204 protein-coding genes, 7 tRNA genes, 1 pseudogene and 1 riboswitch (2 of these 213 only partly in view) are annotated in these 225,975 nt (G+C 73.1%); of the genes and pseudogenes, 52 read left to right on the forward strand and 160 right to left on the reverse strand.

Going from position 1 to position 225,975, the window contains the following annotated elements:
- Positions 1–1,117, reverse strand: partial view of an SCO1417 family PLP biosynthesis transcription factor gene (locus CP969_RS08050; protein WP_016827151.1) — the 5' portion only. The gene continues 383 nt to the left of window position 1, outside the view; the window shows 1,117 of its 1,500 coding nt (coding positions 1–1,117); it begins with the start codon at positions 1,115–1,117; its stop codon lies beyond the left edge, outside the window.
- A 100-nt stretch (positions 1,118–1,217) separates the two neighbouring features.
- Here CP969_RS08050 and yczE point away from each other — a divergent pair, with 100 nt between their 5' ends.
- The 4 genes from yczE (at position 1,218) to CP969_RS08070 (ending at position 4,697) form a co-directional block, all read left to right on the forward strand.
- The gene (yczE, locus tag CP969_RS08055) at positions 1,218–1,883 is read left to right on the forward strand and encodes a membrane protein YczE (protein ID WP_016827150.1); all 666 of its coding nucleotides are present in this window, start codon (positions 1,218–1,220) and stop codon (positions 1,881–1,883) included.
- Positions 1,880–2,647 (forward strand): glycerophosphodiester phosphodiesterase family protein, encoded by a 768-nt coding sequence (locus tag CP969_RS08060; protein WP_004990806.1) that lies wholly within the window; start codon positions 1,880–1,882, stop codon positions 2,645–2,647. The genes yczE and CP969_RS08060 overlap by 4 nt, the downstream gene beginning before the upstream one ends.
- 50 nt (positions 2,648–2,697) lie before the next feature.
- Positions 2,698–4,044 (forward strand): MFS transporter, encoded by a 1,347-nt coding sequence (locus CP969_RS08065; RefSeq protein WP_004990804.1) that lies wholly within the window; start codon positions 2,698–2,700, stop codon positions 4,042–4,044.
- A 278-nt stretch (positions 4,045–4,322) separates the two neighbouring features.
- Entirely contained in the window at positions 4,323–4,697 is a 375-nt protein-coding gene (locus tag CP969_RS08070) for an RNA polymerase-binding protein RbpA (RefSeq protein ID WP_003977404.1), read from the forward strand.
- Between the two features lie 129 nt (positions 4,698–4,826).
- Here CP969_RS08070 and fxsA read toward each other — a convergent pair whose 3' ends face one another.
- The 4 genes from fxsA to CP969_RS08090 form a co-directional block, all read right to left on the reverse strand.
- The gene (gene fxsA / locus CP969_RS08075; protein WP_004990802.1) at positions 4,827–5,411 is read right to left on the reverse strand and encodes an FxsA family membrane protein; all 585 of its coding nucleotides are present in this window, start codon (positions 5,409–5,411) and stop codon (positions 4,827–4,829) included.
- A 46-nt stretch (positions 5,412–5,457) separates the two neighbouring features.
- Positions 5,458–6,327 (reverse strand): polyprenol monophosphomannose synthase, encoded by an 870-nt coding sequence (locus CP969_RS08080; RefSeq protein ID WP_016827149.1) that lies wholly within the window; start codon positions 6,325–6,327, stop codon positions 5,458–5,460.
- A gap of 556 nt (positions 6,328–6,883) precedes the next feature.
- On the reverse strand, positions 6,884–8,488 hold the full coding sequence (locus CP969_RS08085; RefSeq protein WP_016827148.1) for an amidohydrolase: 1,605 nt from the start codon (positions 8,486–8,488) through the stop codon (positions 6,884–6,886).
- A gap of 108 nt (positions 8,489–8,596) precedes the next feature.
- Positions 8,597–9,037 (reverse strand): Lrp/AsnC family transcriptional regulator, encoded by a 441-nt coding sequence (locus CP969_RS08090; protein WP_016827147.1) that lies wholly within the window; start codon positions 9,035–9,037, stop codon positions 8,597–8,599.
- 270 nt (positions 9,038–9,307) lie between these two features.
- On the opposite strand from CP969_RS08090, the gene CP969_RS08095 reads away from it, so the two are divergent.
- A complete protein-coding gene (locus CP969_RS08095; RefSeq protein ID WP_004990791.1) occupies positions 9,308–9,742 on the forward strand; it encodes a hypothetical protein in 435 nt (144 codons plus the stop codon).
- 399 nt (positions 9,743–10,141) lie between these two features.
- On the opposite strand, the gene CP969_RS08105 is transcribed toward CP969_RS08095, so the two are convergent.
- The 4 genes from CP969_RS08105 to CP969_RS08120 all read right to left on the reverse strand — a co-directional run bounded on the left by CP969_RS08105 (position 10,142) and on the right by CP969_RS08120 (position 13,982).
- A complete protein-coding gene (locus CP969_RS08105; RefSeq protein ID WP_016827146.1) occupies positions 10,142–11,314 on the reverse strand; it encodes an acyl-CoA dehydrogenase family protein in 1,173 nt (390 codons plus the stop codon).
- A gap of 280 nt (positions 11,315–11,594) precedes the next feature.
- Positions 11,595–12,251: a TetR/AcrR family transcriptional regulator gene (locus CP969_RS08110; RefSeq protein WP_026085337.1), complete on the reverse strand. Its 657-nt coding sequence runs from the start codon at positions 12,249–12,251 to the stop codon at positions 11,595–11,597.
- 87 nt (positions 12,252–12,338) lie between these two features.
- Complete coding sequence (locus tag CP969_RS08115) at positions 12,339–12,479, reverse strand: SCO1431 family membrane protein (protein ID WP_016827144.1); 141 nt, start codon at positions 12,477–12,479, stop codon at positions 12,339–12,341.
- Positions 12,480–12,620: 141 nt separating this feature from the next.
- Positions 12,621–13,982: a peptidase C39 family protein gene (locus CP969_RS08120; protein WP_016827143.1), complete on the reverse strand. Its 1,362-nt coding sequence runs from the start codon at positions 13,980–13,982 to the stop codon at positions 12,621–12,623.
- Between the two features lie 360 nt (positions 13,983–14,342).
- Between CP969_RS08120 and CP969_RS08125 the strand changes: the two genes are divergently transcribed.
- Positions 14,343–14,852: a nucleoside/nucleotide kinase family protein gene (locus CP969_RS08125; protein ID WP_016827141.1), complete on the forward strand. Its 510-nt coding sequence runs from the start codon at positions 14,343–14,345 to the stop codon at positions 14,850–14,852.
- Positions 14,853–15,277: 425 nt separating this feature from the next.
- Complete coding sequence (locus CP969_RS08130) at positions 15,278–17,140, forward strand: AAA family ATPase (protein ID WP_026085336.1); 1,863 nt, start codon at positions 15,278–15,280, stop codon at positions 17,138–17,140.
- A 37-nt stretch (positions 17,141–17,177) separates the two neighbouring features.
- Here CP969_RS08130 and CP969_RS08135 read toward each other — a convergent pair whose 3' ends face one another.
- From CP969_RS08135 to CP969_RS08175, 9 genes are all read right to left on the reverse strand, one after another.
- Entirely contained in the window at positions 17,178–18,308 is a 1,131-nt protein-coding gene (locus CP969_RS08135) for a hemolysin family protein (RefSeq protein WP_016827137.1), read from the reverse strand.
- Positions 18,305–19,636 (reverse strand): hemolysin family protein, encoded by a 1,332-nt coding sequence (locus CP969_RS08140; RefSeq protein ID WP_016827135.1) that lies wholly within the window; start codon positions 19,634–19,636, stop codon positions 18,305–18,307. The genes CP969_RS08135 and CP969_RS08140 overlap by 4 nt, the downstream gene beginning before the upstream one ends.
- A gap of 248 nt (positions 19,637–19,884) precedes the next feature.
- A complete protein-coding gene (locus tag CP969_RS08145; RefSeq protein ID WP_004990767.1) occupies positions 19,885–20,355 on the reverse strand; it encodes a PH domain-containing protein in 471 nt (156 codons plus the stop codon).
- 21 nt (positions 20,356–20,376) lie between these two features.
- Positions 20,377–21,240: an ATP phosphoribosyltransferase gene (gene hisG, locus CP969_RS08150; protein WP_004990765.1), complete on the reverse strand. Its 864-nt coding sequence runs from the start codon at positions 21,238–21,240 to the stop codon at positions 20,377–20,379.
- A 47-nt stretch (positions 21,241–21,287) separates the two neighbouring features.
- Positions 21,288–21,560 carry a phosphoribosyl-ATP diphosphatase gene (locus CP969_RS08155; RefSeq protein WP_004990764.1) on the reverse strand — a complete coding sequence of 91 codons (273 nt, stop codon included), beginning with the start codon at positions 21,558–21,560 and terminating at the stop codon, positions 21,288–21,290.
- A 34-nt stretch (positions 21,561–21,594) separates the two neighbouring features.
- Positions 21,595–22,080: a 6,7-dimethyl-8-ribityllumazine synthase gene (gene ribH / locus CP969_RS08160; RefSeq protein WP_004990761.1), complete on the reverse strand. Its 486-nt coding sequence runs from the start codon at positions 22,078–22,080 to the stop codon at positions 21,595–21,597.
- Positions 22,081–22,099: 19 nt separating this feature from the next.
- Entirely contained in the window at positions 22,100–23,536 is a 1,437-nt protein-coding gene (locus tag CP969_RS08165) for a bifunctional 3,4-dihydroxy-2-butanone-4-phosphate synthase/GTP cyclohydrolase II (RefSeq protein WP_016827133.1), read from the reverse strand.
- Positions 23,533–24,174, reverse strand: a complete 642-nt coding sequence (locus CP969_RS08170; RefSeq protein WP_004990757.1) for a nicotinamide mononucleotide transporter family protein — start codon at positions 24,172–24,174, stop codon at positions 23,533–23,535. Before CP969_RS08170 ends, CP969_RS08165 begins: the two co-directional genes overlap by 4 nt.
- Complete coding sequence (locus tag CP969_RS08175; protein ID WP_004990755.1) at positions 24,171–24,785, reverse strand: riboflavin synthase; 615 nt, start codon at positions 24,783–24,785, stop codon at positions 24,171–24,173. The genes CP969_RS08170 and CP969_RS08175 overlap by 4 nt, the downstream gene beginning before the upstream one ends.
- A gap of 141 nt (positions 24,786–24,926) precedes the next feature.
- A riboswitch (FMN riboswitch) is annotated at positions 24,927–25,057 on the reverse strand.
- 576 nt (positions 25,058–25,633) lie between these two features.
- Between CP969_RS08175 and CP969_RS08180 the strand changes: the two genes are divergently transcribed.
- Positions 25,634–26,389, forward strand: coding sequence for an SDR family oxidoreductase (locus tag CP969_RS08180; RefSeq protein ID WP_016827132.1), 756 nt, complete (start codon positions 25,634–25,636; stop codon positions 26,387–26,389).
- Between the two features lie 118 nt (positions 26,390–26,507).
- On the opposite strand, the gene CP969_RS08185 is transcribed toward CP969_RS08180, so the two are convergent.
- Positions 26,508–27,719 (reverse strand): ROK family transcriptional regulator, encoded by a 1,212-nt coding sequence (locus tag CP969_RS08185; RefSeq protein WP_004990747.1) that lies wholly within the window; start codon positions 27,717–27,719, stop codon positions 26,508–26,510.
- Between the two features lie 143 nt (positions 27,720–27,862).
- Here CP969_RS08185 and CP969_RS08190 point away from each other — a divergent pair, with 143 nt between their 5' ends.
- A complete protein-coding gene (locus CP969_RS08190) occupies positions 27,863–29,068 on the forward strand; it encodes an MFS transporter (protein WP_026085334.1) in 1,206 nt (401 codons plus the stop codon).
- Here CP969_RS08190 and CP969_RS08195 read toward each other — a convergent pair.
- Positions 29,028–29,486 carry an acyl-CoA thioesterase gene (locus CP969_RS08195; RefSeq protein ID WP_004990736.1) on the reverse strand — a complete coding sequence of 153 codons (459 nt, stop codon included), beginning with the start codon at positions 29,484–29,486 and terminating at the stop codon, positions 29,028–29,030. The genes CP969_RS08190 and CP969_RS08195 overlap by 41 nt on opposite strands.
- A 176-nt stretch (positions 29,487–29,662) precedes the next feature.
- Between CP969_RS08195 and CP969_RS08200 the strand changes: the two genes are divergently transcribed.
- Entirely contained in the window at positions 29,663–31,081 is a 1,419-nt protein-coding gene (locus CP969_RS08200; protein WP_004990734.1) for a uracil-xanthine permease family protein, read from the forward strand.
- On the opposite strand, the pseudogene CP969_RS08205 reads toward CP969_RS08200, so the two are convergent.
- Positions 31,063–31,614, reverse strand: a pseudogene (locus tag CP969_RS08205) (glycoside hydrolase family 6 protein); the annotation flags it as partial. The gene CP969_RS08200 and the pseudogene CP969_RS08205 sit on opposite strands and share 19 nt — an antisense overlap.
- Before the next feature lie 174 nt (positions 31,615–31,788).
- On the opposite strand from CP969_RS08205, the gene CP969_RS08210 reads away from it, so the two are divergent.
- A complete protein-coding gene (locus tag CP969_RS08210) occupies positions 31,789–32,475 on the forward strand; it encodes a DUF5995 family protein (protein WP_016827127.1) in 687 nt (228 codons plus the stop codon).
- Positions 32,476–32,482: 7 nt separating this feature from the next.
- Here the strand turns inward: CP969_RS08210 and CP969_RS08215 are convergent, their stop codons facing one another.
- The 12 genes from CP969_RS08215 to rpe all read right to left on the reverse strand — a co-directional run bounded on the left by CP969_RS08215 (position 32,483) and on the right by rpe (position 48,168).
- Positions 32,483–34,195: a flavin monoamine oxidase family protein gene (locus CP969_RS08215; RefSeq protein ID WP_004990727.1), complete on the reverse strand. Its 1,713-nt coding sequence runs from the start codon at positions 34,193–34,195 to the stop codon at positions 32,483–32,485.
- A 40-nt stretch (positions 34,196–34,235) separates the two neighbouring features.
- On the reverse strand, positions 34,236–35,024 hold the full coding sequence (locus tag CP969_RS08220; RefSeq protein WP_004990726.1) for a carbon-nitrogen hydrolase family protein: 789 nt from the start codon (positions 35,022–35,024) through the stop codon (positions 34,236–34,238).
- A gap of 322 nt (positions 35,025–35,346) precedes the next feature.
- Positions 35,347–35,727, reverse strand: a complete 381-nt coding sequence (locus CP969_RS08225; protein ID WP_016827125.1) for a DUF742 domain-containing protein — start codon at positions 35,725–35,727, stop codon at positions 35,347–35,349.
- The gene (locus CP969_RS08230) at positions 35,724–37,715 is read right to left on the reverse strand and encodes a sensor histidine kinase (RefSeq protein WP_016827124.1); all 1,992 of its coding nucleotides are present in this window, start codon (positions 37,713–37,715) and stop codon (positions 35,724–35,726) included. The genes CP969_RS08225 and CP969_RS08230 overlap by 4 nt, the downstream gene beginning before the upstream one ends.
- An 83-nt stretch (positions 37,716–37,798) precedes the next feature.
- Positions 37,799–39,001, reverse strand: coding sequence for an MFS transporter (locus CP969_RS08235; protein ID WP_016827122.1), 1,203 nt, complete (start codon positions 38,999–39,001; stop codon positions 37,799–37,801).
- Positions 39,002–39,166: 165 nt separating this feature from the next.
- Positions 39,167–41,380 carry a bifunctional polysaccharide deacetylase/glycosyltransferase family 2 protein gene (locus CP969_RS08240; RefSeq protein ID WP_223887065.1) on the reverse strand — a complete coding sequence of 738 codons (2,214 nt, stop codon included), beginning with the start codon at positions 41,378–41,380 and terminating at the stop codon, positions 39,167–39,169.
- Complete coding sequence (locus CP969_RS08245) at positions 41,380–42,174, reverse strand: hypothetical protein (protein ID WP_223887180.1); 795 nt, start codon at positions 42,172–42,174, stop codon at positions 41,380–41,382. Before CP969_RS08245 ends, CP969_RS08240 begins: the two co-directional genes overlap by 1 nt.
- A gap of 39 nt (positions 42,175–42,213) precedes the next feature.
- Positions 42,214–42,675 (reverse strand): Lrp/AsnC family transcriptional regulator, encoded by a 462-nt coding sequence (locus CP969_RS08250; RefSeq protein WP_004990717.1) that lies wholly within the window; start codon positions 42,673–42,675, stop codon positions 42,214–42,216.
- A 10-nt stretch (positions 42,676–42,685) separates the two neighbouring features.
- Positions 42,686–44,164, reverse strand: coding sequence for an amino acid permease (locus CP969_RS08255; protein WP_016827118.1), 1,479 nt, complete (start codon positions 44,162–44,164; stop codon positions 42,686–42,688).
- Positions 44,165–44,703: 539 nt separating this feature from the next.
- Positions 44,704–46,146: a GuaB1 family IMP dehydrogenase-related protein gene (locus CP969_RS08260; RefSeq protein ID WP_026085333.1), complete on the reverse strand. Its 1,443-nt coding sequence runs from the start codon at positions 46,144–46,146 to the stop codon at positions 44,704–44,706.
- A gap of 213 nt (positions 46,147–46,359) precedes the next feature.
- Positions 46,360–47,403 carry a sugar-binding transcriptional regulator gene (locus tag CP969_RS08265; RefSeq protein WP_004990711.1) on the reverse strand — a complete coding sequence of 348 codons (1,044 nt, stop codon included), beginning with the start codon at positions 47,401–47,403 and terminating at the stop codon, positions 46,360–46,362.
- Between the two features lie 78 nt (positions 47,404–47,481).
- A complete protein-coding gene (gene rpe, locus CP969_RS08270) occupies positions 47,482–48,168 on the reverse strand; it encodes a ribulose-phosphate 3-epimerase (RefSeq protein ID WP_004990708.1) in 687 nt (228 codons plus the stop codon).
- Positions 48,169–48,302: 134 nt separating this feature from the next.
- On the opposite strand from rpe, the gene CP969_RS08275 reads away from it, so the two are divergent.
- Complete coding sequence (locus CP969_RS08275; protein ID WP_004990704.1) at positions 48,303–50,444, forward strand: MMPL family transporter; 2,142 nt, start codon at positions 48,303–48,305, stop codon at positions 50,442–50,444.
- Here CP969_RS08275 and CP969_RS08280 read toward each other — a convergent pair.
- Positions 50,425–51,843 (reverse strand): RsmB/NOP family class I SAM-dependent RNA methyltransferase, encoded by a 1,419-nt coding sequence (locus CP969_RS08280; RefSeq protein ID WP_016827112.1) that lies wholly within the window; start codon positions 51,841–51,843, stop codon positions 50,425–50,427. The two genes, CP969_RS08275 and CP969_RS08280, sit on opposite strands and share 20 nt — an antisense overlap.
- Positions 51,844–51,918: 75 nt before the next feature.
- Positions 51,919–52,851, reverse strand: a complete 933-nt coding sequence (gene fmt, locus CP969_RS08285; RefSeq protein WP_016827111.1) for a methionyl-tRNA formyltransferase — start codon at positions 52,849–52,851, stop codon at positions 51,919–51,921.
- Positions 52,852–53,156: 305 nt separating this feature from the next.
- Here fmt and CP969_RS08290 point away from each other — a divergent pair, with 305 nt between their 5' ends.
- Positions 53,157–53,705, forward strand: a complete 549-nt coding sequence (locus tag CP969_RS08290) for a hypothetical protein (RefSeq protein WP_004990697.1) — start codon at positions 53,157–53,159, stop codon at positions 53,703–53,705.
- A 113-nt stretch (positions 53,706–53,818) separates the two neighbouring features.
- Here the strand turns inward: CP969_RS08290 and CP969_RS08295 are convergent, their stop codons facing one another.
- The 14 genes from CP969_RS08295 to pyrR all read right to left on the reverse strand — a co-directional run bounded on the left by CP969_RS08295 (position 53,819) and on the right by pyrR (position 70,475).
- Positions 53,819–55,966, reverse strand: a complete 2,148-nt coding sequence (locus CP969_RS08295) for a primosomal protein N' (RefSeq protein ID WP_150474907.1) — start codon at positions 55,964–55,966, stop codon at positions 53,819–53,821.
- Positions 55,967–56,076: 110 nt separating this feature from the next.
- The gene (gene metK, locus CP969_RS08300) at positions 56,077–57,285 is read right to left on the reverse strand and encodes a methionine adenosyltransferase (RefSeq protein WP_004990693.1); all 1,209 of its coding nucleotides are present in this window, start codon (positions 57,283–57,285) and stop codon (positions 56,077–56,079) included.
- A gap of 237 nt (positions 57,286–57,522) precedes the next feature.
- Positions 57,523–58,725, reverse strand: coding sequence for a bifunctional phosphopantothenoylcysteine decarboxylase/phosphopantothenate--cysteine ligase CoaBC (gene coaBC / locus CP969_RS08305; protein WP_016827107.1), 1,203 nt, complete (start codon positions 58,723–58,725; stop codon positions 57,523–57,525).
- A gap of 110 nt (positions 58,726–58,835) precedes the next feature.
- Complete coding sequence (rpoZ, locus tag CP969_RS08310; RefSeq protein ID WP_004933985.1) at positions 58,836–59,108, reverse strand: DNA-directed RNA polymerase subunit omega; 273 nt, start codon at positions 59,106–59,108, stop codon at positions 58,836–58,838.
- Between the two features lie 101 nt (positions 59,109–59,209).
- Positions 59,210–59,803: a guanylate kinase gene (gene gmk, locus CP969_RS08315; protein ID WP_051044441.1), complete on the reverse strand. Its 594-nt coding sequence runs from the start codon at positions 59,801–59,803 to the stop codon at positions 59,210–59,212.
- 60 nt (positions 59,804–59,863) lie between these two features.
- Positions 59,864–60,187, reverse strand: coding sequence for an integration host factor (locus tag CP969_RS08320; RefSeq protein ID WP_003977346.1), 324 nt, complete (start codon positions 60,185–60,187; stop codon positions 59,864–59,866).
- 286 nt (positions 60,188–60,473) lie between these two features.
- Complete coding sequence (gene pyrF / locus CP969_RS08325) at positions 60,474–61,319, reverse strand: orotidine-5'-phosphate decarboxylase (protein WP_004990680.1); 846 nt, start codon at positions 61,317–61,319, stop codon at positions 60,474–60,476.
- Positions 61,316–62,422, reverse strand: coding sequence for a quinone-dependent dihydroorotate dehydrogenase (locus CP969_RS08330; RefSeq protein ID WP_016827102.1), 1,107 nt, complete (start codon positions 62,420–62,422; stop codon positions 61,316–61,318). Before CP969_RS08330 ends, pyrF begins: the two co-directional genes overlap by 4 nt.
- A 52-nt stretch (positions 62,423–62,474) precedes the next feature.
- On the reverse strand, positions 62,475–65,783 hold the full coding sequence (carB, locus tag CP969_RS08335) for a carbamoyl-phosphate synthase large subunit (RefSeq protein ID WP_016827100.1): 3,309 nt from the start codon (positions 65,781–65,783) through the stop codon (positions 62,475–62,477).
- A complete protein-coding gene (carA, locus tag CP969_RS08340; RefSeq protein ID WP_004990672.1) occupies positions 65,776–66,918 on the reverse strand; it encodes a glutamine-hydrolyzing carbamoyl-phosphate synthase small subunit in 1,143 nt (380 codons plus the stop codon). The genes carB and carA overlap by 8 nt, the downstream gene beginning before the upstream one ends.
- The gene (locus CP969_RS08345; RefSeq protein WP_026085332.1) at positions 66,915–67,475 is read right to left on the reverse strand and encodes a PH-like domain-containing protein; all 561 of its coding nucleotides are present in this window, start codon (positions 67,473–67,475) and stop codon (positions 66,915–66,917) included. Before CP969_RS08345 ends, carA begins: the two co-directional genes overlap by 4 nt.
- Positions 67,472–68,758, reverse strand: coding sequence for a dihydroorotase (locus tag CP969_RS08350; protein ID WP_004990668.1), 1,287 nt, complete (start codon positions 68,756–68,758; stop codon positions 67,472–67,474). Before CP969_RS08350 ends, CP969_RS08345 begins: the two co-directional genes overlap by 4 nt.
- A gap of 5 nt (positions 68,759–68,763) precedes the next feature.
- Complete coding sequence (locus CP969_RS08355; protein ID WP_016827096.1) at positions 68,764–69,813, reverse strand: aspartate carbamoyltransferase catalytic subunit; 1,050 nt, start codon at positions 69,811–69,813, stop codon at positions 68,764–68,766.
- A 104-nt stretch (positions 69,814–69,917) separates the two neighbouring features.
- Complete coding sequence (pyrR, locus tag CP969_RS08360) at positions 69,918–70,475, reverse strand: bifunctional pyr operon transcriptional regulator/uracil phosphoribosyltransferase PyrR (protein ID WP_004990663.1); 558 nt, start codon at positions 70,473–70,475, stop codon at positions 69,918–69,920.
- Between the two features lie 264 nt (positions 70,476–70,739).
- On the opposite strand from pyrR, the gene bldD reads away from it, so the two are divergent.
- Entirely contained in the window at positions 70,740–71,243 is a 504-nt protein-coding gene (bldD, locus tag CP969_RS08365; RefSeq protein ID WP_004990661.1) for a transcriptional regulator BldD, read from the forward strand.
- 176 nt (positions 71,244–71,419) lie between these two features.
- On the opposite strand, the gene nusB is transcribed toward bldD, so the two are convergent.
- The 13 genes from nusB to CP969_RS08435 form a co-directional block, all read right to left on the reverse strand.
- Positions 71,420–71,854, reverse strand: a complete 435-nt coding sequence (gene nusB, locus CP969_RS08370) for a transcription antitermination factor NusB (RefSeq protein WP_004990658.1) — start codon at positions 71,852–71,854, stop codon at positions 71,420–71,422.
- Between the two features lie 2 nt (positions 71,855–71,856).
- Complete coding sequence (gene efp, locus CP969_RS08375; protein WP_004990655.1) at positions 71,857–72,423, reverse strand: elongation factor P; 567 nt, start codon at positions 72,421–72,423, stop codon at positions 71,857–71,859.
- Between the two features lie 62 nt (positions 72,424–72,485).
- Positions 72,486–73,592 carry an aminopeptidase P family protein gene (locus tag CP969_RS08380; RefSeq protein ID WP_004990651.1) on the reverse strand — a complete coding sequence of 369 codons (1,107 nt, stop codon included), beginning with the start codon at positions 73,590–73,592 and terminating at the stop codon, positions 72,486–72,488.
- Positions 73,593–73,726: 134 nt separating this feature from the next.
- The gene (locus CP969_RS08385; protein ID WP_026085331.1) at positions 73,727–74,593 is read right to left on the reverse strand and encodes a Pro-rich N-terminal domain-containing protein; all 867 of its coding nucleotides are present in this window, start codon (positions 74,591–74,593) and stop codon (positions 73,727–73,729) included.
- 170 nt (positions 74,594–74,763) lie between these two features.
- Positions 74,764–75,858: a 3-dehydroquinate synthase gene (gene aroB / locus CP969_RS08390; protein ID WP_004990645.1), complete on the reverse strand. Its 1,095-nt coding sequence runs from the start codon at positions 75,856–75,858 to the stop codon at positions 74,764–74,766.
- Positions 75,855–76,370: a shikimate kinase gene (locus CP969_RS08395; RefSeq protein ID WP_026085330.1), complete on the reverse strand. Its 516-nt coding sequence runs from the start codon at positions 76,368–76,370 to the stop codon at positions 75,855–75,857. Before CP969_RS08395 ends, aroB begins: the two co-directional genes overlap by 4 nt.
- On the reverse strand, positions 76,367–77,551 hold the full coding sequence (gene aroC, locus CP969_RS08400) for a chorismate synthase (RefSeq protein ID WP_004990641.1): 1,185 nt from the start codon (positions 77,549–77,551) through the stop codon (positions 76,367–76,369). Before aroC ends, CP969_RS08395 begins: the two co-directional genes overlap by 4 nt.
- Before the next feature lie 228 nt (positions 77,552–77,779).
- Complete coding sequence (locus CP969_RS08405) at positions 77,780–78,619, reverse strand: shikimate dehydrogenase (RefSeq protein ID WP_026085329.1); 840 nt, start codon at positions 78,617–78,619, stop codon at positions 77,780–77,782.
- Positions 78,600–80,336 carry an endolytic transglycosylase MltG gene (gene mltG / locus CP969_RS08410; protein WP_039831288.1) on the reverse strand — a complete coding sequence of 579 codons (1,737 nt, stop codon included), beginning with the start codon at positions 80,334–80,336 and terminating at the stop codon, positions 78,600–78,602. Before mltG ends, CP969_RS08405 begins: the two co-directional genes overlap by 20 nt.
- A gap of 126 nt (positions 80,337–80,462) precedes the next feature.
- Positions 80,463–80,927 carry a Holliday junction resolvase RuvX gene (gene ruvX, locus CP969_RS08420; RefSeq protein ID WP_004990632.1) on the reverse strand — a complete coding sequence of 155 codons (465 nt, stop codon included), beginning with the start codon at positions 80,925–80,927 and terminating at the stop codon, positions 80,463–80,465.
- 11 nt (positions 80,928–80,938) lie between these two features.
- Positions 80,939–83,608, reverse strand: a complete 2,670-nt coding sequence (gene alaS / locus CP969_RS08425) for an alanine--tRNA ligase (RefSeq protein WP_004990630.1) — start codon at positions 83,606–83,608, stop codon at positions 80,939–80,941.
- Positions 83,608–83,991 carry a hypothetical protein gene (locus tag CP969_RS08430; RefSeq protein WP_016827088.1) on the reverse strand — a complete coding sequence of 128 codons (384 nt, stop codon included), beginning with the start codon at positions 83,989–83,991 and terminating at the stop codon, positions 83,608–83,610. Before CP969_RS08430 ends, alaS begins: the two co-directional genes overlap by 1 nt.
- Positions 83,992–83,997: 6 nt before the next feature.
- Positions 83,998–84,450, reverse strand: coding sequence for a DUF948 domain-containing protein (locus CP969_RS08435; RefSeq protein WP_004990626.1), 453 nt, complete (start codon positions 84,448–84,450; stop codon positions 83,998–84,000).
- Between the two features lie 154 nt (positions 84,451–84,604).
- Here CP969_RS08435 and CP969_RS08440 point away from each other — a divergent pair, with 154 nt between their 5' ends.
- The gene (locus CP969_RS08440; protein ID WP_016827086.1) at positions 84,605–86,767 is read left to right on the forward strand and encodes an ATP-binding protein; all 2,163 of its coding nucleotides are present in this window, start codon (positions 84,605–84,607) and stop codon (positions 86,765–86,767) included.
- A 21-nt stretch (positions 86,768–86,788) separates the two neighbouring features.
- Here CP969_RS08440 and rpsD read toward each other — a convergent pair whose 3' ends face one another.
- The 5 genes from rpsD to CP969_RS08465 form a co-directional block, all read right to left on the reverse strand.
- Complete coding sequence (gene rpsD, locus CP969_RS08445; RefSeq protein ID WP_004990603.1) at positions 86,789–87,403, reverse strand: 30S ribosomal protein S4; 615 nt, start codon at positions 87,401–87,403, stop codon at positions 86,789–86,791.
- Between the two features lie 334 nt (positions 87,404–87,737).
- Complete coding sequence (locus CP969_RS08450; RefSeq protein ID WP_004990601.1) at positions 87,738–89,093, reverse strand: replication-associated recombination protein A; 1,356 nt, start codon at positions 89,091–89,093, stop codon at positions 87,738–87,740.
- A 44-nt stretch (positions 89,094–89,137) separates the two neighbouring features.
- Positions 89,138–89,803, reverse strand: a complete 666-nt coding sequence (locus tag CP969_RS08455; RefSeq protein ID WP_016827085.1) for a vitamin K epoxide reductase family protein — start codon at positions 89,801–89,803, stop codon at positions 89,138–89,140.
- Positions 89,804–90,054: 251 nt separating this feature from the next.
- Positions 90,055–91,317 carry a histidine--tRNA ligase gene (hisS, locus tag CP969_RS08460; protein ID WP_016827084.1) on the reverse strand — a complete coding sequence of 421 codons (1,263 nt, stop codon included), beginning with the start codon at positions 91,315–91,317 and terminating at the stop codon, positions 90,055–90,057.
- Positions 91,318–91,328: 11 nt separating this feature from the next.
- Positions 91,329–92,039, reverse strand: coding sequence for an MBL fold metallo-hydrolase (locus CP969_RS08465; protein ID WP_004990597.1), 711 nt, complete (start codon positions 92,037–92,039; stop codon positions 91,329–91,331).
- A 178-nt stretch (positions 92,040–92,217) separates the two neighbouring features.
- Here CP969_RS08465 and CP969_RS08470 point away from each other — a divergent pair, with 178 nt between their 5' ends.
- Both CP969_RS08470 and CP969_RS08475 read left to right on the forward strand, forming a co-directional pair.
- Positions 92,218–93,042, forward strand: coding sequence for a peptidylprolyl isomerase (locus CP969_RS08470; RefSeq protein ID WP_004990596.1), 825 nt, complete (start codon positions 92,218–92,220; stop codon positions 93,040–93,042).
- Positions 93,043–93,177: 135 nt separating this feature from the next.
- Positions 93,178–94,407 (forward strand): DUF349 domain-containing protein, encoded by a 1,230-nt coding sequence (locus CP969_RS08475; RefSeq protein ID WP_016827083.1) that lies wholly within the window; start codon positions 93,178–93,180, stop codon positions 94,405–94,407.
- 70 nt (positions 94,408–94,477) lie between these two features.
- Here CP969_RS08475 and relA read toward each other — a convergent pair whose 3' ends face one another.
- The 15 genes from relA to pgsA form a co-directional block, all read right to left on the reverse strand.
- The gene (gene relA, locus CP969_RS08480; protein WP_016827082.1) at positions 94,478–97,006 is read right to left on the reverse strand and encodes a GTP pyrophosphokinase; all 2,529 of its coding nucleotides are present in this window, start codon (positions 97,004–97,006) and stop codon (positions 94,478–94,480) included.
- 192 nt (positions 97,007–97,198) lie between these two features.
- Positions 97,199–97,738, reverse strand: a complete 540-nt coding sequence (locus CP969_RS08490) for an adenine phosphoribosyltransferase (protein ID WP_016827081.1) — start codon at positions 97,736–97,738, stop codon at positions 97,199–97,201.
- Positions 97,735–98,850 (reverse strand): protein translocase subunit SecF, encoded by a 1,116-nt coding sequence (gene secF, locus CP969_RS08495; RefSeq protein WP_004990592.1) that lies wholly within the window; start codon positions 98,848–98,850, stop codon positions 97,735–97,737. The genes CP969_RS08490 and secF overlap by 4 nt, the downstream gene beginning before the upstream one ends.
- A gap of 1 nt (position 98,851) precedes the next feature.
- Complete coding sequence (gene secD, locus CP969_RS08500) at positions 98,852–100,672, reverse strand: protein translocase subunit SecD (protein ID WP_016827080.1); 1,821 nt, start codon at positions 100,670–100,672, stop codon at positions 98,852–98,854.
- 142 nt (positions 100,673–100,814) lie between these two features.
- The gene (gene yajC / locus CP969_RS08505; RefSeq protein WP_016827079.1) at positions 100,815–101,297 is read right to left on the reverse strand and encodes a preprotein translocase subunit YajC; all 483 of its coding nucleotides are present in this window, start codon (positions 101,295–101,297) and stop codon (positions 100,815–100,817) included.
- A 166-nt stretch (positions 101,298–101,463) separates the two neighbouring features.
- On the reverse strand, positions 101,464–102,534 hold the full coding sequence (ruvB, locus tag CP969_RS08510) for a Holliday junction branch migration DNA helicase RuvB (RefSeq protein WP_004990581.1): 1,071 nt from the start codon (positions 102,532–102,534) through the stop codon (positions 101,464–101,466).
- A 28-nt stretch (positions 102,535–102,562) separates the two neighbouring features.
- Positions 102,563–103,168 carry a Holliday junction branch migration protein RuvA gene (gene ruvA, locus CP969_RS08515; RefSeq protein ID WP_004990579.1) on the reverse strand — a complete coding sequence of 202 codons (606 nt, stop codon included), beginning with the start codon at positions 103,166–103,168 and terminating at the stop codon, positions 102,563–102,565.
- A complete protein-coding gene (gene ruvC, locus CP969_RS08520; protein WP_016827078.1) occupies positions 103,165–103,695 on the reverse strand; it encodes a crossover junction endodeoxyribonuclease RuvC in 531 nt (176 codons plus the stop codon). The genes ruvA and ruvC overlap by 4 nt, the downstream gene beginning before the upstream one ends.
- Before the next feature lie 132 nt (positions 103,696–103,827).
- Positions 103,828–104,580 carry a YebC/PmpR family DNA-binding transcriptional regulator gene (locus CP969_RS08525; RefSeq protein WP_004990576.1) on the reverse strand — a complete coding sequence of 251 codons (753 nt, stop codon included), beginning with the start codon at positions 104,578–104,580 and terminating at the stop codon, positions 103,828–103,830.
- A gap of 70 nt (positions 104,581–104,650) precedes the next feature.
- Entirely contained in the window at positions 104,651–105,238 is a 588-nt protein-coding gene (gene pdxT, locus CP969_RS08530) for a pyridoxal 5'-phosphate synthase glutaminase subunit PdxT (protein WP_016827077.1), read from the reverse strand.
- A gap of 8 nt (positions 105,239–105,246) precedes the next feature.
- Complete coding sequence (gene pdxS, locus CP969_RS08535) at positions 105,247–106,158, reverse strand: pyridoxal 5'-phosphate synthase lyase subunit PdxS (RefSeq protein ID WP_004990574.1); 912 nt, start codon at positions 106,156–106,158, stop codon at positions 105,247–105,249.
- A gap of 134 nt (positions 106,159–106,292) precedes the next feature.
- Positions 106,293–106,835: a LemA family protein gene (locus tag CP969_RS08540; RefSeq protein WP_016827076.1), complete on the reverse strand. Its 543-nt coding sequence runs from the start codon at positions 106,833–106,835 to the stop codon at positions 106,293–106,295.
- Positions 106,836–107,022: 187 nt separating this feature from the next.
- Entirely contained in the window at positions 107,023–108,186 is a 1,164-nt protein-coding gene (locus CP969_RS08545) for a glycosyltransferase family 4 protein (protein WP_016827075.1), read from the reverse strand.
- Complete coding sequence (locus tag CP969_RS08550) at positions 108,183–109,112, reverse strand: phosphatidylinositol mannoside acyltransferase (RefSeq protein ID WP_004990567.1); 930 nt, start codon at positions 109,110–109,112, stop codon at positions 108,183–108,185. The genes CP969_RS08545 and CP969_RS08550 overlap by 4 nt, the downstream gene beginning before the upstream one ends.
- On the reverse strand, positions 109,109–109,837 hold the full coding sequence (gene pgsA, locus CP969_RS08555) for a phosphatidylinositol phosphate synthase (protein ID WP_004990564.1): 729 nt from the start codon (positions 109,835–109,837) through the stop codon (positions 109,109–109,111). The genes CP969_RS08550 and pgsA overlap by 4 nt, the downstream gene beginning before the upstream one ends.
- A 240-nt stretch (positions 109,838–110,077) precedes the next feature.
- Here pgsA and CP969_RS08560 point away from each other — a divergent pair, with 240 nt between their 5' ends.
- Together CP969_RS08560 and CP969_RS08565 are read left to right on the forward strand one after the other, a co-directional pair.
- Positions 110,078–112,276, forward strand: coding sequence for an elongation factor G-like protein EF-G2 (locus tag CP969_RS08560; RefSeq protein ID WP_016827073.1), 2,199 nt, complete (start codon positions 110,078–110,080; stop codon positions 112,274–112,276).
- Positions 112,277–112,505: 229 nt separating this feature from the next.
- Positions 112,506–114,161, forward strand: coding sequence for a hypothetical protein (locus CP969_RS08565; protein ID WP_004990559.1), 1,656 nt, complete (start codon positions 112,506–112,508; stop codon positions 114,159–114,161).
- Positions 114,162–114,193: 32 nt separating this feature from the next.
- Here CP969_RS08565 and CP969_RS08570 read toward each other — a convergent pair whose 3' ends face one another.
- The 4 genes from CP969_RS08570 to CP969_RS08585 form a co-directional block, all read right to left on the reverse strand.
- Positions 114,194–114,739 carry an HIT family protein gene (locus tag CP969_RS08570; protein ID WP_004990557.1) on the reverse strand — a complete coding sequence of 182 codons (546 nt, stop codon included), beginning with the start codon at positions 114,737–114,739 and terminating at the stop codon, positions 114,194–114,196.
- Positions 114,740–114,821: 82 nt separating this feature from the next.
- A complete protein-coding gene (gene thrS / locus CP969_RS08575) occupies positions 114,822–116,798 on the reverse strand; it encodes a threonine--tRNA ligase (protein WP_026085326.1) in 1,977 nt (658 codons plus the stop codon).
- A 93-nt stretch (positions 116,799–116,891) separates the two neighbouring features.
- A complete protein-coding gene (locus tag CP969_RS08580) occupies positions 116,892–118,202 on the reverse strand; it encodes a hypothetical protein (RefSeq protein WP_016827070.1) in 1,311 nt (436 codons plus the stop codon).
- Positions 118,199–118,765 (reverse strand): DUF4365 domain-containing protein, encoded by a 567-nt coding sequence (locus tag CP969_RS08585; protein WP_004990554.1) that lies wholly within the window; start codon positions 118,763–118,765, stop codon positions 118,199–118,201. The genes CP969_RS08580 and CP969_RS08585 overlap by 4 nt, the downstream gene beginning before the upstream one ends.
- Positions 118,766–118,932: 167 nt before the next feature.
- On the opposite strand from CP969_RS08585, the gene CP969_RS08590 reads away from it, so the two are divergent.
- Complete coding sequence (locus tag CP969_RS08590) at positions 118,933–119,658, forward strand: 3'-5' exonuclease (protein ID WP_016827069.1); 726 nt, start codon at positions 118,933–118,935, stop codon at positions 119,656–119,658.
- Between the two features lie 118 nt (positions 119,659–119,776).
- Here CP969_RS08590 and CP969_RS08595 read toward each other — a convergent pair.
- From CP969_RS08595 to CP969_RS08635, 9 genes are all read right to left on the reverse strand, one after another.
- Positions 119,777–119,848: transfer RNA gene (locus CP969_RS08595), tRNA-Val, on the reverse strand.
- A gap of 39 nt (positions 119,849–119,887) precedes the next feature.
- Positions 119,888–120,337 carry an SRPBCC family protein gene (locus tag CP969_RS08600; RefSeq protein WP_004990552.1) on the reverse strand — a complete coding sequence of 150 codons (450 nt, stop codon included), beginning with the start codon at positions 120,335–120,337 and terminating at the stop codon, positions 119,888–119,890.
- Positions 120,338–120,373: 36 nt separating this feature from the next.
- Positions 120,374–123,109 carry an exo-rhamnogalacturonan lyase family protein gene (locus CP969_RS08605; RefSeq protein WP_016827068.1) on the reverse strand — a complete coding sequence of 912 codons (2,736 nt, stop codon included), beginning with the start codon at positions 123,107–123,109 and terminating at the stop codon, positions 120,374–120,376.
- A gap of 100 nt (positions 123,110–123,209) precedes the next feature.
- The gene (locus tag CP969_RS08610; RefSeq protein WP_016827067.1) at positions 123,210–123,788 is read right to left on the reverse strand and encodes a hypothetical protein; all 579 of its coding nucleotides are present in this window, start codon (positions 123,786–123,788) and stop codon (positions 123,210–123,212) included.
- Between the two features lie 12 nt (positions 123,789–123,800).
- The gene (locus tag CP969_RS08615) at positions 123,801–124,733 is read right to left on the reverse strand and encodes a carbohydrate ABC transporter permease (RefSeq protein ID WP_016827066.1); all 933 of its coding nucleotides are present in this window, start codon (positions 124,731–124,733) and stop codon (positions 123,801–123,803) included.
- Complete coding sequence (locus tag CP969_RS08620) at positions 124,730–125,719, reverse strand: carbohydrate ABC transporter permease (protein WP_004990543.1); 990 nt, start codon at positions 125,717–125,719, stop codon at positions 124,730–124,732. Before CP969_RS08620 ends, CP969_RS08615 begins: the two co-directional genes overlap by 4 nt.
- An 11-nt stretch (positions 125,720–125,730) precedes the next feature.
- Positions 125,731–127,032 carry an ABC transporter substrate-binding protein gene (locus CP969_RS08625; protein ID WP_016827065.1) on the reverse strand — a complete coding sequence of 434 codons (1,302 nt, stop codon included), beginning with the start codon at positions 127,030–127,032 and terminating at the stop codon, positions 125,731–125,733.
- A 401-nt stretch (positions 127,033–127,433) separates the two neighbouring features.
- A tRNA-Val gene (locus CP969_RS08630) sits at positions 127,434–127,505 on the reverse strand.
- Positions 127,506–127,583: 78 nt separating this feature from the next.
- Positions 127,584–128,048, reverse strand: coding sequence for a TIGR02611 family protein (locus CP969_RS08635; RefSeq protein WP_026085325.1), 465 nt, complete (start codon positions 128,046–128,048; stop codon positions 127,584–127,586).
- Between the two features lie 191 nt (positions 128,049–128,239).
- Here CP969_RS08635 and CP969_RS08640 point away from each other — a divergent pair, with 191 nt between their 5' ends.
- Positions 128,240–128,653, forward strand: coding sequence for an SsgA family sporulation/cell division regulator (locus CP969_RS08640; protein WP_004002642.1), 414 nt, complete (start codon positions 128,240–128,242; stop codon positions 128,651–128,653).
- A gap of 316 nt (positions 128,654–128,969) precedes the next feature.
- Positions 128,970–129,530 carry a CGNR zinc finger domain-containing protein gene (locus CP969_RS08645; RefSeq protein ID WP_016827063.1) on the forward strand — a complete coding sequence of 187 codons (561 nt, stop codon included), beginning with the start codon at positions 128,970–128,972 and terminating at the stop codon, positions 129,528–129,530.
- A 132-nt stretch (positions 129,531–129,662) separates the two neighbouring features.
- On the opposite strand, the gene CP969_RS33175 is transcribed toward CP969_RS08645, so the two are convergent.
- The gene (locus tag CP969_RS33175) at positions 129,663–129,815 is read right to left on the reverse strand and encodes a hypothetical protein (protein ID WP_167353808.1); all 153 of its coding nucleotides are present in this window, start codon (positions 129,813–129,815) and stop codon (positions 129,663–129,665) included.
- Positions 129,816–129,989: 174 nt separating this feature from the next.
- Positions 129,990–130,430, reverse strand: a complete 441-nt coding sequence (locus CP969_RS08650) for a hypothetical protein (protein ID WP_016827062.1) — start codon at positions 130,428–130,430, stop codon at positions 129,990–129,992.
- A gap of 220 nt (positions 130,431–130,650) precedes the next feature.
- Between CP969_RS08650 and CP969_RS08655 the strand changes: the two genes are divergently transcribed.
- Positions 130,651–131,175: a DsbA family protein gene (locus tag CP969_RS08655; protein ID WP_016827061.1), complete on the forward strand. Its 525-nt coding sequence runs from the start codon at positions 130,651–130,653 to the stop codon at positions 131,173–131,175.
- A 19-nt stretch (positions 131,176–131,194) separates the two neighbouring features.
- On the opposite strand, the gene CP969_RS08660 is transcribed toward CP969_RS08655, so the two are convergent.
- Genes CP969_RS08660 through CP969_RS08670 form a run of 3 tightly spaced genes read right to left on the reverse strand, consistent with a single transcriptional unit; the run spans position 131,195 to position 133,943 of the window.
- Complete coding sequence (locus CP969_RS08660) at positions 131,195–132,019, reverse strand: GNAT family N-acetyltransferase (protein WP_016827060.1); 825 nt, start codon at positions 132,017–132,019, stop codon at positions 131,195–131,197.
- Positions 132,020–132,070: 51 nt separating this feature from the next.
- Positions 132,071–132,892 (reverse strand): aminotransferase class IV, encoded by an 822-nt coding sequence (locus CP969_RS08665; RefSeq protein WP_004990522.1) that lies wholly within the window; start codon positions 132,890–132,892, stop codon positions 132,071–132,073.
- A 13-nt stretch (positions 132,893–132,905) separates the two neighbouring features.
- Positions 132,906–133,943: a chorismate-binding protein gene (locus tag CP969_RS08670; RefSeq protein WP_016827059.1), complete on the reverse strand. Its 1,038-nt coding sequence runs from the start codon at positions 133,941–133,943 to the stop codon at positions 132,906–132,908.
- 177 nt (positions 133,944–134,120) lie between these two features.
- Between CP969_RS08670 and CP969_RS08675 the strand changes: the two genes are divergently transcribed.
- The 5 genes from CP969_RS08675 (at position 134,121) to CP969_RS08695 (ending at position 134,583) form a co-directional block, all read left to right on the forward strand.
- Positions 134,121–134,193, forward strand: a tRNA-Gly gene (locus CP969_RS08675).
- Between the two features lie 37 nt (positions 134,194–134,230).
- Positions 134,231–134,304: transfer RNA gene (locus CP969_RS08680), tRNA-Cys, on the forward strand.
- Position 134,305: 1 nt separating this feature from the next.
- Positions 134,306–134,377: transfer RNA gene (locus tag CP969_RS08685), tRNA-Val, on the forward strand.
- Between the two features lie 19 nt (positions 134,378–134,396).
- Positions 134,397–134,468 (forward strand) — tRNA-Val (locus tag CP969_RS08690).
- Positions 134,469–134,511: 43 nt separating this feature from the next.
- Positions 134,512–134,583, forward strand: a tRNA-Val gene (locus CP969_RS08695).
- Between the two features lie 57 nt (positions 134,584–134,640).
- On the opposite strand, the gene CP969_RS08700 is transcribed toward CP969_RS08695, so the two are convergent.
- The 4 genes from CP969_RS08700 to CP969_RS08715 form a co-directional block, all read right to left on the reverse strand.
- A complete protein-coding gene (locus CP969_RS08700) occupies positions 134,641–134,922 on the reverse strand; it encodes a TFIIB-type zinc ribbon-containing protein (RefSeq protein ID WP_004990517.1) in 282 nt (93 codons plus the stop codon).
- 80 nt (positions 134,923–135,002) lie between these two features.
- Entirely contained in the window at positions 135,003–135,935 is a 933-nt protein-coding gene (locus CP969_RS08705; protein ID WP_016827057.1) for a phosphotransferase, read from the reverse strand.
- Positions 135,936–136,194: 259 nt separating this feature from the next.
- On the reverse strand, positions 136,195–136,404 hold the full coding sequence (locus CP969_RS08710) for a hypothetical protein (protein ID WP_004990513.1): 210 nt from the start codon (positions 136,402–136,404) through the stop codon (positions 136,195–136,197).
- A 221-nt stretch (positions 136,405–136,625) separates the two neighbouring features.
- Entirely contained in the window at positions 136,626–136,901 is a 276-nt protein-coding gene (locus CP969_RS08715; protein WP_016827056.1) for a hypothetical protein, read from the reverse strand.
- Positions 136,902–137,096: 195 nt separating this feature from the next.
- Here CP969_RS08715 and CP969_RS08720 point away from each other — a divergent pair, with 195 nt between their 5' ends.
- Positions 137,097–138,542, forward strand: coding sequence for a serine/threonine protein kinase (locus CP969_RS08720; protein WP_223887066.1), 1,446 nt, complete (start codon positions 137,097–137,099; stop codon positions 138,540–138,542).
- Between the two features lie 34 nt (positions 138,543–138,576).
- Here CP969_RS08720 and CP969_RS08725 read toward each other — a convergent pair whose 3' ends face one another.
- The 9 genes from CP969_RS08725 to CP969_RS08770 all read right to left on the reverse strand — a co-directional run bounded on the left by CP969_RS08725 (position 138,577) and on the right by CP969_RS08770 (position 150,998).
- On the reverse strand, positions 138,577–139,395 hold the full coding sequence (locus tag CP969_RS08725; protein WP_016827055.1) for a TrmH family RNA methyltransferase: 819 nt from the start codon (positions 139,393–139,395) through the stop codon (positions 138,577–138,579).
- 62 nt (positions 139,396–139,457) lie between these two features.
- Positions 139,458–140,690: a uroporphyrinogen-III C-methyltransferase gene (gene cobA, locus CP969_RS08730; RefSeq protein WP_004990508.1), complete on the reverse strand. Its 1,233-nt coding sequence runs from the start codon at positions 140,688–140,690 to the stop codon at positions 139,458–139,460.
- A gap of 161 nt (positions 140,691–140,851) precedes the next feature.
- Positions 140,852–144,733: a nicotinate-nucleotide--dimethylbenzimidazole phosphoribosyltransferase gene (cobT, locus tag CP969_RS08735; protein ID WP_150474909.1), complete on the reverse strand. Its 3,882-nt coding sequence runs from the start codon at positions 144,731–144,733 to the stop codon at positions 140,852–140,854.
- A 367-nt stretch (positions 144,734–145,100) separates the two neighbouring features.
- Positions 145,101–146,312, reverse strand: coding sequence for a precorrin-6y C5,15-methyltransferase (decarboxylating) subunit CbiE (cbiE, locus tag CP969_RS08740; protein ID WP_016827053.1), 1,212 nt, complete (start codon positions 146,310–146,312; stop codon positions 145,101–145,103).
- Positions 146,313–146,449: 137 nt separating this feature from the next.
- Positions 146,450–147,088, reverse strand: a complete 639-nt coding sequence (locus CP969_RS08745; RefSeq protein ID WP_004990498.1) for a GNAT family N-acetyltransferase — start codon at positions 147,086–147,088, stop codon at positions 146,450–146,452.
- 190 nt (positions 147,089–147,278) lie between these two features.
- Positions 147,279–148,106, reverse strand: coding sequence for a MetQ/NlpA family ABC transporter substrate-binding protein (locus CP969_RS08755; protein ID WP_016827052.1), 828 nt, complete (start codon positions 148,104–148,106; stop codon positions 147,279–147,281).
- A 62-nt stretch (positions 148,107–148,168) separates the two neighbouring features.
- A complete protein-coding gene (locus CP969_RS08760) occupies positions 148,169–148,906 on the reverse strand; it encodes a methionine ABC transporter permease (protein WP_004990494.1) in 738 nt (245 codons plus the stop codon).
- Complete coding sequence (locus tag CP969_RS08765; RefSeq protein WP_016827051.1) at positions 148,903–149,940, reverse strand: methionine ABC transporter ATP-binding protein; 1,038 nt, start codon at positions 149,938–149,940, stop codon at positions 148,903–148,905. Before CP969_RS08765 ends, CP969_RS08760 begins: the two co-directional genes overlap by 4 nt.
- A 407-nt stretch (positions 149,941–150,347) precedes the next feature.
- Positions 150,348–150,998 (reverse strand): HAD family hydrolase, encoded by a 651-nt coding sequence (locus tag CP969_RS08770; protein WP_004990486.1) that lies wholly within the window; start codon positions 150,996–150,998, stop codon positions 150,348–150,350.
- Between the two features lie 107 nt (positions 150,999–151,105).
- On the opposite strand from CP969_RS08770, the gene CP969_RS08775 reads away from it, so the two are divergent.
- Together CP969_RS08775 and CP969_RS08780 are read left to right on the forward strand one after the other, a co-directional pair.
- Positions 151,106–151,465 (forward strand): hypothetical protein, encoded by a 360-nt coding sequence (locus CP969_RS08775; protein WP_016827050.1) that lies wholly within the window; start codon positions 151,106–151,108, stop codon positions 151,463–151,465.
- 1 nt (position 151,466) lies between these two features.
- Positions 151,467–151,895: a hypothetical protein gene (locus CP969_RS08780; protein ID WP_004990480.1), complete on the forward strand. Its 429-nt coding sequence runs from the start codon at positions 151,467–151,469 to the stop codon at positions 151,893–151,895.
- A gap of 7 nt (positions 151,896–151,902) precedes the next feature.
- On the opposite strand, the gene CP969_RS08785 is transcribed toward CP969_RS08780, so the two are convergent.
- The 3 genes from CP969_RS08785 to CP969_RS08795 form a co-directional block, all read right to left on the reverse strand.
- On the reverse strand, positions 151,903–152,400 hold the full coding sequence (locus CP969_RS08785) for a GNAT family N-acetyltransferase (RefSeq protein ID WP_004990478.1): 498 nt from the start codon (positions 152,398–152,400) through the stop codon (positions 151,903–151,905).
- Positions 152,401–152,457: 57 nt separating this feature from the next.
- Positions 152,458–152,985: a sigma-70 family RNA polymerase sigma factor gene (locus CP969_RS08790; RefSeq protein WP_016827049.1), complete on the reverse strand. Its 528-nt coding sequence runs from the start codon at positions 152,983–152,985 to the stop codon at positions 152,458–152,460.
- A 74-nt stretch (positions 152,986–153,059) separates the two neighbouring features.
- A complete protein-coding gene (locus tag CP969_RS08795; RefSeq protein ID WP_004990473.1) occupies positions 153,060–154,229 on the reverse strand; it encodes a glycerophosphodiester phosphodiesterase in 1,170 nt (389 codons plus the stop codon).
- A gap of 425 nt (positions 154,230–154,654) precedes the next feature.
- Here CP969_RS08795 and CP969_RS08800 point away from each other — a divergent pair, with 425 nt between their 5' ends.
- A complete protein-coding gene (locus CP969_RS08800; protein ID WP_004990471.1) occupies positions 154,655–155,326 on the forward strand; it encodes a lysophospholipid acyltransferase family protein in 672 nt (223 codons plus the stop codon).
- A gap of 327 nt (positions 155,327–155,653) precedes the next feature.
- Here the strand turns inward: CP969_RS08800 and CP969_RS08805 are convergent, their stop codons facing one another.
- The 5 genes from CP969_RS08805 to CP969_RS08825 all read right to left on the reverse strand — a co-directional run bounded on the left by CP969_RS08805 (position 155,654) and on the right by CP969_RS08825 (position 161,633).
- Positions 155,654–157,186, reverse strand: coding sequence for an MFS transporter (locus CP969_RS08805; RefSeq protein ID WP_016827048.1), 1,533 nt, complete (start codon positions 157,184–157,186; stop codon positions 155,654–155,656).
- A 6-nt stretch (positions 157,187–157,192) separates the two neighbouring features.
- Positions 157,193–157,753, reverse strand: a complete 561-nt coding sequence (locus CP969_RS08810) for a TetR/AcrR family transcriptional regulator (protein ID WP_026085324.1) — start codon at positions 157,751–157,753, stop codon at positions 157,193–157,195.
- A 111-nt stretch (positions 157,754–157,864) separates the two neighbouring features.
- The gene (locus CP969_RS08815) at positions 157,865–158,836 is read right to left on the reverse strand and encodes an aldo/keto reductase (RefSeq protein WP_016827046.1); all 972 of its coding nucleotides are present in this window, start codon (positions 158,834–158,836) and stop codon (positions 157,865–157,867) included.
- A gap of 76 nt (positions 158,837–158,912) precedes the next feature.
- Positions 158,913–160,340 carry an argininosuccinate lyase gene (argH, locus tag CP969_RS08820; protein WP_004990463.1) on the reverse strand — a complete coding sequence of 476 codons (1,428 nt, stop codon included), beginning with the start codon at positions 160,338–160,340 and terminating at the stop codon, positions 158,913–158,915.
- A gap of 99 nt (positions 160,341–160,439) precedes the next feature.
- Entirely contained in the window at positions 160,440–161,633 is a 1,194-nt protein-coding gene (locus CP969_RS08825) for an argininosuccinate synthase (protein WP_016827045.1), read from the reverse strand.
- A 214-nt stretch (positions 161,634–161,847) separates the two neighbouring features.
- Here CP969_RS08825 and CP969_RS08830 point away from each other — a divergent pair, with 214 nt between their 5' ends.
- From CP969_RS08830 to CP969_RS08855, 6 genes are all read left to right on the forward strand, one after another.
- Entirely contained in the window at positions 161,848–162,297 is a 450-nt protein-coding gene (locus CP969_RS08830) for a hypothetical protein (RefSeq protein ID WP_016827044.1), read from the forward strand.
- Between the two features lie 114 nt (positions 162,298–162,411).
- Entirely contained in the window at positions 162,412–162,999 is a 588-nt protein-coding gene (locus CP969_RS08835; RefSeq protein ID WP_026085323.1) for a pyridoxamine 5'-phosphate oxidase family protein, read from the forward strand.
- Positions 163,000–163,002: 3 nt separating this feature from the next.
- Positions 163,003–163,704 carry a L,D-transpeptidase family protein gene (locus CP969_RS08840; RefSeq protein ID WP_016827043.1) on the forward strand — a complete coding sequence of 234 codons (702 nt, stop codon included), beginning with the start codon at positions 163,003–163,005 and terminating at the stop codon, positions 163,702–163,704.
- Between the two features lie 86 nt (positions 163,705–163,790).
- Positions 163,791–165,173 carry a ferredoxin reductase family protein gene (locus CP969_RS08845; protein ID WP_016827042.1) on the forward strand — a complete coding sequence of 461 codons (1,383 nt, stop codon included), beginning with the start codon at positions 163,791–163,793 and terminating at the stop codon, positions 165,171–165,173.
- A 39-nt stretch (positions 165,174–165,212) separates the two neighbouring features.
- Positions 165,213–165,989 (forward strand): FMN-binding protein, encoded by a 777-nt coding sequence (locus CP969_RS08850; protein ID WP_016827041.1) that lies wholly within the window; start codon positions 165,213–165,215, stop codon positions 165,987–165,989.
- 55 nt (positions 165,990–166,044) lie between these two features.
- Positions 166,045–166,782 carry an FAD:protein FMN transferase gene (locus tag CP969_RS08855; protein ID WP_004990446.1) on the forward strand — a complete coding sequence of 246 codons (738 nt, stop codon included), beginning with the start codon at positions 166,045–166,047 and terminating at the stop codon, positions 166,780–166,782.
- A gap of 85 nt (positions 166,783–166,867) precedes the next feature.
- On the opposite strand, the gene CP969_RS08860 is transcribed toward CP969_RS08855, so the two are convergent.
- From CP969_RS08860 to argC, 5 genes are all read right to left on the reverse strand, one after another.
- Positions 166,868–167,407: an arginine repressor gene (locus tag CP969_RS08860; protein WP_004990444.1), complete on the reverse strand. Its 540-nt coding sequence runs from the start codon at positions 167,405–167,407 to the stop codon at positions 166,868–166,870.
- A gap of 7 nt (positions 167,408–167,414) precedes the next feature.
- Entirely contained in the window at positions 167,415–168,620 is a 1,206-nt protein-coding gene (locus tag CP969_RS08865; RefSeq protein WP_004990441.1) for an acetylornithine transaminase, read from the reverse strand.
- Between the two features lie 8 nt (positions 168,621–168,628).
- Positions 168,629–169,531: an acetylglutamate kinase gene (argB, locus tag CP969_RS08870; protein ID WP_004990433.1), complete on the reverse strand. Its 903-nt coding sequence runs from the start codon at positions 169,529–169,531 to the stop codon at positions 168,629–168,631.
- A complete protein-coding gene (argJ, locus tag CP969_RS08875; RefSeq protein ID WP_004990431.1) occupies positions 169,528–170,679 on the reverse strand; it encodes a bifunctional glutamate N-acetyltransferase/amino-acid acetyltransferase ArgJ in 1,152 nt (383 codons plus the stop codon). Before argJ ends, argB begins: the two co-directional genes overlap by 4 nt.
- Before the next feature lie 88 nt (positions 170,680–170,767).
- Positions 170,768–171,796 carry an N-acetyl-gamma-glutamyl-phosphate reductase gene (argC, locus tag CP969_RS08880; protein ID WP_004990429.1) on the reverse strand — a complete coding sequence of 343 codons (1,029 nt, stop codon included), beginning with the start codon at positions 171,794–171,796 and terminating at the stop codon, positions 170,768–170,770.
- 81 nt (positions 171,797–171,877) lie between these two features.
- Here argC and CP969_RS08885 point away from each other — a divergent pair, with 81 nt between their 5' ends.
- On the forward strand, positions 171,878–172,396 hold the full coding sequence (locus CP969_RS08885; protein WP_078495445.1) for a CHAT domain-containing protein: 519 nt from the start codon (positions 171,878–171,880) through the stop codon (positions 172,394–172,396).
- Between the two features lie 69 nt (positions 172,397–172,465).
- Here CP969_RS08885 and CP969_RS08890 read toward each other — a convergent pair whose 3' ends face one another.
- A complete protein-coding gene (locus CP969_RS08890; RefSeq protein ID WP_016827036.1) occupies positions 172,466–174,955 on the reverse strand; it encodes an alpha-L-arabinofuranosidase C-terminal domain-containing protein in 2,490 nt (829 codons plus the stop codon).
- A 145-nt stretch (positions 174,956–175,100) separates the two neighbouring features.
- On the opposite strand from CP969_RS08890, the gene CP969_RS08895 reads away from it, so the two are divergent.
- On the forward strand, positions 175,101–175,541 hold the full coding sequence (locus CP969_RS08895; RefSeq protein ID WP_016827035.1) for a DUF6314 family protein: 441 nt from the start codon (positions 175,101–175,103) through the stop codon (positions 175,539–175,541).
- On the opposite strand, the gene CP969_RS08900 is transcribed toward CP969_RS08895, so the two are convergent.
- Positions 175,523–176,116, reverse strand: coding sequence for a histidine phosphatase family protein (locus CP969_RS08900; protein WP_016827034.1), 594 nt, complete (start codon positions 176,114–176,116; stop codon positions 175,523–175,525). The genes CP969_RS08895 and CP969_RS08900 overlap by 19 nt on opposite strands.
- 339 nt (positions 176,117–176,455) lie before the next feature.
- Positions 176,456–177,892 (reverse strand): aminotransferase-like domain-containing protein, encoded by a 1,437-nt coding sequence (locus tag CP969_RS08905; protein ID WP_004990421.1) that lies wholly within the window; start codon positions 177,890–177,892, stop codon positions 176,456–176,458.
- Here CP969_RS08905 and CP969_RS08910 point away from each other — a divergent pair.
- Positions 177,891–178,862, forward strand: a complete 972-nt coding sequence (locus CP969_RS08910; RefSeq protein WP_016827032.1) for a DMT family transporter — start codon at positions 177,891–177,893, stop codon at positions 178,860–178,862. The genes CP969_RS08905 and CP969_RS08910 overlap by 2 nt on opposite strands.
- Before the next feature lie 89 nt (positions 178,863–178,951).
- Positions 178,952–179,146: a DUF1918 domain-containing protein gene (locus CP969_RS08915; protein ID WP_004990418.1), complete on the forward strand. Its 195-nt coding sequence runs from the start codon at positions 178,952–178,954 to the stop codon at positions 179,144–179,146.
- A 1-nt stretch (position 179,147) separates the two neighbouring features.
- On the opposite strand, the gene CP969_RS08920 is transcribed toward CP969_RS08915, so the two are convergent.
- A complete protein-coding gene (locus CP969_RS08920) occupies positions 179,148–180,410 on the reverse strand; it encodes a glycoside hydrolase family 10-like protein (RefSeq protein WP_171817509.1) in 1,263 nt (420 codons plus the stop codon).
- 170 nt (positions 180,411–180,580) lie between these two features.
- On the opposite strand from CP969_RS08920, the gene CP969_RS08925 reads away from it, so the two are divergent.
- Entirely contained in the window at positions 180,581–181,441 is an 861-nt protein-coding gene (locus tag CP969_RS08925; RefSeq protein ID WP_004990415.1) for a 3-hydroxybutyryl-CoA dehydrogenase, read from the forward strand.
- Positions 181,442–181,488: 47 nt separating this feature from the next.
- Here CP969_RS08925 and CP969_RS08930 read toward each other — a convergent pair whose 3' ends face one another.
- The 10 genes from CP969_RS08930 to infC all read right to left on the reverse strand — a co-directional run bounded on the left by CP969_RS08930 (position 181,489) and on the right by infC (position 192,804).
- Positions 181,489–182,034, reverse strand: coding sequence for an NUDIX hydrolase (locus CP969_RS08930; protein WP_016827030.1), 546 nt, complete (start codon positions 182,032–182,034; stop codon positions 181,489–181,491).
- 153 nt (positions 182,035–182,187) lie between these two features.
- A complete protein-coding gene (locus CP969_RS08935) occupies positions 182,188–183,528 on the reverse strand; it encodes a hypothetical protein (RefSeq protein WP_016827029.1) in 1,341 nt (446 codons plus the stop codon).
- Between the two features lie 266 nt (positions 183,529–183,794).
- Positions 183,795–184,841, reverse strand: coding sequence for a PP2C family protein-serine/threonine phosphatase (locus CP969_RS08940; protein ID WP_016827028.1), 1,047 nt, complete (start codon positions 184,839–184,841; stop codon positions 183,795–183,797).
- Positions 184,842–185,228: 387 nt separating this feature from the next.
- Positions 185,229–187,796 (reverse strand): phenylalanine--tRNA ligase subunit beta, encoded by a 2,568-nt coding sequence (pheT, locus tag CP969_RS08945; RefSeq protein ID WP_016827027.1) that lies wholly within the window; start codon positions 187,794–187,796, stop codon positions 185,229–185,231.
- On the reverse strand, positions 187,796–188,917 hold the full coding sequence (gene pheS / locus CP969_RS08950; protein WP_050793811.1) for a phenylalanine--tRNA ligase subunit alpha: 1,122 nt from the start codon (positions 188,915–188,917) through the stop codon (positions 187,796–187,798). The genes pheT and pheS overlap by 1 nt, the downstream gene beginning before the upstream one ends.
- A 184-nt stretch (positions 188,918–189,101) precedes the next feature.
- Positions 189,102–190,247 carry a sensor histidine kinase gene (locus tag CP969_RS08955; protein ID WP_004990404.1) on the reverse strand — a complete coding sequence of 382 codons (1,146 nt, stop codon included), beginning with the start codon at positions 190,245–190,247 and terminating at the stop codon, positions 189,102–189,104.
- 92 nt (positions 190,248–190,339) lie between these two features.
- A complete protein-coding gene (locus CP969_RS08960; RefSeq protein ID WP_026085321.1) occupies positions 190,340–191,200 on the reverse strand; it encodes a TrmH family RNA methyltransferase in 861 nt (286 codons plus the stop codon).
- A gap of 173 nt (positions 191,201–191,373) precedes the next feature.
- Positions 191,374–191,757, reverse strand: coding sequence for a 50S ribosomal protein L20 (rplT, locus tag CP969_RS08965; RefSeq protein WP_004933571.1), 384 nt, complete (start codon positions 191,755–191,757; stop codon positions 191,374–191,376).
- A 98-nt stretch (positions 191,758–191,855) separates the two neighbouring features.
- Positions 191,856–192,050, reverse strand: coding sequence for a 50S ribosomal protein L35 (gene rpmI, locus CP969_RS08970; RefSeq protein WP_003977225.1), 195 nt, complete (start codon positions 192,048–192,050; stop codon positions 191,856–191,858).
- Between the two features lie 109 nt (positions 192,051–192,159).
- Entirely contained in the window at positions 192,160–192,804 is a 645-nt protein-coding gene (gene infC / locus CP969_RS08975; RefSeq protein WP_078495443.1) for a translation initiation factor IF-3, read from the reverse strand.
- 394 nt (positions 192,805–193,198) lie between these two features.
- Here infC and CP969_RS08980 point away from each other — a divergent pair, with 394 nt between their 5' ends.
- Positions 193,199–193,576: a DUF1844 domain-containing protein gene (locus tag CP969_RS08980; protein ID WP_004990387.1), complete on the forward strand. Its 378-nt coding sequence runs from the start codon at positions 193,199–193,201 to the stop codon at positions 193,574–193,576.
- A 48-nt stretch (positions 193,577–193,624) separates the two neighbouring features.
- Here CP969_RS08980 and CP969_RS08985 read toward each other — a convergent pair whose 3' ends face one another.
- The 3 genes from CP969_RS08985 to CP969_RS08995 form a co-directional block, all read right to left on the reverse strand.
- Complete coding sequence (locus CP969_RS08985) at positions 193,625–194,356, reverse strand: SseB family protein (RefSeq protein ID WP_026085320.1); 732 nt, start codon at positions 194,354–194,356, stop codon at positions 193,625–193,627.
- A 75-nt stretch (positions 194,357–194,431) separates the two neighbouring features.
- A complete protein-coding gene (gene mycP / locus CP969_RS08990) occupies positions 194,432–195,619 on the reverse strand; it encodes a type VII secretion-associated serine protease mycosin (protein WP_016827023.1) in 1,188 nt (395 codons plus the stop codon).
- A complete protein-coding gene (locus CP969_RS08995; RefSeq protein ID WP_016827022.1) occupies positions 195,616–196,428 on the reverse strand; it encodes a hypothetical protein in 813 nt (270 codons plus the stop codon). The genes mycP and CP969_RS08995 overlap by 4 nt, the downstream gene beginning before the upstream one ends.
- A 1,036-nt stretch (positions 196,429–197,464) precedes the next feature.
- On the opposite strand from CP969_RS08995, the gene CP969_RS09000 reads away from it, so the two are divergent.
- Positions 197,465–198,667 carry an amino acid deaminase/aldolase gene (locus tag CP969_RS09000; RefSeq protein ID WP_109539889.1) on the forward strand — a complete coding sequence of 401 codons (1,203 nt, stop codon included), beginning with the start codon at positions 197,465–197,467 and terminating at the stop codon, positions 198,665–198,667.
- A gap of 4 nt (positions 198,668–198,671) precedes the next feature.
- Here the strand turns inward: CP969_RS09000 and CP969_RS09005 are convergent, their stop codons facing one another.
- From CP969_RS09005 to CP969_RS09020, 4 genes are read right to left on the reverse strand one after another with little or no spacing between them, the layout of a single operon-like run.
- Positions 198,672–199,550 carry a DUF2510 domain-containing protein gene (locus CP969_RS09005; protein ID WP_016827019.1) on the reverse strand — a complete coding sequence of 293 codons (879 nt, stop codon included), beginning with the start codon at positions 199,548–199,550 and terminating at the stop codon, positions 198,672–198,674.
- 27 nt (positions 199,551–199,577) lie between these two features.
- On the reverse strand, positions 199,578–200,378 hold the full coding sequence (locus tag CP969_RS09010) for a 3-oxoacyl-ACP reductase (protein WP_016827018.1): 801 nt from the start codon (positions 200,376–200,378) through the stop codon (positions 199,578–199,580).
- On the reverse strand, positions 200,375–201,802 hold the full coding sequence (locus CP969_RS09015; protein ID WP_016827017.1) for an aldehyde dehydrogenase family protein: 1,428 nt from the start codon (positions 201,800–201,802) through the stop codon (positions 200,375–200,377). The genes CP969_RS09010 and CP969_RS09015 overlap by 4 nt, the downstream gene beginning before the upstream one ends.
- An 8-nt stretch (positions 201,803–201,810) precedes the next feature.
- Entirely contained in the window at positions 201,811–203,181 is a 1,371-nt protein-coding gene (locus CP969_RS09020; RefSeq protein ID WP_016827016.1) for a glutamine synthetase family protein, read from the reverse strand.
- Between the two features lie 85 nt (positions 203,182–203,266).
- On the opposite strand from CP969_RS09020, the gene CP969_RS09025 reads away from it, so the two are divergent.
- Both CP969_RS09025 and CP969_RS09030 read left to right on the forward strand, forming a co-directional pair.
- Positions 203,267–204,001, forward strand: a complete 735-nt coding sequence (locus tag CP969_RS09025; protein WP_016827015.1) for a FadR/GntR family transcriptional regulator — start codon at positions 203,267–203,269, stop codon at positions 203,999–204,001.
- A gap of 370 nt (positions 204,002–204,371) precedes the next feature.
- The gene (locus CP969_RS09030; RefSeq protein WP_109541546.1) at positions 204,372–205,082 is read left to right on the forward strand and encodes a gamma-glutamyl-gamma-aminobutyrate hydrolase family protein; all 711 of its coding nucleotides are present in this window, start codon (positions 204,372–204,374) and stop codon (positions 205,080–205,082) included.
- A 70-nt stretch (positions 205,083–205,152) separates the two neighbouring features.
- Here the strand turns inward: CP969_RS09030 and CP969_RS09035 are convergent, their stop codons facing one another.
- Entirely contained in the window at positions 205,153–206,088 is a 936-nt protein-coding gene (locus CP969_RS09035; protein ID WP_016827013.1) for a LysR family transcriptional regulator, read from the reverse strand.
- Positions 206,089–206,158: 70 nt separating this feature from the next.
- On the opposite strand from CP969_RS09035, the gene CP969_RS09040 reads away from it, so the two are divergent.
- The gene (locus tag CP969_RS09040) at positions 206,159–207,325 is read left to right on the forward strand and encodes a TDT family transporter (protein WP_026085319.1); all 1,167 of its coding nucleotides are present in this window, start codon (positions 206,159–206,161) and stop codon (positions 207,323–207,325) included.
- Here CP969_RS09040 and CP969_RS09045 read toward each other — a convergent pair.
- The 4 genes from CP969_RS09045 to CP969_RS09060 all read right to left on the reverse strand — a co-directional run bounded on the left by CP969_RS09045 (position 207,252) and on the right by CP969_RS09060 (position 212,666).
- Positions 207,252–207,980 (reverse strand): helical backbone metal receptor, encoded by a 729-nt coding sequence (locus CP969_RS09045; protein WP_004990354.1) that lies wholly within the window; start codon positions 207,978–207,980, stop codon positions 207,252–207,254. The genes CP969_RS09040 and CP969_RS09045 overlap by 74 nt on opposite strands.
- Complete coding sequence (locus CP969_RS09050) at positions 207,977–208,552, reverse strand: helix-turn-helix domain-containing protein (RefSeq protein WP_026085318.1); 576 nt, start codon at positions 208,550–208,552, stop codon at positions 207,977–207,979. Before CP969_RS09050 ends, CP969_RS09045 begins: the two co-directional genes overlap by 4 nt.
- A gap of 411 nt (positions 208,553–208,963) precedes the next feature.
- Complete coding sequence (locus CP969_RS09055; protein WP_016827010.1) at positions 208,964–211,582, reverse strand: ABC transporter permease/substrate binding protein; 2,619 nt, start codon at positions 211,580–211,582, stop codon at positions 208,964–208,966.
- The gene (locus CP969_RS09060; protein WP_004990348.1) at positions 211,575–212,666 is read right to left on the reverse strand and encodes a quaternary amine ABC transporter ATP-binding protein; all 1,092 of its coding nucleotides are present in this window, start codon (positions 212,664–212,666) and stop codon (positions 211,575–211,577) included. The genes CP969_RS09055 and CP969_RS09060 overlap by 8 nt, the downstream gene beginning before the upstream one ends.
- 261 nt (positions 212,667–212,927) lie before the next feature.
- Between CP969_RS09060 and CP969_RS09065 the strand changes: the two genes are divergently transcribed.
- The 4 genes from CP969_RS09065 (at position 212,928) to CP969_RS09080 (ending at position 216,304) form a co-directional block, all read left to right on the forward strand.
- The gene (locus tag CP969_RS09065; protein WP_223887153.1) at positions 212,928–213,857 is read left to right on the forward strand and encodes a 5'-3' exonuclease; all 930 of its coding nucleotides are present in this window, start codon (positions 212,928–212,930) and stop codon (positions 213,855–213,857) included.
- A gap of 115 nt (positions 213,858–213,972) precedes the next feature.
- On the forward strand, positions 213,973–214,818 hold the full coding sequence (locus CP969_RS09070; protein ID WP_004990345.1) for a siderophore-interacting protein: 846 nt from the start codon (positions 213,973–213,975) through the stop codon (positions 214,816–214,818).
- Positions 214,819–214,944: 126 nt separating this feature from the next.
- Positions 214,945–215,241, forward strand: coding sequence for a hypothetical protein (locus CP969_RS09075; protein WP_004990342.1), 297 nt, complete (start codon positions 214,945–214,947; stop codon positions 215,239–215,241).
- Between the two features lie 112 nt (positions 215,242–215,353).
- Entirely contained in the window at positions 215,354–216,304 is a 951-nt protein-coding gene (locus tag CP969_RS09080) for an RluA family pseudouridine synthase (RefSeq protein WP_026085317.1), read from the forward strand.
- On the opposite strand, the gene CP969_RS09085 is transcribed toward CP969_RS09080, so the two are convergent.
- From CP969_RS09085 to tatC, 8 genes are all read right to left on the reverse strand, one after another.
- Entirely contained in the window at positions 216,298–217,812 is a 1,515-nt protein-coding gene (locus CP969_RS09085) for a cytochrome P450 (protein ID WP_016827007.1), read from the reverse strand. The genes CP969_RS09080 and CP969_RS09085 overlap by 7 nt on opposite strands.
- Positions 217,813–217,865: 53 nt before the next feature.
- Positions 217,866–218,486 carry a GTP-binding protein gene (locus CP969_RS09090; protein WP_004990334.1) on the reverse strand — a complete coding sequence of 207 codons (621 nt, stop codon included), beginning with the start codon at positions 218,484–218,486 and terminating at the stop codon, positions 217,866–217,868.
- Entirely contained in the window at positions 218,467–218,874 is a 408-nt protein-coding gene (locus CP969_RS09095; protein ID WP_004990333.1) for a DUF742 domain-containing protein, read from the reverse strand. Before CP969_RS09095 ends, CP969_RS09090 begins: the two co-directional genes overlap by 20 nt.
- A complete protein-coding gene (locus CP969_RS09100) occupies positions 218,871–219,278 on the reverse strand; it encodes a roadblock/LC7 domain-containing protein (protein ID WP_004990332.1) in 408 nt (135 codons plus the stop codon). Before CP969_RS09100 ends, CP969_RS09095 begins: the two co-directional genes overlap by 4 nt.
- Positions 219,275–220,915, reverse strand: a complete 1,641-nt coding sequence (locus tag CP969_RS09105) for a sensor histidine kinase (RefSeq protein WP_167540241.1) — start codon at positions 220,913–220,915, stop codon at positions 219,275–219,277. Before CP969_RS09105 ends, CP969_RS09100 begins: the two co-directional genes overlap by 4 nt.
- Before the next feature lie 488 nt (positions 220,916–221,403).
- Positions 221,404–224,262, reverse strand: coding sequence for a DEAD/DEAH box helicase (locus CP969_RS09110; RefSeq protein ID WP_016827006.1), 2,859 nt, complete (start codon positions 224,260–224,262; stop codon positions 221,404–221,406).
- A 41-nt stretch (positions 224,263–224,303) separates the two neighbouring features.
- Entirely contained in the window at positions 224,304–225,194 is an 891-nt protein-coding gene (locus CP969_RS09115) for a diacylglycerol kinase (protein WP_016827005.1), read from the reverse strand.
- A 31-nt stretch (positions 225,195–225,225) separates the two neighbouring features.
- Positions 225,226–225,975, reverse strand: partial view of a twin-arginine translocase subunit TatC gene (gene tatC, locus CP969_RS09120; protein WP_016827004.1) — the 3' portion only. The gene runs 120 nt beyond the window's last position; only the last 750 of its 870 coding nucleotides appear in the window; the start codon falls outside the window, past its right edge; its stop codon occupies positions 225,226–225,228.

Genomic DNA, 225,975 nt, shown 5'->3' on the forward strand with positions numbered 1-225,975 from the left:
GCCAGTTCACCGCCAGTTGCTCCAGCACGGGTGTGCCCAGGTCGGCGTACGCGCGCGCGGCGACCAGGCTGCGGATCGCCTCGGGGGACGCGCGCACCCAGCCGATGCGCATCCCGGCCCAGAAGGCCTTGCTCGCCGAGCCGACCGTGACCACCGTGGACCCGGCCGGGTCGAAGGCGCAGACCGGAGGAGGCATCTCCACGTCGGGCTCGAGCCACAGTTCGGTCATCGTCTCGTCCGCGACGAGCACCGTCCCCGCCGAACGCGCCGCGTCCACCAGCCGGCGCCGCTGGTCCTCGTCGGCGAGCGCACCGGTCGGGTTGTGGAAGTCGGCGACCACGTACGCGATCCGGGGCGCCGCCTCCCGCAGCACCTGCCGCCAGCGGTCCAGGTCCCAGCCGGTGAGGCCCTCGGCCATGGCCACGGGGACGAGCCGGGCGCCGGCCTCCCGCATCAGCTGGAGGATGTTGGCGTAGGACGGCGACTCGACGGCGATGCGCTCGCCGCGCCCGCCGAAGAGGTGGCAGATGGCGTCCATGGCGCCCATCGCCCCGGTCGTCACCATGATCTGCTCGGGCATGGTCGGGATGCCCCGCGCGGTGTAGCGGTCGGCGATCATCGCGCGCAGCGCGGGCAGCCCGGCGGGGTAGTCGCCGTGGGTGTGCGCGTACGGCGGCAGCTCCTCCAGGGCGCCCTGCACGGCGCGCGTGAGCCACGGCTCGGGCGCGGGCAGCGCGGCGCAGCCGAGGTCGATCACCGAGCCGAGGGCCTCGGGCGGCAGCGGTTCGAGCCCTCGCGCGGGCAGCGGGTTGCCGGCCGGGACGGCGGTCCAGCTGCCCGCACCGCGCCGTGACTCCAGGAACCCCTCGCTGCGCAGCGCCTCGTAGGCGGCGGCGACGGTGGTGCGGCTGACGGACAGGGCGAGGGCGAGTTCCCGTTCGGCGGGCAGCCTTGCGGCGACCGGTACGCGCCCTTCGAACACCAGCAGCCGGATGCCGTCGGCGAGCGCGCGGTAGGCGGGCGGGCGGCGGGTTCCGGGACCGGCCGGGCGGTCCTGCTGGGAGCTGAGCAGCCGGGCGAGTTGTGCGGCCCCCACCGCCGAGGTCCACTGCGCCATGAGAATCAGTCCACCTTCCCCGGATTGGCCATGGTCGGCCTCTCCTTCCGTGCCACAGGGTGTCACGCACCGGTCCACTTCCACCACAGGGGGGTACGTCTTGTCCAGCCATTCACCCCGGCAGGGGCACCTCGCACGGCGGCTGTTCCAGCTGTACGCCGGACTGGCGCTGTACGGCGCGAGTTCGGCGCTGCTCGTGCGGTCGGGACTCGGCCTCGAACCGTGGAACGTGCTGCACCAGGGCCTGTCCGAGCGGACGGGGCTGTCCATGGGCGTGGTGCTGACCGTCCTGGGCGCGGCGATCCTGCTGCTGTGGATCCCGCTGCGCCAGCGGCCGGGGCTGGGCACGGTCTCCAACGTCCTGGTGATCGGCGCGGCGATGGACGCGACGCTGGCCGTGCTGCCGGACGCGCACGGCCCGGCGGTCCGCGGGACGCTGATGGCGGCGGGCATCGTGCTGAACGGCGCGGCGACCGGGCTGTACATCGCGGCGCGCTTCGGCCCGGGCCCGCGCGACGGGCTCATGACGGGACTGCACCGGCGCACGGGCGTCTCGATCCGCCTGGTCCGCACGGCCCTCGAGATCGGTGTCGTGGTCACGGGCTTCGTCCTCGGCGGCACCGTGGGCGCCGGCACCCTGCTGTACGCGGTGACGATCGGCCCGCTCGCCCAGCTGTTCCTGCGCGTGTTCGCCGTCCCCCCGGCACCCGACGGCGGCACGGTCCTCGCCACGGGTCGACCGCGGCGGGCGATACTGCGTCCGTGACCCCGCGGATACGCCACCCCTACCTCGACCATCCCGGCCCGATCGCCTTCGCCCACCGGGGCGGGGCGGCGGACGGCCTGGAGAACACCGCGCGCCAGTTCCGGCGCGCCGTCGAGGCGGGCTACCGGTACATCGAGACCGACGTCCACGCCACTCGCGACGGCCGGCTCGTCGCCTTCCACGACGCGACCCTGGACCGGGTGACGGACGGCGCGGGCCGGATCGCCGACCTGCCGTGGCGGGAGGTGGCGCACGCGCGCGTGGCGGGCGAGGAACCGGTGCCCCTGTTCGAGGAGCTCCTGGAGACCTTCCCCGAGGTGCGCTGGAACGTCGACGTCAAGGCCGAACCGGCCCTCCTGCCCTTCCTGGAACTGGTCGGGCGCACGGACGCCTGGGACCGGATCTGCCTCGGTTCGTTCTCCGAGGCCCGGGTGGTGCGCGCGCAGCGGCTGGCCGGCCCGCGGCTGGCCACGTCGTACGGGACGCGGGGCGTGCTGAACCTGCGGCTGCGGTCGTGGGGCCTGCCGGTCGCGGTGCGCCGGTCGGCGGTCGCCGCCCAGGTGCCCGAGGCGCAGTCGGGCGTCCGGGTGGTGGACCACCGCTTCGTGCGCGCGGCCCATGCGCGCGGGCTGCAGGTGCACGTGTGGACGGTCAACGAACCCGAGCGGATGAACCGGCTCCTGGACCTGGGAGTGGATGGCATCATGACCGATCACATCGACACACTGCGCGAGGTCATGGAGGACCGCGGCATCTGGGTCTGAGACCCCGTGCCCCGGCGCCTTCGCGCGTTCACGGGGAAGCGAGGGCACGGGTGGGCACCGGCACCGTGCGATCAACGGCGGCGGACGAGACCGCCGACCGGCGGCGCGAGCAGCGCGGCTGGTACTTCTACGACTGGGCGTGCTCCGTGTACTCCACGAGCGTGCTCACCGTGTTCCTCGGCCCCTATCTGACGTCGGTCGCCGAGTCGGCCGCGGACGCCGAGGGGTTCGTCCACCCGCTGGGGATCCCGGTGCGCGCGGGCTCCTTCTTCGCGTACGCGGTGTCCCTGTCGGTGGTCCTGGCCGTGCTGGTGATGCCGCTGGTGGGCGCCGCCGCCGACCGCACCGGCCGCAAGAAGCCCCTCCTCGCGGCCGCCGCCTACACGGGTGCCGCGGCCACGGCGGGCATGTTCTTCCTGGACGGCGAGCGCTATCTGCTCGGCGGGGCGCTGCTGGTCGTGGCGAACGCGGCGCAGTCCGTGGCGATGATGCTCTACAACGCCTACCTGCCGCAGATCGCCCCGCCCGAGGAGCGCGACGCGGTCTCCTCCCGCGGCTGGGCCTTCGGTTACGCGGCCGGGGCCCTGGTCCTCGTCGCGAACCTCGTCCTGTACACCGGCCACGACGCCTTCGGGGTCTCCGAGGGCACGGCGGTCCGCATCTGCCTGGCGTCGGCCGGTCTGTGGTGGGGCGCCTTCGCGCTGATACCGCTGCGCCGGCTGCGCGACCGCCGCGTTCCCGCGCGGGAGGCGGCCCTGCCCGGCTTCCGGCAGCTCGCGGCGACCGTCCGCGACATGCGCCGCCACCCGCTGACGCTCGCCTTCCTGCTGGCCTACCTGGTCTACAACGACGGCATCCAGACGGTGATCTCGCAGGCATCGGTCTACGGCTCGAGGGAGCTGGGGCTCGGGCAGTCGACGCTCATCGTCGCCGTGCTGCTGGTCCAGGTGCTGGCCGTGGCCGGCGCGCTGGCACTGGGCCGGCTGGCCCGGCGGTACGGGGCGAAGCGCACGATCCTCGGCTCGCTGGTCGCCTGGACCCTGACGCTGGCCGCCGGTTACTTCCTGCCGGCGGGGGCCCCGGAGTGGTTCTTCGTCCTGGCCGCGGGGATCGGGCTGGTCCTGGGCGGCAGCCAGGCGCTGTCCCGGTCGCTGTTCTCCCACCTCGTACCGCCCGGCAAGGAGGCCGAGTACTTCTCGGCGTACGAGATGAGCGACCGCGGGATGAGCTGGCTCGGGCCGCTGCTGTTCGGGCTCACCTACCAGCTGACGGGCAGCTACCGGGACGCGATCGTCTCCCTGGTGGGCTTCTTCGTGCTCGGGTTCGTGCTGCTCGCGCGGGTTCCGGTGCGGCGGGCGATCACCGACGCGGGCAATCCGGTCCCCGAAAGGATTTAGCACTGGGCACCAAAGGGCGGTAGTGTACGCGTTTGGCCTGCCAGGCGTACCGTTACTGCGCGTCAAAAATGCCGAAACGCTGGGTCACATCTGCCAGTAGAGGTGACAAACCGGACGTCGGGGGGTACTGCACTGGTTGACAAGGCTGCGGCTACGACGGCGACGCATGACCCGGAACGGGACTCGGGACGGGAATCTTTACCGCCGCCCGGACGTTGACCGGATGACGACGACAGCGACACCTGTCCTGTGGGCGACAAGCCCGGGAGGCACGATTCATGAGTGAGCGAGCTCTTCGCGGCACGCGCCTCGTGGTGACCAGCTACGAGACGGACCGCGGCATCGACCTGGCCCCGCGCCAGGCCGTGGAGTACGCATGCGAGAAGGGGCACCGCTTCGAGATGCCCTTCTCGGTCGAGGCGGAGATCCCGCCGGAGTGGGAGTGCAAGGTCTGCGGTGCCCAGGCACTCCTGGTGGACGGTGACGGCCCCGAGGAGAAGAAGGCCAAGCCCGCGCGTACGCATTGGGACATGCTGATGGAGCGGCGCACCCGAGAGGAGCTCGAAGAGGTCCTCGAGGAGCGTCTCGCCGTCCTGCGTTCCGGTGCGATGAACATCGCGGTTCACCCCCGGGACAGCCGGAAGTCGGCCTGACACCGGCGGAGGCCCCCGCACATCGGAACAGGACCGCGGGCGCCGTACCCATGGGTACGGCGCCCGCGGTCCTGTGTGCGTTCTCCTCCTCGTCCGGGCCCGCCTCCCCGGCCTCCGGCCTCCCCGCCCTCACCGCGTCAGCGGCGGGCGCGGCCCCTGCGGGGTGTCCCCCGAGGTGTGTCCCGGTTCGTCCCGGACGACCTCGCCCTGGACGACCTTGCCGTCGGGCCGGTGGATGCGGGCCTGCCGGAAGGCGTCGCCCAAGGACCCCTGCGCGGCCTCACGCAGCTTGCGCTCGAAGGTGCGCTCGGCGTACCGGCTCACGGCCCTCTGCACCGGCGGCACCAGCAGGACCAGCCCCAGCACGTCCGAGACGAACCCCGGGATGATCAGCAGCAGACCGCCCAGCATCATCAGGCCGTTGCCCTCGCTGTTCGGCCGGGACTCGGGAGCCGTCCCGCCCTGCTGCTGCTGAAGGGTCTCGGTGAGGTTCCGGAAGGCCCGTCGGCCGGCCCGCTTGACGACGACCGAGCCGAGGACCAGACCGGCGACCAGGAGCAGGAGGACGACCAGCCCGTTCGACGCCCCGGCGACCATCGTGAGCAGCCAGATCTCCAGAACGAGCCACGCGGCGGCGCCCAGCGGCAGGAAGGTGCGCAGCCGGGAGCGCCGGGGCCGGGCGGCGGGGTACGGGGTCTGAGCGCCAGTCGTCATACACCCAGTGTGCCCGGGCCCGGCTCAACTCGGGATAAGGGGGTGATCAAGTGCCCTGCGGCTTGGCCTGCTCGGTCTGCTCGATCTGCTCGGCCTGGTTGGCCTGCTTGGCCTGCTTGTCGTCCTTGCCCCCGTCGCGTCCCAGGACCTTGCCGACCCGCTCCCCCACGCCCCACGCCGTGACCCGCCACAGCGCCTCGACGAGGATGTCGCGGTTCATCTTGGAGTCGCCGAGTTCACGCTCGACGAAGGTGATGGGCACCTCCACGACGTGGTAGCCGGCCTTGACCGCGCGGCGGGCGAGGTCGACCTGGAAGCAGTAGCCCTGGGAGGCGACGTCGTCGAGGCCGAGGCCCTCCAGGGTCTCGCGGCGGAAGGCGCGGAACCCGCCGGTGATGTCGCGCAGCGGCAGGTCGAGCGCCATGCGCGAGTAGAGGCTGCCCCCGCGCGAGATGAACTCACGGGACTTCGGCCAGTTCACCACCCGGCCGCCCGGCACCCAGCGCGAACCGAGCACCAGGTCCGCGCCCTTGAGGGCGGTCAGCAGGCGGGGCAGTTCCTCGGGCTGGTGGGAACCGTCGGCGTCCATCTCGACCAGCACGCCGTAGCCGTGCTCCATGCCCCAGCGGAAGCCCGCGAGGTAGGCCGCGCCCAGGCCCTCCTTGCCCTTGCGGTGCAGCACCTGGACCCGGTCGTCCTCGGCGGCCAGGTCGTCGGCCAACTTGCCGGTGCCGTCGGGGCTGTTGTCGTCGGCCACGAGAACGTGTGCCTCGGGGACGGCCTTGCGCACCCGGCCGACGATCGCCTTGATGTTCTCCGCCTCGTTGTAGGTCGGGATGATCACCAGAGCCGTGCCGAGCGGGCCGAAGCGCCTCCCCTGGGCTCCTGCCGCGAGGGTCCCGTCGCCGTCGTTCACTGCTGCCCCTTCATGTCCTGTGCACAGGGTCCCACCATAGTGGTCACCGCCTGCGATGACGTGACAGGACGTTCGTATGGTGGTGTCGTTTGCCGAAGATCGGGTAGGGATGGGCCCTCGGTCTGCGCAAGCGGTGCGCGAGGGGATGGCGTACGGCAACGGATGGGGGCCCGGCGCCCTTCGGGCCGGCCCCGGACCCGCCGGCTGCGGATCGGCCGAGGCCGTTGTCTACTGAGCGCCCGGGCCCCACCCGGGTCCCACCTCCCCGACCGACCGGAACGTCCCCCGACGCGGCGCCGGCGCTGAGCCTGGCTCCCAGGGGCGGTGCCCCGGTGCGGTACACCGTCCCCGACCCAGCGGCGCTGACGCGCGTGGCCGGACGTCCCCCGGTCGGGTGTCCGACGGTGGACCCGGCCGAACCTACCGGTCGTCCGCGGCCGCCTGTCAACCGTCGTTTGACCTGCGTCGTACGGGTCACGTGCCTGGTCAGCGGGGTGGAGACGCAGGTCGCACGGCGGGGGCGCGGTGCGTGCCGGTCACCGCGCCCCCGCGCGGATCACTCGCCCGGCCGTACGAAGACCGTGCGCCCGCCGACCACGGTGCGCAGGCAGACGGGCAGGTCGCGCCCCGGAGTGAGGTCGGGCAGGCCGGGGGTGCCGGAGCGGGGGTCGGTGGACCAGCGCGCCACCCGGTCGTCGGGGGCCTGGACGACGAGCCGGCCGGTGCGCCAGACCGCGTAGTCGGCGGGCGCACCGGGCACCAGGACGCCCGCGTCGTCGCGTCCGACGGCCCGCCAGCCGCCGCGCGTGTGCGCGGTGAACGCGGCCCGCACGGAGACGCGGTGCTCCGGCGTGCGGTGGAAGGCGGCGGCCCGGACCGTGCCCCAGGGGTCGAGGGGCGTGACCGGGCTGTCGGAGCCGAAGGCGAGCGGGACACCGGCGCGCAGCAGCGCGGCGAACGGATTCAGGGAGCGGGCCCGCTCCGGGCCCAGCCGCCGGGCGTACATCCCGTCCTCACCGCCCCACAGGGCGTCGAAGGCGGGTTGGACGGAGGCGGTCAGGCCGAGTTCGGCGAAGGCGGCGACGGTCTCGGGGGTGAGCATCTCGGCGTGCTCGACGCGGTGGCGGGCGGCCCGGACGCGGGCGAGGCCGAGCTTCTCGGCGGCGGAGCGCATCCCCTTGACGACGGTGCTCACCGCGGCGTCGCCGATGGCGTGGAAGCCCGCCTGCAGGCCGGCCTCGGTGCAGTCCACGACATGGGCGGCGACGGCGGCGGCGTCCAGGTGCGCGGTGCCGGTGTGGTCGGCGTCGGCGTACGGCTCGTGCAGGCAGGCGGTGTGCGAGCCGAGGGCGCCGTCGGCGAACAGGTCCCCCGCGGCGCCGACCGCGCCAAGTTCCCGGGCCTTGGCCGTGTCCCGTTCGGCCCAGTAGCCGACGACGCGCGGGCCGGGCTCTTCGGCGGCGAGCCGCAGCAGACCGGTGAAGTCGTCCTCGGAGGAGATCTCCGGGCCGCCGCACTCGTGGACGGTGCCGATGCCGAGCGAGGCGGCGTGGGCGAGGGCGGCGCGCTGGGCCTCGGTGCGCTGGGCCGGGGTGACGGCGGCCAGGGCGGCGGCGCGGACGGCGTGGTGGGCGTCCCCGGTGAGCGGGCGGTCCTCGCGGCCGGCCCCGCCCGGGACGAGGTCGAGCAGCGCGGTGGTGACGACCGCGGAATGGACGTCGATCCGGCTCAGGTAGAGCGGACGGCCGCCGGTGGCCTCGTCGAGTTCGGCGCGGGTCGGGGGCCTGCCGCCGGGCCAGCGGGCGGCGTCCCAGCCGTGGCCGAGCAGCACCCGGTCGTCCGGGCGGGCGGCGGCGAACTCCCGCACGCGGACCAGCGCGGCCTCGAGCGAGGCGGCGGTGGACAGGTCGAGGCCGGTGAGGGCGAGGCCCGTGGCCGTGGTGTGGACATGCGCGTCCGTGAACGCCGGGGTGACCAGTGCCCCGTCGAGGTCGACCACTTCGTCGACCCCGTCCGCGAAGGCGTCGGCGGCGCCCTCGGAGCCGACCCAGGCCACCTGGCCGCGCTCGACGACCATCGCGGTCGCGAAGGGATCGGCGGGGCTGTGGACCTCTCCGCGGCGGAGCAGGACGGTGTGCGGCGGGGCGGTGCGTTCACTCATGTCCCCAGTCTCGCGCGTCGGGCGGGACGGGCCGCACGCAGGTCCGGCTCACCGCGGCCGGGCCGGCACGGGTGTCCGCCGTGCGCCGCCGGCGCCGCCGCGCCCCTCTCAGATGCGCGGCGGCCGGGCTTCGTAGGGCGTGGACAGCACGACCGTCGTCCGGGTCGAGACGCCCGCCAACGTGCGTACGCGCGCGAGGAGTTCCTCCAGTTCGTGCGGTGTGGACACCCGCACCTTGAGGATGTAGTTCTCGTCGCCCGCGACACTGTGGCAGGCCTCGATCTCGGGGACCCCGGCGAGGCGGTCCGCGATGTCGTCGGGGGCGCTGGGGTCGAACGGTTTGACCGAGATGAAGGCGGTCATGGGCAGACCGACGGCCTCCGGGTCGACGACCGCGGCGTAGCCGCGGATGACGCCACGCTGTTCCAGCCGGCGCACCCGCTGGTGCACGGCCGACGTGGACAGGCCCGTGGCCTTGCCCAGGTCTGTGTAGCTCATCCGCCCGTCCTTGACGAGCAGCTGCACGATCTGTCGGTCCAGCTCCTCCATGACGCAAGAACCTACAGGGCCCTTGATCTCCGCGGATACCCGAACAGCCCGGGTCGCACCCGGTTCGTGATGTGCCGGCGGTCCGCCGCGAGCGACCGGAGGGGACAAAACCGCCGCACGGGGCACCTGCGAGCGGCATGTGACGAACGCCACACCCTTCGTCCGGTCTCCGTGATGTTCTCGTGATTACCCCCCGGGGCCAACGGGAAGTGCTTGCTGTGGTCGAGGCCGCAGCGCCTTTCACGGCCCAGCCCGAGGGGGAGAAAACCCATGCAGAGTCTCAAGCGCCTTGGTCGTACACCGTCCAAGCGACAGCAGCCGGTCGTCGAGCTCGCTCCGGAGTGCGTCGAACCCGACGCCTTCGACGACGAGTTCGACGCGTACGACACCTTCGAGATGTACCGGGTCGTGTGCCCGGACTGCGCGCAGCCCATCGCCCTGCTGGCGGACGAGGAGGTCCTGCCGGAGCACGCGCTGTGCGCTTCGCCGTGGAACCCGTTCGGACTCACCGTCTGCGCCGGCACCGGTCGCCGTGCCTCCGAGGCGCGGCCGGCGGACGAGTCCTTCGCGCTCCAGGAGCAGGACACCGCCCTGCTGTTGACGCTGCCTCAGGGGCTCGACTGGCGCACCCAGCCCTTCTCCCACGTCGGCGGCCCGGGCTCGCGTCCGATCAGGGTGCCGTCGATGCGGCGCCACGCCGCCTGAGCGCACGCCGCAGCGGGGGCGGCGCGGCCCCACCGTCCCCGTCCGCCGCCCGGACGTGACGCGCCCGGCGGCGGGACGCACCGAAGGACTTCCGGGTCACGGGCGCCGCCGGTCCGCCGTACGGGGCGGCCGTGCACGCGCGTCCCGTTCCGGCGGTCGGTGACCCGCCCGGCCGCTCCCGCGCCGCCCGGGTGACGACTCCCGCGCACTCGGCGACCGGACGCCGGCGCCGCGTCCTCGTGCCACCGCCCACGGAGGCGGCCGCGCCGGCCCGGGTGCCGGATCCTCCCGTCCACCGCGATCCGGTGCGGGCCCGGGCGGACCGGGGCCGCGCCCCGGCCGGGAGGCACGCCCCGGAGCGGACACGGCTCGCGGCGCCCAGGTGGGGGCCCGGACGGTTCAGCGCGACTCCGGCCCCGCGAGGTGGCGGGCGATGACCATGCGCTGGATCTGGTTCGTCCCCTCGACGATCTGCAGGACCTTGGCCTCGCGCAGGTAGCGCTCGGCCGGGAAGTCCGCGGTGTAGCCGTAGCCGCCGAGGATCTGGACGGCGTCGGTGGTGACCCGCATCGCCGTGTCGGTGCAGTGCAGCTTGGCCATGGCCGCCTGCTTGGCGAACGGCCGTCCCGCGTCGCGCAGCCGGGCCGCCGCGAGGTACAGCGCCCGCCCCGCCTCGATCTGCGTGGCCATGTCGGCGAGCATGAAGCGCAGCCCCTGGAAGTCGGCGATCGGCCTGCCGAACTGCCGCCGCTCGGCCGCGTACCGCAGCGCCTCGTCGAGTGCCGCCTGGGCCAGGCCGACCGCGCAGGCCGCGATGCCGAGCCGGCCGCCGTCCAGCGCCGACAGGGCGATCGCGAAGCCCTGGCCCTCCTCCCCGAGGCGCCGGCTGTCGGGGACCCGCACGCCGTCGAGGTGGACCTGGGCGGTGGGCGAGCCCTTCATGCCCATCTTCTTCTCCGGCGCGGCGGCGCTCAGCCCCTCGGCGTCACCGGGCACCAGGAAGGCGGTGATCCCGCGCGGGCCCTCCTCACCGGTGCGGGCCATGACGGTGTAGAAGTCGGCGATGCCGCCGTGCGTGATCCACGCCTTGGTGCCGGTGATCACCCAGTGGTCGCCGTCGCGCACCGCCCTGGTGCGCAGGGAGGCCGCGTCCGAGCCGGAGGCGGGCTCGGAGAGGCAGTAGGCGCCGAGCAGACCGCCGCCGAGCATCGCCGGCAGGTGCTCGGCCTGCTGCTCCTTGGTTCCGTAGGCGGCGAGCGCGTAGGAGGCCAGGGTGTGCACGCTGACGCCGAGGCCGACCGTCAGACGGGCCGTGGCGAGCTCTTCCAACACCTGGAGGTAGACCTCGTACGGCTGGTCGCCGCCGCCGTACTCGGCGTCGTAGGGCAGGCCGAGCAGGCCGGACTCGGAGAGCAGGGTGAACAGCTCGCGGGGGAAGCGTCCGGCGTCCTCCTCCTCGGCCGCCGCGGGAGCGACCTCGCGCTGCGCGATGTCGCGGACGAGCGAGATCAGGTCCCGGGCCTCGTCCGTGGGCAGTTGTCGGTCCACCGGCTGCGGGGCGCGGTCGGGCATGGCGACGCTCTCCTCCCTGTTCGGGCACATCGGCGGACGTGCGCCTTGGGTGGGGCGGCTCCGCCGGGATATCGGTGCCTGGCCGATGCTCGCATTCCCGGGTCTCGGAAGCTGCTGACCAGCGGCTGTGCGCTGTGAGTATGCCCGATCGGCGCCATCGAGTCACCAGTTAACGACCGCTTACTTCAAGAAACCTCCGCGCCCCTCCGGACCGGTCCGCGCCCCGGCCGCGCAGGCCCGGCTCCCCTGCCGGGGCGGCCGGGCGCGGACGCCGAGGGGCTCAGGTGTCGCGGCGGGCGGGCCGCGGGGCCGGATGGGCGGGGTCCATTTCCTCGATGGCGCGCAGGGCGCCGCCGAGCGTCTTCACCAGCAGTTCGCGCATGGTCTCGCGAGGCAGCTCACCGCGGTTGATCCAGTCCAGCGCGGCGCCCTCCACGCTGCACACCCAGGACAGCAGCCCCATCCGCGCCAGCGGCGCGATGTCGGTGCGGCCGTAGGCGCCCTCCGCGATGGTCGCGACGATCGCCTCGCGCACCTCGTCCCGGATCGCGTGCACCTCGGCGTCGAAACCGACCCCGCCGCTGACGATGGTGCGGTAGGCGGCCTGGTTGTGCTCGGCGTACCGCAGATAGCTGTCGATGGTGCGGTGCACCCGCTCCACGGGCGGCAGCTCGCCCCCGCTCCCCGCGAAGGTGACCAGACCGGCCACCGAGTCCTGGATGATCGCCAGGTAGTAGCCCCGCTTGGAGTGGAAGTAGTAGTAGATCAGTCCCTTGGCGACATGGGCCTGGCGCGCGATGTCATCCATGGAGAGCGCGTCGTAGGACGTGTCGGCGAACAACCTCCGCCCGATGGCGATGAGTTCGGCACGGCGCGCCAGCGAGCGCTCGGTGCCGCGCACTCCGGGGCGCACCGAAGGCTGTCGACTGATATTCAATTTCGACCCTGGTTTCCTGCGGGCGGCGGGACACCCGCAGTATGACAGGCCCGGGTGGACCAGGTCACAGCGGTGCGACGGCGCAGCTCACAGCAGTCCGAGCCGGGTCACGAGCATCGCGACGACCACGACGAGGGTCCATCCCGCGAGGTGCTCGAGGATCTTCGGCCCGTCCTCACGAGGGCCGCCGGTACGGACACGGGTGACGGTGGCGATGTTCGCGGTCATGGCTTCTCGCTGGTCTCGACGGTGCCGCGGGCTCCCCCCGCGACCCTGTCCACCTTGCCACCGGCGGCGGCTTTCGCGGCCGAGACGTTGGTCACACGAGCGGCGGGCCCCGGCCGCGCGGGGCCCGCCGACCGCGCCGGATCAGCGCACTCCCACCGCCGCGAGCGCCTTGCGCTGGCTCGGGGTCGGGCGCGCCGGGAAGTACAGGTAGCAGACTCCGCCGGTGCCGGAGACGACCTTGCCCGAGGCGTTGTACCGCTTGGTCCTGAGCCAGATGTTCTCCCACTCGCGCCGTCGGTAGACGCGCCGCACGGCCTCGTTGCTCGGGGACGCCGGGTCGTTGGCGATCACGTCGCCGTCGGCGGTGAAGCCGATCACGGTCATCAGGTGCCCGGAGGTGCCGTACCCCGCCCCGGTGAGCTCCTCCGCGAGGAAGGACTGGGACGTGATGGCCGGGATGCCGGCCGCGATCAGCGTCTCCAGGTCGGCGAGGGAGCCCAGGCGCGTGACCACGCCCTGCAGGTCCGCGAAGGTGGCCGCGTAGGCGGCGTTGAACGGCCAGTTGCCGCAGCCGGCGTACTGGTGGTCGTAGGTGGACCGGGCCGCGTGGCACACCTGCGGGTCGGTGTACGACGGGTCCACCCAGGCCAGCTGCTCCGCGGTGAGCCGGCCGCCCCAGTACTCGATGATCATCTGCGAGGAGGTCGGGCTGCACCAGGCCTCGCCGCCGTTGTCGTACTCGGGGTACCGGCCCTTGTGGATCTCCTGCGAATAGCGCGGGACGATCAGTTCCCGGGCCAGGCGGGGCCGGGAGGCGGGGACGGTGAACCGGTCGGGGACGTCGGAGCCCATCGCGCCGACCCGCCACACGGTCGGGGTGAGCGCCGTGCCGGGACGGCGGTACAGGGTCAGCCGCAGCCGGTAGGAGGCGATGCGCAGGCCGGAGGCCGGGGCGTCGACGGCGAGGGTGTCGGTCCAGACGCTGCTCCTGCCGTCGCCCTGGTCGTCCACCGAGGTCCGCCGGATGTCCCGGTCACCGGCCGCCCAGCGGCCCATGACGTACCAGGGGGTGTCCGTGCCGTCGGAGTACGTGCCCTTCAGTTCGACCTGGAGCCAGGTGCCGTCGGGGGTGTGCGCGTTCCAGGAGGCGATCGCCTCCGTCGCCGGGACGGCGAGCCGGTGGACGGGCGAGGTCCACGTCGCGTACTCCCAGGCGGCCGTGGTGCCGGTGTGCGGGTCGGTGTAGTGCGTGGTGCCGGCGGGTTTCGCGATCACGAGACCGGGGCGGGCCCCGGCGACGGCGCGGGTCCCGTCGGCGCCGCCCGTGCGCCAGTCGCTGTACGAGGTCCAGGCCCGGTTGTCCACGGGGCGGGCGGCGGCCCGGCCGGCGTCCGCGGTGGCGGTCGCGGTGGCGGCGGACGCCGGGCCCGCGGAGCCGGCGACGGCGGTGACGACCGCGGCGGCCAGGAGGGTTCTGCGGGACGGCAGTTCGGCTCTGCTCATGGGTGGGGTCCCCCAGGTGTCGGAGTCGGGGCAGGTCCAGTGGCACGGCCGGACGGACGGCGTGCGTCCGCCGGATGGAGCGGGTGTGCGCCAACTATGAACACAGCGGAACCGATCCTGCCAGCACCTAGGGCCGCGCCGCGTCGATCGACAGGGGACTCGACCAATGGCGGGACCTGCGGCTCCCCCTTCCGGGCGGCGTCCTAGAGTGCTCCCGTCACCCCTTCCGCCCGACCCCGGGAACCAGTCATCCACGCTCTCGCCTCCCGCATCCGCCGGCTCGCCCCCTCGTGCGGCCCGGTCCGGCTCATCGGCGTCGACGGGCACGCCGGGTCCGGGAAGTCCACGTTCGCCGGACGGTTGGCCCAGGCCCTGGACGGGGCCCCGGTGCTGCACCTCGACGACATCGCGAGCCACGAGGAACTGTTCGGCTGGACCGGACGGCTGCTGAGCCAGGTGATCGAGCCGCTCGGCCGCGGCGAGACCGCGCACTACTGCCCCTACGACTGGCGGGCCCGCCGCTTCGGACCGCCCCGCCCGCTGCCGCCCGCCCCCGTGGTCGTCGTGGAGGGCGTCGGGGCGGGGCGCCGGGACGTGCGCCCGCATCTGGCGCTGCTGCTGTGGATGGACCTGCCCCCGGAGGAGTCGTGGTCCCGGGGGCGGGCGCGGGACGGGGAGGAACAGCGGGAGTTCTGGGACGGATGGGTCGGGGCGGAGCGCGAGCATTTCGCCGGCGACCCCTCGCGGCCCTTCGCCGACCTTCTGGTGCGGCAGGGCGACGAGGGGTACGAGGTGGTTCCCGGGCCTGCCGGGACCGCCGAATCCGGCCCTCCGCTCACACACGGTGACGGACCATCCGCAGTGTGGTGATCCTGTGAAGAGCGGTGTCGGACAAGTTGCCCGAGTGCTCCAACACGGCTTGACCGGGGGGCCGTACAGGACTTACGTTCTCAATGCGCGGCCCTCAGGAGCCGCCCGCAGACGCGAAGCCCCCGGTTGTTCCCCCGTGATCGGGGGCTTCGTTCTGCCCTTTTCGCGTTCCGCGTGCGCCAGCGGCATATGACGATCACCCTCGGTCACGACGCCCGCTCCGCGCTCCCCCTCCCGCCGTGCCCCATGGCGTGCACGGCACCCTACGGAGGTGACGCCGCCGCAGGTACGATGCACCTCGGTGCGACCTACGGACGCTGCTTCGCGCACCTTGCAACTCCGGTCCGCGGCGCAGAGGTTCGACCACAGGGAGCCGACGGACGAGGGCCGGCACACCGACGGGGGCACGGTTCGTGGGGGACGTGATGGACTTCGGCACGCAGGGCCCGCAGCCCCCGGCCGACCTCGCCTGGCTGCGGGGCGTGGACGCCTACACGATGGGCGCCTATCCGCAGGCGGAGGAGGAGTTCCGGGCCGCGGTGCGCATCGACCCGGGCATGGCCGACGGCTGGCTCGGACTGCACGCGCTGCGCGTCGACACGACGACGGCGCTGCTGAGGATGTTCCGGCACCGGGACCGCTTCGGCGAACAGCGCGCCCGGCACCAGCGCGCCCTCAACTCCTGGTACTGGCTGGGCTGGTGGGTGCAGCCGGTGCTGGAGAGCCCCCGCGACCTGCTGCTGGCGCACGCCTCCCACTGGCTGGACGGACGCCACGTCCCCGAGCTGGACCGGGCGCTCGCCGGGCTGCCCCCGGTGGACACCGATGCGCAGGTCCGGTTCCTGCACTCCTGCCGCGCCTATCTGGTCAAGGACTGGGAGCAGCTCGTCCGGCACACCGACCCGCTGCTCGACGACCCGGTGCTCGGCATCGAGGCGGGTCTGTTCGGCGGCATGGCCCGGGTCCGCCTGGAGATGTACGGGCAGGCCGAACCGCTGCTGTCGGCGGCCCTGATGCGGTGCCGCAGCGAACAGCCGCAGCGCAAGGAACTGCGCTACTGGCTGGCGCGCGCCCACGAGGGGACGGGGCGTAGCGCCGCGGCGCTCCCGCTGTACCGGGCCGTGCACCGGGTCGACCCGGCCTTCATGGACACCGCGGCCCGGCTCGCCGCGATCACCGAGGGCGACGGGTACGACGAGTCCGCCGACCTCGCCGCGATCACGCTCACCGGCGCGGGCCAGGACGCGGTGGACGGCCCGGACACGCTCGACCCGCTCTTCGGCACCGAGGGCCGCGACCTCAGGCTCTCCGAGCCCGAGCCGCCGCCCGCCCCCCTCCCGCCGGTCATCGGCCCGGCGGTGCGCGAGAAGGCGGGCGCCTCGGTGTCCTCCCTGCCCACGGGCCCCACCGATCCCGCGTTACTGGAGGAAGCGCTCGCCGAACTGGAGCGCATGGTGGGTCTGGAGCCGGTGAAACGGCAGGTCAAGGCGTTGTCGGCGCAGCTGAACATGGCCCGGCTGCGGGCCGGGCAGGGGCTGCCGGTGCAGCCGCCGAAACGCCACTTCGTCTTCTCCGGACCCTCCGGCACCGGCAAGACCACCGTGGCCCGCATCCTGGGCCGCGTCTTCTACGCCCTCGGCCTGCTCGGCGGCGACCACCTGGTGGAGGCCCAGCGGGCGGACCTGGTCGGCGAGTACCTCGGGCAGACGGCCGTGAAGGCCAATGAACTGATCGACTCCGCGCTCGGTGGCGTGCTGTTCGTCGACGAGGCCTACGCCCTCTCCAACTCCGGTTACGGCAAGGGCGACGCGTACGGCGACGAGGCGCTCCAGGTGCTGCTGAAACGGGCCGAGGACAACCGCGACCACCTGGTGGTGATCCTGGCCGGCTATCCGGAGGGCATGGACCGGTTGCTGGCCGCCAACCCCGGACTGTCCTCGCGCTTCACCACCCGCGTGGACTTCCCCTCCTACCGCCCCGGCGAACTCACCGAGATCGGCAAGGTGCTCGCCGCCGAGAACGGCGACCTGTGGGACGAGGAGGCGCTGGAGGAGCTGCGGTCGGTCGCCGGGCACGTGGTGGACCAGGGGTGGATCGACGAGCTGGGCAACGGGCGGTTCCTGCGGACGCTGTACGAGAAGAGCTGCGCGTACCGGGACCTGCGGCTGTCGGTGTACCCGGGGACCCTGACGCGGGAGGACCTGGCGACGCTGCGGCTGCCGGACCTGATGCAGGCGTACGGAGAGGTGCTGTCGGGCAGGGGGCCGCAGGACCCGTCGTCGGCGTGACGCCGGCGGGTCCCGCGGCCCGTGCCGCGGACCGGGTTCAGCCGGTGAGCGCCTCCTCCTGGGCGCCGCTCCTGGACCCGGTCGGCCCGGCGCCGGCCGTGCCGACCGCGCTGCCGTCCGCCCCGGTCTCCGGCGCCGCCCCGGGCTCCTCCCGGTGCGCGGGGTCGCGTACCTCGCCCACCAGGAGCTCCAGGACGTCCTCCAGGGCGACCAGGCCCAGTACCCTGCCGGACGCGTCGGCCACCTGGGCGAGATGGGTCGCGGCGCGGCGCATCACGGTGAGGGCGTCGTCCAGCGGGAGTTCGGGCCTCAGGGTCGTCATGGGCCGCCAGAGCCGCCGGGGCACGGCCCGCTCGACGTCCTCCAGGTCCAGTACGTCCTTCACGTGCAGATAGCCCAGGAAGGCGCCGTCGGCCGCGGCCACCGGGAAGCGGGAGTATCCCGTGCGGGCGGTGAGCTCCACGATCCGCGCCGGGGTGACCCCGGGGCCGACCGTCACCAGCGACTCGTGCCCCAGCAGCACGTCCGTGACCGGGCGGGAACCCAACTCCAGGGCGTCCTCCAGGCGTTCGGCCTCCTCGGGGTCGAGGAGGCCCGCCTGGCCGGCGTCCTCCACGAGCCGGTTGAGCTGCTCGCTGGTGAAGACGGCCTCGACCTCGTCCTTCGGCTCCACGCGGAAGAGCCGCAGGACGGCCCGGGCGCAGGCGCCGAACGCGAGGGTGACCGGCCCGCACAGGCGGGCGAACCAGACCAGGCCGGGGCTCAGCCACAGCGCGGCCTTCTCGGGGGCCGCCATCGCGAGGTTCTTCGGGACCATCTCGCCGATGACGAGGTGGAAGAAGACCACGACGGCGAGCGCGATGACGTAGCCGAGCGGGTGGATCATGCCGTGCGGCAGGTGGATCCACTCGAAGACCGGCTCCAGCAGGTGGGCGACCGTCGGTTCGGCGACCGCGCCGAGCGTCAGCGAGCAGACGGTGATGCCGAACTGGGCCGCCGCCATCATCTGCGGCAGGTGCTCCAGGCCGTACAGGACCTGGCGGGCGCGGGCGGTGCCGAGCGGTTCGATCTGGCTGCGGCGGACCGACACGAGCGCGAACTCGGCGCCGACGAAGAAGCCGTTGGCGAGCACGAGCAGCGCGGCGAGGAGGAGGGGCAGCACGCTCATCCGGCCGCCTCCACGAGCGGCAGCGGAGCCGTCCTGACCAGGCGGAGCCGCTCCGCGCGGTAGTGGCCGACCCGGCGCACCGACAGCCGCCAGCCGGGCAGTTCCGCGTGGTCGCCGACGGCCGGGATCCGGCCGAGCAGATCGGCGACCAGGCCGGCGACCGTCTCGTACGGGCCCTCGGGCACCTCCAGGCCCATGCGCCGCAGGACGTCGACGCGGACGCCGCCGTCGACGTCCCAGGCGGGGTTGCCGCCCTCCGGCGGGGCGGCGACGAGTTCGGGGACGTCCTGCCCGTCGTGCTCGTCGCGGACCTCGCCGACGATCTCCTCGACGATGTCCTCCAGCGTGACGACGCCGGCGGTGCCGCCGTACTCGTCGACGACGACCGCGATGGGCTGCTCGCTGCGCAGCCGCTTCAGCAGCGGTCGTACGGGCAGGGTCTCGGGGACGAGCAGCGCCGGGCGGGCGATGCGGCCCACGGGGGTGCGCAGCCGGTCGCGCACGGGGACCGCGAGGGCGTCCTTGAGGTGGACCATGCCGACGATCTCGTCGATCCGCTCCCGGTAGACGGGGAAGCGGGACAGACCGGTGGCCCGGGTGAGGTTGACGACGTCCGCGGCGGTCGCCGAGGACTGCAGGGCGCTGACCTTCACGCGCGGGGTCATGACGTGCTGCGCGGTCAGCTCGCCCAGGAACAGGGTGCGCACGAAGAGGTCCGCGGTGTCCTGCTCCAGGGCGCCGGCCCGGGCGGAGTGCCGGGCCAGGGAGACGAGTTCGCCGGGGGTGCGGGCGGAGGCCAGTTCCTCGGCGGGCTCGATCCCCAGGGCGCGCACCAGGCGGTTGGCGACGGCGTTCAGCCCGGCGATGACCGGGCGGAACAGGCGCGCGAAGACGTGCTGCGGGCCGGCCACGAAGCGCGCGACCTGCAGGGGGCGGGAGACCGCCCAGTTCTTGGGGACGAGCTCGCCGATCACCATCTGCACGGCCGAGGCCAGCAGCATGCCGACGACGATCGAGACGCCGGGTACGGCGCCCGCGGGGATGCCGGTCGCCGTGAACGGGCCGCCCAGCAGCCGGGCGAGCGCCGGTTGGGCGAGCATGCCGACGACCAGGGAGGTGAGGGTGATGCCGAGCTGGGTGCCGGAGAGCTGGAAGGACAGCTCCTTGAGGGACTCGACGACACGGCGGGCGCGCCGGTCTCCGCCGGCCGCGGCCCGCTCGGCGTCCGGCCGCTCGACGGTGACCAGGCCGAACTCGGCGGCCACGAAGAATCCGTTGGCGAGGATCAGCAGGAAAGCGGCTGCCAGGAGCAGCAGGGGGGTGGTCATGAGGCCGCCGCCTCCGCATCAGTGCGTCCCGGGTGGAATCGGTCCGCGCTATGTCGGCAGGGGGCGGCGCAGGTACTGCAGGACGATCCGTCCATCGCCGGAGGGAGTCACTCCTCGGGTAGCAGGACCCCCTGGTGCGCCGGGCGGGGCAGCAGGGGCGAAGGCGCGGTCGTCGCGCCTTCGCCCACCAGATTAATCACCGCGGGGGTGGCCACGGCAGGGTGAACGACTCCGCCGTGTCCCGCGCCTCAGTCCCGGGTCGGCTCCGGCCCGGCCGTGGAACGGGCCTCGACGAGCGCCCGCAGGGCCCGGGCGTCGGCGATGGCCCGCTGCCTGGCCATGCCCGGCTGGATGCCGAGCGCGGGCAGGCTGGTGCCGTCGCTGAGGTCGAGGAAGACCCACGGATCACCCGACCGGAGATTCACCTGAAGGATCTCCGGCCATTCCAGGCGGCGTTTGTTCGTGATGTTGACGACGGTGACGCCCGTCTCGTCGGCGACGACCTTCGGCCGCGCCAGCAGGCACAGCACGCCCGCCAGCAGCGCGGCGGTGAACACGAAGCTGATCCGCTCTCCCGCGCCGAGCTGCGGCAGCAGCAGGGCGACCAGGGTAATGACCACGAAGAGCGCGGCGGCGGCCACGAGCAGCACCACTCGGGTGCTGCGCGGCCGGAAGGTGACGGGCAGGGCGGGGAGCCCGCCCTGGCTGGCGTCCGACATGGTGGTGCTCCGGGGGCGCGGTCAGAGGCGGCAGGCGTGGATGGCGGTGGTGAGGATGGCGCGTGCGCCGATGTCGTAGAGGTCGTCCATGATCCGCTGTGCCTCCTTGGACGGGACCATCGCGCGGACGGCGACCCAGCCCTCGTTGTGCAGCGGGGACACGGTCGGGGACTCCAGGCCCGGGGTCAGCGCGACGGCCTTCTCCAACTGCTCGACCCGGCAGTCGTAGTCCATCATCACGTACGTCCGCGCGACCAGGACGCCCTGGAGGCGGCGCAGGAACTGCTGCACCTTGGGCTCGACGGTCCCGTCGGTCTCGTCGGTGCCGCCGGCGCGGCGGACGACGACCGCCTCGGACTTCATGATCGGCTCGCCGAATGCCTCCAGGCCCGCGTTGCGCAGGGAGGTGCCGGTCTCGACGACGTCGGCGATGACCTCGGCGACGCCCAGCTCGATGGCGGTCTCGACGGCGCCGTCGAGGTGGACGACGGAGGCGTCGATGCCCTGGTCGGCCAGGTGCTTCGCGACGATGCCCTCGTAGGAGGTGGCGACCGTCTTGCCGTTCAGGTCGCTCAGGCTGCTCGCCGTGCCGGGCTTGGTGGCGTAGCGGAAGGTGGAGCGGGCGAAGCCCAGCGGGAGGATCTCCTCGGCCCTGGCGCCGGAGTCGACGAGCAGGTCGCGGCCGGTGATGCCGATGTCGAGGCGGCCGGAGGAGACGTAGATCGCGATGTCGCGGGGGCGGAGGTAGAAGAACTCGACCTCGTTCCCCGGGTCGACGATCCGCAGTTCCTTGGACTCGCGGCGCTGCTGGTAGCCGGCCTCATGCAGCATCTCCGCCGCAGGGCCGGACAGTGAACCCTTGTTGGGGACGGCGATGCGCAGCATGAGGTCGGCTTCCTTCGTGTGGCGGGGGTGTCGGCGGGAACGCGCGGTCACAGGTGGGCGTAGACGTCGTCGAGGGAGATGCCGCGGGCGACCATCATCACCTGGACGTGGTACAGCAGCTGCGAGATCTCCTCGGCGGCCGCCTCCTTGCCCTCGTACTCGGCGGCCATCCAGACCTCGGCGGCCTCCTCGACGACCTTCTTCCCGATGGCATGGACGCCCTTGTCCACCAGCTCGGCGGTGCGGGAGGTGGCGGGATCGCCGTGGGCGGCCTTGTGCTGGAGCTCGGTGAAGAGCTCCTCGAACGTCTTCTTGGACATGGTGGTCCTTACCCTACGCGGTGACGGGCGTTCCTCACCGCCAGGGTTCGGATACTGAACGCAGCGTCGCCGCGGTCGCCACCGCCGCGGTGACCGCCTCGTGCCCCTTGTCCTCGCTGGAGCCGGCCAGTCCGGCGCGGTCCAGGGCCTGCTCCTCGGTGTCGCAGGTGAGCACGCCGAAGCCGACGGGCACACCGGTGTCGACCGAGACCTGGGTGAGGCCCTGGGTGACGCCCTGGCACACGTAGTCGAAGTGGGGCGTGCCGCCCCGGATGACGACGCCGAGGGCGACGACCGCGTCGTAGCCCCGGCCGGCCAGGACCTTGGCGACGACCGGGAGCTCCCAGCTGCCGGGGACCCTGAGCAGGGTCGGCTCGTCGATGCCGAGGTCGTGCAGGGCGCGCAGGGCGCCGTCGACCAGTCCGTCCATCACCTTCTCGTGCCACTGCGCCGCGATGACGGCGACCCGCAGGTCCCCCACGTCTCGTACGGACAGTTCCGGTGCACCCTTGCCGCTCACGTGTCTCCTCGGTGTTCTCTTACTGGTTGCCGCAGGCGGGCACGGTCGGCGTGTCCAGCCAGGGCAGGTCGTGGCCCATCCGGTCCCGCTTGGTGCGCAGGTAGCGGAGGTTGTGCTCGCTCGCGGTGACGGGCATCGGCTCGCGGCCGACGACCTCGATGCCGTGCCGGACGAGCGCGTCGGACTTGTCGGGGTTGTTGGTCATCAGGCGGACGCTGCGCACCCCGAGGTCGGCGAGGATCCGCGCGCCGGCGCCGTAGTCGCGGGCGTCGGCGGGCAGGCCGAGCTCGAGGTTGGCGTCGAGGGTGTCCCGGCCGCGTTCCTGGAGCTCGTAGGCGCGCAGCTTGGACATCAGGCCGATGCCGCGCCCCTCGTGTCCGCGCAGGTAGACCACCACGCCCCGGTCCTCCTTCCGGATGCGCTCCAGGGAGGCGTCCAGCTGGGGGCCGCAGTCGCAGCGCCGGGAGCCGAAGACGTCGCCGGTGAGGCACTCGGAGTGGACGCGGACGAGGACGTCCTCGCCGTCGCCGATCTCGCCGTGGACGAGGGCGACGTGCTCGACGCCGTCGAGGGTGGAGCGGTAGCCGTAGGCGGCGAAGGTGCCGTGCGCGGTGGGCAGGTGCACCTCGGCCTCGCGGCGGACGGTGGGCCCGGGCGAGGGCACCCCCTGCTCGAGCGGGGTCTCGCGGGGAGCCTCCGGGGGAGCCGGGGGCTCGGGGGAGCGCCGGTAGGCGATCAGGTCCTCGATGGAGATGATCGTCAGACCGTGCTTGCGGGCGAAGGGGACCAGCTCGGGCAGCCGCAGCATCCGGCCGTCCTCGCCGGCGATCTCGACGATGGCCCCGGCCGGGCGCAGGCCGGCGAGGCGGGCGAGGTCGACGGCGGCCTCGGTGTGGCCGTTGCGCACCAGCACACCGCCCGGGCGGGCGCGCAGCGGGAAGACGTGCCCGGGGCGGACGAAGTCGGCGGGGCCGGCCGTGCCGCCGGCCAGCAGCCGGAGCGTGGTGGCGCGGTCGGCGGCCGAGATGCCGGTGGTCACGCCGTGGGCGGCGGAGGCGTCCACGGAGACGGTGAACGCGGTCTTCATCGACTCGGTGTTGTCGTCCACCATCTGCGGGAGCCGCAGCCGGTCCAGCTCCTCGCCCTCCATGGGGGCGCAGATCAGCCCGCGGCACTCGCTCATCATGAAGGCGACGATCTCGGGGGTGGCCTTCTCGGCGGCGATGACGAGGTCGCCCTCGTTCTCGCGGTCCTCGTCGTCGACGACCACGACCGGGCGGCCGGCCGCGATGTCGGCGACGGCCTGCTCGACCGGGTCGAGGGTGAGGTCCTCGACTCCGTCGGCGCCGTAGAGGACGGGAGGGATCGAAGGGGCGGTGCGGTGGTGGTCCCCCCGGTCCCTCTGCTCCGGGGGAGCTTCGCTCAGGGCGGGGCCGGGGGACGTGAGGACGGTCATGCGGGCGCTCCTTCCAGGGCGGGCCGCGCGGTGCGGGAGCGCAGCCACCAGTCGCGCAGTCCCCACAGGACCAGCGCGCCGTAGATGACGTAGACGAAGCCGGAGAAGGCGAAGCCGTTGGCGAAGTTCAGGGGGACGCCGACGAGGTCGACGAGCAGCCAGGCGATCCAGAACTCGACCATGCCGCGGGCCTGGGCGTACATGGCGACGATCGTGCCGACGAAGATGTAGGCGTCCGGCCAGGGGTCCCAGGACAGGGACGGGTAGAGGGTGAACAGTCCGCCGACGGCGAGGGTGCCGGCGGCCGCGGCGGCGCACAGCGCACCGCGCTCGCGCCAGGTGGCGAAGCGGACCGCGACGGAGCCGTCCTGCGCCTGCCGGCGGCCGCGGTTCCACTGCCAGAAGCCCCAGGCGGCGACGAGCATCACGACGATCTGCTTGCCTGCGCTGCCGGAGAGGTGGGCGGTGGCGAAGGCGGTGAAGAGGATCAGGCCGGAGACGAACTGGGCGGGCCAGGTCCAGATGGAACGCCGCCAGCCGAGGGCCAGGGCGGTCAGACCGATCACGTTGCCGATCATGTCCGACCACTTGATGTGCTGGTCGAAGAGGACGAAGGCCTCGGAGTTGAGCCAGTTCACCGCGCGGCCCCCTCTCCGAGGGCCCGGTCGCCGATCATCCGCTCGACGTACTTGGCGATGACGTCCACCTCGAGGTTGACCGGGTCGCCGGGCTGCTTGAGGCCGAGCGTGGTCAGGGCGAGGGTGGTGGGGATCAGGCTGACCGTGAAGAAGTCGGGGCCGGCGTCGACGACGGTGAGGCTGATGCCGTCGACGGTGATGGAGCCCTTCTCCACCACGTAGCGGGAGAGGTCCGCCGGGAGGGAGACCTTCACGACCTCCCAGTTCTCGGACGGCTTGCGCTCGAGGATCTCGCCGGTGCCGTCGACGTGCCCCTGCACGATGTGGCCGCCGAGGCGGGCGCCCAGGGCCATGGGGCGCTCGAGGTTGACGCGGGAGCCGACGGCGAGGGCGCCGAGGCTGGAGCGGTTCAGGGTCTCGGCCATCACGTCGGCGGTGAACTCGTCGCCCTCGTGCTCGACGACGGTGAGGCAGACGCCGTTGACGGCGATGGAGTCCCCGTGTTTCGCGTCCTCGGTGACCACGGGTCCGCGCAGCCGGAAGCGACAGGCGTCGTCGAGGGTCTCGACGGCGGTGACCTCGCCCAGCTCTTCGACGATTCCGGTGAACACTTCCCGGGTCCTCCTGCCTCTTCGGGCACGGACTCCGGGGCTGTCGATGACGACAGATCGTACGGACGAGGACACCGGGGCGACGCCGGACAGGGCTCGCCCACGGCGAACCGGTACGGCGGCGCGCATGATGCCCGCCCGCCGCGCACTGCCTCCCATCCGGACTTTAACCGTCGGTCCAGGAATTTCACCTGGTCAACCGACCGCTGGAAGCGGCCGGGTCGCGGACTGTAACCGCCGGTTCGGACTTTCACCGACCCCGGAGTGCGCTGCTACTGGTACAGGGTCAGTGTGCCATGCCCGATCGCCGTTCATAGGGGCGGGAGGTGTGGGGTGGCTCACAGCGGGCGGCGCCGGCCCGCCGGGCACGGGGCGGAGGGGCGCCCCCTTCCCGCCCCCGCACCCGGGAGCCGCGAGATTGGTCCATACCTATTGACGGTGTGGTCTAGTCCTTTTAGGGTCTGCGCCAGCACCAGGGAGCCTGCTGACTCTCGCGAGACCGGCCCGGCGGCGGTGACGACGGCCCTTGCCCGCCGCCGGGTCTCACCACGCCACCGTGGTGGGCGCGTGACGCGGGGCCGCTCGCACACGGGCGGCCGGTGCGGCGCCCGGTCCGGGGCGGACCGCCCCTCCCGGCCGAACGGACCCGTCCCCCGGGTGCGGACCGCGGCGGACCCGGACAAGCTGGACCTCGTGCGCCGCCGGACTTCGACGCCGTCGGCCGGCGTCGGCGCGAGGTCCGCGGCCACGGCTCCTCGCGCCGGTGTCACATTCCGCGGCGGCCGCCCGTCCGGTGGGCGAGGGGCGCTCCAGCGGGGAGCGCCCGCTGTCCGAAAGGGCTGAACGACATGACCACGATCCTGGTGACCGGTGGTACCGGAACGCTCGGCCGGCTCGTCACCGAGCGGCTGCGGGCGGACGGGCACGAGGTGCGGGTGCTCAGCCGGAGCTCCCGGCCGTACGCCGTCGACCTGCGCGAGGGCGGGAGCGGGCTGGACGCGGCGGTCCAGGGGGTGGAGACGATCGTGCACTGCGCGTCCTCGCCGCGCGGTGGTGACGAGCGGGCGGCACGGAACCTGATCGCGGCGGCGCGGCGGGCCGGGGTGGGGCACCTGGTGTACATCTCGATCGTCGGCGTCGACCGGGTGCCCTTCGGCTACTACCGGACCAAGCACGCGGTGGAGCGGCTGGTCGAGGAGTCGGGGCTCGGCTGGACGGTGCTGCGCGCCACCCAGTTCCACGATCTGGTGCTCACCCTCCTCCAGGGCCTGTCCAGGTCGCCGGTCGTGCCGCTGCCCGCCCGTGTGAAGGACCAGCCGATCGATGTCGCCGAAGTCGCCGCACGGCTGGTGGAGCTGGCCCAGGGCGGGCCGGCGGGTCGCGTCGAGGACATGGGCGGCCCGGAGGTGCGGACGTTCGACTCGCTGGCCCGCGCGTATCTGAAGGCCACGGGCCGCCGTCGCGCGGTGGTGAAGGTGCCCCTGCGCGGCGCGGCCTACCGCGCCTTCCGCGCCGGCGGCCATCTGGCCCCGCAACGGGCGGTGGGCAAGCGCACGTTCGACGAGTTCCTGACGGAGCGGTTCGGGGGCGCGGGACGCCGGTGAGCGGGCGGGCCTCCGCCGGGCCGGCAGGGGCGTCACCGGTGGGGCCGCAGGGGGCGCCGGGGCTCTCGCCCGGCTCCGCGGCGGGTGCGGACCGGACGGGCCGAAACCGCCGGCGGGATCAGCCGGCGGGGTCGGAGCACCAGGGCACGGGGGAGCCGAAGAGCTCGTCCTGGGCGCGGTCCCGGGCGGTCAGCAGCGCGCCCCGCAGGACCGCGCCGCCGCCCAGGGCACTGGCCCGCACCTCGGTGGGCAGGGGCGAGACGACGGCCAGGCGGTCCCGCACCCGGGAGGCGAGCGCCTCCCCGCCGGCCTGACCGACCTCCCCGCCCAGCACCACGCACCCGGGGTCCAGCAGGGCGACCACCGACGCGACGCCCACCACGATCCGGTCGGCCAGCGCGTCCAGGAAGCGCGCCCCGGCGGACGCCGGTCCGGCCTCCCGGGCGGCCGCCCGTACCGCCTCCGCCGCCGCCGGGTCGGCCGCGGCGGCGGTCACGAGGCCGTGCTCCGCCGCCAGTTCCGCGACCGCCGCCGCCCCGACCAGGGAGTGGAAGCCGCCCGCGCAGTCCGTGGCGGACGGGAGGCCGTCGGTGCCCGGAACCGGGAGGAAGCCGATCTCGCCCGTGCCGCCGGAGGCACCCCGGCGCAGGGCGCCGTCGAGGATCACGGCCGCGCCGGTGCCGTGGCCCAGCCACAGCAGGACGAAGGTGTCCCGGTCGCCGGCCGCCCCGTCGCGCTGCTCGGCCAGTGCGGCGAGGTTGGTCTCGTTCTCCACGCTGACGCGGGCCTCGGGGAGGCGTTCCTGGAGCGCGTCGACCAGGTGGCGGTGCCACTCGGGCAGGCCGGTGGAGTCGCGCAGTGCGCCGCTCGCGGGGTCGATCAGTCCCGGCGCGCCGATCCCGACGGTGTGCAGCCGGTCGGCGCCCGCCTCCTTCACCGTCCGCTCGACCAGCGCCACCGCCCGCTCCACGGCCGGCCCCGTCCCCGCCTCCCCGGTGATGGGCACGGAGGACTCGGCCAGGACCTCGCCGACGAGGTCGGAGACGACCACGGCGACGCCTTCGGTACGCACGTCGAGCGCGGCCAGGTGCGCCCGGCCGGCGACGATGCCGTACAGCTTGGCGTTGGGTCCGCGCCGCTGCTCCCCCGCCTCTCCGACCACCGCGACCAGACCGGCGGCGGTGAGGCGCTCGACGAGGTCGGCGACGGTCGGCCGGGAGAGCCCGGTCAGCTGCTTCAGCCGGCCTGCCGTCAGCGGGCCCTCCCGCTGGAGCAGACGCAGGGCGAGCCGGTCGTTGATGGCTCTGGCGGTGCTCGGGGATGCGGCCATGGCGGGATCCTCCCAGATCGGCGGGGCCGGTCGGGTCCGGGACCGGCGGTGCGGAGTCAGCCGTGAACCACTTATCCATCAGGCAGGTTCCCTGATAGTTTACGGCGGCACGCGCGGGACGGACGGCCGAAGGGGCGGGGCGGATGGGTGCAGAGGTCCATGGGCGGCTCGAGGTGAGACGGGCGCGGTACGCCGTGGCCACCGTGTTCGCCGTGCACGGCGCCGTCACCGGCTCGTTCGCCACCCGCGTCCCGTGGATCCAGGACCACGCCGGGGTCGGCGCGGGGCAGCTCGGGCTGGCGCTCGCCTTCCCCGCGCTCGGCGCGTCCGTCGCGATGCCGCTCGCCGGGAGGATCAGTCACCGCTTCGGCGCCCGCGCCGCCCTGCGCGGACTGATCGCCCTGTGGACGCTCGCGCTCGTCCTCCCCTCGCTCGCCCCGAACATGCTCACGCTCTGCCTGGTCCTGTTCGTCTACGGCGCCACGGCCGGCATGTCCGACGTGGCGATGAACGCGCTGGGCGTGGAGGTGGAGAACCGTCTCGACAAGTTGATCATGTCCGGGCTGCACGGCATGTGGAGCGTCGGCGCCCTGGTCGGCTCGGCGGCCGGCACGCTCGCCGCGCACCTCGGTGCGGACGCCCGGCTGCACCACGTGCTCGCGGCCGCCGTCCTGACGGCGGTGGGCGTCACCGCCTGCGCCTGGGTGCTGGATCTGCAGCCCGCCGAGGACGAGGAGCCGCCGCCGAGGTTCGCGCTGCCGCCGCGCTCCGCGCTGCTGATCGGCGCGATCGGGTTCTGCGCGGTGTTCGCGGAGGGCGCGAGCCTGGACTGGTCGGCGGTCTACCTGCGCGACCGGCTCGACGCCTCGGCCGGTCTCGCCGCCGCCTGCACCACCGGTTTCACCCTGACCATGGCGATCGCCCGGATCGCCGGGGACCGGGTGGTGGACCGCTACGGCGCCGTCCGCACGGTCCGCGCGAGCGGGGCGCTCGCCGTGCTCGGCGGACTGCTGATCGTCCTGGCGCGGCACCCCGCGATGGCGATGGGCGGTTTCGCCCTGATGGGCCTGGGCATCGCGGTGGTCGTGCCGCTGTGCTTCGCCGCCGCCGGGCGCAGCGGCCCCAACCCGAGCCTGGCCATCGCGGGCGTCGCGACCATCACCTACACCTCGGGCCTGATCGCTCCGAGCGCGATCGGGCTGCTGGCCCAGGCGACCAGTCTGATGGTGTCGTTCGTCCTGGTCACGGTGTTGTCGTGCGGCCTGGCCGGCTTCGCGAGGGTCCTGCGCGCCGGGGACCGTACGCCGATCACGCGTCCGGGCGCAGCAGTTCCCGGGCCGCGGCCCTGAACGCCTCGCTCCAGGGCGCCGGGCGCAGCGTCCCGGCGTCCAGCCGCACCAGCACCCGGCTGCCCCGCGCGTACGTCACCGCGCCGTCCGGCGAACAGAAGCGGAAGCCGTAGGTCAGCCCGGTCGTGCCGAGCCGGTCCAGCCAGAGGTGGACGGCGTGGGCGCCGGTCCGGGTCACCGGCGCCTCGTAGCCGATCCGGAACTCCCTGACCGCGTTGCAGGCGTCGCCGGCCGCGGCCCAGTCGCCCTCGAAGCGGATGCCCTTCTCCTGCCACAGCTCGGTCCAGGCCCGCTCGACCAGCAGCGGGTAGCGGGCGTTGTGCAGCAGCCCCAGCGCGTCGAGGTCGTCGAAGTGGACGGTCACGGGGATCAGCCGGCCGTGGGACGGGGCGGGGGCGGTCGGGACGTCGACGGTCACGGGTGGGGCTCCTGGGACGCACGGGATGAATGCCGCATACATCGAACAGCGGCACGCCCTCATCCTAAGCAGTCGCTCAGCCGGGGCGGGCCCACCCGGTCGGGCCGTGCGGAGCACTCCTGTTCACCCCTGACAATGGTCCGGACACGCTGCACGTACGACGAAAGCGACGACCCATGAATCTCGGCGTCCGCTGGACACTGCACGGCGACGGACGCACTCCGGCGCCCGGAGCGGTGGTCCGCCCCGACGAACGGCTCTCCTGGCCCCGCACCGTCGGGCTCGGCGCCCAGCACGTCGTGGCCATGTTCGGGGCGTCCTTCGTCGCCCCGGTCCTCATGGGCCTGGACCCCAACCTCGCGATCATGATGTCGGGTGTCGCGACCATCGTCTTCCTGCTGGCGACCCGGGGGCGGGTGCCCAGCTACCTGGGCTGCTCGCTCTCCTTCGTCGGCGTCGCCGCGGTCATCCGGGCCCAGGGCGGGTCGAGCGCCACCGTGACCGGCGCGGTGTTCGTGGTCGGGGCCGCGCTGTTCCTGGTGGGGCTCGCGGTGCGGCGTTTCGGGGCGCGGATCATCCACGCCACGATGCCGCCGATCGTCACCGGCGCGGTGGTGATGCTGATCGGCTTCAACCTGGCGCCGGTGACCGCCGCCACGTACTGGCCGCAGGACCAGTGGACCGCCCTGTCCGTGATGCTGTTCACCGGCCTGGCGGTGGTGTGCCTGCGGGGCTTCTGGTCCCGTGTCGCGATCTTCCTCGGGCTGGTCTTCGGGTACGCGCTCTCCTGGGTCCTCGACCTGGTCTTCGGCCAGATCCACTCCGCGGACGCGAGCGGAAAGGTCACCGACCACTGGCGCCTGGACCTGTCCGGTGTGGGCCAGGCCGACTGGTTCGGGCTGCCGAACCTGCACGGCCCGTCCTTCGAGTGGTCGGCGATCCTGGTCGCCCTGCCGGTCGTCATCGCGCTGATCGCCGAGAACGCCGGGCACGTCAAGGCCGTCGGCGAGATGACCGGCGACAACCTCGACGACAAGCTGGGCACGGCCATCTCCGCCGACGGCGTCGGCTCCATGCTGTCCACCGCCGTCGGCGGCCCGCCCAACACCACCTACTCCGAGAACATCGGCGTGATGGCGGCGACCCGGGTCTACTCGACCGCCGCGTACTGGGCCGCCGCGTGCTTCGCCCTGCTGTTCGGCCTCTGCCCGAAGTTCGGCGCGGTCGTGGCCGCGATCCCCGGCGGTGTGCTCGGCGGGATCACGGTCATCCTGTACGGCATGATCGGCCTGCTCGGCGCCCAGATCTGGATCAACGCAAAGGTGGACCTGCGCAATCCGCTGAACCTGGTACCGGCCGCCGCGGGCATCATCATCGGCGTCGGCAACGTGACGATGGAGTTCTCCGACACCTTCTCCCTCAGCGGCATCGCGCTGGGCACGCTCGTCGTCATCACCGGCTACCACGCGCTGCGCGCCTTCGCGCCCGCCCACCTCAAGACGCAGGAGCCGCTGCTCGACGAGGGCACCTCCTCCTACGACGACAGCGGCAGGGGCGACCCGGGCGACGAGAGCCCTCAGCGGGCCAACTCGTAGGCGTACGACGGGGTGAAGGCGCCCGGCGCCCCCGTGCAGCCGTCCGACTCCCCCGGCAGCTTCACCCACAGGTGGGCGTCGATCCCCGGCTCGCCGGTACCGAGCGCCGGGGCGCGGCCGAGCCTGCGGCCCGCCCGGTCGCACCACTCGCCGCCGGCCGGGGCGCCGTTGCCGTTGCGGCTGGTGTCGATCACCGCGCCGAGGCCCGGCGGGCCGCCGAGGGCGTCGAGCACGGCCCGGACGTGAGCGACCTCGTCGGCCGTGGCACGGAAGTCGGACACGTTGCTGAAGACGCCGTCGGAGGAGGCGGCCGAGGCGGCTCCGGCCCGGCGCAGCCGACCGGCCTGTTCCGCGGGCGCGTTCCGTCCGGAGTGCCCGGCGTCGAAGTAGACGCGCGCCCCGGGGTCGGCGTCCTTCAGCACCCGTCCGGCGCGGGCCGGCGAGGCGAACCGGTCGGCGCGCTCGCCCGCGGAGAGGCACGCGGACTGGGCGATGGAGTCCGGCTCGAGGACGACGATGAGGCCACCGCGACCACCGTGCCCCGCCGGGCGGCGCGACGGCGCTCGTGCCTCCGTGCGGCCAGGCGCCGGGCACGCGAGCCCGGCACAGTCCTGCTCCCCCTCCCCCACGGCGGCGCGTTCCCCCGATCCGGGGAAGCCTCGGGCCCGCCGCCACGGCCACCACCCCAAAGGTGCGACCCTGCGCTCATGGCGCAGAGCGAACAGGTCCTCACGCCCGTAGACGCGGTCGTCTCCCGTATGCGCGCCCTCGACGCGGCCCTGCCGGACCGGGACGGGCTGGCGGTCTTCAACCGCGTCTACCTCACCGTGACGGAGGCGGTGGACCGGGACGTCGACGCGGGCCGGTTCGCCGACGCGCGGGCGGCGATCACGCTGGACGTGCGGTTCGCGGAGCGCTACCTGCGGGCGGTCGAGGCGCTGCTGGAGGAGCGGCGGCCACCGGCCTGCTGGCGTCCGCTGTTCCAGTTCCGCCGCCATCCCGGGGTGCGCCCGTTGCAGTTCGCGCTGGCGGGCATCAACGCGCACATCGGCCACGATCTCGCGCTCGCCGTCGTGGACGCCTGTCGTGCGCTCGGCTGCGCCCCCGTCGATCTGGAGGACGAGTTCGACCGGGTGGGCGACCTCCTCGTCTCGCTGGAGGAGCGCATCCGCGAGGATCTGATGCCGGGCCCCGACCTGCTCCAGATCGCCGATCCGCTGACCCACCTGCTGGGCGCGTGGAGTCTGGACCGCGCCCGGGACGCCGCCTGGACGGCGGCCCGGGCCCTGTGGGTGCTGCGCCGTCTGCCGGACGTCGCCCAGGAGTTCACCGAGCGCCTGGACACGGCGGTCGGTTTCGCGGGCCGCATGCTGCTCACGCCCCTGCCGGACTGAGGGGGCCTCAGTCCTCGGGCAGTTCCACCGGGGCGATCTCGTCGTAGAGGTCGCCGGGGCCCGGATTGGCCGGGTCGGTCGCGCCGCCGAAGTGGTGCATGACGCCCCAGACCGCGTTCAGCGCGGTCTGGACGGCGCCCTCGGCCCAGCCGGCCGTCCAGGAGATGTCGTCGCCGGCGAGGAAGATGCCCCGCTTGTCCTCGGGCAGCCGGTCCTGCATGAAGTGGGTGAACAGGCGCCGCTGGTAGCGGTAGTGGCCGGGCAGGTTGGCCTTGAACGCGCCCATGAAGTAGGGCTCGTTCTCCCAGGAGACCGTGACCGGGCTGCCGATGATGTGCTTCCTGATGTCGACGCCCGGGTAGATCTCGCCGAGCGACTTCAGCATGACCTCCATCCGCTCGTTCGCGGACAGCGGCAGCCACTTCAGGCTGTCGTCGCACCAGGTGTAGGACAGGCAGATGACGGCGGGCCGGTCCGGGCCGTTGTCGAGCAGGTAGGTGCCGCGGGTCATGCGGTCGGTGAGCGTCATCGACATCACGTCCCGGCCGGTCGGGTTCCCCCTGTCGTCGACGGCCTTGTCCCGCCAGAAGGGACGGTCGACGGGCACGAAGAGCTTGCTGGACTCCATGTAGTGGGTGCGCTCGATCGCCGTCCAGTGGTCGATCGGGAAGAGGGAGTCGTCGCAGGCGACCTTGGAGAGCAGCATCCAGGACTGGGCGGTGAAGATCGCCGCCCGGTACGTGCGGATGTCGCCGTCCGCGTCCGTCACCGTGATGTGGTTGCCCGCGGTGCGGTGCAGCCGGGTCACCGCCGGACGCGGCGCGCCGTCCACGTGCAGGGACTTCAGCGAGGTGCCGTACGGCCAGTGGACGATCTTCTCCGGCTCGCGCTCCCACAGGCGCAGCGGCAGCTGCTGGGAGCCGCCGACGATGCCGCGGTGGTGGTCGTCGGCCTCGGTGTAGACGACCCGGAGGATCTCCAGGATGGAGTTGGGGAAATCGGTGTCCCAGCCGCCGGTGCCGAAGCCGACCTGGCCGAAGATCTCGCGGTGCCGGAAGGACTTGAAGGCCTCGGAGTCGCAGAGGAAGCCGTAGAAGGTCTGGTTGTCGAGCTTCTCGACCAGCCGCGCCCAGATCTCGCGGATGCGCCGGACGTCCCGCTCGCGCATCGCGCGGTTCATGTCGGAGAAGTCGGCGCCCTCCTCGAGGCACGTGGCCCAGGCGTCGGCCACGTCCCGGTACACCTGGGGCAGGTCGTCCAGGGTCTCGGCGTAGTGCGTCTCCCCCTTGAGGTCGACGACGGTCGAAGGGGTCACCTCGGCGAGGGGGTTGGGGAACGGGCGGGTCTCGAGACCCACCAGGTCGATGTAGTGCTGGAGCGCCGTGGAGGACGGCGGGAAGCGCATCGCGCCCATCTCGGCGGTCAGGGAGGGGTCGCAGCCCTCGAAGCCCACGGTCCGCAGCCGGCCGCCGATCCGGTCGGCCTCGTACACGACCGGCTTGAGGCCCATCTTCATCAGCTCGTACGCGGCGACGATGCCGGACAGACCGCCGCCGATGACCGCAACCTCGGTGCCGTGCTCGGTCGCGGGGACCTGGCCGAGGCCCGCCGGGTGGGCGAGGAAGTCGTCGTACGCGTACGGGAAGTCCGGGCCGAACATGGTGATCGGCGGCTGCTGCTCGTCGGCGTGCTCGACGGCGTTGGGCACCGTGGACGTCATGGGGTACGGGCTCCTTGCACGGGGAAGACGGCGTGGGGATTCAGACGAGGGATCCGTGGAGGCCGGGACGGCGGTCCTCCAGGTACGGGTTGTTCTCGCGGGAGGCGGCGAGGAACACGGGATCCGCGTCGGCGAGGACGAGTTCCTCCGCACGGCCCGCCCGGGCGCGGGCGATCCCGTCGGGACCGGCGAGGGTGGACAGGCCCACGAACTCGAACTCGCCCTCCCGGCCGACCCGGTTGACGTACGCGACGTACATCTGGTTCTCGAAGGCCCGCACCGGCACGACCGACTCGGCGACGAACGGGAAGGGGTGCATCAGAGCCGTGGGCACCAGCAGGAGGTCGGTGCCGGCCAGGGCGTGGGCGCGGGCGTTCTCCGGGAACTCCACGTCGTAGCAGATCAGCAGGCCGACGGTGAGGCCGTTCAGCTCGGCCTGGACCACGGGCCGGTCCCCCGGGGTGAAGTGGTCGTGCTCGAAGCGGCCGAAGAGGTGGGTCTTGCGGTAGTTCGCCAGACGGGTGCCGTCCGCGCAGACGAGCTGGACGGAGTTGAAGACCGCGTCGCCGGCGCGTTCCGGGTAGGCGTAGGCGACGGCGAGCCCGTGCCGGGCGGCCGTCTCGGCGACCGCGTCGGCCGCGTCGCCGTCGGCGGGTTCGGCGAGCCGGGCGATGTCGTCGCCGATCGCGTACCCGGTCAGGAACATCTCCGAGGTGACCAGCAGCCCGGCGCCCGCGGCGGCGGCACGGCCGGCGGCCTCGTCGAGGACCTTGAGGTTCTCGACGACGGATCCGGGCCGTCCGGAGCTCTGGAGCAGGGCGGTGCGCATGCGTGTTCCTCACAGGTACGCGGGGGTGCGGGGGTCAGATAGACGGTACGGTCGGCCGGCTCGGCGGAACAAGGAGAAGCCGTTGCGCGCCGGTGAGCGAATCGTTGCGTCCGGGGCGGGGTCGGCGGCGATTCGTTGCACGGCCCCGCTCGGGGCCCGTTTCCGGCCGGGGACGCGCGGGGGCGAGTGCCCGTCCCACCTGCGGAAAGGGCCGCCGTCGACCGCCGTACCGAACGCACGGCCGCCGTCGCGCTCGATGCCCCGTTCACCCCTCACCGCACCGCACCGCGACGCCCGGCACGCGGCCGGCGGGAGGCGGGGGTCACAGCTCCCGGAGCCGTGCCACGATCTCGCGCAGGAGCTCCGGGTCGGCCGCCGCCCCGTCCGTGCGGCGCGGTGCGCCGATCCGCACCAGACCGGCCCCGGCCAGGTCGGCGAGCAGCACGCGGACGACGGTCAGCGGCAGGTCCGCGACCGCGGCGAGCTCGACCACGGGCAGCGGGCCCCGGCGGCGCACCAGGTCGAGCAGGCCGGCGGGGGCGTGGTCGACAGCGGGGCGTGACAGCCCGGACTCCACGGCGCCCACCTGGGACAGCAGGGTGATGGCGGGCCCGCCCGACGGCCGGGTGCGGCCCCGGGTGAGGGCATAGGGGCGCACCATCGGGCCGGTCTCGTCCTCGTACCAGTGGTCGTCGTCGGTCACGGCAAGCACGGCAAGGAGGACACGCCCTCCGTCTCCTCGGGCGCCTCGGGCCCCTCAGGCACCTCGGGATCTTCGGCCTCCAGGTCCGCCAGGACCCCGCCCGGCAGCAGCACGGCGGCCGTCGTCCCGCCGTACGGGGACTCGTGCAGCGTCACCTCGATGGCGTGCCGTGCGGCGAGCCGGCCGACCACGTACAGGCCGAGCCGGTCGTGGCGGGACGGGTCGAAGTCGTCGGGGTGGCCGAGGGTGCGATGGGCCTGGTGGAGCGGTCCGGAGCCGAGACCGGGCCCCCGGTCGTCGATCCGCAGGACGAAGCCACCGCGCTCCCGGCCGGTGCGCAGGGTCACCCGGGTGTGCGGGGGCGAGAACACCGTGGCGTTCTCCAGGAGTTCGGCGACGAGGTGGACGACGTCGGCGACGGCGTCCGCCGCGATGCCGACCCGGTCCATGGGCGGCACCTCCACCCGCGCGTAGTCCTCGATCTCGCTCACGGCGGAGGAGACGACATCGGCGACGGGCACGGGGCGGCGCCATCTGCGGCCCGGGGCCGCGCCGGAGAGGATGATCAGGTTCTCCGCGTGGCGCCGCATCCGGGTGGTGAGGTGGTCGATGCGGAACAGCTGCTCCAGCGCCTCGGGATCGTCCGTGCGCCGTTCCAGGGTGTCGACCAGCTTCAGCTGGCGGTGCACGAGGGTCTGGTTGCGCCGGGCGATGGAGAGCAGCACCGCGAACAGCCCGCGGCGCAGGGTGGCCTGCCGGACGGCGGCCTCGACGGCGGCGAGGCGGGCCGCGTTGAAGGACCGGCCGACCTGGCCGATCTCGTCGGGCTCCGCCTCCGCGTCGGCCAGCGGCGGCGCCTCGGCGGCCGCGTTCACCTCCTCTCCGGCGCTCAACCGGGCCATGACGTCGGGGAGTTGTCGTGTGGTGAGCAGATCGGCGGAATCCCGCAGCAGCTCCAGGCGGCGGGAGATGCGGCGGGCGCCGCGCACCGCCCACCCCAGGGACAGGCCCATGACCGCCAGTCCGAGCCCGCCCACGACGGCCGCCTCGATCAGCTCCTGTCGGGCGAAGGCCCGGCCGCGCTCGGCGGAGTTGAGGGCCGCCCGGGTGCACAGCTCCATGTAGCGCGTGACGGCCCGGTCGGTGGTCGTGCGCCAGGACACGGCCGCGACGGCGGCACCGGCGCGCTCCGGCCCCGCCCGGAGCAGCGCGTCCTCGCTCCGGGTCAACGCGCCGTGCAGTTCGCCGCGTTGGAACTCCTCGAACAAGGCCCGCGAGTCGGACGGAAGGTCGGGCACGTACGTCCGCTCGAAGACGCGGCGGTGCTCGATCGTCGCGGTGAGCGTGTCGTACTGCCGGTCGGTCAGCCGGCCGGCCGCGTGCGCCCCGGCGACGAGGGCGTCCTCACGGGAGACGAACTCCCTCACCCGGACGAGCTCGACGACGACCTGCGCCTCCCGCGCGAGCTGTCCGGCCTGCAGGGCGGTGAGGGCGGACTGGACGCCGAACCCGGGCTCCACCAGCGCACCGTACTCCTCGACGGCCCGGTCCCAGGAGATGGCGCGGGACAGGACCCGCTGGCGCAGCCCCTCCAGTTCGCCGGCGGCGGCGACCACGGCGTCGAGGGCCTGGCGCTGCCGGCCGGTGAGCCGGTCGCGGTCGCCGTCCCGGATCGCGTCGCGCATGGCCTTCACGGCGCGGTCGGTGCGGCGCTGCTGCTCCATGAGGTCCCGGGTCGCGGGCGTACGGTGTTCCACCCCCAAGTACGCGGCCGCCAGCCGCCGTTCGATCTGGATCTGCCCGATCGCCGTGTCGACGGGCGTGCCGAAGTCCTCGTACACGCCCTGCAGCCGGACCAGCGCGCGCAGTTCGCCGGTGACCGACACCATGGTGAAGGTCCACAGCGCCAGCAGGGCGAGCGCCGGAGCGGACACGAGCGCGACGATGCGGGCGCGGACCGTGGTGGGACGGCCGACGAGTCGGCGCATGGCTCTCCCCAGGACGCTCGGGTGACTGGGCGGCGAAGCGGCTGCCGGCCGGTGTTACCGGCCGGTAGCGAGTGGCGCACAACCTACGGGATGCCGCGCCGCGAGCGCAATGGCCCCGTGAGCACCAGGAGCAACGCGGTCACCAGATAGGGCACCGCGAACACCGCGAAGGCGGTGCCGTGCGCGTGCCCCGAGGCGATCGCCGCGTAACCGCCGAAGACCGCGACCGTGGCCAGCTCCGTGCCCAGTCCCGCGACCGAGGTGAGGGTGGCCCGCCCGGTGTCCTCGATGCACCGCTGGAGCCGGGCGTCGGCCAGGACCGTCGCCGCCTGGAAGCCGCCGAAGGCGAGGGCGACGAGGACGAGCCCGGCCGGGGTGCCGGCGGCCGAGCCGGCGGCCAGGGCGAGACCGGCACCGGCGAGCAGGGCCGCGAGCCCGGCCGTGCCGAGGCGCTCGCCCTCCCCGGCGAGCAGGCTGCCGGCGGTGGCACCGGCCCAGATCAGCAGGAGCAGGTGGGGAACCGTCCCGTCGGCGACGCCGGTGTCGCGGACCAGCAGCGGCGTGTACTCGTCGAGGGCGCCCCACACGGCGCCCACGGCCGGGACCAGCAGCAGGGCCCCGCGCACGGAACGGTCGGCGCGCGCCTCGGCGAGTCCGGCGCGCAGGGTCGCCGTCCAGCTTCCGGGTCCGGCCGCCGGGGAGCGGTGCTCGGGGAACCGGGTGGCGGTGACCGCCGCCAGCAGGCACACCAGCACGCTGGCGGCGCCGACGGCGGTGTGCCCGCCCCGGGCGAACACCGGGCCGGCGAGTGCCATGGCCGCCATGACGGCGACCAGTCCGGCCGCGCGGGCCCGGCCCATGACCCGGGCGTAGCGGTCGGCCGCGTCGAGCCGTTCCAGTTCGTCGTAGACCAGCGCCTCCCGCGCACCGGAACCGAGCGCTCCGCCGATGCCCCACAGGACGAAGCCGACCGCGAAGGCGCCGTAGGACGGCAGCAGCACCCACAGGGCGAAGCCGGTGGCGGTGAACAGGGGGCCGAGCCACAGCAGCAGCCGGCGGGAGACGGCGTCGGCCCAGGCACCGGAGGGGACCTCCAGCAGCACTCCGGTGAGGGACCAGAGCGCGAACAGGGAGGAGATCTGCCAGACCGTGAGACCGGTGTCGCTGAACAGCAGCGCGTACACCGGGTAGAGCAGGATGAAGTCTTCGAGGAACGCGTAGCCGTACAGCGTGGTGGTCAGCCGTCGCACGCGGACGTCGGACCCACGCGTGGGCGTGAGAGTCATGGGGCCTTCCCGTTGGGGTGGTTCGGACACCGGACGCGGAGGACGCGCGGTGCCCGAGGCGGCCCTCGGGAGGCACGGCTGGTGGATCAATGTCGCCAGGTCATGGCACCGATACTAGACGGGAGGGACCCGGCCCGTCCCGCGGTTTCCCCGCACGGCCGGTACTCAGGGCTCCCGGGGGGACGGCTGGGGCGGCAGCACCACGTCCCCGCTGCGCTTGAGCCGCTGCCAGGGCAGCCGGTGTCCGTTGACCGCGGTGAGGCACGCCTGGGCGAGCACCAGGTACATCAGCTGCCGGTAGACGACCTGTTGCAGGGGCAGCGCCCACAGCGGCCGGAGGCTCTCACCGTCGAGACGGAACGCGTAGCCGGCGCACACGGCCTGCACCGCCAGCACTCCGGTCCACGCCGCCAGCGTGCCGAGCGGATCGCCGAACACCAGGCCGTAGACGGTCAGGATGTCGATCAGGGGGGCGAGCAGCGGAGTGAGGATCTGGAAGACGACCAGCAGCGGCAGGCCCAGACGGCCGAAGCGGCCCGCGTGGCCGCGCTCGAACACCGCGTGCCGGTGCTTCCACGCGGCCTGCATGGTGCCGTAGCTCCACCGGTAGCGCTGGCGCCACAGTTCCCGCAACGTGGCCGGCGCCTCGGTCCAGGCGAGCGCGTCCTCCACGTAGCCCACCTCCCACCCGGCCCGGTGGAGGGCCATGGTGACATCGGTGTCCTCGGCGAGGGTGTCCCCGCTCATCATCCCGGCGTCCCGCAGGGCGCTGACGCGGAACGCGCCGACGGCACCGGGGACGGTGGGCAGGCAGCGCAGCAGGTCGTACATGCGGCGGTCGAGGTTGAAGCCCATCACGTACTCGATGTGCTGCCAGCGGCCCAGCAGGCTCCGGCGGTTGCCGACCTTGGCGTTCCCGGCGGTGGCGCCGACGGCGGGGTCGGCGAACGGCTGGACGAGGCGGCGGACGGTCGAGGGGGCGAACACCGTGTCGGCGTCCAGCAGCACGACGAGGTCGTGGGAGGCCCGCAGGATGCCGGTGTTGAGGGCGGCGGGCTTGCCGCCGTTCGGCCGGCGGACGACGGTGACCGACTCCAGGGCGAGTGATTCCGCGATCTCGGCGGTGCCGTCGTCGGAGCCGTCGTCCACGACGACGATCTCGACGGGATGGTCGCCGGCGGCCAGGGAGCGGAGCGTCTTGGCGATGCACAGCCTCTCGTTGCAGGCGGGGACCACGACGCTGACGGGCCGGGTGACCGGGCGGCCCGTCCCGGTGCCGGGCCCCGGACGCCGGCGGGCGTGGTGGCGGGCCAGGACGAGCAGCAGCGCACACCGTGCGAGGACGAGCGCCCCGACCACCAGCAGCAGCGTGCCGACGACCGACACCGCCGTCCCCGAGAACGACACCGCCGTCACGAAGAGGCGTCCCTGCCACAGGGCCGCGGTGTCCACGGGGGTGGTGAGGCTGTCGGTGCGCAGGACGTCCGCGAGGGTGGCGAAGCGGTAGCCCTGCGCCTGGAGCCGGGGGATCAGGAGCTCGAGGGCCGCGACGGTCTGCGACCTGTCCCCTCCCGCGTCGTGCAGGAGGACCACCGCGCCCCTGCCCGGCACGTCGGGTACGGCCGCGTCGGCGATCGCCCGGGCGCCCGGCCGCTGCCAGTCCCTGGTGTCCCGGTCGATGAAGGCCAGGACGTACCCCTTGTCGCCCAGGCGCCGGGCCGCGGACCACTCCGGGGCGTCCAGGGCGGAGGGGGTGGCGGAGTAGGGCATCCGCATGAGGGAGCTGTTGATGCCGCCGGCTCCCGCGAGGGCGAGCTGGGTCAGCGCCAGCTCCCGGTCGGTGGCGCCCGCGGACTGGGTGGCCAGGTCCCGGTGGGAGAAGGTGTGCACGCCGATCTCGTGTCCGGCCCGGATCACCCGGCGCAGGGTCTCCGGGTGGCGCGCGACCTGCTGGCCGGTGACGAAGAAGGTGCCGGGGACGCCGTGGTGGTCGAGCACCGCCTGCACGCGGGGGGTCCAGACGGGGTCGGGGCCGTCGTCGAAGGTCAGCACCACCGTCCTGTCCGGTACGCGGAAGGTGCGCGGGGGGTCGTGGGCGGCGTCGACGATCGGGCCGCCGCCGGTGACCTCCCGGGGGACGCCGTCGGCCGAGTGTCCGCCGCGGCGCTCCTGGTCACCGGTGAAGCCCCGGGAGGTGTACCCCGCGACCAGGAGCACCGAGACGACGAAGGCCAGCAGGACGAGAGAGACGAGGGGGGCGAGGGGGACGAGGGGGACGGCGAGGCGGAAGCGGTGCCGGCGCGGCGGGTGCGCCCCGTCGCGCCGCGGGCCGGGGGGTGGCGGCGGGGGGCGGTCCGGCCGTCGGCGGCGCCCCGGCATCAGGGAGCCTCGACCGCCGGCGGGCCGGAGGGCGGGGAGGCGCCGGAGTTCCCGGGCGGCGCGGCGGGGCCGGGCTCCGGAGCGGCGGGGGGCGGGACGGGCTGCGGCGGCGTCCCGGGCGGGGACCCGGGGTCCGGCGGAGGGGCGGGGGGCTCCCCGGCCTCATCGCCGGGTGCGGGCGACGAGGGGGGAGGCGGGGCGGGCGTGCCGCCCGTGCCGGGTGTGGGACCGCCCGTGCCGGGTGTGGGACCGCCCGTGCCGGGTGCGGGGCCGGGAGCGGCGGGGCCATCGGGGTCCGGGGCCGCGGGCCGGTCCGGTGAGGGCGGCTCCTGGGACGGCGGTGCCTCCGGCCCGGCGGGAGCCGGGGGCGTCGGCACGTCGGTGGCCGGCGGGTCCCCGGGAGGCAGGAGGAGGGGCGCTCCGGACGGGCCGAGCAGCGTGAGCCCCGGGACGAGCAGGGCGCCCGGGGCGGCCGCGAGCCGCGGGTCGCCGGTCCCCCGCAGGCCCGGCGCGGACGGGTCGCCGGGTGTCAGGGGGGTCGGCGGGGTCCCGTCCGGTGCGGCGGGCGCCGCGGAGCCGTCCGGGAGGGGCAGCATCGCACCCGGCGCGAACGGCGTCGCGCCCATCAGGCTCATCCCCAGCACCGCCATGTACGCGGCCGCCAGTGCGGCCAGGCCGTATCCGGTGCGCCGCAGGAGGCGCGCCCGCCGACCGGAGGAGTCGACGAACACGGGGGCGCTCGCGTCAGCCGCCGGCCCGATCCGCACATGTCCGGAATTGGCGCGGTGCAGCATGCACTCAGCGTACGCCGCAACCGGACTCATAGAGTCCGGTTACTGGCCCTGGGTGGGCGATCCCGACGAGAAGCGCCGCAGCAGCGGCGACAGCACCAGCACGGACTTGGTCCGCTCGACGAACGGCTCCCCGGCGATGCGCTCCAGGACCCGTTCGAAGTGGCGCATGTCGGAGGCGAAGACCTGGGCGATCGCGTCCGCGTCACCGGTGACGGTGGAGGCGGCCACGACCTCCTGGTAGCGCTCCAGGCCCCGCTGGATGGTCTCCGGGGAGGTGTTGCCGCGGCAGTAGATCTCGACGAACCCCTCGGTCTCCCAGCCGAGGGCGGCCGGGTCCACCCGGACGGTGAAGCCGGTGATGGCCCCGGTGGCGCGCAGCCGGTCCACGCGGCGTTTCACGGCGGGCGCGGACAGGCCGACGAGTTGGCCGATGTCCGCGTAGGAGCGGCGGGCGTCCTCGGCGAGGGCGTGCACGATGCGTTCGTCGAGATCGTTCAGCACTGCGGGTGGTTCACTTCGTTTCTGGTGCGGCCGGTGCGGCGAGCCGGGAGCGGCGGTAGCCGTACAGGAAGTAGAACACGAGGCCGACGGCCATCCAGACGCCGAAGACCACCCAGGTGACGGTGGACAGGCTGCCCATCATCCACACGCAGAAGCCGAAGCCCAGCGCGGGCAGGACCGGCGACAGCGGCACCCGGAAGGTGCGGGGCATCTCGGGTCGGGTCCGGCGCAGCACCACGACGGCCACGTTGACCAGCGCGAAGGCGAACAGGGTGCCGATGCTGGTGGCGTCGGCGAGCTGGCCGAGCGGGATCGCGGCGGCGAGCACGCCGCAGAACAGGGAGACGATCAGGGTGTTGGCGCGGGGGGTGCCGGTCTTCGGGTGGACCCTGGCGAACACCTTGGGCACGAGCCCGTCCCGGGACATGGCGAACAGGATGCGGGTCTGCCCGTAGAGCACGGTCAGCACGACGCTGGCGATGGCGATGACGGCGCAGAACGCGAGCAGGGTGCCCCAGAAGGTCTGGCCGGTGACCTCGCGCATGATCTGGGCGAGCGCGGCCTCGGAGCCGGTGAAGTCCTCCCAGGGCTTGGCGCCGACGGCGACGGCGGCGACGAGGACGTACAGCGCGGTGACGACGACGAGCGACAGCAGGATCGCCCGGGGCAGGTCGCGCTGGGCGTTCTTCGCCTCCTCGCCCGCGGTGGAGGCGGCGTCGAAGCCGATGTAGGAGAAGAACAGGGTGGCCCCGGCGGCACTGACGCCGGCCATGCCGAGCGGCATGAAGTTCTCGTAGTTGCCGGAGCGCAGGCCCTGGACGCCGATGGCGCAGAACAGCACCAGCGCGCCGATCTTCACCATGACCATGATCGTGTTGGCGCGGGCGGACTCGCGGGCGCCGCCCATCAGGAACGCCATGGCGAGCAGGACCACGATCAGCGCGGGCAGGTTGAACACGCCGCCGTCGCCGGGCGGGGCGGACAGCGCGGCCGGGATGGTGACGCCGATGGTGCCGTCGAGCAGTTCGTTGAGGTACTCGCCCCAGCCGACGGCGACGGCGGCGACCGACACGCCGTACTCGAGGACCAGGCACCAGCCGCAGACCCAGGCGATCAGCTCGCCCATCGTTGCGTACGCATACGAGTACGAGGAGCCGGAGACCGGGATGGTGCCCGCCAGCTCCGCGTAGGAGAGGGCCGAGAAGAGGGCGGTCAGACCGGCGATGACGAAGGAGAGGGTGACGGCCGGACCGGCCTTGGGGACGGCTTCGCCGAGGACGACGAAGATGCCGGTGCCGAGGGTGGCACCGATGCTGATCATGGTCAGCTGCCACAGCCCGAGGGAGCGGCGCAGTGATCCTCCCTCGCCCTGCCCACCCTCCGCGACCAGGCGTTCCACGGGCTTGCGGCGCATCAGGCGCGCACCGGCGCCCGGGGCGGACGACGCGGTGGGCCTGTTGTCGTGCGGGGGTGCGCCTTGGTCGAGCACGCGCTGACTCCTTCATCGCTGCCGGTGTTCCGCGGCGGGGACCGGCGGCGCCCCGCGACAGCCGGGACCCGCCGGGCGGTCCCCCGCCGCACCACGTACAGCGCGTAACCCTACGAGGTCGGACGTTGCTGTTGAAATGCAGCAATCTTGCGGACCGCCGCAAGATCGTTGCGTTCTTCGCACCGGAACGGGTGTTCGTTGCGCCGCGGCTTTCGTCCGTTGCGTCCGGCCCGCCGGTCGGCGGGCCGGGCCTCCCCGGTGCCGGACACCTCCCTGACCAGGCAGGTCCGGGGCCGGCGCACCCGTGGCGGATCCCGTCGGCGCCCCGGTGCGTCCGGCGGTCCGGGCGGCCGGGGAGGAGGCGGTGGCCGGGCGGTGCGGGGAGGGCGCCCGTGCGCGGGGTGTCGGAGATCACCCCCCGGGGCCGCGGCCGCACCGGCCGCTGCCCCGCGGCCACGGTCGTCGCGCCCGGACGCACCGCGGCCCCCGCCCTCCCGGCGACGGGATCAGCGGGGGCCGTGCGGCGGAGGCGGTCGCCGTCAGTTCCAGCTGGCGTGCAGCGGCTTGCCCTCGGCGTAGCCGGCGGCGCTCTGGATGCCGACGACGGCCTTCTCGGCGAACTCCTCCAGCGAGCCGGCGCCGGCGTAGGTGCAGGAGGAGCGGACGCCCGCGATGATCGAGTCGATCAGGTCCTCGACGCCCGGCCGGGCCGGGTCGAGGAACATGCGGGAGGTGGAGATGCCCTCCTCGAACAGCGTCTTGCGGGCCCGGTCGTAGGCCGACTCCTCCGAGGTGCGGTTGCGCACGGCGCGCGCGGAGGCCATGCCGAACGACTCCTTGTAGGGGCGGCCGTCCGCGTCGTGCTGGAGGTCGCCCGGGGACTCGTACGTCCCGGCGAACCAGGAGCCGACCATCACGTTGGACGCGCCGGCCGCGAGCGCCATCGCGACGTCGCGCGGGTGGCGGACCCCTCCGTCGGCCCACACGTGCTTGCCGTACTTCCTCGCCTCGGCCGCGCACTCCAGGACGGCGGAGAACTGCGGGCGGCCGACGCCGGTCATCATGCGGGTGGTGCACATGGCGCCGGGGCCGACGCCGACCTTGACGATGTCCGCGCCCGCTTCGATCAGGTCGCGCACGCCCGCGGCGGCGACGACGTTGCCCGCGACGACCGGGACCTGCGGGTCGAGGTCGCGGACCAGCTTCAGCGCGTTGATCATCGACTCCTGGTGGCCGTGCGCCGTGTCGATGACGAGGGTGTCGACGCCCGCCTCCAGCAACTGCCGGGCCTTGCCCGCCACGTCGCCGTTGATGCCGACGGCGGCGGCGATGCGCAGCCGCCCCCGGTCGTCGGTGGCCGGCGTGTACAGGGTGGCGCGCAGGGCGCCCTTGCGGGTGAGGATGCCGGCGAGACGGCCGTCGGAGTCGACGGCCGGGGCGTAGCGCCGGTTGGCCGCGTCGAGGGTGTTGAAGGCCTCGCGCGGGTCCATGTCGGCGTCGATGAGCAGCAGGTCGCGGGACATGACCTCGGTGAGCTGCGTGAAGCGGTCCACGCCGGACAGGTCGGTGTCGGTGACCACGCCGACCGGCTTGTGCCCGTCGTCCACCACGACGCCCGCGTTGTGCGCGCGCTTGGGCAGCAGGGCGAGCGCGTCGGCGACGGTCTGGTGCGGGGCCAGCACGATGGGGGTGTCGAGCACCAGGTGGCGGCTCTTGACCCAGGAGACGACCTCGGTGACGACCTCGATCGGGATGTCCTGCGGGATGACCACGAGACCGCCGCGGCGGGCCACGGTCTCGGCCATGCGGCGCCCGGCGATGGCGGTCATGTTGGCGACGACGAGCGGGATGGTGGTGCCCGTGCCGTCCGGGGAGCTGAGGTCCACGCCCTGACGCGAGCCGACCGCGGACCGGCTCGGCACCATGAAGACGTCGTCGTACGTCAGGTCGTACGCGGGCTGGATGTCGTTGAGGAAACGCACGTGCTGCACATCCCAGTCGATCAGAGGTGGCCCCCGGGCAGGTCAGCCAGGGGGAAGAGCACGTACTTCATTGTCCCATGTCAGCCGGTGCGCGATCCCCGGGCGCATCGTCCAAGCAGGTCGGGAGGGGGTGGGAGGAACCTCCGAAGGCGGTCGGGGGGCGGGGGCGCCGGCCGAGGGGCGCGGCGGCGACCGCCCCCTCCCGGCCGCCGGTCAGTTTCCGTCGGGGTCGGCCCGGTTGAGCGCCGGCTTCGGCGTCGGCCCCGCCGTCATCAGGTAGTCCGCGGCCGAGGTGTCCGTCACCAGACTGGTGACGAGTCCGGAGCGCAGCACCGCGTCGATCGCGGGCCCCTTGCGTTGTCCGCCCGCGATCGCGACGACCTCGGGGACGCGCCGGAGCTGGTCGGTCTTGACCGTGATGCACCGCTCCCCCAGGTCCCGGCCGACCCGGCGCCCCTCGGAGTCGAAGAGGTGCGCGGACATCTCGGCGGCGACGCCGAGGGAGGCGTAGTGCGCCCGCTCCTCGTCGCTGAGCATGTCGTGCACCGTCGAGATGCCCGGCTCCCAGGAGCCGATGGAGACACAGGCGACCGTGACCTTGTCGAAGTACTCGAAGGCCCGCGCGATCCCGGTCTGGTGGCGCAGTGCCGCCGCGGTGGCCGCGTCCGGCAGCAGCATCGGCGCGTAGATGGGGTGGGCGTCGCCGCCCGACACCTGCGCGGCGCGCCGCACCGCCTCCACCGAGCCGCGCTCGGCGGTCCCGGCGTCGTACACCCCCGTCAGCTGCACGACCGTGCAGGGCGGCAGCCGGTCCAGGGCCGCCGCCATGTGGATGGTGGACCGGCCCCAGGCCAGGCCCAGCACATCCCCTTCGTTGACCAGTTCGCCGAGCAGGTCGGCGGCCACCTCTCCCAGGTTCTCGGGGTCGGGTGTCTCCTCGGTCTCGACCGGGGACTCGACCACGACGGCGTGCCTCAGGCCGTAGCGGGCGCGGAGCGCGTCGGAGCGCTCGGCGTCCAGCTCGGCCGGCACGCGGATCTCGATCCGTACGAGATCCCGTTCGAGAGCGGTCTCCAGGACCCGGGCCACCTTGAAGCGACTGACGCCGAACTCCTCGGCGATCTGGATCTTGGACTTGCCCTCGAGGTAGAAGCGGCGGGCCATGGCCGCCGCCTGCACCAGCTCAGCGGGTCCCATCCGCATGGCTGACCGGCCCGCCGACATACCCGACACGGGGCTCTCCTCACTGCCGTTCACACTCTGGATTCGCCGTTCATCCTTGCAGATCCGGCGCGGTTGATCAGCCCTGCTGGGAGCCGTTCACGTTCCTGACGCTCAGTGGTCGCACGCCCACGACGCCCCGGCCGTCGCCGCCTCGGCCTGATGGCGCAGTGCGCGCACCGCCTCGGCCGGGTCCTCGGCCCCGTACACGGCGGAACCCGCGACGAAGACGTCGGCGCCGGCGTCGGCGCACCGCTCGATGGTGGAGGCCGAGACCCCGCCGTCGACCTGGAGCCAGAGCTGCAGGCCGTGCTTGTTGATCAACTCGCGGGTGCGGCGGATCTTCGGAAGCATGATGTCGAGAAAGGCCTGGCCCCCGAAGCCCGGCTCGACCGTCATGATGAGCAGCATGTCGAGTTCGGGGAGCAGGTCCTCGTACGGCTCGACGGGGGTCGCCGGCCTGAGCGCCATGGAGGCACGCGCGCCCTTGGCCCTGATCTCCCGGGCGAGCCGCACCGGCGCGGTGGCCGCCTCGACGTGGAAGGTGACGGAACCGGCCCCCGCCTCCACGTACTGGGGCGCCCACCGGTCGGGAGCCTCGATCATCAGATGGCAGTCCAGCGGGGTGTCCGTCGCACGGGCGAGCGACTCCACGACCGGCACACCGAGCGTGAGGTTCGGGACGAAATGGTTGTCCATGACGTCGACATGGAGCCAGTCGGCTCCCTCGACCGCCTTCGCCTCGTCCGCGAGGCGGGCGAAGTCGGCGGACAGGATGCTGGGGTTGATCTGCACGGCCATGGACCAAGCCTGCCATGCCCGGGTACGGATGGTCCCTCCGGTCCAGACCTGAGTTCGTCGTCGGACGTTCCGGCACCGCCGTCCGCGCCGTGTCGGGCGGCCCGGCGGCCCCGTCCGCGGCTCCGGGGGGCGTCATGACCCGGAGCCGGGGCATCGCGTACCTGGTGTGCGGCCGACGCACCAAGTGGCTGGTGGTGCTGCTGTGGCTGGTGGTCCTGTTCCTGGTGGCGCCCCTCGCCCAGAGGCTCACCGGCGCCCAGGACAACGACGCGGCGTCCTGGCTGCCGGGCTCCGCGGAGTCGACCCGGGTCCTGGAGATCTCCGAGGACTTCCGGCCCGAGCAGATCCCCGCGGTCGTGGTCTACGCCCGGGAGAGCGGTCTGACGGCGGCGGACCGGGAGCGGATCGCCGAGGACGTGACGTGGCTCGAGCGGTTGAGCGACCACGGGGTCCGGGGCGACGAGACGCGCGGACCGGTCTACGACCGCGCGACCGGCCCGCGTGCGGCGCAGGTCTACGTGCCGATCACGATGGACGAGAAGGGCTGGGAGCGGATCGCGTCCGCGGTCGACTCCGTCCGGGACCGCCTCGGCGGGAGCGACGACGGGCTCGCCGTGCACGTCACGGGTCCCGGCGGCACCTCGGCGGACTTCGCCGAGGGCTTCGAGGGCATCGACTCCACGCTGCTGTTCGCCGCGACGGCCGTGGTCGTCGTCATGCTGCTGATCACCTACCGCAGCCCGACCCTGCTGCTGGTCCCGCTGTTCTCGGTGATCGTCGCGCTGTTCACGGCGCAGGCCCTGGTCTACCTGCTGGCCGAGCACGGCGGGCTCACGGTCAACGGCCAGAGCGCCGGCATCCTGCTGGTGCTCGTCTTCGGCGCGGGCACCGACTACGCCCTGCTCCTGGTCGCCCGCTACCGGGAGGAGCTGCGCCGGCACGCGGACCGGCACGAGGCGATGGCGCTGGCACTGCGCCGCGCGGGCCCGGCGGTGCTCGCCTCCGGCGCGACCGTCGTCCTGAGCACGCTGGTGCTGCTGACCGCCGAGATGAACTCCACCAGCGGCCTCGGCCCGGTCGCCGCGATCGGTGTCGCGGTCGCCCTGTCGGCCCTGCTGACGCTCTTCCCGGCGCTGCTGGTCGTCCTCGGACGGTGGATCTTCTGGCCGGTGGTACCGCGCCACGGCGCGCCCGACCCGACCGAGCGGGGCCCGTGGGCCCGCACGGGCCGCCGCATCGCCCGCCGCCCGCGCCTGGTCTGGGGGGTGACGGCCGCGGTGCTGGCGCTCTGCTCGCTGGGCATGGTCCAGTTGCGCGCCGAGGGCATCGGCAACGCGGACGCGTTCATCGGGAAGCCCGACTCGATCGTGGGCCAGGAGGTGTCCGCACGGTACTTCCCGGCGGGCAGCGGTGATCCGCTCGTCGTCGTCGCCGACCGGGAGCAGGCCGAGCGGGTGGGCCGCGCGGTCGCCGCCACGGAGGGCGTCGTCCCGGACTCCCTCGGCCCGCTCCCGGGCGCCGGACCCTCCTTCGGGGACAGGGTGCTGTTCGAGGCGACCATGACCGCCCCGGCGGACAGCGGGGCGGCGAAGGCGACCGTGGAGCGGGTCCGCGACGCCGTGCACGCGGTGCCGGACGCCGACGCGCTGGTGGGCGGCAGTACGGCGGCCCTGGTGGACATGGACAGGGCCACCCTGCGCGACAACGTGCTGATCATCCCGCTGGTGCTGGTGGTCGTCCTGCTGATCCTGTGCGTCCTGCTGCGCTCCCTGGTCGCCCCGCTGCTGCTGATCGGCACGGTGATCCTGTCCTTCACCGCGGCGCTCGGCCTCAGCGCCCTGGCCTTCCGGTACGTCTTCGGCTACGCGGGCGAGGCGACCGAGTTCCCGCTGTTCGTCTTCGTCTTCCTGGTGGCCCTGGGCATCGACTACAACATCTTCCTGACCACCCGCATCCGCGAGGAGGCCGCCCGCCGGGGCACCCGGCCCGGTGTGGTCACCGCGCTCGCCACCACGGGCTCCGTCATCACGTCCGCCGGGCTGGTGCTGGCCGGCACCTTCGCCGCCCTCGGCACGCTCCCCATGGTCGCCTTCGCCGAGATCGGTTTCGCGGTCGCGCTGGGCGTCCTGCTGGACACCTTCGTCGTGCGGTCGGTGCTGGTCACGTCCCTGTTCCTGGACGTGGGCCCGAAGGTGTGGTGGCCGCACCGGTCGGCCCGCGAGGACGGGGGCGGGGTGCGGGAGCCGGAGGCGGGCGTCAGCCGGTCCGGCGGATGAGCGCCAGGTACATCGCGTCGGTGCCGTGCAGATGCGGCCACAGCTGTACGTCGGGCCCCTCGCCCAGATCCGGTACGCCCGGCAGCAGCGGCCGGGCGTCGATCAGCTCCGCGTCCGGGAACTGCCCGAGGAGGTCGGCGACCACGGCCCGGGTCTCCGCGAGGTGGGGCGAGCAGGTGGCGTAGCCGACGACACCGCCGACCCGCACGGACTCCAGGGCAGTGCGCAGCAGCCCGCGCTGGAGCGGGGCGAAGCCGGCCAGGTCCTCCGGGCGGCGCCGCCAGCGTGCCTCGGGGCGGCGGCGCAGGGCGCCGAGGCCGGTGCACGGCACGTCGACCAGCACCCGGTCGAAGCTGCCGGGCCGCCACGCCGGGCGCGTCCCGTCCGCGGCGACGACCTGGTACGGCCCGGGGTTGCCGTGCAGCGCCCTCGCCACCAGTCCGGCGCGGTGCGGCTGCTTCTCGGAGGCGAGCAGCACGGCACCGCGCTCGGCGGCGAGCGCCGCGAGCAGCGCGGCCTTGCCGCCGGGCCCGGCGCACCCGTCCAGCCACATCCGGTCACGGCCCTCGACCGGCGCGGCGGCGAGCGCGAGGGCGACGAGCTGGCTGCCCTCGTCCTGGACGCCGGCCCGGCCCTCGGCGACCGCCTTGACGGCGCCCGGCTCACCGCCCTCGGTCAGCCGCACCGCGTGGGGCGACCAGCGTCCCGGCACGGCGGCCTCCTCGCCGAGCAGTTCGTCGGTGGTGGCCCGCCCCGGCCGGGCGACCAGCGTGACCTCGGGGCGCTCGTTGTCGGCCCGCAGCAGGTCCTCGATGCCGGCCCGCCCGCCGCCGAGCGAGTCCCACAGCGCGGAGACGACCCAGCGGGGGTGCGAGTGCACGACGGCGAGATGGTCCTCGGGGTCCTCCTCGTAGGGCGGTGCGACGCGCTCCAGCCACCCGTCGAGGTCGTCCTGCGCGATCCGGCGCAGCACGGCGTTGACGAACTTGGCCCGCCCGTCGCCCAGCACCACCCGGGCCAGTTCGACGGAGGCGGACACGGCGGCGTGCGTCGGGATCCGCGTCCCGAGCAGTTGGTGCGCGCCCAGGCTCAGCACGTCCAGCACCGGCGGGTCCACCTCGCGCAGCGGCCGGTCGACACAGGCCGCGATGATCGCGTCGTACGTCCCCTGCCGGCGCAGCGTCCCGTACACCAGCTCGGTCGCCAGCGCCGCGTCCCGGGCGTCGAAGTCGCCCTTCTCGCGCGCCGTGCGCAGCAGCGGCGGCAGGACGAGGTTGGCGTACGCGTCCCGCTCGTCCACGGCCCGCAGGGCCTCGAAGGCGAGGACGCGGACGGGGTCCTTCTTGGGCCGGCGGTAGGGCTTGGCGGGCCGGCGGGGCCGACGGGGCTGGTCGCTCACGAAAAAGGTGCTCCGGAAGTGGGGTGGGGTGCGCGCCCCAGCCTACGTCGTCGGGGCGTGCCGCCGCCCGCGGCGTCAGGTGCCGACGCTCTCCCCGGCGGCGATCCGCGCCCCGCGCGCCCAGTCCGCCGCCCGCATCGGCTTCTTGCCCTGGGCCTGCACCCACAGCAGCTCCACGGCGTACGAACCGGTGCCGACGTACACGTTGTTCTTGCCGACGGCCAGCCGGCCGGGCTCGAGATCGGTCCGCCCGGGCACGGGAGCGGCCTGGACGATCTTCAGCCGCTCGCCCCGGAAGGTGGTCCAGGCGCCGGGGGCGGGAGTGCAGCCGCGCACCACCCGGTCGACGCGCAGGGCCGGGGCGGTGAAGTCGACGCGGGCGTCCTCCACGGCGACCTTGGGCGCGAGGCTGACGCCCTCGGCGGGCTGCGGTACGGCCTGCAGCGTGCCGTCCTCGATGCCGTCCATGGTCGCCGCGAGCAGCCCGGCGCCGGCGAAGGCCAGCCGGGTGAGCAGGTCGCCGCTGGTGTCGGTGGGCCGGATCTCCTCGGTGACGGTGCCGTAGACGGGCCCGGAGTCGAGGCCCTCCTCGATGAGGAAGGTGGAGGCGCCGGTGATCTCGTCGCCCGCCATGATGGCGTGCTGCACGGGGGCGGCCCCGCGCCAGGCGGGCAGCAGGGAGAAGTGCAGGTTGACCCAGCCGCGGGCGGGGATGTCCAGGGCCGCCCTGGGCAGCAGGGCGCCGTAGGCGACGACGGGGCAGCAGTCGGGCTCGATCTCCTTCAGGCGCTCCAGGAACTCCGGGTCCCTGGGCCGGACCGGCTTGAGCACCTCGATCCCGGCCTCCTCGGCCCGTTCGGCGACGGGGGAGGCGACCAGCCTGCGTCCCCGCCCGGCCGGCGCGTCGGGCCGCGTGACGACGGCGGCCACCTCGTGCCGCCCGGAGGCGAGGAGGGCGTCCAGTGCGGGAACGGCGACCTCGGGGGTACCGGCGAAGACGAGCTTCATGGGGTGCTTCGGGCCTCTCGGGCGGGGACGGACACGGGCAACGCACCAGTCTATGGGGCGGCGGTGGAAGCGCCCGTGCGGGGAGAGCCGCCGCCGGCGGGCGCCCACGGGGGACGTCCGCAGGGGCCGTCCGCGGGGGCCGTCCCTCTCCCGTCCCGGGAAGCGGGTGGTGCGCGGGGGCGTACGCATATGCCGCCACGCCCCACCCCGTGACCCGCGGGGCGAATCCGCGTTGGTCAAGAAAGAGTTGACCACGGGCCCGGTACGGGCCCTTTCCTTTCAACGCCGGTTCGAGAGGCTTGTTCATGGCCGACCACGCAACCCACGACGCCCAGGCTCGGGCCAGCCTGCACCTGCTGGTGCGGGACATCGAGCGGGTCCGCCGGCAGGTGGACGCACTGCGCACGCTCACCGCCCAACTGGGCAACGTCTACCGCCCGCGCCGCTCCGGCCCCTCCACGGGCTTCGTCGTCTACGGGCGCGCCCCCGCTCCGACGGTCCGTCTCGCCCAGGAACTGCGGGACAGTGTCGAGACCCTGGTCACGGCGGCCGTGGACTTCGACCGTTCACTGGGCTTCTCGTGGGATGCGGTGGGCTCCGCGCTGGGCGTCACCAAGCAGGCGGTGCACCGCCGTTACGGCTCCCGCCGGGCCCCCGCGCAGATGCCGAAGGCCACCGAGGCCGAGCACGCGGCGGATCCGCCGGGCGCCCGCACGGTCAATGTGGGCACCGGCCTCTCCACGGTGCCGACGGTTTCCGAGACCCGCTCCATGCCGACCCAGCCCACCGCGGGCAGCCCGTCGCTGCGCGACGAGCCGCGGCGGACGGCCTTCCCCGGCCCCCGCAACGGCTGAGCCACCCGCTCCCCGCCCCCGCTCCCCCGCCCCGGGGCCCCGCCCTCCCGGACGCACCGCCTCCGGGAGGGCGGGGCCCCGGGGCGGGTCGCACACCGGCCGCGCGGCGCCCCTCACCCGATGTCGGGCGGGTCGATCCGCACCCGCACCGCCTCTCCTGCGCCCCGGGCCGTCCGGGCCGCCTGTGCGGCCTTCAACGCGCCCGCCAGGGCGGCGCCCCTGCCCGGCGGCACCCGGATCAGGCTCCGCTCCCAGTGCTCGCCGGGAGGCGGCCCTCCCGGTCGCCGTTGCTGCCCCGCGGCGGTGACCGGCAGCGGAACCGGGCCCAGCACCTCCGCCTCCCCGGGCAGTTCGACCGCGCGCAGGAACTCGGCCACCGCCCGGCCCGGCCCCGACACCGCCGCCATCCGCGACACCGGCGGGAACCCCAGCTCGGCGCGCTCGGCCAGTTCCCGCACCGCGTGCCCGACCGGGTCCCACCGCACCAGCGCCTGCACGGGCCGCAGCGTCGGCTCGGCGACCACCACCACCGTGCCCCCCGCCGACTGCGGACGGACGAGCGCCGCCGCGCCGATCCAGCGGCGCAGCGCGTCCTCCCCGGCCCGCAGGTCGGGGCGGCCCAGCATGGCCCATCCGTCCAGCAGCAGGGCCGCCGCGTACCCGCCCTCGGCGACCGGTTCGGCGCCGGGTGTGCTCACCACCAGCGCGGGCGCCGCCGGCACCGTGTCCAGCACGTGCTCGCGCCCCGAGGTGCGCACCGCAACGGCCGGGAAGGCGCGGCCCAGTTCCTCGGCGGTCCGCCGCGCCCCCACCACCTGGGCCCGCAGGCGGAACCCGCCGCACTCGGGACAGTGCCAGCCGCTCTCCTCGCGCCCGCACCAGCCGCACCGCAGATCGTCAAAGCCCCGCGCCTCGAGCGGCCCGGCGCAGTGGCGGCACCGCGCCGGTTCCCGGCAGCGGGCGCACGCCATCCGCGGCACGTACCCCCGCCGGGGCACCTGCACGAGCACCGGGCCGTGCCGCAGCCCTTCCCTGACCACCTGCCAGGCGAGCGTCGGCAGCCGTGCCGCGCGGGCGGCCTCGTCGCGCGCGAAGTCCCCGTCCCCCACGGTGCGCACCAGCGGTGCGGCGCCCCGCACCCGTTCCCTGCCGGCGACCAGCGGCCGGGCCCAGCCGGTCTCCACCAGCTGGGCGGCCTCCACGGTGCAGCTCCAGCCGCCCAGGAGGAACCCGCACCTGTCCTGCGCCGCCCTCAGCAGCAGCACCTCGCGGGCGTGCGGCTGCGGGGCGTGCTGTTCGCTGTGGCTGTCGTCGCCGTCGTCCCAGACGGCGACCAGTCCGAGGTCCCGCACCGGCGCGAACATGGCCGCGCGCGTTCCGATGACGGCCCGTACGGACCCCCGCCGCACGGCGAGCCACTGCGCGTACCGCTTCTCCGGCCCGGCGTCGGCGGTGAGCACCGCGTGCCGCCCCCGGCCCAGCAGGGCGGTGAGCGCGGCGTCGATCCGGGCGACGGCCCGTCCGTCCGGCAGGACGACCAGCGCACCGCGTCCGGAGGCCAGCGTCGCCGTGACGGCTCGCGCCAGTTCCTCGCTCCACCCCGGCCCGGGCAGCGCGTTCCACACCGCCCGCGGGGCGCCCCCGCGGGCCAGTGACTCCAGGAACGCGGGCCCCTGCTCGTAACGGCTCCAGGAGCCCGGCTCGGGCGCCGGGGGCGGCGGCAGCGCGGCGGGCGAGGACCGTTGCTCGGCGCGGGCGCTGCGCGGCGGCACGGCGAGCTGGAGCACGTCGGCGAGGCTGCCGGCGTACCGGTCGGCGACCGCCCGGGCCAGTCCCAGCAGCTCCTCGCTCAGTACCGGCTCGGGTGAGACGACCTGGGCCAGCGCCGCCAGGGGGCCGGAGTAGTCGGACTCGGCGAGCCGCTCGACGAGGAACCCGTCGATCAGCCCCCCGCCCTCGCGCCGTCCCTCGCGCACCCGGTGCCGTCCGGCACCGAACCGCACCCGCACCCGCACTCCGGGCTGTGCGTCGGCGTCCAGTTCCTCGGGGACGGCGTAGTCGAAGTAGCGGTCGAGATGGAGCGCGCCCTTGTCGACGAGGACCCGGGCGACGGGCAGTTCCTTGGCGAGCGCGGCCCCCCGCCAGGTACGCGGCTTGGCCCGGGGCACCTCGGCCTTGCGCACGCTCTCCCGGATGAGCGCGAGCTGCTCGGGCGGCGCGCCCTTGGCGCCCCCGGCCGCCTGTCCGTTCTCGCTGCTCACGCCTGCATTCTTACCAAACGCCACCGACAGCGGCCCCGACCCGGGACGCGCCGGGGCCCGGCGTCCCGAAGGACGCCGGGCCCCGCGCACCAGTGGTGCGGCCGTGTGCCCTACAGGCCCGCCGCCGCGCGCAGCGCGTCCACGCGGTCGGTGCGCTCCCAGGTGAAGTCGGGCAGCTCACGGCCGAAGTGGCCGTAGGCGGCGGTCTGGGAGTAGATCGGACGCAGCAGGTCGAGATCGCGGATGATGGCGGCCGGGCGGAGGTCGAAGACCTCGTCGATGGCCTGCTCGATCCGCTCGGTGTCGACCTTGGCGGTGCCGAAGGTCTCGACGAACAGGCCGACCGGCTCGGCCTTGCCGATGGCGTAGGCGACCTGGACCTCGCAGCGGGCGGCCAGGCCGGCCGCGACCACGTTCTTGGCGACCCAGCGCATCGCGTACGCCGCCGAGCGGTCCACCTTGGACGGGTCCTTGCCGGAGAACGCGCCGCCGCCGTGGCGGGCCATGCCGCCGTAGGTGTCGATGATGATCTTGCGGCCGGTCAGGCCGGCGTCGCCCATCGGGCCGCCGATCTCGAAGCGACCGGTGGGGTTGACCAGCAGCCGGTAGTTCTCGGTGTCCAGCTTGATGCCGTCGTCCAGCAGCGCCCTGAGCTCCGGCTCCACGACGAACTCGCGGATGTCGGGGGCGAGCAGCGACTCCAGGTCGATGTCGGAGGCGTGCTGCGAGGAGACCACGACGGTGTCCAGGCGGACCGCCTTGTCGCCGTCGTACTCGATGGTGACCTGGGTCTTGCCGTCCGGGCGCAGGTAGGGGATGGTGCCGTTCTTGCGCACGTCGGACAGGCGCTTGGACAGGCGGTGCGCGAGGAAGATCGGCAGCGGCATCAGCGTCGGCGTCTCGTCCGTCGCGTAGCCGAACATCAGGCCCTGGTCACCGGCGCCCTGCCGGTCCAGTTCGTCGTCGTCGCCCTCCACACGGGCCTCGTAGGCGGCGTCGACGCCCTGCGCGATGTCCGGGGACTGCGCGCCGATCGACACCGACACGCCGCAGGAGGCGCCGTCGAAGCCCTTCTTCGAGGAGTCGTAGCCGATCTCCAGGATCTTGTTGCGGACCAGCGTCGCGATGTCCGCGTACGCCTTGGTCGTGACCTCGCCGGCCACGTGCACCAGACCGGTGGTGATCAGGGTCTCGACGGCGACCCGGGAGGTCGGGTCCTCGCGCAGCAGCGCGTCGAGAATGGTGTCGCTGATCTGGTCAGCGATCTTGTCGGGGTGACCCTCGGTCACGGACTCCGAGGTGAACAGACGACGGGACACAACGCTCCCTGGGGTTGCAGCGGCTGCTGGCTGATCATTGGTGGACGGCGGGGGCTGCACCCGACGCCGTCCGTGGAACAGTTTATCGGTCGCGCTTCGCCGCCGGCCCTCCTGTCTCGACTCTCGGAAACGCTGTGACCTGCGGCACGGGCATTGTGCCCATGCCGGGCGGCGTTGGCCAGAGGCGCCACGCCCCGGGGCGCGAGGTTTCGGTGGACCGAACGGTGAATGAAACCCTCACCCGAGGCGCTCGGCCACCAGGTCCCACACGGTTTCGGCCAGGGCCTCCTTCGGGCCGTGCGCGACGCGGGTCTCGCTGCCGTCGGCGCCCAGCACCACGGCCTCGTTCTCCTCGGAGCCGAACGTCTTGCGCTCCCCCACCTCGTTCACCACCAGCAGATCGCAGCCCTTGCGCTTCAGCTTGGCGCGGCCGTTGGCGAGCACGTCGTCGGTCTCGGCGGCGAAGCCGACGATCACCTGGCCGGGGCGCGCACGGTCGCCCGAGATCTCGGCGAGAACGTCCGGATTCCGCACCAGGGCGATGGGCTCGGGCTCCTGGTCGTCCTTCTTCTTGATCTTGCCGGTCGCGTAGGACGCCGGCCGGAAGTCGGCGACGGCCGCGGCCATGACCACCGCGTCCGCGTCCGCGGCGGCGCCGAGCACGGCCTCGCGCAGTTCCACGGCGGTCCCCACGGGGACGACGTCCACACCGGCCGGGTCGGGCAGCGCGGTGTTGGCCGCGATCAGCGTGACGCGGGCGCCCCGGGCGGCGGCGGTACGGGCGAGGGCGTAGCCCTGCTTGCCGGAGGAGCGGTTGCCGAGGAAGCGGACGGGGTCGAGCGGCTCCCGGGTGCCTCCGGCGCTGATCACGACGTGCCGCCCGGCGAGGTCGGGCGCCGTGGCACCGCGGGCCAGCACCCGGCGGCAGACCTCGAAGATCTCGGCCGGCTCGGGCAGCCGGCCCTTTCCGGTGTCGACGCCGGTGAGGCGGCCGACGGCCGGTTCGACGACGACGGCGCCGCGGCGGCGCAGCGTCGCCACGTTCTCCTGGGTGGCCGGGTGCTCCCACATCTCGGTGTGCATGGCGGGGGCGAAGACCACCGGGCAGCGGGCGGTGAGCAGGGTGTTGGTGAGGAGGTCGTCGGCCAGGCCGTGGGCCGCCTTGGCGAGCACGTCCGCCGTGGCCGGGGCGACGACCACCAGGTCGGCGTGCTGCCCGATGCGGACGTGCGGCACCTCGTGGACGTCGTCCCAGACCTCGGTGGAGACCGGGTTGCCGGAGAGGGCGGACCAGGTGGCGGCACCGACGAAGTGCAGCGCGGAGGCGGTGGGGACGACACGGACGTCGTGCCCCGACTCCGTCAGCCGCCTGAGCAGCTCACAGGCCTTGTACGCGGCGATGCCGCCGCTGACCCCCAGAACGACCTTCGGCTTGTCCACCGTCTCTCCCCGGACCTCGGAAAATGTGCGACCACCCCATGAGACACCACAGGCCCGGCAGATGTACTGCCGGGCCTGTGGAAAAGTCAGCCGCAATCAGCTGGTGCGACTTACTGACCGGGGCCCTCGACGGCCTCGGAGGTCAGCAGTCCCGCGTTGATCTCGCGCAGGGCGATCGAGAGCGGCTTCTCGTGGACGTGGGTGTCGACGAGGGGACCGACGTACTCGAGGAGACCCTCGCCGAGCTGCGAGTAGTACGCGTTGATCTGGCGGGCCCGCTTGGCCGCGTAGATCACGAGACTGTACTTCGAGTCCGTGGCCTCGAGGAGCTCGTCGATCGGCGGGTTGATGATGCCCTCGGGCGCGGAGATGGAAGAGGACACGCTCTACCTTCCGATGGATGGGAAAGATTCAGTCCGGGTGACCGCCGATCGGTCCCGCTGGTCGGTCCTGCTGGACGATCCCACTGGGTGATCGGTGACGGTCAGACGACGTCCATCAAGGCTATCAGCTCGCGGGCCACGTCCTCGACGGAGGTGTTGACCAGGGTCGTGTCGAACTCCGGCTCGGCCGCGAGCTCGGTCTTCGCGGCCCGCAGACGGCGCTCGATCACCTCGGGCGACTCGGTGCCGCGCCCCGTGAGCCTGCGCACGAGCTCCTCCCAGGAGGGAGGAGCCAGGAACACCAGCTGGGCCTCGGCCATGGACTCGCGGACCTGCCGCGCGCCCTGGAGGTCGATCTCCAGCAGCACGGGCACACCCGCCTCCAGGTGCTCCAGCACCGCCGCGCGGGGTGTGCCGTAGCGGTTGCCGGCGAACTCGGCCCACTCCAACAGCTCACCGTTGGCGATCAGCTTGTCCATCTCCTCGTCGGTGACGAAGAAGTAGTGGACCCCGTGCTGCTCTCCCGGCCGGGGCCTCCGCGTCGTCGCCGACACGGAGAGCCAGACCTCGGGATGTGCCTTGCGCATATGGGCGACGACCGTGCTCTTGCCGACCCCGGAGGGGCCGGAGAGCACGGTCAGCCGCGGACGTGCGTCCGGGGGTTCGGGGGTCGTCCCCCGGGGTGTTGCAGCCATGCAGCGATTATTCCAGCAATCCCGGAGTGCCCGGGACGCCGGTCCCGGGCCGCTCGGGGTTCAGGAGCCGGTGCTGCCGAACTCGCGCTCCAGGGAGGCGATCTGGTTGGACCCGAGACCGCGCACGCGGCGGCTCTCGGAGATGCCCAGTCGCTCCATGATCTGCTTGGCGCGGACCTTACCCACGCCCGGCAGGGACTCGAGCAGGGCGGAGACCTTCATCTTGCCGATGACGTCGTTCTCCTGGCCCTGCTTGATGACCTCGTGAAGGGAGGCGCCGGAGTGCTTGAGTCGATTCTTGACCTCGGCCCGCTCCCGGCGAGCCGCGGCGGCCTTTTCGAGCGCGGCTGCGCGCTGTTCAGGGGTAAGGGGCGGAAGAGCCACGCCTACGTCACCTCGGATGTCGAACTGTCGGATACGGACCGGTGAGGAACCTAGTCGCCCCACACCTGGGGAGCCACGAGCAACACACCTGCCCGCTCCCTCCCACTGCCCGGAGGCGTGGGAGGTACTCCACTCGTCGGAGACTAGCGGCCAACTCCGCCTGAGTCAGCGAGAACAGCGGAAAAGTCCTGGTCAGCCTCCGTCAGGCCAGACATTTAAGACATACTGCCTCTGATTTGGGGATGTATCCAGGGTCCGGGAGGCACGGAATCCCCCGTCGGCCGGTTCAGGCCGACGTCACGGCGGTCCGGATCTCCTCCGTGAAACGGTCCGCGGCGTCACGCAGCGCGACGACGTCGGGACCGTGACGCAGCACGCCCCGGCTGACGTTCGGCACCACGTGGCGCACCGCGCGCCCGAAGACCGCCGGGAGATCGGCCGCCGTGGCCCCCTGGGCGCCGATGCCGGGCGCGAGGATCGGGCCGCCCATGTCCAGGTCGTACGAGGACAGGTCGCCGAGCGTCGCCCCGACCACCGCGCCGAAGGACCCCAGGGGCTCCTCCCCCGCGTTCTCCAGGGCCAGGTGCCCGAGCACGGTCGCCCCGACGGTGCGTCCGTCGGGCCGGACCGCGTGCTGCACCTCGCCGCCCTCCGGGTTGGAGGTCAGCGCCAGCACGAACAGCCCCGTGCCGCTCTCCCGGGCCAGCGCGACGGCCGGGCTCAGCGAGCCGTAGCCGAGGTACGGCGAGACGGTGAGCGCGTCGGAGAACAGGGGCGCGTCCTCGTGCAGGAAGGACTCGGCGTAGGCGGCCATGGTGGAGCCGATGTCGCCGCGCTTGGCGTCCATCACGACCAGCGCCCCGGCCGCCCGCGCCTCCCGGACCGTCCGCTCCAGGACGGCGACGCCGCGCGAGCCGAAACGCTCGAAGAAGGCGCTCTGCGGTTTGAGTACGGCGACCCGGCCGGCGACCGCCTCGACGACCGTGCGGCTGAACCGCTCCAGGCCCGTGACGTCGTCGTTCAGGCCCCACTCGGTGAGCAGGGAGGGGTGCGGGTCGATGCCCACGCACAGCGGGCCGCGCTCGTCCATGGCCCGGCGCAGCCGCGCGCCGAAGGGTTCGAGTCCGCTCATGCCGTTGTCCTCGCGTCGGCGCCCACCGCGTCGGCGAGCGTGGCGTACGGGCTGGTGCGCAGGCGCGCGGCGAGCCCCTTGTGGATGCTGCGGGCCCAGAAGGGCCCCTCGTAGACGAAGGCGCTGTAGCCCTGGACCAGCGTGGCGCCGGCCAGGATGCGCTGCCAGGCGTCCTCGGCGTCCTCGACGCCGCCGACGCCGACCAGGGTGATCCGGTCGCCCACGCGCGCGTAGAGGCGGCGGAGGACCTCGAGGGAGCGCGCCTTCAGCGGGGCGCCGGACAGGCCGCCGGCCTCCTGGACCACGGCGGGCGCGGACGTCAGGCCGAGTCCCTCGCGCGCGACGGTGGTGTTGGTGGCGATGATCCCGTCCAGGCCGAGCTCCACGGCCAGGTCGGCGACGGCGTCGACGTCCTCGTCGGCGAGGTCCGGCGCGATCTTCACCAGCAGCGGCACCCGGCGGGCCGGGACGGCCCGGTCGGCGGCCTCGCGGACGGCGGTCAGCAGCGGGCGCAGGTGGCCGACGGCCTGCAGGTCGCGCAGGCCGGGCGTGTTCGGGGAGGAGACGTTGACCACCAGGTAGTCGGCGTACGGCGCCAGCCGCTCGGCCGACTTCACGTAGTCGCCGACGGCTTCGGACTCCGGCACGACCTTGGTCTTGCCGATGTTGACGCCGACGGCCGTCCGGAAGACGGGCGTGCGGGAGGCCAGGCGCGCGGCGACGGCCAGCGAACCGTCGTTGTTGAAGCCCATGCGGTTGATCAGGGCGCGGTCCCCGACCAGCCGGAACAGCCGCTTCCTCGGGTTGCCGGGCTGCGGCTCCCCGGTCACGGTGCCGATCTCGACGTGGTCGAAGCCGAGCATCGCCAGACCGTCGATGCCGACGGCGTTCTTGTCGAAGCCGGCCGCGAGCCCGAAGGGGCTGTGCAGGCGCAGCCCCAGGGCCTCGGTGCGCAGCTCCTCGTGGCGGGGCGCGAGCACGGCGGCGGCGAAGGTGCGCAGCACGGGGATCCGCGCGAGCAGGCGGATCCAGCGGAAGGCCAGGTGGTGGGCCCGCTCCGGGTCCAGCCGGGTGAACACCAGGTGGAAGAAGTACTTGTACATGCCTGTCCTCGTGAAGAGGGGGACACCGTTTCCGGTGTCCCCCTCGGGGCTGCTAGTCGCGGGCCGCGATCAGGCGTTCCGCGTGTTCCTGGAGCGAGCGGACGCCCACGTCCCCCCGGTTGAGGGCGTCGATGCCCTGGACCGCGGCGGCGAGCGCCTGGACCGTCGTCAGGCACGGCACGGACCGCGCCACGGCCGCCGTGCGGATGTCGTAGCCGTCGAGGCGTCCGCCGGTGCCGTACGGGGTGTTGACGATGAGGTCGACCTCGCCGTCGTGGATGAGCTGGACGATGGTCTTCTCGCCGTTCGGGCCGGTGCCCTCGGAGTGCTTGCGCACCACGGTGGCGTTGATGCCGTTGCGCTTGAGGACCTCGGCGGTGCCGGAGGTGGCGAGCAGGTCGAAGCCGTGGGCGACCAGCTCGCGCGCCGGGAGGATCATCAGGCGCTTGTCGCGGTTGGCGACCGAGATGAACGCCCGCCCCTTGGTGGGCAGCGGCCCGTAGGCGGCCGACTGCGACTTGGCGTACGCCGTGCCGAAGACGGAGTCGATCCCCATGACCTCGCCGGTGGAGCGCATCTCCGGGCCGAGGACCGTGTCGACGCCGCGGCCGTGGATGTCGCGGAAGCGGGACCAGGGCAGCACCGCCTCCTTGACGGAGATCGGCGCGTCCAGCGGCATCTCGCCGCCGTCGCCGTGCGCCGGGAGCAGGCCCTCGGCGCGCAGCTCGGCGATGGTGGCGCCCAGCGAGATGCGGGCGGCGGCCTTGGCCAGCGGCACCGCGGTCGCCTTGGAGGTGAAGGGGACGGTGCGCGAGGCGCGCGGGTTGGCCTCCAGGACGTAGAGGATGTCCCCGGACAGCGCGAACTGGATGTTGATCAGGCCGCGCACCCCGACACCGCGCGCGATGGCCTCCGTGGAGGTGCGCAGCCGCTTGATGTCGAAGCCGCCGAGCGTGATCGGGGGCAGGGAGCACGCCGAGTCGCCGGAGTGGATGCCGGCCTCCTCGATGTGCTCCATGACACCGCCGAGGTACAGCTCCTCGCCGTCGTACAGCGCGTCGACGTCGATCTCTATGGCGTCGTCGAGGAAGCGGTCCACCAGCACCGGCCGGGAGGGGCTGATCTCGGTCGACTCGGCGATGTACGACTCCAGCCGGGCCTCGTCGTAGACGATCTCCATGCCGCGTCCGCCGAGCACGTAGGACGGCCGCACGAGGACCGGGTAGCCGATCTCGTCGGCGATGGCCTTGGCCTCGGCGAAGGTGGTGGCGGTGCCGTGCTTGGGCGCCGGCAGGCCGGCCTCCTTGAGGACCCGGCCGAAGGCGCCGCGGTCCTCGGCCGCGTGGATGGCCTCCGGAGGGGTGCCGACGATCGGCACGCCGTTGTCCTTCAGCGCCTGCGCCAGGCCGAGCGGGGTCTGCCCACCGAGCTGGACGACGACGCCCGCGACCGGTCCGGCCTGCTGCTCGGCGTGGACGATCTCCATCACGTCCTCCAGGGTGAGCGGCTCGAAGTACAGCCGGTCGGAGGTGTCGTAGTCGGTGGAGACGGTCTCCGGGTTGCAGTTGACCATCACGGTCTCGTACCCGGCGTCGTGCAGCGCGAAGGAGGCGTGGACGCAGGAGTAGTCGAACTCGATGCCCTGGCCGATGCGGTTCGGGCCGGAGCCCAGGATGATGACGGCCGGCTTCTCGCGCGGGGCGACCTCGGTCTCCTCGTCGTAGGAGGAGTAGAAGTACGGGGTCTTCGCGGCGAACTCGGCGGCGCAGGTGTCGACCGTCTTGTAGACCGGGCGGACGCCGAGGGCGTGCCGGACCTCGCGGACGACCTCCTCGCGCAGACCGCGGATCTCGCCGATCTGCTGGTCGGAGAAGCCGTGCCGCTTGGCCTCGGCGAGCAGGTCGGCGGTCAGCTCGGGCGTCTCGGCCAGCTCGTCGGCGATCTCCTTGATGAGGAAGAGCTGGTCGACGAACCAGGGGTCGATCTTCGTGGCCTCGAAGACCTCCTCGGGGGTGGCGCCCGCGCGGATGGCCTGCATGACGGCGTTGATCCGGCCGTCGGTCGGGCGGACGGCCTCGCGCAGCAGCTCGGCCTTGTCGCCGGGCTCGCCGACGAACGTGAACCGGCTGCCCTTCTTCTCCAGCGAGCGCAGCGCCTTCTGGAGGGCCTCGGTGAAGTTGCGGCCGATCGCCATGGCCTCGCCGACCGACTTCATGGTGGTGGTGAGGGTGGAGTCGGCGCTCGGGAACTTCTCGAAGGCGAACCGGGGTGCCTTGACGACCACGTAGTCCAGGGTCGGCTCGAAGGACGCCGGGGTCTCCTGCGTGATGTCGTTCGGGATCTCGTCGAGGGTGTAGCCGACGGCGAGCTTGGCGGCGATCTTGGCGATCGGGAAACCGGTCGCCTTGGAGGCCAGCGCCGAGGAGCGCGACACCCGCGGGTTCATCTCGATGACGATGACGCGGCCGTCGACGGGGTTCACCGCGAACTGGATGTTGCAGCCGCCGGTGTCCACGCCGACCTCGCGGATGACCGCGATGCCGATGTCCCGCAGGGTCTGGTACTCGCGGTCGGTGAGCGTCATCGCCGGGGCGACGGTGATGGAGTCGCCGGTGTGCACGCCCATGGGGTCGAAGTTCTCGATGGAGCAGACCACCACGACGTTGTCGTGCTTGTCGCGCATCAGCTCCAGCTCGTACTCCTTCCAGCCGAGGATGGACTCCTCCAGGAGCACCTCGGTGGTCGGCGAGAGGGCCAGGCCCTGGCCGGCGATGCGGCGCAGTTCGTCCTCGTCGTGGGCGAAGCCGGAGCCGGCGCCGCCCATGGTGAAGGACGGGCGGACGACGACCGGGTAGCCCCCGAGCTCGTCGACGCCGGCGAGCACCTCGTCCATGGAGTGGCAGATCACCGAGCGGGCGGACTCGCCCTGCCCGATCTTCTTGCGGACCTCCTCCACGACCTCCTTGAACCGGTCGCGGTCCTCGCCCTTGTGGATGGCCTCGACGTTGGCGCCGATCAGCTCGACGCCGTACTTGTCGAGGACACCGCTCTCGTGCAGGGCGATCGCGGCGTTGAGGGCCGTCTGGCCGCCCAGGGTGGGCAGCAGGGCGTCCGGCCGCTCCTTGGCGATGATCTTCTCGACGAACTCGGGGGTGATCGGCTCGACGTAGGTGGCGTCGGCGATCTCCGGGTCGGTCATGATCGTCGCCGGGTTGGAGTTCACCAGGACGACGCGCAGGCCCTCGGCCTTGAGCACGCGGCACGCCTGGGTGCCGGAGTAGTCGAACTCGGCGGCCTGGCCGATGACGATCGGGCCGGAGCCGATGACCAGGACGGACTGGATATCGGTGCGCTTAGGCACGCTGGCCCTCCATCAGGGAGACGAAGCGGTCGAACAGGTAGGCGGCGTCGTGCGGGCCCGCCGCCGCTTCCGGGTGGTACTGGACGCTGAAGGCCGGCTTGTCGAGCAGCCGGAGCCCCTCCACCACGTTGTCGTTCAGGCAGACGTGGGACACCTCGGCGCGGCCGAACGGGGTGTCGGAGACCTGGTCGATCGGGGCGTCGACGGCGAAGCCGTGGTTGTGCGAGGTGACCTCGACCTTGCCGGTCGCGCGGTCCTGCACCGGCTGGTTGATGCCGCGGTGGCCGTACTTCAGCTTGTAGGTGCCGAAGCCGAGGGCGCGGCCGAGGATCTGGTTGCCGAAGCAGATGCCGAACAGCGGGGTGCCGCGCTCCAGGACGCCCCGCATCACGGCGACGGCGTGGTCGGCGGTGGCGGGGTCGCCGGGGCCGTTGGAGAAGAACACGCCGTCGGGGGCGACGGCGTAGACGTCGTCGACGGTGGCGGTCGGGGGCAGGATGTGCACCTCGATGCCGCGCTGGGTCATGCGCTGCGCGGTCATGCCCTTGATGCCGAGGTCGATCGCGGCGACGGTGAACTTCTTCTCACCGATCGCGGGGACGACGTACGGCTCGGTGGTGGCGACCTCGGAGGCGAGGTCGGCGCCCTCCATCGGGGGCACGTCCTGGACGCTCGCCAGCAGCGCGGCGTCGTCCCGTACGGCGTCGCCGCTGAAGATGCCGACGCGCATGGCGCCCCGCTCGCGCAGGTGCCGGGTGAGCGCGCGGGTGTCGATGCCGCTGATGCCGACGACGCCCTGCGCGGCGAGTTCCTCGTCCAGGGGGCGGCGGGAGCGCCAGTTGGAGGGGACCCGCGCGGGGTCGCGCACGACGTAGCCGGCGACCCAGATCCGCCGGGACTCGGGGTCGTCGTCGTTGACGCCGGTGTTGCCGACGTGCGGGGCGGTCATCACCACGACCTGGCGGTGGTACGACGGGTCGGTGAGGGTCTCCTGGTATCCGGTCATGCCGGTGGAGAACACCGCTTCGCCGAAGGTCTCCCCCACCGCCCCGTAGGCACGGCCGCGGAAGATCCGGCCGTCCTCCAGGACGAGTACGGCGGGAACCTCGGCGGTTCCCCTGGTGGAGGTTGTCATCGTGCGCCTTCCGTCTCGGAGATCATGTGGTTGAGGGTGTCGACCCACTCGTTGTGCTCGGCCGCGTGGTCGGAGCGGAAGCCGGAGTCGATCAGCCGGTCGCCGTGCGCCCAGGTGACGACCAGCAGGCCGCCCTCGGTGAGGACCTTGCCGGCGATGCCCTTGTCCAGCCGGGCAGCGCGCAGCGCCTCGGCCGGGACGAAGAAGTCGTCCGCTGCGGGCCGGACCACGTCCAGCCCCGCGTCGGTGAGGGTCAGCTCGACCCGGCTGCGGGTGCCCAGGCCGTGCGCCACGATGCGGTCGAGCCACTGGCCGGCGGTGGTGGAGCCGTGGTAGCGGCCGCTCATGCTCAGTTTCACCGGGCCGGGGTCCGCCGGCGCGCTGTGCAGCTCCGGGAGGTCGCCCTGGAGCGTGCCGCGCCATTTCCAGCCCTCGCGCATCAGCCAGTAGACGAGCGCGACGAAGAGGGCGAGTCCGACGACCCAGCCGATCCGGGCGGCCCAGTCGGTCACTTCCGCCGATTCCCTCTCGGCGGCCAGCAGGATTACAGGTGTCACGTGAGCTTCCCGTCGACGAGTGTGGCCTTGCCCCGGAGCCAGGTGTGCGTCACACGGCCCGGCAGCTCACGGCCCTCGTACGGGGTGTTGCGGCTGCGCGAGGCGAAGCCCGCGGGGTCCACAGGACCACGGTATGCCGTGTCGACGAGGGTGAGGTTGGCGGGCTCGCCTGCCGAGACGGGACGGCCGTGGCCCTCGGCGCGTCCGATGCGCGCGGGGGCGAAGGACATCCGGTCGGCGACGCCGGCCCAGTCCAGCAGCCCCGTGTCGACCATGGTCTCCTGGACCACCGACAGCGCGGTCTCCAGGCCGACCATGCCCATGGCGGCGGCGGCCCACTCGCAGTCCTTGTCCTCGTGCGGGTGCGGGGCGTGGTCGGTGGCGACGATGTCGATCGTGCCGTCGGCGAGCGCCTCGCGCAGCGCCCTCACGTCCCGCTCGGTGCGCAGCGGCGGGTTGACCTTGTAGACCGGGTCGTAGGTGCGCACCGACTCGTCGGTGAGGAGCAGGTGGTGCGGGGTGACCTCGGCGGTGACCCGGATGCCGCGGGACTTGGCCCAGCGGACGATCTCGACGCTGCCCGCCGTGGAGAGGTGGCAGATGTGGACGCGGGAGCCGACGTGGTCGGCGAGCAGCACGTCCCGGGCGATGACCGACTCCTCGGCGACGGCCGGCCAGCCCCCGAGCCCCAGCTCGGCGGAGACGACGCCCTCGTTCATCTGGGCGCCCTCGGTCAGCCGCGGCTCCTGCGCGTGCTGGGCGACGACCCCGTCGAAGGCCTTCACGTACTCCAGGGCGCGGCGCATGATCACGGCGTCGTGGACGCACTTGCCGTCGTCGGAGAAGACGGTGACGCCGGCGGCCGACTCGTGCATGGCGCCCAGCTCGGCGAGCTTGCGCCCCTCCAGGCCGACGGTGACGGCGCCCACGGGCCGCACGTCGCAGTAGCCGTGCTCCCTGCCGAGCCGCCAGACCTGCTCGACCACGCCGGCGGTGTCCGCGACCGGGAAGGTGTTGGCCATGGCGAACACGGCCGTGTAGCCGCCGCTCGCCGCCGCGCGGGTGCCGGTCAGCACGGTCTCGGAGTCCTCGCGGCCGGGCTCGCGCAGATGGGTGTGCAGGTCGACCAGGCCCGGCAGCAGCACCTTGCCACCGGCCTCGACGACCTCGGCGCCCTCGGCGCTCAGCCCGGCGCCCACCTCGGCGATGGTCCCGCCGTCGATCAGGACGTCCTGCGGGTCGCCGCCGAGCACCTTCGCACCGCGGATCAGGATCTTGCTCATCTGTCTTACTTCTCCTCGGCAGCGGAAGGGGTGGGCGCGGGGCGCTCGTCGGAAGGGTGGTGGGGGGCGGGCGGGCGGGGGTGGGTGACGGCGGGCACGTTCCTGGAGCCGACCACGGCGCCGCCCAGGAGCAGGTAGAGGACGGCCATCCGGATGGAGACCCCGTTGGTGACCTGCTCGACGACGGTGCAGCGGTCGGAGTCGGCGACCTCGGCGGTGATCTCCATGCCGCGGACCATCGGGCCGGGGTGCATCACGAGGGCGTGCTCGGGCATCCGCGCCATGCGGTCGCCGTCGAGGCCGTAACGCCGTGAGTACTCGCGCTCGGTGGGGAAGAACGCGGCGTTCATCCGCTCGCGCTGGACCCGCAGCATCATCACGGCGTCGGACTTGGGCAGGGTGCTGTCGAGGTCGTAGGAGACCTCGCAGGGCCAGGTCTCCACGCCGACCGGCAGCAGGGTCGGCGGGGCGACGAGGGTGACCTCGGCACCGAGGGTGTGCAGCAGGTCGACGTTGGAGCGGGCGACCCGGCTGTGCAGGACGTCGCCGACGAGCGTGACGCGCCGGCCGGAGAGGTCCTGGCCGAGCCCGGCGTCCCGGCCGACGAGCCGGCGCCGCATGGTGAAGGCGTCGAGCAGGGCCTGGGTGGGGTGCTGGTGGGTGCCGTCGCCGGCGTTGATGACGGCGGCGTCGATCCAGCCCGAGGTGGCCAGGCGGTAGGGGGCTCCGGAGGCGCCGTGCCGGATGACCACGGCGTCGACCCCCATGGCCTCCAGGGTCTGGGCGGTGTCCTTCAGGGACTCGCCCTTGGAGACGCTGGAGCCCTTGGCGGTGAAGTTGATGACGTCCGCGGACAGCCGCTTCTCGGCGGCCTCGAAGGAGATCCGGGTCCTCGTCGAGTCCTCGAAGAAGAGGTTGACCACGGTCCGGCCGCGCAGGGTCGGCAGTTTCTTGATCGGCCGGTCGGCGACCCGGGCCATCTCCTCGGCGGTGTCGAGGATCAGGACGGCGTCGTCGCGGGTGAGGTCGGCGGCCGAGATGAGATGGCGCTGCATCTGTCAGGCTCCGTAAGGCAGTTCAATGAGGCGAAATCGGGCGTCCGGGCCCGCGCGAGGGCGTGCCGGGCCGGCGCACGGGGGGTCGGCGCGCGCCCGATGTGCTACTGAGCGGTCTGCTTCGCACCGAGCAGGACGGTGTCGCGACCGTCCTCCTCGGCGAGCAGGACCTTGACCGTCTCCCGCAGCGACGTGGGGAGGTTCTTGCCGACGTAGTCGGCACGGATGGGCAGTTCGCGGTGGCCGCGGTCGACGAGGACGGCGAGCTGCACCGCGCGGGGGCGCCCGATGTCGTTCAGCGCGTCGAGGGCGGCGCGGATGGTGCGGCCGGAGAAGAGGACGTCGTCGACGAGGACGACCAGGCGGCCGTCGATGCCGTCACCGGGGATCTCGGTGCGGGCCAGCGCACGCGGCGGGTGCATGCGCAGGTCGTCGCGGTACATGGTGATGTCGAGCGAGCCGACCGGAACCTTGCGCTCGGTGATCTGCTCGAGCTTGGCGGCGAGCCGCTGGGCGAGGAAGACGCCCCGGGTGGGGATGCCGAGGAGCACCACGTCGTCGGCGCCCTTGGCGCGTTCGACGATCTCGTGGGCGATGCGGGTCAGCACCCGCGCGATGTCGGGGCCCTCGAGAACGGGCCGCGCATCGGACTGCGTGTCCATGAGAAACGGACCTCCTTCTCCGCCTCACGGGACGGACCTTAAAGGACGTCGGAATTGCGGTGCCTACGGTATCAGGTCGCAGCGACACGTCTGATCGCCCCTGAATCACTCCCCTGGCGTAACCGATCTTCGATACCACGGAAGAGTCGGTGTGGACCATTCGGCTTGACGCACGAGAGTAACGCTGCGTAACCTCACAGTGAGTTACCAGCCGCGCGGCCCGGAAACCCAACCAGCCGCGTCGACACAGTGCCGGGGAGCCATATGTCCAGCGAATACGCCAAACAGCTCGGGGCCAAGCTCCGGGCGATCCGCACCCAGCAGGGCCTTTCCCTCCACGGTGTCGAGGAGAAGTCCCAGGGACGCTGGAAGGCCGTCGTGGTCGGTTCGTACGAGCGCGGGGACCGCGCCGTGACCGTGCAGCGCCTCGCGGAGCTGGCGGACTTCTACGGCGTTCCGGTGCAGGAGCTGCTGCCGGGCACCACTCCTGGGGGCGCCGCCGAGCCGCCGCCGAAGCTGGTCCTGGACCTGGAGCGGCTGGCCACGGTGCCGGCCGAGAAGGCGGGACCGCTGCAGCGCTACGCGGCCACGATCCAGTCCCAGCGCGGGGACTACAACGGCAAGGTGCTCTCGATCCGCCAGGACGACCTGCGCACCCTCGCCGTCATCTACGACCAGTCGCCCTCGGTCCTCACCGAGCAGCTGATCAGCTGGGGCGTCCTGGACGCGGACGCGCGGCGCGCGGTGGCCTCCCACGAGGAGAGCTGAGCGCACGGCCTTCTGCGGGTCGAGCAGAAACGTACCGCCGGGGTGGCCGGGACCTGCACGGTCCCGGCCACCCCGGCGGTGTTTCGCACGTGCCCCGGTCCACCGGGCGCGCGACATGCCGGAGGGCCCGCGGCGTGAGTCGCCGCGGGCCCTCCGGCATGTCTGTGCCGAGCCTCTCAGACCTCGTCGCGGCGCAGCGACGGCTTGAGCTCCTTGAGCCGGCCGAGCAGGCCGTTGATGAACGAGGGCGATTCGTCCGTGGAGAACTCCTTGGCCAGCTGCACCATCTCGTCGAGGACGACGGCGTCCGGGGTCTCGTCGACCCAGAGCAGCTCGTAGGCGCCGAGACGCAGGATGCTGCGGTCGACCACCGGCATCCGGTCGAGCGTCCAGCCGACCGAGTACTGGGCGATCAGCCCGTCGATGCGCTGCGCGTGCTCGGCGTAGCCCTCGACCAGCTGCATCGTGTACTCGCTCACCGGCGGCTGCCGGGTGTCGGTCCGGGAGTGCCGGATCCAGTCCGCGAGGACCGTCAGGACGTCGGCGCCGCGCTGGTCGCCCTCGAAGAGGATCTGGAAGGCGCGCTTGCGGGCCGTGTTGCGGGCAGCCACGGTTAGCTGTTCACCCGGCCGAGGTAGTCGCTGGTGCGGGTGTCCACCTTGATCTTCTCACCGGTGGTGATGAAGAGCGGGACCTGGATCTGGTGGCCGGTCTCCAGCGTGGCGGGCTTGGTGCCGCCGGTGGAGCGGTCGCCCTGGACGCCCGGCTCGGTCTCCTGGACGGTCAGCTCGACGGCGGCGGGCAGCTCGACGAAGAGCACCTCGCCCTCGTGGGTGGCGACGGTGGCCTCGAAGCCCTCGACCAGGAAGTGGGCGGCGTCGCCGACCACCTTGCGGTCGATGTGCAGCTGGTCGTAGGTCTCCATGTCCATGAAGACGAAGTAATCGCCGTCCATGTAGGAGAACTGCATGTCGCGCTTGTCGACGGTGGCCGTATCGACCTTGACGCCGGCGTTGAAGGTCTTGTCGACGGTCTTGCCGGAGAGCACGTTCTTGAGCTTGGTGCGCACGAAGGCCGGGCCCTTGCCGGGCTTGACGTGCTGGAACTCGACGACGGACCAGAGCTGGCCGCCTTCGAGCTTGAGCACCATGCCGTTCTTGAGGTCGTTCGTGGAAGCCACGGTTGAGGAATCTCCTGGACTGAACTGACGTGGACGACCCCGGGGCGGCGCACAGCGCGAGGCTAGAGCGCGAGCAGCTCCTTGGTCGTGATGGTGAGTAGCTCGGGTCCGCCGTCCGCCTCGGGGCGCACGACGAGCGTGTCATCGATCCGGACACCACCCCGGCCCGGGAGGTGGACTCCCGGTTCGACGGTGACCGGCACGCAAGCGTCCAGTTTACCCATGGCCGCAGGGCTCAACCGAGGGTCCTCGTCGATTTCGAGCCCGACTCCGTGCCCCGTGAGGGCGGGGAGGGCGTCGGCGTACCCGGCGGAATCCAGCACGTGGCGTGCCGCGCGGTCCACGTCGCGGCAGGCGGCGCCCGGGACGAGGGACTCCCGTCCGGCACGCTGGGCGGAGAAGACGAGGTCGTACAGTTCGATCTGCCAGTCCGCGGGGGCCGTGCCGATGACGAAGGTGCGGCCGATCTCGCAGCGGTAGCCCCGGTAGGTGGCACCGAGGCAGACGGAGAGGAAGTCGCCCTCCTCGACACGGCGGTCGGTGGGCCGGTGGCCGGGCCGTCCGGCGTTCGGGCCGGTGGCGACGGAGGTGGGGAAGGCGGGGCCGTCGGCGCCGTGGTCGACGAGGCGGCGCTCCAGCTCCAGGGCGAGATGGCGTTCGGTGCGGCCGACCAGGATGGACTCCAGCAGCTCGCCGAGGGCCTGGTCGGCGATCTCCGCGCCGATGCGCAGGCAGGAGATCTCCTCCTCGTCCTTGACCACCCGGAGCTGCTCGACCGCACGGCCCGTGTCGCTCAGGCGCAGCCCGGGAGCCGCCGAGCGGATGGCGCGGTGCCGGGTCACGGTGAGGTGGTGCTCCTCGACGGCGAGGGAGTCGGCGCCCTGGTCGGCGGCGAGACCGGCCGCCGCGACGGCGGCGTCACCGCCGGTCGCGGGCCCGACGTGCACGCGCAGCGCCTCGTCGGGCCGGGCCTGCGGCGACCGGTCGTCGGGTGGGCCGGCGCACACCAGCAGGTCCTCGGTCCTGCCCAGCAGCAGCACGGCGCCCTCGGGGGCGGTACCCGCGAGGTAGCGCACATTGGCGGGCCGTGACACCAGCGCCGCCGCGCTGCCGCCCGCGTTGCAGCATTCCCGTACCCGGGTGCGGCGGACCGTGTACACCTCTGACATGACCCGAGCCTATGAGCGGTGGCCGGATACCGCCGGTCGAGAGGTCCGAGTGGGCGGCGCCGCCCGCGCCGCGACCACGGCCCCGGCCCGGCGCAGCAGGCGGTCGGGCGGGGGTCCGGGGCGGGGCGGCGGCCTCACCAGGCCGGCGGGCTCGCGATCGACCTGGCCAGGACGTCGTCCAGGATCCTCGCCGTCTCGGGTATGCCGAGCTGGGAGTTGTCGATGATCGGGAGCCCCGAGCCGTACCAGCCGGCCATGCGGCCGTGGATCCGGGCGACCTCCTCGTCGCTGAGGCGGCGGTTGCCGGAGCGTTCCGCGTTGCGTTCCAGGACGACGTCCAGGCCCGGCAGGAGGACGACCGGCAGCAGGCCGGGACCCACGTGCCGTTTCCAGCCACCCAGGCCGACCACCGGACGGTCGGGGAAGACGGCGTCGTCGAGGATGCACGAGATGCCGTTGGCGAGGAAGTTGCGCGCGGCGAAGCCGCAGGTGCGGCGGGCCAGGCGGTACTGGGCCTCGGAGTGGTCGTTCCACCCCGCCTGCGGGTCGGCGAAGCCCGAACGCACCCACTCGCGTACGTCGTCGAGGCTGATGTGCGCGGTCGGGACCCGGCGGTGACCCGCCCAGTACTTGGCCACGCTGGTCTTCCCGGCGCCCGCGGGCCCGATGAGCAGCACGGCGATGGTCGTGCCGGCCGGGTCGGGGGGCGCGGCGGCCTGCGGAGCGCCGGGCACGGCGACGGGGCCGCCGGGCGGCAGCGGCACGTGGCCGGTGGTGTCCGGCGGGGGCATCGGGACGTGCTGCGGGTCCGCGGGGGGCGGGGTGGGCCCGGGCGGGGGCGCGGGACAGCCCGGTGCCGGAGGCGGCACGGGCGCGGGGACGTGTCCCTGGTGCGCTCCCGGGTGCTGACCCGGGTGGTGTGCGGCCGGCGACCAGCCGGCGGCCGGTCCGTGCCCCGGCTGGTGGGGCGGCGGCAGCGGCGGACCCACTGCGTGCTGCATCCGGTGCCACTCCGTCTCGTACAGGCGATGGGCGACGACAGCGGGGTACCCCGCGTGCTACCGAACGGTACCGCCCCCTGCCGCCGTTGTGTGAACGGCCGGGGGCGGTGACGCGTGCCCGGCCCGGCGAGCCGGTGGCCGGCGCGCCGGGCCGGGCGCGGGCCTCGGGCCTACTGCCCCACCTCGCCGTACGCGGCGAGCAGGACGGCCGGGTCCGGTCCCTCCAGCACGGTGGGCTTGGCGAGACCGTCGAGGACGATGAAGCGCAGCAGGTCGCCGCGGGACTTCTTGTCGACCTTCATCGCCTCCAGCAACCTGGGCCACTGGTCGTGGCGGTAGTGCAGCGGCAGGCCGACCGCCTCGAGGATCGTGCGGTGGCGGTCCGCGGTGGCGTCGTCGAGGCGGCCGGCCAGGCGGCCCAGCTCGGCGGCGAAGTGCATGCCCACCGACACCGCCGCGCCGTGGCGCCACTTGTAGCGCTCGTTCTTCTCGATGGCGTGGCCCAGCGTGTGACCGTAGTTGAGGATCTCCCTGCGGCCCGACTCCTTCAGGTCGGAGGAGACCACCTCGGCCTTGACCCTGATGGACCGCTCGATCAGCTCAGCGGTGTGCGGGCCGGCGGGGGTGCGGGCGGCCTGCGGGTCGGCCTCGATGAGGTCCAGGATCACCGGGTCGGCGATGAAACCGGCCTTGATGACCTCCGCCAGCCCCGAGACGTAGTCGTTGACCGGGAGGGAGTCCAGCGCGGCCAGGTCGCACAGCACCCCGGCGGGCGGGTGGAAGGCCCCCACCAGGTTCTTGCCCTCGGCGGTGTTGATGCCGGTCTTCCCGCCGACGGCCGCGTCCACCATGGCCAGCACGGTGGTCGGGATCGCGATCCAGCGCACCCCGCGCAGCCAGGTGGCGGCCACGAACCCGGCCAGGTCGGTGGTCGCGCCGCCCCCCACGCCGACGATGACGTCGGTGCGGGTGAACCCGGACTGGCCCAGCGCCTTCCAGCAGTAGGCTGCGACCTCGGCGGTCTTGGCCTCCTCCGCGTTGGGCACCTGGACGGCGATGGCCTCGTAGCCCTGTTCGGCCAGGTCGGCGCGGAGCGCGTCACCGGTCTCGGCCAGCGCCTCGGGGTGCAGGACCGCCACCCGCTTGGCCTTGGTGCCGACCAGCCCGGCCAGCTCGCCCAGGAGCCGGCGGCCCACCAGGACCTCGTACGGGTCGGTGCCCGCCGTGCCGCCGATGTGGATCCGGGTCACTGCCTCGCTGCTCATGCTTCCTTCAACTCCAGTGCGTCCAGGGCGGCTTCGGTGACCTCGTCGGGGGTGCGGCCGTCGGTGGGCACGACGGCCGTGGCGACCTCCTCGTACAGGTGCCGCCGGGCCTCCATCAGCGCGCGCCACTGCTTGCGCGGATTGACCGCGAGCAGCGGCCGGGCGGTGCCCAGACCGGTGCGCCGGACCGCTTCCTCGACGTCCATCGACAGGTAGACCACCCGCCGCCCGGCGAGCAGCGCGCGGGTGTCCGCGTCCAGGATCGCGCCGCCGCCCAGGGCCAGGACGCCGTCGTGCTCGGCGAGCGCGGTGCGCACGGCCCGCTTCTCGATCGCCCGGAAAGCGTCCTCGCCCTCGTCGACGAAGATGTCGGCGATGCTGCGGCCCTCACCGGCGACGATGTCGTCGTCGGTGTCCCGGTAGCCCGTCCCCAGCCGCTCGGCCAGCAGCCGCCCGACGGTGGACTTGCCCACGCCCATCGGACCGACCAGCACGATCACCGGTGAACTCATCGCACCGCCAGGTGCTCGAGGTACGACGTCACGTTGCGGCGGGTCTCGGTGACGCTGTCGCCGCCGAACTTCTCCGCCACCGCGTCCGCCAGGACGAGGGCGACCATCGCCTCGGCGACGATGCCGGCGGCCGGCACCGCGCACACGTCGGAGCGCTGGTGGTGGGCCGCGGCCTCCTCGCCGGTGGCCACGTCCACGGTCTTCAGCGCCCGCGGCACGGTCGCGATCGGCTTCATCGCCGCCCGCACCCGCAGCAGCTCACCGGTGGACAGGCCGCCCTCGGTGCCGCCGGAGCGTCCCGAGGAACGCCTGATGCCCTCGTCGGTGGCGACGATCTCGTCGTGCGCCTGCGAGCCGGGCACCCGCGCCAGGTCGAAGCCGTCGCCGACCTCGACGCCCTTGATCGCCTGGATGCCCATGAGCGCGCCGGCCAGCCGGGCGTCCAGCCGCCGGTCCCAGTGCACGTGCGAGCCCAGGCCCACCGGTACGCCGTACGCCAGCACCTCCACGACGCCGCCGAGGGTGTCGCCGTCCTTGTGGGCCTGGTCGATCTGGGCGACCATCGCCTTCGAGGCGTCCGCGTCCAGGCAGCGCACCGGGTCCGCGTCCAGCCGCTCCACGTCCGCCGGGGTCGGGTACACGCCGTAGGGCGCCTTGGCCGCGGCCAGCTCGACGACGTGGCTGACGATCTCGATGCCGGCCGTCTCCTTCAGGTACGACCGGGCCACCGCGCCCAGCGCCACCCGGGCCGCGGTCTCCCGCGCGGACGCCCGCTCCAGCACCGGACGGGCCTCGTCGAAGCCGTACTTCTGCATCCCGGCGAGGTCGGCGTGGCCGGGGCGCGGGCGGGTCAGCGGGGCGTTGCGGGCGAGACCGGCCAGCACCTCGGGGTCGACCGGATCGGCCGCCATGACCTGCTCCCACTTCGGCCACTCGGTGTTGCCCACCATGACCGCGACCGGGGAACCGAGGGTGAGGCCGTGCCGGACGCCGCCGAGGAAGGTGACCTCGTCCCGCTCGAACTTCATCCGGGCACCGCGCCCATAGCCCAGCCGCCGCCTCGCCAGGTGGTCCGCCACCATGTCCGTGGTGATCGGCACGCCGGCGGGAAGACCCTCCAGCGTCGCCACGAGTGCGGGACCGTGGGACTCCCCCGCGGTCAGCCAGCGCAACCTGCTCAACGGTGCTCCTCCGTGCTCGCGCCCCGGTACTGCCTGCGTACGCGTCTCCTCGCGCACGGCTGCGGCGCGACGGGGTGCGCGGCCCCGGTCCGCCACCTCCGATCCTCCCACGTCCGGGCCACGGGTCCGGCCGTCGGTCCACCAGGCGGACGGACGGGGGCGCGGTCCGGACGGCCGGGAAACGGGGCGGGCCGTCGCGTCCTGCCGCCGCGGACCCGGAGGGGGACGTCAGCGGGCGGCGAGAGCGCGCTCGCCCGCCTTCCGCATGGCCTCCAGCGGGGCCGGCGCGCGCCCCGTCATCTGCTCGACCTGGAGCACCGCCTGGTGCACCAGCAGGTCGAGCCCGCCGACCACGGCGCCGCCGTACGCCGACCAGCGGGCCGCCAGGACGGTCGGCCACGGGTCGTAGAGCACGTCGAAGAGGGCCGCCGGGCGTTCCGGGACCGCCCGGGCGAGGGGGTCGGTGACGCCCGCCGGGGTGGTGCTGACGACCAGCGGGGCGTGCAGGGCCTGCTCGGCGTCGTCCCAGTCGGCGATGCGCACCGCGGCGCCGAGCCGCTCGGCCCACTGCCGCATCTCGGCGGCGCGGGCCGCGCTGCGGACGTAGACGGCGATCTCGCCCGTGCAGATCCGCGCGAGCGCGGCGAGCGCGGACGAGGCGGTGGCGCCCGCGCCGAGGACCGCGGCGGTGTCCACCTCGTCGATGCCGTGCTCGCGCAGGGCGGCGACCATACCGGGGATGTCGGTGTTGTCGCCGGTCCGGCGGCCGTCCTGGGTGAACACGACGGTGTTGACCGCGTCGACCGAGGCGGCGGTGTCGCTGATCCCGTCCAGCAGCGGGATCACGGCCCGCTTCAGCGGCATGGTCAGCGACAGTCCCGCCCACCCGGGGCCGAGCGTCTCGAAGAACCCCGGCAGCGCCTTCTCGTCCACCTCGAAACGGTCGTACGTCCAGCCGTCGAGCCCCAGCTCCGCGTAGGCGGTGCGGTGCAGCGCCGGGGAGAGCGAGTGGGCGATCGGGGAGCCGAGCACGGCGGCACGGCGGCGGTCAGTTGCCCGCGCTGGCATTGAACTTGTCCTTCAGCTTCAGGAACTCGTCGTGCGTCTTGGCGAACTCGGTCTTGTGCACGCCGTCGGTGGCCACGAAGTAGATCCAGCCGTCCTCCGTGGGATCCAGTGCCGCTTGCAGGGCCTCTTCGCCGGGGTTGCCGATGGGTCCGGGCGGCAGGCCCTTGTTGGTGTAGGTGTTGTACGGGTCCTTGTTGCTGTTGATCTCGGACTCGCTGATGTGGATGTTGCTCTCGCCCTGCAGGTAGTTGAAGGTCGAGTCGAACTGGAGCAGCTGATAGGTCTCGGTGTTGGTGGGCTTGAGCCGGTTGTAGACGACCTCGGACATCTTGCGGAAGTCGTCGTGGGTCTTGCCCTCGGCCTGCACCAGACTCGCGACGGTGAGCAGCTGCCACGGGCCGTCGAGTCCGAGGCCCTCCGCCTTCTTCTCCAGCCCGATCCTCTCGTACTGCTCGGTGGCCCGCGCCACCATCTGTTTGAGCACGTCCTCGGGCTTCTGCCCCTTGGCCGCCGAGTAGCTCGACGGGTAGAGGAAGCCCTCCAGGGGGTCCTTGACGTTCTGGTGGTTCGTCGCCCAGTCGGGCAGGCCGAGGTTCTTCCACTCGGCCTCGGCGACCTTGGCGGTGGAACCCTCGGCCAGTCCGAGGCGCCCGTCGATCGCCTCGTAGACCTTGGCGTTGCGCCATCCCTCGGCGATGATCAGGTTGCTGCGGCTCTTGGGGCTGAGCATGAGCGCGACCGCGCTCTCGGCCGACATCTCCTTCTGCAGGGTGTAGACGCCGTCCTGGATCGTGTTGCCCTGCGGGTTGTCGGCCTGGGCCGCGACGAAGGCGTCGACGCTCTTGACCACGCCCATCTTCTTGAGCTCCTGGCCGATGACGTAGCCGCCCGCGCCCTTGGGGATCGTGACGGTCACCTGCTCGCCGTTGCCGTCCCCCGCGAAGTCCGGGGCACTGCCGAAACGATCCTGGTAGAACTGGTACCCGAAGTAGCTGATGCCGATGGTCCCGCCGCCCAGGACCAGGACCACCACGAGGCAGGCGACGCCGTTGCGCCGCTTCTTCTCCTTGCCGCCCCTGCCCCGGCGCTCGCCGCGCCCGCGGCGGTCGCCCGGCTCGTCGTCGCGGTCGTCCTCGCCGTCGCGGCCCCCCTCGTCGTCGCGGTCGTCGCGGTCGGCGCGGTCGGCGCGGTCGTCCTCGTCCCTCCCCGTGTCACCCGCGAAGAAGGCGTGCTCGCCCCCGTCGGGGCCCGGGTCCCCGTCGGTCTGCGGCTCGGGTTCGGCGCGCCTGCGACCGGGCGGCTCGGGCGGCGGGTAGGCGTCGGGGGTGCGGTAGTGGTCGGCCTGCTCCCCGCCGTACGCCCCGTTCTGCTGCCCGTACGGGTCCGCCGGGCCGGCGGCGTAGGGGTCCGGGGGGTGGGAGCCGGCGGGCCAGCCGCCGGTGTCGTACTGCTGCTGGGGGGCGTACTGCTGGTCGTACTGCGGATACTGCTGCGGCTGGGGGTAGCCGTTCTGCCCGGTGGTGTCCCAGCCGCCGGTGTCGTAGTGCTGCTGCGGCTCCTGCGGATGGTGCTGCGGCCGACCGCCATAGGGGGACTGCTGGCCCGGATGGGCCTGATGGCCCTGCTGGGTCTGCTGTCCTCCCCATCCGCCGTCCCCGTACAACGGGTCGTCCGGATGCCACGGTTCGGAGCCTTGGCCCCGGCCATACTCAGTCATCGATCCCCTAGAGCCGCGAGGCGGTGGCTGCCCGGCCGTCCGAGGGCCCCGGCTGCCGTTCCGCCTCTTTCTGTGCGGCGGCTGTTCGAACACCGCCGCATCGCGCGGAACGTTACCGTATCGCGATCAGGCAACCACTTCGACGCCCTCGCCGGGTGGTTCGCCTGACACCCGTTCGGATTCCAGGGCCTGCTGAAGGATGATCACAGCGGCTGCCTGGTCGATGACGGAGCGCCCCTTCTTGGACTTCACGCCCGAGGCGCGCAGTCCCTGGCTCGCCGTCACCGTCGTCATGCGCTCGTCCACAAGTCTCACCGGAACGGGCATGATCATACGTGCCAGTTCCCGCGCGAAACCGCGGACCTTGGCCGCGGCCGGGCCCTCGCCCCCCTTGAGGGAGCGGGGGAGGCCGACGACGACCTCGATCGGCTCGTACTCCTCGATCAGCTGCTTCAGCCGCCGGTGGGCGGCCGGGACGTCCCGGCCGGGGACGGTCTCGACCGGGGTGGCGAGGATCCCGCCGGGGTCGCACGAGGCGACCCCGATGCGGGCGTCCCCGACGTCGATCGCGAGCCGACGTCCTTGGCGCATGGTTTCCGGCCCTACTTCGCCGTGTCGGCGACGAGCCGCTCGACGGCGTCGACGGCCTCGCCGATCGCGGCCGGGTTCTGGCCGCCGCCCTGGGCGACGTCCGGCTTGCCGCCACCACCGCCGCCGAGGGTCTTGGCGGCGGTGCGCACCAGGTCACCGGCCTTGAGTCCGCGCTCGCGGGCGGCCTCGTTGGTGGCGATGACCGTGAGGGGCTTGCCGTTGACCGTGGTGAACAGGGCGACCACGGCGGCCCGGCCGCCCTGGATGCGGCCGCGCACGTCGAGGACCAGCTTGCGCAGGTCGTCGGCGGTGGTGCCGTCCGGGACCTGCCCGGTGACGACGGCGACGCCGCGGACGTCCTTGGCGGACTCGGCGAGGCCGGCGGCGGCCTGGAGCACCTTCTCGGCGCGGAACTTCTCGATCTCCTTCTCGGCGTCCTTCAGCCGGCCGAGCATGGCGGAGACCTTCTCCGGCAGCTCCTCCGAGCGGCCCTTCAGCAGCTCGGTGAGCTGGTTGACGACCGTGTGCTCACGGGCGAGGAAGTGGTAGGCGTCCACGCCGACCAGGGCCTCGATGCGGCGCACGCCGGAGCCGATGGAGGACTCGCCGAGCAGCTTCACCAGGCCCAGCTGGGCGGTGTTGTGCACGTGGGTGCCGCCGCACAGCTCCTTGGAGAAGTCGCCGATGGTGACCACGCGGACGCGCTCGCCGTACTTCTCGCCGAACTCGGCGATGGCGCCCTGCTTCCTGGCCTCGTCGATGCCCATGACGTCGGCCCGGACGTCGAGGTCGCGGGCGAGCACCTCGTTGATCTTCTGCTCGACGTCGAGCATGACCGTCTGCGGCACGGCGGACGGGGAGCCGAAGTCGAAGCGGAAGCGGCCGGGCTGGTTCTCGGAGCCGGCCTGGGCGGCCGTCGGGCCGAGGGCGTCGCGCAGGGCCTGGTGGGTGAGGTGGGTGGCCGAGTGGGCGCGGGCGATGGCCGTGCGGCGGCGGGCGTCGATGGAGGCGTGGGCCTTGGCGTCGACGGTGACCTCGCCGACCTGGACGACGCCCTTGTGGACGTAGACGCCCGGGACCGGCTTCTGGCAGTCGCGGACCTCGATGACGGCACCGGAGTCGGTCCTGATCCGGCCGGTGTCGCCGATCTGGCCGCCGCCCTCGGCGTAGAACGGGGTGCGGTCGAGGACGATCTCGACCTCGTCGCCCTCGGTGGCGGCCGCCGAGGGGACGCCGTCGACCAGGATGCCGACGACCGTCGACTCGCCCTCGGTGTGGGTGTAGCCGATGAAGTCGGTGGCCCCGGCCCGGTCGGCGATCTCCCGGTAGGCGCCGAGGTCGGCGTGGCCGGTCTTCTTGGCCCGGGCGTCGGCCTTGGCCCGCTCCCGCTGCTCCTTCATCAGGCGGCGGAAGCCCTCCTCGTCCACGGACAGCCCCTGCTCGGCGGCCATCTCCAGGGTGAGGTCGATCGGGAAGCCCCAGGTGTCGTGGAGCAGGAAGGCCTTGTCGCCGGGCAGGACGGTGGAGCCGGCGGCCTTGGTGTCGCTGACGGCGGTGTCGAGGATGTTGGTGCCGGCCTTCAGCGTCTTGAGGAAGGCGTTCTCCTCGGCGAGGGCGACCTTCTCGATGCGCTCCCGGTCCGTGATCAGCTCCGGGTACTGCTGCCCCATCATGCCGATGACGACGTCGATGAGGTCCTTGACGACCGGGCCGGTGGCGCCGAGCAGGCGCATGTTGCGGATGGCGCGGCGCATGATGCGGCGCAGCACGTAGCCGCGGCCCTCGTTGCCGGGGGTCACCCCGTCGCCGATGAGCATCACGGAGGTGCGCATGTGGTCGGTGACCACGCGCAGGGAGACGTCCGAGGCCTGGGCGTCGCCGTAGCGGACGCCGGTCAGCTCGGTGGCCTTGTCGATGACGGCCATGGAGGTGTCGATCTCGTACATGTTCTGCACGCCCTGCAGAATCATGGCGAGCCGCTCGAGGCCGAGGCCGGTGTCGATGTTCTTGCTCGGCAGGTCCCCGAGGATCGGGTAGTCCTTGCCCGGACCCTCGCCCCGCTCGTACTGCATGAAGACGAGGTTCCAGATCTCCACGTACCGCTCGTCGTTGACGGCGGGGCCGCCCTCGACGCCGAACTCGGGGCCGCGGTCGTAGTTGATCTCGGAGCAGGGGCCGCAGGGGCCGGGGACGCCCATGTCCCAGAAGTTGTCCTTCTTGCCCAGGCGCTGGATGCGCTCCTTGGGCACCCCGACGACCTCGTGCCAGATCTGCTCGGCCTCGTCGTCGTCCTGGTAGACGGTGATCCACAGCCGCTCGGGGTCGAGGCCGTAACCGCCCTTGTCCTGGGCGCTGGTGAGCAGCTCCCAGGCGAGCTTGATGGCGCCTTCCTTGAAGTAGTCGCCGAAGGAGAAGTTGCCGCACATCTGGAAGAACGTGCCGTGGCGCGTGGTCTTGCCGACCTCTTCGATGTCGGGCGTGCGCACGCACTTCTGCACGCTGGTGGCGCGGTCGAAGGGAGGCTTGACCTCGCCCAGGAAGTAGGGCTTGAAGGGCACCATGCCGGCCGGGACGAGCAGCAGAGTCGGGTCGTCCGCGATGAGCGACGCCGAAGGGACGACGGTGTGCCCGCGCTCCTCGAAGAAGCTCAGCCAGCGGCGGCGGATCTCGGCCGACTCCATCAGTGGTCCTCATTCCGGTTGTACGGGTACGTCTTGTACGTCGGTTTGTCCGCGGGCCCGTGCGCCGGGCCCTCGACGTACGTGGGGCTGTTGCGGTTCTCGATGACGGCGTACCGCCTGGGCGGGGGGAGTTCGCGGTCGACGGGGGCGTTGAGCCCGAGCGCGTCGCCCAGTTCGGCCTCCCGCCGGGCCATGTTCTCGCGGACCTCGAGCGCGAAGTCCACGGCGCGGTCCCTGAGCCGGCCTCCGGTCTCGATCGCCTTGTTCGCCGCGGTCGCGGCGAGGCTCTCGGGCGTCAGCTGCTTGAGCTTGCGGTTCACCTTGGTGGTGGCCCACACACCGGCGGCGACGCCGGTGGTGAACCAGAACGTACGGCGGAACATCGCGGATCAGCCCTTCTTTCCGCGGGTGCGCTTCTCCCGCCGCGCGCCCGGAACGGTGCGGCCCACGATCACGGTGCGCCTCGGCGCCCTGGCCGGAGCGTCCTCCTTGCGGCCGCTGACGGCCCGGCGCACGCCGTAGCCGAAGGCGGCGACCTTGACGAGCGGGCCGCCGAAGGTGGAGGCCACGGTGGTCGACAGCGCGGAGGCGTTGGAGGTGACCTCCTGGACGTCGGAGGCGATCGCGTCGACCCGTTCGATCTGGGTCTGCGCGGAGCGCACCGCCGCGGAGGCGTCGGCCAGCAGCGGGACGGCCTGGTCGGTCACGTCCGCCACGAGCTTGGTGGTCGCCCTGAGCGTCTGGGCCAGCCTCGCGAGGGCCACCGCGAGGAAGGAGACCAGGATCGCCCAGAAAACGGCCACCAGGATTCCGGCCACCTCTCCACCGGACACTGTGTGCACCCGCTCCCTGAAACGTGCCTGAACATCGAGAAAGTCGTGGCACCGAGCCTATCGCGCCGGTGGCGGGAGTCCGTACCGGATTACCGTCCGGCGTCGGTGGAGTTGCGCGAAGCGATTGTACGGAGTGAATACGCTTCAGTACGCTGCGTGTCCCATGCGGGATCTCGGGTACGCCGCCACACCGGCGCACGGCAACCTGCCCCTGGAGCCGGACCCCTTCGTGGGGCGCTGCGAGGAACTGGCCGGGCTGTCCCGGGCGCTCGGGGCCGCACGCCTGGTGACGGTGACCGGGACGGGCGGGGTCGGCAAGTCGCGTCTGGCCCTCCGCGCCGCCGCGCGGTGCGCGCCCCGCGACGGGGCGTGGCGGGTGGAACTGGCGCCGGTCAGGGATCCGGAGTTCGTGGACCACGCCGTCATGGAGGCCCTGGGACTGACGGACCACACCACCCGGCCGCCGTGCGAGACCCTGCTCCGTCATCTCGCCGGGCGCCGGGTCCTGCTGGTGCTGGACGGGTTCGAGCACCTGGTGGACGCCTGCGCCTCGCTGGTGGCCGAGCTGCTGCGCCGGGCGCCGGGACTGCAGGTGCTCGCCGTGGGGCGGCGGGCTCTGTCCGTCACCGGGGAGACGCTGTTCCCGCTGGCTCCGCTGGGCGAGGACGAGGCGGTGGCGCTGCTGGAGGTGCGCGCGGCGCAGCACGCGGTGTCCGCCGGGGACGGCCGCGAGGCACGGGCCCTGTGCCGGCGGCTGGATGGGCTGCCGCTCGCGATCGAGCTGGCCGCGGGGCGGCTGGGGACGCTGTCCCCGGGGCAGTTGCTGGAGCGGCTCGACGACCGGTTCCGGCTGCTGACCGGCGGCTGCCGGGACGCCCTGCCCCGGCACCGCACGCTGCGCACGGCGATCGGCTGGAGCCACGAACTGTGCACGCCCGAGGAGCGGTTGCTGTGGGCGCGGCTGTCGGTGTTCGCGGGGCCGTTCGACCTGGAGGCCGCCGAGTACGTGTGCGGCGGGAACGGCCTGCCCGCCGCACACGTCCTCGACGTGCTGACCGCGCTGCTCGCGCAGTCGGTGCTGACGCGCGAGGAGACGGCGGCGGGTGCGCGCTACCGGATGCTGGACACGCTGCGCGCGTACGGTGCCGAATGGCTGGCGGCGACGGGCGACGCGGAGCGGGTCGGGCGGCGGCACCGGGACTGGTACGTGGGGCTGGCCACCTGGTGCGAGCTGGACTGGTTCTCCCCGCGGCAGAGCGAGATCGCCGCGCGCGTGGAGGCGGAGCTGCCGAATCTGCGCCGTGCCCTGGAGCTGGCCCTGACCGAGCCGGAGGAGGCGTATCTGGGGCAGTTCCTCGCGGGCTCGCTGTGGTTCTACTGGGTCGGCTGCGGCCGGCTGTCGGAGGGGCGGCACTGGCTGGAGCGGGCCGCCCGGCTGGATTCCGGCCACGAGCAGCCGCGGCTCAAGGCCCTGTGGGTGCTGGGGTACGTGGCGATCCTGCAGGGCGACACCACGGCCGCGCTGGCGGCGCTCCAGGAGTGCCGCCGGGAGGCGGAGCGGGTCGCGAACGGCACGGCGCTGGCGTACGCCGAGCACCGCACCGGCTGCCTGGCCCTCGTCGCGGACGACATGCCGCGCGCGGAGACGCTGCTGCGCTCGGCGCTGGACCGCTACGGGGAGATCGGCGAGCTCAACAGCAACGTCCTGATGAACCAGGTCGAACTGGCGATGGCACGTGCCTTCCAGGGCGACCTGCCGGAGGCGGTGCGGCTGTGCGAGGACGTGCGCCGGATCTGCGACGACCACGGTGAGCGGTGGGCCCGCACCTACGCCCTCTACGTCCTGGCGTACGCGGCCTGGGGCGAGGGCGATCCGGGCAGGGCGCGGGCGCTGCTGACGGACTGCCTGGAGGGGGCGCACGCCTTCCGCGACCTGCTCGGCGCCGTGCTGGCGCTGGAGCTGATGGCGCTGGTCACCGCGACGGAGGGGGAGGTGGCCGAGGCGGCGGTGCTCCAGGGGGCGGCGGACCGGATGTGGCCGTCGGTGGGGCTGCCGCTGTTCGGCTCGGCCCACTACAACGCGCCGCACGAGCTGTGCGAGGCCCGGGCCCGTGAGTGCCTCGGCGACGAGCGGTACGAGGAGTACCGGCGGAAGGGAGCGCGGCTCGGCCGGGACGAGGCCGTCCGCCGGGCGCTGCGGCGGTCCGGGGAGCCGGCCGCCGCGTCCGCGCGGCGCGGGCCGGCGCAGCAGGCGGCCCCGAGTGCCGCCCCCACGCACGAGCCCGCCGCCTCGCCCACCCGGAAGGGCGGGGAGACGGCGGGCTGAGGTACCGCGCGCCTGCTGCGGTCAGCGGGCGTAGAACTCGACGACGAGCTGCTCGTCGCAGATCACCGGGATCTCCTTGCGGTTCGGCTCACGGTCCAGGCGGAACGCCAGGGCCTTGAGGTTCACCTGGAGGTAGCGCGGGGTCTCGCCGTCGGGGGCGAAGCCGCCCTCGCGGGCGATCTGGAAGAGCGTCTTGTCCTTGCTGCGGTCGCGGACCTGCACGACGTCGTCCGGGCGGACACGGAAGGAGGGCTTGTCGACCTTCTTGCCGTTGACCTGGATGTGGCCGTGCGTGACCATCTGGCGGGCCTGGTAGATCGTGCGGGCGATGCCCGAACGCAGGACCAGCGCGTCGAGGCGGCGCTCGAGCTCGATGACGAGGGCGTCGCCCGTCTTCATCGTGGTCTTGGCGGCACGCTCGTAGGCGCGGACCAGCTGGCGCTCGGAGACGTCGTACTGCGCGCGCAGACGCTGCTTCTCCAGCAGACGGACCTTGTAGTCCGAGTTCTGCTTGCGGCCGCGGCCGTGCTCACCGGGCGGGTAGGGACGGGCCTCGAAGTACTTGACGGCCTTCGGGGTCAGCGCGATACCGAGGGCACGCGACTTCTTGACCTTGGGGCGGGACTGATTCGCCACTGTCTCTGTCTCTTTTCCAAAGTTTCCGGCTCACCAGGGTTAAGGGAGGTCGCATCCGCAGCCGGGGAAACCCCGCGGGTCCGTGAAGGGACCTGCCGGGCAGCCGCTCCCCTGGTCTGGGCACATACGTGCAGCACGCGAGTGGCCCACCGACCGCTTCCGGGGATCCGGATGGTGGCGGGCTGCCCGCGACACCGTTCGCCGGTGCGCGACGCTCCTGGAGATCCCCGCCCTGGGGCCGGGTCTCCGGCTGGATGTCCCGCTCTGGTGATGCCGGCTCCCCTCTCGGGGGCCGGACGCGGGACGCAGCTCTTCGGGAAAGTCTACAGGGTGGTCAGGACCGCTTCCGACCGAGGTGTTTCCTGGTCCACTCCACGGCGTCCGCGTACCGGGCCTCGGCACCGTGCCGGGTGGGTTCGTAGTACTGGCGGTCCTTGAGGGCGTCCGGGGCGTACTGCTGGGCGGCGATGCCCTCGGGCAGGTCGTGGGGGTACACGTACCCCTGGGCGTGCCCCAGCTTGGCCGCGCCCTTGTAGTGCCCGTCGCGCAGGTGCGGCGGCACGGGTCCGGCCAGGCCCTTGCGCACGTCGTCGAGGGCGGCGCCGATCGCGGTGGTGGCCGCGTTGGACTTGGGGGCCAGGGCGAGGGCGATGGTGGCGTGGCTGAGGGTGAGGGCGGCCTCGGGGAAGCCGATCATGGCGACGGCCTGGGCGGCGGCGACCGCGATCGGCAGGGCGTTCGGATCGGCGAGGCCGATGTCCTCGCTGGCGGAGATCATCAGGCGGCGGGCGATGAAGCGGGGGTCCTCGCCGGCCTCGATCATCCGGGCCAGGTAGTGCAGGGCGGCGTCCACGTCGGAGCCGCGGATGGACTTGATCAGGGCGCTGGCGACGTCGTAGTGCTGGTCGCCGTCGCGGTCGTACTTCACCGCGGCCCGGTCGACCGTCTCCTCCAGCGTGGTCAGGGCGATCTCCGCCTCGCCCTTGTCGAGGGCGGCCCCGGCGGCGGCCTCCAGGGCGGTCAGCGCGCGGCGGGCGTCGCCGCCGGCGATGCGCAGCAGGTGGCCCTCGGTGTCCTCGGGGAGGGCGACGGCGCCGCCCAGGCCCCGCTCGTCGGTGAGCGCCCGCCGCAGCAGGTCCCGGACGTCGTCGTCGGTGAGGGGTTCGAGCGTGAGCAGGAGGGAGCGGGACAGCAGCGGGGAGATGACCGAGAAGTAGGGGTTCTCGGTGGTCGCGGCGATCAGGGTGACCCAGCGGTTCTCCACGGCGGGGAGCAGGGAGTCCTGCTGGGCCTTGCTGAAACGGTGGATCTCGTCGAGGAAGAGGACGGTCTCCTGGCCGTACCCGCCGGAGGCGCGGCGGGCGCCGTCGATGACCGCGCGGACCTCCTTGACGCCCGCGGTGATCGCCGAGAGTTCGACGAAGCGCTTGTTGGTGGCCTTGGAGACGACGTAGGCCAGGGTCGTCTTGCCGGTGCCGGGCGGTCCCCACAGGATCACCGAGGACGGTCCGGCGGGGCCCGAGGAGCCCTCGCCGACCAGCCTGCGCAGGGGGGACCCCGGCTTCAGCAAGTGCTGCTGGCCCACCACCTCGTCGAGGGTGCGCGGACGCATCCGGACCGCGAGGGGGCTGCCGGCCGGGTCCTTCTCCTGGCGTTCTTCTGCTGCGGCGGTGAACAGGTCGGGCTCCACGTCGGCAACCCTAAATCACCGCGCCGACAGTGCGACGGGCGCCGTCAGCCGGTCCAGAAGTCCCACCAGCGGGTCAGGACCAGCATGCCGATGATGCCGATGTGCAGGGTCGGCAGCACCCAGGTGAACTCGCCGAAGAAGCTCCTCAGCCAGCCCGGCGCGGGCAGGAGGCCCTTGCGGACGTTGAACGACGTGACGTACCAGAACATGACGATCGTGGCGACCCAGGCCAGGCAGCACCACAGGCACAGGGCGTTGATCCGGTACAGGGACTGGAACATCAGCCAGGCGCAGAAGACGGTGCCGAAGAGCGTGCCGGCGTTGAGGGTGAGCCAGTACCAGCGCGGGAAGCGGGCACCGGCGAGCAGGCTCATGCCGACGCAGACGACGATGCCGTAGGTGACGAGGCCGAGCATCGGGTTGGGGAAGCCGAAGACGGAGGCCTGGTCGCTCTCCATCACGCTGCCGCAGGAGACGACGGGGTTGAGGCTGCAGCCGGGGACGAACGTCTCGCCCCTGACCTTGGCCTCGAGCAGCTTGAACTTGTCGAGCGTGATCACCCACGCGGCGAGCACACCGGCCGCACCGGTGATCACCAGGAGCAGTGCGAGGGCCCGGCTCGCCCCTTCCTTGCGCGGTGCGGCGGCACGCTCCGGCGAGGTGGGGGGTTCGGGCTCCATGGCGACGTCCTTGACTGTCGTCTTGCTCATCACGCCGATTCCGTCACTAGAGAGTGTGGACCTGCTTCGGGCAGGGCCATTGTGCCGTACGGGACCGCGGATCCGCCGGTCGCCGGGCACAAGGGCCCGCGGATGATCGCCCGTGGGCGTTCGGTTTCGGCCGACGTGTGCGGCACTGCCGCACACCTGCTCCCCTCATATCCCACGCACGGGCGAAACGGCGTTCGCAAGGTTGACGAAGGCGCCGGACATCCGGGGTGTCCGGCGCCTCGCGCGCCGCGTCAGCCGAGCCGTGACTCCAGCTCCGCGACGATCTCGTTCACACCGACCGCCGTCTGCTCGCCGGACTCCATGTTCTTGAGCTGGACCACGCCCTCGGCGAGGTCGCGTTCGCCCAGCACCAGGGCGTAGCGGGCGCCCGAGCGGTGAGCGGCCTTCATCGCGGCCTTCAGGCCCTTGCCGCCGTAGGCGAAGTCGGCGGCGACGCCGTTCTTGCGCAGCTCGGTGACCTTCGCGAACAGCACCCGGCGGGCCTCCTCGCCGAGCGGGACCGCGAACACGCTGGTGGTCTCGGGGAGTTGGAGCTCGACCCCCTCCGCCTCCAGGGCCAGCACGGTGCGGTCGACGCCGAGGGCCCAGCCGACGGACGGCAGCGCGGGGCCGCCGATCATCTCCGACAGGCCGTCGTAGCGGCCGCCGCCGCCCACCGCGGACTGGGAGCCGAGACCGTCGTGGACGAACTCGAAGGTGGTCCGCGTGTAGTAGTCCAGGCCGCGCACCAGCTTGGGGTCGTCCTCGAAGGCCACTCCCGCGGCCGTGATCAGCTCGCGGACCTCCTCGTGGTACGTCTTGCAGGCGTCGCAGAGGTAGTCGCGCAGCAGGGGGGCGCCCGTCAGCTGCTTCTGCACCGACTCCCGCTTGTCGTCCAGCACGCGCAGCGGGTTGATCTCCGCGCGGCGCAGGGTGTCCTCGTCCAGGTCCAGGCCGCGCAGGAAGTCCTGCAGCGCGGCCCGGTACACCGGGCGGCACTCCTGGTCGCCCAGCGAGTTCAGCAGGATGCGGAAGTCGCTCAGGCCCAGCGAGCGGTACGCCTGGTCGGCCAGGATGATCAGCTCGGCGTCCAGCGCCGGGTCCTCCGCGCCGATCGCCTCGGCGCCGACCTGGGAGAAGTGGCGGTAGCGGCCCTTCTGCGGGCGCTCGTAGCGGTAGTACGAGCCGGAGTACCAGAGCTTGACCGGGAGGTTGCCCGCCTTGTGCAGGTTGGCCTCCAGGGCGGCGCGCAGCACGGAGGCGGTGCCCTCGGGGCGCAGCGCGAGCCGGTCGCCGCCCTTGGTCTCGAAGGCGTACATCTCCTTGGTCACGATGTCGGTGGACTCGCCGACCCCGCGCGCGAACAGCTCGACGCTCTCGAAGCCGGGCGTCTCGATGTAGCCGTAGCCGGAGTTGCGCAGCGGGGCGGCGATGGCGTCGCGGACGGCGAGGTACTTGGCGCTGTCCGGCGGGATCAGGTCGTACGTGCCCTTGGGGGCCTTGAAGGTGCTCACGGAAGGTCTCGTCACATTCCTCGTCGGGGAGCCTCGGCGGCTCCCTGGCCGCCGGCCGCCACCTGCCGCAGATACGGGTTGGTGGCGCGCTCCTGGCCGATGGTCGTCTGGGGGCCGTGGCCGGACAGCACCACGGTCGAGTCGTCGAGCGGCAGGCACACGCGGGCCAGCGAGTCGAGCATCTCGGCCATGTCACCGCCGGGCAGGTCGGTGCGTCCGATGGAGCCGGCGAACAGCAGGTCGCCCGAGAAGAGGATCGGCGGGATGTCCGCCGCCTCGGGCAGGCCGAAGGTCACCGACCCCTTGGTATGGCCGGGCGCGTGCGCGACCGTCAGCTCCAGGCCGGCCAGCTCCAGCTTCGTGCCGTCCGTCATCTCCCTGACGTCGTCCGGCTCCCCCACGGTCAGCTCGCCCATCAGCGGCATCCCGATGGAGCGGCCCAGCGCCTTCTCGGGGTCGCTCATCATGTACCGGTCCTCGGGGTGGATCCAGGCCGGTACGCCGTGCGCTCCGCAGACCGGGACGACCGAGGCCACGTGGTCGATGTGGCCGTGGGTGAGGACGACGGCGACGGGCTTGAGGCGGTGCTTCCTGACCGCCTCCTCCACTCCGGGGGCGGCCTGATGGCCGGGGTCGATGATCACGCACTCCTCACCGGCGGCGGGGGCGACGAGATAGCAGTTCGTCCCCCAGGCCCCGGCGGGGAACCCGGCAATGAGCACGATCGTCCTTCGTTGTGTCGGTTACGGGAGGCTTGCGACGGGCTGCGCCCGTGGTCAGAGCCTACCGGCGCTGCCGATTCCTCAGCGAACCCATATACGGTACGGGCACACGCAGAGGGTCGGCCCACCGCCGCCACGCGTACCGGTCGGCACACGAGACGCATGAGGAGAGAACCCGGTGGTCAGCCAGGAACAGCGGCGGCGTCAGCTCGCCCGGGAGAAGTTCTTGCGGCAGCAGCAGCGCCGCACCGAAGCGCGGCGCAAGGCGCGGATCCGCAACTCGGTGATCGCGTCCTCCCTCGGAGTGGTTCTCGTGGGCAGTCTCGCGCTGTACACGACCGGAGCACTCGACCAGGACGACGACAGCACCAACGCCAACGCGGAGGTCACGCCGAGCCCGACGAGCAAGGCGCCGGACCCGTGCGACAAGCCCGCGAAGGGCGAGCCGAAGTCGCAGACCTGGAAGAAGGAGCCGGCGCTGTCCATCGACAAGTCGGCGAAGTACACGATGACGCTCGACACGACCTGCGGCGAGATCGAGGTGGCGCTGAAGGCGTCGGCGGCTCCGCACACGGTCAACTCGTTCAGCTTCCTGGCGGACAAGGGCTACTTCGACCACACCAAGTGCCACCGGCTCACCACCGAGGGCATCTACGTGCTGCAGTGCGGCGACCCGACGGGCACCGGCACCGGCGGTCCCGGCTACACGATCCCGGACGAGAACCTGAAGGACAAAAGCCTGAAGGACAACATCTACCCGGCGGGCACGGTCGCGATGGCCAACACCGGGCAGAAGGACAGTGGCGGCAGCCAGTTCTTCCTGGTCTACCAGGACAGTCAGCTCCCGCCCAGCTACACACCGTTCGGCACCGTCTCGGAGGACGGCATGAAGGTGCTGAAGAAGATCGCCGGTGCGGGGGCGCAGCCCGCCGACCCGACCACCGGCAACACCGCACCGAACGCGACGGTCGTGATCGACAAGGCGACGGTCGCGAAATCCTGACCCTCAACTGCGTAATTTCGGTCGCGCGGGATGCGGACAGGCGTCCCGTCGGTCGCCTATGTTGGCCGTGACGAAACTGTGGACGATGCCCGGGGGAACACGAGCCCCCCGCAGGCATCATGTGGAGGAGGCGCTGTGAGCAGCGACCCGTGGGGCCGCGTCGACGAGACGGGGACCGTGTACGTGCGTACGGCCGACGGCGAGAAGGTCGTCGGTTCCTGGCAGGCCGGCTCTCCCGATGAGGCACTGGCCTACTTCGAGCGCAAGTACGAGGGCCTGGTTGTCGAGATCGGCCTCCTCGAGAAGCGAGTGAAGACCACCGACCTGTCGTCCAAGGACGCCCTGACCGCGATCGAGCACCTGCGGGAGCAGGTCGACGCCCACCACGCGGTCGGTGACCTGGACGCCCTCAGGGCCCGGCTGGACAAGCTCGTGGAACTGGTGGAGGCGCGTCGCGAGGAGCGCAAGGCGCAGCGGGCCCGGCAGTCCGAGGAGGCGCGTCAGGCCAAGGAGGCGCTGGTCGTCGAGGCGGAGGAGCTGGCGCAGTCCGACCAGTGGCGGGTCGCCGGTGAGCGGCTGCGGGCCCTGGTGGACACCTGGAAGGGTCTGCCGCGGCTGGACCGGAAGTCCGACGACGAGCTGTGGCACCGGTTCTCGCACGCGCGCTCGGCGTTCTCCAAGCGGCGCAAGCAGCACTTCGCGCAGTTGGACGCGCAGCGCGAGGAGGCCCGCCGGACCAAGGAGCGGCTGGTCGCCGAGGCGGAGGCGCTGTCGGGCTCGACGGACTGGGGTCCCACCGCGGCGCGCTACCGCGAGCTGATGGCGGAGTGGAAGGCCGCGGGCCGCGCGCAGCGCGAGCACGAGGAGGACCTGTGGAACCGCTTCCGCGGTGCGCAGGACGTCTTCTTCGCCGCCCGCAGTTCGGTGTTCGCCGAGCGTGACGCGGAGCAGGCCGAGAACCTCAAGCTCAAGGAGGAGCTGGCCGGGGAGGCCGAGAAGCTCCTGCCGATCACGGACCTGAAGGCCGCGCGGGCCGCGTTCCGCGCGGTCAACGAGCGCTGGGAGGCCATCGGCCACGTGCCGCGGGACGCACGGCCGAGGGTCGAGGGCCGGATGCACGCCGTGGAGCGGGCCCTGCAGGAGGCCGAGGAGGCCGAGTGGCGCCGGACGAACCCGGAGGCACGCGCGCGTGCCGAGGGCCTCACCGGCCAGCTGCAGGCCGCCGTGGACAAGCTGAAGGGCCAGATCGAGCAGGCCCGGGCGCAGGGCAACAGCGCCAAGGCGGAGAAGCTGGAGCGGGAGCTGGAGGGCCGCCAGGCCCTGCTGGACCAGGCGCTGAAGGGTCTGCAGGAGTTCGGCGGCTGAGGGTCGCCCGCATCGCGAGAGGGGCTCCCGTACCTCGGGTACGGGAGCCCCTCTCGTGTGCCGCGCGGTGCTACGAGCGGTTGCGGGCCGACGTCACGCGGTAGACGTCGTAGACGCCCTCCACGCCCCGTACGGCCTTCAGGACGTGTCCGAGGTGCTTGGGGTCGCCCATCTCGAAGGTGAAGCGGGAGGTCGCCACGCGGTCCCGGGAGGTCTGGACGGCCGCGGAGAGGATGTTGACGTGCTGGTCGGACAGCACGCGCGTGACGTCCGAGAGCAGCCGGGAGCGGTCCAGGGCCTCGACCTGGATGGCGACCAGGAAGACGGAGGACTGGGTGGGCGCCCACTCGACCTCGAGGATGCGCTCGGGCTCGCGGGAGAGCGAGTCGACGTTCACGCAGTCGCTGCGGTGCACCGAGACGCCGCTGCCGCGGGTGACGAAGCCGATGATCGGGTCGCCGGGGACCGGGGTGCAGCAGCGGGCCAGTTTGACCCAGACGTCCTCGACGCCCTTGACGACGACGCCGGGGTCGGAGCTGGAGCGGCGCTTGCGGCCGCGGCCGCGGGCCGGCGGGACCGCCTCGTCGATCTCCTCGGTGGCCGCCTCCTCGCCGCCGAGGGCCTGGACCAGCTTCTGCACGATGTTCTGCGCGGAGACGTGGCCCTCGCCGATCGCCGCGTACAGCGCGGAGATGTCCGAGTAGCGCATCTCGTGCGCGAGCGTGACCAGCGAGTCGCCGGTGAGGATGCGCTGGATCGGCAGGTTCTGCTTGCGCATCGCGCGGACGATGGCGTCCTTGCCCTGCTCGATGGCCTCGTCGCGGCGCTCCTTGGAGAACCAGGCGCGGATCTTGTTGCGGGCGCGCGGCGACTTGACGAAGCCGAGCCAGTCGCGGGAGGGGCCCGCGCCGGCCGCCTTGGAGGTGAAGACCTCCACCAGGTCGCCGTTGTCCAGCGTGGACTCGAGCGGGACGAGGCGGCCGTTGACCCGCGCGCCTATGGTGCGGTGGCCGACCTCGGTGTGGACCGCGTACGCGAAGTCCACCGGGGTGGCGCCCGCGGGGAGGGCGATGACGTCCCCCTTGGGGGTGAAGACGAAGACCTCGTTGCGGGACAGGTCGAAGCGCAGCGACTCCAGGAACTCGCCCGGGTCCTCGGTCTCCTTCTGCCAGTCCAGGAGCTGCCGCAGCCACGCCATGTCGTTGACGGCGTCCTTGTCCTTGCCGGCGGACCTGGGCGCGTCCGTGCGCACCTTGGAGGCGCCGGCGACGGCCTCCTGCTTGTACTTCCAGTGCGCGGCGATGCCGTACTCGGCGCGGCGGTGCATGTCGAACGTGCGGATCTGCAGCTCGACCGGCTTGCCGCCGGGGCCGATGACCGTCGTGTGCAGCGACTGGTACATGTTGAACTTGGGCATCGCGATGTAGTCCTTGAACCGGCCGGGGACCGGGTTCCATCGCGCGTGCACCGTGCCGAGGGCCGCGTAGCAGTCGCGGACGGTGTCCACGAGGACGCGGATGCCCACCAGGTCGTAGATCTCCGCGAAGTCACGGCCGCGGACGATCATCTTCTGGTAGACGCTGTAGTAGTGCTTGGGGCGGCCGGTGACGGTGGCCTTGATGCGGGCCGCCCTGAGGTCCTGCTGCACCTCGTCGGTGACGATGGCGAGGTACTCGTCGCGCTTGGGGGCGCGCTCGGCGACCAGGCGGACGATCTCGTCGTACATCTTGGGGTAGAGGATCGCGAAGGCGAGGTCCTCCAGCTCCCACTTGATGGTGTTCATGCCCAGGCGGTGGGCGAGCGGCGCGTAGATCTCCAGGGTCTCGCGCGCCTTCTTCTCCTGCTTCTCGCGCTTGAGGTAGCGCATGGTGCGCATGTTGTGCAGGCGGTCGGCGAGCTTGATGACCAGGACCCGGGGGTCCTTGGCCATGGCGACGACCATCTTGCGCACGGTCTCGGCCTGGGCGGCCTCGCCGAACTTGACCTTGTCCAGCTTGGTGACGCCGTCGACGAGCAGGGTGACCACGTCGCCGAAGTCGCGGCGCAGGTCCTCCAGGCCGTACTCCGTGTCCTCGACCGTGTCGTGCAGCAGGCCGGCCATCAGCGTGGCCGGGTCCATGCCGAGCTCGGCGAGGATGGTGGTGACGGCGAGCGGGTGCGTGATGTACGGGTCGCCGCTCTTGCGCTTCTGCCCGCGGTGCCAGCGCTCGGCGACCTGGTAGGCGCGCTCGATCTGGCGGAGCGTGGCGTTCTCGATCTTGGGGTCGTTGCTGCGCACGATCCGCAGCAGCGGCTCCAGCACCGGGTTGTACGGGTTCGCGCGCTGGACACCGAGCCGGGCGAGGCGGGCGCGGACGCGGTTGGAGGAACCGGAGCGGGCGGGCTGGCCCGTGTTCGGGCGGGCCATGGAGGCGGAACGCTCGGGCGGGGCCGGCTTGGGGCGCGGCTGCTCGGGCTTGTCGACGGGGGTGGCCTGGGCGTGCCGGACCGGCCCGCGGAGGTCGTTCTTCGCCTGCGGCGCGCTCGGCGCGGGCTTGGCCGCGGCCGCCGAGGCGGACTCGGGCTTGGCGGCGGTCAGGTGCTGGGCCTCGTCTGGCAAGAGGGCTCCTCGTGCGCGATCCGGGTCCCCGGTCAGGCTCCGGAGATCCCATGGTAGCGATCCTGCGCCTGCCGATCGCCTCCGGAGCGGTGTGAGGACCGTCCACCCGGGAAACGCACGAGGCGGACGCCGGATTCCTCCGGGTCCGCCTGCGTGGTGGGACAAGGGCCTGTCCGCCGTGCCGTCGGCCGGTCAGACGGTGAGCAGCGCCTCCAGCGGTGCGCCCGCCAGGGCCGGTTCCAGACGGGCGCGGCCGCCGAGGAAGCCGAGCTCCATCAGCACGGCGAGGCCCGCGACCTCGGCGCCCGCCCTGCGGATGAGCCGGACCGACGCCTCGGCGGTGCCCCCGGTGGCGAGGACGTCGTCGACCACCAGGACGCGGTCGTCCCCGCAGAGGTCCTCCGCGTGCACCTCGATCTCCGCGGAGCCGTACTCCAGGTCGTACGCCTGGCCGAGGGTGGCTCCGGGGAGCTTGCCCGCCTTGCGCACGGGGATGAAGCCCAGGCCCGCGCGGACGGCGACCGGGGCGGCGAGGATGAAGCCCCGGGCCTCCAGGCCGACGACCTTGGTGGCGCCGGTCTGCTCGGCGATGCCGACCAGGGCGTCGGTGAGCGCGGTGAAGGCCGCCGGGTCCGCCAGGAGCGGCGTGATGTCCTTGAACATCACGCCCGGCTCCGGGTAGTCCACCACGTCCCGGATGCGGCTGAGCAGCAGTTCCTTGATGTCGGTCATCGGCGCCTTCCCGAGCTCCGGCCCCGGCCGCGGCCGCGCGACGCGGACTGGTTGCGCGAACCGACGACGGCGGGGGCGTTTTCTTCGTCGTCGTACGCGTCGTCGGCGGCGGCCGGGGCGTCCTGGGACTCGTCCCTGGCCGCCCCGTGGGCCCGCTTGGCCAGGACGCGCTTCTTGAGGGTCTTCATCGCCGGCTCTCGTTCCTTGAGGTCGGCGACGAGCGGGGTGGCGATGAAGATCGAAGAGTACGCGCCGGCGGCGAGGCCGACGAACAGCGACAGCGAGATGTCGTTCAGCATGCCGGCGCCGAGGACACCGCCACCGATGAACAGCAGGCCCGCGACGGGCAGCAGCGCCACCACCGTGGTGTTGACGGAGCGGACCAGGGTGCTGTTGATGGAGCGGTTGGCGACCTCGCTGTACGTCCAGCGGGTCTGCTTGGTGATGTCCTTGGTCTGTTCCTTCAGGCTGTCGAAGACCACGACCGTGTCGTAGAGCGAGTAACCGAGGATGGTCAGCAGACCGATCACCGTGCCCGGCGTGACCTCGAAGCCGACGAGGGCGTAGATGCCGACGGTGATGGTGATGTCGTGGATCAGGGCGATGAACGCGGCGACCGCCATGCGCCACTCGAAGGCGATCGCCAGGTAGATCACCATCAGCACCATGAAGATGCCGAGGCCCTGCCAGGCCTTGTTGGCGATCTGCTCGCCCCAGCTGGGGCCGACCAGTTCCGCGTTGATCTGCTCCGCGTCGACCTCGAGGTCCTGGGCGAGCGTGTCCTTGATCCTGTCCGACGCGCCCGTGTCGATGCCGGCGACCTGGATGCGCATGCTGCCGTCGCCGAGCTTCTGGACGATGGCGTCGTGACCGGACGCGTCCTCCGCGTACCTCTCGGCCGTGGCGACCGAGACGCTCATGTTCTTCGGGGTGGTGAAGACCGCGCCGCCCTGGAACTCGATGCCCATGTGCAGGCCGCGCACCGCCAGGCCGACGATGGCCGTGATGGTGACCAGGACGGAGATGCCGTACCAGATCTTGCGGTTCTTGATGAAGTCGTAGCCGATCTCGCCGTGGTGCAGTCGGGCGCCGAGGGTGCCGAGCTTCGACATCTCAGACCTCCTTGGTCTCGACGGGGCCGGCGACGGCGGGGACGGAACGGCGGGTACGGCGCAGCGGCGGCTTGGCCCCCAGGGCCTCGGGGTCGAGGCCGGACCACTTGTGACCGCTCGCGAAGAACTTCCGCCGGGCCATCAGCGTCAGCAGCGGCTTGGTGAAGAGGAACACCACCACGACATCGAGCAGGGTGGTCAGGCCGAGCGTGAACGCGAAGCCCTGGACCTTGCCGACGGTGACGACGAAGAGCACCGCGGCGGCGAGGAACGACACGAAGTCGGAGACCAGGATGGTGCGCCGGGCACGCGGCCAGGCCCGCTCCACGGCGGGGCGCAGCGTGCGGCCCTCACGGATCTCGTCCCGGACCCGTTCGAAGTACACGATGAACGAGTCCGCCGTGATGCCGATCGCCACGATGGCACCGCACACGGCCGGCAGGTTGAGCGCGAAGCCGATGGTCGGGCCGAGCAGCGACATGATCACGTAGGTCAGGGCGGCGGACACCAGCAGCGAGAGGAGGGCGATGAAGGACAGGCCCCGGTAGTAGACCAGCAGGTAGAGGACGACCAGGGCGAGGCCGATGGCACCGGCGATCAGGCCGGCCTGCAGCTGCTCACCGCCGAGCGCGGCGGTGACGGTGGTGACGCTGTCCTCGCGGAAGGTCAGCGGCAGGGCGCCGTAGGACAGCATGTTGGCCAGTTCCTGGGAGGACTGCTGGGTGAAGTTGCCGGAGATCTCCGCGTTGCCGCCGGTCAGGGCCTGGCTGACGTAGGGGTCGGAGACCACCTCGCCGTCCAGGACGATGGCGAACTGGTTCTGCGGGGACTGCTTCTGGGCCAGCCGGCCGGTGATGTCGGCGAACTTCTTGGCACCCTGGTCCGTGAAGTCCATGGTGACGGTCCAGCCGGCACCGGTCTGTGTGTTCAGGACAGCCTGGGCCTTGTCGACGTCCGTGCCGTCGACCGCGGCGGGGCCGAGGAGGTACTTCTGCCACTGGCCCTGGGAGTTCCGGCCGCAGGCGACGGTCGAATCACCGGCCTTGGCACCGTCACCGGCCTTGGCGCGGACGGCCTCCTTGGTGCAGTCGAGCGCGGCGTACCGGGCCTGGAGCGCGCTGTCGTCGTCCCCGGAGGTGCCGCCGGTCGCGGAAGGGGTTGGGGTGGGGGTGGGGGTGGCCTCGTCCGCGGCGGAAGCGCCGGCGGAGGGCGTCTCGTCGGCCTTCAGGGCGTCGGTGAGCGCGCGGCCCTGGGTGGTGGAGCCTGCCGACGGGCCGGTGGAGGCGGAGGGTGAGGATCCGTCGGGCTTCCCGTCCGCGGCCTTCTCGGTGGCCTTCTCGGTCGCCTTGTCCTTGCCGGCGCCCTCGCCCGAGGGGCTGCCGGAGGCGCTCGGCGTGGGGGCCGCTCCGCCGCCGGCGAGTTCGGTGGCGATGACCGGGCGGAAGTAGAGTTTGGCGGTGGTGCCGACCTGTTCCCGGGCCTGCTTGGAGTTCGTGCCCTTGGGAATGTTGACGATGATGTTGCGGGTGCCCTGCGTCTGGACCTCGGCCTCGGAGACGCCGAGACCGTTGACACGGCGCTCCATGATGGAGACCGCGGTGTCCATGTTGGTCTTGTTGATCGCGGATTCCTGGCCGGCTTCCGGTACCGCCGCGAGCGTGATGCTCGTGCCGCCGGCCAGATCGATACCCAGACGCGGAGCGGTGTGACCGGAGGCGAACATGCCTCCGGTGAGTGCCACGATGGCGAGCAGGATCAGGGCAAGCGAGCGCCCGGGCTTGCTTTGGACGCTCGCCTTCTGTCCCTTTTTGAGTTTGGCCACCTTCTCGTACTCCCTCTCGGGCCGCTGCGCGTCCGGCTCGACGGGCGGGCGGCCATGGCGTGGTGTCGATATTCCGTGCGAACGGAGCGTGTCCCGGGGCACGCGGGTCCGGCCCACGCATCCCGGGACACGACTGCTGTTACTACTTCGCCTCGGAGCCGCCGTCGGTCTTCTTCGGCTGCTCGTCCGCCTTCGCGTCGGCGACGGGCTCGTCGGCCGCGTCCTTCTTGCCGAAGTCGACGGGCTTGTCGTCGGAGACGGCGGCGTCGGCCGGCTCGTCGGTCCCGGTGAGGGAGGAGGCGTCGTCCGGGACGACATCGGCGTCGGACCTCAGGTCGTGCTCGATGCCGTGGACGATGCGGTTGTACTCGTCGTCGCTCAGGACGGCACCGATCGCGTTCTTGGCGAACATCAGGTCCACGCCCGGGCCGGCGTCGAGGAGGACCGTGTCCTCGTTGACCTCCTTGACCGTGGCATACATGCCCCCGATGGTGCGGACGCCGGAACCGGGCTGCATCTGGTTCCGCATCTCGATGGCCTCTTGCTGCTTCTTCTTGGCCGACCGGGTCATCAGGAACATGGCCCCGATGAGCACAATGAACGGGAGGAGGGTCAGGAGACTCACGGGTCGGAACTTCCTTCACACGACCGCGCTGGTGAACGGCCTGTTGGTTGGGGGTGGTGTGATGCCGCCGACAACGGTGGCACCGGCGGAGTCTAGGCGAGTCCGCGCGCAGGGAACAACGCTCAGCATGGCACCGGGGTTCCTGCCGGGGCCACCGCCTCGGCCGTCACGCCCCGAACAGGTTGCCTTGTCCGTTTCCGGGGGCTCCCGAGCGGGGCGGGGTGAGGCCGAGGTGCTCCCAGGCCGCCGGGGTCGCGACCCGCCCGCGCGGGGTGCGGGCGAGCAGGCCCTCGCGTACGAGGAAGGGTTCGGCCACTTCCTCCACTGTCTCACGCTCCTCCCCGACCGCGACGGCGAGCGTGGAGAGGCCGACGGGGCCGCCGCCGAACAGCTTGAGCAGGGCCTGGAGCACCGCGCGGTCGAGCCGGTCCAGTCCGCGGGCGTCGACCTCGTAGACCGCGAGGGCCGCCGCGGCGATCTCCTTGGTGATCAGGCCGTCCGCCTTGACCTGGGCGTAGTCGCGGACGCGGCGCAGCAGGCGGTTGGCGATCCGGGGCGTGCCGCGGGAGCGGCCGGCGATCTCGGCGGCGCCCTCGGTGTCGATCTCGACGTCGAGGAGGCTCGCCGAGCGGTGGACGACCCGCTCCAGCTCGGCGGGCTCGTAGAACTCCATGTGCGCGGTGAAGCCGAAGCGGTCGCGCAGCGGCGGCGGCAGCAGGCCCGCGCGGGTGGTGGCGCCGACCAGGGTGAAGGGGGGCAGTTCGAGGGGGATGGCGGTGGCGCCGGGCCCCTTGCCGACGATGACGTCGACGCGGAAGTCCTCCATCGCCATGTACAGCATCTCCTCGGCGGGCCGGGACATCCGGTGGATCTCGTCGAGGAAGAGGACCTCGCCCTCCTGGAGGGAGGAGAGGATCGCCGCGAGGTCGCCGGCGTGCTGGATGGCGGGGCCGGAGGTGATGCGGATGGGGGCGCCCATCTCGGCGGCGATGATCATGGAGAGGGTGGTCTTGCCGAGGCCGGGGGCGCCGGAGAGCAGCACGTGGTCGGCGGTCGCGCCCCGGGCGCGGGCGGCCCGCAGCACGAGGTCGAGCTGCTCGCGGACCTTCTCCTGGCCGATGAACTCGTCCAGGTCCTTGGGGCGCAGGGCGGCCTCGACGGCCTGGTCCTCACCGTCGGCGGACGCACCGACGAGCCGCTCGGTGGCGGGGGTGTCGGTCGTGTCGTCCCAGTTCATGTGCGTGTGCCTCAGCTCTCCGTACGGGCTATCGGGCGCGGTTCAGCGTCTGCAGGGCCGCCTTCAGCAACGGGCCGACCCGGGGCGTGCCCCCGGCCGCCTCCGCCTGGGGTGCCACGGCGGCCACCGCCTCGTCGGCCTCGCGGGTGGCGTACCCGAGGCCGATCAGGGCGGCGTGCAGCTGGTCGCGCCAGCCGGCGGCGGCCGGGGCGCCCGCGGCCGGCGCGCCGACCGGTTCGCCCAGGCGGTCCTTCAGCTCCAGGAGCAGCTTCTGGGCGCCCTTCTTGCCGATGCCGGGTACGGCGGTGAGGGCCTTCTCGTCGGCGGTCGCGACGGCACGGCGCAGGGCGTCCGGGGTGTGCACGGCGAGCATCGCCTGTGCGAGCCTCGGACCCACGCCGCTCGCGGTCTGCAGCAGTTCGAAGACCTGGCGTTCGTCGTCGTCCGCGAAGCCGTACAGGGTCAGCGAGTCCTCCCGCACGACGAGGGACGTGTGCAGCTTGGCCGGCCGGCCGACGCGGAGCGTGGACAGCGTGTTCGGCGTGCACTGGACGGCCATGCCGACACCGCCGACCTCGACGACCGCGGTGTCGGGGGCGAGGGCGGCGACGGTGCCGCTGACGAAGGCGATCATGCCGTACGGCCTTTCGTTGCGTGCAGGGCGACCGCCTGCTGGAGTCGGTTCTGCGCGGGGGCGCGCCAGATGTGGCAGATGGCGAGGGCGAGCGCGTCGGCCGCGTCGGCGGGCTTGGGGGGCGCGGCCAGCCGCAGCAGCCGGGTGACCATGGCGCCGACCTGCGCCTTGTCGGCGCGGCCGGAGCCGGTGACGGCGGCCTTGACCTCGCTGGGGGTGTGCAGGGCGACGGGGATGCCGCGGCGGGAGGCGCACAGCAGGGCGACGGCGCTGGCCTGGGCGGTGCCCATGACCGTGCGGACGTTGTGCTGGCTGAAGACGCGCTCCACGGCCACGTACTCCGGCCGGTGCTCCTCCAGCCACTGCTCGAGGCCCTGCTCGAGGACGACGAGGCGGTGTCCGAGGTCGGCGCCCGCCGGGGTGCGGACGACACCGACCCCGAGCATGGTGAGCGGCCGCCCGGCGACGCCCTCGACCACGCCGACGCCGCACCGGGTCAGCCCCGGGTCCACCCCCAGCACCCGCACACCGGACCCCTCTCTCTCGATCGCCTGTTCGTGCAGGCTATCCGCTGTCACCGACAACGCGGGCGAGCGGACAGGGCGACGGGCCGACGGGTGCGCCCCGTCGGCCCGTCGAGTCGGCTGGGGCCCGCGGCGTTACGCGCCGACCTTCTCCATGATCTCGTCGCTCACGTCGAAGTTGGCGAAGACGTTCTGCACGTCGTCGCTGTCCTCCAGGGCGTCGATCAGCTTGAAGATCTTCTTCGCGCCCTCCTCGTCCAGCTCGACCTGCATGGTCGGGACGAAGTTGGCGTCGGCGGACTCGTAGTCGATCCCGGCGTCCTGGAGGGCGGTGCGGACCGCGACCAGGTCGGTCGGCTCGCTGAGGACCTCGAAGGACTCGCCGAGGTCGTTGACCTCCTCGGCGCCCGCGTCCAGGACGGCGCCGAGGACGTCGTCCTCGGTCAGCCCGTCCTTGGGGACGATCACCACGCCCTTGCGGTTGAAGAGGTACGACACCGACCCCGGGTCGGCCATGGAGCCGCCGTTGCGGGTCATGGCGACGCGGACCTCGGAGGCGGCGCGGTTGCGGTTGTCGGTGAGGCACTCGATGAGCACCGCGACACCGTTCGGACCGTAGCCCTCGTACATGATCGTCTCGTAGTCGGCGCCGCCGGCCTCGAGGCCCGCGCCGCGCTTGACCGCGGAGTCGATGTTCTTGTTGGGGACCGACTGCTTCTTGGCCTTCTGGATGGCGTCGTACAGCGTCGGGTTGCCCTCGGGATCGGCACCGCCCATCCGGGCCGCGACCTCGATGTTCTTGATCAGCTTCGCGAAGAGCTTGCCGCGCTTGGCGTCGATGACGGCCTTCTTGTGCTTCGTCGTGGCCCATTTAGAGTGGCCGGACATCTGCCTGTCTCCTTCGCGTAACCCATCTCTGCAACGAACGCAAGGAATCCTACAAGGACCCGGCCGTCCGTCACGCGCGCAGCATCTCGACGAACAGGCCGTGCACGCGGTGGTCTCCGGTCAGCTCCGGGTGGAACGACGTGGCCAGGGCGTTGCCCTGGCGGACCGCCACGATGTGTCCGTCGTGCTCGGCGAGCACCTCGGCCCCGGCCCCGACGGACTCCACCCAGGGGGCGCGGATGAAGACGCCCTCCACGGGGCCGCCGGCGACGCCCTCGACGTCGACCGCGGCCTCGAAGGACTCGTTCTGCCGTCCGAAGGCGTTGCGGCGCACGATCATGTCGATGCCGCCGACGGTCTCCTGGCCGGAGCGCGGGTCGAGGATCTTGTCGGCGAGCATGATCATGCCGGCGCAGGTGCCGTAGACGGGCATGCCGGCCCGCACGCGCGCGCGGAGGGGTTCCATCAGGCCGAAGAGGACGGCCAGCTTGGAGATGGTGGTGGACTCGCCGCCCGGCAGGACGAGGCCGTCGACCTCGGCGAGTTCCTCGGGGCGCCGCACCGCCCTGGCCACGGCGCCGGCCGCGGCCAGGGCGGTGAGGTGCTCCCGCACGTCGCCCTGGAGGGCCAGGACGCCGATGACAGGGGCTTCGCTCATGGAAGGGGTCACCAACCGCGGTTGGCGTAGCGCTCGGCCTCGGGGAGGGTGTCGCAGTTGATGCCGACCATGGCCTCGCCCAGGTTGCGGGACGCGTCCGCGATGATCTTCGGGTCGTCGTAGAAGGTGGTCGCCTTGACGATGGCGGCGGCGCGCTTGGCCGGGTCGCCGGACTTGAAGATGCCGGAGCCGACGAAGACGCCCTCGGCGCCGAGCTGGCGCATCAGCGCGGCGTCGGCCGGGGTGGCGACACCACCGGCGGAGAAGAGGACCACGGGCAGCTTGCCCAGCTCGGCGACCTCCTTGACCAGCTCGTACGGGGCGCGCAGCTCCTTGGCGGCGGCGTACAGCTCGTGGTTGTCGAAGCCGCGCAGCCTGGCGATCTCGTTCTTGATCTGGCGCAGGTGGCGCACGGCCTCCACGACGTTGCCGGTGCCGGCCTCGCCCTTGGAGCGGATCATGGCGGCGCCCTCGGCGATGCGGCGCAGGGCCTCGCCCAGGTTGGTGGCGCCGCAGACGAAGGGGGTGGTGAACGCCCACTTGTCGGAGTGGTTGACCTCGTCGGCGGGGGTGAGGACCTCGGACTCGTCGATGTAGTCGACGCCGAGCGACTGCAGCACCTGCGCCTCGACGAAGTGGCCGATGCGGGACTTGGCCATGACCGGGATGGAGACGGCGTCGATGATGCCCTCGATCATGTCCGGGTCGGACATCCGGGCCACGCCGCCGTCCTTGCGGATGTCGGCCGGGACCCGCTCCAGGGCCATGACGGCGACGGCGCCCGCGTCCTCGGCGATCTTCGCCTGCTCCGGTGTGACGACGTCCATGATCACGCCGCCCTTGAGCTGCTCGGCCATGCCGCGCTTCACGCGCGCGGTGCCGGTCTCGGGACCCTGGTTTTCGGAGAGCGTGCTGGACACGAATGACCTCGCTGAGGGGAAAGGGGGTTTCTGCAGCACTGAGGAAACGGCAGCGGACCGGTCCACAGCAAGGGCCAATGGAAAGGCGGTGGATCCTTTTCGGTGGGCGACGGCCCTCCGGACGGCCGCGGCCGTTACGCCGCCCGCTCCGTCAGGGCCGTCGGCGGCTCGTCGTCCATCTCGAAGGCCATCGGGAACGGCGCGTGTCCCGCCAGCCGGAACCAGCGCACCTTGCGGTGCCGCCGCAGCGCCCGCGCGGCCCGTACGGCGTCGTTGTGGAACCGGCGGGCCATGGGCACCCGGCGCACCGCCTCGGCGAGTTCCAGGGCCGCCTCCTCTCCCCCGGGCGCCTCCCTGACCGCGTCCACCTGCTGCGCCTCGGCGAAGACCGCGCGCAGCGCCTGGCTCAGCTCGCTCTCGGCGACCTCGCGCTGTTCCTCCACCGCCTGCCGCGCGGCGTGCGCGGCCTCGTAGAGCACGATCGAGGCGGCCGGATCGAGCACCCCGGAGGTGGCCAGCTCCTGGGCGACGGAGGCACGGCGCAGCAACTGCGCGTCGAGCGCGGCCCGGGCGGCGTCGATACGGGCGTGCAGCCGGTCCAGCCGCCCCGCCGTCCAGCTCAGGTAGAGGCCGATCACGACGAGGGCGACGAGGATCCAGATGAGGGTTGCGGTCACGGGCGGCAAGGCTACCGGGACGCCCCACCGGGCTCCGCCGGGTGCCCGGGAGCGGGCGACGGCGCCCGTGGAGCACCGCCGGCCGCAGGTGCCGTCCCCGGGGGCCGCCGTCCCCCCGGGCCCCCTCTCCGGCCCGGACGGCTTCGCCCCGGACGCCGGACGGGCCGCGTGCGCCGGCTCCTCGCCGTCAGTCCCGCGCCAGCCCCAGGCGGGCCCGCAGCCCCGTCGTGCGGTCGTCGGCCGCCACCGCCGCCGCCCCGGCCGTCACCGTCTCGTAGACCGACAGGATGTCCGCGCCGACGGTGGACCAGTCGAAGCGGCGGACGTGGGCGCTGCCGCGTTCGCGCAGCTTCGCGCGGCGCTCGGGGTCCTCCAGGAGGCGCACGGCGGCCTCGGCGAGCGCGTCCGCGTCCTCGTTGGGGAACAGCTCGCCGGCCGCCCCCTGGTCGAGGACCTGCGCGAAGGCGTCCAGGTCGGAGGCGAGCACCGGCGCACCCGCGGACATGGCCTCGACCAGGATGATGCCGAAGCTCTCGCCGCCGGTGTTGGGCGCCACGTACAGGTCGACGCTGCGCAGGAGGCGGGCCTTGTCCTCGTCGCTGATCATGCCGAGGAACTCGACGCGCGGGCGCAGCTCCCGCGGCAGCGACTCGACCGCCTCCTCCTCGTCGCCGCGGCCCGCGACCAGCAGCCGGGCCCCCGGGCGGGCGGCGAGGATCTTCGGCAGGGCCCTCATCAGCACCGGCAGGCCCTTGCGGGGCTCGTCGATGCGGCCTATGAAGCCGATGGTGTCGCCCTGCCACTCCGGACGGGGCTCGGCCTCGGCGAAGAAGTCGACGTCGACGCCGTTCGGGATCACCACCGCGTCCCCGCCCAGGTGCTCGACGAGGGTCCGGCGGGCGTACTCGCTCACCGCGATCCGGGCGCTGATCTTCTCCAGGGCGGCCTGCAGGATCGCGTACGCGGCGATCATGGCCCGGGAGCGCGGGTTGGACGTGTGGAAGGTGGCGACGATCGGGCCCTCGGCCGCCCAGCAGGTCAGCAGGCCGAGCGAGGGAGACGTCGGCTCGTGGATGTGGATGACGTCGAACGCGCCCTCGTGCAGCCAGCGCCGCACCCGCGCGGCCGACAGGAAGCCGAAGTTGAGCCGGGCCACCGACCCGTTGTACGGCACCGGCACCGCGCGGCCCGCCGAGACGACGTACGGCGGCAGCGGGGTGTCGTCGTCGGCCGGGGCGAGGACGGACACCTCGTGTCCGAGGCGGAGGAAGTACTCGGCCAGGTCGCGGATGTGGAACTGGACGCCCCCCGGCACGTCCCAGGAGTACGGGCAGACGATGCCGATCCTCACGAGGTCCCCTTCCGGTCCTTCTCGGGGTCCCGCGCGGGGTCGAGGTCCGCGAGCCACAAGCGCTGCAGCATGTGCCAGTCCTCCGGATGCTCGGCGATCCCGGTGGCGAAGGCGTCGGCCAGCGCCTGCGTCATGACGGACGTCCTCTCGGCACGCGTACCCGACGCGGGGACCTCCACCGGCGGATGGACCCGCCCCCGCATCACGGGCGAGTCGTCGTACCAGAGCGTCACCGGCAGCAGCCGTGCGCCGGTCTGCTGGGCGAGCAGGGCGGGGCCGGCCGGCATCCGGGCGGTCTCGCCGAAGAAGTCGACCTCGACGCCGGAGGCGGACAGGTCCCGGTCGGCGACCAGGCAGACCAGCCCGCCGCCGCGCAGCCGCCGGGCCAGCGCGCCGAAGGCGGCGCCGCCGTTGTGCGGGAGCACCTCCATGCCGAGGCCCTCGCGGTAGGCGACGAACCGGTCGTAGAGCGTCTCCGGCTTCAGTCGCTCGGCGACGGTGGTGAAGGGGATGCCCAGCGCGGTGGTGACCCAGGCGCCGGCGAGGTCCCAGTTGGCGAGGTGCGGCAGCGCCAGGACGACGCCCTTGCCGGCCGCCATGCCGTCGGTCAGGTGGTGGAGTTCCTTGACGTCGAGACCGGTCCTGATGCGCTCGGCGCTCCAGGCGGGCAGCCGGAAGGACTCCATCCAGTAGCGCAGGTACGACCGCATGCCCGCGCGCGAGAGTTCGGCGAGTTGCTCGGGGCTCGCGCCGGGCACCACGCGCGCGTAGTTGGCCTCCAGCCGCCGCACGCCCGTGCCGCGCCGCTTCCAGGCGAGGTCGGCGATGGTCCGGCCGAGGCGGACGGCGACCGGCTCCGGAAGCTTCCTCACCGTGCCCCAGCCGGCGCCGTACAGGGCGTCGGTCAACCGTTCCCGGGCGCTCACGTCGCGGCCTCGCTCCCCCGGGCCGGCCGCTGGGTCCCGGCCTCGGCCTCGGCGGACTCCCGGCGCACGGTGACGACCCGCTGGATCAGCGTGACGAGGCTGCCGACCGCGACGATCCACAGGGCGACGGGCAGCAGGTACCGGATGCCGGGCACGCCGAACGCGTGCAGGCCCGCGAGGCCGGCCGCGACCAGCGAGATCACCAGCCGCTCGGCCCGCTCGACGAGCCCGTTGACGGCGACCGGCAGGCCGATCGACTCGCCGCGCGCCTTGGTGTACGACACCACCTGTCCGCTGGCCAGGCAGAAGATCGAGACGGCGCACAGGACGTTGTCGTCGCCGCCGCCCGCGTACCACAGGGCGAAGCCGCCGAAGATCGCGCCGTCGGCGACCCGGTCGAGGGTGGAGTCCAGGAAGGCGCCCCAGCGGCTGGAGCGGCCCAGCTGACGGGCCATGTTGCCGTCGACGAGGTCGGAGAACACGAACAGCGTGATCACGACCGTGCCCCAGAAGAACTCGCCCCTGGGGTAGAAGACCAGCGCGCCCGCGACCACACCCGCGGTGCCGATGAGCGTGACCGTGTCGGGGCTGACCCCCCGCCGGATGAGAAATGCGGCGAACGGTGTGAGGACACGCGTGAAGAATGCACGCGCGTACTTGTTCAGCATGGCTTTCCCGACGGTCGGTGTGGCCGCGCGGCCCCTGCTGGCCACCGGCGGGCCCAATCGTAGCCACGCGCACGCCTGGGCGGTGGCGGGGCACCCGAGCGCCCGCGCCGGGGCCCGCGGGGACGGTGGTCCGCCCGGCCGCGCACCGGGCGGGCGACGGGATGACGTCCTTCGTATGGACGCACCGTGACGGGAGTGGAAAGCTCGAAGGACCGCGGGCGTCGCCGGAGCCGCACCGCACGCGGATTCCGCGGGTCCGCGCCCACAACGACCTCACCGTGCACGGGAGGCAGGATCATGGGCGACAAGGCGCACACGCACCCCGGGGCCGCCGGCAGGGCACAGGCGGCCGGCCACCCCACGTCCGTACGGAATGTGGTGCTGGTCGGCCACTCCGGATCGGGCAAGACGACTCTGGTGGAGGCTCTCGCGCTGACCGCGGGAGCGGTGAACCGGGCCGGCCGCGTGGAGGACGGCAGCACCCTCTCCGACTACGACGAGATCGAGCACCGGCAGCAGCGCTCCGTACAGCTCTCGCTGGTGCCGGTCGAATGGGACGGCATCAAGGTCAACCTGCTGGACACCCCCGGGTACGCCGATTTCGTCGGGGAGCTCAGGGCCGGCCTGCGGGCGGCGGACGCGGCCCTCTTCGTCGTCTCGGCCTCGGACGGCGTGGACGGCTCGACCCGGATGGTGTGGGACGAGTGCGCGGCGGTCGGCATGCCGCGCGCCATCGTCGTCACGCACCTCGAGGCGGCCCGCGCGGACTTCGAGGAGATGACCCGGATCTGCGCGGAGGCCTTCGGCGGGGACGACCCCGACGCCGTGCTGCCGCTGTACCTGCCGCTGCGCGGCCCGGAGGGACCCGACGGGCACGCGCCCGTGACGGGACTGATCGGACTGCTGACGCAGAAGCTGTTCGACTACTCCACCGGCGAGCGCAAGGAGTCCGAGCCCGGCGAGGAGCAGTCGCCGCTGCTGGAGGAGGCCCGCGGCCGCCTCATCGAGGGGATCATCGCCGAGAGCGAGGACGAGACCCTCATGGACCGCTACCTCGGCGGCGAGCAGGTCGACGTCAAGACGCTGATCGAGGACCTGGAGCGGGCGGTCGCGCGCGGGGTGTTCTTCCCCGTCCTGGCCGCCGCCCCCGCGGCCGAGGGCGCCCGCCAGGGGCTCGGCACGGTCGAGCTCCTGGAGCTGATCACGAGAGGTTTCCCGACCCCGCTGGAGCACGGCACCCCGCGCGTGACCACCGTGGACGGCCGGCCGCGCGAGCTGAAGCCGTGCGACCCCGACGCCCCGCTGGTCGCGGAGGTCGTGAAGACCTCGTCCGACCCCTACGTCGGCCGGATCTCGCTGGTCCGGGTCTTCTCCGGCACCCTGCGCGCCGACCAGACGGTCCACGTCTCCGGGCACGGACTGGCCGACCGGGGCCACGAGGACCACGACGTCGACGAGCGGATCGGCGCCCTGACCACGCCGTTCGGCAAGCAGCAGCGGCCGGTGTCGCACGTCATCGCGGGCGATCTCGCGTGTGTGGCGAAACTGAGCCGCGCGGAGACCGGGGACACCCTGTCCGCCAAGGACGACCCGCTGGTCATGGAGCCGTGGGAGATGCCCGACCCGCTGCTGCCGCTGGCCATCCGGGCGCACAGCAAACCCGACGAGGACAAGCTGTCGCAGGGGCTGGCCCGGCTGGTGGCCGAGGACCCGACGATGCGGCTGGAGCAGAACCAGGACACGCACCAGGTGGTCCTGTGGTGCCTGGGCGAGGCGCACGCGGACGTGGCCCTGGAGCGGCTGCGCAGCCGCTACGGCGTCCAGGTCGACATCGTGCCGCACCGGGTCGCGCTCCGGGAGACGTTCGGGAGCAAGGCCGCCGGGCGCGGCCGGCACGTCAAACAGTCCGGCGGGCACGGGCAGTTCGCCATCTGCGAGATCGAGGTGGAGCCGCTGCCGGGCGGCTCGGGCATCGAGTTCGTGGACAAGGTGGTCGGCGGGGCCGTGCCGCGGCAGTTCATCCCGTCGGTCGAGAAGGGCGTGCGGGCCCAGGCCGCCAAGGGGGTCGCCGCCGGGCATCCGCTGATCGACGTGCGGGTGACGCTGCTGGACGGCAAGGCGCACTCGGTGGACTCCTCCGACGCCGCGTTCCAGACGGCGGGCGCGCTGGCGCTGCGGGAGGCGGCCTCGGACGCGAGGATCCACCTGCTGGAGCCGGTGGCCGAGGTGAGCGTCCTGGTCGGCGACGACTACGTCGGCACGGTGATGAGCGATCTGTCCGGCCGGCGCGGCCGGGTGCTCGGCACCGAGCAGGCGGCCGCCGGACGCACGCTGATCAGGGCCGAGGTACCGGAGATCGAGATCGGCCGGTACTCCGTCGACCTGCGTTCCCTCTCGCACGGCACCGCCCGCTTCAGCCGCCGGTACGCGCGGCACGAACCGATGCCGCCGCAGGTCGCCGAACGGGTCCTCGAAGAGGCGCGCGCCGCCTCGTAGTCGGCGCCGGGCGCCCGTGACCGGTCCCACGGGCGCCCGGCGTACGCCCGCCCTTCGCCGTCCTTCGCCGGACGGCTCCCACGCCACGCCTCGGTGCGGGCGGGCGGTTCAGGCCGTCCGCCGACAAACGCCGGTGGCTGCGGATACGCTGAATACCTGATCAACAGGTGTGCGCGGCAAGGAAGTCGGGAAGGTCGCAAGACGACAGTGGTGGCGATCGGGGGCGGGAATGACCGTTGAGAGCGGTTACGCGGACTTCTTCGGTCCGCAGGTGCCGCGCACGGGCGACGAGGGGCAGACGCCGACGTTCGCGCTGGCCTCGGCGGCCTACCGGGACAACGAGGCCGAGGAGATACTCAAGGCCAACAGCGAGTGGCACCAGTCGGCCGTCTCCAAGCCCCGGTTGAAGCTGTTCCGGCCGAACCTGGGCGAGGCGTTCTCCCGGGCGATCATCGACCGGATGCTGGGGGCCGGGCGCGCGCCGCTCATCCAGTCCTTCGGAGCCCAGCCGCAGGTGGTGGTGGAGCACGCCCTCGCGGCCCACCACATCCGCCGGGAGCGGGACAACTGGCTGAGCGCCGTCATGGTCCTGTGCGGCCTGCTGTTCCTGCCCGGTCTCCTCGTGTGGCTGCTGGTCTTCCAGATCCGCACCACCGTCGCCAAGCGCGAGGACAAACGGGCCGGCGCGCTCGCCACGACACTGCTCGTCGCGGTGGGCGCCCTCGCGGTGCTGTTCCTGATCCGCATGCCGTTCGACGGGTTCTGGGGCTGGTACGCGCGCGCGGCGGTGATCGCCCCGGTGGTGGGCTGGTTCTGGGCCAAGCGGATCTGCGAACGCACGGCGAGGGACCTGCGGGAGCGCTGGGACAGCCTGCTCTCCGGCAGCAGCGTCGGCGCCAAGGTGCCCGAGACGGTGCCGAGCAGCCCCGGCGAGACGGCGGCCGAGCAGCTGCGCCAGTCCCTGGCCCGGCTCAGCGCCGAGCAGCAGTCCAACTCCGTGTTCTACGCGGGCCCCAAGGGCATCCTCGGCATGGGCACGCGCTGGGGCAGCTGGCAGCTCGCCGAGGACCTGGTGCCGGCCGACCCGGACCGGGAGATCCATCCGTTCCGCAGCTGGGACGTCATCAAGGCCATCCACGACCGGCTGCGGATGCTGGAGCGCGGTCCCCTGCACACCGGGGGCTTCCCCAAGCCGTCGATACGGCACTGGATCGTCACGCCCATCGGGGAGAACGCCACGGCGGTCTCCCGGCCCGAGGGCACGGACGTCGAGGCGTACCAGGTCAAGTCGCACGCCGTCCAGGACATCTGCAACAAGCAGCAGTTCGGCGCGGGCGACCGGCACTACCTGGGCGTCCAGTGGACGCTGTGGGACGGCCAGCTGGTCCTCACCATGCTGATCACGGTGACCGTGCTGCACGAGACGCTGCGCATCGAGGTGACCGGACACGCGCTGGGACCGGTGCACTCCCTGTTCACCACCAAGCCGGCGGCCAAGGAGAAGTCGGTCCAGAAGTCGGTCAGGTTCTGGGAGACCCGGACGGTGAAGCTCCCCCTGGTCGACACGGACGAGGTGGTGCGCCTGGCGGCCCGCGCGCCGCTGACCTGGTACCCGCCGCTGCTGTACTGGCTGGGCGGCAAGCTGACCCTGCCGGAGCCGTTCGGTCTGCGGCACGCCTGGGCCGACAAGCCGTGGCGGCACCGCTTCATGGCCGACGACGCCCTGCGCGCGGCGACGCCGGTGCTGCGGGTGGTGCACGCGGCGGCGATCAAGGTGCTGCGGGAGAACGGCGTGGACACCGAGAAGTTCGGTGCGAGGTCGTCGTCCCTCAGCGTCGCGGTGCAGGAGGCGTCCCCCAAGAAGGCCGACGTGTACGACGCGTGAGGGGGTGCCCCGGCCGGGGCACCCCGCCCCGTTCAGGAGGGCCAGGCCTCCGCCAGCATCTTGCGGGTGTCGGCCAGCAGCTGCGGCAGCACCTTCGTGTGGCCGACCACCGGCATGAAGTTCGTGTCGCCGCCCCAGCGCGGGACGACGTGCTGGTGCAGGTGGGCGGCGATGCCGGCGCCCGCGACCGTGCCCTGGTTCATGCCGATGTTGAACCCGTGCGCGCCGGAGGCGGTGCGCAGGGCGGTCATCGCCTGCTTGGTGAACTCGGCGAGCTCGGCCGTCTCCTCCACCGTGAGGTCCGTGTAGTCGGCGACGTGGCGGTAGGGCACCGTCATCAGGTGGCCGCCGGTGTACGGGTAGAGGTTGAGCACCGTGTACACGTGCTCGCCGCGCCGGATGATCAGTCCGTCCTCGTCGGACTTGGCCGGGATCGCGCAGAAGGGACAGCCGTCGTCGGCTCCGGGGCCGGTCGGCTTGTTCTCGCCCTGGATGTAGGCCATCCGGTGAGGCGTCCACAGACGCTGGAACGCGTCCTGCGTGCCCACTCCCGACTGCTGCTCCGGCTCACTCGTCATGCGTGCAGCATATGGCGTCGTCCGGGTGGTGGGGCAAAGGCCCCCGGGATCACTCCCGGGGGCCCGGACGTCATCCGTGCGGTCAGACCTGCGCCCGCTCCTCGACGACCTTCACGATCTTCGCGATGGCCTCGTCGACGGGGATGCCGTTCTCCTGCGAGCCGTCGCGGTAGCGGAAGGAGACCGCGCCGTTCGCCATGTCCTCGTCGCCCGCGATGACCATGAACGGCACCTTCTGCTTCTGGGCGTTCCTGATCTTCTTCTGCATCCGGTCCGAGGAGGAGTCGACCTCGACCCGCAGCCCCTGCTTGCGGGCCGCCGCCGCGAACTTCTCCAGGTGCTCGACGTGCGCATCGCCGATCGGGATGCCGACCGCCTGCACCGGGGCGAGCCAGGCCGGGAAGGCGCCCGCGTAGTGCTCGAGCAGCACGGCGAAGAACCGCTCGATGGAGCCGAACAGCGCGCGGTGGATCATGACCGGGCGGGTCTTGGAGCCGTCCGCGGCGGTGTACTCCAGGTCGAAGCGCTCCGGCAGGTTGAAGTCGAGCTGGATCGTCGACATCTGCCAGGTGCGGCCGATGGCGTCCTTGGCCTGCACGGAGATCTTCGGCCCGTAGAAGGCGGCGCCGCCCGGGTCCGGGACCAGCGGCAGGCCCTGCTTCTCGGCGACCTGGCGCAGCGTCTCGGTGGCCTCCTCCCAGGCCTTGTCGGTACCGACGAACTTCTCCGGGTCCTTGGTGGACAGCTCCAGGTAGAAGTCGGTCAGGCCGTAGTCGCGCAGCAGGTTCAGGACGAAGGTGAGGGTCTTGTCGAGCTCCTCGGACATCTGCTCGCGGGTGCAGTAGATGTGCGCGTCGTCCTGGGTGAAGCCGCGGGCGCGGGTCAGGCCGTGCACGACGCCCGACTTCTCGTACCGGTACACGGTCCCGAACTCGAACAGGCGCAGCGGCAGTTCGCGGTAGGAGCGGCCGCGCGCGTCGAAGATCAGGTTGTGCATCGGGCAGTTCATGGGCTTGAGGTAGTAGTCCACGCCCTCGTCGAGCTGCATGGGCGGGTACATGCCGTCGGCGTACCAGTCCAGGTGGCCCGAGGTCTCGAAGAGCTTCCCCTTCGTCGCGTGCGGGGTGTAGACGAACTCGTAGCCCTCCTCCTCGTGGCGGCGCCGCGAGTAGTCCTCCATGACCCGGCGGACGATGCCGCCCTTGGGGTGGAAGACGGCGAGGCCGGAGCCGATCTGCTCCGGGATGGAGAACAGGTCCAGCTCGTGGCCGAGCTTGCGGTGGTCGCGCTTCTCGGCCTCGGCGAGGAACTCCAGGTGCGCCTTCAGCTCCTCCTTGGAGGGCCAGGCGGTGCCGTAGATGCGCTGGAGCATCGGGTTCTTCTCGCTGCCGCGCCAGTAGGCGCCCGCGTTGCGCATCAGCTTGAACGCCGGGATGTTGCGGGTGGTGGGCAGGTGGGGACCGCGGCAGAGGTCCTTCCAGCACAGCTCGCCGGTCTTGGCGTCCAGGTTGTCGTAGATCGTCAGCTCACCGGCGCCGACCTCGACGTCCGCGCCGTCGTCGTGTGACGCCGCGCCCTTGAGGCCGATCAGCTCCAGCTTGTACGGCTCGTCGGCGAGTTCCTCGCGGGCCTCGTCGTCGGTGACGACGCGGCGGGAGAAGCGCTGGCCGCGCTTCTGGATCTCCTGCATCTTCTTCTCGATGGCCTTGAGGTCATCGGGGTGGAAGGGCTTGTCCACGTCGAAGTCGTAGTAGAAGCCGTCCTTCACCGGCGGGCCGATGCCCAGCTTGGCCTCGGGGAACAGCTCCTGCACGGCCTGGGCCATGACGTGCGCGGTGGAGTGGCGCAGGATGTTCAGGCCGTCCTCGGAGGAGATCTCCACACCCTCGACGGTCTCACCGTCCTGGAGCTCGTAGGAGAGGTCCCTGAGCTCGCCGGCCACGCGCGCGGCGATGACCGAGCGCTCGCCGGCGAAGAGCTCGGCGGCCGTGGTGCCCGTCGTCACCACGCGTTCTTCCCGCTCGGAATCGCGTTGGATGATCACACGGACGTCTGACACCGGTCTCTCCTGACTGAAGGTGGGGCTGCGGCGCCATACCGGAGCGCACGCACAGGTCCCGATCGTACCGACCCCGGCCCGCCCGGCGCGAAATCATTCCCCGCCGTCCGGCCCGCAGGCCCCGCCGTCCGGCCCGCAGGCCCCGCCGTCCGGCCCGCAGACCTCGTCGTCCGGTCCGCAGACCTCGTCGTCGGGTCCGCAGGCCTCGCCGAAGAAGGCCGCGGTCTCGGCGTTCTCCTGGATCGCCTTCATCAGCCGGTCCCGCTCGGCCTCGTCGACCTGCACCGGCGCGACCTCGCCGGCCCCGGTCACCCGGCGGAAGCCGCCCCGGCTCTCCAGCCGCCCGCGCACCCGCACCGGCAGCCCGACCAGGTGGGCGTGTCCGGCGATGCGGTAGTCCTCCTCACCGAGCGTGATCCGGACGTGACCGACCTCGGCCCCGGCGAGTACGCGCAGGCGTACGGTGCCCTCGCCGCGCGGCCCGGACCTGCGCATCCGCACCACCGTGCCGGTGATCCGCACCGGCACCGCGGGCTCCGCGCGCCGGTAGCGGGCACCGGCCTCGCGCAGGACGGGCAGGTCCCCGGGGGAGAACTCGACGGGTTCGGCCCGGGCCGCGCAGCCCTCGGGGACACCGGCCGCCGGGGCCCACGCCACGGAGATCCGGGCGCCCTCCGTGCCCCGGACCAGGTCGACCAGGGCCTCGGTGAGCTCCTGGCTGACGCCCGCCTCGACGGCGGTGTCGAAGGCGTCCATGCCGCCGGCGGCCCGGCGGTAGTCGACGGCCTCGCGGGTCGCGCACAGGGCCTGGTGGAGGCTCACGACGAGGGGGCGGCCGGTGGTGACGGGGGCGAACGCGGTCAGCCGGCGCCCGTCCTGCACCGGCCCGACCAGCACGGTGTCCAGCACGGCGGCGGCCGGGCGGCGGTGCCGGGCGCCGTGGAAACCGGCCCGCGCGCGGGTGGCGAGCGCGGCGGCGAGCAGCGTCCGGCGGGCGGCGGAGCGCAGCTGCTCCCCCGAGGTCCAGGCCGTGGCGTCGCCGGGGCCGGCCGGTACGTCGCGCCACCAGCGGATCTCGTCACTGGGCACGGCGAGGGCGAGCAGCACCTCGCGGGCGCAGGGCGCGGTGCTGCGGGACAGCGCCTGCAGGGCCTCGGCGAGCAGGTCCTCGCTGTCGGGGAAGGCGCGGCTCTCCGGCACCAGCAGGCTCGTGCCGCCGCCCGGTCCCGGCGGGGTCCAGCGGCCGTAGCGTCCGGCGGGGCCGCCGCGCCGCTGCCAGCCGTGCCGCTGCAGGAGGGCGGCGAGCACGGCCGGGTCGGTCTCGGCGGGCCCGGGTGGCCGGCCGGCGTCGGCGGGGTGCGGGCGGACGGGCCGCGGGGGTCCTCCGGTCGGGCGGTGCGTCACGGTTTTCCTCCCGTCCCGACCCGCGTCATGATCTCGCACAGCGCCCGGTCGTCGAAGATGTGTGAGGTGGGGATCCGCACGGTGGTGCGGTGCCGGCCGGTGACCGGGTGTCCGGCGAGGTTGGCCCAGTAGCAGCAGTGCCGCAGGTCGAGCCGGTCGTGACCGGCCCGCAGCCAGTCGTCCTGCGAGCGCGGGACGAGCATGACGACGAGGATCTTGTGCACCGAGACCGGGGTGCGGGCGAGCTTCGCCAGGTGCGCGTTGTCGAGCGTGAAGGAGAAGGAGCGGCCGGGCGGGCCGGGTGCGACCTGGTAGGTCGCCTTGAGCTGCACCTTGATGGTGACCTCGTCGTCGACCGTGTGCCCGGGGGCGCTGTGGCTGACGTGCCAGTCGATGCCGTTGTCCGGGAAGGGCTGGGACAGCGAGCAGCCCGCGGCGGCCGCGACGGCGTGCAGATAGCCGACCTGCAGGGTCTCCATGCAGGCGGTGGTGGCGAGAGTGCCGCGAGTGGGTGGTGTGCGCCCGGGCAGCAGCCCGCCCCGTTCGGGCTGCGCGATGGCCATGACCAACAGCCTTCCAGAACAGTCGAGCCCCGTTGCGGGTCTGTGAACTGCGAAGACCCGTACTCCTGTTGTCTCCTTCCGGCGTACGGCGCAAACAGCCCGGGTATCACCGGATCGGGCAGTGGACGGGGCGTCAACTGCCGGAGGTGGACGAGGGGTTGTTGAGTATGACGAGCTGGTTCGAAGGGCCGCTGGCCGCTTTCGACACGGAGACGACGGGTGTGGACGTCGAGGCCGACCGGATCGTGTCGGCCGCTCTCGTCGTCCAGGACGCTCCGGGGACCCGGCCCCGGGTGACCGACTGGCTGGTGAACCCGGGGGTGCCGGTGCCCGCCGCGGCGACCGAGGTGCACGGGCTGACCCAGGAGCACCTGCAGCACAACGGCCGCTGGCCGGCGCCGGTGATGTACGAGGTGGCCCAGGCGCTGGCGGAGCAGGCCCGGGTGGGCCGCCCGCTGGTGGTGATGAACGCGCCGTTCGACCTCACCCTGCTGGACCGGGAGTTGCGCCGCCATCGCGCCTCGTCGCTGAGCCGCTGGTTCGAACGGGTGCCGCTGCTGGTGCTGGATCCGCGGGTGCTCGACAAGCACCTGGACCGCTACCGCAAGGGCCGCCGCACCCTGACCGACCTGTGCGCGCACTACGGCGTCCCCCTGGAGGGGGCGCACGACGCGGCGGCGGACGCGGTGGCCGCGCTGGAGGTCACCCGGGCGGTCGGGCGGCGCTTCGCCTCGCGGCTGGAGCGGCTGTCCCCCGGTGAGCTGCACACCCTGCAGGCGGTGTGGCACGCGGCGCAGGCCAGGGGGCTGCAGGCGTGGTTCGCGAGCAGCGGCACGGAGGAGGCGGTCGACCCGGCCTGGCCGCTGCGTCCGGACCTGCCGGCGGCGGCGTGAGCCGTCGAGCCGACGCCGACGGTGCGCGGGGGAAGGGGGTGCGGGCGGCGGAGCCGGGCAGAAAGGACGATGGCGGCCCGTCCTGCGTTTTCGCAGGTGCGAGCCGCCATCGACGGTGTGGGCGATACTGGGTTCGAACCAGTGACCTCTTCGGTGTGAACGAAGCGCTCTCCCACTGAGCTAATCGCCCGGGAACGCACTGAACAATACAGGTCCGGGCGGGCTTCCATCAAACCGCTTGCAGGTGGGCGGCCAGCCCGCGCCGCCCGGCCCGCATCATCAGCGCGTGGTTGACGCGGAAGACGGGCCGTCCGGGCACGGCGAGCCGCCGCAGCAGCGGCTTGCGGACGTCCACCTCCTGTTCGTAGTGGGTGAGGCTGCGGCCGGGCCCCAGCCGGGTGACGGTCCAGCGGGCCCAGCCGTCGATGTCCCCGGACAGGCCCGCCTCCAGGATCCCGGTCTCCTCGTCGCGCCGCCCCTCGCGCAGGGTCGCCCTCAGGTCGAAGGGCAGCAGGGAGCGGATCCGGACGATCCCGCTGGTGCCGTCGAGCCGGTTGATCTCCCGTACCTGGGGCCACCACAGGGGGTAGTCCTCGATCCGTTCCAGGGTCCGGTAGACCACCGGTGCGGGCGCGGGCAGGGTCCACAGACTGCGGAATCGGTAGTGGTTCCAGTCCATGGACGGAGTGTGCCCGCCCGCGCCCGGAACGTGCCGTCACGGCATCCGGTCCCCCAGCAGCGCCAGGTTCTCGATGGCGGCCAGGCCGTAGAGCGCGGTGTCGTTGGTGGAGACCCAGGAGGCCTCACGGCCCGCCACCAGCGCCGTCGGGCCGCTCACCTCCTCCGTCCTCCAGGGCGCCGACTCCTTGTAGCCGTCGGAGTCGTAGAACTTCCGCCAGGCCCGTTCGGCGAGCTCGTCGTCGCCGGTCCGGACGGCGGCGTAGGCGTCGAGGCGGGAGTGTCCCTGGAAGAGGATCAGGCTCCCGAAGTCCGAGCCGTAGCGTGCCGCCTGTTCGGCCTTGCTCGCGTTGAAGTAGCGGCAGTAGTCGTAGTACGCCTCCTCGAACTCCGGCATGTCGACCAGGTCGATGAGTTCCGCGCACAGTTCGTTCAGCCCGAAGACGGCCGACAGGTGGGAGACCTCGACCTTCGGGGTGCCGGCGACGGCGAACCTCCCGGTGTCCAGGTCGTACAGGCCGCTGCCCTGGACGAAGCCGTTGGGCTGGGCGGCGATGGTCTCCATGGTGGACAGCACGCGGGCCCGTGCCTTCTCCCACTCGGGGCCCCTGCGCTCCCACTCGGTGAGCCAGGCCGAGACCAGGCCGCTCCAGTCGGTGCCGAAGCCGATGGACAGGGCGTTGCGGTCGGGTGTGTAGGGCTCGGTGCGGATCTTGCGCAGGGGGTCCAGGGCGAGGAAGGTCTCGTCGGAGTCGACGTTCGCGTGCATGAGGTCGCCGACGCGTTCGTCGGCGGTGAGGAAGTAGTAGGGGCGCCGGTAGGTGGTGTTGGCGATGCGCTGCTGTTTGGCGCTGTCGGCGAAGTGCTGGACGCCGTGCCGGGTGCCGAGGCCGGCCCACTTGCCCAGGTGGTAGACGTCGACCTCGCCGGTGTGGCGGGTCATCGCCTCGGCGAACCGGAAGATGTCGGCGCGTCCGCTTCTGAGGTACGCGTACCAGAGCCAGAGGTCCGGTGAGAGCTCGGAGTTGTCCCAGGCGTAGCCGCCGACGTCGTAGCGCCACTGGTGCCGGACGGTGTCGTAGGTGTGCATGACGTCGCCGTAGTCCCAGAAGCCGTACCAGCGGCGTTGCTCCACCTGGTCCTTGTAGTAGGTGAAGAGGAAGTCGAGGTGGTCCTCGATCCTCGCCCTGGCCGGGGTGGAGCGGTCCGGCTCGGAGAACAGGCCCTTGCCGAAGACGCCCGCCCCGATGAGCTGTTTCGGCGGGGCGGCGAGCTGCGGGAGGACGCGGACGGCCGCGACCTGTTCGGCGAGTTCCTCCGCGCTCGGGGTGGACGCGTTGGCCCAGAAGAGGAGTTCGGAGGTCCGTGCGATGCCGTGGGGGGTGCCGAACCCGGGTTCGTAGTCCTCGTAGGTGATGTTGAGGCCCTCGAGCTGTTCGGGGAAGGTGTCCTGGCCCAGGCCGTCGTGGTAGAAGCGCAGGTCCATGGGCTGGGCCTCGGGCGACCAGAGCCAGAGGGTGACCTCGGCGGCGTCGGTGTGGGCGTCGCGGACGTCGAGCTGGGCGGGGAACTTCTCCCAGAAGTCGCGCAGGCCGAAGGAGAGGCCGCCGCCGACCCCGCCGACGTAGCCGAAGCCGGAGGCGCGCCGGCCGCCGCCGGCACCGATCCAGCCGTAGCCCTTCCTGGTGCGCTTGCGCAGCGTGAAGCCGTCGGCGGAGAGCTGGGAGAGGGTGTAGTCGCCCCACTCGGGGATGTACGGCAGGCGGGTGGTGACCCGCTGGTCCCAGGTGGCGGGGTCGGGCAGCTTCTTCCCCGCGAACTGGGCCTCCTGCACGGCGGTTCCCGGGTCGCGGCGCAGTCCGGTGATGCCCTTGACCGCCTCGCGCAGCATCCCGGTGCCCTCGCCGCCGATGCGGATGTGCCGGTCGTAGGACGCGTCGCGCATCGGCACGGTGAAGCGGACGCCGAGGCCGCGGACGAAGTCGCCGCTCGCCTTCCCGGGCTCCTGCTTCCCGTCGTAGGTGATGGTGTGCACCATGCGGAAGGAGTCGGCGCCCGCGTAGAAGTAGAGGCGCAGGGAGAAGGGGAGCAGGCCGTGGCCGCCCTTGCGGTGTCTGCCGTCGATGCGGACGACCGCGCGGACCGGGCCCTCCTGCTCGACGGTGACCTTCGAGATGGTCCCGTCGAACCGCTCGGTCCTGACCGTGGTCCGGTCGCCGTCCTCGTACTCGGGCTGGCGCAGCAGGACGAGCCGGCCGCCGCGGGCGATCTCCGTCGAGCCGCGGGTGATCGACGTGATGAGGGTGGTGCCGGACGTGGCGATCCTCGCGGTGATGACTCCGGTCGACAGCTCGATGGTGCCGCCGCGCCGGCCGACGGTGACCCGCTTCTCGGGCGCGGCGGGCGTCCCCGCGGTCAGGGTCAGTTTCCCGGAGCCCGAACTCACCGCGTGCGCGGTCCACTTGAGGGAACCGTCCGGCCAGTGGGCGATCGGCCAGGACTGGACGGGGACGGACTTTCCGTCGGCGTCGGTCAGCGCGAAGGTCTGGTCCTCCCGGTACGCGCCCTTGGGCCAGGGCACGCCGACGGTGGAACCGGGCGCCGCGCCCAGACCGCCGTCCTCCAGCCAGTCCAGGGTCACCGGGTCCGCGTCGGCGGTTTCGGCCCGGGGCGCGGCGGCGGCGTTCTGCGCTCCCGGCGTCCAGAGGGACGGGGCGGCGGCTCCGGCGGCCGCGGCCGCCTTGAGCAGGGACCTGCGGGGAAGGGGGGACATGGCCTTTCCTTTCCGTGCGGAATGCAAGGGGATGTCAAGGGCATGACAGGCAGAGGCGCGGCGCCGGGGCGCCGGCCTCGATGTGCCCGGTCACCGCCGGTCAGCGGTGCCGGTGGCGCTCCTCCACGGCGACGGCCGCCGCGACGACGGCCCCCAGGACGGGGACCGCCAGCGGTGCGCTGAACCAGGCGGAGCAGACCACCACGGCCAGCCCGCCGACGATCAGGAAGGACCCCGCGGGGTCGAGGACGGTACGGCGGCCGGCCTGCGCGAGCAGTGACCGCCAGGAGGATCCGGGCCGCCAGAGCGCCGCCGCGCGCAGCAGCGCGACCACCGCCGCGATGAGGGCGGACACACCCACGGCGCCCACGAGCGGCCCGCCCGGCAGGCCGGCCCGCACGACCCGCACGTCGAACCACACGGCGGCGGCGGTCACCCAGCCGGCGAGCCCGACGACCCAGCCGCCGCGCGCCGCCGACCGGAAGTCGGCCGCGAACTCCCGCCATCCGCCCCGCTCGTGGGCGAGGTGCCGCCCGAGGTGCCGGGCGCCGGCCGCGAGCGCGGCGGGGCAGGTGACCAGCGGCAGGGAGGCCGCCGTGACCCATACGCCGGTCAGCAGGGACTCGGCGAAGAGGGCGAACCCCTCCCAGGCCCTCGATCCGGTGCGTGCCGGGGGCATCGTCGGCTCACCTCAGCCCTTCAGTCCGGACGTGGCCATGCCGTCGATCAGGTAGCGCTGGAAGGCGAGGAAGAACGCGAGGACCGGCAGCAGGGCCACGAGCGACATGGCGATCATGCCGCCGTAGTTCGCCAGCCCCTCCTGGTCGACGAACATCTTCAGCCCGAGGGAGACCGTGTACCGGTCGGGCTCGTTGAGGTAGATCAGCGGGCCCATGAAGTCGTTCCAGGCGTTGATGAACGTGAAGATGGCACTGGTGATCAGCGCCGGACGGCACAGCGGGAGGACGATCGACCAGTAGATGCGGACGTGCCCGCAGCCGTCGAGGCGGGCGGCCTCGTCGAGTTCCCTGGGCAGGTTGCGCATGAACTGCATCATCAGGAAGACGAAGAACGCCTCCGTGGCCAGGTACTTCCCCAGCAGGAGCGGGGTGTACGTGTTGATCATGTCCATGTTGCGGAAGAGCACGTACTGCGGGATCAGCAGCACGTGGTACGGCAACAGCAGCGTGCCGATCATCAGCGTGAACAGCAGGTTGCGGCCCGTGAACCTGATCTTCGCGAAGGCGTACGCGGTGAGCGAGCAGGACACCAGGATCCCGATCACCGAACCGATCGCCAGGAGGAGCGAGTTGGTGAAGAAGGTGGAGACGGGGATGTCCGCGATGCCGTCGGCGAGGCTCGTGTAGTTGGTGAGGACCGGATCGCCCGGGAAGAGGTCCAGGCTGCCGACGATGTCCTCGCTCCTCTTGAACGAGCCGCCGACGACCCAGACCACCGGGTAGAGGATCACCGCGAGGACGGCCAGCGCCCCGAGGTGCCAGGCGAGCGAGCCCGGCAGTCCGCGCCGGAGGGCGGCCGCCCCGGTGGACGGTTCCGGTGCGGCGCCGGTGGCCGGCGGGGGTGCCTCCCGACCGGGCGGAGTCGCGAGATCGGGGGAGCTCATCGGCCGTCCTCCTCGTAGTGCACCCAGCGCTTCTGGGACCAGAACAGCACCGCCGTGACCAGGGCGACCGCGACCAGCAGCATCCATGCCATGGCGGAGGCCAGGCCCATCCGGCTGTTCTCGAAGCCCTGGACGTAGAGGTAACAGGTGTAGACCATGGTTCCGTCCGCCGGACCGCAGGCGTTGCCTCCGGCGCCGCCGCCGACGATGTACGCCGAGCTGAAGATCTGGAACGAGTGGATCGTCTCCAGCAGGACGTTGAAGAACAGCACCGGGGAGATCATCGGCAGGGTGATGTTCCAGAACTGCCGTACCCTGCCCGCCCCGTCGACGTCGGCCGCCTCGTACAGCTCGCGCGGGACCTGCTTGAGGCCGGCCAGGAAGATGACCATCGGGGCGCCGAACTGCCAGACGGTGAGCGCCACCAGGCTGTAGATGATCAGGTCCGGGTCTCCGGTCCAGCCGCCGGCGCCGATGCCGAAGAGCTGCTGCGCACGGTCGACGATCGCGTCGTCCGAGAAGATCGCCTTCCACACGATGGCCACGGACACGCTCGCCCCGATCAGCGACGGCGCGTAGAACGCGGCCCGGTAGAAGGCCTGTCCGCGCCGCTTCTGGGCCAGCAGCAGGGCCACACCGAGGGCGGCGGCCAGCTTGATCGGCGTACCGACGACGACGTACCAGAGCGTGATCCGCACCGAGTGGCGCCAGCGCGGGTCGGCGAACATCTCGGAGAAGTTGTCCAGGCCGATCCAGCGGGGGGCGTCGAACAGGTTGTAGTCGGTGAACGCGAAGTAGAGCGAGGCGACCATCGGTCCCGCGGTCAGCAGCAGGAAACCGGCGATCCAGGGGGACATGAAGAGGTAGCCGGCCAGGTTCTCCCGGCGGCCCCGCCGCTTGGGCGCGGCGGGGCGCGGGGACTCCACCGGACCGTGCCGCGGCTCGGAGTCCTTCGTCAGGCCCTCCGTCGCAGGGGCGTGTGTCACGGCGTTTCCCCTCAGCCTGCGAGAGCCGTCTTCGACTCGGTGAAGAACTGCCGGACGGCGTCGTCCACGGAGCGCTTGCCGAGGGCCATCTCCTCGGCGATGCGCAGGAAGGCGGCCTCACAGATGTCGGCGCCGTTCGGGTGCGGGGTGATGGGCTCCAGCACGCCCGCCGTCACGAGCGACTCCTCGTAGGCGGCGATCGCCTTGTCGACCGGGTCGGTCGGGGTGTACGCATCGTACTGGGCCTGGGTGGTGGGCACACCGCGGTCATAACCCATGATCCTGGCGACCCCGGGGTCGTGGACCATGAAGTCGATGAACCGGGCGACCTCCTCGGGGTGCCGGGTGCGCTTCGAGGCGCTGAGCATCAGGGAGCCGAGGTACTGGCCGGTCCTCCTGCCGTCCGTGGTGGGAAGGGGAGCGAGACCGTACTCGCTCTTGCCCTCGGAGGTGTAGCGGACGGTGAAGTTGTCCCAGGTGAACTCGCTGCCGGCGAGCTCCGCGGAGAGCGCCGACTTGGGCTTGATCTGGGCGACCTTCTTCGGGTCCGCGAAGAGACCGGACTTCACCCCCTTCTCCGCCCTGGTCCACCACCGGGTCAGGTCCGCCTCGGTGAAGCCGAGGCCGTCCTCGGTGAAGAACGCCTTGCCGTTCTGACGCAGGTACAGGTCGTAGAGGTACATGACGCCGTACATGCCGCTGTCACCCGCCCGGCCCGTCCTGTCCCGGACCCTGGTCATCGCCTCGTCGAAGTCGTCCCACGTCCAGCCCTGTTCGGGCTTGACGCCGGCCCGGGCGTAGACGGGCTTGTCGATGACGAGGGCCATCGAGTTGGAACCGACGGGCACGCCGAGGAGCTTGCCGTCGACCTCGCCGAACTTCTCCAGGCCCGCCCGGAAGCCGTCCATGCGGAGGTTGCCGGCCTTCACCTGCCCACCGAGATCGAGCAGTACGTTCTTCGCGTCGTATTTACGGAGGAATCCGATGGCATTCTGGAAGACGTCCGGTGGGTTTCCCCCGGACGCCTGGGTGTTGAACTTCTTCCAGAAGTCGGTGTACGGCTGGAAGTCGGTCTTCACCTTGATCTTCGGATACTTCTTCTCGAAGAGATCGATGGTCTTGTTGATGCGCTCGGCCCGGTCCTCGGCACCCCACCAGGAGTAACGGATCGTCACCGTTCCGTCTCCCGAGCCGCTGCCGCCGCCGCACGCGGTGGCCGTCGCGCCCAGCCCCGCGACGGCCAGCGAGGCCCCCGCCGCTTTGAGGATCGTCCGCCTCCCGGTCCGCCCCTCCGCCTTCCCGCCCTGCTGCATACGAGCCTCCCCGCGACGCCGCGTCCGCCTCATGAATCGTTTCAAGTAAGCGCTTGCTGGCACAAGTTACGGAGGGCCTACGGGCACGTCAATGATTCGGACAGGAATCGCCGACCGCCCGGACCGCACCAGGACGGCGCCCCCCTCGGCCGCGCACGCGCACACCGGAGAAAACGCGCAGGTCGGTGCCGCGCGGCCGACCGACCGAACGCCGGCGGGACGGCCGGAGCGGACGGCACGGAAGGTCACGGTTGGATGAAGACGAGCGGAAGCGGAACGGCCCGGCCGCCGCGCGGGCCGCGGACGGGCCCGGCGCACGTGCGCACGGACGGCGACACACGGGCGCCCACACCACGGCGGCCCGGCTCACGAGGTGTGAGCCGGGCCGCCGTGTGGTCCGGTGGGCGATACTGGGTTCGAACCAGTGACCTCTTCGGTGTGAACGAAGCGCTCTCCCACTGAGCTAATCGCCCGGGCGCAGGAAGAACATTACCCCATGTCAGGCAGTGCCCGTGACCAGCGGGAGCGGGGCCACCGCACCCTGCCGGAGCTCACTGGTCCTTGATCTTCCAGGGCATCTGGAGGCCGAACTTCCACAGGTACACCCCGGCCACCGCGACCGCGATCACCACACCGATCGAGGTCAGGATGAGGTTCCGGCGACGCACCCTGGGGTCGAGGGCGCGCTGCGCCGCCTCGGTGACCTTGCGCTTGGTCCACCGCAGCACCAGCTGGGCCCAGACGAACTCGGTCGCCCAGATCGCCATGCCGCCGAAGATCACCACCCAGCCCGGCCCGGGCAGCACCAGCATCGCGGCGCCGGCCGCCACGACCGCGAGGCCGACGACGAAGACACCGACCTGCCAGCTCAGGTGCAGGACACGGCGCGCTTTGACGAATTCCGGTGCCCGCGAGCCGAGCCCTCGCGCCTCGTCCCGCTCGTCCTGGCTTTTGTCCAACGTCGCCCCGTGAGCCCCCATGACAGCCTCGCCAGGCTTGTTACTCCCCGTGTTCATGCAGCCAAACCCTACCTGAGCGAATCACATCACCGGAATGGGCGCACTCCGCGAACGATCTCTCGGCCGGAAGAGTTACGTAATCCCACGCAAACCACGCAGAGGGGTTTACAACGGCACCGTAGGTGGCATGTCGATTTCGCCGACGTGCGAATCCCCGAGCGCACACTGAGCGAAAGGCCCTGGCGCTTATGAACACCACGGTCAGCTGCGAGCTGCACCTGCGCCTCGTTGTGTCGAGCGAGTCCTCCCTGCCTGTCCCCGCAGGCCTGCGGTACGACACGGCCGACCCCTACGCCGTGCACGCCACCTTCCACACCGGAGCCGAGGAGACCGTCGAGTGGGTGTTCGCCCGCGACCTCCTCGCCGAGGGGCTCCACCGCCCCACGGGAACGGGCGACGTCCGCGTCTGGCCGTCGCGCAGTCACGGTCAGGGGGTCGTCTGCATCGCCCTGAGCTCACCGGAGGGAGAGGCCCTGCTCGAAGCCCCGGCACGCGCTCTGGAGTCCTTCCTGAAGCGCACCGACGCCGCCGTGCCCCCCGGTACGGAGCACCGGCACTTCGACCTCGATCAGGAGCTCTCGCACATCCTGGCGGAAAGCTGAGCGACCCCACCAAGCCGCCCGGCGCCGTCGACTCGGGGAGACGGCTCGGGCCCGGACAGCCGCATCACGGACAATCGCATACGGCATACACCGGCTCCGACGCCGCGGGCACTTCCGCGGCGTCGGAGCCGGTGTGCCGTTCGCCCTCCACGACCGGCCGCCTGTGTCGGGGGATCGTCCCGGGAACGCCGGGAGGCGCTCCGGCGTCGCCATTCGAAGCCATGTGCGGAGCGGGGGCGTGCGGTGGCCGCCGGAGCCACTACCATCGGCCAGCATCGACGGGCGTCCGCCCGACCCCCAGGCCAGGGAGCGAATCGTGCTGATCACCCACGACACCCGGTGCGCGCTGGACACCGTGGTGGATCTGGTGAACACCGCGCCGGAGGACGACTCGGCGCCGGACGGACTGCCGGACGTCGCGGCTCTCGAGGTTTTCGTGCGGAAGCACGAGGTCAGCGAGGTCGGCGTCCTCACGGAGTTCGATCTGGCCGCGGTACGCAAGATCCGCGGGCGGTTCGCGGCGGTGTTCGCCGCTCCCGACGCCCGCAGCGCCGCCGGACTGATCAACGAGCTGATCGCGGCCGCGGGCACCACCCCCCGGCTCACCGACCACGACGGCTACGACTGGCACGTGCACTACTTCGCGCCCGGCGCCTCCATCGCCGACCACCTGGCCGCCGACTGCGGGATGGCGCTGGCGTTCTTCGTGGTCGCGGGCGAGCAGGAGCGTCTGCGGCGCTGTGAGGCCCCGGACTGCCGGCATGCCTTCGTCGACCTCTCCCGCAACCGCTCGCGCCGCTACTGCGACAGCCGCACCTGCGGCAACCGCCTGCACGTCGCCGCGTACCGGGCGCGGCGCAAGGAGGCGGCGGGCTGACCCTCCGGACGGCGGCCCGGCGGGGGCCGCGCACGAGGGCCACCGGGGCCGGCGAGGGAACCACCTCGCGCTGTTCCTCGATGCCGTGCCGACGCGGTCCCGACGGGTGACGCCGGGTACCGCGGGTACGGCTCACAGCCACAGCAGGTCGTGCAGGGCGGCCGTGAGCAGGAGACACCCGATCACCGCAAGGAAGATCATCAGCGGTGGCTGGGATAGGGCGAAGAGGCATCCGCGCGGCTCGTCCTGCGGCGGCGCGGCCTCGCTCTGTGTCGTGTCCAGCATCTCGCCGCGATGATGACGCATCGGGAGCGCCGGACGCGATCAACACTCAGGCGGTGAACGCGAGCCCGCCGATTCCGTGATCTACGGTTCGAGTTGTGATCATTTCCGGACGTCGCGGGATCTCCTCTGACGTTTCGGTCCTCCCGCGTCCGTCACCTGCGGTGCGGCGCACCGTCATATGCCGTGCTTCTTGAGGATGGCCTCGATGTCGCTGAAGTCGTCGTCGTCCCGGGACGTGGACGCCGGCCGGGTCGCGGGGCGGGAGCCCTGCCCCAGGGAAGGCGCGGAGGCCGCCGGGGCCACCGCATCCGGCCGGGTCGCCTCCGCCCGGGCCGCCTTGCGCTCCTTGCGCGTGCCGCCGCGCCGGCGCTCCACGGAGCGGGTGACCACGAACAGCACCCAGGACAGGCCCAGCACCCCGAACCCCGCCCAGGCGGTCGGGCTGAACGCGGTGCCGGCCAGCCACTCGACGACACCGGTCATGACCAGGCCGACGGGGATCAGCGAGTAGGCGGCGATACGGACCGCGGCGAGGAAGCGCTTGCGGTAGGCCGTGACCACCGCGATGCCCAGGCCGGCCGCGGACACGGCGGAGCAGACGGTCTCGGCAATCATCCGGTCCTCCAGGCGGTTGTTCGCACGCTGTGGGCACTTCGTCCCTTCCATCCTGCACCTGACGGGCCCGGTCGGGCCATGTTCCGGCCCGAGATCAGGGACATCTCCGGGTCGGCTTCCTCCGCAGGTGCCGGTGGGGGCGCACGCCCCGGACCGGTGCCGGTCCGGACCGGCCGGGGTCCGATTGGGTGGCCGGGGACGCGGCTGGAAGACTGTGGCCATGAGCGACTCCTCCCCCGCCCGCCCCACCGCCCCCGTCCTCGAGGTGTGGTGCGAACTCCAGTGCCCGGACTGCCGCACCGCCCTGGACGACCTCCGCGCCCTGCGCGCCCGCTACGGCGACCGTCTGGAGCTGCGCCTGCGGCACTTCCCGCTGGAGAAGCACAAGCACTCCTTCGCCGCCGCCCAGGCCGCCGAGGAGGCGCTGGAGCAGGGGCGGGGCTGGCCGTACGTCGAGGCGGTGCTGGGCCGGGTCGAGGAGCTGGACCGCCGGGGAGAGCCCTTCCTCGTCGAGGTCGCCCGGGAACTCGGCCTGGACGCCGAGGAGTTCGACACCGCGCTGATCGACGGACGGCACATCCTGATCGTGGACGCGGACCAGGCCGAGGGCAAGGCGATCGGGGTGACGGGCACCCCGACCTATGTGATCGGTGGCGAGCGCCTCGACGGCGGCAGGAGCCAGGAGGGCCTGCGCGAGCGCATCGAGGAGATCGTGGACCGGCTGCTGGCCGGAGGAGAGGGGTGACCGGGAGCCCCGCCGGCGGCTACAGCAGCGGCTTGTACATCGAGTACTCGACGGTCGTGTAGCCGAGCGACGCGTAGAGCCGCTCGGCCGGCGTGTTGCCGGCGAAGACGTTGAGGCCGAGGACCCGTTTGCCCGCGGCCACCGACCGGGCCTCGGCGAGCAGCATCAGGGAGCGTCCGTGTCCCCGGCCGCGGTGGGCGGCGTCGGTCTCGACGTCGAAGACGTAGCCGTGCTCCCCGCGCACCGAGAGCCACAGGGTGCCCACGGGGGTGCCCTCGTGCTCCAGGACGTCGAAGAGCATGCCCGCGGTGGCGCGGCCCTCGGGCAGCAGGACGGCGCGGTCCCGCTCCGCCTTGGCCCGCGCCTCGGCCTCGGGCACCCCGCGCGCGGTCCAGTTCCGCGCGTACTCCTCGTCGCCCCTGGCCCTCCAGGGGCCGTACTCGGCGTCGGTCATCGGCCGTGCCCCGCTGCCCTCCGGAAGAGCGGGCGGGGTGTCGCCGAGCGGCTTCTCCATGCCGCGGTTGCGCACCACGTAGCCGAGCGCCGTGGCGAGGCGGAGGGCCGGTCCGGCGTCGGCGGGGACGGTCGCCTCGATGCGGCGGCAGCCCCAGGCGCGCACCGCCTCCTCCGCCGCGAGCGCGGCCACCGTGCCCCGGCCGCGCCGGCGGTCCGGCTCCTCGACGCGCAGGTGCAGGATCCGGGCCACCCCGGTACCGAAGACCGGGTGCGTGGCGAGGTGGACCTCCCCGACGGGGCGGCTGTTCACGCACACCTGGTAGCGGCGCGAACGCGTGCCGTCGGGGTTCTGCTGAAGCGGCTCGACCGGCCGCAGGGTCGTGGTCATCACGGGTGTTCTACCCGCTGCCGCGCCCCGGGTCAGCCGAATATCCGGACCTCACGGATCGAGGTCGGCGCCCGAGCGCTCGTCGAAGATCCGCATGGCCTTGGCGGTCACCGGGCCCGGGGCTCCGGGCAGTTCCCGGTCGTCGACGCGGTGCACGGCCTGCACGTCGCGCAGGGTGGAGGTGAGGAAGACCTCCTCGGCCCGCTCCAGGACGTCCATCGGCAGGTCGGTCTCCCGGGCGCCGGTCCACTCGACGGCCAGGGCGCGGGTGATGCCCGCCAGGCAGCCGGAGGCGAGCGGCGGGGTGTGGATCTCGCCGTCGAGGACGACGAAGACGTTGGACCCGGTGCCCTCGCAGAGCTGTCCGACGGTGTTGCCGAACAGCGCCTCGGAGGCGCCCCGTTCGCCGGCACGGGCGAGGGCGACGACGTTCTCGGCGTACGAGGTGGTCTTCAGGCCGGTGACCGCGCCGCGCTCGTTGCGGGCCCAGGGCACGGTGATGACGGCGGTGGAGTCGGGGCGGCGGGTCGTCTCCCCGAGGGCGACCACGAGGGTCGGGCCGTGTTCCCCGCGGTCGGAGCCGAGCGGGCCGCGGCCACCGGTGTAGGTGATGCGCAGCCGGCCGAGCGGCACCGGGTCGGCCTCGATGACGGCGGCGCAGGCCCGGCGGACCTCGTCCAGGTCGGGGTCGGGCAGTCCGAGCCCCCGGGCGGACCGGGTCAGCCGGTCGAGATGCCGGGTGAGCGCGAACGGACGGCCGTCCACGACCTTCACCGTCTCGAAGATGCCGTCGCCCACGGTCAGCCCGTGATCGAGGACGGAGACGCGGGCGGACTCGATGTCCTGCAGCCCGCCGTCGAGCCAGATCTTCACCTCTTAGGTCCCTTCACTCACCCTCGTACGTTCCCGACGCTACCGCGAGCAGCCGGGAAGCCTTCAGTTCGGTCTCCCGCCACTCCCCCTCGGGGTCGGAGCCCCAGGTGATCCCGGCGCCGGTGCCGAACCGCAGGACGGCCCCGCCACGGGCGTCCCGGTCGATCCAGAAGGTGCGGATGCCCACCGCCAGCTCGCCGGTGCCGCGGTCGGCGTCGACCCAGCCGACGCCTCCGCAGTACGGGCCGCGGGGCGCCGTCTCCAGCGCGTCGATGATCCGCAGGGCGCTGGACTTGGGCGCGCCGGTGACGGAGCCGGGCGGGAAGGCGGCACCGAGCAGCTCCGGCCAGCCGGCCCCGGGGCGCAGTTCGCCCCGCACCGTCGACACCAGGTGGACCAGCCCCGGGTGCTTCTCCACGGCGCACAGGTCCGGCACCGTCACGGTTCCGGTGGCGCAGACCCGCCCGATGTCGTTGCGGACCAGGTCGACGATCATGACGTTCTCGGCGTAGTCCTTCTCCAGGAGGTCCGCCTCGGTGCGTCCGGTGCCCTTGATCGGCCCGGACTCCACGGTCCGCCCGGCGCGGCGCAGGAACAGCTCGGGCGACGCGGTGGCGATCTCCACGCCGTGCCCGGGCAGACGGATCGTTCCCGCGTACGGCGCCGGATTGCCCCGGGCCAGCAGGGCCGTGAGGGCGTCCACGTCGGCGTCGGACGGCACCGGCGCGGACAGCACCCGGCAGAGGTTCGCCTGGTAGACCTCGCCGGCCGCGATGTGCTCGCGGATGCGGCGGACGGCCGCCGTGTACGCGGCACGGTCCAGCGAGGACGTCCAGTCGCCGGTGCCCGGTCCCCGCCAGGCGCCCGGCACGGGCGCCGGTACCGGCCGCTCCCGGACGTCCCGGAAGCGTGCGCAGGTCAGACGGCCCTCGAAGTCGGCGCCGACGGCCCAGAACCCGGTGGAGTCCAGGGCCGCGGGGTCGTCGGTGACGTCGAGCAGTCCGGTGGCGACGCGGTCGCCGAAGCGGGCGAGGGGCGGGAGGTCGGGCACGCGAGGAGTCTATGGCGGACCCGCTCCGGGCGGCCCGGTCGCGTCCCCCGTGGCGCTCCGACCGGGCACTGGAGCGGACTCCGCGCAGCACGCTGCGCAAACGTGTTTTTGTGCTGGCCCCGGAATCCGCTAGAGTTCAGTTCGTCGCCGGGACGCGCAAGCCGACCGAAACGACAGGCGGACGTAGCTCAGTTGGTAGAGCGCAACCTTGCCAAGGTTGAGGTCGCGAGTTCGAGCCTCGTCGTCCGCTCGAAGGAAGAGGGGGCTTCCCGGTCCCCTTCGCTCCTGGTGGAGTGGCCGAGAGGCGAGGCAACGGCCTGCAAAGCCGTCTACACGGGTTCAAATCCCGTCTCCACCTCCAAGGACGATTAGCTCAGCGGGAGAGCGCTTCCCTGACACGGAAGAGGTCACTGGTTCAATCCCAGTATCGTCCACCGGATCTTCGGATCCCCCGCGCGATTAGCTCAGCGGGAGAGCGCTTCCCTGACACGGAAGAGGTCACTGGTTCAATCCCAGTATCGCGCACGCAGTGCCCATGATCCGCTCCTCGGAGTGATCGTGGTCCCGAGGACGATTAGCTCAGCGGGAGAGCGCTTCCCTGACACGGAAGAGGTCACTGGTTCAATCCCAGTATCGTCCACGCACACCGGACCCCCGGCCGCGCCAGCGGCCGGGGGTCCGGTCGTCTCCGGGGTCCTCAGGACGAGAACAGCATGCGTCCGAAGCTCTTGTGCCGTCCGTGACCGTAGTGGCCGCCGTGCGGGGCACCCCACGCGGGAGGCTGCGGGGCCGCCGGGTACGCCTGCGGAGCGGCGGGCGGGGCGGGCGGCGCGGGCTGGGACCACTGGGCCTCCAGCCGGGTCAGCGACTCCAGCTCGCCGTAGTCGAGGAAGATCCCTCGGCACCCGCTGCACTGCTCGATCTGAACACCGTTGCGGTTGTAGGTGTGCATCGGCGCACGACACTTCGGACACTGCATGATCGATTCAACTCCTCGCCGGTCGGCCCTGCTTCACATGTCGCCAGGACAGACTCCGTTCGGCTCCGGTCGGTTGCACCCTAGCCCGCGGGCGCGTGCGCCGACCGGGGCGGGACCGCGGCCATGCGCGCGCAGGCGTCGATCACGGACCGCTCCACCTCGTCCGGGTGCCGCCCGTCCGCCGCGGCCTTGACGATCATCCGCGCGGCGGTCTGCACGGTGAGGGCACGGGCCGGGACGTCCAGCACGGCCCAGGGGTCGCCGTCGCCGGGGACGGCCGGACCGCCCGCGGCACGGTAGGCGCCGAGGAACCGCCCCCACTCCTCCCTGGGCAGCAGCCCGCACGCGTACCAGGCCGCCGGGCGCGCCAGGTCCCAGGCGGGAACGCCCACGCCCAGGTCGTCGACGTCTATCAGCCGCCAGGAACCGTCGAAGACGCGCACGAGCTGGCCCAGGTGGAGGTCGCCGTGGCAGAGGGTGGTGCGGTCCGGCATGGGGGCCTCGGCGCGGGCCCACGGGGGCAGGGCGGCCCAGGCGCGCAGCACGGGGCCGGCGGCCGGGACGGGACCGAGGGCCCGCAGCCGGGTGACGGCGCGGGCCGCCCCGGCCGGTCCCCGCATGGCGGGCAGCGGCACGGGGGCAGGGGTGCGGTGCAGCCGGGCGAGCAGGGCGGCGACGGCCTCCCACGGGGCGGCGTCGGGGTCGTCCGGGTCGACGGGGACGCCGTACGGCCAGAAGGTCACGACCCGGTCGTGCAGGCCGGCCGGGCTCGGGTCGAGCGGGGGCAGGAAGACGTCCGGGAGGCGCGCGGCCGCGGCGAGGCGTCGGGCCAGTGCGACGGGGTCGGCGCCCGGGGCGTGGGCCTTCGCGACGGTGTCCTCGTGGCGTACGACGGTGCCGTCGGGTCGGTCGGCCAGGGTGCCGGTCGCCCCGCAGCGGCAGGCCGGGGTGCGGGAGTGGGCCATGTCCCGGACACGGGCGGCGAGATCGGGGAGAAGGGCGTCGGCGGTCACGGGGCTCCCTGAGGTGCGGATCTGGAGGGAGGGTACGCGGAGGGGGACGGAGGGGAAGGGCGCCTTCGCCGGACCGCCGGACCGCCGGACCGCCGGACCACCGGGATGCCGGACCGCCGGGCCGCCGGGGACAAAGGCAATGCCGACGCAGCTCCCCAGCTGCGCCGGCATCTGTGCCGTCCGCCGCACCCCCGTCCCCACGGGGTTTCATGGGTGGATGTCCCCGCCCGGACCGCTCTTCCGGGCCTGGGGTCGCCGCTCAGCGCCCCAGCATCTCGCCCACGGACGACGCCTGTGTGGTCACCGTCTCCCACCCGTCGAAGACGAGGAGGAGCAGGACCGCCAGGGGAAGGGCCATCAGCGTCGCCACCAGCGGGTGACGACGGCCCTCGCGGCGCGGCCGGAACGCGGCGGTGCCCGCCATGCGCTCCCGCACGCGGACCAGTGTCCGCGGTGCCGTGTGGGCCATGGCCCTCTCCTGACCGTTTCGGTTGCCGTGTTGTCGTGTTGTCCTGTGTGTCCGCTGCGGCGGCGGGCGTCCGGCCTCGGGGGACGAGTGCTGCACCCGCCGCTCGATCTCAAATCTAGGGGCCCGGCGCTCCCCGGACGTCATGCCCTCGTACCGATTGCCGGGCCTCCCGGAGGATGAGCCGTGTCCTGCGGTGTACTCCCCTGGGTGGAGACGGAGCCCTACGCCTCAGGGACATCCCGGAGGGGCCGGCCGCTCCGTCCGGCTTTCTCCGTGTCGTCCTCCCGCGGCACCGGCTGCTCCACCAGGGCCAGCACCCGGTTCGCCATGAAGCGGGCCGTCCGCACGACGACCCCGGTTCGGGTGACTTCGCTCACTTCCACCACCCCCCGGCGGACCGCCGTCTCCACCCGGCGCCCGGCCCTGCTCGCCACCACCTCGTACGTGCGCGTCGTGTCCCCCGCGTCCACGACTATCTCCACGCGGTCACCCTTCACGCGATCAATCCCCCTCCGGTGTCGGGTGGTTGGGATCGTCCATCGCGTGACCCCGACCGGTTCACGCGTTCCCTGACCACCTTTCAAGTCTCCCACCCGGCACTGACAATCGATCGACCCGAGAGGGCGCGGCCTCTGCGCGCGGGCGGCCGGGGAAACGTAAGCTGTGGCTCGGCACAGGACCGGGCAGCGGGGATGAACATGGCGATGATGCGCCTGAGGCGCGAGGACCCGCGCGTCGTCGGCTCTTTCAGACTTCACCGACGGCTCGGCGCGGGCGGGATGGGCGTGGTCTACCTGGGCTCCGACAAGAAGGGGCAGCGGGTCGCGTTGAAGGTCATCCGGCCCGATCTGGCGGAGGACCAGGAGTTCCGCTCGCGGTTCGCACGCGAGGTCTCGGCGGCGCGGCGCATCCGCGGGGGCTGCACGGCGCGGCTGGTGGCCGCCGACCTCGACGCGGACCGGCCGTGGTTCGCCACGCAGTACGTGCCCGGTCCGTCCCTGCACGACAAGGTCGCCGGCGAGGGACCGCTCGGCGCGGCCGAGGTCGCCGCCATCGGCGCGGCCCTGTCCGAGGGACTGGTCGCCGTGCACGAGGCCGGCGTGGTGCACCGGGACCTGAAGCCGTCCAACATCCTGCTGTCCCCGAAGGGGCCGCGGATCATCGACTTCGGCATCGCCTGGGCGACCGGCGCCTCGACGCTCACGCACGTCGGCACCGCGGTCGGCTCGCCCGGGTTCCTCGCCCCGGAGCAGGTGCGCGGCGCCGCCGTCACCCCGGCCACGGACGTGTTCTCGCTGGGCGCCACGCTCGCGTACGCGTCGATGGGCGACTCCCCCTTCGGGCACGGCAGTTCCGAGGTGATGCTGTACCGCGTCGTGCACGAGGAGGCCCAACTGCACGGCGTTCCGGACGCCTTGGCCCCGCTCGTCCGCGCCTGCCTGGCGAAGGACCCCGAGGAGCGGCCCAGCACGCTCCAACTCTCGCTGCGGCTCAAGGAGATCGCGGCCCGGGAGGCCCAGGGCCTCGCCGACGTCCGGCCGCCCGCGCCGCGCGAGGCCGAGACGGAGCGGCCCGCCGGACGCCTCGCCGACACCTACCCCGACCGTGCCCAGGCGCGCCGGCCGGGTCGGCGCGGCGCGCCGCCGGGCCAGGGGACTCCCGCACCGCGCGGCGCGTCCGCCGGCCGGGGCTCCACCGCGACGGGGAGCGGGTCCGCGCCCCGGCGCGGCGCCCGCGGCGTACCGCCGTCGCGGAGCGGCGGCTCGTCCCGCGGCGGCGCCTCGCGCGGGGGCGCGCCGTCCCGGTCCGGTTCCCGGCCCACCCCCGCGCCCCGCAACTCCGGCCGGTCCGGCACCGGCCCCCGCCGCCAGGGTCCCCGGTCGACGGGCACCGGTCTGCGCCCGGCCAATCCTCGGCTGCTCAGGCAGCGGTTGTTCGTGTTCGTCGTGGTGACGCTGCTGGTCGCGCTCGGCATCGCCCTGGTGCAGGGCTGCCAGGGGCCGTCCCGGGGACTCGGCGGCGACGGGGGCGGCGCACGCGGGCAGCGGGAACAGGTGCACGACGCCGCCCACGGACCGCCGGCTCAGGACGGCCCCCCACGCGAGCGGTACGTCTCGGCGCCGGGGCGGGACGGCTGAGGGACTCCGGTTCCCGGGGCCCGCCGGACCGGCTCTAGGCCCGGGGGCGTCCCGTGGTCACCGCGTAGAAGGCGACCGCCGCCGCGGCGCCCACGTTGAGCGAGTCGACGCCGTGGGACATCGGGATGCGGACCCACTCGTCGGCGGCGGCCAGGGCCCGGGTGGACAGCCCGTCCCCTTCCGCGCCCAGCATCAGGGCCACGCGGTCCATCCGGTGGGGCGCCGCCTCGTCGAGGGAGCGGGCCTTCTCGTCGGGGGTGAGGGCGAGGAGGGTGAAACCCGCCTCGCGGACCGCCTCCAGCCCCTTGGGCCAGGCGTCCAGGCGGGCGTACGGCACGGAGAAGACCGCGCCCATGGAGACCTTGACGCTGCGGCGGTAGAGCGGGTCGGCGCAGTCCGGGGAGAGCAGGACCGCGTCCATCCCGAGGGCGGCCGCCGAGCGGAAGATCGCGCCGATGTTGGTGTGGTCGTTGACCGACTCCATGATCGCGACCCGGCGGGCGGTGCGGAGCAGGTCGGCCGTCGCGGGCAGCGGCTTGCGCTGCATGGAGGCGAGCGCCCCGCGGTGCACGTGGTAGCCGGTGACCCGTTCGGCGAGTTCCGGGGTGACCGTGTAGACCGGGGCGGGGAGTTCGTCGATGACGTCGCGCAGGGCGTCGACCCACTTGGCCGAGAGCAGCATGGACCGCATCGTGTAGCCCGCGTCCCTGGCCCGTCTGATGACCTTCTCGCCCTCGGCGATGAACAGTCCCTCGGCGGGTTCGCGCCTGCGGCGCAGTTCCACGTCGGTCAGGCCCGTGTAGTCGTGCAGGCGCGGGTCGTCGGGGTCCGAGACGGTGATGAGATCGGCCACGGGGTGATACTGCCTTGTCCTGAGTGCGGTGCCACGGCTGGGCTGGGTCGTGCGACCCGGGGTCACGGGGCGGCCGGGAGGCCGACGCCGACGACCTCGCCGATCACGATGACGGCCGGCGGCCTGACCTCCCGTGCGACGACCGTTTCGGCGACCGTGGCCAGGGTGGCGTCGACCCGGCGCTGTGCGGCCGTGGTGCCCTCCTGGACCAGGGCGACGGGGGTGTCCGGGGACCTGCCGTGCGCCATCAGGGTCTCGGCGATCCGGCCGATCTTGTCGACGCCCATCAGGACCACCAGCGTGCCGGTCAGCTTCGCCAGCGCCGGCCAGTCGACCAGGGAACGCTCGTCGTCGGGGGCGACATGGCCGCTGACCACGGTGAACTCATGGGCCACGCCCCGGTGGGTGACCGGGATGCCGGCCGCGCCCGGGACCGAGATGGAGCTGGAGATGCCGGGGACGACGGTGCACGGGACGCCCGCCTCGGCGAGCGCCTGGAGTTCCTCCATGCCGCGGCCGAAGACGTACGGGTCGCCGCCCTTGAGCCGGACCACCGACTTGCCCTGCCTGGCGTGTTCGATCAGCGCGTTGTTGATGGCCTCCTGCGCCATGAAGCGGCCGTAGGGGATCTTCGCCGCGTCGATCACCTCGACGTGCGGCGGCAGTTCGGCGAGCAGGTCGCGCGGGCCGAGCCGGTCGGCGATGACGACGTCGGCCTCGGCGAGCAGGCGGCGCCCGCGCACAGTGATCAGGTCAGGGTCGCCGGGGCCGCCGCCGACCAGGGCGACGCCGGGGGTGCGGGTGCGGTGGTGCGGGGCGACGAGGGTGCCGTCGCGCAGGCCCTCGACCACGGCGTCGCGGACGGCGGCGGTGTGGCGGGGGTCGCGGCCCTTGGCGTCGGTGGTGAGGACGGCCACCGTGACGCCCTCGCTGTGTCCGGTCGCCGGGGTCCAGGCGGTGGCCCGGTCGGCGTCGTCGGAGCGGACGCACCAGACACGGTTCCGCTCGGCCTCGGCGGAGGCGCGCTCGTTGGCGTCGGGGTCGCTGGTGGCGATCAGGGCGTACCAGGCGCCCGCGAGGTCGCCCTCGGTGTACCCGCGCCGCTCCCAGGTGATCTCGCCCGTGTCGGCCATCGCCTCGACGGAGGGGGTCGCCTCGGGCGATATCAGGAGGAGGTCGGCGCCGGCCGCGATGAGGGCGGGGAGGCGGCGCTGGGCGACCTGGCCGCCGCCGAGCACGACCACTCGGCGGCCGGTGAGGCGGAGGCCCACGGGGTAGGCGGGGTGTTCGGCCATGCGGGTGCGGCTCCTCGTACGGGCGGCGTGCGGGGCGCTACGGCACTGGAGCGGCCCTGACGTGCGGATTCTAGAGGTGGGGGTTCAGCGTACGGCGGGGTGGGCCCGGCGGCGACGGTGCTCGTCCCGTCCGCGCCCACCCCGGCCGGCGCTCCTCCCGGCTACTTCTCGGTGACTCCCGCCGAGTCGAACGTCGCCACCTCGTGCATGGCCCGCGCCGTGCTCTGCACCAGCGGCAGGGCGAGCAGCGCGCCGGTGCCCTCGCCGAGGCGCAGGTCGAGGTCGACCAGGGGGCGCAGGCCCAGCTTGTTGAGGGCGGCCACGTGGCCGGGCTCGGCGCTGCGGTGTCCCGCGATGCAGGCGGCCAGGACCTCGGGGGCGATGGCCCGGGCCACCAGGGCGGCGGCGCCGGCGCTGACGCCGTCCAGGATCACCGGCGTCCGCAGGGAGGCGCCGCCGAGCAGCAGGCCGACCATGGCCGCGTGCTCGAAGCCGCCGACCGCGGACAGGACGCCGATTGGGTCGGCCGGGTCCGGCCGGTGCAGTTCGAGGGCGCGGCGCACGACCTCGGTCTTGCGGGCGAGCGTCTCGTCGCTGATGCCGGTGCCGCGGCCGGTGACCTCCGCCGGGTCCGCGCCCGTGTAGACGGAGATGAGGGCGGCGGACGCGGTGGTGTTCGCGATGCCCATCTCACCGGTGAGCAGGGCCTTGTTGCCGGCCGCGACCAGGTCGCGGGCGGTCTCGATGCCCACCTCGATGGCCTTCTTGGCCTCCTCGCGGGTCATCGCGGGGCCGGTGGTCATGTCGGACGTGCCGGCGCGGACCTTGCGCGGCAGCAGGCCGGGGGTGGCCGGCAGGTCGGCACAGACGCCCACGTCGACGACGCAGACCTCGGCGCCCACCTGGGCCGCGAAGGCGTTGCAGACCGCTCCCCCGCCGAGGAAGTTGGCCACCATCTGGGCGGTGACCTCCTGCGGCCAGGGGGTGACGCCCTGGGCGTGCACACCGTGGTCGCCGGCGAAGACCGCGACGGACGCGGGCTCCGGGATGGGCGGCGGGCACTGGCGGGACAGGCCGGACAGCTGGGCGGAGATGATCTCCAGCATGCCGAGCGCCCCGGCCGGCTTGGTCATGCGCTTCTGCCGCTCCCACGCCTCGCCGAGCGCTTTGGCGTCCAGCGGGCGGATCTGTGCGACGGTCTCGGCGAGCAGGTCGTGGGGTTCCTCTCCGGGCAGGGCGCGGCGGCCGTACGTCTCCTCGTGCACGACCCAGGACAGCGGACGGCGCTTGGACCAGCCCGCCTGCATCAGCTCGGGCTCGTCCGGGAACTCGTCGACGTAGCCCACGCACAGGTAGGCGACGACCTCCAGGTGCTCGGGCAGGCCGAGGACGCGGACCATCTCGCGCTCGTCGAAGAAGCTGACCCAGCCGACGCCGAGGCCCTCGGCGCGGGCGGCGAGCCAGAGGTTCTCCACCGCGAGCGCGGAGGAGTACGGCGCCATCTGGGGCTGGGTGTGCCGGCCCAGGGTGTGCCGGCCGCCGCGGGTCGGGTCGGCGGTGACGACGATGTTCACCGGGGTGTCGAGGATGGCCTCGATCTTCAGTTCCTTGAACTGCTTCGCCCGGCCCTTGGGAAGGGTCTTGGCGTAGGCGTCGCGCTGGCGCATGGCCAGTTCGTGCATGCTGCGCCGGGTCTCGGCGGAGCGGATGACGACGAAGTCCCAGGGCTGCGAGTGGCCGACGGAGGGCGCGGTGTGGGCGGCCTCCAGGACGCGGAGCAGCACCTCGTGCGGGATGGGGTCGCTGCGGAAGCCGTTGCGGATGTCGCGGCGTTCGCGCATGACCTTCAGCACGGCCTCGCGCTCGGCGTCGTCGTAACCGGGGGCGGCGGGGCCCGTGGACCGTGCCGCTTCCGCCGCGGCCGCGCCCTCTTCCTGCTGCGTCTGCGGGTCCTCCGCTCCGGCGCCCCGGGTGTCCAGGTCGTCCGCGCTCTGCACGCGGTCGGGTTCGGGCTCCGCGTCGGGCGCGACCGGTACGGCGTCGGGTTCGGCCCCGCGGGGGGCGGGCACCGCGGCGACCGCTTCCGGCGCGGGCCCTTCCTCCGCGGGAACGGGCGGGGCCGCCTCCGGCTGCGGGGACGTGGGCGCGGTCCCCTCCACGGGGGCGAACTCCCCCAGGGGCCGGTCCGGGCCGGGCTCCGGGTGGGCGGTGCCGGGAGGACCGGGGGGAGGGGTCGCGGTGCCGGGTGCGTCGTGGGTCGGGGCGGGCGCCTCGGGGGCACCGGTGGCGGGTACGGCGGGAGCGGCCGCGTCCGCGCCGGGGAGTCCGGGGGCCGCGGGGTCCGGCTGCGCGGGGACGGGCGCCCAGGCGTCCTGCGGCCCGGGCTGCGCGGGCTGTTCGTCCGGGACGGACGGGGCGGCGTCGACCTGCTGCGGGGGCTGCTCGGCCGCCGGGGCAGGAGCGTGCCCGGAGGGAGCGGTGGCCGGGGAGCCGTCGGCGGGCTGCGGGGCGGCCTCGGGCGCGACCGGTACGGCCTCGGGCGCGGCAGTGGCCTCGGACGCGACGGTGGCCTCCGGGGCCGGTGCGGCCCCGGTGGGAGCCTCGGCCCCGGCGACGGCGGACACGGCGTCGGCGGTGGGGACCGGCGCGTCCGCGGCCGGGCCGGGGGCGCCGGCGGGCTCGGTGACGGGAGCGTCGCCGACCGCCCCGGCGGGCGCCTCGGACGGGTCCGGGCCGGCGACGGCCGGGGGCTGGGGCGCGGGGGCGGCCTGGGGCGCGGGCACCTCGGCGGCCGTCTCGGCGCCGGGTGCGGCGGGGACCTGCGCGGTGGCTTCCTCCCCCGCCGTCCCGGAGACGGGGACGGCGTCCTCGGGGGAGGCCGGGGCGGGCGGGGCCACGGGAGCCTCGTCCTCGGTCCCGGAGCCGGGTGCCGCCTCCGGTGCCGCGGCGGCGGGCCCGGCGACGCCCGGTTCGGCGGCGGGTGCGGCGGGGAGCGCGGCGCCGGGTGCGGCGGGGTGGGCCGCGGGCTCGGCACCCGGCGTTCCGGCGGCCGGGGCCGCCGGGGGCTCCTGGAGCGCGTCCGGCGCGGTGACGGTCCCGGGGGACGGCGCGGACTCGGGGGCCTGTCCGGCCTCGGCGACGGGAGCGGGTGTGAAGGCGGGGGCGTGCTCGTGCTCCGCGCCCGGGACCGGGGCGGGCGCCTCACCGCCCTGCGCGGCGGCGGGACCGGCGACCGCGGCCTGCCCGGCCTCGTCGGCCGCCGCGGCGGGAACGCCCGCGACCTCCTGCCCGGCGCCCGCGGCGGGGGCGTCCTCGGGGGCCTGCCCCGCCTCCGCGGGAGCGGTCCGCGCCCGGCCGGTGCCCGCCTCGGTGGCGACGCGGGCGACGACCGCCTGGGCCGCGCCCACCGGCTCCGTCGGCGGAGCAACCGTTTCCGCGGGGGCCGCCCCCGCGCCCGCCGCGGCCGGCGCGCCCCAGGGCGCCGCTGCCTGCGGGGCCGTCGCCTGCGGGGCCGTCGCCTGCGGGGCCGTCGTCTGCGGGGTGGTCGTCTCCCGGGCGCGCGGGACGTCGAGGTACTCGGGACCGAGGGTCGGCGTCCCGGTCTGGCGGACCGGCACCTGGGCGGGACCGCGGTCGGCGAGGGAGCGGACCGGGCCGGCGGAGAGGTTGGGAACGGGCGGCCCGAGGTGCAGCGGACGGCGCGGCGCGGGCGGCGCCGCCTGCTCGTGCGCGGCCGCGGCGGCGGGCGCCGGTGCCTGCCCGGGGTCGGGCAGGCGGACGCCGCCGAGGTCGACCGAGCCGCTGTCGCGGCCGGACATCTCGTGCGGGCCCGGCTCGTGCACGGTCTCGACGACCGGCTCCGGGACGGGCGGGGCGACCTCGTTGCCCCAGGCGCCCTGGGCTCCGGGCAGCAGCAGGTCTTCGTCCTCGACGGAGGTTTCGGAGAGATAGGCGTACGGATCGGGCGCGGGAACGCCCGGCTGTTCCACCATGCCTGCGTTCTCCGGCAATCCTTCGCCCGGGACCTGGCCGGTGTCGGTCATGCGTACCCCTCGCCCATCGGTTAGTGCTCCCTACGACCAGCTCACCCGGAACGGCGCACCGACCGCCCCACACTGAAGAACGAGCGTGCGTCCCCAGCGGCACGAACGGCCCGCCCGAAAAGGCGACAAAGCCATTCACTGGCATTGTCGCGGCCGCACGGCCGTCGCGTCAGCTTGATCGGCGACGGTTCCGCTGTGGACTGCGCCACGTTGCGCGCCCTCCGGTTCTGCCGTACCACGACCCACCCCAAAACGGACGCGTTTTCCGGACATTGACCGACGAAGCGCCGGGGGCCCGAGTGCGGTACAACAATCGGCCAGCCTACCGCGCGCGGTACGACAACCCGATCACGGGGACGGAAACGGGTCAGCCGCTGCGCGCGGGCAGTACCCCGCTGAGCAGGAACGCGACGCTCCGCTCCTTCTCCGTCCAGGCCCGGGTGTCGAGCTCGACGGACTGCAGCAGGGCGCACTCGACCTGATAGCCGTGTTCCGCGAGGTTCCGGCCGATGAGTTCGGCCGCGTCGCGGGTGCCGGCGTGCGTGACGATGCGCTGCGGCCGGCGGTCGGCGACCGCGGAGACCACCGCCGCTCCCCCGCCGCCGACCCGGACGACATCCGGTTCGGGGAGGTTCTCCAGGACGTGCGGGGCGGTGCCGTGGACGGTCTGGAGCAGGACGCCGTGGCGGCGGGCGGCGGACTCGGTGCGGGCGCAGGCCCCCGGGTCGCTGTCGACGGCGATGACGGCGGCTCCGGCGCGGGCGGCCTCGGTGGCGAAGGCGCCGCTGCCGCAGCCGATGTCCCAGACCAGGTCGCCCAGGCGCGGTCCGAGCCGGGCGAGTTGGGTGACGCGCAGGGGCTCCCGCTCGCCCTCGCCGAGTGCGCCGCCGTACGCCTCGGCCGGCAGGGACCAGCCGCGCGGTCCGACGGAGGGGTCGCGCCCGGCGATCCAGCCGGTGGACTCACCGGCCCCGACCGGGCCGCCGACGACGATGACGACGTTGGGATCGCGCCAGGTGTGGTCGGCGGCCCGGTCGGAGGTGACGACGGTGACCCGCTCGCGCTCGGTGCCGAGCTCCTCGCAGATGACGAAGGTCCGGTGGACCCCCTCCATCAGCAGGCCGAGCTCGGCGGGGCCGGCACCGGGTGAGGTGAGCACCGCCACCTTGGTATGGGCCCGGCATACGTTCACCGCGCGTCGCAGGGTGCGCGGGTGTGCGACGACCACGTGGGCGTCGTCCCAGGGCATTCCGGCGCGGGCGAAGGCGGCGGCGACGGAGGAGACGGCGGGGACGACCTCGACCTCCAGGCCGAACTCGGGCGCGCGCAGCGTCCGCACGACGCCGAAGAATCCGGGGTCGCCGTCGGCGAGGACGACCGCGGTGCCGCGGTGGGCGGCGATGCGGCGGGCGGCGAGGGCGACGGACCCGAGCCGGATGCGCTCGGCGCCGGCGGGCACCTCGGGGAGCGCCAGGTGGTGGGCCGCGCCGGCCACCAGGGAGGCGGCACCCAGCGCGGCGCGTGCCGCGGCGGTCAGCGGCGAACCGTCCCAGCCGATCACCGTGACCCGGTCGGCCATCGTCGTCAGTCTCCTGGGGTCTTCGCAGGTCGTCGTCGGCTGTTCCGCCCGGGGGCGGGTCCGGTGAGCGTACCCGGTGCGGGCGGTGGACCGCTTCGGCGGTACCCCCGGTCGTGGGTCGCGGCTCCCCGGAAAGGTCAGTTCCAGTCGGCGTAGGCGGTGAACCCGTCCGGGTCGGCCGGCTGCCCGTCCGCGCCCTCGATGTCCTCGGGCAGCAGGCTCCACACGATGTAGTCGGTGCGCACGTCGGTCCAGCCGCCGTCCTCGGTGCGGACGTGGGCTATGCAGGCGTTGCGCAGCACGCCCTCGTTGATGCAGCCGATCTTCTGGGCGACCTGCTGCGAGGCGGTGTTGTCGGCGGCGGTGCGCAGCTCGACGCGTTCGAGCTTCTGGTCGCCGAAGAGCCACCGGGCGGTGGCGAGCGCGGCCTCGGAGGCGTAGCCCTCACCGCGCGCCCAGGGGGCGATGATGTAGGACATCTCGGTGGACCGGACGTGCCAGTCGGTCCTGGCGAGCCGGACGACGCCGACCAGACGCTGGGTGAGGAACTCGGTGACGGCGAGGTCGAGTCCGCGCCCGGCCGTGCGTTCGGCGGGGGCGTACTCGGTGATCCAGGCGCGGGCGGCCTGTTCGGTGAAGGGCTGGGGGACGTCGGTCCAGGCGGCGACCTGTTCGTCGTTCATCATCGCGGCCAGGGCGGGCACGTCGTCCGTCTCGAGGGGACGCAGCACCAACCGCTCCGTGCTGATGGAGATGCCGGGGAAGGTGCTCGTCATGCGCCGCTCCGTAACCTGAGAGACCGTCGGGTGCTGCTGAACTGCCCAGCATGCAGCATGAAAGCACTGGACCGCACCACGGGGTCCGCTCCGGTGCGCGGAGCGGACCCCGTGGGTGCCGTGCAGGTCGCGCGGGTCGCGCCGGTCGCGCCGGTCGCGCCGGTCGCGTCGGTCGCGTCGGTCGCGTCGATCAGAAGGAGGCGACGACGGAACCGGCGTACTTGTCCTCGATGAACTTCTTCACCTCGGGGGAGGTGAGGAGGTCGGCGAGCTTCTTCACGCGCGGGTCGTCCTCCTGGCCCTCCTTGACGGCGAGGAGGTTGACGTTCGGGTTGCCCTCGGCGGACTCCAGGACGAGGGCGTCCTCGGCGGGCTTGAGGTCGGCCTCGATGGCGTAGTTGCCGTTGACGACCGCGGCGTCGACGTCGTCCAGGGAGCGCGGCGTCTGGGCCGCCTCCAGCTCCTTGAACTTGAGCTTCTTGGGGTTCTCGGTGATGTCCGCGGGGGTCGCCGCGGTGCCGACGCCGTCCTTGAGGGTGAGGAGCCCGTTGGCGGCGAGCAGCTGCAGGGCGCGGCCCTCGTTGACGGTGTCGTTCGGGAGGGCGATCGTCGCGCCGCTCTTCAGCTCGTCGGCCTTCTCGACCTTGTGGGAGTACAGGCCGAGCGGCTCCAGGTGCACGTCGACGACGGACACGATGTGGGTGCCGTTCTTCTTGTTGAAGTCGTCGAGGTACGGCTGGGTCTGGAAGAAGTTGGCGCCGACCGAGCCGTCCTCCGTCGCCGTGTTCGGGGTGACGTAGTCGGTGAACTCCTTCACCTCGAGGTCCAGGCCGGCCTTCTCGGCCAGGTTGTCCTTGACGAAGGTGAGGATCTCGGCGTGCGGGACGGGGCTCGCGGCGACGATCAGCGGGCCGGAGCCGTCGGAGGCGGCGTCCTGGTCCGAGCCGCAGGCGGTGAGGCCGAAGGTGAGGGCTCCGGCGGCGAGGACGGCGGTGGTGATCTTGGCGGTGTTACGCACGAAAAGTGCCTTTCCTTGGGTGGTGCTGCCCCGTCTCGGGTGGTACGGGGAGTCTGTGGGGTTCACGCGACCTTGCTGATGTCGGCCGCGGCGGGCTCCTCGGCCTTCAGGAACCGGAGCCTGGGCGAGGGGCCCGAACGGCCGCCGCGGCGGTGCAGGGCGCGGGCGGCGTGGTCGCCGGCGAACTGGATGAGGGAGATGGCCACGGCGAGGACCGCGACGGTGACCCACATCAGGCCGGTCTCGAAGCGCTGGTAGCCGTAGCGGACGGCGAGGTCGCCGAGTCCGCCGCCGCCGACGGTGCCGGCCATGGCCGAGTAGCCGATGAGGGCGATGATCGTGGTGGTGGTGCTCGCGATCAGCGAGGGCAGCGCCTCGGGGACGAGGACCTTGCGGACGATCGTCCAGGTGCTGCCGCCCATCGACTGCACGGCCTCGACGAGCCCGTGGTCCACTTCGCGCACGGCCGTCTCGACGAGGCGGGCGAAGAACGGGATGCCGCCGATGGCGAGCGGCACGATCGCGGCCGCGCTGCCGATGGTCGTGCCGGTGACCCAGCGGGTGAAGCTCATCAGGGCGACCATGAGGATGATGAACGGCATCGAGCGGCCGATGTTCACGACCTGGCCGATGACCTTGTTCACCACGGTGTTCTGCAGCAGGCCGCCCTTGTCGGTGAGGACGAGCAGGACGCCGATCGGGAGGCCGGCGACGACGGCGATCAGGGTGGACCAGCCGACCATGACCAGTGTCTCGGTGCACGCCTGCTCGAGCAGCGGCTGCATCTGGGACCAGGTCACTTGACCCCCTCCTTCACCAGCGCGGGCGCTTCCTGGCCCACAATCTCGACCTGCAGGCCCTGTTCGCGCAGGAAGCCGACCGGCACGACGTTGTCCTCGTAGCGGCCGGGCAGTTCGATGCGCATCCGGCCGACCTGGAGGCCGCCGACGGTGTCGATGGCGGCGCCCAGGATCGATATGTCGATGTTGTAGGTGCGCGACAGCTGGGAGATGACCGGCTGGGTCGCGCTGTCGCCGTGGAAGGTGACGTCGACGACGGTGCGGTCGTCACCGGACGCCTCGCCGCCCACGGGGAACAGCGCGGCGGCGAGTTCGGAGCCGGGGGTGGCGAGGAGGTCGCTGACCGTGCCGGACTCCACGATGCGGCCCTTCTCCATGAGGGCGGCCGAGTCGCAGATCGACTTCACCACGTCCATCTCGTGGGTGATGAGCAGGACGGTGAGGCCGAGCTGGCGGTTGAGGTCGCGCAGCAGCGCCAGGATCGAGCGGGTGGTCTCCGGGTCCAGGGCGCTGGTGGCCTCGTCGGAGAGCAGCACCTTGGGGTCGCCGGCCAGGGCGCGGGCGATGCCGACGCGCTGCTTCTGGCCGCCGGAGAGCTGGGCCGGGTAGGCCTTGGCCTTGTCGGCGAGGCCGACCAGGTCGAGCAGTTCCAGCGCCTTGCGGGAACGTTCCTTCCCTGACGTGCCGAGGATTTCGAGCGGCAGCTCGACGTTGTCCTGCACGGTGCGGGTCGACAGCAGGTTGAAGTGCTGGAAGACCATGCCGATCCGGCTGCGCGCCCGCCGCAGGTCCCGGCCGGCGCGCGGGCCGCGGCCGGCGAGCGCGGTGAGGTCCTGGCCGGCCACGGTCACGGTGCCCGTGGTGGGGCGTTCCAGCAGGTTGACGCAGCGGATCAGCGAGGACTTGCCGGCACCGGACTGGCCGATGACGCCGTAGACCTCGCCCTCGCGGACGTGCAGGTCGACGCCGTCCAGGGCGGTGACCTCGCGTCCGCGGGAGCGGTAGACCTTGGTGAGGCCCGTGGTGGTGATCACGTGGGATTCCGTCACTGTCGAGTGCGCGGCGCGCCGTCGGGCGCCGGGCACGGGGCGTTCGGGTCGAAAGCAGCCGTGGCACGGCAGCGTTTCCCGCGGGTGCGGCAGGAGGAACCGCACCGTGGGGAGACGTGCACGTGGGGGGCGTGGCTCAGTCGCGCGTGCGGGGCACACGGGCCGACTCGAGCGGCTCTCGCTTCGGGGCGCGAGGCTCAGGTGGTGCAGGGGCCCTCTAGAAGGCGCACATTCGGCGCGGACACATACGGCGAGCACCGGGCGTCGTGATCGCCTCGGTCGCAGGGGTGCGGTCGCTCGTCGTGGTCATGCGGCCAGTAAAGCAGATGTCCACCCCTGACCGAACACGCCTGTCCGCATGGTGGACAGGCGTGGACACCCGTGTGCGCACGTCAGGGACGTACGGAGATCTCCATTCCCGCGTCCGTGACCAGTACGGACAGGGCGGACAGGTCCTCGACGACGAGGTCGGCGGTGAGTTCGTGGGCCCGGTGGGTTGTGGCCAAGGCCACGGTGGTCATGCCGGCGGCGCGGCCGGCCTGGAGCCCGGCGGGGGCGTCCTCGAAGACGACGCAGTGCGCCGGGTCGACGCCGAGCGTGCGGGCGGCGAGCAGGTAGGGCTCGGGGTCGGGCTTGCCCCGGGTGATGTCGTCGGCCGCGACGAGGGTCTTCGGCAGGATGCCGACGGCGCCCAGACGGGCCTCGGCCAGTCGCCGGGTGGCGGAGGTGACGACGGCCCAGCGCTCGGCGGGCAGCGCGTCGAGGAAGTCCCTGGTCCCCGGCAGCAGGTGGACGCCGCCGTCCGGTACGTCCTCGACCTCCAGGTCCTCGATCCGCGCGACGGCCTGCGGGACGACGTGGGCGGGCAGCAGGTCGGCGGCTATCTCGGCGGCCGGCCGGCCGTGCAGCTCGATCCGGCCGAACTCCTCGGCCGTGATCCCGTACTCCACGGCCCACCGGGTCCAGCAGCGGCGCACGGATTCGAGGGAGGACACGAGGGTTCCGTCGTTGTCGAACAGGAGGGCTTGTGCGTGGATCGTCATGCTCTCGACCCTACGGCGCCGGCCGGCCGACGGGCCGGGTGGACCGCCGCGGCGCCTGGGCGGGGCCGGAGGGCGCGAGGAGTTTTCGGCGTAATAAGGTCGCTGCCATGCTTGATGTCCTGACGCTGGTGACCGGCGTCGCCGCGCTGCTGCTCGCCGCCTGGTGCGGCTGGGCCGCCTACCGTGACCAGCCGACGAAGGACTGGCACTTCATCGGGATGGCCGTGGTCACGCTGCTGGTGCTGGTCCAGCTGGTCGTCGGGATCGTGCAGCTGGCCCGCGGCGAGGAGCCGGAGCAGGGGACGACGATCTTCGTGGCGTATCTGCTCGGCTCGTTCGCGTGCGTCCCCGCGGCCGGTTTCATGTCGCTGGGCGAACGCACCCGCTGGGGGTCGGTGACGGTCGCCGCGAGCGGTGTCGTGCTGGCGGTGCTCGAGGTGCGGCTCCATGACATCTGGGGAGGCTGAGATGACCGGGACGCAGGAGAGGCCGAACCGGACCCGGCTGATCGGCGGGCCCGGTCTGCTGCTGGTGTGGCTGTACGGGGTGATGGTCGTCGGCGCCGTGTCGCGCTCCGTGTACCAGATCGCCACCGAGTTCGACCGCGCGCCGCTCGCCTACACGCTGTCGGCGGCGGCCGGCGTGGTCTACGGCTTCATCACGTACACCCTGGTCCGCGGCGGCGAGACGGCCCGCAGGGCGGCGCTGGTGTGCTGCGCCGCCGAGCTGGTGGGCGTCCTGACGATCGGCACCTGGACCCTGGTGGAGCCGTCCGCCTTCCCCGACGCGACCGTGTGGTCGGACTACGGGATGGGGTACCTCTTCATCCCCGTGCTGCTGCCCCTGACCGCCCTGTACTGGCTGCGCAGGGCACGCACGGAGCGGCCGGCGTCCTGACCGCCCGTCAGGCGGTCGTCGCGTACGCCTCCGCCCTCTTCTCCAGGACGATCATCGGTACGCCGTCCGCGCCCCGGGACGTCCCCACCCGCTGGTAGCCGACCCTGCTGTAGAGCTGCAGGTTGCTCTCGCTGCGGTGCCCGGCGTGCAGCCGGAACGTCCGGGCGCCGCGCTCGTCGGCGAGGGCCGACTCCGCGGCCCGGAGCAGACGCGCGCCGATGCCGTGCCCCTGGAGGCGGGGGTGGACGCAGAGCTTGCCGATGGCGGCGGCGCCGTCCTCGGTGATCCTGCCGTGCACCGAACCGACGACCTCGTCGCCGAGGCGGGCGACGAAGACGCAGTCGGCGGCGACCTCCTCGCGGACCGAGTCGAGGGTCTGGACGAGCGGGTCGATGCGGTAGTTGCCGTAGAGCGCGGCCTCGCTCTGGAAGCACAGGTACCGCAACCTGAAGATCTGCTCCGCGTCCTGTTCGGCCGCTGCCGAGATGGTCACGCTCATGCCCATGTGCGCATGCCTCCCGCTCACCTGATCACCTGTCGTCCCCCACTCCTATCCCCGTCCTCAGCGGGCCGCAACCTCCGGCGCGAGCAAACGACGCAGACATCCCAGGCATCTGGAACGTTCCGGACCGAGACTGCCCTGTGAGATACCCAACTCCCCTGCGATTTCCCGGTATGTCGGATCACGCGGGGACAGCAGCGCCTCCATCAGCCGGGGGCAGCGGCCGGGCAGCCGCCGCACGGCGTCCCGCAGGGCGCGGCGGCGGGCGGCGGCGAGCGCGAGGCGTTCGGGGTCGCGGTCGCCGTCGTCGGCGGGTTCGCGGCGCAACGGCGTTTCACGGCGGGCGGTGCGGCGGGTGCGGCGGGCCTCCGCGCGGACGGCCCGGCGGAGCCAGCCCTGAGGGTCGTGCGGCGGGTCCTGGGCGTCGAGGCGCTCCAGGAGGCGGAGCCAGACCGCCTGCTCCAGGTCGCCGGGGTCGGCCCCGGAGCCGGGCGCCTCGGCGAGGGCCTCCGCGGTGAGCAGCGGACGGAGGGAGGCGACCAGGTCGGAGGCGACCGGGGCGTGCGTCATGACCGGCTGGTGCGTCATACGCACAACGACCCGGCCGCCCCGCGCGGAGTTGCACGGAGCGGCCGAAGATCACCCCGACCGGGACGATCCACTCACTTGTTGACGAAGTCCTCACGGGCCAGCAGGCCGGTGTCGGGCTGGTCGGTGAAGATGCCGTCGATGCCGGTGGCGAAGTACGCCCGGTAGGCGCCGAAGACGTCGCCGTAGGCGTCGGGATCGGTGCCCCTGCGGAAGTCGGCGGGCAGGAAGGGGTTCTCGTTGCGCAGCGTGTAGGGGTGCAGGATCAGGCCCGCCCGGTGGGCGTCGCGGACCAGGGTGGTGGGCTCGGTGAGCCGGCCGCCGGCGTCGCGCGGGATGACGAGGTCGAGGGTGGGTCCGATGCCCTGGGCGTAGGAGGCGATCTCCTTCAGGCCCTCGGGGGTGATGAGGTCGGCGACGGTGCGCGGGTCGCCCGACTCGACGAAGTCCCAGGGGCGGCTGCCCGCGCCGGACAGGAGCACCACGAGCGGGTTGTCGACGAGCCGGCCGAACCGCCGGATGCTGGTCGGCTCGAAGGACTGCAGGACGACCGGGGAGTTCCGGCGGTCCTTGCCGTGCTTGCGCAGCAGCTTCGCGACCCGCTCCTCCAGGCCGAGGCCCAGCCGGCGGAAGTAGGTGGGGTGCTTGGCCTCGGGGTAGATCCAGACCTGCTTGCCGCGCTTGCGGGTCTGCTCGTCCTGCCAGCGCAGCACCTCCTCGAAGGTGGGGATCTCCCAGCGGCCGTCGTAGAGGGTGTTGTGCGGGCGGTTGGCCGGGATCCGCTCGACGGCGCGCAGCCGCTTCAGTTCGGCGAGGGTGAAGTCCTCGGTGAACCAGCCGGTGACGGGGACGCCGTCCAGGGTCTTGGTGGTCCTGCGGCCGGCGAACTCGGGGTGGTCGGCGACGTCCGTGGTGCCGCCGATCTCCGGCTCGTGCCGGCAGACGATGTGGCCGTCCCGGGTGGGGACGAGGTCACCGGCCTCGACGATGTCCGCGCCCATGTCGAGGGCGAGCTGGTAGGCGCCGAGGGTGTGCTCGGGCCGGTAACCGCTGGCTCCGCGGTGGCCGATGACGGTCGGGACGGGCAGGCCCTTCAACCCCCGGCCGCCGCCCCGCCGGGCGTCGGCGGCCCTCGCCGTGCCGACCGGTCCCAGGACCGCTCCGGACGCGCCGAGCACCGCCGCGCCGAGCAGGGCCCGCCGTCCTGTCCCGCCCGCCTGTTCGTTCGACTCCCGCGTTCCCATGAGCGTCCTCCTGCCGTCGGCTCGTCCAGTGCGGGCCGATCGTAGGGGTGCGTGCGTGACGGGCGGGAGACCCGGGACGGAACACACGGATGATGTTGCATGGCGTACGCCCCTCGGGCCCGTGTCCTGCGTCCGCCGTACGCGTGTCGTATTCCGCCGGTGATCTGACGGCTCGTCCGGTTCGGGCGGGCGGTTCGGGGCACCCGTCCGGTGTGCGGGTGAGGGTGAGCTCCATCACCGTGTGACGGTGGTGTTTCGGGCAGTCGGGGGGTCGGCACCGGCAGGTGAACCCCCGGTCAAGAGGGCGTAAGACCTCGGCCGGTCCCGTGAGCCCGACGTGCGCGCGCCCCCGGACCGCGAGTAATGTCCTCACCTGCACAGACACATACGGCATTCACCGACGTCCGCTTCCCACGGAGGGCCTGTTGTCCCGCTTCGCGCTCATCAAGGCAGTGCTCGGCCCCGCCATGCGCCTGATGTTCCGCCCACGGGTGGAGGGCGCGGAGCACATTCCCGGCGACGGTCCGGTCATCCTGGCCGGCAACCACCTGACGTTCATCGACTCGATCGTCCTGCCGATCGTCTGTGAGCGCCAGGTCTTCTTCATCGGCAAGGACGAGTACGTCACCGGCAAGGGCCTCAAGGGCCGGCTGATGGCCTGGTTCTTCACCGGCGTCGGCATGATCCCGGTCGACCGGGACGGCGGCCGGGGCGGAGTCGCGGCCCTGATGACCGGGCGCCGGGTGCTGGAGGAGGGCAAGGTCTTCGGCATCTACCCGGAGGGCACCCGCTCCCCCGACGGCCGCCTCTACCGGGGCCGCACCGGCATCGCCCGGCTCACCCTGATGACCGGCGCGCCCGTCGTGCCGTTCGCCATGATCGGCACCGACAAGCTCCAGCCGGGCGGCGCGGGCCTGCCCCGGCCGGGCCGGGTCACGGTCCGCTTCGGCGAGGCGATGGAGTTCTCCCGGTACGACGGCATGGACCGCGACCGCTACGTCCTGCGCGCGGTCACCGACTCGGTGATGACCGAGGTGATGCGGCTGTCCGGGCAGGAGTACGTGGACATGTACGCGAGCAAGGCGAAGGCCGCGTAGGCGCCTGCCGGTCACTTCGCCCCCGGACGGCGGGCCGCTCCTCGGGCGGCCCGCCGTCGGTGTGTCCGCCGCCGTCCGGCGCGCCCCGGTGGGAGCGCGCGGGCCGGCCCCGTGTGCGGGACGGTCGTCCGGGGACGGGCACACCCGGCGGGCGCGGCCCCACCGCCCGTACCGCCCGCGGCGGCCCGCGCGGTGACGGTGGGGACCTCCCCCTTCGTACGGAGCGTCATGTCCGGTGGCTCCCTCGGCCGCCGGGAACGGCGCCGGGTGCGGGGCCGTAGCCGTCGGGCGGAGGCGAGAACGGGCGCGGAGCCCCGCGGGGGCGGGTCAGGGGTGTTCCGCGAGGTCCTCCAGTCGCTGACCGCGCAGCAGGAACCAGGCGGCCACCGCCGCGGCCAGCAGCACGGCCGCGCCCGCGCCGGCCGCGAGGGCCAGACCGTCGACGAAGGCCTGCCGGGCCGCGTCCAGCATCGCCTCGGCGGTGTGGGCCGGCAGCCCGGACGCCGCCTCGACGGCCCCGCCCAGCGATTCGTGCGCGGCGGCGGGGGTGCCCGCGGGACCGGTGAAGCCGCGGTAGACGCCGGTGACGACGGAGCCGAGCACGGCGATGCCGAGGGCCGCGCCGAGTTCGTAGGCCGTCTCGGAGACGGCGGAGGCGGCGCCCGCCTGTTCCTTGGGCACGCTGGAGAGGATCACGTCGGCGGTCACGGTGAACGAGAAGCCGGCGCCGGTCCCGACCATCAGCAGTGCCGCCCCGAGCAGGGGGTAGCCGGTGGACTGGCCGATGACGGTGAGGGCCGCCAGCGCGAGGCCGATGGCGGCGAGTCCGCCGGCGACGACGGAGCGCACCGAGAAGCGCCGGGCGGCGCGGCCGGCGACCAGGCCGGCCGCCACCGCGCCGATCGCGGCGGGGAGTTCGGCCAGGCCCGCCTCCAGCGGGCGCCTGCCCTGGACGAGTTGCAGGTACTGCGAGAGGAAGAACACCAGCCCGGACAGTCCGAGGATGGTCAGCAGATCGGCGAGCACGGCGCCGCTGAAGCCGCGGTGCCTGAACAGCCGCATGTCCAGCAGGGGCGCGGGGAGCCGGAGCTGACGGCGTCCGAAGGCGTACAGGGCGCCCGCGCCCAGCAGTCCGGCGGCCGCGGGGGCCCAGCCGACGCCGTGCGCGGCGGCCTCCTTCACCGCGTACACCACGCCGATCATGCCGACCAGCGACAGGACGACACTGGTCAGGTCCCAGGGGCCGGGGTCCGGCGTCCGGGACTCGGGGAGCAGCTTGAGGCCGACGAGGACCAGGACGGCCATCACGGGCAGGTTGATCAGGAAGACCGAGCCCCACCAGAAGTGCTCGAGCAGGAAGCCGCCGAGGATCGGCCCGACGGCGGTGCCCGCGGAGGCGGTCGCGCCCCAGATCCCGACGGCGAGACTGCGTTCGCGCGGGTCGTGGAAGAGGTTGCGGATCAGGGCGAGGGTGGCCGGCATCAGGGTGGCGCCGGCGACACCGAGCAGGGCCCGCGCCAGGATCATCGTCTCGGGTGTGCCGGCATAGGCGTTGAGCACGGATATCGCGCCGAACGCGGTGGCGCCGTGGAGCAGGAGCCGCTTGCGGCCGATGCGGTCGCCGAGGCTGCCCATGGAGACGAGCAGACCGGCGATCACGAAGGAGTAGACGTCGCCGATCCAGAGCAGCTGGGTGCCGGAGGGCGCCAGGTCCTCGCTGATGTACGGGGTGGCGAGGCCGAGGACGGTCGCGTCGACGGCCACCAGCAGCACGGCGAGCACGAGGACGCCGAGCGCGAGCCAGCGGCCCGGCCGCTTCACCACTTCGGTGGAGCCTGTCGGCTGCAGGGTGCTGGTCATGGTTCCTTACCTCTGTGATGTGTCGTTCCGACGTCGTGCGCCACCGAGCAGCAGCTCGACGGTCATGTGGGTGAAGTCCTTGGGGGCGACGCGGCCCTCGGCCACGGCCCAGGCGGCGGAGGCGAGCAGTCCGTAGAGCGCCTCGGTGAGCCAGGCCGGGGTGAGGTCGATACGGAACTCCCCGCTCGCCTGGCCGCGCCGGAAGAGGTCGGCGATCCGCTCGTCGATCCGGGTCCAGCCCTCGTTCTGCTCCTCGCCCTCGAACAGCTGGTTCTCGGTGTAGAGGAAGGCGAGCAGGGGGGCGTGCGGCTCGACCTCGGCCACCAGTCGGCGCACGGCGTCGGCGGCCGGTCCCTCCTCGGGCCGGGCCGCCTCCAGGGCGGCCTCGCACTCCGCGATGCCGAGCGCCTCCAGGGCCCGGACCAGCGCGTCCCGTCCGGCGAACTGCCGGTGCAGTGTGGCACGGCTGATCCCGGCCGCCTTGGCGACCTCGTCCATGGTCGCGGTCGATTTGCGGGTCAGCAGGGCGGCGGCACTGCGCAGCACGTGATCACGATCGACAGCCATGAGACGAGTGTAGACCACTTGAGACATGCATGTCTCACCCTGGGCATGCATGTCTCACGCTGAGCGTGTACGTCTCACGGTGCGCGGAGGTGGCGGGTGCGCCGGGGCGCCTCAGTGCCAGGGCAGCCGGCCGCGCCGCTCCCAGTAGGCGTGCGGCTCCTCGGTCAGGGCCGCCAGGCGGGAGAGATGGTCGTCGGTGAGGTCGACGGCGGGGGCGTGCAGGTTGGAGGCGAGCTGGGTGGCGGTCGCCGCCCCGGAGAGGACGACACCGGCCCAGGGCCGGCGCAGGACGAACGCGAGAGCGACGGCGTCGCAGCCCAGGCCGGTCTCCTCGGCGACCGACCGCAGCGCCTCCGGGGCGTTCGGGTCGGCCAGCCGCCCGTTGGCCATGCCCTCCTTGACGATCACCGTCAGTCCGGCGTCGTGCGCCTCGGCGAGCGCGGGCCCGGCGGAGGTCTCCAGCACGTTGTACGTGGACTGGACGGTGCGGAAGAGCGGCTCGCCGCCGACCGTGACGGCGAGGGCGGCGCGGACGGCGTCGGCCTGCGCCGGGCCGCTGGTGGAGAAGCCGACGGTGAGGCCCTGGGCGGCGGCCTCGGCGAGCCGGGCGTGCAGCTCCTTGTCGGTGAGGGCGGGGCTGTCCGGGGTCACCGAGTGGATCTGGTAGAGGTCGAGCCGGCCCCCGAGCAGCGCCTCGGACTCTGCGCGCTGCCGCTCGTACGCGGCGAGGGAGTGGTCCTTGACCTCGTGCCGCTCGGCGTCGGTGGTCCAGTCGGCGGTGTAGGTGTACCCCCACTTGCTGCCGACGACGACGTCGTCGGCGCCGGGCCGGTCCTTCAGCCACTCGGCGAGGAACTCCTCGGAGCGGCCGTAGGAGCGGGCGGCGTCGAAGTAGCGCACGCCCTGGGCGTAGGCGGCGTCCAGGAGCTCGTGGGTGCGGGCGCGCAGGGCGTCGACACCGCGGTCGGCACCGAGGTCCTCCTCGCGCCCCAGGTTGATGTAGCCGGGCCGGCCGACGGCGGCCAGCCCCAGGCCGATGTGACACGTGGGGGTCGTGGCCGAGGCCAGTCGGGCGAAGGGCATCGCGGACTCCGTTCGGTCGGCTCCTTGCGGCTGCCGGACCAACGTAACCCGCGATGCCCCCGCGGCACCTGATCGGTTACTTCCCGGCGTTCGCCCAGGCGTGCTGGGCGGCCACGTCCGCCTTGACCTCGGCGAGCTGGACGGCGACCGCGCTCGGCGCCGTGCCGCCCCGGCCGTTGCGGGAGGCGAGGGCGCCGGGGACGTCGAGGACGGTGCGCACCTCGGGGGTGAGGTGGGGGGAGATCTCGGCGAACTGCTCGTCGGTCAGTTCGTCGAGCTCCTTGCCCTCGGCCTCGGCGACCTTGACGCACTCGCCGGCCACCTCGTGCGCGACGCGGAACGGCACGCCCTGCCTGACCAGCCACTCGGCGATGTCGGTGGCGAGCGAGAACCCGGCCGGGGCCAGCTCCTCCATGCGCTCGCGGTGCACGGTGAGGGTGGCCATCATCCCGGTGAAGGCCGGCAGCAGGACCTCCAGCTGGTCGATGGAGTCGAAGACCGGCTCCTTGTCCTCCTGCAGGTCGCGGTTGTACGCGAGGGGCAGTGCCTTGAGGGTCGCCATCAGGCCGGTGAGGTTGCCGATCAGCCGGCCGGACTTGCCGCGCGCCAGCTCGGCGATGTCCGGGTTCTTCTTCTGCGGCATGATCGACGAGCCGGTGGAGAAGGCGTCGTGCAGGGTCACGAAGGAGAACTCCTTCGTGTTCCAGATGATGATCTCCTCGGCGATCCGGGAGACGTTCACCCCGATCATCGCGGTGATGAAGGCGAACTCGGCGACGAAGTCCCGGGAGGCCGTGCCGTCGATGGAGTTGGCCGCGCTGCCGTGCTCGAAGCCGAGGTCCTCGGCGACGGCCTCCGGGTCGAGGCCGAGGGAGGACCCGGCCAGCGCGCCCGAGCCGTACGGGGAGACGGCCGTGCGCTCGTCCCACTGGCGCAGCCGCTCGGCGTCCCGGGACAGCGCCTGGACGTGGGCCAGGACGTGGTGGGCGAAGAGCACCGGCTGGGCGTGCTGGAGGTGGGTGCGGCCGGGCATGGCCACCTCCGGGTGGGCCTCGGCGAGGCCGATCAGCGCGTCCTGGAGGTCGGCGATCAGGCCGCCGACGGTGCGGGCGTGGTCGCGCAGGTACATGCGGAAGAGGGTGGCCACCTGGTCGTTGCGCGACCGGCCGGCCCGCAGCTTGCCGCCGAGGTCCGGGCCGAGGCGCTCCAGCAGGCCGCGCTCCAGGGCGGTGTGCACGTCCTCGTCGGCGAGGGTGCCGGTGAAGGAGCCGTCGGCGACGTCCGCCTCCAGCCGGTCGAGGCCGGCGAGCATGCGGGTGAGCTCGTCCTCGGTGAGCAGCCCCGCCCGGTGCAGCACGCGCGCGTGGGCGCGGGAGCCGGCGATGTCGTAGGGCGCGAGCCGCCAGTCGAAGTGGACGGACGCGGACAGCTTCGCCAGGGCCTCGGCGGGCCCGTCGGCGAACCGGCCGCCCCAGAGCCGTACGTCACCGCTGTTGCTGCTCACTTGCGTGCTCCTCGAGGATGTGCGGATGTGCCGCCGCCTCCCCGCCGGTCAGGGGGGAGGCGGCGGCCGGGCTGGTGCGTGCGGGGGGCCGTCGGGCGCTTACGCCAGGTCCCGCTTGGCCGCGATCTTCGCCGACAGGCTGTAGATGTCGATGAAGCCCTTGGCGGCGGCCTGGTCGAAGGTGTCGCCCGTGTCGTACGTGGCCAGGTTGAAGTCGTACAGCGACGACGCGGAGCGGCGGCCGGTGACGACGGCGCGACCGCCGTGCAGGGTCATCCGGATGTCGCCGGTGACGTGCTGGTTGGCCTCGTCGACGAAGCCGTCCAGGGCGCGCTTGAGCGGGGAGAACCACAGGCCGTCGTAGACCAGCTCGCTCCAGCGCTGCTCGACCTGCCGCTTGTAGCGGGCCAGCTCGCGCTCGACGGTGACGTTCTCCAGCTCCTGGTGGGCGGTGATCAGGGCGATCGCGCCGGGGGCCTCGTAGACCTCGCGGGACTTGATGCCGACGAGGCGGTCCTCGACCATGTCGATCCGGCCGATGCCCTGGGCGCCGGCCCGCTCGTTGAGCTGCTGGATGGCCTGCAGGACGGTGACGGGCTTGCCGTCGATGGCGACGGGGACGCCCTCCTTGAAGGAGATGATCACCTCGTCGGGCTCGCGCTCGACGGCCGGGTTCTGGGTGTACTCGTAGATGTCCTCGATCGGGGCGTTCCAGATGTCCTCGAGGAAGCCGGTCTCGATGGCGCGGCCGAAGACGTTCTGGTCGATGGAGTACGGGGACTTCTTGGTGGTCGCGATCGGCAGGCCCTTCTCCTCGCAGAAGGCGATGGCCTTGTCGCGGGTCATGGCGTAGTCGCGGACCGGGGCGATGCACTTGAGGTCGGGGGCGAGGGCGACGATGCCGGCCTCGAAGCGGACCTGGTCGTTGCCCTTGCCGGTGCAGCCGTGGGCGACGGTGGTGGCGCCGTGCTTGTGCGCGGCGGCGACGAGGTGCTTGACGATCGTCGGCCGGGAGAGGGCGGAGACCAGCGGGTAGCGGTCCATGTAGAGGGCATTGGCCTTGATCGCCGGGAGGCAGTACTCCTCGGCGAACTCGTCCCTGGCGTCCGCGACCTCGGCCTCGACGGCACCGCAGGCGAGCGCGCGCTTGCGGATGACGTCCAGGTCCTCGCCGCCCTGGCCGACGTCGACCGCAACGGCGATGACCTCGGCGCCCGTCTCCTCGGCGATCCAGCCGATGGCGACGGAGGTGTCCAGACCGCCTGAGTAGGCGAGTACGACGCGCTCGGTCACGGGTTTCTCCTCACAGTGCATTCGCTGACATGCATGAGTATGCAGGAGTCCGCATGATTCGTCAATCTACTCCCTCCAAGGCATGGATTCCGGCCACTTCGCGGCCGGAATCCGACGGCCGGTGAACGCGCGAAATCGCTTTCCCGTACCACCCACCACACGCAGGCGCCGCGTCGCTCCCCCGAGACACCCCGACTCCGAGTGAGGCATCCGCATGTCCAGGGCTCTTCCGAAGTACGACAAGCGCCGCGTCGGCCTCATCGGCGGCGCCGCCGCCGTGGCGCCGTCCGGCGCGGTGATCGCCGGTTCCGCCCTCGCCGGGGAGCCCTCCGGGGACGCTGGTGGCACGAGCGCCCGCCCCCTGGCGGGACCCGGCACGGTCTCCTGCCCGGACGTCGCCTCCCGCCTCCCCGCGATCCCCGCCTCCACCCGCGCCGAGGTCCAGCGCAACCTCGAACAGCTCGACACCCAGGTCCGGGAAGCCGACCAGCGCCTCGCCGACACCGTCGGACAGGGCGGACCCGACTTCGTCCGGAACGCCGTCCTCGGCCCCCTCGAGGACAAGCGCGTCGCCGCCATCAACCGCATCGCCACCGCCATCGGCCGCACCGCCGAGCGCCCCTCCGGCCTCGACCCCCTGGCCGCCTGCACCCTCACCGAGTGAGGTGACAGGCGCCGCGGCCGCCCCGTGTGAAGCGCCGGCCGGGGCGGCCGCGGTCCCCTCCGCCGGTCCGCAATTCCTTAGACAGTCGAAGGATGTGCGCCCATAATCATGATCATGGGAAAGACCTATGAGCGCATCGAGGGCCGCCTCCGCACGTTCATCGAGGAACAGCCCCTCTTCTTCACCGCCACCGCCCCCCTGTCCGCCGACGGCACGGTCAACCTCTCGCCCAAGGGCCTCAAGGGCTCCTTCGTCGTACTCGACGAACTCACCGTGGCCTACCTGGACTTCGCCGGCTCCAACGCCGAGACCATCGCCCATCTGCGGGAGAACGGCCGCATCACCCTGATGTGGTGCGCCTTCCAGGGCCCGCCGAACATCGTGCGCGTCCACGGCCGCGGTGAGCCCGTCTTCCGCGACGACCCCCGCTTCGCGGAGCTGCTCGCCCGCTTCCCCGGCATCGACCCCGCTCCCCACGGCCTGCGCGCGATCGTCGTCGTGACGGCCGAACTCATCCGCGACACGTGCGGGTACGCGGTCCCCTTCATGGCGTACGAGGCCGACCGGGACCTGCACGGCAAGCGGTTCGCCCGGGAGGACGACGCCTCCCTGAACGCGTACTTCACCGGGAAGGAGCACATCGCGACCAGCCTGGACGGACTGCCCGGGCTGCCGTTGCCGCTGCCCCCGTCTACGGTCTGAGGCATGCTCCCAGGTGCCGCCCCCGCCGCCCTCCTCGCCGCCCTGTCCCTGTTCGCGCCCGGCTCCGGACAGCCGTCCGCGCCCCTGCCGGAGCGGATGGCGGACACCGGGGGCGGCACCCAGCTGATCACGGCCGTCGCCCCGGGAACCGGCGCGACCTCCGGCACGGTCACCTGGTGGGACCTCGAGGACGGGCGCTGGGTGGCCGCCGGTACCGCCGAGGCCCGCTTCGGGGCGAACGGGCTCGTCGAGGGGGCCGCACGGCGCCAGGGCACGCACACCACGCCGACCGGGCTCTACGGGCTGCCGTACGCCTTCGGCACCGAGGCGGCGCCGCGCGGGACGGCGTACCCGTACCGCCCCGTACGCCAGGACTCCTGGTGGTGCCAGGACGGCGACTCGCGCTCCTACAACCGCTGGAGCGAACCCCTCGCGGCCGACTGCCGGGCCGCCGAGGCGGAGCACCTGATCACCTACCGGACGCAGTACGCCCATGCCCTCGTCGTCGACTTCAACTACCACCGTCCGGTGCGCGGTCGGGGCGCCGGCATCTTCCTGCACGTCAACGGGCGCGGGGCGACGGCGGGATGCGTGTCCGTGCCCGAGGAGGCGATGCGCCGGATCCTGCGCTGGGCCGACCCCGCGCGGGGGCCGCACCTCGCGATCGGGACGGAGGGCGGGCGCACGGCGATCACCCGGTACTGAGGCGGCAACGCGGCGGCATCTCCTCTGAACACTCCCGCGTCACGGCACGTATGTGTGGGCCCAGGGCCGAGTCCCACGGAGGAACCGTGACCACCACGCTCGCCGGCGGCCGTGCCGCCCGCCGCCAGACGATGCGCCGCATCCGTCCGCGCCGCTCCCCTGCCGTGCCCCTGCTGCTCGCCGTCGGGGCGGGCGGGGCGGCCGTGCTGTGGCTGTGGTGGACCAGTACACCGTCCATCGCGGACACCACCGGCAGGATCGTCGCCGCGGGCCGGATCACGGGTCTGCTCGCCGGCTACCTGATGGCCCTCGTGGTGCTGCAGATGGCGCGGGTGCCCGCGCTGGAGCGCCGAGTGGGCTCGGACCGGGTCGCGCGCTGGCACGCGATGAGCGGCCGCTACACCGTCTGCCTGGTCATCGCCCACGTCTTCCTCATCATGTGGGGCTACGCCCTCCAGGCGGGCAAGACCCTCGGCGACATCGGCCGGCAGACGATCACCTCCATCGACACGCTGCCGGACATGGGCAAGGCCGCCATCGGCACCGGCCTGCTCTTCGTCATCGCCTTCCTCTCCATCGGCGGGATCCGTCGCCGGCTGCCGTACGACGGCTGGTACCACGTGCACCTGCTGACCTACGCGGCGGTGTACCTGACGTTCTGGCACCAGATCACCACCGGCAACGAGTTCGCCGTCGAACCGTCCGCCAAGACCTTCTGGTACGGGCTCTACGGCACGGTGACCGCGCTGGTCCTGTGGTACCGGATCATCACCCCGATCCGGCTGAACCTGCGGCACCGGATGCGGGTCGAGGCGGTCATCGAGGAGACGCCTGGCGTCGTGTCGGTGCTGATCGGCGGACGCAGGCTGCACCGGATGGGCGCGGAGGCCGGGCAGTTCTTCCGCTGGCGGTTCCTGGCGCCCGGGATGCGGTTCAGCTCCCACCCGTACTCGCTGTCGGCCGCGCCCCGCCCGGACACGCTGCGGATCACGGTGAAGGCGATCGGCGACCACACCTCCCGGCTGCGCGAGCTGGAGCCCGGCACCCGCGTGTGGGCGGAAGGCCCCTACGGGGCGCTGACCGCGCAGCGCCGCAGCCGCGGCAAGGTGCTGCTGGTCGCGGGCGGCGTGGGCATCACCCCGATGCGCGCGCTGTTCGAGACGCTGCCCGGCGCCTCCGGTGACATCACCCTGCTCTACCGGGCCAACAGCACGCAGGACCTGGCGCTGTGGGGCGAGCTGGCCAAGATCGCGGACGAGCGCGGCGCCCGGCTGATGTACGCGGTGAACAGCCCCGACGGGGAGCGCCCCGACATCTCGGCGGAGAGCCTGCGGCGCAAGATCCCGGACATCGATCGCCACGACGTCTTCATGTGCGGGCCGCCCGGCTTCGCGCAGTCGGTCTACGAGGCGCTGCGCGGCGCGGGAGTCCCCGCTCGCCGTATCCATCACGAGTCGTTCGAGATGTGAGCGACGGGCCGTCCACACCCACCAGGAGCTTGAGAAGCGATGAGGAAGAGCCACCCCGTCCGGCGTGCCGTGCTGGCCACCGCCGCCACCGTCTCCGGCATCGTGCTGCTGCTGTCGCTGAAGCCGGCGTCCGACCCCGGTTCGGCCGCCGCCGGCGGCGCGGTCCCGCCCGCGGCGGCCCAGTCCCCGCAGGGCGGCGCCCAGCCCATCGGGAACGGCACGGTCACTGGTGACGCGGCCCGGACCCAGTACGGCGCGGTACAGGTCCGCATCACCGTCAGCGGCGGAAAGATCACCAAGGCCGAGGCCGTCCAGGCCCCCGAGGGCGGACAGAGCGACCGGATCACCTCCAACGCCGTCCCACGGCTCAACCAGGCCGCCGTCACGGCCGGCAACGCCGAGATCGACGCGGTCTCCGGAGCCACCTACACCAGCACCGGATACAAGAAGTCGCTCCAGTCGGCACTGGACAAGGCACGCGCGGCCGGCTCCTCCGGCGCGTCGGAGTCGGCCGGCTCGGGGCAGGGCTCGGGGAGCGCGCAGGCCCGCACCGTCACCGGGGACGCCGCCCAGACCCAGTACGGCGCGGTACAGGTCCGCATCACCGTCAGCGGCGGAAAGATCACCAAGGCCGAAGCCGTCCAGGCCCCCGAGGGCGGACAGAGCGACCGGATCACCTCCAACGCCGTCCCACGGCTCAACCAGGCCGCCGTCACGGCCGGCAACGCCGAGATCGACGCGGTCTCCGGAGCCACCTACACCAGCGCGGGTTACCGGCAGTCGCTCCAGTCGGCGCTGGACAAGGCCGGTGGCTGACACGGTGGCCGAACCCGAGGGAACGCCCGCCGCGGTGCGTCACGCGGAGGAGACGATGGGGACCGTCTTCTCCCTCGACGTCCGCGGCGGGGAACCCCGTGCGGTGCGCGCGGCGCTGGAGGCGGCGGTCGCCGGGCTGCACCGGGTCGACGAGGTGTTCAGCACGTACCGCGAGGACAGCCAGATCTCCCGTCTGGCGCGCGGCGAGCTGACCGTCGGGGAGTGCGATCCCGAGGTCGCCGAGGTGCTGGAGCTGGCCGCGGAGGCGGAACGGACGAGCGACGGCTGGTTCAGCCCGCGCTACCGGGGCCGCCTCGACCCCACCGGGATCGTCAAGGGCTGGGCCGCCGAACGGGCGGCACGGACGCTCGCCGCGGCCGGGGCGACGGGGGTGAGCGTCAACGGAGGCGGGGACGTCCAGCTGCTGGGGGCGCCGGGAGCACAGCGGCCCTGGCGGGTGGGGGTGTCGGACCCGCTGCGCCCCGGCGGTCTCGCCGCCGTCGTCTCGGCCGCCGGCGCCGACGAACTGGCCGTGGCCACCTCGGGCACGGCGGAGCGCGGCGACCACATCGTGGATCCCCGCACCGGCCGCTCCGCGGTCACCGACCTGATCGCCGTCACCGTGGTGGCCCCCCGTCTGACCTGGGCCGACTGCTGGGCCACGGCCGCCTTCGCGATGGGGTCGCGGCAGGCCCTCGCCTGGCTGGAGTCCCTGCCGGACGTCGAGGCGCTGCTGATCACGGCGGGGGACGAGGTGCGGTGCACGGGAGGGCTGGCCGCCCGGCTGGGATGAACGGGGCACCGTTCGGGGCGAGCGGGGCACCGCGCGATCGGCCGCACGAGGACGCGCGCCCCGGGCCCCGACCGCGCCGCGCCGCTCAGTGGCCGTTCTGCGCCAGCCTCAGCAAGTGGTCCGCCAGGGCCTGGCCGCCCTCGGGGTCACGGCTGATCAGCAACAGCGTGTCGTCGCCCGCGATCGTTCCCAGGATGTCCTGCAGTTCGGCCTGGTCGATCGCCGAGGCCAGGAACTGGGCGGCCCCCGGAGGGGTCCGCAGGACCACGAGGTTGGCCGACGCCTCCGCGGAGATCAGCAGCTCCGCGGAGAGCCTGCGCATCCGCTCCTCCTTCGCCGACTCCCCCAGGGGCGCCCGGGGGGTCCGGAACCCTCCCTCGCTCGGCACCGCGTAGATGAGGTCACCGTCGGTGTTGCGGATCTTCACCGCGTTCAGCTCGTCCAGATCCCGGGAGAGCGTCGCCTGGGTGACGCTCAGCCCGTCGTCCGCGAGCAGCTTCGCCAGCTGGCTCTGGCTCCGCACCGGCTGCCGGTTGAGGATGTCCACGATCCGGCGGTGGCGCGCGGTGCGGGTCTGCGGCACGGCGGGCCCGGCGTGCGGTCCCTGGCCCTGCTCCTGGCTCATCGTCGTCTCATTCTCCGGATCGTCCTTCCCCGCCTGCCCGGCCGGCCTCGTCCAGGATGCCGGGCAGCGCCCCGAGGAAGGCGTCCACCGCGTCGTCCCCGAGGGTCAGCGGCGGCATCAGCCGTACGACATCGGGGGCGGGCGCGTTCACGAGGAATCCGGCGTCCTGAGCCGCCTGTTGCGCCTGGGGCGCGAGCGGCTCGGTGAGCACGATACCCAGGAGGAGGCCCGCACCCCGGACATGGTCGACCAACGGGTGGCCGGTGGCCTCGATTCCGTCGCGGAGCCTCTCGCCCTGCCGCTTGACGTTCTCCAGCAGTCCCTCGTTCTCGATGGTGTCGAGAACGGCGAGTCCGGCGGCGCAGGCGACCGGGTTGCCGCCGAAGGTCGTGCCGTGCTGGCCGGGCCGGAGCAGGGCGGCGGCGCGTCCGAAGGCGACGGTGGCGCCGAGCGGCAGTCCGCCGCCGAGTCCCTTGGCGAGGGTGACGACGTCGGGCAGGACGCCCTCGTGGGCCTGGTACTCGAACCAGTTGCCGGTGCGGCCGACCCCGGTCTGCACCTCGTCCAGCACCAGCAGCGCACCCGTGGCGGCCGTGATGGCGCGGGCGGCCTTGAGGTAGCCGGGCGGGGGGACGACGACCCCGTTCTCGCCCTGGATCGGCTCGATGACCACCAGCGCCGTGTCCTCGGTGACCGCGGCGGCCAGCGCCTGCGCGTCGCCGTACGGGACGTGGGTGACGTCGCCGGGCAGCGGCAGGAACGGCTCCCGCTTGCCGGGCTGGCCGGTGAGCGCGAGGGCGCCCATGGTGCGGCCGTGGAAACCGCCGTCGGTGGCGACCATACGGGTCCGCCCGGTCAGTCGGCCGATCTTGAAGGCGCCCTCGTTGGCCTCGGCGCCGGAGTTGCAGAAGTACACCCTGCCGTCGCGGCCGAAGTGCCTCAGGAGCCGTTCGGCGAGGGCGACCGGCGGTTCGGCGATGAAGAGGTTGGAGACGTGGCCGAGGGACGCGATCTGCCTGCTGACGGCCTCCACGACCGCCGGGTGGGCGTGGCCGAGGGCGTTGACCGCGATGCCGCCGACGAAGTCGAGGTACGCGTTGCCGTCGGCGTCCCACAGCCGGGCGCCCTCACCGCGGACCAGGGGCAGCCGCGGGGTGCCGTAGTTGTTCATGAGCGCGCCCTGCCACCGGGCGGTCAGTTCCTGGTTGGACACGGTGTCGCTCACGACTCCCCCTGTTCGTCGGGCACGACCATCGTGCCGATGCCCTCGTCCGTGAAGATCTCCAGCAGGATCGAGTGCTGGACCCGGCCGTCGATGACACGGGCGGTGGTCACCCCGTTGCGCACGGCGTGCAGGCAGCCCTCCATCTTCGGCACCATGCCGGAGGACAACTCCGGCAGGAGCTTCTCGAGTTGGGAGGCAGTGAGGCGGCTGATCACCTCGTCGGAGTTCGGCCAGTCCTCGTAGAGCCCCTCGACGTCCGTGAGGACCATGAGGGTTTCGGCGCCCAGTGCAGCAGCGAGTGCCGCAGCCGCCGTATCAGCATTGACGTTGTAGACATGGTGATCGTCCTGGGAACGGGCGACCGACGAGACGACCGGGATGCGACCGTCGGCGAGCAGCGCCTCGATGGCGCCCGTGTCGATCTCGGTTATCTCGCCGACCCGCCCGATGTCGACCAACTCGCCGTCGATCCGGGGCTGGTGCTTGGTGGCGGTGAGGGTGTGCGCGTCCTCGCCGGTGAGGCCGACGGCGAACGGTCCGTGCCGGTTGAGCAGTCCGACCAGCTCCCGCTGCACCTGGCCGGCCAGCACCATGCGGACGACGTCCATGGCGTCCTCGGTGGTGACGCGCAGGCCGGCCTTGAACTCGCTGACGATGCCGTGCGTCTCGAGCGCCCGGCTGATCTGCGGGCCGCCGCCGTGCACGACGACCGGCTTGAGGCCGGCGTGGCGCAGGAAGACCACGTCCTGGGCGAAGGCGGCCTTGAGCTCCTCGTCGACCATGGCGTTGCCGCCGAACTTGATGACGACGGTCTTGCCGTGGTGCCGGGTCAGCCAGGGCAGCGCCTCGATGAGGATCTGGGCCTTGGGCAACGCGGTGTGTTTGCGTGTGGCGGTCATGAGGAGTAGGCGCTGTTCTCGTGGACGTAGTCGGCGGTGAGGTCGTTGGTCCAGATGGTGGCGGTCTCGTCGCCGGCGGCCAGGTCGGCGACGATGTGCACCTCGCGGTAGCGCATGTCGACCTTCTCGCGGTCCTCGCCGACACCGCCGTTCTTGCACACCCAGACACCGTTGATGGCGACGGCCAGCCGGTCCGGCTCGAAGGCGGCCCGCGTGGTGCCGATCGCGGAGAGCACCCGGCCCCAGTTGGGGTCCTCGCCGTGGATCGCGCACTTGAGGAGGTTGTTGCGGGCGATGGAGCGGCCCACCTCGACGGCGTCGTCCTCGGTCGCGGCGTTGACCACCTCGACCTTGATGTCCTTGCTGGCGCCCTCGGCGTCCCGGACGAGCTGCTGCCCGAGGTCGTCGCAGACGGCCCGCACGGCCTCGGCGAACTCCTCGTACTCCGGAGTGGTTCCGGAGGCGCCGGAGGCGAGCAGCAGCACGGTGTCGTTGGTGGACATGCAGCCGTCGGAGTCCACGCGGTCGAAGGTCACCCGGGTCGCGGCGCGCAGGGCCCGGTCCAGGGCCGCGCTGTCGAGGTCGGCGTCGGTGGTGAGGACGACGAGCATGGTGGCGAGGCCGGGGGCGAGCATGCCGGCGCCCTTGGCCATGCCGCCGACGGTCCAGCCGTCCTTGGTCACGACGGACGTCTTGTGCACGGTGTCGGTGGTCTTGATGGCGATGGCGGCCTTCTCGCCGCCGTGCTCGGACAGCCGGCCCGCGGCGGTCTCGACACCGGGGAGCAGCTTGTCCATGGGGAGCAGGACGCCGATGAGTCCCGTGGAGCAGACGGCGACCTCGCCCGCGCCGACGCCCAGCACCTCGGCGGCCTTCTCGGCGGTGGCGTGGGTGTCCTGGAAGCCCTTGGGTCCGGTACAGGCGTTGGCGCCGCCGGAGTTGAGGACCACGGCGGAGAGCTGCCCGCCCTTGAGGACCTGCTCGGACCAGAGCACGGGGGCGGCCTTGACGCGGTTGGAGGTGAAGACGCCGGCGGCGGCGCGGCGGGGGCCGTTGTTGACCACGAGGGCCAGGTCGGGATTGCCGTTCTGCTTGATCCCGGCGGCGATGCCCGCCGCCGTGAATCCCTTTGCTGCCGTCACACTCACTGTGTCTCCTCGTTCGCTTCTGCGCCCGGGGGGCGCAGGGGTGCGGGCGTCGTGCTCGTCTGCGGCCCGGGGGCCGCGCACGCGTCGCTCACGGCGCAACCCCGATCGTCGTCAGCCCGGTGGTCTCGTCGAGACCCAGGGCGAGGTTCATGCTCTGGACGGCACCGCCCGCGGTGCCCTTGGTCAGGTTGTCGAGGGCGCTGATGGCGATGATCCGGCCCGCCGCGGCGTCGTACGCGACCTGTACCTGCACGGCGTTGGAGCCGTACACGGAGGCGGTGGCGGGCCACTGCCCCTCGGGGAGCAGGTGGACGAAGGGCTCGTCGGCGAAGGCCTTCTCGTAGGCGGCCCGGACGGACTCGGCGGTGACGCCGGGCCCGGCCTTCGCGCTGCACGTGGCGAGGATGCCGCGGGGCATCGGCGCGAGGGTGGGGGTGAAGGAGACGGAGACCCGCTCCCCCGCCACCGCGGAGAGGTTCTGGATCATCTCGGGGGTGTGCCGGTGCCCGCCTCCCACGCCGTACGGCGACATGGAGCCCATCACCTCGGAGCCCAGGAGGTGCGGCTTGGGCGCCTTGCCGGCACCGGACGTCCCGGACGCGGCGACGATCACGGCCTCGGCCTCGGCGAGCCCCGCCGCGTACGCCGGGAAGAGGGCCAGCGAGACGGCGGTCGGGTAGCAACCGGGCACCGCGACGCGCTTGGACCCCTCCAGCGCGGCGCGGCCACCCGGCAGTTCGGGCAGGCCGTACGGCCAGGTACCGGCGTGCGGGGAGCCGTAGAACCGCTCCCAGTCGGACGCGTCCCTCAGCCGGAAGTCCGCGCCCACGTCGATCACGAGCACGTCCGGGCCGAGCCGCTCGGCGACGGCGGCGGACTGGCCGTGCGGCAGCGCGAGGAAGACGACCTCGTGCCCGGCGAGGACCTCGGCCGTCGTCGGCTCCAGCAGCCGGTCGGCGAGCGGGAGCAGATGCGGCTGGAGCGCGCCGAGCCGCTGCCCGGCGTTGGAGTTCCCGGTGAGCGCACCGATCTCGACCTCGGGATGCCCGAGCAGCAGGCGCAGCAGTTCCCCGCCCGCGTACCCGCTCGCTCCGGCAACTGCCGCACGTACTGTCATGGACCCTCCTTCTCGATGGCATGACTATACGTTTCGCCGCAGTTTTATGCAACGCGATGGGGTGAAAAGGGGTGCCGGGCCATGCGCCGAGCGTTCCGGTCGCCGGGTGAGTGCGCTCCCCGGCGAGCCTGCCCCCCGTACCTGCTCGACCTGGGCGGCGTACTGATGCGGATGCGCATCGGGGCGCGTCCGGTGGTGCTCTCCGCCTGCGGCAGCGGGCTGCCCGGCACCGCCTCGCCCGACGAGGTGGTCGGGTTGCCCACCGGTCTGCTCCAGGCCGGTGCCGCGGCCGTCGTCGCTCCGCCGGGGGAGGTGCCCGACGCCACCGCGCTGCCGCTGACGACCGACTTCCGCGACCGGTGGCGGACGGCTCCCGGGGCGGGCACGGCCGCGGCGCTCGCGGCGGCTCGGCGGTGGCTCAGGAACTCGTCGGACGGTGCCGGGCGCGACCGGTTCACCCGGTGGCCGGAGCACGGTCACCCCCGGCTCCCGGTCGGTGCGGCCGAGGCCTGCTTCGAAGCGGTGGCCCTGCTCGACCCGCTGCGGTTCGCCCCTGCCCCGCCCGTCCAGTGGGCCGCCTTCGTGCACGTCGGCGCGTGACCGTGTCCGCGGTTCGCCGCCGGACGCGGGCCGCCGCTGCCGGTGCGGCAGCCCGCGGGGCCGGGTCCGCTACCGCTGCCTGATCCTCAGGAACGTCACCGAGTGCGCCGGGAACGTGTACGCGAACTCGTCCGAGACGCCCCGGAGGGTGGACGTCACCGGGGTGACCGGGGTGTCCGTCTCCGTGTTCACCGCGTCCGCGTCGGCGGCCAGCGTGGTCACGCGGGCCGTGGGGGCGACCTTCGCGCCGCCGAGGTCGATCGCCGTGCGGGCCTCGGCCGGCTGGGCGTTGACGACCTTGACGATCAGCTCGCCGGTCCGGGCGTCCTCGGTGACCACCTGGCGGAACGGCTCGGCCGGCTTGTCGTCGGTGAAGCCGCCCCACTCCCGGCCGTCGAGGTAGAGGGTGACCTGGCGGCCGCGCACCTTGATGTCGATGTCGTAGGAGCGGCCCGTCTCGATCGACCCGGCCCTGGAGATCAGCGTCGACTTGCCGCCGTCCACGGCCTGCTCGACGGCGGACCGGGTGTTGTTCCAGCCGCCCAGGTTCCACCAGTAGTGGTTCCCGGTGTCCCGGACGCCGAAGGCGACGAGGAAGCCCTCCTTGCCGGACTCCTTGGTGGCCTTCACGTGCAGGTCGTAGTCGTGCCAGGCCGGGTCGCCGGCCGTGACCATGGTGTTCTCGGCGGCCTCGTCGGTCTGGACGTACCGGCCGTCCTGGACGCTCCAGCTGCCGCCGCCGACGTGCTTCCACTGCGCGGCGCCACCGGAGAAGTCGTCGCTCAGCAGCGTCGACCCGTCGGCGGCGGTGACCTTCACGTCGTCGTACGCGGCGCTGGTCGCCCAGGTCGAGAGGCCGACGGCGCCGGTGATCGGGCCGCTGACGCCCGGGGTCGTGCTCGCCGTCGACGGGACCACCCGGTCGCCGACGTTGTTCATGAAGAGCTTCTGCACCTCGTAGTTGGCCGACCCCCAGGACGCGTGGTTGTTGAACCAGATCATGTCCGGCGCCCACTGGACGTAGTCCTCGTTGGCGAGCAGCGGCGCGTACGAGGCGAGCTCGACGAGGTCCGCGTTGCGCTCCAGCCCGGTCATGAAGGCGGCTTCGGCGAGACCGTTCTTCCAGGCGTTGCCCTGGGAGGCGTACTCGCCGAGGAAGACCTTGGGGCCTTCGCGGTCGTAGGCGTCGTAGCGGTCGTTGTTCTGCAGGAACCACTGCGGGCTGTTGTAGTAGTGCTCGTCGACCATGTCGACCCCGCCCTCGCGGTTGAGCTGCCAGGCGGTCTCGAAGGTCGTGCCGGAGTCGTCCGGGCCGGAGTTGGAGATCACGGTGATGTCGGGGTGCTTCGCCTCGATGGCGGCCCGGAACCTCTGGAAGCGGGCGAAGAACTCCCTGGGCAGGTTCTCCTCGTTGCCGACGCCGATGTGGGTGAGGCCGAAGGGCTTGGGGTGGCCCATCTCGGCGCGCACCTTGCCCCAGGTGGAGGTCGCCGGGCCGTTGGCGAACTCGATGAGGTCCAGGGTGTCCTGGATGTGCCGCTCCAGCAGCGCCTCGTCGTCGGTGGCCCGGTTCTGGCCGCAGCCGGTCACCAGCGCCGGGACGACGGGCAGCGGCATGGCGCCGACGTCCTCGGCGAAGCGGAAGTACTCGTAGTAGCCGAGGCCGTAACTCTGGTTGTAGCCCCAGAAGTTCGCGTTGGTCGCGCGTTCCTCGACCGGTCCGACGGTGTCCTTCCACTGGTAGGAGCGCTTGCGCTGCCAGCCGGAGGCCTCGCTGTAGTCCTCCATGGACCCGGTGTTGACCAGGCAGCCGCCGGGGAAGCGGACGAAGCCCGGCTTCAGGGCGGCGATCTTCTCGGCGAGGTCCTTGCGCAGGCCGTTCGGCTGGTTCCGGTAGGTGTCGCGCGGGAACAGCGACACCATGTCGAGGGCCGCGGCGGAGGAGGAGGCGACGGTCAGCCGGCCGCGGTTGCTGGTGCGGGACGCGGTGAACGTGGCCCTGTACTTGGTCCAGCCGCCCTTGACGGCCACCTGCCGGGTGCTCGCCAACTGACCGGCGGCGTCCTTCAGGCCGACGGTGAGGGTGGTGCCGCCCCCGGCGCGCGCCCACACGGAGAAGTCGTACCGCTTGCCCTTCTCCACGCGGATGCCGGTGTTGTAGCCGGCGTTCGTGACGGAGGAACCCGCGCCCAGGGAGAGGTAGTTGCGGTTGCGCTCGCCCAGTCGGCCGGCGTCGTTCAGCACCTCGGCCGTGCCGGCGGCCGTCCAGGAGGTCAGGGGCGTGTAGGAGCCGTGGTCGGCGGTGGAGTACTCGAAGGACCGGTTCTGCACGAGCTCGGCGTACAGACCGCCGTCGGCGGCCCGGTTGATGTCCTCGAAGAAGACGCCGTACATCGTGTCGCCGATCGTCGCGCCCCGGGCGTCCGGGTCGACGGTGAGCGTGTAGTCGGTGACGTCCTCGGCGTGCGCGGGGGCCGGGACGAGGGCGGCGGCCGTCAGCAGGGCGGTGGCGGTGAGGCCGAGTCGGAGGCGGGCGCGGCTTCGTGCGGTGCGTGACATGGATACTCCGCGGCTCTCTGGGCGGGGACTCTGGAGTTGTTCGATATGTCGATCGTTGACCACCACTTCGAACGGCAAGATAGGGAGGAGACAGGAGCACGTCAATGGGGCGTGCGGCGGCGAAGAGCGTGCGGGAAGGGACCCGATGGGCGAGTTCTGGCCGGTGCCCGACGTACTGGCCCATCTGCGCGGCCGCTGGCGGGTGGAGCGGACCGTGCGCGACCTGGCCAGCGGCGACCTCGGCCGCTTCGAGGGGGTGACCGTTTTCGGCCCGCTGGAGGGCGGCGGCCTGCTGCACCGGGAGTCCGGCACCTTCACCTGGCGGGGCGTCGCCCGGCCCGCCGAGCGGACGCTGCGCTTCCTGCCGGGGCCGGGCGGCACGGCGCGCGTACGGTTCGCGGACGGCCGCCCGTTCCACGACCTGGACCTCTCGACGGGCCGGCACGTCGCCGACCACCCGTGCTCGGCCGACCTCTACCGGGGCGAGTTCACCGTCCGCGACGAGGACCACTGGCGGACGGTCTGGCGGGTGCGCGGTCCGGCCAAGGAGCTGGAGCTGACCACCGACTACGCGCGCAGGGGCTGAGCGGACACCCCGTCGAGGCACAGGCTCCAGCGGCCCGGCCGGCCGGCCACGCCGATCGTCGACAACGAGCGGACGTCGATGCTCCAGTACGTCGCCGGCGGCGCCTTCAGCACGTACACCAGGGCCGCGCGGATGACGGACGGCTCGGCCACGGCCACCGCCCCGCAGCCGTCCTCCAGGGGCCGGGTGTCGAGCCAGCCGCCGAGGCGCCTGATGAAGTCCAGCAGCGACTCCCCGCCGTGCGGTGTGGCCCGTGGGTCGGCGAGCCAGGCGTCCACCGCCCCCGGCTCCCGGGCCATCGCCTCACCCAGGGTCATCCCGCGCCAGCGGCCCATGTCGCAGTCGCGCAGGGCGAGCTGGACCAGCGGGGCGTAACCGAGACCCTCCCCGGTGGCACGGCTGCGCGGGGCCGGCGAGCAGTAGCGCAGATCGGCCGCGGCGAGCGGCAGCAGATCGGGGACGGCCCGCTGCACCTCGTCCCAGCCGGCCCGGTCCAGCGGCCGGTCGTCCTCGAAGCGTTCGGCGAGCACCGAGGAGCTCCCCGCGGCGGCGACGAACGTGACCCGAAGTGCCATGCGGCGATGGTCGGGCGCGGAAGTATCCGGGTCAAGAGGTGCCGCTCCGAACGTTACTCGGGGTTCACCCGGGTCGGGATACGCCGGACAAGTCGCCCGCGCCGCGAGCCGGCCGCGCGATCCCCCGAGGACGGGCGGGCCCGCGATCGCCGGGGCCCGCCTTCCCGGGACGTCCCGGGGGCCCGGTGCGCCCCGGCGGACGGCCACCGGCGCACCCGCGCGGCGTCGGTCCGGCCGGGACCGGCGGACGCCCCGCGGCCCTCGGGCGGGCGCGGGGCGCCGGGCACGGCGGGATGCCGGCGGACCGTGCGGGACACCGTGCGGGACGGCGTCGAGCGGTCATCCCGGCACCTCGTCGCAGGCGCTCCGCAGACGCCGCACCCCTTCCGCGATCTCCCCGGCTCCCGCCACCGCCGCGAAGCTCAGCCTGAGGTGCCCGGCCGGGGGTTCGGCGCTGAAGTACGGGCGGCCGGGGGTGAGGGCGACGCCGGCGCGCAGGGCGGCGGCCGTCAGGGCGGACTCGGCCGTGCCGTCGGGCAGCCGCAGCCACAGGTGGTAGCCGCCGGAGGGGACGTGCGGCAGGGCGAGTTCCGGCAGGTGGAGACGGAGCGCGGCGGCCATGGCGTCCCGACGGACCCGCAACTCGGCCGAGAGCGCGCGCAGATGGCGCGGCCAGGCGGGCGAGCCGACGAGTTCCAGCGCGGCCTCCTGGAGCGGGCGGGGCACGAAGAAGGTGTCGACGACCTGGATGGCCCGCAGCCGCTCCAGCACCGGACCGTGTGCGACGAGGGCGCTCACCCGGAAGCTGGGCGAGGTCGCCTTGGTCAGCGAGCAGACGTGCACCACGACCCCGTCGGGGTCCTCGGCGGCGAGCGGTCGCGGCAGCGGCCCCGCGTCCTCGTGCACCAGCCGCCGGACGAAGTCGTCCTCGATCACGAAGGCGCCCGCCGCGCGGGCGATGCCCAGCACCTCGCCGCGCCGGTCGGGCGCGAGCACGGCGCCGGTGGGGTTCTGGAACAGCGGCTGGCAGACGAAGACCCGGGCGCCGCTCGCCCGGAACGCGTCCGCGAGCAGCGCGGGCCGTACGCCGTCCGCGTCCACCGGGACGGGCACCGGGCGCAGTCCGGCCGCGCGGGCGATGGCCAGCATGCCCGGGTAGGTGGGCGACTCGACGAGGACGGGCGCGCCGGGCGGCGCGAGCGCGCGCAGGGCGGTGGTCAGCGCGGACTGACCGCCCGAGGTGACCAGCACCCCCGCCGCCGTCACCGGCCCCCCGACACTGCGCGCGAACCACTCGCGCAGCTCCGGCAGTCCTTCCACGGGCGGTCTCCCCCAGGCACCCGGCCTGCGCCCGGCCCGGGACAGCGCCGCCGCCATCGCCCGCTCCGGCTGCAGGCAGGGGTGCAGATAACCGCCGCTGAACTCGATCACCCCGGGCGGCGGCGCGGCGAGCGAGACCAGCACCCCGGAGGCGTCCACCGAGCGCGGTACGAGGTCGGCGGCGCCGTCCGCGCTGAGGGCGACCTCCTGCCAGGAGGTGTCCCCGGCGGGAGCGGCCGGGACCCGGGGCCGGGCGCGGAAGGCGCCGGCGCCGGGCCGGGTGACGACCAGGCCCTCGGCGGCGAGCTGCGCCAGTGCCCGGGAGACGGTCACGGGGCTCACCCGGAACCGCTCCACCAGGGCCCGACTGGACGGGAGCTTCTCACCGGGAGAGTAGCGGTCGAGCTCGCTTCGCAGCCGATCCGCCAATTCACCGACGCTGCTACGCTCATGCATGAAAGCACAGAGTAGCGCTACTCCCGCGACCCCGGTAGCGGTCGCCGCCCACCGGGACCGCGCCGGCCTCGGCACCCTCCAGGCCGCCCTGGGCGTCATCGCCTTCTCCCTCACCTTCCCGGCCACCGCCTGGGGCCTGGAGGGCTTCGGCCCCTGGTCGCTGGTGGCCGTGCGCAGCGTGCTCGCGGCACTGGTCGCGGGCGGCTGCCTGCTCGCCGCGGGGGCGCCCCCGCGCGCACGAGGCCGCGCGTGGGGGCGAGGCCGCACGTGGGGGCGGGTTCCGCCGCCCGACCGCCGGCACTGGCCCGGGCTCGCGGTGGTCGGCGCCGGGGTGGTCCTCGGCTTCCCGATGCTGACCACCCTGGCGCTGCAGACCTCGACCACCGCGCACGCGGCGGTCGTGGTGGGGCTCCTTCCGCTGACCACGGCGCTGCTGTCCGCCCTGCGCGTCGGCTCCCGCCCCTCGCGCACCTTCTGGGCCGCGGCCCTGGCCGGAGCCGCCGCCGTCGCGGTGTTCACCGTCCGGCAGAGCGGCGGCGCGCCGACCACGGCCGACCTGTACCTCTTCGCGGCGCTGCTGGTGTGCGCGGCCGGGTACACCGAGGGCGGCCGGCTGGCCCGGGTGATGCCGGGCTGGCAGGTGATCGGCTGGGCCCTGGTGCTGTGCCTGCCGCTCACCGTGCCCGCCGCCGCGATCGCGCTGGCCCTCGAGCCGGTGCGGCTGACCGCGCACAGCGTGGCCGGGCTGCTGTGGGTGGCCGCGGGCTCGCAGTTCCTCGGGCTGGTCGTCTGGTACCGGGGCATGGCGGCGATCGGCATCCCCAAGGCCAGCCAGTTGCAGCTGGCCCAGCCGCTGCTCACACTGGTGTGGTCGGTGCTGCTGCTGAACGAGCGCCTGACGCCGGCCGCCCCGCTGACGGCCGCGGCGGTGCTCGTGTGCATCGCCGTCACGCAACGGACGCGCGCCTGAGGGGTGCGTACGGCCCGCTGCCGGGCGGCGCGCCCCGCCGTAGACTCGAGGCCACGGACCGCTGCTCCCGCACCTGTGAGGAGGCCCCGATGCACGCAACCGTGGGTGACCAGCTTGTCCAGCACGGCAGGGTGGTCGGTCAGCACGACAAGGTCGCCGAGATCGTCGAAGTGATGGGGCAGGAGGGCAACCCGCCCTACCGGGTCCGCTTCGAGGACGGGCACGAGGCCGTGTGCTCGCCCGGCCCCGACTCCGAGATCCGGCACAAGGCCCACCAGCGGTAGGTCAGCGCGGGGGTGTCGCCGGCTGCCGGTAGTGGTCGGCGACCACCCGCGCCATCGCCCCGACCGGGTCGGCCGCCAGCTCGCGGGCGGCGAAGAAGACGTGCCCGCGTGCCGCTGCGTACTTCCCGGCCAGGGCGAGGTGACGGGACAGCTCGGCCGGGTCCTGCCAGGCCGCGGGCTGCGCCGGGTCGCCCGCCTTGTACAGCGCCTCTCCCAGGTAGAGCTGCGTGCCCGACCCCCGTACGACCTCGGCCCACCAGGGGAGCAGCTCGGCGTAGTCGGCGGCGGCGAAGCCGATGTGCCAGTACAGCTGCGGGCAGATGTAGTCGATCCAGTTCTCCCGGGCCCACCGGCGGGTGTCCGCGTGCAGGTCGTCGTACGTCTGCACGCCCGCCCGGGTGCGCGAGCCGAGGGCGTCCGCGTCCGCGTTGCGCCACACCCCGAAGGGGCTGATGCCGAAACGGGTGCCGGGCCGGGCTTCCTTGATCCCGGCCGCCGTCTCGCGCACCAGCCGGTCGACGTTGTCCCGCCGCCACGCGGCCCGGTCCGGGAAGGCGCCGCCGTGGGCGTCGTGGGAGCGGTCGTCGTCGAAGGTCTGGCCGGGCACCGGGTACGGGTAGAAGTAGTCGTCGAAGTGGACCGCGTCCACGGGGTACCGGCGCACCGCGTCGAGCACGGCCTCCCGCACGAAGGCGCGGACCTCGGGCAGCCCCGGGTCGTAGTACAGCTTGCCGCCGTGGGGGACGATCCAGTCGGGGTTCTCGCGGGCCGGGTGGGAGGCGGCCAGCCGGGCCGGGTCGGCGTGGAGGGCGACGCGGTACGGGTTGAACCAGGCGTGCAGCTCCAGACCGCGGGCGTGGGCCTCGGTCACGGCCGTGCCCAGTGGGTCCCAGCCGGGGTGCCGGCCCTGGGTGCCCGTGAGGTACTGCGACCACGGTTCGTACGGCGAGGGCCACAGGGCGTCGGCCGTGGGCCGCACCTGGAGGATCACGGTGTTGAGCCGGGCGCGGACGGCCGCGTCGAGGTGGGCGGTCAGCTCGGCGCGCTGCTGCGCGGCGCTCAGTCCCGGCCGAGAGGGCCAGTCCCGGTTGGCCACGGTGGCCAGCCACACGCCCCGCATCTCGCCGGCCGCCCCGGCGCCGCCCCGTCCCGGGCCGCCCGGTGCTCCGGAGCCGTGCCGCCCCGGCGCGGCCGACGCCTGCGGCATCGTCGCCAGTGCCGCCAGCGCCGCCGTCGCGAACACCCTGCGTGACACACGTCCCATCGCGCCCCCCCCTGGAGCCCGTCGGACCGCCCGGCCGCGGCCCCCCTCGCGCTCAGAATGCCCCACCCCGGCGATCGATCATCGATACTTCGGAGTAACGTGCACGGACGGAGCAGGCACCGGAACCCGGCGGACCTGCCACAGCCGTAAGCAGGAGCGAAGGGAACGATGTGACCGACATCGAACGCGTCGGAGTGGTGGGCTGCGGTCAGATGGGTGCGGGGATCGCCGAGGTGTGCGCCCGGGCCGGTCTGGAGGTCAAGGTCGCCGAGACCACCGGCGAAGCCCTGGAGATAGGCCGTACCCGGCTGTTCAACTCCCTGTCCAAGGCGGCCGAGCGCGGCAAGATCACCGCGGAGGAGCTCCAGGACACCCAGGCGCGGCTGAGCTTCACCACGGACCTCGGCGAGTTCGCCGACCGTGACCTGGTGATCGAGGCCGTCGTCGAGAACGAGCAGGTCAAGACGGAGATCTTCCAGGTGCTGGACCAGGTGGTGACCCGTCCGGACGCGGTCCTGGCCTCCAACACCTCCTCCATCCCGCTGGTGAAGCTGGCGGTCGCCACCTCGCGGCCCGACCACGTGATCGGCATCCACTTCTTCAACCCGGCGCCGGTGCAGAAGCTGGTGGAGCTGATCCCGGCGCTCACCACCTCCGAAGGCACGCTGAGCCGTGCCCAGATGTTCACCGAGAAGGTGCTGGGCAAGCACGCGATCCGCGCCCAGGACCGCTCCGGCTTCGTGGTCAACGCGCTGCTGATCCCGTACCTGCTCTCGGCGATCCGGATGTTCGAGTCGGGCATCGCCAGCCGGGAGGACATCGACAACGGCATGGAGATGGGCTGCGCCCACCCGATGGGCCCGCTGAAGCTGTCCGACCTGATCGGTCTGGACACGGTGGCCTCGGTCGCCCACTCGATGTACGAGGAGTACAAGGAGCCGCTGTACGCCGCTCCCCCGCTGCTCCAGCGCATGGTCGACGCGGGCCGGCTGGGCCGCAAGACGGGCTCGGGCTTCTACACCTACGGCTGACGCCCCGACCGCGGGCCCGGCACCTCCCCGGTGCCGGGCCCGCGGCGTCAGGGCAAGGTGTCCTGCCCGGACCGGAGACGGTGCAGCAGGAGCAACGCGGCCGCCATGGTGGCGGCCGGGACCTCGCCGCGGGCGATCAGGTCGGGGACCAGCCCGAGGGGCACCCACTCCCGGCGGTCCGACTCGAAGTCGTCCACGGGGTGGCCGACGTACTCGCCCTCGTCGGCCCAGTAGACGTGGTGCCGGGCGTCGGTGAGGCCGTTGGACGGCTCCGTGCTCATGAGGTGGCGCAGGGGGCCCGGCCGCCAGCCGGTCTCCTCCTCCAGTTCCCTGGCGGCCGCCCCGACGGCGTCCTCGCCGTCCTCGACCACGCCCGCCGCGAGTTCCCACCCCCAGCTGTCGGTGATGAAACGGTGGCGCCGGAGCAGGAGGACCTCGTTGGCCCCGTTCACCACCGTGGCCACGGCGACGGGCCGCAACCGTATGAGGAAGTGGTCGAGGTGCCGGCCGTCCGGCAGTTCGACATCCGCGAGATTCACCCGGAACCAGCGGTTCGCATAGACGGTCCGTTCGTTCTGCTTCGTCCACTGCACGGTCCTGCCACCTTCCGACGGGTAAGGGGCAATATCGCAGCAGGAATGATCCGGCAGCAGGCGCACGGGAGGCCGCCCACGGCGCAGCGGAAGGCGCGGAGGAGGCGCACGCCGGACACGGTGCCCCTGAACCGCCCCTGTCCCACAGCGGTACTACAGCGGTACGCGCAGCGCCCCGTCGATGAGTTCGGCCGCCTCGGCCGTGCCGGCGCAGCCGCTGCGCGCGAGGTGCTCGCGCACCGCCCGCAGTCGGTCGCGCAGCCGCTGCGACTCCATGCCGCGGGCCTGCTCGGCCATCCGCACCGCGATGGCCACCGCGCGGTCGGCGTTGCCCTGACGCAGTTCGACGGTGCTCAGCATGGCCAGCCGGTGCACCCGGCCCCGGTCGTGCGCGGGGGTGTCCACGGCCGCCGCGGCGTGCTCACCGGCCGCCGCCACCTCGCCGAGGCTCAGCAGCGCCTCCGCCACCTGGACGTTGACCAGGCCGGGCTGGACGTAACCGGTCTCGTCGGGTTCGCACCCGCGCCGGATGCGTTCGGCCGCCTGCTCGGCCCGCCGGATGCAGGCCAGCGCGTTCGCACCGTCGCCGAGGTGCGCGTAGGCCTTGGCCTGCATCGCGTACAGGTCGGAGGCGAGCGCCGGGGTGGTGTGCCGGCCGGCCGCGCGCAGTGCCGCCTCCGCGAACGCGACGGCCTGCCGGTACTCCCGCAGGTACAGCGACTGGTTGACCAGCAGCGCCGTCACATACGCGCCCAGGCCCCGGTCCCCGCTGGCCTTCGCGAGCCTCAGCGCCTGGTGGAAGTAGCGCTGGGCCAGGCCGTGCGCGTCGGAGTCGTACGCGCAGATACCGGCGACCGCCACCAATCCGCCGGTGGCCCGGTGCAGTTGCCGGCCGGTGGCGTCGGTGTATCTGCCGCGCAGCAGCGGGGCGGCCTCGGCGTGGAGGAAGCCGACGATCCGGGCGCGCGTCGCGATGCCGCCGACCTTGCGGTACATCTGCTCGTAGTGGGTGCGGGCGGCGCGCAGCATGTCGAGGTCGCCCGGTGTGACCGGGTGCCGGCCGCCGCGGGAGACGTCCGCGTCCTCGGGCGGGTTCTCCCACTCCCACACGGGCGTCACGGCGGGCGTGCCGGTGACCGCGGGCGCGCCGAGGAGGTGCGGGCGCTGCTGCTGGTCGGAGCGCCACAGGGCGGTGGCGCGCTCGACGAACCCGGACAGCGAGCCGGTGTGCCCGGCGGACGGCCCGCCGGGCACGCCGAGGCCGATGTCGTCGAGGGTGACCGGGCGGTGCAGCCGGGCGGCGAGCACCTCGCAGATCAGGTCGGGCACCTGGCCCCGGGGCCGCTGCCCCTTCAACCACCGGGCGACGGCCGTGTGTTCGTACCGCAGCGACAGACCGCGCGCCCGTCCAGCCTGGTTGACGTGCGCGGCCAGGCCCGCGTGCGAGATCCCGGCCTCGTCCAGGATCGCGTCGAGCAGGGTGTTGGGCTGCATGCGGCCCCCCGGTGGATCGGTGCCGTCAGAGTAGTGGCGCTCCGTTCACACGGGGTGTGAACGGAGTACCCGAATCCGCAGCGTGTGCGCGCTGTCGCGGAGAGTTCCCGGTCGGTTGACTGGCTTGTCTCGAAAGAGGCCGGCCGGGCCGCCGGCTCCCCCTCGTACAGTGCGGCGGCCCGTTCCCGCGCCGTCCGCCCGGCCGCCTGCCCGACACTCCGTGGCGGGGCGGACGGCGCACGGCCCCGTCGGCTCCCCCTCTCACCTCACGCCGGGAACTGCAGCTGGTCGGTCGGGGGCGGGTCCGCCGCGGCCGGGCGCGCGGCTCCCCGCACCCCTGCGGGGGCGCGCCGGGGCGGACGCTCGTTCCCGATGATCAGCAGGGCCACGTCGTCCTCGGGCGGTCCGACCGTGTGGCGCAGCAGCGCCCCGAGGACCGTGCGCAGCACGGTCCTCGGGGCGACCGGGTGCTCGCCCGCGGCGTCGGTGAGGACCTCGCGCAGGGGGAAGAACCGGCCGTCGGCGTCCCGTGCCTCCTCGGCTCCGTCCGTGTGCAGGACGAGGGCGTCGCCGGGCAGCAGGCGTCCGCAGGCAACGACGGGGAGTTCGGGCGGCAGCGGGAACGGGCCGAGGGGCGGGAGCGGGTCGGCGCGGGCGAGCGGATCGGCACGGGCGCCGCTCAGCAGATACGGCCAGGGGTGCCCGCAGTTCAGGGCCCGCACCTCTCCGTCCGGGAGGATCTCCAGCACCAGTACGGTGACGAACTCCTCGCAGACCGGGGCGTCCGCGGTGCCCGCGGGAGCGTGCTCGTCCCCGGCCCGCTCCCGCAGGTGCCGGGCCACCGCCCGCTCCAACCGGCGCAGCACCCCGGCCAGTTCGGCCTCGTCGTGCACGGCCTCGCGGAAGCTGCCGAGGACGGCGGCGACGGTCCCGACGGCGCCGAGCCCGTGCCCGCGGACGTCGCCGATGACGGCCCGTACACCGTGCTCGGTGGCGACCACCTCGTACAGATCGCCGCCGATCCGGGCCCCCCGGTCGGCCGGCAACTGGACGGCGGCGACGGCCAGTCCGTCGACGTGCGGGGGCGGCGTCCGCAGCAGCGCGCTCTGCGCGGCCTCGGCGACCCGGCGGACCTGCCGCAGTTCGCGCAGCATCCTGTGCCGGACGTGCAGCACCAGCCCGGTGCAGACCGCGCACAGCACGGCGCTGCTGACCAGACGCGCGCAGAGGGCGTCGTCCCGGGCGAGCGGGCAGGTCAGCCGGTAGGCCACCGCGGTGGCCCCCAGGGCCACGGGCAGGGCGAGGTCGCGCACCCGGCGCCGGCCGCCCGGCCGGACGGCGGCACGGCGGCCGCCCGTGCGGGACCTAAGCGGAAGGCGGAAAGGGGCGGGAGCCCTCGAGGCGGGCCGGGGCGGCACCCAGCGGGGAGTCCCAGCCTTGAAGCGGATCATGCTGATGGCCCCCCATATAGGCCCTGACAGCCATATAGGCCCTGACAGCGCGGACCGGCCCGGAAAGGCCGGTCCGATTCTGTCGACCGCATGCCCCGATCCGGACGTATCGCCCGGAATTGTCACCCGAACGAGTGAGGTGACCGGCGGTACGGGGGCGTGAGGGGCGTGCGCCGTCAGAAGGGGCGCGAGGGGCCGCGCCGTCCCGAGGCACGCGCGTGCCTCGGGACGGCGCGGTCGCCGCGGCGGCTAGCCCCTCAGGACGGCTCCGGTGCGCTCGCCGGCGAGGGCGACCGCCGACTCCCGGGCCGCCGACGCCTCGTCGACGGTCAGGGTCCGGTCGCCCGCGCGGAACCGCAGCGCGTACGCCAGCGACTTGCGGCCCTCGCCCAGCTGCTCGGCGTTCTCGTACACGTCGAACAGGCGGATGGACTCCAGCAGTTCACCGGCGCCCTCGCGCAGCGCGGTCTCGACGTCCGAGGCGGGCACGGACGCGTCGACGACCAGCGCGACGTCCTGCGTGGCGACCGGGAAGGTGGAGATGCCCGGCGCCTGCGGGGTGTCGTCGCCCACCTGCTCCAGGGCGTCCAGGTCCAGCTCCATCGCACAGGTGCGCGCGGGCAGGCCCAGGGTCTTCAGGACGCCCGGGTGCAGTTCGCCGGCGTGGCCGATGACCTGCTCGGTGCCGTCGGCGGTGACCACCAGCTCGGCGCAGCGGCCCGGGTGCCACGGGCCGTACCGGCCCTTGCGGACGACGAGTTCGGCGCCGGCCTCGCGGGCGACGGTCCGGGCGGCCTCCACCGCGTCGGCCCAGTCGGCCGGGCGGCCCTTGCCCCACCAGCCGGCCTGCTCACGGGCCCCGGCGAGGACCACGGCGACGTGCCGCGGCTGCTCGGGCAGCGCGGCGTTCAGCCCGGCGAGCTCCTCGTCGGTGGGCCGCCGGTCCACGGGCAGCCGGACGGCGGTCCGCTGCTCCTCGCCGGGGAGGAAGACCAGACCGGTCTCGAACAGGGCGAGGTCGTGGCTGCCGCGTCCGTCGTTGCGGCGCAGCGCGCCGAGCAGGCCCGGCAGCAGCGAGGTGCGCAGCGCCGGCTCCTCGTCGCTGAGCGGGTTGGTCAGCTTCACCACGCGGCGGGCCGGGTCGTCGGCGTCCAGGCCGAGCTGGTCGAAGACCTGCTCGGCGATGAAGGGGTAGTTCGGCGCCTCGACGTACCCGGCACCGGCCAGGGCCCGGCCGATCCGGCGGTGCAGCCGCTGCCGCCCGGTCAGGCCGCGTCCGGCGGGCGGCCGGGGCAGCGTGGAGGGCAGGTTCTCGTAGCCCTCCAGGCGGATGACCTCTTCGGCCAGGTCGTTCGGGTCGGTGAGGTCGGGCCGCCAGGACGGCACGGTGACGATCAGCTCGTCCTTCCCGCCCGCCTCACGGACACCGCTGCCCGACGGCGCGTTCCACGCGGCCGTGTTCCCCACGACGTCGCAGCCGACCTCCTGGAGGCGGCGGACGACGGTCTCCCGGCCGTAGGCGACGCCCGCGACCCTGTCCGGGTGGTCCACCGGGATGGTGAGGGTGCGCGGCGCGGTCGGGGCGACGACCTCGGTGACCCCGGCCTCGGCGGTGCCGCCGGCGAGCAGCACCAGCAGGTCGACGGTGCGCTGCGCGGCAGCGGCGGCGGCCTGCGGGTCGACACCGCGCTCGAAGCGGCGGGACGCCTCGGAGGACAGCCTGTGGCGGCGGGCGGTGCGCGCGACGGACACCGCGTCGAAGTGCGCGGCCTCGATGACCACGTCGGTCGACGCGTTCTCGGTGGCGTCGTGATCGGCGATCTCCGTGTTGGCGCCGCCCATGACGCCGGCGAGGCCGATGGGGCCGCGCTCGTCGGTGATGACCAGGTCCTCCGGGTCGAGCGTGCGCTGGACCCCGTCGAGGGTGGTGAGCTTCTCGCCCGGCTCGGCCCGGCGCACGCCGATGGTGCCCTGGACCAGGTTGCGGTCGTAGGCGTGCAGCGGCTGGCCGAGCTCCATCATCACGTAGTTGGTGACGTCGACGGCGAGCGAGATCGGGCGCATGCCGACCTTCTGCAGCCGGCGCTTCAGCCAGATCGGGGAGCGCGCCTCGGGGCTGAGGCCGGTCACCGTGCGGGCGGTGAAGCGGTCGCAGCCGACGGGGTCGGAGACCTTCACCGGGTAGCCGAAGGCGTTCGGGCCGGGCACGTCGAGCAGCGCCGGGTCGCGCAGCGGCAGGCCGTAGGCGATGGCGGTCTCGCGGGCCACGCCGCGCATCGACAGGCAGTAGCCGCGGTCCGGGGTGACGGCGATGTCGAGGACCTCGTCGACCAGTTCGAGCAGTTCGACGGCGTCCTTGCCGATCTCGGTCTCCGGCGGCAGCACGATGATGCCCTTGGAGCCGTCGTCGCCCATGTCCAGCTCGTCGCTGGAGCAGATCATGCCGCGCGACACCCGGCCGTAGGTCTTGCGCTCGGCGATCTGGAAGTCGCCGGGCAACACGGCACCGGGCAGCGCGACGACGACCTTGTCGCCGACGGCGAAGTTGCGGGCGCCGCAGATGATCTCCTGCGGCTCGCCGGTGCCGTTGGCCTCGCCGACGTCGACGGTGCAGAAGCGGATCGGCTTCTTGAAGCCCTCCAGCTCCTCGATGGTGGCGACCCGGCCCACCACGAGGGGGCCCTTGAGGTCGGCGCCGAGGTGGTCGACGGTCTCGACCTCGAGGCCGGCCGAAATGAGCTTGGCCTGGACGTCCCGGCCGGTCTCCGTCGCCGGCAGGTCGACGTACTCCCGCAGCCAAGAAAGCGGGACCCGCATCAGATCTCCATCCCGAACGGCCGGGTGAACCGGACGTCACCCTCGACCATGTCTCGCATGTCCTCGACGTTGTGGCGGAACATCAGCATCCGCTCGATGCCGAACCCGAAGGCGAAGCCGCTGTACTTCTCCGGGTCGACGCCGCAGGCGGTGAGCACCCGCGGGTTGACCATGCCGCAGCCGCCGAGCTCGATCCAGCCCTCGGACGAGCAGGTGCGGCAGGGCCGGTCGGGGTTGCCGACGGACTCGCCCTTGCAGACGTAGCAGAGCATGTCCATCTCGGCGCTCGGCTCGGTGAAGGGGAAGAAGTTCGGCCGCAGCCGGGTCTTCATGCCCTCGCCGAACAGCGACTGCACCATGTGGTCCAGCGTGCCCTTGAGGTCCGCCATGGTCAGGCCCTCGTCGACGGCGAGGAGCTCGACCTGGTGGAACACCGGGGTGTGGGTGGCGTCCAGTTCGTCGGTGCGGTAGACGCGGCCGGGGCAGATCACGTAGACCGGCAGCTCGCGGTCGAGCAGGGAGCGGATCTGCACGGGCGAGGTGTGGGTGCGCAGCACGACACCGGACTCGGTGCCGCCCCGGGGACCCTGCACGAAGAAGGTGTCGTGCTCCCCGCGGGCCGGGTGGTCCGGGCCGATGTTGAGGGCGTCGAAGTTGAACCACTCGGCCTCGACCTCGGGTCCCTCGGCGACCTCGTAGCCCATGGCCACGAAGACGTCCTCGATGCGCTCCGACAGGGTGGTCAGCGGGTGGCGGGCGCCGGCCGGGACGCGGTCGTGGGGCAGCGTGACGTCCACGGCCTCCTCGACCAGCACGCGGGCGTCCCGCTCCGCCTCGAGCTCGGCCTGGCGGGCGGCGAGGCCCTTGTTCACGGCACCGCGCGCCTGGCCCACGCGCTTGCCGGCGTCGGCCTTGGCGTGCGGGGGCAGGGCGCCGATCTCGCGGTTGGCGAGGGCCAGCGGTGAGGTGGGGCCGGTGTGGGCGACCTTGGCCTCGTGGAGCGCGTCGAGGGAGTCCGCGGCGGCGAAGGCGGCGAGCGCCTCGTCCCGCATGCGCTCGATCTCTTCCGGTTTCAACGCCTCGACCTCGACAGGGTCGTACGACTTATTGGGTGCCGACATCTCTTCCCGTGCTTCCGATTGGCTGGCTGATGGTCCCCGTCACCGACTCGTGGCCGGCCCCTCGACGAATCCTCCGCCGTCCGCGAGGTTCGCCCGGGATCCGTCCGAGACCCGTCTCGGGACACAAAGGTGCCAAGGGTCGAGTCTAACGGGGTGGGGAGGAACGGATGTGCCCGCGGGCCGCTCAGGCGAGATACGCCGGTGCCCCCACGGGCAGCGTAAATCGGAACTGGGCGCCGCCCTCGGGGGCGCGTCCGACCGTGATGGTGCCGCCGTGGGCCTCGACGATGCCCTTGACGATGTACAGCCCCAGGCCCGTCCCGCCACGCTTGCTGCCCCGCCAGAAGCGGGTGAAGACGCGGTTCATGGACTCCTCCGGGATGCCGGGCCCCTCGTCGCTCACGGTGACCGACGTGGCTGCGTGCTCGGCGCCGTCCCGTTCGCGCGGGGACACCGAGGGCGTGATGTCGATGGTGACGTTTCCCTCGCCGTGGCGCACCGCATTTTCCAGCAGGTTGCCGAGCACCTGGTCGATCTTGTCCGGGTCGGCCCACAAATCGGGCAGCGGGTGCTGGACCCGCAGCAGGAACCGGTCGGCCGGCTGCCCGGCGGCGACGTACGCCTGGATGTGCCGTCCGACGGCGGCGCCGATGTCGACGGGCTGGCGCCGCACCTCCAGGCGCCCGGAGTCGATGCGCGATATGTCGAGCAGTTCGGCGATGAGCCGGGTGACCCGGTCGGCGTCGGCGTCGACGGTCTCCAGCATCAGCCGCTTCTGGTCGTCGGTGAACCGCTCCCACTTGGCGAGCAGGGTGGCGGTGAAGCCCTTGACGGAGGTGAGCGGGGAGCGCAGTTCGTGGGCGACGGTGGCGATCAGCTCGGCGTGGCTGCGCTCGGTGCGGCGCCGGGCCTCGGTGTCGCGCAGGGTGACGACGACGCGGTGGACCGGCCCGGTGGGCCGGGTGCGGACGTAGCGCGCCGAGACGAGGACCTCGCGTCCGCCGGGCAGCAGCAGGTTGCGCTCGGGCTGGCCCACCCGGATGGCGAGGCCGCCGTAGGGGTCGGTGAGCTGCCACCAGCGGCGGCCCTCCAGGTCCTCTAACGGCAGGGCCGCCTCGAGCCGCTGCCCGAGGGCCCGCTCGGCGGGGACGGCCGTGATGCGCACGGCCGCCGTGTTGAAGCAGATCACCCGCCCGTGCTCGTCGGCGACGACGAGTCCGTCGGGCAGCTGGTCGGGGTCGATGCCGAGCTCGGCGTGATCACCGGGCCGGGACGCGGGCGGGCGCGCCGTCCGCCGTGCTCCCGGTGCGCTGCTCGTACCGACGCTCATCCCCGTATCCCACCTCTCGGACCTTCCTCGGGGCGCCCCGTGCTCGAGCCCTGCCGAGAGCTTGGGGGAGGGTCCCCGAGCTGGTCACCCTACTAGTTCCCGGTGACGGAGCGGCACCCTCCGACGGCGCGCTGTGCACGCGCCGACGCGTAGAGACATACGGCGGCGGCGGTCGCCAGGTTCAGGCTCTCCGCCTTTCCGTGGATCGGGACGCGCACGACGGCGTCGGTGAGCGCGCGGGTCTCCTCCGGGAGCCCCCAGGCCTCGTTGCCGAAGACCCACGCGGTCGGCCCGCCCATGGTGCTCTTGTCCAGCTCGTCGTCGAGGTCGCGGTCACCGGCGCCGTCGGCGGCGAGCACCCTCACTCCCGTGCCCCTCAGTCCGGCCACGGCCTGCTCGACGGGGACGCCGATCGCGACGGGCAGGTGGAACAGGGAGCCGACGGAGGCGCGGACGGCCTTGGGGTTGTACAGGTCGACGGAGGCGTCGGTGAGCACCACGGCCTCGGCTCCGGCCGCGTCGGCGCAGCGCAGCACGGTGCCGGCGTTCCCGGGGTCGCGCACGTGGGCGAGGACGGCGACGAGCCGGGGCCGGGCGGCGAGGATCTGTTCGAAGGGCGTGTCCAGGAACCGGCAGACCCCGACGAGCCCCTGCGGGGTGACGGTGGTGGAGATGTCGGCGATCACCTGCTCGGAGGCGAGGTGGACACGGGCTCCGGCGCCCCGGGCCCCACCGACGATGTCGGCGTACCGCTCGGCGGCCTCGGGCGTGGTGAACAGCTCGACGAGCGTGGGGACCGGCCCCTCCCGGTGCGCGGCGGCCTCCCGCACGGCCTGCGGCCCCTCGGCGAGGAACAGCCGCTCCTTCCCCCGGAAGTTCCGCTTGGCCAGCCGCCGAGCGGCCAGGACGCGGGGGGAACGGGAGGAGATCGGCTCGGGGACGGCAGGGGCCATGCTGGTCACTTTCGGTAGCTCGTCGATCTGCGGCGGCACGGTCTTTCCGCGGCGGCGCCCAGCCGGCAGCGGCGGTGCCGGACGGCCGCGGGCATCCGCGGCGCACAAGCGACGGACCCGCGGGTTTCCACCCGCGGGTCCGTCCATGGCGTCGGCTCGGGCCGGCGCCGGCGTCACGCAGCCTTGGGCGCGTTCACGTCCGCCGGCAGCGCCTTCTGCGCGACCTCGACGAGCGCGGCGAAGGCGGTGGCGTCGTTGACGGCCAGCTCGGCCAGGATCTTGCGGTCGACCTCGACGTTCGCGGCCTTCAGACCCTGGATGAAGCGGTTGTACGTGATGCCGTTGGCGCGGGCAGCGGCGTTGATGCGCTGGATCCACAGCTGACGGAAGTCGCCCTTGCGCTTCTTGCGGTCGTTGTAGTTGTAGACCAGCGAGTGGGTGACCTGCTCCTTGGCCTTGCGGTACAGGCGCGAACGCTGACCGCGGTAGCCGGAGGCCTGCTCGAGGATCGCCCGGCGCTTCTTGTGGGCGTTGACTGCCCGCTTGACGCGTGCCACTTCTTAACTCCTTGTAGCGGGGCCGCGGTGGTGCGCACACGGCCCGAAATCGATTGGGTCCCGGTCTGACGTACGTACGGCGCTCGCGCGCCGGGGCGTCACTTGCCGAGAAGCTTCTTGATCTTCGCGGCGTCGCCCGGGGCCATCTCGGCGTTGCCGGTGAGGCGACGCGTCACGCGGGACGACTTGTGCTCGAGCAGGTGGCGCTTGCCGGCGCGCTCGCGGAGCACCTTGCCGGAGCCGGTGATCTTGAAGCGCTTGCTGGCACCGCTGTGCGACTTGTTCTTCGGCATAGCGCCGTTCTCTCCTCGTCGGTGGCGCTCCGGTGCCCGGTCGCGAAAACCGGGCACGGTGGAGCGTCGTACTTGTTTCGGTTGCTTCCTGGGGCTCGCGCCCCCGGAGTCACGCCTCGGCAGGCTCCTCGGCGGCCGCCTCGGCGTCGGTGTCCGCAGGGTTCTGCGAACGGCCGGGGTGGGCCTTCGCGGACGCCTTGCGGGCCTCCTGAGCCTGGCGGGCCTCGGCCATCGCCTCGGTCTTCTTCTTGTGCGGACCGAGAACCATGATCATGTTGCGGCCGTCCTGCTTCGGGTTCGACTCGACGAACCCGAGGTCCTGGACGTCCTCCGCGAGCCGCTGCAGCAGCCGGTAGCCCAGCTCGGGCCGGGACTGCTCGCGACCACGGAACATGATCGTGATCTTGACCTTGTCGCCCTGCTTGAGGAACCGGACGACGTGACCCTTCTTGGTGTCGTAGTCGTGCGGGTCGATCTTCGGCCGGAGCTTCATCTCCTTGATGACCGTGTGCGCCTGGTTCTTGCGCGCCTCACGGGCCTTCATGGCCGACTCGTACTTGAACTTCCCGTAGTCCATGAGCTTGCACACGGGCGGACGGGCGTTCGCCGCGACCTCGACCAGGTCCAGGTCGTACTCCTGCGCAAGCTCCAGTGCCTTCGCGAGCGGCACGATGCCGACCTGCTCGCCACTGGGACCGACAAGTCGCACCTCGGGAACGCGAATCCGGTCGTTGATGCGGGGCTCGGCGCTGATGGATCCTCCTCGGTAGCACCACGCGACGGTCTGGCGGACAGCCGCGTAACGTCTGTGTTCGTTGGACCTGACCGCGCCGAAGCAAAAACGCCCCGGACGATCACAGGCGGGGCTCCTCGAACTACCGGAGCACCGCCGCGAGGATCGCGGGGCGCGCTTTCGGGCGGGCCGCCGTCACGGGGACGACGCCGCCTGACCGGTGACCCGCCACCCTGAGGGCGGCCAGGTGGGAGTTCGAAAGCCTCCACTTATGGGCCGGGCTCGCGGGCCGTGAGGCATACGGGTCCGACCGGTCGTTACACAAGGTTAGCAGCTCCCGAGAAGGTGCGCTAACCGCTCGTCCCGCCCCTCCTGCCGTCAAGGGGACACGCCCGGTACGCCTATCGTGTGGGGCATGAGTGACACCTCCGCCCCGGACTCCCCCGAGACCCCCGGCAGCCCCGACTTCGACACCATGGCCCGCGACATCGCCGAGGTCCCGGCGGTCGAGGTGATCGTGACGGTCGCCGTCAACCTGATGAGCGCCGCCGCCGTGAAGCTCGGTCTGACCGAGGAGGGCGACACCTTCAAGGACCTGGACGAGGCCCGCAAGCTGGTGCACGCGCTGGCCGGTCTGCTGGACGCGAGCGCGACCGAGATCAGCTCGTTCCACGCGGCGCCGCTGCGCGACGGCCTGAAGTCGCTCCAGCTGGCCTTCCGCGAGGCCTCGCTGGTCCCGGACGAGCCGGGCCAGGGCCCGGGCGAGAAGTACACGGGCCCCCTCTACGCCTGATCTGCGGCCTGATCCGCGTCTGATCCGGACCCGCGGCCGACGACCGGTTCAGCCGCGCACGTACAAGGGCTCGCCCGGAGGCGTCACCCCGGCCGGCAGGACCGCCAGGTCGAGGCCGCGCACCAGGCGGGCCCTCAGCGTCTCGTCGGCGGCCAGTCTCCGTGCCACGGCGCGGACGGCGTCGGCGGCGGGCACGGCGGGGTCGAGGACGACGGCGAGGGTGCCGTCGGCCTGCCCCGGCCCCAGGTGGGCGCGCAGGACGGCGGGCTCCTCGGCGACGACCGCGCGCACGGCCCCGGTGACCGCCGGGTCGGCGAGCGGGTCGGTGGTCGTACGGCCCTCGGCGAGCGCGAGCAGCGCGGGGCCGGTCAGCTCGAAGGGCACCGGCCCCGCCATGTCCAGGACCACCGTGTCCGCCTTCTCGTGCGCGGCGGCCTGCAGGGCCTGGTGCAGGGGGACGGCGACGGGGCGGGCCGCCGGATCCCAGCGGGCGAGCGAGTCGGTGGAGGTGAAGGCCGGCAGCGCGATGCGGGCGCCCGCCTTGAGGGTGGGGACGGCCATCTCGCTGGTCTTCTCCCGGCGCAGCCCGTTCTCGTCCTCCTCGACCTCGCCGAGGACGGCCACCACCGGTACCAGCAGCCGGGCGCCCTTGAGCGCCTCGAGGACGGGGCCGACGGCCTCGTGGTCCTCGGCCCAGGCGGCGAGCGCCGCGCTCAGCCGGGGGTCGGCGGAGCCGTCGTCGTCGCGGAAGGCGGGGTCGGGAATGTTCTTGTTCGCCACGGTCACCGACCCTATCGGCCGCCCGTGCCCGGCCCGGACGCGGGCGGCCCCGTCGCCGGTGGGGCCCGTGCGCGCTCAGGCCCGGAAGTCCTCGTCCCGCGCGCGCCGCCCGCGCCACAGGACCACCGCGGCGACCAGCAGCACGCCGCCGGCGCCGCCCGCGAGGGGGGCCGCCCAGGCGGCGGTGCCGTCGTCGGAGGCGTCGGTGTCCGGGCCGGGGCCGAAGTACTTCCGGCCGTAGGACGCCGGCTCCGGGTCCTCGGGCTCCAGGCGGGCCGCGGCCTCGAGGGCGGCGGCCGGGTCGACGAAGCCGAAGCCGCGGGAGTCGTCCCGGCCGTCGGCGGGGGCGTTGCGGGCGGTGTCCTCCAGGAGCCGCTTGACCTGGGCCGGGGTCAGGTCCGGGTGGGCCGACCTGATCAGGGCGGCGGCGCCGGAGACGAACGCGGCGGCGGCGCTGGTGCCCCAGCCCTCGTAGTACTTGCGGTCGGGGTCGGCGATGATCACGTCCACCCCGGGGGCGCTGACCGTGGCGTACCAGCGGCGGGTGGAGAACGGGGCGCGGGTGCCGTAGCGGTCCACGGCGGTGGCGGTGATGACGCCCGGGTAGGCGGCCGGGTAGGAGACGCGGTCGCCCTTCTCGCCGCCGTTCCCGGCGGAGGCCACGACGACCACGCCCTTGCGCAGGGCGTACTGGATGGCCTCGTCCTCGCCGCGTTCGGCGTGCGCGGAGGCGGAGTCGTCGCCGAGGGAGAGGTTGATGACGTCGGCCCCGTGGTCGGCGGCCCACCGGATGCCCTCGGCGAGGGCGTTGCCGCGGGTGCTGCGGGCCTTGGCGCGGGCCGGGTCGCCGTCCTCGAGGATGACGCGGACGGGGAGGATCCTGGCCTCGGGCGCGATGCCCATGACGCCCTCGGCGTTGCCGGGTCCGTGTCCGTGGCCGGCGATGATCCCGGCCATGGCGGTGCCGTGGCGGGCCCAGGCGCGGTCGCCGGGTCCGGCGCCGAAGCCGACCAGGTCCTTGCCGGTGAGGACGTTGCCCTCGAGATCGGGGTGGTCGGCCTCGACGCCGGTGTCCAGGACGGCGACGGTGACGCCCTCGCCCCGCGTGGTCCGCCAGGCCTCCTCGGTGTGCATGGCCTCCAGGGCCCACTGCCGGGCACGGATGCCGTCGGCGTGCGCGGCGGTGGCGGGCAGCAGGGCGAGGGAGGCGGCGAGCAGGACCCCGAGGGCCGCGGCGGGGCGCCGGCCGAGGACCGGCCTCATGACGGACGCTCCGTGGCGGTGCCGGCGTGCCCCCGCACGCCGCGCTCGACCCGGTCGGCCAGGCCCCGCGCCTCGTGGCCGAGGCCGGCCTGCGCGGGGGCGGTGGTGGTGCCGGACTCCATGGCCTCCCCGGCGGGCTGCGGGTCGGCGACGGTGCGGCCGTCGGCCCAGCCGGAGACGGCGTAGACGACGACGGGGGCGTCCGTGAGGACGGAGATCGTCCAGGAGGCACGCTGCCGGGCGCCGAACCCGGCGGCGGTCGTGTCCTTCGCGGCGTACGGCAGGGGCATCAGATCGGTGCGGCGGTCCAGGCGCTCGGTCTCGAAGCGGCGGGCGAGGGAGGCCATGCCGGCGGCGTCGGCCTTGGTGAACAGCAGGCCGACGGTGGTGACGTGGCTCCGCGTGGCGTCGGTGTAGGTGGCGCGCAGCAGGCGTGCGCAGCCGACGGGGTCCAGGACCGTGCGCAGCAGGGGGTCGAAGGCCTCATCGCAGCCGCTGTCGGGGGCCACCGCGACACGGGTCCAGGTCCGGTCGGCGCCGCCGGGGCCCGCGCCCCCGCCCCGCACGGTGGGCGGGAACAACTGGTCGACGGGGACGTTGCGCCACAGGTCCCCGGCGGCGGCGAAGCCGCTGCGGGCCCCGGACCCGCCGGAGTCCCCGGCGAGCCAGCTCCCGGTGACGGCGCCGCCGATCAGGCCCGCTCCCAGCACGAGGCAGACGGCGGCGGCGACCGCCTGGGACCGGCCGCGCCGCCCGAGCGGGTGCGGGCGCGCGTCCTCGTCGTAGCCCTCCGGTTCCCCGAACGACACGGTCGGCCGCCCGGTCCCGCGGCGCGTGCCGCCCGGGGCCGTGGGGGCGCTCCACGAGAGGGCGGGGTCGGGAGCGCCGGTGCCCGGCCGGGACGCGTCGAGCGGAGCGGTGGAGGGCGGGCGCGGGCGGTCCGCGGGGACCGGGCGCAGGCGGGTGGTCTCCTCCGACGGAGTCTCCGGGGGCGCGTCCGCGCGGCCCCGGGCGGGGCGGTGACCGGGCTGCCGCGGTACGGCGGTGGCGCCGCCCGGGCGGGGGGCGCCCGCGGACCGCGCCTCTCCGGCTTCCCGGTCCCCTCGGCCGACGGTCGGCGGCGCGTCCGGGAAGCGGGCGGAGGCACGCGGAGGCGGGGGCGCCGCGGGGCCCGGGGGCCGGGGCCGCAGCGGCGTGGAGCCGGACGGGGAGGGGGGCGTACGACCGGGACCGGCCGCACCGGCGTCCGTGTCCGTGCTCCCGCCGTCCCGGGCCGGCTCACGCACGTCGAACGCGCCGGCCCCGCCCGTGGTCCGGCCCGCCGGCTCGCCGTTCGGCGAGTCGCCCCAGGGGGCGCCCGCGACCGGGCCCTGCGCGGGGGTCGCGCGGGAGGGTTCCTGCGGGGCGGGGCGCCGTCGGCGGTCCGGGCCCGCCGTGCCGCCGTCCTGCGCCGCCCTCGGCGGATGCGCGGGGCGCGGAGGCGTGGAGGGGGGCGGCGGCGTGGACGGACGCGGGGGTGCGGACGGAGGCGCCGTGGGGCGCGGGGGGTGGGAGGCGCGCCGCGCTTCCGTGCTCATGCACCCCCCGTTTCCTCGTGTCCGGGCCGTTCCTCACGTGCGGGCCGGTGTGCTCCTGCCAGGGGCCCGGCACGGACTCGTCCCGGGCACAGATACCCGCACCGACGGTGCGTCACCCCGGCCCGGACCTCCGGCCGGCGCCGTTCCGCCGTGCGTGCGCGTCACTCTACGGTGTGCCCCCGCCCGAGCGGGAACCAGTCCGCAGGGCCGCGGCATCTGCCCGGAACATCCCCTACCCTGCGGTAATCCCATCTGGCAGGCTGCGTCCATGACTGCGCGCGCCTCGGACCGGGCCCGTTACGACCGGGCCACCGCCCATCTCGACGCCCCCCTGGCGATCGTGGACCTGGACGCCTTCGACGCCAACGCGGACGACCTGGTCCGCCGGGCCGGCGGGAAACCGGTCCGGGTGGCCAGCAAGTCCGTGCGCTGCCGGGCGCTGCTCGAACGAGTCCTGGCCCGCGGGGGTTTCGCGGGCGTCATGTCGTTCACGCTCGCCGAGTCCCTGTGGCTGGCCCGCTCCGGCTTCGACGACGTGCTGCTCGCCTACCCCTCCGCCGACCGCGCCCGGTACGCCGAGCTCACGGCCGACCCCAAGCTCGCCGCCGCCGTCACGGTCATGGTCGACGATCCGGCGCAGCTGGACCTCATCGACGCCGCGCGGGCCGGTGGCACCGAAGTCGTGCGGGTCTGCCTGGAGTTGGACACCTCCCTGAAGCTGCTGGGCGGGCGGGTGCGGGTCGGCGCCCGGCGCTCCCCGCTGCACTCCCCCGCGCGGCTCGCCGAGGTGGCGCGCGCGGTGGCCCGGCGGCCCGGGTTCCGGGTCGTGGGGATCATGGCGTACGAGGGCCATGTCGCCGGTGTCGGCGACGCGGTGGCCGGCCGGCCGCTGCGGTCCCGGGCGGTACGGCTGATGCAGGCCGCGGCCCGGCGCGAGCTGGCCGAGCGGCGCGCGGCGGCCGTGCGCGCGGTGCGGGCCGTCGTGCCGGACCTGGAGTTCGTCAACGGCGGCGGCACGGGCAGTGTGCAGCACACCGCCGCGGAGGACGCGGTCACGGAGGTCGCCGCCGGGTCGGGGCTGTACGTGCCGCGGCTGTTCGACCACTACACGTCGTTCACGGGGCGTCCGGCGGCCCTCTTCGCCCAGCCCGTCGTCCGGCGGCCCGGTGTGGGGGTGGTGACGGTGCTCGGCGGGGGGTATCCGGCGTCCGGCGCGCCCGGTGCCGACCGGCTGCCGGTGCCGTACCTGCCCGAGGGGCTGCGCTACGACCCGCAGGAGGGGGCCGGCGAGGTGCAGACGCCGTTGCTGGGCTCGCCCGCCGACGACCTGCTGATCGGCGACCGGGTGTGGTTCCGGCACGCCAAGGCGGGGGAACTGTGCGAGCGGTTCGACGTGCTGCACCTGGTCGAGGGCGGGGCCGTGACGGCGACGGTGCCGACGTATCGCGGCGAGGGCCGCACGTTCCTGTGACCGCTCAGTCCGCCGGGCCGATGCTGCTGCCGACGCCGCCCGAGCCGGCGCCGCCGAGGGAGCGGATGCCCCGGGTGATGCGGTCCATGTCGGCCGGTGGGGGGCCGTCCTCGCCCGCGTCGAAGACGTACCGGACGAGGACGGGCGACCCGGTGCCGACGCCGGACGGGAAGACCAGCGACTGCACGTAGCCGCCGGGGCCCTCGGCGGTCGTCACGCGCCAGCGCACGAAGTACCCGGCGCGCCCCGCCACCGCGACCGGTCCGGAGCCGACGACCCGGTGGGACTCGATGCCCCCGTAGGGGCGTTGGCCGAGGGTGTCCTCGTGGAAGGCGGCGTCGGCCGCCTCCGGGATGTCCTCCTCGGCGAGCAGCCGGGGCGAGGTCTCGTCGGACCCGGTCACCGTGCGGGAGACGACGAGGCCGTGGCGGCAGACGGTGCCCTCGCCGGGGCAGTCGTAGGTGCCCTCGGTGGTCATGACGACGTCGTCCTGGGCGACGTGCTGCGGCCGGACCCAGCCGTCGAGGAGCGGGAAGGTGATGCCGTTGAGCTGGTCCTCGACCACGGCCGGGGGCTCGGAGGGGGTGTCGGACGGGGACGGGGTCCGCGGCTCGGGGGCGGAGGCGGTCGCCGCCGGTCCGGTCCTCGGCGGCGGATCGCCGTCGTCCCCGCCGAGGACCACCGCCGCGGTGACGACCGCGGCGACGAGCACGGCCCCGGCGGCGGTGAGGGCCACCGGGCCGGTGCGACCGCCGCCGCTCTGCGGGGGCGGCGGTCCGGCGGCCCCGGGGGCGCGCCGGTCCTCGGTCCAGGCCGCGCCGTCCCACCGGCGTTCCAGGTGCGGGGCGTGCGGGTCGCGGTACCAGCCGGGCGGAGGCGTCATGCTCATCCCGGCACTGTAGGGCGGGGTTCACAGCGGTGTGACGTAAGCGCCCGAGATCCCGCCGTCCACCAGGAAGTCGGTGGCGTTGACGAAGGAGGAGTCGTCGCTGGCCAGGAAGGCGACGGCGGCGGCGATCTCCTCGGCCTCGGCGAACCGGCCGAGCGGGATGTGGACCAGGCGGCGGGCCGCGCGCTCGGGGTCCTCGGCGAACAGCTCCCGCAGCAGCGGGGTGTTGACCGGCCCGGGGCACAGCGCGTTGACCCGGATGCCCTCCCGGGCGAACTGCACGCCGAGCTCGCGGGACAGGGCGAGGACGCCGCCCTTGGAGGCGGTGTACGAGATCTGGCTGGTGGCCGCCCCCATCCGGGCCACGAAGGACGCGGTGTTGATGATCGAGCCCCTGCCCTGGCGCCGCATGTGGGGGAGGGCGGCCTTGCAGCACAGGTAGACGGAGGTGAGGTTCACCTCCTGGACGCGCTTCCAGGCCTCCAGTCCCGTCTCCAGGATGGAGGCGTCGTCGGGCGGGGAGATGCCGGCGTTGTTGAAGGCGACGTCGACGCTGCCGTAGGTGTCGTGGGCCGCTCGGAACAGGGCCTCGACCTGCCCGGGGTCGGTGACGTCGACGTCGACGAAGATCCCGCCGGTCTCCTCGGCGGCCGCCTTGCCGCGTGCCTCGTCGACGTCGCCGCAGACGACGTGGGCGCCCTCGGAGGCGAGCCGGCGGGCGGCGGCGAGGCCGATGCCGCTGCCCGCTCCGGTGACGACGGCGGTCCGGCCGACCAGGCGGCGGCAGACGGTGTCCGGGGTCCGGGAAGTCTCTGCGCTCACTGTGCGGGGCCCTCCGTGTTCTGCGTGTTCTGCGTGCTCTGCGTGCTCTCCGTGCTGATGAAGACGTTCTTGGTCTCGGTGAAGGCGGCCAGGGCGTCCGGGCCGAGCTCGCGTCCGACGCCGGACTGCTTGAACCCGCCGAAGGGGGTCCAGTAGCGGACGCTGGAGTGCGAGTTGACGGACAGGTTGCCCGCGCGGACGGCCCGGGAGACGCGCAGGGCGCGGCCCACGTCCCGGGTCCAGATCGAGCCGGACAGACCGTAGTCGGTGGCGTTGGCCAGGCGTACGGCGTCGGCCTCGTCGTCGAACGGGAGGACCACGGCGACGGGGCCGAAGACCTCCTCGACGGCCACCCGCGCGTGCGGCTCGACGCCGGTGAGGACGGTGGGCGGGAACCAGTAGCCGGGGCCCTCGGGGGCCTTGCCGCGGATGCCGTCGAGATCGTCGGTGACGTAGGAGCGGACCCGGTCCAGCTGGGGCGCGGAGATCAGCGGGCCCATCTGGACGTGCTCGTCGGCCGGGTCGCCGACCCGGACGGACTCGATCGCGGGGGCGAGGAGGCCGAGGAAGCGGTCGTGGACGGCGCGCTGCACGAGGATGCGGGTGCGGGCGCAGCAGTCCTGGCCGGCGTTGTCGAGGAAGGACATGGGGGCGGCGGCCGCGGCGGCCTCCAGGTCGGCGTCGGCGAAGACGATGTTGGGGCTCTTGCCGCCGAGTTCGAGGGTGACGCGCTTGAGGTGCGCCGCGCCCCGGGCCCACACCCGCCTGCCCACGGACGTCGACCCGGTGAACACGATCTTCGCCACTTCGGGGTGCTCGACGAGCGCGTCGCCGGTGACGGGCCCGTGGCCGGGGAGCACCTGGAACAGTCCCTCGGGGAGCCCCGCCGCGAGGGCCAGTTCGGCCAGGCGCAGGGCGGTGAGGGGGGTGGCCTCGGCGGGCTTGAGGAGCACCGCGTTGCCGGCGGCGAGCGCGGGCGCGGTGCCCCAGGCGGCGATGGGCATCGGGAAGTTCCAGGGGGCGATGACGCCGACGACGCCGAGCGGTTCGAGGAAGGTGACGTCCACGCCCCCGGCGACCGGGATCTGGCGGCCGGTCAGGCGTTCCACTCCCCCGGCCGCGTAGTCGAGCAGGTCGCGGACGTTGCCCGCCTCCCAGCGGGCGTTGCCGAGGGTGTGGCCGGCCTCGCGGACCTCCAGGCGGGCCAGCTCCTCGGTGTGCCCGTCGACGGCGGCGGCGAAGCGGCGCAGCAGCCGGGCCCGGTCGCCGGGCGCGAGGGCGGCCCAGGCGGTCTGCGCGCGGGCGGCGCGCGTCACGGCGGCGTCGACGTCGGCGGCCGTCGCCGCCGGGACGGTGGCGATCACCTCCTCGGTCGCGGGGTTGCGTACCTGGAGCGCGGGTGGCTCCGGTGGCTCGTGGGACACGGCGGGCCTCACATGCGTTCGAAGGAGCGGCGCCGCTCCCAGTCGGTGACCGCGGCGTCGAAGGCGTCGATCTCGACGCGCGCCATGGTGCGGTAGTGCGCGACGACCTCGTCGCCGAAGGCGGCCTTGGCGATCGCGCTGGTCTCCCACAGCTCGGCGGCCTCGCGCAGGGTGGTGGGGACGCGCTCGAAGGCCCCGGCGTAGGCGTTGCCGGAGCAGGGCTCGGGCAGTTCGAGCCCCTGCTCGATGCCGTACAGGCCGGCCGCGACCATGCCCGCCACCGCGAGGTAGGGGTTGACGTCGCCGCCGGGGAGCCGGTTCTCGAAGCGCAGGGAGCGGCCGTGGCCGACCACGCGCAGGGCGCAGGTGCGGTTGTCGCGTCCCCAGGTGACGGCGGTCGGGGCGAAGGAGTCCGGCTGGAACCGCTTGTAGGAGTTGATGTGCGGGGCGTAGAGCAGGGAGAACTCGCGGAGCGCCGCGAGCTGCCCGGCGAGGAAGCGGCGCATGACCTCGGACATGGCGTCCGGCTCCTCGGCGGAGTCCGGCATGGCGGTGGCGCCGTCGGCGTGCGCGAGGGAGAGGTGGATGTGGCAGGAGTTGCCCTCGCGCTCGTCGTACTTGGCCATGAAGGTGAGCGAGACGCCCTCCTGGGCGGCGATCTCCTTGGCGCCGGTCTTGTAGACCGCGTGCTGGTCGCAGGTGACCAGGGCCTCGTCGTAGCGGAAGGTGATCTCGTGCTGGCCCGGGTTGCACTCGCCCTTGGCGGACTCGACGGTGAGTCCGGCGCCGGCCATCTCGTTGCGGATGCGGCGCAGCAGGGGCTCGACGCGGCCGGTGCCGAGCACCGAGTAGTCGACGTTGTACCGGTTGGCCGGGGTGAGTCCCCGGTAGCCGGCGTCCCAGGCCTGTTCGTAGGTGTCCCGGAAGACGATGAACTCCAGCTCGGTACCGACCTGGGCGGTGTAGCCGAGCGCGGCGAGGCGGTCCAGCTGGCGGCGCAGTATCTGCCGGGGGGCGGCGACGACCGGGGAGCCGTCGTCCCAGGCGAGGTCGGCGACGGCCAGGGCGGTGCCCTCGTTCCAGGGCACGCGGCGCAAGGTGGCGAGGTCGGGGTACAGGGCGAAGTCGCCGTAGCCGTTCTCCCACGAGGACATCGCGTAGCCGTCGACGGTGTTCATGTCGGCGTCGACGGCGAGCAGGTAGTTGCAGCCCTCGGTGCCGTGCCGGAGGACCTCGTCGAGGAAGAAGCGCGCGGCGAACCGCTTGCCCTGGAGCCGCCCTTGCATGTCGGGGAAGGCCAGGACGACCGTGTCGATCTCGCCGCCCGCGACGAGGGCGCGCAGCTCCTCGACACCGAGCGGGGGTGTGCGGTCTGCCACGGGGGAGCCTCCTCGGGCTTCTTCGGCCGGCCGGGAGCCATAAGGTATTGCCGGGAACCATTGCTTGGGAAGGGGGCACGGCCACATGCCGGAGAACGGGGGCGGCGCGGTCGGGGACCGCCTCGCGCCGGTGCTGCGACCGGTCCGCGCGGGCAACGGCTTCGAGGAGGCGCTGGAGCAGATCCTCCAGGTCCTGCGCCTGGGGCTGGTGGTGGGCGGGGAGCGGCTGCCGGCCGAGCGGGAGCTGGCGGAGCGGCTGGGCATCAGCCGGGTGACGCTGCGCGAGGTGCTGAAGGTGCTCCAGGACCAGGGGCTGGTGGAGTCCCGGCGCGGCCGGTACGGCGGCACGTTCGTGCTGCCCCGGCCGACGGACACGGGCGGGGAGGAGCTGCGGCGGCGGATCGCCGGGGTCGACATCGAGGACGTGCTGCGCTTCCGCGAGGTGCTGGAGGTGGGGGCGGCGGGCCTGTGCGCGGCGCACGGCCTGACGGGCGGGCGGGCGGCCCGGCTGCGCGGGGCGCTGGCCGGCACCCGGGACGCCCCGCTGGCCGACTACCGGCGCCTGGACACGCTGTTCCACCTCACGCTGGCCGAGCTGTGCGGTTCGCCGACGCTGAGCGTCCAGTACGCGGCGATACGGGCGACGGTGAACGACCTGCTGGACTGCATCCCGCTCCTGGTGCGCAACCTGGAGCACTCCCAGCGGCAGCACACCGCGCTGGTCGAGGCGGTGCTGGAGGGGGACGCGGAGGGGGCGCGGGAGGTGATGCGCGAGCACTGCGCGGGGACGGCGGCGCTGCTGCGGGGGTTCCTGGCGTGACGGCCGCCGGAGGGGGACGAGAGAGACGGGGGGCGGGGGCGAGGGAGGGACGAGGGGGTCGGGGTGCACCGCGGCGCGGCGCACGGGTCTTGCGCCCCCGCCGTCCGCCCCACGAAGGTGAGGAATCACAAAGGTCTGGATCCATGCCATTGTCTCCTTCGCCGCCGCCCCGCGGGGAGCCGCCCCGTGAGCCTCCCGTCCGTGCCCTCCGCGTCTTTCGCCCCGTCCGCGCCCTCCGCTCCCTGCGCGTCCGCCTCACCGGAGGAGGAGTTCGCGGCCCCGGCGGCGGCCGAGGCAGAGTGGTCCCGGGACCGGCCTCGTCCCGGGACCGACGTCGTCCCGGGACCGACACGGACGAAAGGCGCGCGGCATGGCGACCGGGCCACTGATCGGCATCAGCACGTACGCGGAGTCCGACGTGCGCTGGGGCGTGTGGCGGCTGGACGCCGTGCTGCTGCCCGCCGGCTACCCGCGGCTGGTGCGGCGGGCGGGCGGACTGGCCGCGCTGCTCCCGCCGGACGCGCCGGAGCACGCCGCGGCGGCGGTGGCGCGGCTCGACGGCCTGGTGATCGCGGGCGGCCCGGACGTGGAGCCCGCCCGCTACGGCGCCGAGCCCGACCCGCGCACCGGGCCGCCCGCGCGGGCGCGGGACGCCTGGGAACTCGCGCTGATCGAGGCGGCCCTGGAGCGCGGTCTCCCGCTGCTGGGGATCTGCCGGGGCATGCAGTTGCTGAACGTCGCCCTCGGCGGCACACTCGTCCAGCACGTCGACGGCCACGCCGAGGTGCCGGGCGTCTTCGGCCGCCACCCGGTCAAGCCGGTGCCGGGCACGCGCTACGCCGGGCTCGTCCCGGAGGAGGCCTCCGTGCCGGCCTTCCACCACCAGGCGGTGGACCGCCTGGGCGGGGGCCTGGTGCCGTCGGCCCACGCGGAGGACGGCACGGTGGAGGCGGTCGAGCTCCCGGCGGCCCCCTGGGTCCTGGGCGTCCAGTGGCACCCGGAGATGGGCGACGACGTGAGGGTGGTGCGGGCCCTGGTCGAGGCCGCCGCGGCTTTCGGCCGGGACGCGCCGCGCGGGTAGCGTCGTCCGCCCGGCCCGCGCCGTCCGCCGCCACCGGCGCCCCGGCCGGCCGGAGCGGCGGACGCGCCCCTCACCCCCGGGTCAGCGACAGCAGGTCCCGTGCCGGGCCCGTGGGGCGGTGGCCGGTCGGCCACACCGCCCGCAGGTCCCGGGCCAGCGCGATGCGATGCACGGGGATCCGGACCAGACGGCGCATCGCCAGCTCCTCCCCCACGGCCAGCTCGCTGAGGACCGCCGGGCCGGCACCGCTCACCGCCGCCGCCTTCACCGCGGTCGTGGAGGACAGCTCGATCAGCGGGCGGGCCGGCCCGCCCAGGGCGGCGTCCAGGACCTGGCGGGTGCCGGAGCCCGTCTCCCGCAGGATCAGCGGGGTGGCCGCCAGTTCCTCCGCGGCGAGCGGGCGCCCGCGGCGGGCCCAGGCGTGGGACGGTGCCGTCACGACGATCAGCCGGTCATGGGCGATCACCACGGAGTCCAGACCGGTCGGCGCCGTGAGCCCCTCCACGAACCCCAGGTCCGCCTCGCCCGACAGCAGCCGCTGCGCCACCGCCGCCGAGTTCCCGGCGAGCAGCGACACCGCCGTGTCCGGCCGCTCGGTGCGCAGGGCGATCAGCCAGCCGGGGAGCAGGTACTCGGCGATCGTCATGCTCGCCGCCACCCGCAGCCGTGAGTCCCTGCGGTCCCGCAGGGCCTGCGCCCCCGCGTCGAAGGCCTCCGCCGCCTCCACGATCCGCCGCGCCCAGTCGGTGACCAGCGCCCCCGCGGCGGTCAGCCGCGAGCCCCGCGGCGAGCGGTCCACCAGCGCCACTCCGAGCTGCCGCTCCATCGACCGGACCCGGCTGCTCGCCGCGGGCTGGGTGATGCCCAGCTCCCGCGCCGCCCCGCCCAGACTCCCCAGCCGCGCCACCGCCAGCAGCAGTTCCAGCGCCCCGAGGTCCGGCACCCGGTGGGCCAGGGATCCGGTGGCCGGTGGCCGGTCGTCGGCGTGGTCGTCCGTCCTGCTCATAAGACCAGCTTATGTCGCCATAGAGGGGTGCTCCCTGGTGACCGCCCCGCCCCTGCACGACCGTGTGACCATGGTTGTCACAGCCCGTTCCCGGCCTTCCCTCCCCCGTGCCACCGCACGGCCCGCGCGCGCCACGGCCGTCCGCCACCTCGGACCCAACTGGTACGCCTGCGTCATGGGCACCGCCGTCGTGGCCGGTTCCGGAGCCGCGCTGCCCCTGCGCGTGCCCGGGCTGCGCACCGCGCTCACCGCCGTCTGGGCCCTGTCCCTCGTCCTCCTCGTGGCCCTGCTCGCCGCCCGTGCCCTGCACTGGGCCCATCACCGCGACCGGGCCCGCGCCCATCTGCTCGACCCGGCCACGGCCCCGTTCTACGGCTGCCTGTCCATGGCGCTCCTGGCCGTCGGCGGCGGCGCCCTCACCGTCGGGCGGGACTGGACCGGCACCGGACCCGCCGTCGCCCTCGACGCCGTGCTGTTCACCGCCGGTACGGCCGTCGGGCTCGTGGCCGCCGTGGCCGTCCCGTACCTCATGGCCGTACGCCACCGGGTCACGCCGGAGCAGGCGACGCCCGCGTGGCTGCTGCCGCTGGTCGCGCCCATGGTGTCCGCCGCCCTCGGACCGCACCTGGTCCCCCACCTGCCGCCGGGGCAGCCCCGGCTGACGCTGCTGCTCGCCTGCTTCGCGCTGTTCGGACTCAGCCTGATCGCGACCCTGCTGATGCTGCCGCTGGTCTTCGCCCGCCTGGTCGCCGGCGGCCCACCGCCCCTCGCGCTCACCCCGACGCTGTTCCTGGTGCTCGGGCCGCTCGGCCAGTCCACCACCGCCGTCGGCGCGTTCGCCGACGCCGCCCCCGGTGTCGTGCCGGCGCCGTACGACGAGGGGTTCGGCCTGCTCGCGGTCCTGTACGGAGTGCCCGTCATGGGCTTCGCGCTGCTGTGGCTCTGCCTCGCCGGCGCCCTGGTCGTACGGGCCCGGCGCCGGGGGATGCGCTTCTCGATGACGTGGTGGTCGTTCACCTTCCCGGTCGGCACCTGCGTCACCGGCGCCGAGGCGCTGGCCCGGCGCACCGGGCTGCTCGCCTACGACGGGCTCACGCTCGTCCTGTACGCCGTCCTGCTCGCCGCCTGGGCCACCGCCGCGGTGCACACCGTGCGGGGCCTGGTCAGCGGCGCGCTGCTCGCAGGGCCCGCCCCAGCACGGCCGGCGCCTCGGCCAGCGACGGACCGTACCAGGTGAGGTGCCGGCCACTGACCAGGGCGCAGGGCAGCCCGGGGAAGGCCTCCGGCCCGTCGTCCGCGGTGAAGCGGTACGGCTCGTCGGGCAGCACGACCAGGTCCGGGCCGGTCGCGCGCAACGCGTCGAGCGGGATCCGCGGGTAGCGCTCCGGGTGGGCCGCGTACGGGTGGTCGACGCCGAGCCGGGACAGCAGGTCGCCGGCGAAGGTGTCCCGGCCCAGCACCATCCAGGGCCGCCGCCAGATCGGCACCACCGCCGTCCGGCGCTCCGGCGGCGCGGGCAGGGCGTCCCAGGCGGCTTCGGCCTCGTCCAGCCACCGGGGCCGCGGGGGCGCCCCGCACGCCGTGAGCACCCCGGCCAGCTCCCGGAAGGCCTGCGGCAGCGTCCGCACCTCCGTCACCAGCACCTCGACGCCCGCCGCGCGCAGGGCCGCCAGGTCGGGCTCGCGGTTCTCCTCCTCGTTGGCGAGCACCAGGTCGGGGGCGAGGGAGACGATCCGGTCCGTCTTCGGGTTCTTCGTGCCGCCGACGCGGACGACGTCCAGCCCCGCGGGATGCGTGCACCAGTCGGTGGCGCCGACCAGCAGGCCGGGGGCGGAGAGCGCCACGGCCTCCGTCAGCGACGGGACGAGGGAGACGACCCGGACGCCGCTCACCGGCGCGGTCCGTCCCGTACCGCCTCGATGTGCTCGGCCACGGCGACGACGACGAGCCGCGTCTCCGGGACCGTGGCACGCCAGCGGTGCCGGACGCCTCCGGTGAGGTACAGGGTGTCGCCGCGGCCCAGGCGGTAGGCGCGCCCCTCCGCCTCGATCTCCACGGCGCCGTCCGCCACGTACATCAACTGGTCGTTGCGGAACTGGAGTTCGCGGCCCGCGTCATGGTCGCCGATGAACTCGGAGGCGTGCATCTGGTGATGACCGCGCACCAGGGAGCGCACCCGCGGGGCGGCCCCCGGTTCGCCTCCGGCCCCCTCGGCACGGACGACGTCGACGCTGCACGCCGGGTCGGCCGCGGCGAGGAGTTCCACGGCGGTGGTGCGCAGGGCGTCGGCGACCTTCTCCAGGGAGTTCTGGCTGGGCCGTGCCCGCTCGTTCTCGATCTGGCTCAGGAAGGGCACGGACAGGCCGCTGCGCTCGGCCACGACGGCGAGGGTGAGGTCCAGCGCACGGCGTCGCCGCCGCACCGCCGCGCCCACCCGCAAGGGCTGTTCTTTGTGATCGCCCATCGCTTCGGCTCCCTCCTTCGCCCATCGTCCCTCGCCCGGTGCCCGGTGTCCCGGCGTACGTCCCCCCGTGGGGGTTGTCTGCACCCTACGCATGTTCGGCAAACCGTTTCAGGCGCCTGTCACGTCGCCGTCGCACGGGGCCAGGTCCGACCCCACACTTCGCGCCAGTCGTCGAGCGGACCGTCGTGCGGTTCCCCCGTACGTGATACGGGGCGTTCCCGCCATTGTTCACCCGGATCGGCTCCAGGTCATGGGGAGGTCCGGGGAGGACATGGCGGTGTGTGGTTGTCCGGATTCCTACCGTGGCCGCGTCCGCCGCCCGGCCCCGGACACGCCTCGGGGGCGGGCCCGGCCGCACGGTCGAGTGCGCGGCGGGGCCCGCCCCCGGGGGAGCGGCCGGTACGGCGTCCGTTACCGCGGGGTCATCCGCTCCACCACGTCCGGGTGCTCCTCCAGCCAGGCGGCGACGGCCTCCTCCTCGTGGCCCTGGCCGCGGTCCTTGATCTCGCGCTCCAGGGTGGCGAGCTCTTCCTCGCTCATCCGGAAACCCTTGATCCACTTCGTGAGCTCGGGGTACTGCTCGGGGAACTTCTTGCTCGCGATCGTGTGGATCGTGTTGCCCTCGCCGAAGAGCCCCTTGCCGTCCTTCAGCTTGGTCAGCTCGTACTCGGCGTACGCCCAGTGCGGCGACCAGAGCACGACCGCGACGGGCTTCTTCTTGGCGTAGGCGCGCTTGAGCTCGGCCAGCATCGCCGGCGTGGAGCCGTCGACGACCTTGTACTCCTCGTCCAGGCCGTAGCCCGGCAGGACGTCGGACTTGAGCAGGTTCATCACGCCGGTGCCCGGCTCGATGCCGATGATCCGCCCGCCGAAGAGGTCGGCCTTGCCCTTGAGGTCCTCGAGGGACTTGACGTCCTTGACGTAGGAGGGGACGGCGATCTCCAGGGACGTCGGCTCGTACCAGGTGCCGAGGTCGGTGAGGTCGTCCTTGCTCTTGTCCCAGTAGTTCTTCTGGGCGTGCGGCAGCCAGGCGTCGAAGTTGAGGTCGAGGTCGCCGGAGGCGAGGCCGGTGTAGACCGGGCCGACGTCCATCTGCTTCAGGTTCAGCGTGTAGCCCCGCCGTTCCAGGACGTTCTTCCACAGGTAGGTGATGGCGATGTCCTCGTCCCAGGGGAACCAGGCCACGTCCAGCGGCCGCTTCGCCTCGGCGGGGGTGGCGCCGGAGCCGGAGCCGACCGGGGCCCACTGGTCGACGACCTCCGGGTTGTCCTCCAGCCAGGCGCGGACGGCGTCCTGCTGCTGGCCCTTGCCGGCCTTGTTGATCTCGGCCTCGAGGCTGGTGAGCTGCTCCTCGGTCATCGAGAAGTCCTCGAGCCACTTCCCGACGAGCGGGTGGTCGTCGGTGAAGCCCTTGCGGGACAGCGTGTGCACGCCGTCGCCCTCGCCCCAGGCGCCCTTGGGGTCCTCCAGCTTCTTCAGGTCGTAGTCGCTGTACGCCCAGTGCGGTGACCAGAGCGTGACGAGGACCGGTTCCTTCTTGCTGTAGGCCCGCTTGAGCTCGGCCAGCATCGCGGGGGTGGAGCTGTCGACGACCTTGTACTCCCGGTCCAGGCCGTACTCCTCGAGGACCTTGCTCTTGAGCAGGCCCATCATGCCGGCGCTGGACTCGATGCCGGTGATCTCGCCGCCGAAGAGGGACGCCTTGCCCTTGAGGTCCTCCAGCGAGTCGACGTCCTCCATGTACGCCGGGACGGTCAGCTCCAGCGAGGTCTCGTCGTACCAGGCGCCGAGGTCCTCGAGCCGGTCGCCGTACTTCTTCCAGTACGGCTCGTGGGTGGTGGGCAGCCAGGCGTCCGTCTGGAAGTCGATGTTGCCCTGGGCGAGCGCGGTGTACAGCGGACCCGCCTCGAACTGCTTGGCCTCGACCTCGAAGCCGCGCCGTTCGAGGATCTCCTTCCACAGGTACGTGGAGGCGACGCCCTCGTCCCAGGGGATGTAGCCGATGGTGATCTTCTTGCCGTCGCCGACGTTCTTGCCGTCGGCGGCGGTGTCCGTGCCGCCGCCGTTGCCGCCGAAGAGGCCCATGCCGCCCGCCACCAGGGCGAGGACGACGACGCCGATCACGGCGACCTGCGGGCGGGGCCGGTAGGACCAGATCTTCAGTCCCTGGGCGGCGCGGGCCTTGGCGGCGGCGCGGCGGCCGAGCGGGGAGACCTGGGTGCCCAGGGCGCTGGTCATGCGGTCCAGGTAGATCGCCAGGATGACGATGGCGATGCCGGACTCGGCGCCGAGGCCGATGTTGAGCTGCCCGATGGCCTCGATGACCGCGCCGCCCAGGCCGCCGGTGCCGACCATGCCGGCGATCGCGGCCATGGACAGGCCGAGCATGATGACCTGGTTGACGCCCGCCATCACCGTGGGCAGCGCCAGCGGGAGTTGGACGCGCAGCAGGGTGTTGCGGGGAGTGGTGCCGAACGCCTCCGCGGCCTCGACGAGTTCCTTGTCGACCTGGCGGATGCCCAGCTCGGTCATGCGCACGCCCGGGGCGAGCGCGAAGATCAGGGTGGCGACGATGCCCGGGGCGGGGCCGGTCCCGAAGAACAGGATCGCCGGGATGAGGTAGATCATCGCGGGCAGCGTCTGCATGAAGTCCAGGACCGGCCGGACCATGGCGCTGACCCGGTCCGAACGGGCCGCCCAGATGCCCACCGGCACCGAGATGACCAGCGCGATGACGGTGGCGACGATGACCAGTGCCAGCGTCACCATCGAGTCCTCCCACAGTTCGAGGGAGTCCAGGAAGGCGAAGCCGGCGAAGGTGAGGACACCGGCGAAGGTGCCGCGCAGCCAGAAGGCGATCACCGCGAAGATGCCGGCGAGCAGCAGCGGTTCGGGCGCCTGGAGGGCGGCGTTGACGCCGTCGTAGGCACCGGTGAAGACGGCCTTGAAGAAGTCGAACAGCCAGGTCACGTTGGCGAGCAGCCAGTCGACCGCGGTGTTGACCCAGTCGCCGAGCGGGATCCTAGGCACTGACCATCACCTTCTCGCCGCCCTTGTCCCGCGGGGAGTCGCAGACGCCGGGATCGGCCTCCTCGTCGCCGAGGAAGCCGACGAGGCGCTGCCGGGGCACCACCCCGACGAGCGCGTGGTCGCCGTCGAGGACCGCCACGGGGTGCGGTACGCGGGCGCTGATCGCGCACAGGTCGGTGAACGGCGTGTCGGGCGTCGCGGTCTCGCAGCCGCAGTCGGCCTCGTCGCCGCGGACCTCGCGCTCCATCACCGCGCCGGCGGTCAGCACGCGGGAGCGGTCGACGTCCTGGGTGAAGGAGGCGACGTAGTCGTTGGCGGGGCGGATCAGGATGTCCTGCGCGGTGCCGATCTGCACGATGCGGCCGTCGCGCATCACCGCGATGCGGTCGCCCAGGCGCATGGCCTCGTTGAGGTCGTGGGTGATGAAGACGATCGTCTTCTTCAGCTTCTTCTGCAGCTCGATCAGCTGGTCCTGCATGTCGCGGCGGATCAGCGGGTCGAGCGCGCTGAAGGACTCGTCCATCAGCAGCAGGTCGGCGTCGGTGGCGAGCGCGCGGGCCAGGCCGACGCGCTGCTGCATGCCGCCGGACAGCTCGTCGGGCCACGAGTCCTCCCAGCCGGCCAGGCCGCACAGGGCGAGCGCCTCGTCGGCGCGGCGTTCGCGCTCGGCGCGGGGCACGCCCTGCACTTCCAGGCCGTAGGCGGCGTTGTCGCGGACGCTGCGGTGCGGGAAGAGCGCGAAGTGCTGGAAGACCATGCTGATCTTTCGGGAGCGGACCTCGCGCAGCTGCCGGTCGGACAGCGCGGTCAGGTCCTGTCCGCCGAAGCGCACCTGGCCGGCGCTCGGCTCCAGCAGGCCGTTCAGCATGCGCAGCAGGGTGGACTTGCCCGAGCCGGACAGGCCCATGACGACGAAGATCTCGCCCGGCTCCACGGTGAACGAGGCGTCGATCACGGCCGCCGTGGTACCGCCGGCGCGCAGCTCCTCCCGGTCGGTCTCTTTGTTGTGCAGTCGTGCGACCGCCTGGTCCGGTCGTCTGCCGAACACCTTGTACAGATGCTCGGCCTCAAGCCTGGATGACACGCGTACCTCTTGTCTCGACGGCAATGGCAGGAGCGATGCGCGGCGGACGGCTCACACGGTCCTGAACAGTTGAATCTGTAACCGGCATCGCTCCGGGCCGCGCCTCCCCGGTTTCGCACAGGGCAAACGCGTTCGTGCGCCGCCTCACAGCACCGCCGCAGGACGCAACGCGTTGCGCAATACGCACAGCCGTGCGCACAGGCCTGTGCGCGTGCGTGCGCCCATGCGAGCGCGGAGGCGCTGTCGGTGGCGTACGGCATGATGCGGAGCGTGACCGGACGACTGATGCTCCTCGACACCGCCTCCCTGTACTTCCGCGCCTACTTCGGCGTCCCGGAGTCCGTCCGGGCCCCGGACGGCACGCCGGTGAACGCCGTGCGCGGGCTGCTCGACTTCATCGACCGCCTGGTGAAGGACCACCGGCCGGGCCACCTGGTGGCCTGCATGGACGCCGACTGGCGCCCGCAGTGGCGGGTGGAGCTGATCCCCTCCTACAAGGCGCACCGCGTCGCCCGGGAGCAGGCGGCGGGCCCGGACGAGGAGGAGGTGCCCGACACGCTCTCGCCCCAGGTGCCGGTGATCGAGGCCGTCCTCGACGCGCTGGGCATCGCACGGGTGGGGGTCGAGCGGTACGAGGCGGACGACGTGATCGGCACGTTCACCGCCCGGGCGGAGGGACCGGTCGACATCGTCACCGGCGACCGCGACCTGTACCAGCTGGTGGACGACGCGCGCGGGGTGCGGGTGCTGTATCCGCTGAAGGGCGTCGGCACGCTCCAGGTCACCGACGAGGCCGTGCTGCGCGAGAAGTATGGGGTGGACGGCCGGGGGTACGCGGATCTGGCACTGCTGCGCGGCGACCCGAGCGACGGCCTGCCGGGCGTGCCGGGGATCGGCGAGAAGACGGCGGCCAAGCTGCTGGCCGAGTTCGGCGACCTGGCCGGGATCCTGGCGGCCGTGGACGACCGGCAGGCGAAGCTCACGCCGTCGCAGCGCAAGCGCCTGGACGGGGCGCGCCCGTACCTCGCGGTCGCTCCCGCGGTCGTCCGGGTCGCGGACGACGTCCCGCTCCCGGACGTCGACACGGTGCTGCCGCGCGCGCCGCGCGACCCGGCCGCGCTGGAGTCCCTGGCGGCCCGCTGGGGTCTGGGAGGGTCGCTGCAGCGCCTGCTGACGACCCTCTCGGGGTGAGCCGCGGGCGTCTTCCGAAGATCGGTGAACCGGACGGACCGTCCGCCGGCGAGGCACCCACCACGAACGGAGTGTTAGCTTAGGTAAACCTAACTACCACGGCTGGGAGGCCCGCATGGCAGAGCGACCGGCACGTACTTCGCGCACGCCGCACACCGCCGAGGTCGTCCGCACCGAGCGGCTGACCCCCCACATGCACCGTGTGGTGCTCGGCGGCGAGGGCCTCGCCGGCCTCGCCGCGGACACCTGCACGGACCACTACGTCAAGTTGCTGTTCCCGCCCGCGGGGGTGACCTATCCGGAACCCTTCGACCTGCAGCGCATCCGGGAGGAGCTGCCGCGCGAGCAGTGGCCGGTGACCCGGACGTACACCGTGCGCCACTGGGACGCCGAGCAGCGCGAGATGACCCTGGACTTCGTGATCCACGGCGACGAGGGCCTGGCCGGCCCCTGGGCGGCCGGCGTCCGGCCGGGCGAGGTGGTGCGGTTCCTGGGACCGGGCGGCGCCTACGCCCCGGACCCGTCCGCCGACTGGCACCTGTTCGTCGGCGACGAGAGCGCGCTGCCCGCGATCGCCCGCTCCCTGGAGGCGCTGCCGCGGGGCCGTGCGGCGTACGCCTTCGTCGAGGTCGCCGGCCCCGAGGAGGAGCAGAAGATCGACTCCGATGTGGAGATCCGCTGGCTGCACCGCGGTGACCGCCGTGTCGGCGAGGCGCTGGTGGAGGCCGTACGGGGCCTGGACTTCCCCGAGGGCCGGGTGCAGGCCTTCGTCCACGGCGAGGCCCACTTCGTGAAGGAGCTGCGCCGTCTGCTGCGGGTCGAGCGCGGGATTCCGCGCGAGGACCTGTCGATCTCCGGTTACTGGCGGCTCGGCCACAACGAGGACGGCTGGCAGGCCTCCAAGCCGGAGTGGAACGCGCGCATCGAGGCGGAGCAGGAGAAGGCGGAAGCCTCCTCCTGACCTCCCCCTCGCCGCCCGGGCCGCGCCGCGTCCATGGCTCCGGCCGGGTGAACCGGGGCGCCCGCACCGGCCCGGTCGGCGTGGCGAGCCGGTGCCGGGCGCGCCACTGCCCGAGGATCCGGGCGCGTGGCACACACCTTCGAAGAGCTCGTGGCCAAGCAGCGCGCCGCGGACGAGGCACACGTCCGGGTACAGCAGCTGCGGGAGGCCTATGACCCGTCCACCCGCGCCCAGTGGAGCGGACAGCAGACCACCACCTGGGAGACCGCCTGGCGGGCCTGGCGCGATCTGGCCCGGGACGTCCGGGTCTCGGTGAGCGAGTACGCGCGCGACGAGGGCCTGCCGCGCCACGAGGTCGAGGCCCGGGTGCAACGGGCGGCACGGCACGAGGAGCAGGGCGGGACGGACGCACCGGACGCCTAGGAGGTGTCGCGACGACCCCGAAGGCGCCGCCCGTCCCGCGGGGGAGCCCCGCGGGACGGGCCGTGCCGTCCGGTGCCCCTGCGCGCGGACCGGCCTCGTACCCTTGCTCACCGTGAGACGCAGACGCCCGGCCCCGCCCCCTCCCCTGCCGCAGCGCGACGGTGTGGACCCGGTGCGGGTGCGGCTGCCCGCCGGGGGGTCGTGGGCCACGGTGCGGGATCACCTGGTGCAGCGGCTCTCGGCCGGGCCCGGTGTCGTGGACGGGATGTTCGCCGCGGGGCTGATCGTCGGGGCGGACGGCCGGGCCGTGCCGGCGGACGCGCCGTACGAACCCGGTCTGTTCCTGTGGTTCCACCGGGAGCTGCCCGCCGAGGTGCCGGTGCCCTTCCCGCTGGAGGTCGTCCACCGGGACGAGCACATCGTCGTCGTCGACAAGCCCCATTTCCTGGCCACCACCCCGCGCGGCAGCCATGTCGCCCAGACCGCGCTGGCCCGGTTGCGCCGCGAGCTCGGCATCCCGGAGCTCGGTGCCGCGCACCGTCTGGACCGGCTCACCGCGGGACTGGTGCTGTTCACGGTGCGCCCCGGCGAGCGCGGCGCGTACCAGACGCTGTTCCGCGACCGGCGGGTGCACAAGGAGTACGAGGCCGTGGCCCCCTACGACCCCGGGCTGGACCTGCCCCGGACCGTGCGCAGCCGGATCGTGAAGGAGCGCGGGGAGCTCGCCGCCCGGGAGGTCGAGGGCGAGCCGAACGCGCTGACCCTCGTCGAGCTCACCGAGCTCCGGGTGGACGGCCCGGGCCGGTACCGGCTGGTGCCCGGCACCGGCCAGACCCATCAGCTGCGGGTGCACATGAGCGCCCTGGGCGTGCCGATCCTCGGCGACCCGCTGTATCCCGAGGTGACCGCCCCCGTCCCGGCCGGTGACTTCCGGCGTCCGCTGCAACTGCTGGCACGGGTGCTGGAGTTCACCGATCCGGTGACGGGCGTGGAGCACCGGTTCACCAGCCGCCGGGAGCTCGTGGCGTGGTCCTCGTACGAGGAGTGGGCCGCCGGTCAGTAGCCGCGCCACCAGAGCAGGAAGCGCTGCCACGCGCCCCGCGGCCGGGCCGGCTCCGCCGCCGGCTGCGGCGGTGGCACCGGCCCGGGGGGCGGCGCGGGCTCGGCACGCCGCTCGGACGCCGCCGCCGCGGAGGGCGTGGGCTGCGGCCGGGCGGCGCCGATGTGCCAGTCCTGCCGCACGGGCGGCTCGTTCTGGTGACTCGGCCGCTGCGTCACGTCCTGCTGCGGCCTCGGGGTGAACCGGACGGGCAGCGCCACCAGGTGACGTGAGGCGATGGACTCGGTGTAGACCAACTCGTCCTCGTCGATGTCGAGTTCGACGTCGGGCAGCCGCATGAGCAGGGCGTCGACGCCGACTTCGGCGATGGCGCGGCCGATGTCCTGGCCGGGACACTCGTGCGGACCGCCGCCGAAGGCGAGGTGGGAGCGGTTGCCCTGCATGTCGGCGGTCGGGTCCGGGCGCACTCTCGGGTCGACGTTGGCCGGGGCGGGCGCGAACAGCAGTCCGTCGCCCTTGCGGATGCGCCGGCCGCCGAGCTCCGTCTCCTGCTTGGCGAAGTAGCCGAAGGTGGTGCTGAACGGCGGCTCGTCCCAGAGCAGTTGCTCCACCGCCTCCGGCACCGTCATCTGACCGCCGTTGAGCTGGGCGCGGAAGCGCGGGTCGATCAGCACCTGGCGCAGCACGTTGGCGAGGAGGTTGGCGGTGGTCTCGTAGGCGGCGATGAGCACCAGCCTGAGGTGTTCCCTGACCTCCTCGTCGGTCAGTCCGGCCGGGTGGGTGACGAGGTGGCTGGCGAAGTCGTTCACCGGCTCGGCCCGGCGGCGGGCGGTGAGGCGGCCCAGGGCTTCCACGATGTACGCGTTGCTGGCGTTGGCGGTCTCGGTGCCCTTGATCATGTCGCGGGCGGCCTCGACGATCCGGTCGTCGTACTCGTCGGGCATGCCGAGGATCTGGCACATCACGGCCATCGGCAGGTGTTCGGCGTACTGGCCGACGAGGTCGGCCTCGCCCTTCTCGCAGAACCGGTTGACGACGCGCTGGGTGCTGCGGTTGATGTGCCGGCGCAGGGTGCGGAAGTCGATGGTCGCCACGGCGGCGTCGATGGCGCCGCGCAGCCGCTTGTGCTCGTCGCCCTCGGCGTGGGCGCAGATCGGCTGCCAGGCGATGTGCGGCATGAGCGGGTGGTCGGGCCTGACCAGGCCCTCCCTGAGCGGGGACCAGGTGCGGGTGTCCCGGCAGTACTGCGCCGGGGTGCGCACCATGTGCAGGTTCTCGGCGTGGCCGAGGACCACCCACACCGGCAGGTCGTCGTGGAGCAGCGCGGGTGCCACCGGGCCGTGCTCGGCCCGGAGTTCCTCGTACAGCTTCCTCAGGTCGTCCGCCTCGTGCAGTCGGCGCAGCCCCCCGGGGCCCTGGCCGTGCGCGGGGCAGCCGGGGGGCGGACCGGGCCGGGGGACGTCCGCTCCGGTCGGGGGGTGTCCGGTCGGGGAGTGGGATTCAGGCGTCACAGTGGTCGCTCCGAAAGCGAGGGCTGGGGGTCTGGACGGGGGCGGACCCGGACTCAGGTGAGCGAGCCCGTCATGGCGAGGGAGTGCAGGAACCGCATCAGCGTCATCAGGACGTCACGGCTGGAGGCGCGGCGCCGTACGTCGCACTCCATGATCGGAATGTCCTCGGACAGGTCGAGGGCGGCGCGCAGATCGGCGATCGGGTAGCGCGGCGCGTCCGGGAAGGAGTTGACCGCGACGACGAACGGCACACCGCGTTCCTCCAGCCGCCCCATGACGTCGAAGCTGACCTCGAGGCGACGGGTGTCGACCAGCACCACCGCGCCGAGCGCCCCCTCGAACAGCCCGTTCCACAGGAACCAGAAGCGCTCCTGGCCCGGGGTGCCGAAGAGGTACAGCACCAACTGGTCGGTGATCTTGATCCGGCCGAAGTCCATGGCCACCGTGGTGGCCGTCTTGGACGCGGAGCCGAAGTCGTCGTCCACCCCGATGCCGGCCTGCGTCATGGTCTCCTCGGTGGTCAGCGGTTTGATCTCGCTGACCGCGCCGACCATGGTCGTCTTGCCGACCCCGAATCCGCCCACGATCACGATCTTCGCCGCGGCCTGTGCCGTGTGCGGCAACTGGTCCTCGGCCCGTGGGCCCGGGATGGTGTCAGAGCCGTTGAAGTCCATGCATCACCGCTTCGAGAAGGGAACGGTCCGGGAGCGCCTGGCGGACGATCGGGGAGCGCGCCTGCACCAGTTCCGCCGCCAGCATCTCGGTGATCAGCACGGTCACCACGCTGAACGGCAGGCTGAGATAGGCCGACAGTTCGGCCACGGACAGGGGGGCGACGCAGAGCCGGAGCAGCGCCGCCTGCTCGGGTGTGGCGGAGGGCGGGGGGTCCGGGGAGCGCGCCACGATCAGCGTCACGAGATCGATGTCCGCGCGTTCGCCGTCCGCACCGGCGACGACGTACAGCCGCTCCGGGTTGCCGCCCCCTCCCGCCCCGGCCCGCTCGGCCGGCCGGGGCGGGGACTCGCCCCGGGGGACGCGCCTGTGGCGTTGCGGAGGAGTCATACGGTCTGCCCGTTCCGTCGGGGCGGGGTGGTGAGGTGGGCACCGATGCGGACGACCAGGTCGCGCATCATGCCGCCCATGCGGCCGGGTTCGCAGGTCATGTCGGAGAGCACCGCGAGGTAGGCGTTGGCCCCGGCCGCCATCAGGTAGAAGTAGCCCCCGTTGATCTCGATGAGCACCATCTTCATCTCGCCGTCGCTGCCCGGGAGTTCCTGGGCGACGGCCCCGGCGAGGCTCTGCACCCCCGCGCAGGCCGCGGCGACCCGGTCGGCGGCGTCCGGGTCACCGCCGTGGCGGGCGATGCGCAGGCCGTCGGCGGAGAGCACCACGATCATCTCGACGCCGGGTACGCCGTCGGCGAGCTCCTTGAGCATCCAGTCGAAGTTCGCTCGTTGCTGGATCACTTGAGGTCCCCCTCGTCATCGGCCTCGGTGCGGGCCGGTTCGTTGATGAGATGCAGGTAGGCGGTCGGGTTCCGGGTGAAGTCGGTGGGGTGGACGCCCGGTTCGAGGTCCTTCTTCAGGCCCTCCCAGAAGGCGTCGACCCACAGACCGGGTTCACGGTCCTCCTTCTGCTCGGGCTGCTCGGGCTCGGACGTGACGGTCGCCCAGGGGTCCCGGTACGTCTCGCCCCGCTCCGCGGCCTCGCGCCGGGCCCGTTCGGCGGCCGCCTGCTCGGCGTACCGCCGGCTCAGCGGGGTCTTCACCCGGCTGCGGCGTTGCGGCAGGCCGCCCGCGGTCCACTCGGTGACCTCGGGGACGTCGTCCTCCAGGGAGACCGCGGCCGGGACGCGGGGGCTGGTGGGGCGGCGCTTCTTGGGCGCGCGCTGCGGCCCCGGCAGGGCGTCGACCTGGTGGGGCACGGCGGTCGCCCCGATGCCGTGGGCGAGGCCGACCCCGGGCTCCTCGGTCAGCATGTCGCTCGGCACGACGAGGACGGCGCGGACCCCGCCGTAGGCGGAGGCGCGCAGCGAGACCTTCATGTCGAACGCGGCGCAGAGCCGGCCGACGACGGCGAGGCCGAGGCGCGGGCTCGCACCGAGTTCCTGGAGGTCGACGCCCCTCTGGGCACGCTCGAGGATGCCCTCGATCCGGGCCCGGGCGTGCTCGTCGAGGCTGACGCCGGCGTCCTCGATCTCGATGGCGACGCCGGTCTGCACCTCCGTGGCGGTGACGTGCACCTTGGTGCTCGGCGGCGAGTAGCGCGTGGCGTTGTCGAGGAGTTCGGCGGCGGCGTGGATGACCGGCTCCACGGAGATGCCCTTGACGTTGACCTTGGCGATCGACTTCAGCTCGATGCGGCGGTACTCGAGGATGCGGGACATGGCGCCGCGCAGGACGCTGTAGAGCGCGACCGGCATGGGCCACTGGCGTCCGGGGCGGCCGCCGCCGAGCACGGAGATGGAGTCGGCGAGACGGCCGATCAGCGCCGTGCCGTGGTCGATGCGCAGCAGGTCGTCGAAGACCTCGGGGTTGCGGCCGTGGTCCTCCTCCATCTCCCGGAGTTCCTTGGCCTGCTGGTGGACGATCGCCTGGACGCGGCGGGCGATGCTGACGAAGGAGCGCTGGGAGGAGTCCCGCAGGTTCTCCTCCTCGTCGATGATCCGCAGCGTCGTGCTCAGCAGCTCGATCTGGTACCGCGGCAGGTCGCGCCAGGCCGGGTCGAGCCCGGGCAGGGCGCGGAGCACCTCGTCGGGGTCGTTCCCGCGGTGCAGGTGGTCCAGGGCCGCGGGGAAGACCTGCTTCGTGAAGTAGTGCGTCTCCGTGTCGTGGGCGGCGATCCGCGCCTCCAGACGCGCACGGTGACGCTCGTGCTCGGCTCGCGCGTCGCGCAGCACACGGCCGCGGCGCGCCGCCTCGGCCGCGGCGGCGGTCACCAGCAGGGTGGCGACGGCACCGCACAGGCCGACGGCGATCCGGGCGGGCTCCGTCACCAGGGCGACGGCGGCTCCGGCTACCGCGGCCATCGCTATGGCCGGCAGCAACAGCACGCGCGCATAAGGGAGTTCACGGCGACCGGGCGGGGATTGGACACTCACCATGTAGGCCTCTGAAACGAATCGGCTGGTGGTCGGGGTACGTGCGGGGGCATCTCGGGAAGCTGTGGGGCGTTCCGCACCATGGGGAACAAGCGCACGAATCCATCCCAACTCGGTGCGCTGCGGGCGAGCTTAGTCCGACCGGATCATCGCCATGTCATATTCAGCAAGTGCCGGAAATGGCTCCTGGGACAGGAGTACGCTCGAGCCTATTTACACACCGAGAGATCATTCGAGCACGAGGAATGACGGCGGAAGTGTGTGCGAAAATCACTCACCGTCACGGGTGAAAAGGTCTCCACGACAGCACCGGACGGCTCGGGCGGCCCCTTGAACGGCGCCGGATCGCACGGGTCCCGATCCTGCCCGCGGAAACGGCCGGTGACGCCTCCGCGGGAGGCGCACGGGACGCGGCAGCCCGGCGCGCGCGGGGCGCACCGGGCTGCGGCGGCGTACGGGACCTCGGGCACGGGCGGAGCGCCCCGCGCGGGTCAGCCCACGGACGAGTAGGCCACCACGCCGCGCAGCAGCCCGTCCACCGCCTTGCGGGCGTTCTTGGCGACCGTCGAGCCCTCGGCGGCCGGGGCCGCGGCCGAGATCTGGCCGAGCACGTCGATCACCTGCTTGCACCAGCGCACGAAGTCGCCGGCCGGCATCTCCGCCTCGCGCAGCACCTCGTCCAGGCCCTTGCCGGACGCCCACATGTAGGCGGCCCAGGCGAAGCCGAGGTCGGGTTCGCGCTGGCCCACGCCCTCGGTCTGGGTGATCCGGAAGTCCTCCTCCAGGGCGTCCAGGCGGCCCCAGATGCGGACCATCTCGCCGAGCGCGGCCTTGGCCCTGCCCGAGGGCAGCTTGGGCGCCATCGCGTCGTCGCTGACCCGGGCCTCGTAGACCAGCGCCGAGACGCAGGCGGCGAGTTCGGCGGGGGCCAGCCCCTCCCAGACGCCCTCGCGCAGGCATTCGCTGGCCAGCAGGTCGAGCTCGCCGTACAGCCGGGCGAGCCGCTTGCCGTGCTCGGTGACCTCGTCGCCGCGCAGGTAGTCCATCTCGGTCAGCAGCGCGACGATGCGGTCGAAGGTGCGGGCGATGGTGTTCGTCCGGCCCTCGATGCGCCGCTCCAGCTGCGAGGTGTCGCGCAGCAGCCGGTGGTAGCGCTCGGCCCAGCGGGCGTGGTCCTCCCGGTCGTCGCAGCCGTGGCACGGGTGCGCCCTGATCGCCTTGCGCAGCCGCGCGATCTCCCGGTCGTCGGCCGCCTGGGAGCGCTTCTTGCGGTGCCGCTCCGGGGCGATGTGCCCGGCCTTGGTGCGCAGCGCGGAGGCGAGGTCCCGGCGGGACTGCGGGGAGCGCGGGTTGAAGGACTTCGGGATCCGCATCCGCTCCAGCGCCTCCACGGGCACCGGGAAGTCGATCGACGCCAGCCGCTTGACCTGCCGCTCGGCGGTCAGCACCAGCGGGCGCGGACCGTCGTGCTGGTCGAAGCCGCGGTGGCCGTTGGAACGGCCCGCCGGCAGCCCCGGGTCGAGGACCAGCGCCAGCCCCGCGTACTTGCCGGTGGGCACGTGGATGACGTCACCGGGCTTGAGCCTCTCCAGCGCGACGGCCGACTCCGCGCGCCGCTGCGCCGCGCCCTGGCGGGCCAGCTCGGTCTCCCGGTCCTTCAGCTCGCGGCGCAGCCGCGCGTACTCGTCGAAGTCGCCGAGGTGGCAGGTCATGGAGGCCTTGTAGCCCTCCAGCCCCTCCTCGTTGCGCTGCACCTGCCGCGAGATGCCGACCACCGACTTGTCCGCCTGGAACTGCGCGAACGACGTCTCCAGCAGCTCGCGCGAACGGTGCCGGCCGAACTGCTCGACCAGGTTGACGGCCATGTTGTACGACGGCTTGAAGCTGGAGCGCAGCGGATAGGTGCGCGTGCCGGCCAGCCCCGCGAGGTGCTCGGGGTTCATGCCGCGCTGCCACAGCACCACCGCGTGGCCCTCGACGTCGATGCCGCGCCGGCCGGCCCGGCCGGTCAGCTGGGTGTACTCGCCGGGGGTGATGTCGGCGTGCTGCTCGCCGTTCCACTTGACGAGCTTCTCCAGCACCACCGAGCGGGCGGGCATGTTGATGCCGAGGGCGAGGGTCTCGGTCGCGAACACGGCCTTGACCAGGCCGCGCACGAACAGCTCCTCGACGACCTCCTTGAACGTCGGCAGCATGCCCGCGTGGTGGGCGGCGATGCCGCGCTCCAGGCCCTCCAGCCACTCGTAGTAGCCCAGGACGTGCAGGTCCTCGGCCGGGATGGAGGCGGTGCGCTCCTCCACCAGCGCGCGGACCCGGGCCCGCGCCTCCTCGTCGTTGAGCCGGAGCCCCGCGTACAGGCACTGCTGGACGGCGGCCTCGCAGGCGGCACGGCTGAAGATGAAGGTGATGGCGGGCAGCAGGCCCTCGGCGTCGAGCCGCTCGATGACCTCGGGCCGGCTCGGCGTCCACACCCGCGAGCGCTGCCTGCGTTCCCGCTCCCGGTCGGCCTCGCGCATGTTGCCCCGCCCGCGCCGCCGGTCGCCCCACGGCGGACGGCTGGCCTCCAGGCGCGCCATGCGCGTGAGGTCGGGGTTGACGGCCTTCTTGCGGCCCTCGCCCTCCTCGAACAGGTCGTAGATCCGGCGCCCGGCGAGCACGTGCTGGAACAGCGGCACGGGCCGGTGCTCGGAGACGATCACCTCGGTGTCGCCGCGGACGGTGTCGAGCCAGTCGCCGAACTCCTCGGCGTTCGACACCGTCGCCGACAGGGACACCAGGGTCACCGACTCGGGGAGGTGGATGATCACTTCCTCCCAGACGGCGCCGCGGAAGCGGTCGGAGAGGTAGTGCACCTCGTCCATCACCACGTAGCCGAGGCCGAGGAGCGTCTGCGAACCCGCGTACAGCATGTTCCGCAGCACCTCGGTGGTCATCACGACCACCGGGGCGTCGGAGTTGACGCTGTTGTCGCCGGTGAGCAGGCCCACCTGGTCGGTGCCGTAGCGGCGGCACAGGTCGGCGTACTTCTGGTTCGACAGTGCCTTGATCGGCGTCGTGTAGAAGCACTTCTTGCCCTGCTGCAGGGCGAGGTGGACGGCGAACTCGCCCACGATCGTCTTGCCGGAACCGGTGGGCGCGGCCACCAGCACGCCCTTGCCCTCCTCGAGCGCCCGGCAGGCCTCGATCTGGAAGGGGTCGAGGCCGAAGTCGTACATCTCGCGGAAGGAGGCGAGCGCGGTGGCCTGCTCGGCGGCGCGCCTGCGTGCTGCCGCGTACCGCTCGGCCGGTGAGAGGTCCTCTGTCATCGTGCTTTCGAGCGTACCGGGCCGTACCGACAACAGGACGATCATTATCCGGATCGGTCACCGCGGGCCCCGGGGTTCCGCCCAGCTCAGGGGCCCACGACCCGCACGGCGGCGCGCACGCACCGCGCGGTCAGCGGCAGCGGTCCGACCGGTTCCCCGTCCGCGTAGCCGGTGACCCCCTCGGCGGCCAGCTCCACGCGCGCCGCCCGGTGCACGGTGATCGCCGGGTGGTCGACGTGCGTCCCCCGGTACACCCCGGGGAACACCCGCAGCAGGGTGGCCCGGCTGCACTCGCCCACCACCGTGATGTCGAACAGCCCGTCGGTGAGATCCGCTCCGGGGCATATCCGCATGCCGCCGCCGTACGACGGTCCGTTCCCCACGGCCACCAGCGTCGCCTCCACCTCGCGGACCTCGCCGCCGTCGAGGGTGATCCGGTAGGGGAAGGGCCGGAAGGCGGCCAGCTCGGCGACCACCGCGAGGTCGTACTTGAAGCGCCCGAGGGGCAGCCGCATCCGGTTGCCGCGGTCGTTGACCCGGGAGTCGAACCCGGAGGCGAGCACGGCGGCGAACCAGCGGTCGCCGACCCGGCCGAGATCGATGTCGCGCACCCGGCCGCACTTGAGGGCGTCGGCGATCATCCGGCCGGCGGCGGCCGGTTCCCGCAGCGGCAGTCCGAGGGCACGGGCGAAGTCGTTGCCGGTTCCGGCGGCGACCAGGCCGAACGGGGTGCCGGTGCCGACCACCGCCTGCAACGCCAGGTTCGCCATGCCGTCGCCGCCGACGGCGATCAGCGCGCCGGTGCCCTCGGCGACGGCGGCCCGCGCCCGGGCCAGGCCGTCCTGGGGGGTGTCGCCGAGCACGGTCCGCACCGAGAATCCGGCGGCCCGCAGCGCGGAAGCGGCCGACCGCGCCGCACGGGCGCCCCGGCCGCGGCCCGCGGTGGGGTTGACGAAGAGGGTGATCTCGCTGGTCACGGGAGTGACCCTACGAGCTGCGGCCCGCTCCTCAGGTCACGTCGTCATAACCGTTGACCCGGTCCCTGGTCGCCTGCTCGGGCAGGGCCGTCACGGGCTCCACCGGATCGACCGCCTCGGGGGTGAGATCCAGCTCGGACGCCTCGTCGTCGTCGAGGCCCGCGGACTCCTTGCGGGCCCGCCGTTTGTCGTTGAGCAGGGAGAACGCCACAGCGGCGAAGTAGAGGAGGATGATCGGTCCGGAAAGCGCGATCATTCCCACCGGGTCGGTCGTGGGCGTCGCGACCGCGCCGAAGACGAAGACGCCCATGACGACACCGCGCCACCAGCCGGCCATGCGGCGGCCGGAGACGATGCCGACCATGTTCAGCATGATGAGCAGGAGGGGGAGCTCGAAGGCCAGGCCGAAGATCAGCACCATCCTGATGGTGAAGTCGAGGACCTCGTCGAGCGACAGGATGTTGGCCGATCCCCCGGGCGTGAGGCTGAGGAGCACCTTCACACTGACCGGAAGGATGACGTACGCCAGGTAGGCACCGCCCGCGAACAACGGGACCGCGGCCGAGACGAAGGCGTAGGTGTACTTCTTCTCGTGCTTGTGCAGTCCGGGGGCGACGAACGCCCAGAGCTGGTAGAGCCACACGGGGCTGGAGGCGACGAGGCCGGCCATGAGGCTCACCTTGATCGTCGTCGTGAACGGCGACGTCAGGGTGTTGAAGGACACGATGGCGCAGTTGCCGCCGTCGCTGTTCGCCAGATCCTCGCACTTCGGCACCGGCTC

Source organism: Streptomyces viridosporus T7A (assembly GCF_008704515.1).
Taxonomy (GTDB): domain Bacteria; phylum Actinomycetota; class Actinomycetes; order Streptomycetales; family Streptomycetaceae; genus Streptomyces; species Streptomyces viridosporus.

Excerpts from the sequence above, each read along its gene's own strand:
- ruvA (WP_004990579.1), bottom strand. The coding sequence starts at position 103,168 with ATGATCGCCTTCGTCAGCGGCACCGTCGCCGCCCTCGCCCCCGACACC.
- CP969_RS08600 (WP_004990552.1), bottom strand. The coding sequence starts at position 120,337 with ATGGACTGGAACCACTACCGATTCCGCAGTCTGTGGACCCTGCCCGCG.
- CP969_RS08120 (WP_016827143.1), bottom strand. The coding sequence starts at position 13,982 with ATGAGCAGAGCCGAACTGCCGTCCCGCAGAACCCTCCTGGCCGCCGCG.
- CP969_RS08090 (WP_016827147.1), bottom strand. The coding sequence starts at position 9,037 with ATGGAGGAGCTGGACCGACAGATCGTGCAGCTGCTCGTCAAGGACGGG.
- CP969_RS09070 (WP_004990345.1), top strand. The coding sequence starts at position 213,973 with ATGGCAGAGCGACCGGCACGTACTTCGCGCACGCCGCACACCGCCGAG.
- CP969_RS08905 (WP_004990421.1), bottom strand. The coding sequence starts at position 177,892 with ATGCATGAGCGTAGCAGCGTCGGTGAATTGGCGGATCGGCTGCGAAGC.
- CP969_RS08290 (WP_004990697.1), top strand. The coding sequence starts at position 53,157 with ATGGCCGACCACGCAACCCACGACGCCCAGGCTCGGGCCAGCCTGCAC.
- CP969_RS08790 (WP_016827049.1), bottom strand. The coding sequence starts at position 152,985 with ATGACGCACCAGCCGGTCATGACGCACGCCCCGGTCGCCTCCGACCTG.
- CP969_RS08330 (WP_016827102.1), bottom strand. The coding sequence starts at position 62,422 with ATGTACAAGTACTTCTTCCACCTGGTGTTCACCCGGCTGGACCCGGAG.
- CP969_RS08745 (WP_004990498.1), bottom strand. The coding sequence starts at position 147,088 with ATGACGAGCACCTTCCCCGGCATCTCCATCAGCACGGAGCGGTTGGTG.
- CP969_RS08955 (WP_004990404.1), bottom strand. The coding sequence starts at position 190,247 with ATGAGCGTCGGTACGAGCAGCGCACCGGGAGCACGGCGGACGGCGCGC.
- CP969_RS08135 (WP_016827137.1), bottom strand. The coding sequence starts at position 18,308 with ATGAGCGTGCTGCCCCTCCTCCTCGCCGCGCTGCTCGTGCTCGCCAAC.
- CP969_RS08240 (WP_223887065.1), bottom strand. The coding sequence starts at position 41,380 with ATGCCGGGGCGCCGCCGACGGCCGGACCGCCCCCCGCCGCCACCCCCC.
- CP969_RS08660 (WP_016827060.1), bottom strand. The coding sequence starts at position 132,019 with ATGACCACGACCCTGCGGCCGGTCGAGCCGCTTCAGCAGAACCCCGAC.
- CP969_RS08910 (WP_016827032.1), top strand. The coding sequence starts at position 177,891 with ATGAAAGCACAGAGTAGCGCTACTCCCGCGACCCCGGTAGCGGTCGCC.
- CP969_RS08610 (WP_016827067.1), bottom strand. The coding sequence starts at position 123,788 with ATGCCCCCGGCACGCACCGGATCGAGGGCCTGGGAGGGGTTCGCCCTC.
- CP969_RS08850 (WP_016827041.1), top strand. The coding sequence starts at position 165,213 with ATGAGGAAGAGCCACCCCGTCCGGCGTGCCGTGCTGGCCACCGCCGCC.
- CP969_RS08915 (WP_004990418.1), top strand. The coding sequence starts at position 178,952 with ATGCACGCAACCGTGGGTGACCAGCTTGTCCAGCACGGCAGGGTGGTC.
- CP969_RS08200 (WP_004990734.1), top strand. The coding sequence starts at position 29,663 with ATGAATCTCGGCGTCCGCTGGACACTGCACGGCGACGGACGCACTCCG.
- carA (WP_004990672.1), bottom strand. The coding sequence starts at position 66,918 with ATGACAACCTCCACCAGGGGAACCGCCGAGGTTCCCGCCGTACTCGTC.
- CP969_RS09105 (WP_167540241.1), bottom strand. The coding sequence starts at position 220,915 with ATGGTGAGTGTCCAATCCCCGCCCGGTCGCCGTGAACTCCCTTATGCG.
- ruvB (WP_004990581.1), bottom strand. The coding sequence starts at position 102,534 with ATGAACTGGGACGACACGACCGACACCCCCGCCACCGAGCGGCTCGTC.
- CP969_RS08220 (WP_004990726.1), bottom strand. The coding sequence starts at position 35,024 with ATGCGCACCGCCCTGCTCCAGAGCTCCGGACGGCCCGGATCCGTCGTC.
- fxsA (WP_004990802.1), bottom strand. The coding sequence starts at position 5,411 with ATGACGACTGGCGCTCAGACCCCGTACCCCGCCGCCCGGCCCCGGCGC.
- CP969_RS08710 (WP_004990513.1), bottom strand. The coding sequence starts at position 136,404 with ATGGCCCACACGGCACCGCGGACACTGGTCCGCGTGCGGGAGCGCATG.
- CP969_RS08805 (WP_016827048.1), bottom strand. The coding sequence starts at position 157,186 with ATGACCAGCACCCTGCAGCCGACAGGCTCCACCGAAGTGGTGAAGCGG.
- argC (WP_004990429.1), bottom strand. The coding sequence starts at position 171,796 with ATGACAGTACGTGCGGCAGTTGCCGGAGCGAGCGGGTACGCGGGCGGG.
- CP969_RS08395 (WP_026085330.1), bottom strand. The coding sequence starts at position 76,370 with ATGAGTTCACCGGTGATCGTGCTGGTCGGTCCGATGGGCGTGGGCAAG.
- CP969_RS08935 (WP_016827029.1), bottom strand. The coding sequence starts at position 183,528 with ATGCAGCCCAACACCCTGCTCGACGCGATCCTGGACGAGGCCGGGATC.
- CP969_RS09030 (WP_109541546.1), top strand. The coding sequence starts at position 204,372 with ATGGCGACCGGGCCACTGATCGGCATCAGCACGTACGCGGAGTCCGAC.
- CP969_RS09005 (WP_016827019.1), bottom strand. The coding sequence starts at position 199,550 with ATGACGCCTCCGCCCGGCTGGTACCGCGACCCGCACGCCCCGCACCTG.
- CP969_RS33175 (WP_167353808.1), bottom strand. The coding sequence starts at position 129,815 with ATGCTGGACACGACACAGAGCGAGGCCGCGCCGCCGCAGGACGAGCCG.
- CP969_RS08455 (WP_016827085.1), bottom strand. The coding sequence starts at position 89,803 with ATGAGCAAGACGACAGTCAAGGACGTCGCCATGGAGCCCGAACCCCCC.
- CP969_RS08230 (WP_016827124.1), bottom strand. The coding sequence starts at position 37,715 with ATGCGCCGACTCGTCGGCCGTCCCACCACGGTCCGCGCCCGCATCGTC.
- CP969_RS08105 (WP_016827146.1), bottom strand. The coding sequence starts at position 11,314 with ATGCCCGACCGCGCCCCGCAGCCGGTGGACCGACAACTGCCCACGGAC.
- CP969_RS08770 (WP_004990486.1), bottom strand. The coding sequence starts at position 150,998 with ATGACGATCCACGCACAAGCCCTCCTGTTCGACAACGACGGAACCCTC.
- CP969_RS08490 (WP_016827081.1), bottom strand. The coding sequence starts at position 97,738 with ATGACCGACATCAAGGAACTGCTGCTCAGCCGCATCCGGGACGTGGTG.
- pheS (WP_050793811.1), bottom strand. The coding sequence starts at position 188,917 with ATGTCGGCACCCAATAAGTCGTACGACCCTGTCGAGGTCGAGGCGTTG.
- CP969_RS09090 (WP_004990334.1), bottom strand. The coding sequence starts at position 218,486 with ATGGACTTCAACGGCTCTGACACCATCCCGGGCCCACGGGCCGAGGAC.
- CP969_RS08605 (WP_016827068.1), bottom strand. The coding sequence starts at position 123,109 with ATGTCCCCCCTTCCCCGCAGGTCCCTGCTCAAGGCGGCCGCGGCCGCC.
- secF (WP_004990592.1), bottom strand. The coding sequence starts at position 98,850 with ATGTCGAAGCTCGGCACCCTCGGCGCCCGACTGCACCACGGCGAGATC.
- CP969_RS08130 (WP_026085336.1), top strand. The coding sequence starts at position 15,278 with ATGGACTTCGGCACGCAGGGCCCGCAGCCCCCGGCCGACCTCGCCTGG.
- CP969_RS08095 (WP_004990791.1), top strand. The coding sequence starts at position 9,308 with ATGCAGAGTCTCAAGCGCCTTGGTCGTACACCGTCCAAGCGACAGCAG.
- CP969_RS08810 (WP_026085324.1), bottom strand. The coding sequence starts at position 157,753 with ATGGCTGTCGATCGTGATCACGTGCTGCGCAGTGCCGCCGCCCTGCTG.
- alaS (WP_004990630.1), bottom strand. The coding sequence starts at position 83,608 with ATGGAGTCGGCCGAGATCCGCCGCCGCTGGCTGAGCTTCTTCGAGGAG.
- CP969_RS08085 (WP_016827148.1), bottom strand. The coding sequence starts at position 8,488 with ATGAGTGAACGCACCGCCCCGCCGCACACCGTCCTGCTCCGCCGCGGA.
- CP969_RS08640 (WP_004002642.1), top strand. The coding sequence starts at position 128,240 with ATGAACACCACGGTCAGCTGCGAGCTGCACCTGCGCCTCGTTGTGTCG.
- mycP (WP_016827023.1), bottom strand. The coding sequence starts at position 195,619 with ATGAGGCCGGTCCTCGGCCGGCGCCCCGCCGCGGCCCTCGGGGTCCTG.
- CP969_RS09040 (WP_026085319.1), top strand. The coding sequence starts at position 206,159 with ATGGTTGTCACAGCCCGTTCCCGGCCTTCCCTCCCCCGTGCCACCGCA.
- CP969_RS08185 (WP_004990747.1), bottom strand. The coding sequence starts at position 27,719 with ATGGCCGCATCCCCGAGCACCGCCAGAGCCATCAACGACCGGCTCGCC.
- CP969_RS08140 (WP_016827135.1), bottom strand. The coding sequence starts at position 19,636 with ATGACCACCCCCCTGCTGCTCCTGGCAGCCGCTTTCCTGCTGATCCTC.
- CP969_RS08700 (WP_004990517.1), bottom strand. The coding sequence starts at position 134,922 with ATGCAGTGTCCGAAGTGTCGTGCGCCGATGCACACCTACAACCGCAAC.
- CP969_RS08570 (WP_004990557.1), bottom strand. The coding sequence starts at position 114,739 with ATGACGAGTGAGCCGGAGCAGCAGTCGGGAGTGGGCACGCAGGACGCG.
- CP969_RS08785 (WP_004990478.1), bottom strand. The coding sequence starts at position 152,400 with ATGGGCATGAGCGTGACCATCTCGGCAGCGGCCGAACAGGACGCGGAG.
- CP969_RS08625 (WP_016827065.1), bottom strand. The coding sequence starts at position 127,032 with ATGCAGCAGGGCGGGAAGGCGGAGGGGCGGACCGGGAGGCGGACGATC.
- CP969_RS09110 (WP_016827006.1), bottom strand. The coding sequence starts at position 224,262 with ATGATCGTCCTGTTGTCGGTACGGCCCGGTACGCTCGAAAGCACGATG.
- CP969_RS08215 (WP_004990727.1), bottom strand. The coding sequence starts at position 34,195 with ATGACGTCCACGGTGCCCAACGCCGTCGAGCACGCCGACGAGCAGCAG.
- pheT (WP_016827027.1), bottom strand. The coding sequence starts at position 187,796 with ATGCGGGTCCCGCTTTCTTGGCTGCGGGAGTACGTCGACCTGCCGGCG.
- CP969_RS08860 (WP_004990444.1), bottom strand. The coding sequence starts at position 167,407 with ATGAGCCAGGAGCAGGGCCAGGGACCGCACGCCGGGCCCGCCGTGCCG.
- CP969_RS08350 (WP_004990668.1), bottom strand. The coding sequence starts at position 68,758 with ATGAGCAAGATCCTGATCCGCGGTGCGAAGGTGCTCGGCGGCGACCCG.
- CP969_RS08855 (WP_004990446.1), top strand. The coding sequence starts at position 166,045 with ATGGGGACCGTCTTCTCCCTCGACGTCCGCGGCGGGGAACCCCGTGCG.
- cobA (WP_004990508.1), bottom strand. The coding sequence starts at position 140,690 with ATGGCCGAACACCCCGCCTACCCCGTGGGCCTCCGCCTCACCGGCCGC.
- CP969_RS08405 (WP_026085329.1), bottom strand. The coding sequence starts at position 78,619 with ATGCCAGCGCGGGCAACTGACCGCCGCCGTGCCGCCGTGCTCGGCTCC.
- cbiE (WP_016827053.1), bottom strand. The coding sequence starts at position 146,312 with ATGGCCGACCGGGTCACGGTGATCGGCTGGGACGGTTCGCCGCTGACC.
- CP969_RS08615 (WP_016827066.1), bottom strand. The coding sequence starts at position 124,733 with ATGAGCTCCCCCGATCTCGCGACTCCGCCCGGTCGGGAGGCACCCCCG.
- CP969_RS08920 (WP_171817509.1), bottom strand. The coding sequence starts at position 180,410 with ATGGGACGTGTGTCACGCAGGGTGTTCGCGACGGCGGCGCTGGCGGCA.
- CP969_RS08900 (WP_016827034.1), bottom strand. The coding sequence starts at position 176,116 with ATGGCACTTCGGGTCACGTTCGTCGCCGCCGCGGGGAGCTCCTCGGTG.
- CP969_RS08235 (WP_016827122.1), bottom strand. The coding sequence starts at position 39,001 with ATGACTCTCACGCCCACGCGTGGGTCCGACGTCCGCGTGCGACGGCTG.
- CP969_RS09050 (WP_026085318.1), bottom strand. The coding sequence starts at position 208,552 with ATGGGCGATCACAAAGAACAGCCCTTGCGGGTGGGCGCGGCGGTGCGG.
- bldD (WP_004990661.1), top strand. The coding sequence starts at position 70,740 with ATGTCCAGCGAATACGCCAAACAGCTCGGGGCCAAGCTCCGGGCGATC.
- ruvX (WP_004990632.1), bottom strand. The coding sequence starts at position 80,927 with ATGCGCCAAGGACGTCGGCTCGCGATCGACGTCGGGGACGCCCGCATC.
- CP969_RS08960 (WP_026085321.1), bottom strand. The coding sequence starts at position 191,200 with ATGGCCCCTGCCGTCCCCGAGCCGATCTCCTCCCGTTCCCCCCGCGTC.
- CP969_RS09065 (WP_223887153.1), top strand. The coding sequence starts at position 212,928 with ATGCGGAGCGTGACCGGACGACTGATGCTCCTCGACACCGCCTCCCTG.
- CP969_RS09035 (WP_016827013.1), bottom strand. The coding sequence starts at position 206,088 with ATGAGCAGGACGGACGACCACGCCGACGACCGGCCACCGGCCACCGGA.
- CP969_RS08890 (WP_016827036.1), bottom strand. The coding sequence starts at position 174,955 with ATGTCACGCACCGCACGAAGCCGCGCCCGCCTCCGACTCGGCCTCACC.
- CP969_RS08560 (WP_016827073.1), top strand. The coding sequence starts at position 110,078 with ATGGGCGACAAGGCGCACACGCACCCCGGGGCCGCCGGCAGGGCACAG.
- CP969_RS08795 (WP_004990473.1), bottom strand. The coding sequence starts at position 154,229 with ATGGGAACGCGGGAGTCGAACGAACAGGCGGGCGGGACAGGACGGCGG.
- CP969_RS08720 (WP_223887066.1), top strand. The coding sequence starts at position 137,097 with ATGAACATGGCGATGATGCGCCTGAGGCGCGAGGACCCGCGCGTCGTC.
- CP969_RS09095 (WP_004990333.1), bottom strand. The coding sequence starts at position 218,874 with ATGACTCCTCCGCAACGCCACAGGCGCGTCCCCCGGGGCGAGTCCCCG.
- CP969_RS08590 (WP_016827069.1), top strand. The coding sequence starts at position 118,933 with ATGACGAGCTGGTTCGAAGGGCCGCTGGCCGCTTTCGACACGGAGACG.
- gmk (WP_051044441.1), bottom strand. The coding sequence starts at position 59,803 with ATGGCTGCAACACCCCGGGGGACGACCCCCGAACCCCCGGACGCACGT.
- CP969_RS08780 (WP_004990480.1), top strand. The coding sequence starts at position 151,467 with ATGACCGGGACGCAGGAGAGGCCGAACCGGACCCGGCTGATCGGCGGG.
- argB (WP_004990433.1), bottom strand. The coding sequence starts at position 169,531 with ATGACCGCCACACGCAAACACACCGCGTTGCCCAAGGCCCAGATCCTC.
- CP969_RS08070 (WP_003977404.1), top strand. The coding sequence starts at position 4,323 with ATGAGTGAGCGAGCTCTTCGCGGCACGCGCCTCGTGGTGACCAGCTAC.
- CP969_RS08275 (WP_004990704.1), top strand. The coding sequence starts at position 48,303 with ATGACCCGGAGCCGGGGCATCGCGTACCTGGTGTGCGGCCGACGCACC.
- CP969_RS08430 (WP_016827088.1), bottom strand. The coding sequence starts at position 83,991 with ATGTTCCGCCGTACGTTCTGGTTCACCACCGGCGTCGCCGCCGGTGTG.
- rpmI (WP_003977225.1), bottom strand. The coding sequence starts at position 192,050 with ATGCCGAAGAACAAGTCGCACAGCGGTGCCAGCAAGCGCTTCAAGATC.
- CP969_RS08655 (WP_016827061.1), top strand. The coding sequence starts at position 130,651 with ATGAGCGACTCCTCCCCCGCCCGCCCCACCGCCCCCGTCCTCGAGGTG.
- CP969_RS08155 (WP_004990764.1), bottom strand. The coding sequence starts at position 21,560 with ATGTCCAAGAAGACGTTCGAGGAGCTCTTCACCGAGCTCCAGCACAAG.
- CP969_RS08885 (WP_078495445.1), top strand. The coding sequence starts at position 171,878 with ATGCGCCGAGCGTTCCGGTCGCCGGGTGAGTGCGCTCCCCGGCGAGCC.
- CP969_RS08835 (WP_026085323.1), top strand. The coding sequence starts at position 162,412 with ATGGGAAAGACCTATGAGCGCATCGAGGGCCGCCTCCGCACGTTCATC.
- CP969_RS09025 (WP_016827015.1), top strand. The coding sequence starts at position 203,267 with ATGCCGGAGAACGGGGGCGGCGCGGTCGGGGACCGCCTCGCGCCGGTG.
- mltG (WP_039831288.1), bottom strand. The coding sequence starts at position 80,336 with ATGACTGAGTATGGCCGGGGCCAAGGCTCCGAACCGTGGCATCCGGAC.
- CP969_RS08980 (WP_004990387.1), top strand. The coding sequence starts at position 193,199 with ATGAGTGACACCTCCGCCCCGGACTCCCCCGAGACCCCCGGCAGCCCC.
- fmt (WP_016827111.1), bottom strand. The coding sequence starts at position 52,851 with ATGAAGCTCGTCTTCGCCGGTACCCCCGAGGTCGCCGTTCCCGCACTG.
- aroB (WP_004990645.1), bottom strand. The coding sequence starts at position 75,858 with ATGAGCAGCGAGGCAGTGACCCGGATCCACATCGGCGGCACGGCGGGC.
- pdxT (WP_016827077.1), bottom strand. The coding sequence starts at position 105,238 with ATGAGCGAAGCCCCTGTCATCGGCGTCCTGGCCCTCCAGGGCGACGTG.
- CP969_RS08815 (WP_016827046.1), bottom strand. The coding sequence starts at position 158,836 with ATGCCCTTCGCCCGACTGGCCTCGGCCACGACCCCCACGTGTCACATC.
- cobT (WP_150474909.1), bottom strand. The coding sequence starts at position 144,733 with ATGACCGACACCGGCCAGGTCCCGGGCGAAGGATTGCCGGAGAACGCA.
- CP969_RS08180 (WP_016827132.1), top strand. The coding sequence starts at position 25,634 with ATGACCACGATCCTGGTGACCGGTGGTACCGGAACGCTCGGCCGGCTC.
- CP969_RS08440 (WP_016827086.1), top strand. The coding sequence starts at position 84,605 with ATGCGGGATCTCGGGTACGCCGCCACACCGGCGCACGGCAACCTGCCC.
- CP969_RS08115 (WP_016827144.1), bottom strand. The coding sequence starts at position 12,479 with ATGACCGCGAACATCGCCACCGTCACCCGTGTCCGTACCGGCGGCCCT.
- pyrR (WP_004990663.1), bottom strand. The coding sequence starts at position 70,475 with ATGGACACGCAGTCCGATGCGCGGCCCGTTCTCGAGGGCCCCGACATC.
- pyrF (WP_004990680.1), bottom strand. The coding sequence starts at position 61,319 with ATGAGCGGACTCGAACCCTTCGGCGCGCGGCTGCGCCGGGCCATGGAC.
- CP969_RS08565 (WP_004990559.1), top strand. The coding sequence starts at position 112,506 with ATGACCGTTGAGAGCGGTTACGCGGACTTCTTCGGTCCGCAGGTGCCG.
- CP969_RS08165 (WP_016827133.1), bottom strand. The coding sequence starts at position 23,536 with ATGACCGTCCTCACGTCCCCCGGCCCCGCCCTGAGCGAAGCTCCCCCG.
- CP969_RS08635 (WP_026085325.1), bottom strand. The coding sequence starts at position 128,048 with ATGAACACGGGGAGTAACAAGCCTGGCGAGGCTGTCATGGGGGCTCAC.
- CP969_RS08355 (WP_016827096.1), bottom strand. The coding sequence starts at position 69,813 with ATGCAGCGCCATCTCATCTCGGCCGCCGACCTCACCCGCGACGACGCC.
- CP969_RS08830 (WP_016827044.1), top strand. The coding sequence starts at position 161,848 with ATGTCCAGGGCTCTTCCGAAGTACGACAAGCGCCGCGTCGGCCTCATC.
- CP969_RS08585 (WP_004990554.1), bottom strand. The coding sequence starts at position 118,765 with ATGGCCATCGCGCAGCCCGAACGGGGCGGGCTGCTGCCCGGGCGCACA.
- CP969_RS08650 (WP_016827062.1), bottom strand. The coding sequence starts at position 130,430 with ATGATTGCCGAGACCGTCTGCTCCGCCGTGTCCGCGGCCGGCCTGGGC.
- CP969_RS08895 (WP_016827035.1), top strand. The coding sequence starts at position 175,101 with ATGGGCGAGTTCTGGCCGGTGCCCGACGTACTGGCCCATCTGCGCGGC.
- CP969_RS08525 (WP_004990576.1), bottom strand. The coding sequence starts at position 104,580 with ATGTCCGGCCACTCTAAATGGGCCACGACGAAGCACAAGAAGGCCGTC.
- CP969_RS09000 (WP_109539889.1), top strand. The coding sequence starts at position 197,465 with ATGACTGCGCGCGCCTCGGACCGGGCCCGTTACGACCGGGCCACCGCC.
- hisG (WP_004990765.1), bottom strand. The coding sequence starts at position 21,240 with ATGCTGCGCATCGCCGTCCCCAACAAGGGTTCACTGTCCGGCCCTGCG.
- CP969_RS08145 (WP_004990767.1), bottom strand. The coding sequence starts at position 20,355 with ATGTCGGACGCCAGCCAGGGCGGGCTCCCCGCCCTGCCCGTCACCTTC.
- CP969_RS08840 (WP_016827043.1), top strand. The coding sequence starts at position 163,003 with ATGCTCCCAGGTGCCGCCCCCGCCGCCCTCCTCGCCGCCCTGTCCCTG.
- CP969_RS08190 (WP_026085334.1), top strand. The coding sequence starts at position 27,863 with ATGGGTGCAGAGGTCCATGGGCGGCTCGAGGTGAGACGGGCGCGGTAC.
- rpe (WP_004990708.1), bottom strand. The coding sequence starts at position 48,168 with ATGGCCGTGCAGATCAACCCCAGCATCCTGTCCGCCGACTTCGCCCGC.
- CP969_RS08210 (WP_016827127.1), top strand. The coding sequence starts at position 31,789 with ATGGCGCAGAGCGAACAGGTCCTCACGCCCGTAGACGCGGTCGTCTCC.
- CP969_RS08385 (WP_026085331.1), bottom strand. The coding sequence starts at position 74,593 with ATGCAGCACGCAGTGGGTCCGCCGCTGCCGCCGCCCCACCAGCCGGGG.
- CP969_RS08245 (WP_223887180.1), bottom strand. The coding sequence starts at position 42,174 with ATGCTGCACCGCGCCAATTCCGGACATGTGCGGATCGGGCCGGCGGCT.
- CP969_RS08380 (WP_004990651.1), bottom strand. The coding sequence starts at position 73,592 with ATGTCAGAGGTGTACACGGTCCGCCGCACCCGGGTACGGGAATGCTGC.
- CP969_RS08775 (WP_016827050.1), top strand. The coding sequence starts at position 151,106 with ATGCTTGATGTCCTGACGCTGGTGACCGGCGTCGCCGCGCTGCTGCTC.